This is a genomic window from Bacillus sp. FSL K6-0993 (assembly GCF_037977205.1).
In the GTDB taxonomy this organism is placed as follows: Bacteria; Bacillota; Bacilli; order Bacillales; family Bacillaceae; genus Bacillus; species Bacillus subtilis.
The window spans coordinates 3,332,545-3,563,230 of the sequence record NZ_CP150275.1; the positions used below are offsets into that span (position 1 = coordinate 3,332,545).

The window sequence follows — 230,686 nt, forward strand, 5'->3', positions numbered from 1 at the left end:
CAATAACGGCAACTATGCCGATCATGACAGCCACATAATGACCAATGCCGCTATGCCCGGCGGAAAGGCTCATCACTGTTGCAATCGTTCCGGGCCCAGCAATGATCGGAATGGATAAAGGTGTGACGGATATATCCGCTTTTTCCTTGCTTTCCTTATGTTCATCATGGTGAAGAGATTGCACGTGTGATTCTTTCGCATTCAATAGATTATAGGCAATGCCGAAAATGAATATGCCGCCCGCCACTCGGAGCGCGTGAATGTTGATATCAAACAGTTTAAAGATAAGATGGCCGAAAACCAAAAAAGCCGCGAGAATAAAAAAGGATAAAATAGCTGCCTTCCGGGCAATCGCTTTTCTTTCCGCTGCAGTATAGCCTTCTGTCAGCGTCAGAAATATCGGTACGTTTCCGATCGGATTTGATACTGCGAATAAAGAAATGAAGACGTGAACGATGAATGAGAACATCATATACCTCCTTGTTGATAGTCTCTACACAGGAAATAGAATTATTCTCCACCCTTTTACCCGGAGGCGATTTCCCGGTAAACCTTTATAGCCTGTCAGAAACGCGCCATGCTACAATGAAGTGACAAATTGAATAGGAAGGACGTATACAGATGTTCAAAAAAATTGCGGCAGATGCCTTGGGCTTATCTGATATCGGAAAAATTATCGAACCTCAGGACTATGACAAAACAGACGCAGATGATTATGTCATGCATGAAGATAATGAGAAAATTTATTTCTTGATTAAAACAAAAGCAGACGAGTATTGCTTTACGAACCTGGCCCTGATCCATGTAGACGGCGAACGCGCCACTTCCTCAAAACGAACGTTGAAACGCTATCCTTATTCGCAATATAAAATCTCTGACGTTTTTCTTGAAACTGCCGGAAAAGTGGATTTGGATGTTGAAATTAAGTTCAAGCTGGGTGGTGAACAATTCGACATTGATGTCCACAAAGACCAGATTGAAAAGTTAAAAGACCTTTATAAAGCACTGCTTCGCATCGCTGAAACAACCTATGAAAATGACATTTTAATCAATCAAGCGGAGCAAAGCTTAGATAAAGCAGTGACGATTCTTCACCATACCCGCCCTGAGCACGTCAATATTGAAACGCAATATAAAGAGCTGACCGAATTCGGATTCACTTGGCTGACATCCGTTCGTTCGCAGTATCATATTAAGGATTTTGGGGATGTATTTGAGAAATATATGAATAACTAGATAAAAAAGACACAGCTGCTATCAGGCACGTGTCTTTTTTTGTATGAATATTGATTACTTTACAACTTTTTTCTTTTATAATAAAACTATTAGTCTATTTTCCCTATATTACATGTAAAGGAGTTATTTTATGTATTGTCCTCAATGCGGCCATCAAACAGATGGCGGAAATTTTTGTGAGAAATGCGGATCACCGCTCCCCGGTCAATCAGGCCACCAGCATCCAGCTCAAACCGGAGCCGCTGCAAAGCAAGCAGCAAAACAGTTCGGTTCATTTGTCTTATCCGTCCTGAAACGCCCTTATCAGGAATGTAAAACAACAGGCGGAGAGCAGCTGATCAGCGCAATCATTACGATGGTTCTTTTTAGTTTGCTGACCCCTTTGATGTTTTATATTCTTTTTTCAGACGGTCCCGGAAGCGTAAGCTTTACAGCAATCTTCTTAGAGCCAACCATTTATTTTATTTTATTTCTATTTGGCCTGCATGCATTCATCTTTTTCGCCCTGAAAATCGCGGGAAACCAAGTATCTTTCAAGGATTCATTCTCAAGATTCGGAGCGTTTCTCATACCGTTTACGGCTATTTTGATTCTTGCCCTTTTCTTCTTTTTATTACATACAGACATTTGCTTTACCATATTAGCCGTTGGTTTAATCGGTGCATTCTTCGCCATTCCTCCTGCGATGCTGAGCAGTTACCAGCATTCATATAAAGGGAAAATTGATGTCATTTACTCAACGATTGTGATTTATCTGATCATCTGCGTTACATTTCAGCTTATTATCGAACACTATGTCAAAGAAATTTTCCGTTATATGCTCTTTTAAAAACAACCCCATCACCTGCTGGTGATGGGGTTGTTTTATTGAATAGACGTTAAGTAAATTCTTCCGTTCTTCACTACGCCGGTATAAGTCCAGTTATATGTTCTGAGCTTTGGACTGCCGCCTGATTTTGTGATATAGAATTCTTCATACGTCTTAATCGTGATAGCCGACCCATTTTGGCTCCAGCTTTTCACTTCACAGTTATTAAAGTCTTCTGTTGTCCCCTCTTTATTTAATTTCGACACGAGATGCTGCTGGTCGGAATAAAGGGAACTGCCTTTTTCAAGGCTGTCTTCCATCAGTGAGAAATTATTTTGATTCACGGCATCTGCCTGACTTTGCAGATAACTGCCCATAAATAATGTCACTTGTTCATCTGTAACATTGCCGCTTGCAGAGCTTTCACTGCCCTTGTTTTTCGAGCCAGCCCAGGCGGAAATGTATGTCTCTGGTTTATCATTTTTGATTTTCTTTATATTTGTGCCTGCAGATTCGAATGTTGATTCTGCATCTTCGAAAATCCACTTTTTCTGTTTTTTATTATATGAAAGAAGATATTCATAACTCGGACTGTCGTCAGTCATTTCAGATTTTGTATAGTCGTTATACGAAGAAGACTGGTGAAGTTCTTTTCCTGTTACCGATACCTGCCACGTTCCGTCGTTTTTCTGAGAGAGGGCAAATGTGTCCAGGTCAAAATCAGTTTCCAAGTATCTATCTTTTAAGTATGAATCCGCACTTTTCATAGAATCGACGGTGTCCTTCGTCTCCGCCTTCCAATTAGCACTTGCCTCTGTCATCTGGGCTGTATTCCCATCAGATAGAGCTTTGGAGTATTGTTTTGTTGTTTTGACAATTGTGTTCATAATCTGTTCCTGTGTATCTTGATCAGGAATTAACGTTAACTCCATTTCTTTATCATCGATCGGAACGCCGGCAGTTTTTGTTTTTCCCCACGGAAATTCTGCCTCGACTGAAGCTGTCATTGATCCATCTGTCAGCAGCGGACCGTATGTTACGGATTTGAATGGGTCTTTATGAATCGACTTGCCGTTAATCAGCAAATCTCCCTTCCCGCTCTTGATGTCATCCGCTAAGCTGAATGTCACATCGTCTGCTTCCAATGAGAGATCAACACGAAAGCTGCTATCGCCAACCGCCTGAATGTCTTCCTTTTTCACAAGGTCAACGACATCGTTTTTCAGTTTGGCTGAGACTGTATATTCGCCGGGAATGTACGGACCAAGGGTTTGTGCTTGATCTGCTTTCTTTACAGATCCGGCTTCCTCTTTATTGACATATAGATCGGTATTTTTATAATTGCTGCTCACTTCAAAATAAACAGGTGCTACCTTTAAGTCATAATGGTCAAAGACCAGCAGGCTTTTCCCGTCTTTTTCCGCATATACGATATCCTTCTGGGCTGTTTCATCACGCAGCGATGCAAAAAGTTCATCTTTTTTGTCTGGATGATCCTTCAAATATGTAAGAAACGGTTTTACATTATTTTTAGTGAGTTTAAGATTGTCATTTACCGGTGTAAGGAGAGTCGCGATTTGGTCCTGATCCTCATCATTTACGGCCTGTTCAAACTTGTCGACTAACCTATCCTTTGAAGTAAAATACGCTCCTGTTTTATAAGCGGCGAATAATATAACGCACGCTGCGGCAATGCTGCTCCATAAAATGATGGTTTTCTTTGGGATCGGTTTTCGCGGAACCTGCCTTGTTTCTGCAGTGCTAGCTGTTTCTTGATTTGCCTGTTTGCTGCCCCCTCCGATCGGGGTGCCGCATTGTTTACAAAACTTGGCTCCTTCATTATTCTGGGCGCCGCAATTCTTACAAAAAAACATGACTTTCCTCCTATTCTACTAATTTGATAACATTTACTGCTTTTCATATTTTATAATAAAACAGAATGAAATTGGGAACGAATGAAAAAATTAAATGTCTATCAGACTAAAAAGGTGGTACGAATATGCAAAAGCTCAGGATTGAATTAGGAAAAGAAACAAATGACGAATTATATGATCTATTGCTGCTCGCCGATCCATCGAAAGACATTGTAGATGAATATCTTGAGAGGGGAGAATGTTACACAGCTTGGGCCGGTGATGAGCTTGCAGGTGTTTATGTATTGCTAAAAACAAGGCCGCAAACAGTTGAAATTGTAAATATTGCGGTAAAAGAATCTCTTCAGAAGAAGGGCTTTGGCAAACAGCTTGTACTTGACGCCATCGAAAAAGCGAAGGAGCTGGGGGCGGACACGATTGAAATCGGCACGGGGAATTCCAGCATTCATCAGCTTTCTCTCTATCAAAAATGCGGATTCCGCCTTCAGGCGATCGACCACGATTTCTTTGTCAGACATTATGATGAGGACATTTTTGAAAACGGGATTCAATGCCGCGATATGGTAAGGCTTTATTTGGATCTTTAATAAAAGAGCTGCCGCATGATCATCGGCAGCTCTTTTATATAGAAATTAAAAAAACTGATTCGCTTTTTTTCCGGTATCCCGCTGCATTCCTTGCCTCACTGACAATATAAAAAAAGTCAGGACGAGAGTCAGACCGACAGCCAGAAAAATATAATCAGCGTCCATAAACACAAGAAGCACTGTGTAAACAGCTGCTGAAAGAGGTTCTCCCATCTTTACAATAGAAAAAATAAGCGCGAATATTCTTCCGAAGTATTCAGTCGGAACCGTCTTTTGAAAATACAGAACCGTTTGCACATCAATATAGGAGATGATGACGCCCAGCACCAAAAAAATGGCACATTCCAGCCCGCTAAGCGGAAAAAACAAAAACATAATGAGCAGCCCTACCGCTGTTAAAGTTCTGGGATAAAGCCGTTCTAGCCGCTTCGTATTCCACTTGAAAAATACAGCAAGATTCCCTAAGAGCATACCGCCCTGAAACATTGAATACATGATAGCGAACCATACGGAATAGTTCTCATGAAAACGTTCCACTGCAAGAATCGGCCCCATTACAGAAATAAACCCGGCAATGACAAGATTTACGATAAAAAAATAACCGACAGCAGTCATCCAAGATGAGTTGCCCTTCAGCATTCTGTAGCCTGTCTTAAGGGCTTCTGCCCCTTTGCTTTTTAGGCCGGCAGATTCTGAAATGTGAATAAGGGCAATCAATGCAGCGGATACGAAAAATGCCGTCCCATTTATGAGAAACAGAAGCCCAAACGGAATCGCCGCAATCAAAACGCCGCTAATCAGCTTTCCGACGATCAGACCAATAAGTTCGCTAGTGTTAATTAATGAAGTCGCCTGATCGAGATGTTTCTGAGGGACAAGCAGCGGAATAAGCGCCACTTTCGCCGGGGAAAAGAGCATCGATTGCAGCGATAAACAAAATGCGGATACACCAATGATCCATACAGTTAACAAACCGTTCGCACTAAGGACTGCCAAGAGAATCATAATGACTGCTCTTCCGGTATTACACACATACAATATGGATTTTTTTCGTATTGAATCAATTAAAGGTCCGGTAAACATTCCGAATGTCAATGGAACGAGCTCGATAAAAGAAATCACCCCGACTAATATTTTGCTTCCGGTCAAATCGAGCACTAGAAGCGGAAGCGCGATGAGCCAGACGCCATCCGCCGCGGAAGAAAATACTTGTGCAGACCAAAGCTTTGCATAATTTGGTGTTCGATATGCCGAATTACGTCCGCTTTTTTTCTTCATCAGAAGCACCGCCGAACCATTCTAATGTTCTCCATGATTCTTTTCTTTGTGTATAGTCCTCTTCCATCACTTCAAATACGATACCCGTGCCATCCCCGCGGTGTATCTCCTTTAACATCTCCGCCGCTTGTCTGAGCAATGGTTCATTAATCGTTCCTTCAGCGGGATGACGCCCTTCAAAACAGCGGACATCACCATGCGGGAAGGCTAGCTGGCGAAACGAACTGAAATGATAATGTTTAATGCTGTCCTTTAAGGAAAGAAACTGAAAAAAATCAGGGTATCTCAGCTTTTCATCCCTGAACATAAGTGATGATGACAGATGTGTCTGATAGGTAATGGCCCAATGACACAGATCCCATGTAATGCCGACATGTTTTAAACCGAGCTGAACCAGCTCCTCAAAATCCTCAGGATAAATAAAAATCGGGTCAAAGTCTTCGCCCAGATTCCCGATAATCGGCAGATTTTCGACTCCAATCCATATATCCGTCCCTTTCAGCTCATCATCAAACGCCGCAAAAAATTCAATGACTTTTCTGCGATTTCCTTCTAAGTCATAGCTTTGAAATTCTTCAACCGACATAAATTGATTGGCATGAACAGTTATGCCTTTAGCGCCGTACATATCTGCAAGCTCTGCAAAATGCAGCAGACGGTCCTTTATATGCGCTTCGTGAACATAATCCGCATTGTCGGTGGGAAAATGAAGTGTCAATAATGACGGCTCAAGCTGTTTTGTGTAATCAAGTGTCCGCTTGAAGGTTTTCACATAATCGGTTTCTTCAAACGACTTTCCGTCGAAGATGTTGGCTTCAAGACCGTATCCTGCTTCGACCCACTTTTTATCAATTTGCTTCGGGTCTAACCCGAAAAACGGTATTTGCGCAATCATCCGTCACCACGTTCCTCTCACAAGCATAAATGCTTCTGCTGCAGAAAAACCCGATTTAGCTCCCCATACGTATGCGTTATTTTCTATCGCTTGCAAGGAGCGCGGATGCGGGAAATCCCTCAGCTCCGAATCATAGCACGCCATGGCCTTCAGCTTCAATTCAAGCTCTTCTTCTATATTAATGAAGAAATTCGCATGGAATTGATCCTTCTTCAAGTAGTTCCACTCTGTCGAGGATAAGGTCTCGTATGCCAGAACCTGTTTTACGGAATGACCTGGAAGCGGGCGGGTTGCCGTCATCACCGCTCTGAATACAACAGCATGGTCAATATTAATGTCACCGCCGTATTGTGTATATACGATATCGGGCTGAAACCGTTCAATTTGTTTTTCTGCCTCTTTTACGACATCCAGCAAATCCATTGAATCCAGCCTGTTATCAGGAAGGTTTAACCTGACAAAATCGCTTATGCCGAGCGTGCTAAGCGCTTGTTCCGTTTCACTATAGGAATGCTGCATGATCGAATCACAAGGTTTTTCATAGTCTTCTTTTCTAGACGATTTTCCTTCAGCCATAATAACAGCCGACACACTGTCTCCTTGACGGACATGTTTCGCCAATGCTCCGCCGACGCCGATAATTTCATCGTCCGGGTGCGCCGCAAATACCATTACTTTCATTATATTGTCCCCCTTTGATTAACGTCTCGCAAATATCCGCGCCGCAGTTCATAAGCATATCAAGCATAGAGAGATGAGGAATGTGCTCTCCGAACAACTGCGGATAATGGATGGCCCTGATTTGCTGGTATTCGATTGTAATTCCGCTTCTATCAAAATCACTTTCTATTAAATAGTCTGATCCTTGGCTGCCTGAATAATAGTGATCAGCCCCAAGTTCCTTACAAAGCGCGAGCACAAAATCACTCTTTTTTTCATTCCGGCATTCGAGCTCCGACACATAGCAAATTGGGGTCGATATGCGAAGTTCCCGCAGAAAAAAATCAATGATGAACATATTTAAATCATGAAGGTACTCCCATTCCCGCTGATAGACATCTTTAAAAAACATTTGATATTCCTCGAAATAGGGAGCCTTCGCATAATTCATTTTAATCGCCATCCAGTGTTTCTTCCGCCAGTCCTGCTCTTGGTCGATTTTCATATCACGAAGCTCGATATCCTTATAATTTTTCATCTGCAAAGGAACAGTCAGCCACATGGGGCCTTGGGAAGTCTTGATTCTGTTCCGATTGAGAAATCCCTTTTTCTCAAACTGGGCTGTATCGTGAATGGCAAATACATCTGATTTATGGATTTTTTCAAAAAAACCATACCAGGGGAGATAACTGGACTGATGGCCGCTTACCACTTTTACTCCGTTTCTGTGAAATGTCGACATCGTTTCTCTTCAGCTCCCCAATATCGTTTCGGTCTGGCAATTTCTTTACTGTGGGAATATCCAAAATCAACCCATTGCAGTTTCTTGCCGATGGCGAATGATAAAGCGTTCCGCATCAGCAAATAAGAGGCCTGCGTTTCTTTTCCGGCAGGGCTGTTTACATTCTGCCAATAATAGAAATGGGAATGGTCATATAGAAAAATACTGCTGCTGATCATGTCAGTCTCAAGAAATGCCCCCACCCAAAAGACTTGCCTTCCAAGGCTTTCTAGCAGCTTTTGAAAAAAATCCTGACTCAGCATATAGGCTGCGCCGATAGCTGCTGTATGCGCCTTATACAATTCGTAAAATTCATGAATCGATTCCTGTCCAATTAGGCGGACGGACACATTTTTCTTTTCCGCATATCTGACGGCAGTCCGGGCTTTTCCTGAACAGTTTGTCCATAGCTCTTCAAATGTATCGGGAAGCGGCAATATGTGTGTGGCTTTTTCTGCCCAATGTTCTCCCGTTTCTTCGATAAAAGAAGTTTGGCCATGCGGAAGCAGGAGCCGCGATAATTTCTGTCCAAATAAAGCCTTGATTTCGCTTTGCAGCCATTCAAATGAAATCGGACGGTCTGAAATGACGCCGCCGTATCCTATCATATTCCCGCTGAGCAAGCCATTCTGCTCAAACACCGGAACATATATCACTTGTCCGCCGTCCGATGTCAGCTTAACAGGGTGAAACGAGGTATTGGGGAGCTCCTCCATGAGCTTCCCCCAATCATAGCTTTGAAACAATCCAGCCTGAAAAATGCCAGCGGCTCGATCCCATGCTTGACGAGTTACCAAATTTGCTGTTTTTTGCACGATATATCACCAACATTCATTTCTTATTCTTTTGCTCTGCATACGCTAAAACGGTTTCAGCAATATACTTCACCTGCTCTGTACCAAGAGGCGGTTTGAACGGCAGTGAAAGAACCCTTTTCCACAGAGAATGTTCATCCTCTTGCCGTGAATAAGGCTGATACAGCGGAATAAGGTGCAGCGGAAGGTAGTTCCAGCAGGTTTGAATCCCTTTTGCCGCTAAATAAGCAGAGCAGTCGTACCTTTCCCCTTCATGAGGGAAGACGATTGTCAAATAGTTCAGGCTTTCTCCCTCCAGCGGCTGAATCATCTTGATCCCGTATAACTCTTCTGCCCGTGCAAAAATGTATTTTGCCGTCTCCAAATTTCTAGATGAGTCTCTCACCAGCCGCTCCATCTTTGACAGCTGGTATTCGATAATGGCTTGCCTCACCGGATGCATTCGCAATAAAGGGACAGTAGCAGGTTTTTTCGGAAGAACTTCAAGCTTGCTCGTTTTCATAGAGGTCTGAACACCCGTTTTTCTGAATAAGAAGGATAGAGTCCTAGATCTCATCAAACCCTGTATTCGCTGCTGTCTCATATAAGCATCATAATCAGCATTGACTTGCTTTCGCTGTTCCATTGGCAGCCTGCCGTTTTTGTCCAGAACTTCTTTTCGGGCGATTAACGCTCCTCCTCCTATACTGCCGAGGGGCTTTGACGGTCCAAAGCTCAAGATGCCGAAATCCCCCAAACCGCCTGCAAAGGTTCCGTCTTGTTTTGTAAACATGGCCTGAGCGGCATCGTCAATGACACGAATACGCTTTTCTTTCGCCCACTCGATAAGTTTCATGTTTTCCTGCCGGCCGTAAACGTGTGTCAAAATGACAGCGCATGTCCTCTCGGTCACTTTGTTTTTCACATCTTCAAAGGATAGGGACAAATCATTATCCAGATTGGCAAACACTGGGGAAGCTCCGGTTTGAAGCACAGCGTCAATTACGTTTGGACAGCTGAATGATGAAAAAATCACTTCTTTTCCAGGCCCCGCTCCGGAAAATGTCAATGCAAGCACCAACGCTGCGCTTCCACTCGAAGTCAATTCGATGCTCTTTCCATAGCGTTTTTCCAATTTTTCTGCCAACGTTGTTCTTTTAGCTGAGATTAAGTAGGTGAAAAAACTTCTGCCTGAAAGCTGCCCCGGATAAATCGGAAACTTGATCTGTTTGGGGTTTTCAGGATAATGGAAGTTTTTGTTTTTGTCTTTCAATTTTAATCAGCCTCAGGCCTTCATCTAGGTTAATTTTAGGAGCATATCCAAGCAGACGCTTTGCCTTCTCAATCGAAGGAGCACGTTTGAAAATTTCAATGTCTTTCCCCCGGACACCATCCTCGCCCAGCTTTTTAAATGTATAATGCTCTTTCTCCCTGCCAGTCATCACGTTGATTTTCTCTGCCAGTCCTTTTATAGTGATTGGCAGATCGTTTCCTATGTTGAAATCTTCATAGGCACTCCCTTTGTACAGCAGCGCAAGGTATGTTCCGTTCACGATATCACTAATGTAGCTGAAGCATCTGATTTGGCCGCCGTCTCCGTAAAGAGGAAGCTCCGCGCCAGCTTCGGCCAAACTGAAGAACTTGTTTATGACAAAGTCCTGACGCTGCTTCGGGCCGTACACATTAAAGTATCGGACAACTCTGACATGCAGTGAGGCTGATGCCTGCCCCTTCAAATATTCCTCTGACTTTAATTTTGCTTTTCCATAAGCGGATTTAGGGAGCTTCTGGCTTGATTCCGTATATGGATAATCTGGCGAATCTCCGAACACTTCTGAGCTGGAGGAAAAAAGAAGGGTCTTGATCCCCAGCTCCTTGCATACCTCCGTTACGTTTTTCGTTCCTTCAAAATTCACCTTGATTACGTCCTCTTCATTGCTGCGGCAGCTGTCTACTCCGACCATTGCCGCTAAATGAACGACAGCATCTGCTCCTTTTAATGATTCCCGAAGCGATTGACGGTCTAAAATATTGGTTTGGCGGAATTCTGCCTGAAAATCCGGCTTTTTTTGATCAGCGATGATCGTATGATAGCCTTTCTTCTGTAATAACCCCGCTAATTCACTTCCTATAAAACCTGCTCCGCCTAAGATAGCAATGTGTTTCATTGTCCGACCTCCTGGCTTAAAGATAAAACATCTTTAATTGATTGAACGATGTATTGACAATCTTCCTTCGATAATTGGCTATAAAGAGGCAGTGATACAATTTCAGGAAAGATGCGTTCAGTTACCGGCAGCTTTGCAGGAAAATACTCTCTATAGTAGGGATGCATATGCACAGGGATAAAGTGGACACTCACCCCAATATGTTTCGCTTTCATCTCTTCAATAAACTGGTCTCGGTCCATTTCTTCGTGTTTTTTCACCCGCAGAATGAACAAATGCCAGGAATGTGTGATATGGCTAGGGATGTCTGTTAAAGGAAGTTCTGCTCTTTCTGGATGATTGATAAGCTCAGACGCATAATAGTTTGCGATTCTGGTCCGTTTTTCTTGGATTTCAGCAGCCCGTTTCAATTGAATGAGCCCAAGAGCAGCCTGGATATCTGTCATGTTGTACTTAAAGCCGGGAAGTAACACATCATATCGCCAGCTGCCCTTTTCACCGTATCGATTCCAGGCATTTTTTGTAATGCCATGCCATCCATACAGTCTTGCTCTTTCGGCAGCCTCTTCATCCTTAAGAATAAGAGCTCCTCCTTCTCCCGTCGTTATATTTTTAGTGGCATAAAAACTGAAGCATACGGCATCTCCATGTGTGCCGATCATCTTCTCGTTATACCTCGTCCCAAGCGCGTGTGCGGCATCTTCAATCAAGTACAGTCCATTTTCCTTGCATATCCTGCTAAGCTCATCCAAATTTGCCGGATAACCTGCAAAATGGACCGCAATGACCGCTTTTGTCCGCGGTGAAAGCTTTTGTCTCACATCTTCCGGATCTATACATAAATCATCCTCGCAAATGTCGGCAAACACCGGGGTTGCTCCTACATGCAAAATGACGTTTACACTTGAACAAAACGTGAAGCTTGGAACAATGACTTCATCTCCTTCTCCTACACCGAGTGCAAGCAAAGCCATGTGTAAGGCAGCAGTTCCTGAATTACAGCTGATTACGTGCTCCGCTCCCAGACATTCGCCAAGCTTTTTCTCAAATTCAATCACCTTCGGACCTTTTGAAATCCACCCCGACTTGATCGTTTCAACTACAGTTTCCAATTCTTCGTTTGTCATATCAGGTCTGTGAAAAGAGATAAATTGTTTACTAATGACAGTTCCCTCCTATAGTGTGATAAGTTTTGCATTGTCAGCCATTTTTTCTCTGCAAATGTTTCTCGTATCGAAAATAATAGGAGCTGTATCCTGCAATATACTGTAATTGATATCATCATGATCGGTATGAATAATGACGACATCATATTGGTTGATCTGCTCCTTGGTGAAAGGGACGGAGTGCTTGATGCTGCCGTCTTCCAGGCAGATTTCACTGATAAAAGGATCATAGTAATCTATCGTGCATCCCTTTTTCATCAAATCATCGATAATTGCAAATGCAGAAGACTCACGAGAATCATTGGTATTTTTTTTATAAGCAGCACCTATTAATAAAATATTGCAGTGTTCTTTATCAACCAGCTTCATGGCATAGTCGGACACTGAAAATGGCATTTCAGAATTGATTTCATCCGCTAAATCAATCAGCTTTGTCTGCAATCCCTTTTGGTTAGCTATCCATTTAAAATAAAAAGGATCAATCGGTATGCAATGGCCGCCTACACCAGGGCCCGGGCTGAATTTTTGAAACCCGAACGGCTTCGTGTCTGCCGCATTGATCACTTCCCATATATCAATATCAAGTTCTCGGCAATTGAGTGCCATTTCATTGATGAGAGCTATATTTACATAACGGTAGGTATTCTCTAGGAGTTTAGCTGTTTCTGCTACTTCAGGTGAGGTTACTGGATGAATGCTTGTAACGATGGTGTTGTAAAACGCTGAGGCAAGTTTTGTGCAAGTCCGGGTCATTCCGCCGACCACTTTAGGGATATCGGCGACTTCGTAATGGCTGTTCCCAGGATCAATTCGTTCAGGTGAATAAGCTATAAAGAAATCGGAGCCTATGTTGACCTGCCGCCCTGCTGCCATTCTGTCAGCAATTTTTTGTTTTGTTGTGCCCGGGTAGGTTGTACTTTCTAAAATTAAAAGCTGATTTGGCCTTCCGTAAGCCAGCATGGTGTCAACTGCACTGTCTATGTAGCTAAGGTCGGGTATCTTATCTTTTTTGTTCAAAGGTGTCGGAACACATATCACAATAATGTCGCAGTGTTCTATGAGAGACATATTCTCACTCACTTGAAAACGCTCTGTGTGAAGTGCCTCTTTTAATTGGCTATCGTCTACATCTCGAATATGGCTGTGCCCGTCTTTCAGCAAAGAAACTTTTTCGCTGTTCCTATCAAAGCCGATGACGTTGTATCCTTTATTGACACATTCTAATGCAAGAGGAAAACCCACATATCCCATCCCCAATACACCTACAACAGCCTGTTTTGTTTCAATCAATTCTAAAAGCCGCTTATGACTGAGGTTTCGAGCTTCTTTTGTGACAGGATTCATTTTTGGACCCCCTATAAGATAGAAAAGGATATATTTTTACAAAATTAAACAATTATCGATCGATACTGCAATTATAACAAAAGTAAAAAAACGGTAAATGGGCTTTGTCTCCTTTTATTTGGTAGGGCATTATGATGCGATTTACGATTAAGTGGAATTTTTTATGCCTAAGAAAAGGTATTTATCAGGGGGATAATGAGAATATTTCCTCTATTTGAAAGAATATATAGAAAATTTTAAAAACAGGCCGAGGCCTGTTTTTTAATCTATATTTGCCTCTTGTACAGCAGATAACAAGAGCTGTCCCGCTTCGTTCAATCTTTCTTTGCTGATATGTGCGATGTTGTCTTTTTCGGTGTGATACCATGGCCCAGGCTCTTGCGTATCCGGACTGAGCCAAATCCAATTAGCCGAAGGTATGCCTGCTTCATAAAATGATACGTGGTCCGAGTATCCCAGCTGTGTGAGACGAGGTGCTTCAAGCTGTGCTCTCTGGGCAGCATTCACCGCATAATTGACACTTGCATTTTTCTTGCCATCCGGGGTCGTTATATACATTTGGCTTGCGTCTTTCCAGTCAGTCGCAATCATATCAGCATTAAAGTTTGCACGGCTGTGTTTGATTTCATCCGAGGTAAGCGTACTGACATAATATGAGGAACCCGCTGACCACAGCTCTTCAGCTCCGAAAAAGATAAAACGGATTTCTTTGTTTTTGGGAAGGTGCTTGCTTTGCTCAATCATCTCTAGTACGGCGGATGTGCCTGATGCATTATCATCAGCCCCAGGTGCATCTTTAACTGTGTCATAATGCGCAGTTACATAAAGAATATCCGGGTGTTTTGTGTGCTGCGCTTTGCGTGTCCCTATTATGTTTTGTGAAGTGCGGTTTCGATAGTCCTTAAATTGAATGACAGCCTGCTTTTCTTTCAGTAAGGCTTCCCCGTCTTCTTTTTTCATTCCGGCAGCCGGTATCGTGATATGTTTTGGTTTTACCGGACGGATCGCGAGAGGTTTTGTCTTGCTGTTATAAATAATGACAGCCTTTGCGCCGGCATCTTGGGCGTTTTTTAATTTCTGAGATACTGATATTTTTCCCTCTCTCATAACGGCGATTTTCCCCTTGGCTTCTTTTTCATCAAGATTGAGCCCATAGCCTCCGTCTAAGACCGCACCCTCCACTCTCTCTTCATTTTCCACAGCGCTCTTATCCGCTGATCGTATTGGATATTCATGATCGCCTGCCATTACTGAACCAGAATAATATGTTTTCACATGAAATGGCTGAATGCGAACAGCTAATCCCTCATCTTGAATCCGTTTCGATATGTATGACGCTGCTTCTTTTTCTTTCTCTGTCCCTGTTTCTCTCGGACCTATGACCTCACTCAGTTCATGAATGGTTTCATATGCATGCTCCTCATCAAACAACGGAGCCATCTCAGAAATAGAATGAGACTGTATCCCGTTCACCTGTACAGCTGAAGATCCCCATATGACGCTTCCAGCCAGTGCCGCTGACATCAAAATCATTTTCATTTTTACATTCCTCCTCTTATTCACCCCTTTCTTTTCGGTTTTGCTGTCTTGATTCCTTTAAAATGCAACAAAATGAACATTAGTTACCAAATCAAGGTAATGAGATAGGCGGAGAATAAAAGCTGAGGCTAGGAAAGTTTGCATAAAAAAGCCGCCGAGAAAATCCCGGCGGTCTTTTTATTACTTGTTTAAGTTGTAGAAAGAGTTGATACCGTGGTATTGAGCAGTTTCAGCCAACTGATCTTCGATGCGAAGAAGCTGGTTGTATTTCGCAACACGGTCCGTACGAGACGGAGCACCTGTTTTGATTTGTCCTGCGTTTGTTGCCACAGCGATGTCAGCGATTGTGCTGTCTTCAGTTTCACCAGAACGGTGAGAGATAACAGCTGTATAGCCTGCGCGTTTCGCCATTTCGATCGCATCGAATGTTTCAGTCAATGTACCGATTTGGTTTACTTTGATCAGGATAGAGTTGCCTACGCCGTTTTTAATACCTTCAGACAGTTTTTTCGTGTTTGTAACGAAGAGGTCGTCACCAACAAGCTGAACTTTTTTGCCAAGACGCTCAGTAAGAAGCTTGTGGCCTTCCCAGTCGTTTTCGTCAAGTCCGTCTTCGATAGAGATGATTGGGTATTTAGAAACAAGCTCTTCATACCAGTCAACCATTTCAGCAGATGTTTTCACAACGCCTTCGCCAGACAGATGGTATTTGCCGTCTTCTTTGTTGTAGAACTCAGAAGATGCAGCATCCATAGCAAGTTTAACTTCTTCGCCAGGTTTGAAGCCGGCTTTTTCGATTGCTTCAACGATTGTTTGAAGCGCTTCTTCGTTAGAACCAAGGTTTGGAGCGAATCCGCCTTCGTCACCTACAGCAGTGTTTAAGCCTTTTGCGCTTAATACTGATTTCAGGCTGTGGAAGATTTGAGCGCCCATGCGAAGTGCTTCACGGAAGTTAGGAGCACCTACAGGCATGATCATGAATTCTTGAATATCCACGTTGTTATCAGCATGCTCTCCGCCGTTTACGATGTTCATCATCGGTACAGGAAGCGTTTTTGAGTTGAATCCTCCAAGGTATTGGTAAAGAGGAATCTGTAAGAAATCAGCAGCAGCACGCGCACAAGCCATAGATACGCCAAGGATTGCGTTCGCACCAAGTTTGCCTTTGTTTTCAGTACCGTCAAGCTCGATTAAAAGCTGGTCGATTGCGTTTTGTTCAGTTACATCAAAGCCAAGAAGCTCTGGAGCAATGATTTCGTTTACGTTGTTAACAGCTGTTAACACGCCTTTTCCAAGGTAACGGTCTTTATCGCCGTCACGAAGCTCAACCGCTTCGTATTCACCTGTAGAAGCTCCGCTTGGCACTAATGCGCGGCCGAAAGCTCCTGTTTCTGTATATACTTCAACTTCAACTGTTGGGTTGCCGCGGGAGTCTAATACTTCGCGTGCATAAACATCAACAATGTATGGCATGAGTTTTGTCTCTCCTTTTGATTTTCAAATTATTTTTGAATTAAAGATGTTCCTGTCATTTCTTTCGGCTTTTCAACACCAAGAAGGTCTAATAACGTTGGTGCAAGGTCGCCTAGGATTCCGCCTTCACGCAGCGTAATGCCTTCTTTCGTTACAATCACAGGGACTGGGTTTGTTGTATGCGCAGTGTGCGGTTCGCCTGATTCTGTAATCAGAATGTCAGCATTACCGTGATCAGCGGTAATGATGGCATGTCCGCCTTTAGCAAGAATCGCGTCAACGACTTCGCCCAAGCATTCGTCCACTGCTTCAATTGCTTTAATTGTTGGTTCAACCATTCCGGAGTGGCCGACCATATCAGGGTTTGCGAAGTTAAGAATGATGGCGTCATGCTTGTCAGCTTCAATTTCTTTGACAAGCGCGTCCTTCACTTCATACGCACTCATCTCAGGCTTCAAGTCATACGTTGCAACTTTAGGCGAGTTGATGAGAATACGCTCTTCACCCGGGAATTCAGCTTCACGGCCGCCGCTCATAAAGAACGTGACGTGCGGATACTTTTCAGTTTCTGCAATTCGAAGCTGTTTTAATCCGTGCTGAGATAATACTTCTCCGACTGTGTTATCAAGATTTATCGGTTTAAACGCTACATAGCCGTCAACTGTTTCACTGAAGTGAGTCAGGCAGACGAAATACAGGTTCTTTGGATAATTCTCGCCGCGGTCGAAGTCACGGAAGTCTTTGTTTGTGAACGTATTGGAAATCTGGATGGCGCGGTCCGGTCTGAAATTATAGAAAATCACAGAATCGCCGTCTTGGATTTTCGCAACAGGCTCACCGTTTTCTTTTGTGATGACAGATGGAATCACGAATTCATCGTAGATACCATTTGCATATGAATCATCAACAACATCCAGGGCGCTGCGGTAAGATGGGCCTTCGCCGTACGCCATTGCGCGGTACGCTTTTTCTACACGGTCCCAGCGTTTGTCGCGGTCCATAGAGTAGTAACGTCCGGAAATGCTGGCGATTTCACCCACACCGATTTCCTTGATTTGATCGTTCAACTGGTTGATGTACGTTTTCGCTGTCTGCGGACCTACATCACGGCCGTCAAGGAAGCCATGGATATAAACCTTTGTCAGCCCTTCTTTTTTCGCAAGCTTTAACAGTGCGAATAAATGGTTGATATGGCTGTGCACGCCTCCGTCAGATAAAAGACCGAACAGGTGCAAGGCTTTGTTGTTTTCTTTCGCGTTGCTGATCGCGTCAAGGAATGTTTGATTGCGTTCGAACTCTCCTTCACGAATGGCAACATTTACGCGTGTTAAGCTTTGGTACACAATACGTCCCGCACCGATATTTAAGTGACCTACCTCGGAGTTCCCCATTTGCCCTTCAGGAAGACCTACAGCCTCGCCTGAAGCAGTCAATGTTTGATGAGGATACTGGTTCCAATAGCGGTCAAAATTCGGTTTTTTCGCTAAAGCGACTGCGTTCCCTACTGTTTCGTTACGTAATCCGAACCCATCAAGAATGATGAGTGCAGCTGGTTTTTTACTCATATTGACCTTCCTCCAATAATTGAACGAATGACTGTGGCTCAAGGCTCGCGCCGCCGACCAAAGCACCGTCAATATCGGACTCTGCCATATATTCTTTAATGTTTGCAGGCTTTACGCTTCCGCCATATTGGATGCGAAGCTTGTCTGCAGCTTCTTGGCTGAAGCTTTCAGCGACGGTTTTACGGATATGCGCACACACGTCATTCGCATCTTTCGCTGTAGAAGATTTGCCTGTTCCGATTGCCCAGATTGGCTCATACGCAATAACAGAAGCAGCAACTTGTTCTTCAGAAAGACCAGCAAGGCCTTTTTTCACTTGGTCAGCAACAAGATCATTTGTTTTGCCGGCTTCACGCTCTTCAAGCGTTTCACCTACACAGATGATCGGCACAATGCCGTGTTTGAAAGCTGCGTGTGCTTTTTTGTTAACTGTTTCATCAGTTTCAGCGAACATTTCACGGCGCTCAGAGTGGCCGATGACGCAGTAGTCAACGCCAAGGTCTTTCAGAGCAACCGGGCTGATTTCGCCTGTGAACGCGCCGCTTTCCTCGAAGTGCATGTTTTGAGCGCCGACTTTTAGGTCAGTGCCTTTAACAGCAGAAGCAAGCTTTTCTAAGAAAAGTGCTGGCGCGCAAACAACAGCTTCAGCTTTGTCTGCTGCTGGAATGGAAGATTTCACTTCTTCAACGAAGCTGACAGCTTCGCCGAGTGTTTTGTTCATTTTCCAGTTACCGGCGATAATTGGTTTTCTCATCTGTTCCACTTCCTTATAGCAGTTTTGAGATTATTTATCGTTCAGTGCAGCTACCCCTGGAAGCTCTTTGCCTTCCATAAACTCAAGGGATGCGCCGCCGCCTGTTGAGATGTGGCTCATTTTGTCGGCAAGGCCGAATTTTTCAACCGCTGCCGCAGAGTCTCCTCCGCCGATGACAGAGTATGTATCTTTCGCCTCTGCCAATGCTTCCGCAACCGCTTTTGTTCCTTGAGCGAACAAGTCGATTTCGAATACGCCCATTGGTCCGTTCCACACGACAAGTTTGCTGTTTTTGATGACGTCAGCATACGTTTCGCGTGTTTTCGTACCAATGTCGATTGCTTCTAAATCACTAGGGATTTCAGAGATCGGCACAATTTTCACGTTTGCATCGTTAGAGAAATCATCTGCAACGAGTACATCTTCAGGCATGTAGAAGTTAACGCCTTTTTCTTTAGCGCGGTCCATAAATGATTTCGCAAGCTCGATTTTATCCTCTTCAAGAAGAGATTTACCGACTTCATAGCCAAGCGCTTTTACGAAAGTATAAGCAAGACCTCCGCCGATGATCAGGTTGTCTACTTTATCAAGAAGACTTTCGATTACGCCGATTTTGTCTTTTACTTTCGCTCCGCCGATGATCGCTGTAAACGGGCGGTCAGGATTGGAAACCGCTTTTCCAAGTACATCAAGCTCTTTTTCCATTAAGAAACCTGCAACTGCTGGCAGATGCTCGGCAATTCCAGCTGTAGATGCGTGAGCACGGTGGGCAGCACCGAATGCGTCATTTACATATACATCTGCAAGCTCAGCAAATGCTTTTGCAAGCTCAGGATCATTTTTCTCTTCACCAGGATAGAAACGTACGTTTTCCAATACAAGAACGTCTCCGTCCTTCATCTCGGAAATTTGTGCTTTTACAGCATCGCCGTATGCTTCATCCGCTTTTTTCACTTCTTTGCCAAGCAGTTCGCCGAGACGTGCAGCGACAGGAGTTAAACGAAGCTCCTCAACCACTTCGCCTTTCGGGCGGCCTAAGTGGCTCGCAAGAAGGACTTTCGCGCCTTGGTCTGCAAGGTGTTTGATTGTTGGAAGCGCAGCACGGATACGTGTATCGTCTGTTACTTCCCCGTCTTTCATTGGAACGTTAAAGTCGACGCGGCAGAATACAACTTTGCCTTTTACGTCGATGTCTTTGAGAGTTTTCTTATTCATGCCTAGGAGATCCTCCTTCAAAATGGTTTGCATACAGCACGAAAAACGTGAAACCGTCTGTTCAAGCGATAACTCCGCTAGGGCAGATCGCAGTCTTTTTCGGCACAGGGCAGTTCGTCTAAAAGCCAGGGCAGCGGCCTTAGGCGAAAGCGCCGGCAAAGCTGCTTAAAACGCGGTCGTTTCTCTATCACAGAGCGTTTTCTGAAAGCCGGTCTTCATGGAAAAAGGGAAAGGGAGTCCGTCCCCTTCCCTTGTCCGCTTTCATTATAGCGCTTCTATTCGAAAGAACCAAGTCAGGTCCTTTTTCAGCTATAAATTAAAGACCTTTTTTTGCGATGTAAGCTGCAAGGTCAACAACGCGGTTAGAGTAGCCGCTTTCGTTATCGTACCAAGAGATTACTTTTACCATGCTGCCTTCCATAACCATTGTAGAAAGAGCATCGATTGTAGAAGAGTTTTTGTTTCCGTTGTAGTCGCCAGAAACTAATGGCTCTTCGCTGTAGCCAAGGATTCCTTTAAGGTCGCCTTCAGCCGCTTCTTTAAGAGCTGCGTTTACTTCTTCAGCTGTTACTTCTTGGTTCAGTTCAGCAACCAAGTCAACTAGAGAAACGTTTGGAGTTGGAACACGCATTGCTCCACCGTTCAGTTTGCCTTTTAGTTCAGGAAGAACTAGAGAAACTGCTTTAGCAGCACCAGTTGATGTTGGGATGATGTTTTCAGCTGCTGCACGCGCACGACGGTAGTCTTTGTGCGGAAGATCAAGGATTTGCTGATCGTTTGTGTAAGAGTGAACAGTTGTCATCATACCGCGTTTGATGCCGAATTTATCGTTAAGTACTTTTGCAAACGGCGCAAGGCAGTTTGTTGTGCAAGATGCGTTAGAGATAACATCGTGGTTAGCCGCATCGTATTTATCTTCGTTAACACCCATAACGATTGTGATATCTTCTTCGTTAGCAGGAGCAGAGATGATTACTTTTTTCGCGCCAGCTTCTAAGTGTTTCGCAGCGTCTGCGCGTTTTGTGAAGAAACCAGTAGATTCAACTACGATTTCAACGCCTTGTTTGCCCCAGCTAAGTTTAGCAGGATCGCGTTCTGCAGAAACTTCAATTGTTTTGCCGTTAACAACAAGGTTGTTACCGTCAACTGAAACTTCAGCGTCTAATTTTCCGTGTACAGAATCATATTGTAAAAGGTGAGCCAGCATGTTAGCATCTGTTAAATCGTTAACCGCTACTACCTCAACTTCAGGATTGTTTAATGCTGCGCGGAATACGTTACGTCCAATACGACCAAAACCGTTAATACCGACTTTTACTGCCATGATTGTTTCCTCCTTTAAATAAGTGAGAGATATTTATATTGAGGGATTATTCATCCCTTAATAACTTCTTTGCGGCTCCTTCGTCTGTGACGAGAACCGTGTTGCGTGGCTTTTTAAAGTAAGCCTCGATCGCTTCGGCTTTTGATGATCCGCCCGCTACCGCAATAATATCGGGGATGGCGTCTATGTCATCCAGCTGCATTCCGACAGAATGCACTTTGTGAACCACTTCGCCGTCCGCGTTAAAATAGTAGCCGAACGCTTCTGTCACCGCGTCGTTATCATCTATTTTCTTTAAGTCTTCTAAAGGCGTGTTTCTGCGCTGAGCCATAGTTTTAGCTTCGCCGATTCCATGAACCAGCATACTCGCTGATTTAATAGTGTTCAGCACCTCTTTGACAGAAGGCTCTTCAATAATAGATGAATAGGCGCCTTGTGACAGCTGTCCCGGAACAAACAAAAGCCGGTAAGTGCCTGAAGCCTTCTCCGCCATATGCGCGCATATGGTGTTCGCCTGGTTTTTCACGTCTTCGCCTAAACCGCCTCTTGCAGGCACAAACAAAAGCTCGCGGTTTTTAGAATCCGGCGTCATCATTTCGGCGACAGCTTCAATTGTCGTACCGCCAGTTACAGCGACGATATTTTTGCCTGAAAATCTTTTTTTCATACATGCGACAGCCGCTCTTCCCATTTCTTTTTTGACCCATGGGGATTGGTCGCTGTCTCCGGATACGATAATGGCATCCTTTAGATTTAAACGTTCTTTTAATGTCTTTTCCAAAAGAGTCAAACCTAAAACATCTTTCATCGTATCTTCCAAAACAGAAAGCAGTTCATAGCCCTCTTCTGTCAATGTCATGCCGTTTGTCTTAATATCGACCAGGTTCTGTTCCTTTAAAAACTGAACCTCGCCCCTCAGCACACGCTCGCTGATTCCGAGACTGGCAGAGAGGCTTCTTCGCCCGATGGGTTCTGTCAGCCTGATATACTGCAAGATTTCAAACCTCTTTTGCATAACGAGCAGAAGATCAGGCAATAATTTTTTTTGAGCTTGTATTAACTGGTTCATGACTCAAACGTTCCTTCCTTTTTTGCTGGACATTATATGTCCCGCTATGACAAAAAACGTCCCGTCATAGCCAAAAAAAATCATTTCTGCTTTCTTTAATTATTTTAACAGGGTGGAATTGTTTATTCAACTGTTAAGAGCCAATTCATCGACAATATTCGCAGAGTTTTCATGCCGCGTCGTTTTATCCAGCAATATTTTATCCTATATATCTTTATCTTATACAGAAAGCGCCAAATGGTGCATCCCAATATAAACAGCCCTTCCCGTAGAAAGGGCTGTTTCATTAAAGCGTTTTCATTTTATCCAAAGCTTTTCAATTTCCTCGAGCGATTTGTTCTTCGTTTCCGGACAGATCGTAACGACAAACAGGAAACAAAGGATGTTAATCACCGCAAAGATCCAAAATGTATAGGCGAGCCCGAAAGAATCGATCATCATTGGCACAAACTGTCCGATCGCCCAGTTTGCTCCCCATAAAAAGATGGTCGCAATGCCCGCGGCCCGCGCACGCAGATGGTTCGGGAAGATTTCAGAAATCATAATCCATGTGATCGGTCCGACCGAGACACAGAAAGCAGCGACAAAACCTAATATAAGGACGATCATCATGATCCCGCTTGTTAACTCAAAATAAAACGACGTCCCGATTAAAATCATAAAAATAGCCATAAAAGCAGAACCGATGGACATCAGTTTTTTTCGTCCGACTTTATCGATCAGCAACACCGCAATAACGGTAAAAATGACTTCTACAACCCCGACGATACAAGTCGTCACAAATCCGGCGTTTTGCCCGAATCCCATCATTTTAAAGATTTCCGGCCCATAGTAAGTAATCGCGTTCATGCCGATGACTTGGTTAAACAGCGCCAGCAGGATTCCAATGACAAGCGCCTTCCTGAGACCCGGCTTAAACAGCTGGGAGAGCGACCCCATTTGTTCTATTTTTAAAGAGTTCTCAATGTTCTTTAATTCTTCTTTTGCAACAGTTTCTCCATTAATACGTGTCAGTATCTTTAAAGCTTCATTTGTTTTGCCCGCTTTCGCCAGCCATCTCGGACTTTCCGGGACGACGAGCAGGACAAGGAAAAAGATGACGGACGGCACCATTCCATAAGCAAGCATCCATCTCCAGCCGGTGTGCACGCCCCATTCGTATGTTCCAGACCGCTGCACAGCTAGATTAATAAAGTATGTTGCGGAAATACCCAGTATCGTAAAGAGCTGATATAAGGAAGACAAACTTCCGCGTATGGCGGGCGGTGCCGCTTCTGTAATATACGTAACAGAGAGCGATGAGCCCATCCCGATTCCAAGCCCCCCGATAATCCTTGCAATGATTAAGGTGGACACGTCTTGAGAAAGCGCTGAAACGATTGCTGATATCGCAAATAACAAAGCGGCTGTCATTAAAATTTTTCTCCGGCCGAATCTGTCACTTAAAAATCCGGATATCCCGACGCCAACAACTCCTCCAATCATAATGCTTGAAATGACAAGTCCCTCCATAAACGGACTCAGGCTGTATAAATCTTTCAGAAAACCGATGGCGCCAGAAATCACTGCCGTGTCATAGCCATACAATAAGCCGCCAAGCCCCGCCGCACATGAGATCAAAATGACAAATCCCATTGAATGGCTTCTTGTTACAGGAACATTTGGTTCTAATTGAGTTGGAGTATTCTTCATTTCCCTGCCCTCCCGAATGTTGAGTAAAGCGTTTACATTATACTTTTCAATTGTACGTACTTATATTAAAATTTAACGAAAATTACATTTAATTAGTACGTACAAATATAGAATAATCTTGTTTGCATTTTCTGTCAATGTTTTCTTACAAAGAACGCTGTGATATACTGAAATTTGTCCGTATACATTTTGGAGGAATGGATATGTTACCAAAATACGCGCAAGTAAAAGAAGAAATCAGTTCATGGATTAATCAAGGCAAAATACTGCCCGATCAAAAAATCCCTACCGAAAACGAATTAATGCAGCAATTCGGCGTCAGCCGGCATACCATCCGCAAAGCGATCGGAGACCTCGTATCACAAGGTCTGCTGTACAGCGTGCAAGGCGGAGGCACCTTTGTCGCTTCACGCTCTGCTAAGTCAGCGCTGCATTCAAATAAAACGATCGGTGTTTTGACAACCTACATATCAGACTATATTTTCCCGAGCATCATCAGAGGAATCGAGTCCTATTTAAGCGAGCAGGGGTATTCTATGCTTTTGACAAGCACAAACAACAACCCGGACAACGAAAGAAGAGGCTTAGAAAACCTGCTATCCCAGCATATTGACGGACTCATCGTAGAACCGACAAAAAGCGCCCTTCAAACCCCAAACATCGGCTATTATCTGAACTTGGAGAAAAACGGCATTCCTTTTGCGATGATTAACGCGTCATATGCCGAGCTTGCCGCGCCAAGTTTTACCTTGGATGATGTGAAAGGCGGGATGATGGCGGCGGAGCATTTGCTTTCTCTCGGCCACACGCATATGATGGGTATTTTTAAAGCTGATGACACACAAGGCGTGAAACGGATGAACGGATTTATACAGGCGCACCGGGAGCGTGAGTTGTTTCCTTCTCCGGATATGATCGTGACATTTACAACGGAAGAAAAAGAATCAAAACTTCTGGAGAAAGTAAAAGCCACACTGGAGAAAAACAGCAAGCACATGCCGACAGCCATTCTTTGTTATAACGATGAAATTGCGCTGAAAGTGATTGATATGCTGAGGGAGATGGATCTTAAAGTGCCGGAGGATATGTCTATCGTCGGGTATGATGATTCACATTTCGCCCAAATCTCAGAAGTGAAACTAACCTCTGTCAAACATCCGAAATCAGTGCTTGGAAAAGCAGCCGCCAAATATGTCATTGACTGCTTAGAGCATAAAAAGCCGAAGCAAGAGGATGTTATATTTGAGCCTGAGTTGATCATTCGCCAGTCCGCACGAAAACTGAATGAATAAAAAAGCAATGTATGGGTCTCCCCGCTACATTGCTTTTTTTATAGCTGTTATCTGTTTTTCCAAACGTCAGCGATGATTTCAAACGAACGCATTCTGTCTGCGTGTTCAAAGGTTTCTGAGTTAACCATAATTTCGTCAGCCTGTGTCGTTTTGACGAAATCTTCAAGCTTCGCCTTCACTTCTTCCGGACCCCCGACAATCGTGGAGCTCAGCTGCTCATTGACCATCGCTTTTTCATACGGGCTCCAGATTTGATCCATATCCTCAACAGGCGGTTTAAGCTGGTTCGGCGTACCCCGGACAAGATCAAGAAACCTTTGATAATGCGAAGTCGCAAGGTGCTGCGCTTTCTCGTTTGTATCTGCCGCGATAATGGTGACACCGACCATCGCATACGGTTCGTCGAGCACGTCTGACGGCGTGAAGGAATCGCGGTACAGCTCCAATGCAGGAACCGTATTCGCCGGTGAGAAATGAGCGGCAAAGGCAAACGGAAGACCTAGTTCCCCTGCCAGACGGGCGCTGAAGCCGCTTGAGCCCAGTAGCCAAATCGGCACATCTATGCCCTCTCCGGGAATGGCGCGAACTTGATTGCGCACATTTCCTGACGGTTTAAAATAATTGCGCAGTTCCTCTAATTGTTCTGGAAAATCCTCACCGCTGTTGATGTTTCTGCGGAGCGCTCTGGCTGTCAATTGGTCTGTTCCCGGCGCTCGTCCAAGCCCCAGATCAATCCGCCCGGGATACAGTGTTTCCAGTGTGCCGAATTGTTCAGCAATGACTAATGAAGAGTGGTTCGGGAGCATAATGCCGCCGGAACCGACGCGGATTTTCTTCGTGCCTCCGGCAATATGGCCAATCAAAACTGCAGTGGCGGAGCTTGCAACACCTTCTATATTATGATGTTCAGCAAGCCAGTAACGGTGATAGCCCCATTCCTCTGCCCGGCGCGCCAAGTCCATGCTGTTTCGGAATGATTCTGCAATCGTTCCTCCCTGAACAACCGGAGATAAATTCAAGACAGAAAGCAAGGTATCTTTGCGTTGGTTGTTAGACATATTGTTCTCCTTTGCAAATGTGTTATCAGTAAACAGCCCAAAGCTGTCAGGTCATGATTGAAAGAACTTCTATCACACCATAACACAACTGCATTCAGGAATAAAAGAATTTGATTCGATGAAATTCGAACAATATAAAACGAACGCTTTGGACCGCTATTCTGCTCCAAACAGCTCCTTAGCCATCTCAATAAAGAGCTTAGCCGCCAGAGAAGCCTCCTTTAGCGACGGAACAGCAAGCTGCACATCACGGTATACCTGCGGGTCCAAGTCCCGGGTCACCACATGCTCCGGAAGCGGCATCCCTGACATGGACATTTCTGATAAAATGGCCAGGCCCAAGCCTTCTCTGATCATACTGATCGAGGTGTTGATGTTATAGACCGTGAAAGCTGGGTGCAGCGTAGCGCCCGCCTGCCTGAACATATCGACAAATGGTGATTCATAGCCTCCGTCACAGACGATCATCGGTTCATGGTCAAGATCTTTCAGCGTAATGGCCGAATGACTGGCAAGCGGGTGATCGTCCCTGAGCACGACAGCCATTTTGTCTTTTTTCAAATGAATGTACTCCATCTCCTCTGTTGGATACAGAAGAATCCCAACATCTATCATCCGCGTATGAAGCCATTCCTTGACTTCATTTACAGTTCCCTCGTGCAGCACGAGCTCAAGTTTCGGATATTTTTGTTTAAATGCACTGATCAGCTTCGGCATAAAATAAGCCGAAGCTGTTGAGAATGTGCCGATATGGATCGTTCCCAGTTCAAGCCCTTTTTCCGCTGCTGCTACCTGCTCAACTTTTTCAATGCCTTTTAAGACTTCTCTGATGTGTACTAAGATCTGTTTTCCCGTATCTGTCAGCATCAGGCCATTGCGGCGGTCACGTATGATCAGCTTTACATCAAGCTCAGCTTCGATCGCAGAAATCGCATGGCTGACAGCCGGCTGTGTCATGTTCAGCGCCTGACCCGCTTTTGTAAAGCTTCCCGTTTCAGCTATTTTCACAAAAACCTTTAATTGTGTAATGGTCATAACAATATACTTATGCTCCTTATAAAAAAGATTCATTTTATTTATCTTATGTTCTACCGTATCATATGATGGAAAAGTTCTACAAGGAGTGAATAACAATGAAGCAGCTCTCAAAAACGCGGACAGCTCTCCTGCTCGCATTTCTCGTCATCATGTGGGGCGTCAATTGGCCGCTGTCCAAAGCCGCGCTCGCCTATTCTCCGCCGTTATTGTTCGCGGGCATCCGAACGCTGATCGGCGGGCTTTTATTAGTCATTGTCGCACTGCCGCGTATTCATAAATTACGCTTAAAAGAAACGTGGCCGATTTATCTTGTTTCTGCTCTTTTAAATATTACGTTATTCTACGGCCTGCAAACGATCGGGCTGAATTATCTTCCGGCCGGCCTGTTTTCTGCAATCGTCTTCTTCCAGCCTGTTCTGATGGGTGTATTTTCTTGGCTGTGGCTCGGCGAATCCATGTTTGTAATGAAAGTGATCGGCCTCATCCTCGGTTTTGCGGGAGTAGCCGTCATTAGTGCTGCGGGCTTTGGCGGGCATATTTCTGTCATTGGGGTTCTGCTGGCTCTCGGCTCCGCAATCAGCTGGGCGCTCGGGACGGTATATATGAAAAAAACAGGCAGCCGCGTCGATTCCATCTGGATGGTCGCTCTGCAGCTGACGATCGGAAGCGTGTTTCTGCTTATATCCGGCTTTTGGACAGAAAGCTTTTCGGCGATCCAATGGACAGCTCCGTTTATTACGAGCCTGCTGTTCATCTCCGTATTCGTTATCGCGCTCGGCTGGCTTGTCTTTTTTACGCTTGTCGGTTCAGGAGAAGCAAGCAAGGTCGCATCTTATACTTTTTTGATTCCGCTCATATCAATCGTGGCCAGCTCCATTTTCCTGCATGAACCGCTCACCCTTAGCCTCTTGGCAGGGCTGCTGCTGATTGTCACGAGCATCTGTCTCGTGAATACAAAATCAAAAGCGCAGAAAGCAGCGGCCATTGGTATAAACGAGAAAGCTGCACAATAATAAGAAACCCTCTTGCCGGATGCGGCAAGAGGGTTTCTTATTTACTGATGCTTGCGTCCTTTAACCAAATATGCAACTGTAATCAAAAGGTAGATCGCCGCAGTAATGCCGGTAATGACAATTGATGTTGTCATGATGACCCCGATCAGAATGGCGAGTAATGCCACAATCGCAAACCATGTCGTGTACGGGAACCATTTTACATAATAGGCGGGTGTTTCCGTTTGCTGTTTTCTCGATTTCAAATGGGCGAATCCGATGATCAGCCAAATGAATAAAACGGTATATCCCAATGATCCCATTAAATAATTAAATGTTTGGCTTCCTGCGAACAGAGAAATCAATACGCCAATATAGAGAGAAGAAGTGCACATCAGAATCGCAAACATCGGTACGTTTTTCGATGAAAGCTTAGAGAAGACCTTTGGAAGCCTTCCGTCACTTGCCTGTGTATACAAAATGCGTGATGATCCGTATAAACCTGAATTCATAGAAGAAATGATCGCCAACAGGATGACTGCATTCATGATATGATCCGCGCCCGGAATGCCTACCATTTTAAAGACCATCACGAAAGGACTTTCCGGAACGGAATTGACTTGGTTCCATGGAATCAGGCTGACGATGATGAAAAACGGCAGCAGGTAAAACGCGACAATCCGTGTCAGTGTGCTGCGGACAGCTTTCGGGACAACCTTTTCCGGATTCTTTGTCTCTGCAAGCGTTACACCGATAATTTCTGTACCGCCGTAAGAGTAGATGACGACAAGCATCGCCGTGATCAGCCCTGTGCCGCCGTGCGGGAAAAATCCGCCGTGGTCTGTCAGGTTGGAAAATCCGGATGCTGTATGATCACCGAATGATACAAATAAGAGCAGCAATCCCAGAATAATAAAGATAATAATAACGGTAATCTTGATCATTGCCAGCCAATATTCAGTTTCGGCGAAGATTTTAACAGAAAGCAAGTTTACAATCGTGACGATAAGAGAAATTCCTAATGCCAACACCCAGATCGGGCAGCCCGGCAGCCAATATTGAATGAAAATCGCAGCTACAACAGCTTCAGCCGCAATGTTAAGCACCCACATTTTCCAGTAGATCCAGTCCAAAAAGTAAGCGGCGTAATTTCCCAATACCTGCTGGACAAGATCACGGAAGGTTCTGGCGTTACGGTTTCGAACAGCCATTTCCGCCAGCCCCTGCATAATAAACAGCAAAATAATCCCGCCGAGCAGGTATGCGATAATGACAGATGGCCCTGCCACATCGATCGCTGAGCTGCTCCCCTTAAATAAACCTGCGCCGATTGCTCCGCCCAGCGCCATCATCATAATATGGCGGGACGTCATCGTGCGTTTTAACGTTTGATTGTCGTTTTTCATCCTCTTCTACCTCTCCTTCTCGTTTTCAAAAACAAAAAAGCCCGCCGTCTCCTACCTAATCTAATAGATAAAGAGACGACGAGCCTTCGGCTGACCGCGGTACCACTCTTGTTGATTCTTCATGAAGAATCCTGCTTTTGACCTGTAACGAAGGTTAGCCGTTAAAACATAGGGAACATTCAATCTATTCCGTTCCGTCTTACCACTCCCGGGCGAGTTCAAAGAAGAATCAGGCTGCGTCGCACCACCCCGCAACTCTCTGTTCTGATCACTTTCTTTTACTGCTCCCAATCTATGTGTTTTAGTTTTCTGAAAAACTCAAATTTTATGATCTGAATATATTAACATAATATACGTGCTTCTCTTTTAACTGTCAATAACTTCAGAGAAAAAAGAAACTGTTATTTTGTCCCTTTTCGAATGGCTTTCCAAAAGGATTCTGACTCGTTTCCTAATGCGTAAACTGAAACACCTGCTATTTTATATTGCTTTGCCAGATGGCTTTTCGTTTGAACGGTTTTTTCGTTTTCATACCACACAACATGTTTATGCTTCTTTTTGTCAACATAAGAAAACGTCATCGAGCCTGATTTTTTGTTGAATGCCGGCTTTGCTTTTTGTTTTTTGATGAGGGATTTAAGCTCATTCCATTCCCTTATTGTGCTGGTACTTCCGTCTTTTACATCCCAGTCATAGCCGTACGCAGGGATTCCCATGATGACTTTATTGGCTTTGATCTTTTTGACTGAAAACTGCAGAGAGCTTTTGATCCAGTTTGTGCTTGCCACTGACCCCGGCTCACCCCAAATGCCATGTTCGTCGTAGGTCATGACTTGTACGAAGTCGGCATATTTGCCGATTTTCGCATAATCATACGGCCAGCTCCAGTCATCATTTTTATCATCGGCGCTTTTGGCCGGAACGGATACCATTGTTTTAATATGTTTCTTATTCAAAGCCTGTGAGACATATTGAATGAAGTTCGAGTACGCAGCGCGGTCTTCTGGATTTACTGCTTCAAAATCGATATTGATTCCGTAATATGAGTGCTTTTTGGCCAGTGTAATTAACTGATCTGTGAATCGTTTTTTCGCTGTTTTATTGCTCATGACCCGACTCGCTAAATCTCCGTCAAAATCATAAATGGCATCATTATAGTTTGAAATGACAGCCCATGTCTTGATTTTTTTCTTTTTCGCATATGTCAGCTGCTTAGTTGGGGCATCGCCAATCACATGTCCGTTTTTTTCAAACGCAAACGTATCGGTTGCGATGGCATTCATGTATGTATGATATTTCGTAAGAGAATTGTATGAAGCCGTATCCCCAGTCGTGTAGCCTAGTGTCATTCCGGCTGCCTTCGCTTCTGTTTTTGTATACATAAACAGAACAATCGCAATCGCCAGTGAAACCGCTATGATCAGCCATTTTTTCATCGCATTTCCTCCTATTTCAAGTCATACTCTTCTCATCGGCCAAAAAATTGGAAGTTGAAGTTTTTCTCAAGCAAAAAGCCCGGCATATGCCTGCCGGGCTTCCTGAGTTCAGCGGTCAGAGACGAGAATATATGCTGCCTTTACAGGTCCGTGCACTCCTACAACTAAATCCATTTCAATGTCTGCTGAGTTGCTCGGTCCGGTAATGTAGTTGATACATGAAGGAACAGTGACACCGTCCGCAATGTTTTGGCGGATGATATCACTGGCTTGTGTCATTCTCGGTACAATGCTTGATTTCGGCACGATCGCAATATAAGTCGTCGGCAGAAGGCTGACAGATCGGCCGATGTCTTTTGAGGAGAAGAGGACAACCGTCCCCGACTCAGCCAATGTCATTTCGCTGAATGTAATCCCTACATTGGCTTGCTCCGCTTTTTTGATATTGTCCTCGCCTTTGTCAGCATCCCACTCCCAGACCGGCGTTCCTTCACTCGGCCAGTCCTTGTTGAGCAGGCTTTTCAGTCCGTATTCTTCAAAGCGGGGGTCCTTCGGAATGATGACAGGGCCTCCGGAAAAGCGGCTGACTTGCTCACGCAGGGCATCGTAAAGGCCGGTTGAATCCGTTTCAATCAGCTCTGTATGGATTTTGACACAATGGTTTTTGAGCACTGTGACTAAGTCATCCGCTGAATATCCTTCAAGTGTTTTATATTGCGGCTGATGCGCCCATTCAGGGACTGACACGCCTCCTGTTCTTCTTTCACGGCCCAGGCTGGATGCGATTCGGTTTAAAAAGCTCTCTTGATTCTGAATGGTTCCCTTCGTCATCACTGCTCCTCCTTCGTGCGTTCACTTGTTTCTCTGTCCGCAAACCAGTCTCTGAATCTCGATTTATGCGGTGCCGGGAAGTCGCGGATCTGGGTCCAATTTTTAAGCGGGCCGGGCCCTTTCGAAATTTTTTCGTCCTCTGTAAAAGGCGTCATGGCGGCCGGCGCCCATTTTGAGCCCATTTTGTAAAGCGATAAAGAGGATGCGCCAAGTCCGAATGCTTTCATTGCAAGCTTTTCACTGATCGGCGCTCTTCCTTCTTTTTCGACGATATTCTGACGATGCTTGAGTAGCAGCTCATGAAGCGGGATTTTGACCGGGCAGGCTTCTGAACAAGCAGCGCACAGTGAAGACGCGTACGGCAGCTCCTTATAATCGTCATAACCGCCGAGCAACGGCGATAAAACCGCTCCGATCGGCCCCGAGTAGATTGAGCCGTATGAATGTCCGCCGACATGGCGGTACACAGGACAGACATTGATACAGGCGGCACAGCGGATACATTGCAGCACAGACTGGAATTCCGTTCCAAGGATATTGGATCGTCCATTGTCAACGATGACAAGATGGAATTCTTCCGGACCGTCCACTTCACCTTCCAGCTTCGGACCCGTCAAAGCTGTAATATAACTTGTCAGCCGCTGTCCGACAGCACTTCTTGTCAGCATGCTGACTAGCACTTCAAATTCAGAAAATGACGGGACAATCCGCTCCATTCCCATGACGGTAATTTGTGTTTTCGGCAAGGTGCTCACAAGCCGTCCATTTCCTTCATTGGTCACAAGGCTGACGGAACCCGTGTCAGCGATGGCGAAGTTACAGCCAGTAATGCCGATATCCGCTTCCAGAAACTTTTTCCGGAGAATGGCGCGCGCATGCATCACCAGCTCTTCCGGTTTTTCTGTATGTTGATAGTCCAGTCTTTCTTTAAACACATCGCGTATCTGCTCTTTATTTTTATGAAGGGCGGGCGCTACGATATGTGACGGCGGATCGTGATCATCAATCTGCAAAATGTACTCGCCGAGATCGGTTTCTACGACTTCACAGCCTTCCTTCTCCAGCACCTCATTCAGATTGATTTCCTCTGTGACCATTGATTTAGATTTCACAATCTTTTTCCCGTTCTTCTTTTGAATGACATCACGAATATAAGAAGACGCCTCTTCCGCTGTTTCCGCGAAATAGACATGTCCGCCTCTTTTCGCCACATTTTCGGCAAGCTGTCCAAGATAGAAATCAAGGTTTTCAAGGACATGCTGCCTGATTTCCTCTGATAATGAGCGCCACTCCTCCCAGTTTCCCAGTTCTTCTGCTGCCTCTAGGCGCCGCGTCCGCAGACGCTCCTGTGCACCCGAAACAGCGCCTCTCATAAATTCATTATCAATCCCCTGTGATACCCGCTCTTTAAAAGCGTCAGTACCGATTTTCATCGCCATGATCCTTTCCCCCTCTGAATCCAGTTTTATCTGCTGTTGAGCACTTCGGCGATGTGCATCACTTTGACATTCTTATCTTTTCGGTCAAGCCGTCCCCCGATATTCATCAAACAGCCGCAGTCAGCACCGATCAGCACCTCTGCTCCCGTTTCCTCCACACATTCGACTTTTTCATCAACCATCTGCTCGGAAATCTGCGCCATCTTGACGGAGAACGTTCCTCCAAATCCGCAGCAGTTATGTTTGCCCGGAAGCTCTGTAAACTGCAGGCCCTTCACATGGCTCAACAGCTTCATCGGTTCCTCCCGAACACCCAGCAGCCTAGTCATATGGCACGACGTATGTAAGGTCGCTTTTGTATGAAGGGTCGCGCCGACATCCTCTACCCCAAGGACGTTCACGATAAAATCTGTCAGTTCATACGTTTTATCCGCCAGCTTTTGCGCTTTATCGGCCCATTTCGGGTCATCCGCAAATAAGTGCGGGTATTCCTGGAACATCGTTGTGCAGGAACCGGAAGGACTGACAACATATTCGGAATCCTGAAACGTTTCGATCATCCGTTTCATTGCTTTTTTGGCGTCATGTACATAGCCGCTGTTGTAAGCCGGCTGTCCGCAGCAAATCTGCCCTTCCGGAAAATCAACCTCACACCCAAGCCGCTCCAGCAGCTCAACCGTTGCTTTTCCGACATTTGTTTGAAACATATCAACAAGACAAGTGACAAAAAGTGAGACTTTCATGATGAACCCCTCTCTCATCCCCAATATATGATCAGGTCATCTGATGACCTGAGTTAAAATAACTATATGAATATCGTACACTATTCTGACAATGGAAGGAAAGAGTTTTCTAGGGATATTTTCATTTGTAGCATATCAAAAACACTCCCGATCTCCCAGGAGTGCAGTATATGGTTAAATCCAGCCCTTTTCCTCAGCAATGCTGGCGGCTTCTGTCCGATTTTTCGCATTAAGCTTTTGGATGATTTCTGAGATATAGTTTCGAACTGTGCCTTGAGATAAATAGAGCTCCAGCGTAATGTCTTTTGTTGTCTTGCCTAAAGCCGCAAGCCTCAGAATTTCTTGCTCTCTAACGGTTAGCGGATTTTCGTCTCGCATCATATTAAACGTCAGCTCAGGGCTGAAGACACGTTTTCCCTTTACACATTTTCGAATGGCATCGGCCAGATCGTCAATTTCGCCGTCTTTCAGCAGATAGCCATGTGCACCGGCCTTTACGGCGCGTTCAAAATATCCGGGGCGGGCAAAGGTGGTTAAAATAATGACCTTGCTGACGCAGCCTTTTTTCATTAATTCCTCTGCCACATCCAGCCCGCTTCGAACCGGCATTTCAATGTCCATAATGCATACATCCGGCTCCAGCTTCAAAATAGCATGTAGCGCCTCTTCCCCGTTTAATGCTTGTCCGATGACTGTCATATCCTCTTCTAAATCAAGCAAAGATCCCAAAGCGCCTAAAAGCATTCGCTGGTCCTCAGCAATAAACAGACGAATCATTCTTTTCGTCCTCCAATCATTCTGCTTTTTTAATAAGCGGAATCGTAAGTGCCACAACCGTTCCGTTATGATCTGAAACCGTTAATCCCCCTTCAATGAGCATGAGCCGTTCCTCCATTCCCCGCAGGCCATTCCCAAACATTTTCTCCTTCGGCGCTCCCTTTCCGTCATCCCGTATCACGATCCTCATTTTGTCAGCAAACTGAGAAATGGTGATGGCACAGTGGGTTGCTTTGCTGTGCTTGATAATGTTAGTCACGGCTTCCCGCATACACATACTGATAATATTTTGAGTGACGGGAGATATCACTGAAAAGTCGTCGGCTCCTTCGTATTGAAAGGTAATGTTCCCCGCTCTTAATATGTGCTGAATGTTTACGAGCTCCTCTGTTATCGTGACTGTTCTCATATCAGAAACCAGCTCTCGAACTTGCTTGAGTGCGGAGCGTGAACTGGTTTCCATTTCTTTTGCCTCAAGCTTGGTCCGTTCTGGATCAGATGCAGCCAGCCGCTGAATGAGCTGGCTTTTTAATGTAAGCAGCGACAGGGTGTGACCAAGAGTATCGTGAAGATCACGGGCGATTCGAACACGCTCCTCTCTTTTAGAGAGTTCTTTTATCTGTTCGTTGGCTTGTGCAAGCTTATTTTCAAGCTCAATTCTCCGAAACATAGAACGAATGCCGAATGGAGAAATGAGCATAATGACGAGAAACGGGAGAACAGAAAAAAGCTCCCGGAGCGAGACCGAATTCGCGATAAATTGGTATAGGCATGGAAAAAGCAGTATAAAGATTAAAGCGCAGAACGCACGGTTAAAATTCGTTTTCTCTTTATAATAACCAACAAAGTTTGCCGGGAAAAAACCTAAGTATATATAGGTGATATTGTAAAACACACTATATATCAAAATAACCGCCATTTGCACGATAAGCCAATATGTAAACGAAGCTTTGCCCACGCTGCAGAATAACTGGCGATATGCCGCTACAAAAAGGAGCAGCATGCCATATCCGATCCCCTGTTTGACACCTGATTCTTTTAATAAAGAGAGGAACGGCATAATCGTATACACCAGAAAGATATAAGGGAAAAACCCGAATTCCTTCGGGAAAATAAATATTGCCTTTTTCATGTATTACACCGCTTCTTGTTTTCTTCTTATATATTTAGATAGTAGCATGAAGAGCATCATATAAGCGATTAATATCAGAATATTTTTCCAAGTCGGACTCCCACCCCGGACAAGTTCCCACGCTCCGCTCCCGAAATGATAAGACGGAAGCCACTGGCCAATGTTCTGCATCATGTCAGGCATGACCTCAAATGGCATCCACATCCCTCCGCCTAAAGCCAGCAGCATATAAAGCACATTACTGATTCCGGCCGCTGTTTCTACTTTTCTCATGAGGCCGATTAGTGTGCCTAATGCTAAAAAAGGCAATGCGCCAAACAAAATCCACAGTCCGCTCATCATCCATTCAAACGGTGACAAGGCAATATCATTGATGATTGCGCCGAACAGAAATATGACGGTAATCGATAAAACGTGAATGACACTTTGGCCGATCATCTGAGCTGATAAATAGATATGATCCTGAAGAGGCGTAAGGCGGATAAAGGCGGCCCAGCCTTGTGACCGTTCTTGTACCATTCGGATGCCAAGCGTCATGATAGAGGAACCCATCACGCTGAAGACTGTCATCGACATCAGGTAATGGGCTTCCCATGCACGTTGATCAGGGACGTTAGTATTCACTACATTTGTAAAGAAATAATAAAAGGCAATCGGCATGATCAGAGACCAAAGCACAAAGTACTTGTTCCTAAGCACCCTTTTCATTTCAGCGATGCTTTGCTTTTGCAGCATGTTCACTCACATCGCCTCCCTGTTGCCGTCAGCCAGCTGGCGAAATGCCTCATCGAGCGTCGCTTGCTCAATTCGAATATCTCGTGCTGGGATGTTTTCTTGAAAGATCAGCGCCAACACTTTGTCTGTATTTGATGTCTGGATGATGGTTCTCTCATGCTCGTGGATCACTCTCTCGACTTCCGGGTGACAAGACAGCCTTTCCAATGATTCACTTGGATGAAGCGTAAAGGAAACAGACTGTTTTTGAATTCTTGAGCGGATTTGCATTGGTGAGTCGTCTGCAACAAGCTGTCCTTCAGTAAAAAATAGGATTCGCTGTGCGGCATCGTCTGCTTCTTGTAAATAATGAGTTGAAAAAATAATCGTTTTTCCTTGTTCCGACAGTCCGTGAATGGTCTGCCAGAATCGGTGTCTTGATGAAGTGTCCATGCCGACTGTCGGTTCATCAAGTATAAGCAGCTCCGGGTTCCCGGCAAGAGCCAAAGCAAAGCTCAAACGGCGTTTTTGTCCGCCGGATAATTTTTCTGCTCTTGTTTTCAAATCTTCTTTGGTGAGTGCTGTTAACGAAACGAGTTCTTTTATGGACAATGGATTCGGATAATAGCTCCGGAAGAGTTCAAGGATTTCATCCACCTTAAGGCCCGGCATGACACTCACTTCCTGAAGCATTACACCTATTTTTTCACGAACCTGTTGATCATCAGGAACCCCGTTAAATAGTTTGATTTCTCCCTCACTCGGTTTCAGCAATCCTAATATCATAGAGATGACGGTCGTCTTCCCTGCCCCATTTGGCCCGAGAATGGCTGCAATTTCTCCTTTTTCAATACTGAAGCTGATGTTGTTTACAGCGGTTTTTCGCTGGAAATGTTTTGTCACGTTGCTTACTGTTACTGCTTCTTTCATCACATGAGCACCTCCTGATCGTTTACATTGATTGTAAAATGACGGAGAAGACGATGTTAGTATGGGGTGTCATGATGATGGAGTGACAAATGTCATTTTCTTTCTCACCGCCGGTGTCTAGGCAATCCTCCTCCTGCATCTTCCAATTCATCCATCTTTTCTATCTCCCATGTCCTCTTTCTTTTAAACTGCTGTGACATTCATAGAAAGATACACTCTTCAAACCATCCGAGTGTTATGATAGACATATTGAACTTTATATTACTTTCCGGCTGAAAGGAGCCAATCATGAACGAAGCGATTTTGTCTAGAAATCATGTGAAGGTGAAAGGCAGCGGCAAAGCATCTATCATGTTCGCACCTGGTTTTGGATGCGATCAAAGCGTGTGGAATGCCGTGGCACCTGCCTTTGAAGAAGATCATCGGGTGATTTTATTTGATTACGTCGGTTCGGGACATTCAGATTTGCGCGCATATGACCTGAATCGTTACCAGACACTTGACGGCTATGCCCAGGATGTTCTTGATGTTTGTGAAGCTTTAGATCTGAAGGAAACCGTGTTTGTGGGGCACTCCGTCGGGGCCTTGATTGGGATGCTTGCATCCATCCGCCGCCCGGAGCTTTTTTCCCATCTGGTGATGGTGGGGCCTTCTCCTTGCTATTTGAATGATCCGCCTGAGTATTACGGAGGATTTGAAGAGGAGCAGCTCCTTGGCTTGCTGGAGATGATGGAGAAAAATTATATCGGCTGGGCAACTGTATTTGCGGCAACCGTTCTGAATCAGCCAGATCGGCCTGAAATTAAGGAAGAGCTTGAAAGCCGTTTTTGTTCTACTGATCCTGTCATTGCCCGCCAATTCGCGAAGGCGGCGTTTTTTTCTGATCACCGAGAGGATCTTTCGAAGGTAACGGTTCCCTCTCTTATTCTCCAATGTGCAGATGATATCATCGCACCTGCAACAGTAGGTAAGTATATGCATCAGCATCTGCCTTATAGCAGTCTGAAACAAATGGAGGCTCGCGGACATTGCCCTCATATGAGCCATCCAGATGAGACGATACAGCTGATCGGCGATTATTTAAAAGCACACGTGTGAGATAGGAACGAAAGGGATAGAGGTGACCCTCTTAAATGGACAAACAATTGAATGATGCACCATGCGGTTTCCTCGCTTTGTCAGAAGAGGGGTCGATCATAGCTGCCAACCGTACCCTTATCAAGATTCTGGATTATGAGCCGGAGCAGGTTATCGGCCAGCATATGAATATGATGTTGACCATTCCCGCACAGCTTTTCTGCCAGCTTTATTTTTTTCCGCTTTTGAAATTAGAGCATCACATCGAAGAAATATACATTTCCCTGAAAGCTAGAGATGGAGAAGAAATTCCCGTCCTTATCAATGCTATTGCGAGGCACGGTAGCGAGGCTTCTGTCTTTGATTGTGTTCTGATTCCAATGCGAAAGCGAAATGAATATGAAAATGAGCTGCTGATAGCCAGAAATGAGGCTCAGGAAGCTTTGCTTGCCAAACAGAAAGCCAATGCGGAGTTAGAAATTGCCTTGGAAACGCTGAAAGCAAAACAAGAAGAACTTCTTGAGATCAATAAACAAAATCAACAATTTAAATTAAACACCAAAAGAGAGCTTGAACTCGCCAGAAAGATCCAGAAAAACTCGTTGACTGAACCGATTGTAAACGATCAGGTTCAGATTGACTCTTATTACAATGCATCGAGTGAATTGTCAGGTGATCTTTACGGATATTATCAAATCGATGAACACCGTTACGGCATTATTATCCTTGATGTGATGGGGCACGGAATTTCATCTGCATTGATTACGATGTCTCTTCATCCTTTGTTCCAGCGTCAGATCACGCAAGGTCTCAGCCCCGTTAAAGTTATGAAGGAATTGGACCGGCACCTTCACAGCTTGTTTCAAAATGATGAGGAAGCAAGACATTATTGCACTGCTATTTATCTCGAGATTGATATAGCACGGCAAAGAATTGATTATGTCAACGCAGGGCATCCGCCGGCACTTTGGCAGGGCGCCGGCGGAACACAACAGCTGCTGCACGCGACTTCGCCTCCGATCGGGATGTTTGAAGACTTAGAGTTTCAGTCTAGCAGCCTTTCATACACGGAGGGCGGAAGATTGCTTCTGTATACGGATGGCGTGATGGATCCTACGGCTTCATGTTATTTATATGATTTACTAAAGGATCATCCTGATTCGCCGATCGCTGACCAGAAGGAGAAAATCCTTACATCACTGCAGCATCAAAAGGAAGCTCATCATAAGAGTGATGACGAATGTTTTATATTAGTTGATGTAAAATAAAATGATCCATGAGACATAACAATGATTTGTTACATCTCATGGATTTTTTTGTTTCAGCGTTTCTTTGGAATATGTCCTGACTCCGCATATTGAAACACCTGCAAGGAAGGCAGCGGATGTCCATTAAAATCAAATAAAGCTTGATTATCTACAGCACTTCCCCCATACCACTTCCCGGCGTCTTCAGGATCGTATTCAGCAGCATAGCTGGAGGCCCACCCTGACCCGTATGTTTCCCATAACACTTTGTTTTTCTCTATCTGTGTCTTCGGCCCGACTGGAATCCACGCCGGCTCCCAGTAGAAAACACCAAGTCCTGCTTTGCCCGTATTCGCCACTGCCTCCATTACATCTCTTACTGCAGTTGCCTGGCCTTGAACAGAAATTGGATATGGCAGCGTCTGCCCGCTTTTTGGTGCTGTATTTCCATGCCCATCGCCATCCTCAGCGGTATAGGTGTACGATGTCTCCGCCACCATGACTTTTTTGCCGTACGTATTGGCAACAGCCTTCAGCACGGAGGTCAAATTTTGTAATGTCCCATGCCAGAAAGGATAATAGGAGCTCGCAAACACATCATAATCCACTTTGTTTTTGCTGAGTGTTTCTGCAATAAATGAATACCTTCCAGCCGTTTCAGGATTTGTAAAATGCAGGGCGACCAAAATATTTGAATTTGTCTCCCTGACCGCTCGGCTTCCTTCATTAAATAATTGGCACATCTTCGTCCAATCAGTCTCACCGGCAAATCCTCCTGTTGTTTCATTTCCAACCTGAACCATGCCGATGTCAACGCCTTCCTTGATCATCTTTTGCAGGCTTTGTTTCGTATACTCATAGAGCTTTGCTTTTTTTGCTTCAAAGCTGAGATTCGCCCAGGCTTTGGGCACCTTTTGTTTCGCTGGATCGGCCCAGAAATCAGAGTAGTGAAAGTCGGCCAGCACCTTCATTCCGTTCGCTGTCGCTCTTTTTCCGATTTCGATGGCTTTTTGAACATCATTGTTCCCCCCGCCATACCCATTGCCATTTGAATCATACGGGTGATTCCAGATGCGGACGCGAACATAGTTGACCCCAGCCTGTTTTAAGGTTGTAAAGATGTCCTGGCGTTTTCCGCTTGTATTGTAAAAGGTGACACCGCTGTTTTCCAAAGCAATAACGCTGGATACATCTGCCCCTTTGATAAAATCCTTGTTCATCCCCTCTACTTTTTTAACAAAAAGATCATCTGCCCGAAGCTCTGACACGTGCTTCTCCTTCTCAATGGCAGCGGCATATCCTGTTGAACTACATGCACTCCACACCATGGCAGCCGCAAAGAACATTTTCACTTTGCTTTTCATGATTTCATCCCCCTAATACTTAGTAAGCGTTTTCATTCTATAGAAAAAAGAATCCGCCCATATCGAGCGGAGCATCAGCCTAATGTGTGTTTACGACAATTCTCACTTCATACTTTTCCATCGTCAGGTCGCCTGACAACATGTCTCCTGTCATTATGTCCTTCACACTCTGATCAAACGTGACCAGCTGTTTTTCTTCCGTAAAATTCATGACAAAAATATAATCATTGTCCTGATCCTGCCTCGCTTGTACGGAGACGCCTTTTCCGTGCCGAACCGGAAAAACTGGAGAAAGACACAGGTCTGTGATCAGACCCTCATAGAAATCACGCTGAAATTGATCCTCCAAACGCGCGCCGATAAAATACGCCTTGCCCTGCTGATACTCATGGCTTGTGACCGCTGGCGTGCGCGCATAAAAATCTTCTTGATACACCGCTTCCACTGAAGCTGTCTTTACATCAATCACGGTTGCATAATCCTTCATTTCATATATTTGGCTGCGGTAGCTGACAGCGTTTCGATCCTTCGGATACAGGGTGTCCGTTTCAAGAGGCTCAACTCCAAATATAGCTTGAAGATCCGGATGCCATCCGCCTGTGTATGTTAAGTCATGCTCATTCACAATCCCGCTGATATACGTCATGACTAAGGTGCCGCCGTCAGCCGTAAACGCTTTTAAACGGGAAATGGTGTCCTCGCTGATTAAATACAGCATCGGGACGATCAGCAGTTTATATGGTGAAAAGTCTTGATCTTTCGTGATGACGTCGACAGGGATATCGTGTTCCCAGAATGTGCGGTAATGCTGCTGAAGCGTTTGCGGATAACGTTTTGTCGCCTTCGCAAACCCCTGAGCATCCTCGAGCGCCCAATGATTTTCCCAGTCATATAAAATCGCGGTTTGAGCCGGCCTCTTCGTTCCGACAACTTCGGACAGCCGTTCCAATGTCTCGCCTACCTTGGCCACTTCTTGAAAGACGCGGTTCTTCGGGCTATTGTCATGATCCACAACCGCTCCGTGTAATTTTTCTGATGACCCCCGTGATTTGCGGTATTGGAAATAGAGAACGCTGTCCGAGCCGTGGGCAATCATTTGCATGGATGACAGCAGATTCATGCCCGGGCGCTTTGCCTTGTTGACGTTATGCCAATTAACCGCGCTTGGCGTACACTCCATTAATAAGAAAGGCTGCTGCTTCAAGCTTCGGTACAGGTCGTTGATAAAACCGACCTTCATCGCCAAATCAGCTGTGCTTTCCCAGTCATTGTGCCAGACAGGATAAGCGTCCCAGCTGATGACATCGACATGCTTTGCAAATTTGCTGTAGTCGAGGCCCTGATACGGAATCAAATCCGCTGTATCAGCCATAAAGTTCGTTGTGATAGGGATATCAGGCGTCAATTCTTTTAGCGGAATGATTTCATTTTTATAAAACGAAATCGTTTGATCAGTGACGAACCGGCGCCAATCTAAATTCAGGCCATGCAAGCCATTTTCACCGATCGGCGAAGGGCTTTCAATTTGTGACCAGTCATTGAACGTATGGCTCCAAAAAGGGGTCCACCACGCATGATTCAATGTCTTGAGGCTGTTGTCATATTTCGATTTCAGCCACTCCCGGAAAGTATGCTGGCATAGATCACAGTGGCAATCTCCCCCGTACTCGTTTGAAATGTGCCACATTAACAGCGCCGGGTGATGTCCGTATCGTTCTGCTAATAAGCGGTTGATGTGCCGTGTTTTTTCTCGGTAGACTTTAGATGTGAGGCAGTGGTTGTGCCTTCCGCCGTGCAGCTGTTTGACGCGGGAGGCATTGACGCGCAAAACTTCCGGATAGGTTTGCGACAGCCAGGCCGGACGGGCCCCGCTCGGCGTTGCTAATATGACCCGGCCGCCTATACTGTGAATCCGCTCAAAAATATCATCCAGCCATTCAAATTGATATACGCCCTCCTCCGGCTCAAGTGCGCTCCATGCAAAAATGCCGACAGAAAACGTATTCGTATGAGAAAGCTTCATCAGCTTGATATCATCGGCTAAAATATCGGGCCGATCCAGCCACTGATCGGGGTTGTAGTCTCCCCCATGGAGCATAAATTTTGCTTTTGTTACGTGCGTTTTTTCAAGCTTTGACATCACATTCTCCTCCTTGTTCTTTTAGCCCTTCGTTCCGCCTGCGGTTAATCCGGACACAAAATTCTTTTGCAGCATGATAAAGATGACGGCAACCGGTATGCTGATAAGCAGGGCTCCGGCCGCAAATGTCGTATAGCTGGCCCCCATGACATCATTCACTAAATTGAATAGACCGACGGGCAATGTATACGATTCAGGCGTTCTCAATATGGTTGAGGACAACACAAAATCTCCGAGCGGACCGGTAAAGCCGTTCATGGCCACGACTGCCGCCATCGGTTTTGATAATGGCAGAATGATCTGGAAGAAGATTCTGGTGCTGCTGGCTCCGTCAATCTTGGCGCTTTCGTCTAAATCCATCGGAATGGAATCCATGTACCCCTTCATCAAATATGTATTCATAGGGATTAGGCCGCCGATATAAAGCAAGATTAGCAGCCAGTGGCTATTGATCATTCCCAAGATTTGCGCCAACACAAACAAGGCAATTAAAGCTGAAAACTGAGGAATCATCTGCAGCAATAAAAAGAGCGTTAAAGCGTATTTCCTGCCTTCGAAGCGAAAGCGCGAAAACGCATAGGCTGTAAACGTCACACAGAGCAAAGACCCTGCCATTGTAAACAGGCTGATCTTCATTGAGTTGAGATACCACTGCACATATTGAAGGCTTTCTTTGCCCGCAAATAATGCTTTGTAATGGTCGAATGTTGGATGCTTCGGAATGATGGATGTACTGATTAAGCTGTTGCCAGGGTTAAAGCTTGCGCCTGCCGTCCAAAGGAGAGGATAAACAATGATGACCGCCATAAAGGCTAACAACAAGTAAGAGAAAAGGAGACGGATATATTTCCTGACCTTCATATCTGCCAGCATGCCTTATGCCTCCTCTTTAAAAGATTTTGTCTTTCTGAACTGCCACAATGCGATGGAGATAACAAATACAGATAATAAAATGGTTAAAGCCGCAGCAAGTGAATATTGGCTTGACTGCATTGTCAATTTATAAATCCATGAAACGAGGATATCTGTCCCGCCGGCTGTTGATCCGGTTACAGCCGGACCTCCGCCATTGAATAGATAGATAATATTAAAGTTATTAAAATTAAACGTAAACTGGGTAATGATAATCGGAGCCATTGCAATGAACACCATCGGAAGCGTGATGTATCTCAGCTTTGAAAAGACAGAAGCGCCATCTATTGTAGCTGCTTCATACAGATCGTCCGGGATGGATTGCAATACGCCTGTTGAGACGAGAAAGATGTACGGAAACCCAAGCCAGCCCTGCATGAGAATCAACGCAAGCCTCGACCAATTGGCATCTGTCATCCACGGAAGCGGATCTATCCCGAAGAAAGCCAAGATGTCGTGATTCATCGCACCGAAGCTATCATTAAACAGTCCCGCAAAAATTAAAATCGTCACAAAACCGGGAACGGCCCATGGCAAAATCAGAATCGTCCGGAAAAAACGTTTAAACCGAAGGTCTTTCTGGTTAACAATGATCGCGAGAAAAATCCCCAAGCTGACTTGCAGTGTGGATGCAGCAAGTGTCCAAACCACCGTCCAAGCCAGTACATCAAAAAAAGTCGACCTCCAAATATCAACTGTGAAAATATTTGCGAACGTTTGAAAACCGACCCAATCAATTAATTTTGCAGGAGGAGAATGATACAAATCATAGTTTGTAAACGCTAATGCAAAGCTGAATAAGATAGGAAAGATCACGGCGAAAATTAAAATAATCAAAGATGGGCCGCTGACGACATATGGATAGCCCTCAGAAATGATATGCTGGTATTGTTCCTTTAAGGAACTTAATGGCTTGTTTTCATCACGCTGTTTTCCGCTTTGGAACGCATCGCGAAGATTCACGTAATACACCGCAAGGCCAAAGCAGGTCACGATGACAGCAATAATCCCTTCCGCCAGCAGAAAAACGGAATTATCCCGCGGCACTTCTGTTCCCAGTGTAAAGATTCCCCAAAACCCCATATTGAGCAGATCTCCAAAGACCGCAAAAAACGATGCGCCTAAGAAAAGAAAGACAATACCTTTTATCCATTGCTTGTTATAAAATTGCCCGAGTCCCGGAATGATAGAAAGCAACAAAGCGACTTGACGATGCTGCACCGTTTTCACCTCTCTTACAATACAAATCTAGCTTTCTCTTTATTTTCCGCTGTGCTTTGCCTTAATTTGTCCTTTGGCCGTTTCAGCTGCTTGGTCCAATGCTTGTTTCGGATCTGCCTTCCCTGTTGCAACCGTCTGTAATGCTGAATCAGCCGGCGTCCATATTTCATTCATTTCCGGAATATTTGGTGTTGGCTCTGAGAAACGGGATTGTTCAGTAACAGCCCGTGCCGCCTCGCTTTTCATAATAGCCGGGTCATTTGCTAGGGATTTCACAGCAGGAACTTCTTTCGTTTCTTCATATCGTGTTTTAGAATTTTTTTCATTTGCCAGGAAAACGGCTAATTCTTGCGCCAGCTCTTCATTCTTTGTAAATGCACTGACGTTGTAGCTTTTGACGCCGATAAAGGAGCTCATGTTTTTCCCATTTTCCAGCTTCGGCAGTTTCGTAATGCCATAATTGATTCCTGCTTTCGAAAAAGCTTCTACATTCCATGGACCAGAAATAATTGCGGCGGCTTTTCCTTCTGTGAACAGCGATTCCAATACGTTAATCCCTTGTTCTCCAATAATGCCAGCCGGGAACAGGCCATCTTTGTAAAACTTCTGAATCAGCGCCGCACCTTTGACAGCTCCTTCATTATTGATTCCAATGTCTGACGGGTTATAGCTCCCATCTTTGGCCTTTCCAAAAATGTATCCGCCATATCCGCTCATCACACTTTCTGCATAATAAATTTGATCGAATAGGGCTAAAAAGCCAAATTTGCTGGCATCAGCAGTCTTTTTGGAATAGCCGTACCACTCTTCCAGCGTTTTGGGCAATTCCTTTTCTGTGATGAGATCTTTGTTGTAAAAAAGCACAGTCGTTTCGACCGCTTTTGGCAGTCCATAAAGCTTTTGATCTACCATTTGAGACTGAATGGAAGCGTCAGAATAAAGTGATTGAACGTCTTTTTTGACATGTAATTCCTTGAGTAATCCTTCCGTGACAGCGGTTCCGATTTGGTCCCCTGGCATTGTTAACACGTCAGGGCCTGTGCCGGCCGGTCCGTCCATTCGCAAATCTTCAATCTGCTTGGCATACGGTTTTTCAACGACTTTTACCTTCACATCATGCTCTTTTTCAAACGCAGCAACGGCGTCTTTAATGCCGATGCTCTTTTCTTTATCCTCCCATACAACAAGCTCTGACCCTTTTGAACTCGATTTGGCGCTGCTGCTTTCCTTTGGGCCGCAAGCCGCCAAGGATAAACTGACAGCTGCGCAGAGCATGAATACGGAACACTTTTTTGCCATTTTCATTGATTGTCACCCTTTCGGTAGGAATGAAAGCGCTTTAAAGATAATATAGCACGCCCGAGAAAATGTGTAAACAAACTATTTACCTCTTTGAGTAAATTTTTTTACCTAAATAAAAAATGACTTAGTTGTCCTAAGTCATCCTTCATTCATACTCTTCCTGACGATTAATTCCGCGCCCACATATAATGTTTTTACCGTTCTTCTCTTGTCCTGCACTTGTTCAAGCAGTAATTGAACAGCATTTTTACATAATTCATGTATATCAATATGAAACGTCGTCAGAGGAGGCGAGACATACTTCGCGAAGCTGATGTTGTTGATACTCACAATGCTTACCCTGTTTGGTATGGCAATCCCTTTTTCGTTCAGGGCTTGCAGACAGCCCACTGCAATCGGGTCCGCTGCAATCATAAAAGCAGTCGGAAGCTGATCACCTAATGTGTCGATCGCTGCTGACATCAGGCGGTAGCCGTTTTCTACAGAGAATCCGCGATGACAGAAAATATAGCGCTCGTCCAGCATGGCTTTTTCCCTCATATAGGATCTGAAGGTTTGTTCACGGATGTCCATTTCATCCTGATTGGTATTCGGATTTTTGTATGTGCCGCCGATAAAACCGATGCTCTTATGCCCCTTCTCAGTCAGGATGTTTACCGTCTTCCTTGTCATTTGTGCCAAATCGGGCCTTACCGAGTCAAAATGATCGGGGTCAGGAGCTGAATCGATGAACACGCCATTTTCAGTGAGATTTCTGAGGAAAGCCAGCTCTTCATCTGAAAATGTGCCAACGGCAATAAACCCTTCCGTATGTTCAGGAATGCGCTCGATTCCATCCGCTATTTTATAAGTGGTCATATCGACATTGAATGCTTTCGCCAGTTTCTCTACTTCTAATCTCATCGTTTTAAAATAGACATCTTCTAATTCTTCTTTATCTGTCAGCCAATATAAAAACGCAATATGTTTCACCAGCGGCCTTACTGTTTTTTTGCGGTAATTGAGCTTTTCCGCCGCTTCATAGATTTTCTCCCGTGTCTCATCAGGAACAGAGAGGCTTTCATCGTTATTTAAAACGCGGGAAACGGTTGAGATTGAAAATCCCGCTTCCTGCGCGATATCTTTAATTGTCGCCATTGCATCTGCCTCCATTATTCAGCTCGCATTGATTTAGTAAAATATTTTACTTTCTTTTTCACAAATGTCAAGTGCACAAAGCTCTCTGGCTGCCTCATGTAAAAAGACTGAACCATTTGCGGCTCAGTCTCAGTTGTTCGTATCATTCGGAACCGGCGGAATTGCCCGGGAAATGAGTTGATTATTGCACATTTTCCTCGAAATATCCCGAAAGCACATCTTCCACATTCGTCAAATGCGCCAGCATGGCGGCTTCCGCCTGTGCACCGTTCCCTGCAGCCACAGCATTGTAAATCCGTTCGTGCTCCTCATACAGCCGCTGAACGGAGGTCTTCTTGGAAAACAGCCAGATTTTCCTCGTTTCCCTCATTGTTTCCAGCAGCAATGATGACACGTGATTCATCAAGTGTTTAAGAAGTTCATTTTGAGAAGCGTCCGCAAGCGCAAGATGAAATGCAAAGTCTGCTTTCTCTCCCAGCTCCCCGTCCGCTTCAATGCTGCCCATTGCCTTTAGTGCATCCTGAATTCTTTCGAGATCTGCTTCTGTCCTTTTTTCAGCCGCTAGTGAAGCCACGCCGATTTCAAGCAGTTTTCTGACCTCGAGCAGCTGCTTGACGTCCTCTTTTTTCATCAGAAGGGCGGCTGAGAGCGGCTGAGAAATTTGATTGAGCTCAAATTCCTTCAGATACGTGCCTTCTCCCTGTTTCATTTCGACAAGCCCCATCGCCTTTAGCGCAGAAAGTGCTTCGCGAACCGCTGAACGGCTGACTTGAAAGCTCTCAGCAAGCGCCTGAACAGAGTCCAGTTTATCCCCCGGCTTCAATTCGCCGTTTTTGATCATATCTAATAGTGCATCCGCTACTTCTTCATATATTTTTTTTGTTTTAATCTGTTTGTATTTCAATGCAATTCACCCCGTAACTTGTAGGTCTGGCTGTTTACGATCTATTATACTCTGTTTTGTGGGCCGCCAAAAGATTTTGACTATTTTGTCAAAAAGTCTTGTACTTTGATTTTTTTCAAAATATAATGCTAGGTAACTGGTCTTATTACCCAGTCATCAGATGATCATATCATCTATAGAAACCGCTTACATATGGCGCCAGTTTATGTTTCAAGGAGGGGTTTGGGATGCAATGGACACAGGCATATACGCCTATAGGGGGAAATTTGCTATTATCAGCGCTTGCCGCACTTGTACCGATTATTTTCTTTTTTTGGGCACTCGCGATTAAACGGATGAAGGGGTATACAGCAGGCTTGGCCACATTGGGGATCGCCCTTATCATTGCTGTATTGGTTTATCGGATGCCGGCGGAAAAAGCGCTGATGTCCGCGACACAAGGAGCCGTATACGGATTGTTGCCGATCGGCTGGATCATTGTGACGTCTGTTTTTTTGTATAAAATCACTGTGAAAACGGGACAGTTTGATATCATTCGCAGCTCTGTTCTCTCGATTACTGATGACCGACGGCTTCAAGCTCTCTTGATCGCTTTTTCATTCGGGGCTTTTTTAGAAGGGGCAGCAGGCTTTGGAGCGCCGGTCGCCATTTCTGCCGCGCTGCTGGTCGGTCTCGGCTTTAATCCTCTTTATGCTGCGGGGATCTGTTTGATCGCCAATACGGCGCCGGTTGCCTTTGGGGCGATTGGGATTCCAATTACAGCCGTAGAAGGGCCGACAGGGATTCCGGCGATGGAGATTTCGCAAATGGTCGGGCGGCAGCTGCCGTTTTTATCCGTATTTATTCCTCTTTATTTAATCATCATCATGAGCGGGTTCAGGAAAGCCTTGGAGATCTGGCCGGCGATTCTCGTATCCGGTGTTTCCTTTGCTGTTGTTCAATATCTCAGTTCCAATTTTTTAGGGCCTGAGCTGCCCGATGTTTTGTCAGCTCTTGTTTCAATGGCTGCGCTTGCTGTGTTTTTGAAATGGTGGAAGCCGAAAACAACATTCCGGTTTGCCGGTGAACAAGAGTCGGCCGCCTCAATTGAAACGGCGCGCACAAATCCGGCAGCGCCTGCATACAGCGGCGGACAGATTTTTAAGGCTTGGTCGCCATTTCTGCTGCTGACGGCGATGATTTCCGTATGGGGCATTCCATCTGTCAAATCTGCACTGACCGGGCATTATGAAGGCTCTGCGGTGTTCTTGAAATGGCTGAATGCTGTTGGAGAAAAACTGACTTTTGCCCCCGGTGTGCCTTTTTTGAACAATCAGATTGTCAATGCTGACGGTACGCCGATTGAGGCGGTTTACAAGCTTGAGGTGCTTGGTTCGGCCGGCACCGCGATATTGATTGCCGCAGTGCTGTCAAAGTTCATCACGGCGATTTCGTGGAAAGACTGGGGAGCCGTTTTTAAAGAAACAGTCCAGGAATTGAAGCTTCCGATTTTGACCATCGCTTCTGTCGTTGGTTTTGCCTATGTCACCAACTCCTCGGGAATGAGCACGACACTCGGGATGACACTCGCGCTGACAGGTTCGATGTTTACCTTCTTTTCGCCCGTTCTCGGCTGGCTCGGCGTCTTCATTACCGGCTCGGATACTTCCGCCAACCTGCTGTTCGGCAACCTGCAGAAAGTCACCGCATTATCAGTCGGCATGGACCCCGTTCTGTCTGTGGCCGCCAATTCTTCAGGCGGTGTCACAGGAAAAATGATTTCACCGCAGTCGATAGCGGTGGCGTGCGCCGCCGTAGGACTCGCCGGAAAGGAGTCAGATCTTTTCCGCTTTACCATTAAACACAGTCTGTTTTTGCTGCTGCTCGTTTGTATCATCACCTTTTTGCAGCATCACGTATTCAGCTGGATGATTCCTTAAAAAAATCCTCCCGTCTAGGGAGGATTTTATTTATATCGCTTTCTCGCTGCCGATGACGGAATATTCATTTGATCGCGATATTTTGCCACGGTGCGTCTCGAGATTTGGATGCCGTGTTGTTCATACAGCAAATCGACAAGCTTTTGATCTGAAAGCGGTTTTGTTTTGTCCTCTTGATTGATCAGGTCTTCAAGATGCATTTTGACTGCATAATTCGACGCATCTCCATCACCTGAAGCCTCGGCTTTTGCTGAGAAAAAGAGTTTCATCTCAAACAGCCCGTAAGGCGTTTGTATTGTTTTCCCTTTAATGGCCCGGCTCACAGTTGATTCATGAAGGCTTAGACAGTCCGCCACCTCTCTGAGAGTCAGCGGCTTCATTCCGCTTCGCCCTTTCATAAAGAAATCCTTTTGGCGTGTGATCAGTTCATTGATAATTCTCGTGATTGTCTGTTTTCGCTGCCGCAGCGCGCGGCTCAGCCAGCGCCACTCCTGATATTTCGCAGATAAATAGGAGACAGTATCCTGACAAGAGCCGGATGATAAAAGCGTTCTGTACTGCGGATGCAAATCGATCTCGGGAAACGAGCGGGTATTCAGTTCCGCTGCGATGTGCCCGTTTTTTACGGTGATAAAAATGTCAGGCTCAATATACACATCTTGCTCTGGCCGGGCAAACAGAAGGCCAGGTCTAGGATGAAGAGCCGCGATATCATCTGAGATATCTTGAATGGTATGAAGCGGAATTCCTGTCTCTGCTGAAAGCGCTTTCCATTTTTTTTGCGCAAAAGCATCAAAATGAGCTGAAACCAGCATTTCCGCTTGTTCATTTCTGTTCGGCAGCCGCTGTAATTGAAGAAGGATGCATTCCTGCAAAGATCTCGCGCCGATTCCAGCCGGTTCTAATGACTGGAGTTTTGCCAAAACAGCCTCCGCTTCCTTGGCCGATACAGATAGGCGCCGTGCTGCCTCCTCCACATCTTCTTCCAAGTATCCGTTTGAATCAAGCGAATGAATCAGATAATTAAAAATCTTTTTTTCAGTGTTTGTCAGATTCATATCGAGTGACTGCTGTTTTAACGCATCCTGCAATGTTTTTTGCGGATCACTTAATTGAAGGCCCGCTTCCTGTGCATTCATCCTGTTTTTATTTGTTTTATGGTAAGATAGTGGCGGTGTGTCTGTTTCCTTTCGTTCAATAAGAGGGTTTTCCAGTGAGAGCTCATCAATGTACTCGGCGAGTTCTGCCGAATGATAGCCAAGCAGCGTGATGGCCTGCCTGAGCTCCTGTGTCAGTTGAGGCTTTAATACTTGTACTTGCTGAAGTTTCATATCCATCTTGCTCACTCCCCTTTCTTCATTGTACATGATTGAGATCACACCGTATACATTTATGAAAAAGGAGCTGCCAAAGAAATGTCTGAACTTTTTTCCGTCCCTTATTTTATTGAGAATTTAAAACAGCATATTGAAATGAATCAGTCTGAGGATAAAATCCACGCGATGAACAGCTACTACCGTTCCGTCGTCTCAACGCTCGTGCAAGACCAGCTGACGAAAAACGCGGTCGTCTTAAAGCGAATTCAGCATTTAGATGAAGCATACAACAAAGTCAAACGTGGAGAATCAAAATAAACCTTCCGCTCACATGTGAGCAGGAAGGTTTTCCTTCTTTGAGGCGTTCTGGATGAGCCGGGTGCTTGGCACTCCTTCCATCCAGGTATGAAAATAATTGGCGTTTTTCCCATAGGAATTATCAATGACCGTATTTTCTTTTTGAAGAAGAGAGGACAAGATGTGTCCGTGCAGCCTTGACGTTTCCACCGATTCGTAACGGCTGAAGAACCGAATCGCTTTTTGGACGATATAATCCGAGTATTTTTCCCATATAAACGCGATCGGCAGAGGGTTGCCCGCTTTTTTGTTCAGGACGTTCAGCGTTTGGAGAAAAGCGATCGTCCGGCGGTCTGAAGCTGACAGGACCGTGCGCCAGTCGTAGCTTTCCGCTTCTGCGTGTTCCTGGAGCGCCTGGTTTGCTTCATGATCTGTTCGGATAAATCTCAGCTTTTGATTGGACGGCTGCTGCGTGGGAACGACGGGAAACAGCTGATGAGCCATATCAGGCAGAAGCTGAATGTGATTTCTTGTAAAATAAGCCTGCGCCGTAGCATAGGAGGCTTTTTCCCTTGTCATGATGTGAAGGTTCGCATGCTTAGAAAATATCTCTGCCGTCCGTTTGAGGTTGTCTTTGTTTTGAAAATAAATCGATTGCGGCAGGATCACAATTTTGTGGTTCGGATAGGTTTGGACGATTTTCTCTCTAAAGCCTTGATAATACGGATACAGATCCCCGAAGTTTCCGCCTCCCTGGCAGACGATGATGAGATTAGGATCCAGCTTTCGCCCGACTGGAAAATTGTCAGGATTCCAGCGTTTTCTGACCCGAATCCCGTATTCTTTAAAGAAGGCTTCTGTTCCTTTCATAATAAATAAATCCCCTACATTCCCATATAGAGGATAGTCAGCATATATAATCTCTGATTGTTTCGGAATGACGTCGAGCAGCCCGGACAGTTTCTGTTTCAGGCCGATCATCGAATGCTTGCTGTCCATTTCTTCACCTCGGCAGTTTGGAATAAGTGCAGTAGCACATCAATGACCCGGTCTTGCTCATCTTCTGTCATATTTGACCCTGAAGGGAGACAGATTCCCCGCTTGAACAAATCTTCGCATACGCTTCCTGTATCTTCATGAGAATAAAATAAAGCCGGATCGAACAGCGGCTGGGTATGGAGCGGCTTCCACAGCGGGCGGGCTTCAATGTTTTCTTCAGCAAGACGATGAACTACGTCATATGGGCTGAGCCCGTTATCAAGTGTGAGCGTGGTGAGCCAGCGATTGGATACGCCGGCTGCGTACTCCGGCATAAAGCGGACGCCGTCTATGAGACCAAGCGCATTTTTGTATCTCGTGAAAATGGTCCTTCTTTTCTCCACACGCTCATCCAGCACCTCAAGCTGGGCAATGCCGACGCCGGCTAAGATATTGCTTAGCCTGTAATTATGTCCCATTTCACTGTGCTGATAATGAACAGCCGGCTCTCGTGCCTGCGAAGCGAGAAATCTTGCTTTTTCAATTGCTGCTTCATCATTTGAAACGAGCATCCCTCCCCCTGATGTGGTAATGATTTTGTTCCCGTTAAATGAAAAAATGCCGAAGCGCCCGAAAGTTCCGCTTTGCTTCCCTTTATAGACTGTACCCAGAGATTCGGCTGCATCCTCAATGACAGGAACTCCGTATGCATCACACAGGCTTACGATTTCATCCATTTTCGCACTCTGCCCATATAGATTGACGGCAATAACCGCTTTTGGCAGTGTTCCGTTTCTTTTCGCTTCCTCCAATGCTCTTTCAAGGGCTGTCGGCGACATATTCCACGTATCAGGCTCAGAATCAATAAAGACGGGCACCGCTTTTTCATATAAAATCGGATTGGCGGTTGCTACAAATGTGAAGGACTGGCAAAACACGCTGTCACCTTCTTTTACCTCAAGTAAACGCAGCGCGAGATGAATCGCCGCCGTTCCTGAGCTGACCGCAGCTGCTGCTTTTACACTGACTCGTTCTGCCAGCTGTTCTTCAAATGAATTCACGAGCGGCCCAAGCGGCGCAATCCAGTTTGAGCGAAAGGCTTCTGAAATATAGTGCTGCTCCCTGCCGCTCATATGAGGGGGGGATAAGTAGATTTTTTTATGCATAGAATCATCCTTTGTTTGATGTTTGAATGGAAGAAATGATGCGTGCCGGTGCACCGGCCGCCGTTACCCTGTCCGGTATGGAACGGATCACCGCGGAGCCGGCGCCGACAATGCTCCAAGCCCCGATTGTAAGCTGCGGTATGACGGATGCACCGGTTCCGACGTGAGCGCCTTCCTGAACGGAAACCGCTCCTGACAGCGTGACACGCGGGGACAGATGAACGTAATCGCTGATTTGATTGTCGTGCTCTGCCACTGCACCCGTATTGATGATGCAATGAGCGCCGATGTGCGCATCCGCCTGAATGATCGCGCCCGCCATAATCACTGTCCCTTCCCCAATGACAGCCGACCTGCTGACGATGGCTGACGGGTGAATCAATGTAATAAAATCATCCTTTTTCAGTCCCAGTCGCTCCGCCAGCTGTTTTCTGACACTGTTATTCCCAACAGCAATCAGAAACAGCACATCAGGAATGAGCCTGCGCAGTTCAGTAACGGCTTCCGGCGGTCCTGTGTACCATTCTTTTCCGCCTTCGAACGTTTTGAATTTATCATCCAGCACCGCGGCTAAGCGCGTATCTGAGCGGACGTCTATCAGCTCTCTAATCACCTTTCCGTGTCCGCCGTCACCCACAATGGCCACGTTTTTCATGAGGACACATCTCCGCTTCCGGTAAACCGTTCCGCGGTCACATGATTGGTTTGCTGAATCCCTTCTGAAACAAGGACCTTTCGCACCGTCAAACATAAAATTTTCAAATCGAGAAAAAATGACCGGTTGTCAACGTACCAAACATCTAATTCAAATTTCTTTTCCCAGGAAATCGCGTTTCTGCCATTGATTTGCGCCCAGCCTGTGATACCCGGCTTCACCTCATGGCGCCGTGCCTGTTTTTCTGTATAAAGAGGCAGATAGTCCATCAAAAGCGGCCGCGGCCCGACAAGGCTAAGATCGCCCTTCAGGACATTCAGGAGCTGCGGAAGCTCATCAATGCTCAGCTTTCTGATCAGCCTGCCCGTTTTCGTCAGCCGGACTTCATCGGGCAGCAGATTTCCCTCACTGTCCCGTTCATCCGTCATTGTCCGGAACTTGTATAGGGTGAACGGTTTGCCGTTCAGGCCTGGCCTTACTTGCTTAAAGAAGACAGGTGATCCTATTTTCAGCCTGACAACGGCGATGGTGAACAGAATGATCACACTCGTACAGCACAACAAAAAAATGGCGGCCGTCAGATCAAAAAGTCGTTTCAGGATCAAAGATTCACAGCTCCTTTCGTTTTTCGAAACCGTTTTAATACCAGCTGTCTTTCCTCTTTTGTACAAACGAGCATAAAAGCGAAAACAGCGTAACAAAAGCTGACTGTCACTCCCGTCGCTATCAGTGACGGCCAGCCGTCAATCTTCACAACGAACTGAATTGCCTTACAGACCGTCCAGGCAAATACAGCGGCTGAAAGAGGCCCGATTATGCCTTTAAAGAACACGTGCTTTTTGTAGCCTGTAATGCGGGATACGTAAAGCGGCGTAAAGATGGCATTTTTTAAAATAAGAGAAATGGCCCCTGCCAATGTTATGCCGTACAGACCGAGATGAGCCGGCCCGCTCAGCGTGACCGCCAGCACCACATTCACCGCACCTAACAGCAGGGTAACAATTGCCGGTGTTTTTTGTTGATTAAAAGCGGTCCATATATAAAACAGCGGCATAAAGGCGAGGCTGACAACCAAGTATCCGGCATGAATAAATAAAAGCGGTGCTATCGACGAAAAGGACGGTCCGAGCCAGATTGTCAGAAAAGGACCCGCCAATCCGCCCAATAAGGCAGCAGGAAGTGCAAGCAAAAGACCATTAAGCCTTACTGCCTTATTTGCGTAATTCATCAATCCTTCCATATCGCCTTTTGAATAATATGAAGTCATGATAGGCGCAAACAGGGATGCGACCGTTCCGGCCAAGCTGCGCAAAAGCAGCGGAAACTGGATAATCGCCGCGTATTTCCCGGAGGCGGACGCCCCCAGCATCAAATTGGCGGTTAACAGATCAATCTGCAAAAAAAGCAGGACGCCGATTTGATTGACGGAGCTCCATGCGCCCGCTTGAAACAGCTCCTTGCTAGTGCGGAATGAAAGATCCTTCATACGAAACGAAAACCACGGAATCAGCTTTTTGAAGAAATAGAAAGACAGCACAGACGCAATAACAGCACCAGCTAAAGCTGCAAGCTGAATCTGCCAGATTTTCGGCGCAAAGCATGCAAACAGGAGCAGCACAGACAGCACCCGTATAAGCATTTGCACCGCCTGAATGGAACTGGTGATATAAAGGCGGTTGGCATAAAATGGTGCAGCGCCGAAGCCGGCCATCAGAAATGTTAAAATAAACAGCACACTGCCGATCAAAATCGACAAACGCACATCTGCCAAAAGCGCTTGCGGCACATTCATGACGCGGTCAATAAAAAAAGCCGAACCCGCAAGCGGCAGCAAGAGCAGCAATGAAATCAAAACAGAGGCCGCTAAATAATTGCTGATATACGCATTTGCTTTCTCCCGCTCTCCCCTGTGGGCAGCAACAGAAAAGAACCGAACGACAACCGAGCTGAGCGCCACGGTGATAACCGAAAAGTAATTAATCACATTTTGTGTCAAGTGAACAAAGCCAAACGCTTCCACACCGAGCGTTTTGACAATAAAAGGCGTCATCCAAACCGACAGGAAAACGGACAAGAGAAAAGCCGTGAGATTAGCGCTGAAATTTATCGTGAATTTCATGCCTGCTTCGCACTGCCTTTCATTGTCCCCCGCTGCTCGAAAAACAGCTTGATGAGAAAAGTGAGCCGCCATTTACACAGTGCTAATACCAAACGCTCTCCTCTTAATAATTTCTCATGCTGAAACGGTGTATGTCTGACAGCCTGCCGCACCATGTCATAGGATAAAATCTGTCTGATCTTCTTTTTGATGTCTCTCGACGAATTCGGAGAAGCACAGGCATTTGCCAAAAGCATTGGAAGCTGGTGCCTGCAAATGTACACATTCAAATCTTCTTTGCATGCGCCTGCTAAGCCGTAGTGATTGTAGAATGCGATTTTAGCCTGATATTGTTTTTGAAGATGTTCATCCATCGCCGGCTTATAAGGAATTTCTGTCAGGCTGTTCGGGTTTTCACGATAAATGTAAAATCCTTCATCAAGCATTTTTACCCGCTCCGCTTCGCAAAAAGCGGACAAATTGAAGGGAGAGTCTTCAGCAAAACGGATGTCTTCATCAAACATCAGATTCGCCCTATCAAAAAGCTCACGGCGGTAAAGATAACGCCATACATACCAGATAAATCTCGTTTCGTGAGCATGTTTAAGCTGTTCAGTCATTTCTCGTTTTGTCAGCACGCGGTTTGCCTCAAGCTGCGGCGGCACATATGTCCGCCTGTCCGATGACTGCTTGTAAAAACCGCATCCGACGATGTCGAGCCGATTTTGCTCCGCTTCTTCAGCCAGCCTCTGGAACATGGCGGAAGATACATAATCGTCTCCGTCTACAAAGCCGATGTAAGTGCCCCGCGCGGCCTTTATTCCCGTATTTCGCGCTGAACTAAGCCCGCCGTTTGCCTGATGAATGACCCGGATTCTCGCATCCCGTTTTGCATAGTCCTCTGCAATTTCGCCTGAACGATCCGGTGTTCCGTCATTCACGAGGATGATTTCAATATCAGAAAGCGTTTGACGAAGCAAAGAATCAATGCACTCTTCTATAAATGGTTCAACATTATACATCGGGACAATAATGCTGACGAGCGGGGTCATTGCGCTTCACCGCTGATTTTGTCACGCAGACCTTTAAAATACACATCTCTCGGAAAGCCTGCACGGGGTGTTTCTTTTGTTAAAAGCTCATTGACTGCGGCTGTTACGCGCTCTGGCTCCGGATGTTCTATCAGCTTCATGAACGGGATGTCTTTAAGCCATTGATAGCCCTCCATTACCTTATGGTCAAAGGAGCGAATGACAACACACGGCGTTCCTGTCAGCGCGCAAAAAATCATGCCATGAAGCCTGTCAGTGACGACGGCTTCTGCGCTTTGTAGCTTAGACCACAGCGCTTCAAGTTCTTGTTCGCGTGTATCGCGGCTGACCCGGCGCCCGATCGTTGTCGTAAAGGATTTGATCTCGCCGAATTCCTCACATAGCGCAGCCTTGACCCGGTTCCTCTGGTCCTCCTGAAGCACGCTTTCCTGATCCTCGCGCAAACACATATAAACCCCTTCGCGTTCTGCGGGGGCCTTGCTTCTGTCTAAATACAGCACCATGTCCGGCTGCTTCAAAACTGTTTTTTCTTGAAAATGCTGTTTCATAAATTGATACGTTGTTTCATCCCGCGCCATCAGCAACAAGCCGGGGTGCGCATTATAAATTTTCTGTGCCCGTTTCAGCTCTTTGCGCCCTTTTTTCGTGTCAGAAAAATGGGCCGTTGCCGGAAGCTGGACAACCCGATAGTCACGGAATGTGTTAATGATGAAGCGGCGCGTCCACTCCTCATAACGGTATAAATCCCCCATGTTTCCGCCGCCGATGATAAAGACCATATCCTCCGGATGGCGCGAGCGGATCAGGCTTTTTGCTGATTTGTAAATGTCCTTCATATCGACCTCGACGATGTCAAAGTCCGGGTATTCCTGCTCAAGAAATGCCTTGCTGGCATAAGCAATTGCATGATCTCCCAAATTGTCATGGGACGGCAGCAGGGTCAGTATGATTTTTTTCTGATGTGCTGCGGCCTTTACCGGCTGATCTGCCGCTCCCAGCCAATATTGGGACGGGTATTTGACCTTTAGCAGCAGCCATTCTGCAAAATTGATTTTCAACGATTGTAACGACATGTCCTCACCCTCTGTTTCTCATTTTGTACTCGATCACCCGCTGATACACAGCCGATGCCATAGCGACGAACGGAATCATTCTGTATTTCGCCATCAGAAGCAGGCATGACCGTTTTGCGTCAAAAGGAGCAGTACCCGTTTTTGAAAGACTTTCTTGAAACACCGGGTCCGCGCATATCACGCCAACATTTCTAAGCTTTTCAAACAGCCGGCGGCTGCCGCTCGTTTTCCATTCATTCAGCATACAGATGCTGCTGTGAAGAACGATAAAGGTATCAAGCTCCTTGCGATACTCCTCCAGTTTGTTGTTCTCCTGTAAAAACGCCGCATTCGCCTCATACAGCGCAAGTCCTGATTCAAACAATTTTTTCTGATAGCGCTGCACAATGGAGGAAAGGTGAATTCGGTAATGATAGAGCGGCGTTTTTACGTAGGATACTGAGCGGGCGAAAAAATGAGCCCTGAAGCTGAAAAACTGATCCTCGACATGCTCCAGCTCGCCTCGGAGCGGAAACGATAGCCGATGGGCTTCAATCATGCTTCTTCTGTACAGTTTGTTCCATGAAAACCCTCTGACCTTCCCTTCGAATAACGCCTTGATATAGTGCTCCTTCGGCTGATCCTGATAGGTTTGGGCAATGTCTGAGTCCATGGTTTTGCCAGTGTCCTCAAACTCTGCGGCGTAATTGCAAATGACCAGATCAGTTTCATCGCCTGCTGCTCGGAGCATCTGCTCGCAATAATCAGGTTCGATCCAATCGTCTGAATCGATAAACGCGATAAATTCGCCGCGTGCTGCCTCAATGCCTTTATTCCGAACCGCACCGAGACCCTGGTTCTCTTGATGAATCACCTTGAACCTGTTGTCCATATTGGCGTATTCTTCTGCGATATCCGGGCTGGCGTCTGCTGAACCGTCATTAACAATGATGATTTCTATATTGTCCACTGTCTGGTTCCGCAGTGATTCGAGACACGTTCTGATATATGTTTCTGTGTTATAAACAGCGACTAACAGACTAACCGCAGGTGTTTCCATAATGACCGGCTCCTCTTGCATAAATTACCGGGAAAAAATCGTTCTGTAAGGCAGAACGGATGAATCAACCGGCATAAGCAAATAACTGTAAAGAAAATAACAAACAATGATAGCAATATAGATAAGGGCATTCGATTTTTCATCAAATATCCTGACGAAATAAGGGACTAAGATCATTTGATACAGACCGAAATAAATATTGAATCTGGCAAAAATCACGTCCTTTGTGGCCAAAAGGCCGAATAAAAAACCAAGCAGGCACAAATTTACGACAATATCGATTTGCGGCCATAGACGCCGCAGTCGTTCTTTATAGCAAAATGCAAGAAACAGCGGCAGAACCAAAACAGCGATTTTGATCACATTCATTCCATTTGTGTTCGTCATGAGCCATTTTTCATAATGGCTGTATGAGCTGTTTTCAAGTACAACGACAAACACAGAAATAAATTTTTGATATAAAAATGTCATGCCGAGAAATAAAGCGGATAGGCCAAATATCGCCGGTGACCAGGCTTTTCTTCTGACAATAAAGTACACTGGAATCATAATTAGCGCCGACGAATGAAAGAGCGAGCTGACCAGCACAATCAGGAAATATCGCTTCCAGTTCCCGCTGATGATATAACGGATCGCCCAAAACAAAGCAGCTGCCACCATGTATTGCCTGATGCCGTTAAAAGACGCGTAGTAATGAAAGGTTCCCAAAAATAAAAAGACACTCAGCTCAAACGGCCTGCCATAGTCGACGAGTGTCTTCATAATAAAACTGTAGGTCACGACCGCCACCGTAAAATACATGATTTGAGGATCTTCCGTGATGAAATTCATCAGCCAAAGGAGTGCGGTAAACCCCGGATCTGTCGCTGTTTTTGCTGTGCCGAAACCGAATATCTGCCACACATTTTGATAATCGCCCGCCAATTCGTACAGCAGCGTGTACGTCTGAAAATCCGTGCCGACTCGATAGCGGAGACCTGACACGAGCACAAGTGAAGCGAGCGGAATCCAGATCAAAAGCTTATTCGGCCGATACCCCGTGGCAAGCGAATCGTCACGGCCGCCGCACATTTTAGCGAACCAAGACCAAACAAATACAATCCCCATATTGACGGCATATACAATCATCGGTTATGGTCCTTTTTCGTTCTGATGTTGTATACATTCAGCAGCGCTCCTACATTTTGCTGTGCATCGTAGCCAAGTTGAGCGAGAGTTTCTTTGATGAACTCACGCTTCGGCCTGCCTGCGGCGGCCGCCCTTGCAATGGTTTCAGCCCAGACGCTGATCGGCTCAGAAAGGCTTAATCTTGTGACAAGCCCGAGACCGGCGTCGACTTTTTCTGTAATGCTGTCTGAAATGATGCATGGAAGCCCCGACGCCTGCGCTTCCACAAGCACAACCGGCAAGCCTTCGTACAGAGACGGCATGACAAATACATCGAATGTTCGCATCAGTTCATGGATCCGTTCTTCCGTGCCTAAAAAGAGGACGTCTGAAAGCAAATTCTGATGCCGCGCCTCCTCCTCTATCTCCCCGCGCAACGGCCCGTCTCCCGCCAGAACGAGCTGAAAGCGAACGCCTCTTTCTTTGAGATGTGCGGCAAGTTTCAGCAGGAACGCGTGGTTTTTCACTTCATGAAACCGGGCCACATGGCCGATGATGAGCCGGTCAGCTGCAATGCCGCGTGCTGCTTTTTCTTCATCAGCCGCCTGCCCATTTGGGGCGAACAACTCAAGGTCAATCCCATTCGGAAGAAGGTGAACACGCTCCCGCTCCATATTGGACTGTCCAAATAAAAACCTGCCCGCATCCTCTCCGCAGGCACACAGCGCTGTCGCATTTGCCAAAATGAGCCGCCTGAACACCATCAGCTGCAAGCGATCCTTCCAATTGAAGCCGGTCTTCCAAGACGTATTGTGGGAATGGCATACCCTGACCGGCACTCCGGCGAGCCTTGCCGCAAGGGCGATAAAACCCGTTTGGAAATCCGTGTGCGCATGAACGGCGCTGAACGGCCCGTTTTCTTTTATCGCGTTTCTCACATTCCTCACAAATGTAAGGGGATTGCTTTTCCCAATGCTCGGGACATAAAAAAGCCGCCCGCCTAAAGATAAAATCTCTTCATCGTAAGCGCACGGATCATTTCGATACGTTAAAAAGTCAAATTGCACTTTGCTTTTGTCCATTTTCCGATATAAATTCATCACCATGGTTTCCGCGCCGCCCCTGTTCATGCCGCTGAGAACATGGAGCACGCGTTTTTGGCTGCTATTCATGCTTGACAAGCCCTTCCTTTTGGTTCATTACTCTTTTTTTGTGGTAGCGATTCATCACGGCTGCAGGCATAAACGCGCGGATTAACGGTTTTGCGATATATATGTAATCAGATAAAGGAAGCTTCAAGCGTCTGCACGCCTGATAGACAAGAATGGCATTGTCGATTGAATACGTAAATGACCGCCGTTTGAATGCATCGCTGTCTTCCCTCACTTTATACAAGGCTTCCTGAAGATTATAGCCCCTGAAGCCCTCGTCAAAAAAGCGAAGCCACAAATCAATATCTTCCATTCGTCTCGTCCGCCGCACCGACCGGTAGCCTTTCAGCGTGCGGTAGGCACTCGCTCTCATCATAATCGTGCCGTGGCAAAATGGGGTCCCTTTTGCCATGATGCCCGGCTCCGGAACAGAAGGCAGAATGCGGGTGCCTCTTACGCCAAATTCATCAAACACAAGCATGCCGGTGCCAACCACCTGATAGTGTCGGTGCTTTTCTAAAAACGCGACCTGCTTTTCCAGACGGCGCGGAAACGAAAGGTCATCTCCGTCCTGACGTGCGATATAATCGCCTGTCGCATGCGAAAGACAATGATTTAATGATGCGGCAAGCCGCTTATTTGTTTTGTTTTGAATCAGTTTGATGCGGTCGCTGTAATGAGCGGCATACTGCTTCGCGATACGGAGCGTGCCGTCTGTTGACGCATCATCGCACAAAATCAGCTCCCAATTTTTATAGGATTGGCTGAGAATGGATTCTATGCTTTCTGCCAAAGTGCGTTCGCAATTATAAATGCCCATAATGACAGAAACTTTCGGTCCTGAGTTCATACGCTTTTCTCCTTTGTATCCATATCCATGTACGCGGAATAAATATCTGCCATTTCTTCCACCGTTCGCGCCTCCGAGAAGCGCAAGGCTGTTTTTCGGCCTTCCTGTCCCAGCTTTCGGCAGAGCTCCGGCTTATGGTAAAGCTGTTCAATCCGGCGGGCAAAAGCAGCACTGTCACCGATTTTGATCAGAAACCCGTTTTTTCCGTCGCGGATGATTTCCCGATGCCCGCGATTATCTGTGGCGATCGCCGGTTTTTCTGCCGCCATTCCCTCAAGCACATTCATGCCGAGGCCCTCTCTAATGCTGGATGCGACAGATACATCCGCAAGCTGAATCAGCTCATGTATGTCGCTGCAAAAGCCGTAAAAACAGACATTGGCGGAGGCACCAAGCTTTTCAGCTAACATTTGATACGTTTGTTCCATTGCCCCTTCCCCGGCAAACACAAGGCGGAGCGAGGGAATTTTTTCTTTTAGCAAGGCTGCGGCTTCAATTAACTGCTTCTGGTTTTTGTTCAGATTGAGCTCAGCCGGATAAACCAATATAAAATCATCTTCACGGAACCCGTGCTTTTCTCTGAGTCTTTGCTGCTCTATCGGACTGACAGGCCGGAAACGCTCGGTATTGACGCCAATGCCGTGAATTTTCTGCGTCCTTCCGCCCGGCCTTTGAAGTCCTTTCGCCCGTGTGTAATCCTCTTCATTAATCGTAATCAGGCAGTCCGTATATGCTGAAAGCCATTTCTCGACCGGATAGTAAAGAAGCCAATTTTTCATTGGTGCTCCTTTGCAGAAGTGAAATCCGTGCGCTGTGTACAGCACCTTTGTTCCGTGCCGCCGTGCCTGCCTCGCCGCCAGTCTGGCGAGAACACCGCCGACCGGTGTATGGCAATGGACAATGTCGTATTCATAGGTGTCGATCACTTTCTTCAGCTGCCTATAAACGGCCAGGTTCTGAGGGTCAAAAGGTGACCTGCGAATCGGAATGGAGAATTTCTCATCTACATACGGCAGCTTGGTTTGTCCGTTCGCGGCGACATGAACCTCCCAGCCCATTTGTTTGAACCATTTAAAATAAGGGAGGTGAAAGGCCTTAAAATGATAATCAACAGTCGCGCAAAACAATATCTTTTTCGTCATTTTCACTCCCCCTAATGAACGCTGGCAGCCGTCATTTCTTCTGATGTATTGATTGCCGCAAACAGCCTCGCTCTCAGGTCGGCTTCCGGCAGCTCATGAAAATCCTCGATAAAGCGCATCAGCACCGGCCAATCGCCGTCCACCGCTTTACCGATGTGAATTTTTGGAAAGATTTGTTCAGCATGGACTTCATTTTTGTTCAGTAATTCTTCATACATTTTTTCGCCCGGACGAATGCCTGTGAATTCGATTGGAACCTGCTCAGTCGTGTAGCCGGACAAATGAATGAGGTTTTTGGCAAGATCCACTATCTTTACGGGCTCTCCCATATCGAGAACGAAAATTTGACGCCCTTTCGCCAGTGCCCCAGCCTGAATCACAAGCCTTGATGCCTCGGGAATCGTCATGAAATAGCGGGTCATTGCCGGATGTGTTACTGTCACCGGGCCGCCTTTTTCAATCTGTTTTTTGAAAATCGGAATGACGCTGCCGCGGCTCCCGAGTACATTGCCGAAGCGAACAGCGACAAATTTGGTTCTGCTGACTTTCCCAAGATTCATAATAATCATCTCTGCGAATCGTTTTGTCGCCCCCATTACATTGGCTGGGTTCACCGCTTTGTCCGATGAAATCAGCACGAATGTCTCTGTTCCCGACATATCGGCTGCTTCCGCGACATTTTTTGTTCCGATAATATTGTTTTTGACCGCCTCTTCAGGATTGTGTTCCATTAAAGGCACATGCTTATGGGCAGCTGCATGATAGACAACATGCGGCTCGTACTTTTTCATCAAGGTAAACATTTTATCGCGGTCCTGCACATCAGCGATTTCCGTATGGAACACAATGTGTTTGCCGAATCGTCCGTTCAGCTCTGTATAAATCGAATGAATGCTGTTTTCCCCATGGCCGAGCAGAATGATTTCCTTAGGCTGAAACGCGCTGATCTGACGGCAGATTTCCGAGCCGATTGATCCCCCCGCTCCCGTGACGAGAACTGTTTTTCCTTTGATGCGGTTCGAAATTTCGCTAGTGTCGAGGGTTACCGGCTTTCTGCCGAGCAAGTCCTCAGCTTTTACATCTCTGATTTGTCCGGCAGTTCGTGTGCCAAGCAGCATTTCATCAAAATGAGGCATAATTTTAATGCTTACTCCGGTTCGCACACATTCTTTATATAACACCTGAAGCTCATGGGTGCGGAGTGAAGGAATGGCAATAATAATATAATTAATTTTGAGCTTTTGCACCGCAGGCATGATACTTTCTTTTCCGCCGATTACGGGCAGCCCCATAATTTCTAATTTATGCTTCGTTTGGTCGTCATCAATAAAAGCGACAGGTATGATATCAGGTTCATCTTTCGAAAGCAGCTGCCTGACCATCAGAGTCCCACCTGAACCCGCCCCGATAATCAGCGCGCGGGACGAGGCGCAGCGTTTTTTTCTGATGCTTTCGTTTAATACTCTGGATAAAATACGGGTCCCTCCAATAGACAAAAGCTGAAGCACCCAGCACGCGGTTAACAGACGGAAGAACATCGTGTGATACACAGCATACTGAATGATGCCGGTCACAGCGGCGGAAAGCGTAATGCCCTTAAGCAGGACAATCAGCTCGCCGAGTCCGGTGTATGTCCACACCTGTTTATACTGATTGAACAGGAAAGCACACACATGATAGCTGAGGAGCAAGCTGACAGCGGTAAGCAGTAATGCTCCGGAGTCATAAAATTGATAGGAATCTTTTAAAAATTGATATCCTGCAATAACTGAATTTAAAACGAGGTAAGTATCCAGCGCAATAATCATTGACAGTCTTCTCCGGTAACTCAACCTTTTCCCCCCTAATTCTTTTATCGGTTTAGCTGCGGCGGTTTTCGTCTCTCCAAAAAATCGGCAGCAGCTAAACCGACAATACGTCCTATGTATATATCAGATAAGTGGGCATTTAACCCATCCTCACGCCCCGCCAGCGACGACCAGCATCTAAGGCAGCAACTTCAGCTGCCCACAGCAGAGCCGAGTGCCTCCATTGATACAGGTCAGGAGACATCACCTTTACAAAAACTAGTAGGAATAGTGTTCCGATTTTTTCATTTTCTTTTTGTTTAAAAGAGCGCCTAACAGCTTCGCATTGGATTGTTCCAGTGCATCCTTTGCTTTTAGAACGGTATCGGTTTTTGTTTTTCCGCTTAAAACGACGAGCACGCTGCCGTCTGTCTGATTTGCTAGAATCTGAGCATCTGCAACAGCCAAAAGCGGAGGGGAATCAAAGATGACGAGGCTGAATTGTTCATAGATCTCAGATATTAAGTCTCCCATTGCTTTTGAAGACAGCAGTTCTGCCGGGTTTGGCGGGGTCGGCCCGCTTGTCAGTACATATAAGTTATCGATCGGCGTCTTTTGCACCGTCTCACTGAGTGAAGCATTGCCGACCAGCACATTTGTCAGCCCGGTTACATTATCAACCTGAAACGTCTGATTGATGGTCGGCTTTCTTAAATCGGCATCCACCAGCAGTACTTTCTTTTCCTGCTGCTGCGCAAAGACAGCCGCAAGATTCGCTGCACTGAACGATTTACCTTCACCAGGCACAGAGGAGGTGACGAGGATAGATCGCAAGTTGGTCTGGACAGATGAGAACTCAATGTTTGTCCGAATGGTGCGATATTGTTCCGCAACAACTGATTTATTGTGTAAAACAGATATTTGAGCCAAACCTCGTCTTGCTTTCTTTTTTCTAAAGATCACTCGCTTCACTCCCCGAAATGTTTTATCCCGCGATTCCGCCCTTTGTGGACATCAGGAACGGAGCCTAAGCATGGCAATCCGGTTCTCTCGCTGAGCTGCCGTGCGCTTTTGCACGTATCATCGAGAAAATGCAGAAAAAATGCCAGTGTAATGCCGCCCATGACAGCAGCGCCAAAAGCCATGACCATATTTCGCAGCCTGGCCGGCTTGATCATCGGGCTTTCAGAAGCCTTCGCCTCTGATAATATATGTACGCCTTGTACATTCATTCTTTCATCTACTTCTTTTTCAAACTTGTTCACTAATGTGTTCGCAATCTCAGCTGCTTTCGCCGGATCGTGATCCTGAACGGCAACGTTGATTATTTCTGATTCATTTTCACTGCTGGTAACCACTTTTCCTTTCAGCGAGGAAGCCGATTCAGATAGGTGCAATTCCGCCTTAACTTCTTCCATCAAGGCAGTGCTTTTCATAATCGATTGGAACGTGCTGCTATACTGAAGATTTCGCTGGATGTCACTGAGATTCGAGTTTTCTTCACCGTCTGATTCATGAACCAGCACCTGTGTCGACGCCTGGTAGGTCGGTGAAATGACCTTAAATTGCACAAAACCCATAATAAGGGTGACGCCGATTGTGATGAGCAGAATCAGCACGAATCTGTGTCTGACAATCGCATATAATTCTTTGAAACTCATATTCTCATTCATGTATTCATAGCCTTCAGCCTTCCCGCGGCTGGCTTCCCGCGCCCCTTTCTGTTAATGATTGGATTATAAAAGAAAACGTTATTATTTAAAAATTGCAAAATAAGCCAATAAGTTCTCTTTAGAGAACAAAATCATGATTTTCCTCTAATTTACTGCACTTCCCTTATTATTTTAAATTTTATAAAGAACGAAAAATTCCTTATAATGAACGAAATAATGACAGGAATAGAGGAGAATTTCATATTATGATTGGAAGAATTATCCGTTTGTACCGTAAAAGAAAAGGCTATTCTATTAATCAGCTGGCTGTTGAGTCAGGCGTATCCAAATCCTATTTAAGCAAGATTGAAAGAGGCGTTCACACGAATCCGTCCGTTCAATTTTTAAAAAAGGTTTCTGACACACTGGAAGTTGAATTAACAGAATTATTTGACGCAGAAACAATGATGTATGAAAAAATCAGCGGCGGTGAAGAAGAATGGCGCGTACATTTAGTGCAAGCCGTACAAGCCGGGATGGAAAAAGAAGAATTGTTCACTTTTACGAACAGGCTGAAGAAAGAACAGCCTGAAACTGCCTCTTACCGCAACCGCAAACTGACGGAATCCAATATAGAAGAATGGAAAGCGCTGATGGCGGAAGCAAGAGAAATCGGCTTGACTGTCCATGAAGTCAAATCCTTTTTAAAAACAATGGGAAGATGATGATCAGTTAAGGGCTAACGTTCGCATCTATAGGGTAAATCTGTTTATAATGGGGGAAAAAGGGAGAGAGCACAATGACTCATCAAATAGTAACGACTCAATACGGCAAAATAAAAGGCACAACGGAAAACGGCGTACATAAGTGGAAAGGCATCCCTTATGCCAAGCCGCCTGTCGGACAATGGCGTTTTAAAGCACCTGAGCCGCCTGAAGTGTGGGAAGATGTCCTTGATGCCACAGCGTACGGCCCTGTTTGCCCGCAGCCGTCTGATTTGCTCTCACTGTCGTATGCCGAGCTGCCCCGCCAGTCCGAGGATTGCTTGTATGTCAATGTATTTGCGCCTGACACTCCAAGTCAAAACCTGCCTGTCATGGTGTGGATTCACGGAGGCGCTTTTTATCTTGGAGCGGGCAGTGAGCCATTATATGACGGATCAAAACTTGCGGCGCAGGGAGAGGTCATTGTCGTCACACTGAACTATCGGCTGGGGCCGTTTGGCTTTTTGCACATGTCTTCATTTGATGAGGCGTATTCCGATAACCTTGGGCTTTTAGACCAAGCCGCCGCACTGAAATGGGTGCGAGAGAATATCTCAGCGTTTGGCGGTGACCCCAATAACGTAACAGTATTTGGAGAATCCGCCGGCGGCATGAGCATTGCCGCGCTTCTCGCTATGCCTGCGGCAAAAGGCCTGTTCCAGAAAGCGATCATGGAAAGCGGCGCTTCTCGAACAATGACAAAAGAACAAGCGGCAAGCACTGCGGCTGCCTTTTTACAGGTCCTTGGGATTAATGAGAGCCAGATGGACAGATTGCATACTGTAGCAGCGGAAGATTTGCTTAAAGCGGCCGATCAGCTTCGGATCGCAGAAAAAGAAAATATCTTTCAGCTGTTCTTCCAGCCCGCCCTTGATCCGAAAACGCTCCCTGCTGAACCAGAAAAAGCGATCGCAGAAGGGGCTGCTTCCGGCATTCCGCTATTAATCGGAACAACCCGTGATGAAGGATATTTATTTTTCACCCCGGATTCAGACGTTCATTCTCAGGAAACGCTTGATGCAGCGCTCGAGTATTTACTAGGGAAGCCGCTGGCAGAGAAAGCTGCCGATTTGTATCCGCGTTCTTTGGAAAGCCAAATTCATATGATGACTGATTTATTATTTTGGCGCCCTGCTGTCGCCTATGCATCCGCACAGTCTCATTACGCCCCTGTCTGGATGTACCGGTTCGATTGGCACCCGGAGAAGCCGCCGTACAATAAAGCGTTTCACGCATTAGAGCTTCCTTTTGTCTTTGGAAATCTGGACGGATTAGAACGAATGGCAAAAGCGGAGGTTACGGATGAGGTGAAACAGCTTTCTCACTCGATACAAACAGCATGGATCACATTCGCCAAAACAGGAAACCCAAGCACCGAAGCTGTGAATTGGCCAGCGTATCAGGAAGAAACAAGAGAGACGCTGATTTTAGATTCAAAGATTACGATCGAAAACGATCCCGAATCTGAAAAAAGGCAGAAACTATTCCAAAAGGAGAATAAACATGGGGAAAACAGGATACATTGGTGCTGCCATTGTTGTGGCCGCTTGTATCATTATTTTATCGGCCGTGGTATGTTTACGGGACACAGTCTATTACCAGCCTATGCGCTGGACTGGCATCATACTGTTTTTCACGGGAATTGTGATGGTTCCCGCATACTCAGCAAAAAGAAAACCCGGAAAAGAGAAGTAATTCTCTTTTCCGGGTTTTTATGTTTATTATAATTTTCCCGCGCGAATATCGTCTGTCATCCCCTCATAAGGAGCCTTCGAAATCACTTCTTCGTTGTCGACTCCTTCATTTTTCAGAAATGTAATTTCCGCAAATTCAGGTACAACGTATTTTGGATACGTTTCATATTTTTCGCGGGATTCTTCCATCAAATCAATGTGGTCATTTTGGTAGCAAACCGTAATTTCAGGATGTTCATGCACCCATTTCGGGAAGAAAATAATGCCGTGCATGCGTTTTTCATTTGGCATAAAGTTTAATGAAACATCCGTGCCAGTCGGCTCTGTCCAAGACACTTTATATACGCCTTCTGTCAGTTTGACAATATTCACTTCCTGATCCCGAACCCAGCGTCCGGCAACCATTCCGCTATGAATTCTATAATCAATTGTATGGTCATTTTTAATATAAATCTCGTATTCCCAGCCGTTTTCATACGTATAAATCATGTGGCTTCCGATAAAGTTTTCCATTTTTCACACTCTCCTTAGTCTTTTACTGCACTTCATAAATGTCTAGTCGAACGTAATCAGGGGTTCTTTCTGCGGAACCGATAAACAAGCGGTCATGGAGCCATTGATAGGCTTCACTGCCTGTTTCAAACGTCGGTACCGTACGGAAATAAACATGCTCAGGATCAATAATTTCCCCGGCTGCCGCTTGTTTTCGAAACAGCTCGCTGACTTGCCGTATTCCATTGTTTTCAATGTAAATCAGTTCATGATCTGCTGTTTCGATCACATACCTGGCAGATAAATCGGTTCTGCCGTCAGCGCGTATCATTTGCGAATCGGCACCGCCCGGCAAAATACGTCCCTTTACTTCCCCGGTTATTGTTCCCGAACGAATCGGAATGAATCGTCTCAGTCCCAGGCTTGTCTCACCAATCGTGATAGGCGGATCAACCTTGATTTCTAAAGAGGCGAATGGTTTTAAAACCGGCTTCTTCAAGAGCACCACCTCACCTTCAGAAAAAATCATGTAACTATTTACATGTTTACTTTAACACCATTGCAGTTAACTGTCAAACAATAGGAACATAAAAAAACAAGGACTGTTTGAAGACAGTCCTTGTCTGAAGCTAGCTTTGATAAGCAAGATATGTGCTGACAGTGCTTTTGGCAAGACAGGCAGAGGAATCTATAATCGGAATCTCACTTTGAATATGATCTAACACCGCATTTAAATCCGTGCAAGCTGAAATGATGATGTCTGCATGCTGACTGATTTCTTCATATAGCGTCTGCCACAATACTTGTGTATGCTCCATATGATTAGGCTGTTTGATTGCGGTGATAAGCTGGTTCACAGCCTGCTGCCAATGGTCCTTGTGAACAACTTCTTGTCCATTTGCCTTCAGAACATTTTGGTAGATGGCGGATTGGATGGTTGGCTCTGTTCCTAAAACCACCGCTTTTTTTGCAGGATGCGGAATCTCTTTTATCGTTTCCTCAACGATATGCAACATAGGAACCGACAATGCCTGCTGAATCTCTTCATAGTAGACATGCGCCGTATTACAAGGCAGCGCAATGAAATCAACGCCTGTTTTCTCGAGCTTTGCCGCTCCATCGATAATCGCTTTTTTCATCTCAGCATGGTCAATTGGACGATCTGCATAGAAGGGGGTCGGGCATGAATAGATCATCATGTGCGGGTAGTCAATATCGTTTGAAGCCCCATACAGCTTCTGACAGTAATCAATCACCTTATCAATAAACGGCGAGGTCGATTTCGGCCCCATTCCGGCTAATATTCCGATCATCAAATTCATTCCTTTCTACTTCGTACGGACCGCATCTTCTTCTGAGCCATCTTCATAGAGAATAAAGCTTTTCGCAGCATCCTCACCTAACATGAATTCAATTTCAACAGACAATGATCGCAGAAAGAAACGGGTTTCCGAGGAAGGAAATAACTCCAGTCTCAGCTGTCCGGTGATCTCCAAATAAAGCCGTTCATTCTCGGCTGTCACCTGTGCAGCCGTCCCATCTTGAAACAAGTAGCTGCCAACGTAGCGGCTGTATATCGCCGTATCAATTGCTTTTTTCTTTTTATCAGCAGGACGTTCCGGGACCTCATATGGCTGGCCAAATAGAATATGTTCCGCCGCCTTCAGAATCGCTTGTTCATATTCAGCATCCTCTTCCTTATTACTCAAATAGATCAGTGTTTTACGATGATCGATATATCGGATCATCAACGTCGAATAGCCGGGCCATCCTCCGCTGTGGCTGACAATCCGCCCTTTTTCAGGACTGTTTTGCAGTACCCAGCCAAAGCCATAATCAATTGTTTCTCCATTGTTGAGGCGCACTGGAGAAAACGCAGATTCCTTAGAAGCCTTGCTGATTAAATCGTCCTGATATAAAGCCTGATCAAATCGAAACAAATCGCTTGTGACAGAGTTCACCGTCCCATCTCCCTGTATGCCATCGAGATACACAACATAGTTCGTTTCCTCCAGCTCATCAGGGAGGACGTATGTTTCGGAATGTACATCATACACATATCCATATGCATAATGATCAATTCGCTCAGGCGAAAGCCTCCTGTTATACACTCTTGTTTCATTCATGCCGGCCGGTAAAAAAATACTTGTTTTCATAAAATCCGCATAGCTCATGCCAGATGCTTTTTCAATGATAACCGCCAGCAGCACATACCCCGTATTGCTGTACATCCAGCCTTCATTCGGCTCAAAATGACCAGATAGCCCCTCATTCATCAGCATATCGACAATATCCTGATTCACCGCAATCTTGTGTGAATCCCAATTGGCAAAAAACCATCCCATATAATCAGGAAGCCCTGACGTATGGTTCAATAAATGCCGAATCGTTACGCCCTGATACGGAAAACCGGGCAGCCAGCGATCCACTTTATCCTCATAGCCAAGAATCCCCTTCTCCTCCAGCAAGATGATTCCCAATGCTGTAAAAGGCTTTGACAAAGACGCTAACTCAAACAAAAAGTTGGTTTTCAACGGGCGTTTTTCCGTCATTTCCGCATAACCAAAAGAGTGATGATATAAAATATCGCCACCCTCCGCAGCCAGAACCGTCCCGTTAAACTGATGTTTTTCGCCTAATGTCTCAAATAACGTTTGAAGATGCTTTCTTTTATTCTGCTTCATTCCTCCACCTCCCATATCTCTGTACGTTACTAACCTACTAACGTTTCAAATATTTTGAAAATAACAAAAAAGTTGATCAATCCTCAAACAGGAAAAATCAACTTTAATATAGCGGTATTAGATCTGCATGAATCAAAAAATCCCCTTTTATGAAGTCGGAGAAGGAACTCTAGCGGCTGCAAAATGGGTTCTCGTAGTCGCTTGAATGACTCCGGCCGCAGTACTTCTCATGGCAACTGTCACCGTATCTCCGGCGTTTAACTGAAGAATTTCCGTAATGGCTACGACAGCGGGGAGATTCCCTGCTTGAAATTGGTTATTTCCGCCGCCTACCACATCTTGATTCACGAGAAATACGACTTCTAAGTTGAAGCCAACATTCGCATTCGCTTGAAATTCAACTGATGCATTAAGAGAATACACGCCTGCTGTTCTCGGTGAAAATGTAGATGTGCCGGGATTATATTCATTCGCCAAATCAAATTGCACATTTTGAAAAAGGACTCCGCTAGCTGCATTTGCAGCCACTGACAGATTCGCATTGCTGGTAGCTCGGAAAGCAGAAATAGGCTGGTTACTATTTGCCGTAATTGGTGCGAAGAGCTGGTTTTGTTGAGCTGGCGGGGTATTTCCATTTCTGCCTTGCATGACACTTGGTGATAAAAGAGGTTCCGGTCGATCGTTCCTCATAATCCATTTAGTTGGCCGTGGCGGCATAACTTTTTCCTCCTTATAAGCCTTAAGCTTCTATCTTTTTTTGCTAGTTAATACATTATTATATTGATCGTTACAGACATTGAAACGGTATCTGCCCGGACTGTACTCAAAAATAGAAATAACAGCAGCATGTTCCCAAAACGAATTACTGCTTTTTAATCCAAGAGGCATGCTTCACCAAGGCATCAGCTAATCTTATATGAAAAACCTCAGTTAGAGATCCTTTTTAATCGATCAATAGAAAAATGAGATATTGTCATATTTTCTGAATTATGATGAAAAAGGCAACTTTATGCCCATGCAACAGAAGCTATAAAAAATACAGAGAATGAAAAGAAACAGATAGATTTTTTAGTTCTTTAGGCCCGTAGTCCGCAAATCCTTTTATGATTTACTATCAAACAAAAGAGGAAAATAGACCAGTTGCAATCCAAACGAGAGTCTAATAGAATGAGGTCGAAAAGTAAATCGCGCGGGTTTGTTACTGATAAAGCAGGCAAGACCTAAAATGTGTAAAGGGCAAAGTGTATACTTTGGCGCCACCCCTTACATATTTTAGGTCTTTTTTTATTGTGCGTAACTAACTTGCCATCTTCAAACAGGAGGGCTGGAAGAAGCAGACCGCTAACACAGTACATAAAAAAGGAGACATGAACGATGAACATCAAAAAGTTTGCAAAACAAGCAACAGTATTAACCTTTACTACCGCACTGCTGGCAGGAGGCGCTACTCAAGCGTTTGCGAAAGAAACGAACCAAAAACCATATAAGGAAACATACGGCATTTCCCATATTACACGCCATGATATGCTGCAAATCCCTGAACAGCAAAAAAATGAAAAATATCAAGTACCTGAATTCGATCCGTCCACAATTAAAAATATCTCTTCTGCAAAAGGCCTGGACGTTTGGGACAGCTGGCCATTACAAAACGCTGACGGCACTGTCGCAAACTATCACGGCTACCACATCGTCTTTGCATTAGCCGGAGATCCTAAAAACGCGGATGACACATCGATTTACATGTTCTATCAAAAAGTCGGCGAAACTTCTATTGACAGCTGGAAAAACGCTGGCCGCGTCTTCAAAGACAGCGACAAATTCGATGCAAATGATTCAATCCTGAAAGACCAAACACAAGAATGGTCTGGCTCAGCGACATTCACATCTGACGGTCACATCCGTTTATTCTACACTGATTTCTCCGGTAAACATTACGGCAAACAAACACTGACAACTGCACAGGTTAACGTATCAGCATCAGACAGCTCTTTGAACATCAACGGTGTAGAGGATTATAAATCAATCTTTGACGGTGACGGCAAAACGTATCAAAATGTACAGCAGTTCATCGATGAAGGCAACTACAGCTCAGGCGACAACCATACGCTGAGAGATCCTCACTACGTAGAAGATAAAGGCCACAAATACTTAGTATTTGAAGCAAACACTGGAACTGAAGATGGCTACCAAGGCGAAGAATCTTTATTTAACAAAGCATACTATGGCAAAAGCACATCGTTCTTCCGTCAAGAAAGTCAAAAGCTTCTGCAAAGTGATAAAAAGCGCACTGCTGAATTAGCTAACGGCGCCCTCGGCATGATCGAGCTAAACGATGACTACACACTGAAAAAAGTGATGAAACCGCTGATTGCATCTAACACAGTAACAGATGAAATTGAACGCGCGAACGTCTTTAAAATGAACGGCAAATGGTATCTGTTCACTGACTCCCGCGGGTCAAAAATGACGATTGACGGCATCACGTCTAACGATATTTACATGCTTGGCTATGTTTCTAATTCTTTAACTGGCCCATACAAGCCGCTGAACAAAACTGGCCTTGTATTAAAAATGGATCTTGATCCTAACGATGTAACCTTTACTTACTCACACTTCGCTGTACCTCAAGCGAAAGGAAACAATGTCGTGATTACAAGCTATATGACAAACAGAGGATTCTACGCAGACAAACAATCAACGTTTGCGCCAAGCTTCCTGCTGAACATCAAAGGCAAGAAAACATCTGTTGTCAAAGACAGCATCCTTGAACAAGGACAATTAACAGTTAACAAATAAAAACGCAAAAGAAAAATGCCGATATCCTATTGGCATTTTCTTTTATTTCTTATCAACATAAAGGTGAATCCCATATGAACTATATAAAAGCAGGCAAATGGCTAACCGTATTCCTAACCTTTTTAGGAATATTGCTGTTTATCGACTTATTTCCAAAAGAAGGACATGACCAAAAAACAAAATCAAAACAGAAGCCGGACTACCGGGCGGCATATCATTTTACGACGCCGGATAAATGGAAAAATGACCCTCAAAAACCGATCTATTTTGATGGCAAGTATCATTATTTCTATCTATATAACCGGGATTACCCAAAAGGCAACGGCACAGAATGGCGCCATGCCGTCTCAGAGGATTTGGTGCACTGGACCGATGAAGGCGTGGCGATTCCGAAATATACGAACCCGGACGGTGACATTTGGACCGGTTCCGTCGTGGTGGATAAAGAGAACACAGCCGGCTTCGGGAAAAATGCGCTTGTCGCGATTGTGACACAGCCCTCAGCCAAAGACAAAAAACAGGAACAATATTTGTGGTACAGCACAGACAAAGGAAAATCATTCAAATTCTACAGTGGCAACCCCGTTATGCCTAATCCGGGCACAGACGATTTCAGAGACCCGAAAGTGATATGGGATGACCAAGATAACAAATGGGTCATGGTTATGGCTGAAGGATCAAAAATCGGCTTTTATGAATCCGATAATCTTAAGGACTGGCATTACACAAGCGGATTCTTCCCAGAACAGGCGGGAATGGTGGAATGTCCCGACCTCTACATGATACGGGCAAGCGACGGAACGAATAAGTGGGTTCTCGGCGCCAGCGCGAATGGCAAACCGTGGGGCAAACCAAATACGTACGCCTACTGGACCGGAAGCTTCGACGGAAAAGAATTCAAAGCGGATCAGACTGAAGCCCAATGGCTTGACTATGGCTTCGACTGGTATGGCGGTGTGACGTTCGAAGACAGCAAAAGCACAGATCCATTAGAAAAACGGTATGCGCTTGCCTGGATGAACAATTGGGATTATGCCAACAACACCCCGACAATGAAGAACGGCTTTAACGGCACAGATTCTGTCATACGCGAACTCCGGCTGAAGGAGCAGGATGGAACATACAGCCTCGTCTCACAGCCGATTGAAGCTTTGGAGCAGCTGACTGTTTCAACTGACGAAATAGAGGATCAGGATGTGAACGGATCAAAAACATTGTCGATGACAGGTGATACGTACCAGCTTGATATGGATCTTTCTTGGTCAGAGCTAAAAAATGCAGGCGTCAGGCTCAGAGAATCAGAAGACCAAAAACGCCATATTGATGTCGGCATTTTCGCCGAAGGCGGCTATGCATATGTCAATAGAGCAGCCACAAATCAGCCTGACAAAAGCAATACCTTTGTCGAAAGCAAAGCACCTTACGATGTAAGCAAACATGAAGCACATGTAAAAATTCTCGTCGATAAGACAACGATAGAAGTATTTGTAGGCGACGGGAAAACCGTTTTTTCAAATGAAGTCTTCCCAAAGCCTGAAGATAAAGGAATTACCCTTTTTTCTGACGGCGGCACAGCCTCCTTCAAAAATATAACAGTGAAACACTTTGATTCGATTCATGAATAAAAACAGGGGCAGCGCAGGCTGCCCTGTTTTTTTATTAGGAGCGGTATTCTCTGTTACATATTGGGCATTGTAAGAAATATAAGGCTGGTTTCAAAGGAGGAAGCGAATGTCTAAACAAGGAAATTTTCAAAAATCAATGTCGCTGTTTGATCTGATTTTGATTGGGATGGGAGCCATCTTTGGATCAGCGTGGCTGTTCGCTGTCAGTAATGTCGCTTCAAAAGCAGGGCCCTCCGGCGCTTTTTCCTGGATCCTCGGAGGAGCCATTATTTTGTTAATCGGGCTCGTATATGCAGAGCTCGGAGCCGCTCTGCCCCGTACCGGAGGCATCATTCGATACCCCGTTTATTCACATGGCCACCTTGTCGGCTACTTAATTTCGTTTGTCACGATTGTCGCTTATACAAGCTTGATTTCAATTGAAGTGACAGCTGTGCGCCAGTATGTGGCCTATTGGTTTCCCGGCCTGACCATTAAAGGGTCTGATTCACCGACCATTTCCGGCTGGATCTTGCAGTTTGCCCTATTATGCTTGTTTTTCCTGCTGAATTATTGGAGCGTCAAAACCTTCGCTAAGGCGAATTTCATCATATCGATTTTTAAATATATTGTGCCGATTACCATCATTATTGTGCTGATCTTTCATTTTCAGCCGGAGAATTTATCCGTTCAAGGATTTGCACCGTTTGGATTTACAGGTATTCAGGCTGCCATCTCGACAGGCGGCGTCATGTTTGCGTATCTCGGCCTGCATCCGATTGTATCTGTAGCAGGTGAAGTCCAAAATCCAAAACGCAATATCCCGATCGCTTTAATCATTTGCATCATCGTTTCAACCATCATTTATACTGTTTTGCAGGTCACCTTTATTGGTGCAATCCCGACAGAAACACTGAAACATGGCTGGCCGGCAATTGGCCGGGAGTTCTCATTGCCGTTTAAGGATATTGCGGTCATGCTCGGGTTAGGCTGGCTTGCAACGCTTGTCATTTTAGACGCCATTCTGTCTCCCGGAGGAAACGGGAATATCTTTATGAATACGACATCCCGCCTTGTTTACGCCTGGGCGCGTAACGGCACATTATTTGGCATATTCTCAAAGGTCAATAAAGATACGGGGACACCCCGCGCTTCGCTTTGGCTTTCGTTTGCCCTGTCCATTTTCTGGACACTTCCCTTTCCTTCGTGGAACGCGCTCGTCAATGTCTGTTCAGTCGCGCTCATTCTTTCATATGCGATTGCACCCATTTCTTCAGCTGCGCTGAGGGTCAACGCGAAGGACTTAAACAGGCCGTTTTATTTAAAGGGAATGAGCATTATCGGGCCGCTTTCCTTTATATTTACAGCGTTTATCGTGTACTGGTCAGGATGGAAAACAGTCTCCTGGCTGCTCGGCTCACAGCTCGTGATGTTTTTGATCTATCTCTGTTTCAGCAAATATACGCCTAAAGAAGATGTCAGCCTCGCTCAGCAGCTGAAATCAGCCTGGTGGCTTATCGGGTTTTATATTATGATGCTGATCTTTTCCTACATCGGTTCTTTCGGACATGGTTTAGGGATTATCAGCAATCCCGTCGACCTCATTTTAGTCGCGATCGGCTCACTTGCGATTTATTACTGGGCAAAGTATACCGGGCTCCCAAAAGCCGCCATTGATTACGATAAATAAAGAAGCAAGAGGTTTCTTGCTTCTTTATTCTTTACAAACATACATACACGCGATAAAATGAATGAGAGTCAGTCATTATTGGAGGTGTTCCTCATGCCAAAACAAACATCGGGCAAATATGAAAAAATTCTGCAGGCTGCCATAGAAGTCATTTCTGAAAAAGGCCTCGACAAGGCTTCTATTTCTGATATTGTCAAAAAGGCCGGCACTGCCCAAGGAACATTCTATTTGTATTTCTCATCTAAAAATGCCCTCATACCGGCCATTGCAGAAAATCTTCTCACCCATACACTTAATCAAATCAAAAGTAGGCTGCATGGGGACGAGGATTTTTGGACCGTTTTAGATATATTAATTGATGAGACTTTTCTCATTACAGAACGCCATAAGGATATTATTGTCCTCTGTTATTCCGGGCTTGCGATCGACCACTCCATGGAAAAATGGGAGACGATCTATCAACCTTATTATTCCTGGCTTGAAACAATTATCAACAAGGCCATTGCAAACCATGAGGTAACGGAAGGAATCAATTCAAAATGGACGGCCAGAACAATTATCAACTTGGTCGAGAACACTGCGGAACGATTCTATATCGGATTTGAACAAGATGAAAATGTTGAAGTGTATAAAAAGGAAATTTTTACTTTCTTAAAACGGAGCTTAGGCATTGCTTAAAAAATGACTGGGTAACACCGCTCATTTTTTAATGTTCTAAAAATGACTGACATTCATTCATAAAATAGAGAGGTGTTTCATTTGAATTGGGTTCTTGTTTTTATTGCAGGGCTTTTAGAAGTTGTTTGGGCCTCTTCCCTCAAACATGCTGATTCGCTTTTGGATTGGATCATCATATTTATCTTAATTGCGGTCAGCTTTATCCTGTTGATCCGCTCTTATCAAAAAATCCCGATGGCCGCGGCGTACACTGTGTTTGTGGGAATCGGAACCGTCGGAACATATCTGACTGGAATTGTTCTGGGCGAATCCTTCTCAGCAGCCCAAATGTTCTTTTTAGCTTTATTGCTGGCTGGCATTTTAGGAATGAAATTATTTACGAATGAAAGCAAATCTCAGCCGGGAGGTGAACAATAATGGCATGGTTTTTATTAGTGATTGCCGGCATAGAAGAAATTATAGCTGCCATTGCCATGAAATATATAGACGGAACAAGAAAAAAATGGCCAATCATTGTGATGACTGTTGGATTCGGCTTATCCTTTTACTGCCTTTCCCAAGCGATGATGGTCCTGCCTGCCGGAGTCGCTTATGCCGTCTGGACTGGCATTGGAAGCATTGGCGTTTCGGCGGTCGGGCTCATCTGGTTTAAGGAGCGGTTTCAGCTTTCACAGGTGATTTCACTTTGCCTTATACTAGCCGGCGTCATCGGCCTGCGTCTTACGTCATCTTCATAAAATAAAGGCATATACAGCTGTATATGCCTTTGCCATTAAGCTTCGTGATGTTTTTGAAGATGAAGCGGCGGCGGGATGAGCCAGCCTTTGTTTTTTAGCAGCCTTAAGTATTTTGCGCCGGTTGCCGCTTTCGACATATGAAATTGCCCAAACATCATCGCAATATCCTCACGAATCGATTGCCCCATCATTTTGCTGCATGTCACAAGACCTGCAGCATTGGCTGCTGCCGCGGAGGCCGCCACATCCGGATCGAGAAACCGTGCGCCAGGCGGAATATCGTTAAGATCTGCTGTCGGCGGTTCAGGAGAAGCCGGCGGCAGCGCCACCCCGTTTTCTTTCAGGATCGTGCTGACCTGTTTGATTTCATCTTGGCATTTTTCAATAGACTCACGAAGCAGCTTCTTCAGGTCGTCATCACCGACATGATTCAATAGCATTTGGTAATTGCCGACCATTTTATTGCCCGCCATCACATAACTCCACAAGCCGAATACCTCACCATAATGCATCGGTTCATCCTGCGGATTTCCGCTTAAAATACCCATGTTCATCCTCCTCGCAAATTCAATATCGCATACATTCCATAACGTGCCCGGTAGGAGGAAAATTTATGTTTCAGCAAGAAAGATTTATGAAACAAAACAAAAAAGACAAGAGCGGCAAATCGCCAAACCCTTGTCTTTCCTGTTGTTCTATTGGACGCGCTCGGAGGGATTCGAACCCCCGACAGACGTGGTACCGGAAACCACCGCTCTATCCAACTGAGCTACGAGCGCATATAGACTGCGTTATGAGAACGTCAGCACAACTAATTATACGATAATTCCATTCAAATAACAACCCTCTATTTCGAGAGGCCGTTTTTTAAATAGTCAAAGCATCTTAATTGGCAATCTGACATACGATGGTTTGAACCCCTGTATTTTTGGGGAAAATGGGAAAAAGAGACGACTTTGCATATCAGGCTAGCTTTTTGTTTGACCTTTATTGACCAAAAATGTATCATGTAACTACATACTTACCTAAAAGGTGAAGGAGGAGCATTATGAATTTAATACCTACAGTCATTGAACAAACGAACCGCGGGGAAAGAGCGTATGACATTTATTCTCGTCTATTAAAGGATCGTATCATCATGCTTGGATCTGCGATTGATGACAACGTTGCGAACTCCATCGTGTCACAGCTTTTATTCTTAGCAGCAGAAGACCCTGAAAAAGAAATTTCTCTTTACATCAACAGCCCGGGCGGCTCTATTACAGCTGGTATGGCGATCTATGATACCATGCAGTTTATTAAGCCGAAGGTATCTACAATTTGTATCGGTATGGCTGCGTCAATGGGCGCGTTCCTGCTTGCAGCCGGCGAAAAAGGCAAACGCTATGCGCTTCCAAACAGTGAAGTCATGATTCACCAGCCACTTGGCGGTGCGCAAGGTCAGGCGACAGAAATTGAAATTGCCGCGAAACGCATTCTCTTGCTTCGCGACAAATTAAACAAAGTCCTTGCTGAACGTACTGGCCAGCCGCTTGAAGTGATCGAACGCGACACAGACCGTGATAACTTCAAGTCTGCTGAAGAAGCGCTTGAATACGGCCTGATTGACAAAATTTTGACTCACACAGAAGACAAAAAGTAATAACACAACCTGCAAGAGCTGCGTCTCTTGCAGGTTTTTTTCATTTCAAGGAATTGACTCCCTTAAACACTTTTTATTCTATACTGCTCCCATTCCTCATGTAACAGCTCAAGCGTCAAATCATTCGTCTGCCTCACAACCAAATCAGCACCAAGCATCGGCTGTCCTTGACCGACACCAACCGCAAACATCCCCGCAGATTTGATTGCAGAAATGCCTGCTTCTGCGTCTTCTATTGCCGCGCAATCAGCAGGGGAAACATCGAGCATCGCTGCAGCTGTTAAAAAGATGTCAGGATCAGGCTTCCCCTTCGCAAGAGTCGTCGGATCAACAATGGCATCAAAATCATCGATAATTGCCAATCGTCTTAAAATCTCGGGGGCATTGCGACTTGAAGATGCTAACCCGATTTTTATATTTTCGTTTTTCAATTGACATAGGAGCCTGCCAATCCCCGGTAAAAGATCTTCCGGCGTCAATTTGCTGATCAACGTTTGATAATCGTGATTTTTCTGATGCATAAGTTCTTGTTTCTCCGCATTTGTATACTTTGTTTCCGCACCGCCAGAGATCAATATGCTTTCAAGTGACTCTTCTCTGCTGATTCCTTTTAGCCTTTCATTCATGTCTCTGTCAAAGGGGATATTGATTTGTTCTGCGATGTGCTTCCAAGCGAGAAAATGATATTCAGCCGTATCTGTTATCACTCCGTCTAAATCAAAAATGAACGCTTTCATATACTAATGACCATCACAGTTTCATAAGGTTTGAGGCTAATACTCTTTAAGTCAGCCCGCTCCTGCGGATAGTTTGAAATCAGCACTTTCCAACGCTCATGAATCAGTTCTGGAGGCGCTATGAACAGAGCCTTTTCTTCCGATAAATTCACAACGACAAGAAGCTTTTCCCCTTGATATTCTCGAAGGTAAGAAAAGACCTGCGGATCATTCTCCTGCAACAGCTGATAATCGCCATATATCATAATCTTATATTGCTTTCGTAATTGAATGAGCTTCTGATAGTAATAGAAAATCGAATCTTGATCTTCCAAGGACTCTTTCACATTGATATCTTGGTAGCGGGAATTTACCGGTATCCACGGGTCTCCGGCTGTGAATCCCGCATGTTTTCCGGCATCCCACTGCATCGGTGTTCTCGCATGATCCCTTCCTTTTATCATCACGGCTTTGACAAACTCTTTTTCTGACATCGTTTTGTTTTCGACGACTAGTTCACGATATGCATTCTTTATTTCAAGATCATCATACATCTCCAGCGGCATATCGCTGTTGACCATGCCGATTTCTTCTCCCTGGTAAATAAACGGCGTTCCTTTCATGCCGTGCAGAACCGTTGCAAATGCCTTCGCACATTCCTTACGCAGCTTCCCGTCATTGCCCCAGCGGGAAATAACCCTCGGCTGATCATGGTTCTCAAAATAAAGGGTATTCCAGCCGACATTCATTAACCCGGTCTGCCACCTTGTCATCGTCTTTTTTAAAGCAATCAAATCAAATGGCTTGATCTGCCATTTCCCATTTGGCGAGTTTTGTTCTGTATCAATATCCATATGTTCAAATGTAAAGATCATATTCAGCTCTTGCCTGCTTGCATCTGTGTACTTTTTAGCCTCTTCAATATCAGAGCCGTTTGCCTCTCCGACTGTCATGCAGTCGTAATGAGAAAGCACTTCCCTGTTCATCTCTTGAATAAACTCATGAAGACGTGGGCCGTTAGAGTGATAACGGCCGACAATATAGCTGCGGCTGTGATCCGTTTCGTAGTCCGGAAAATCGGTGTATTTAGAAATAGAGCCGATCACATCCATCCGCCAGCCGTCAACGCCTCTATCCATCCAGAATCTCATTACATCATAAACTTCCCGGCGAACGGCTTCGTTTTCCCAATTTAAATCAGGCTGTTTTTTCGAAAAGTAGTGCAAATAATACTGCCCTGTTCCTTCATCGTATGTCCACGCTGAGCCTGAAAAGATCGATCCCCAATTATTCGGCTCTGAGCCGTCCGGTTTAGGATCTTTCCAAAAATAATAATCCCGGTAAGGATTGTCCTTCGACTTGCGGCTTTCAGCAAACCAGGCATGCTCATCCGACGTGTGGTTCACGACCAAATCCATGACGATTTTCATTCCGCGTTTATGGACTTCATCAATCAGCTGAAACATATCTTCATTTGTCCCAAACTTTTCATACATGTTTTTGTAATCGCTGATATCATATCCGTTGTCATCCTGCGGGGAATCAAATACCGGGGAGAGCCAGATGACATCCGCCCCGAGATTTTTGATGTAATCCAGCTTTTGAATCACACCTTGCAAATCCCCGAATCCATCTCCATTGGCATCATAAAAACTGCGCGGGTAAATTTGATAAACGACAGCTTCTTTCCACCATTCACTCATTAGGCGTTCTCCTTTCACATCGTCCCTGTAGGACAACTCGTTCCTCATAAACGTTCATGTGCAGCGGCTCACCTTTTACAAGCTCAAAAATAACGCGCTTTTCGTCAACCGTCACATTGATTAATCGGTTTCGATAATTGATGTTGAATGAATATTCGTCCCATTCTTTCGGCAAAAACGGAGCAAATGACAGCGTCTCATTCGCGGTGCGCATGCCTGCAAAGCCATGAACGATTGTCAGCCAGCTACCCGTCATTGAAGTAATATGCAAGCCTTCTTCCGTATCATGATTGTAATTATCAAGATCAAGCCTTGCTGTGCGCTTATATAATTCGAGCGCTTTCTTTTCCAGCTTGAGTTCGGCTGCGAGAATCGCATGGACAGAGGGCGATAGGCTTGATTCATGAACAGTCATCGGCTCATAAAATTCAAAATTTCGCCGTTTTTCTTCTATTGTAAAACGGTCATTAAAAAGATAAATGCCTTGGAGAACATCTGCCTGCTTAATAAAATTGGAGCGGAGAATCTTGTCCCATGACCAATTCTGATAAAGAGGCCGCTCCGCTGGATCTAATTCGTCAACTGCTTGCAGGTCTTTGTCCAAGAACGTGTCATGCTGAACGAAAATTTGCAGTTCTTCACTAAATGGATAGTACATGTGCTGGATGATTTCTCTCCAGACTTTCAATTCTACTTCCTGCACATCCAGAAGGCGGCGTTTCTCCGCTGAGATACTTTCGAGACTTTGTAGAGTATACTCCAACGTCCAAGCCGCAATGACATTCGTATACCAATTGTTGTTAACGTTGTTTTCGTATTCATTCGGCCCTGTGACGCCATGGATCATATACTTATTTTTTCGTTTCGAGAAGTGAACACGGTCGGCCCAAAATCTGCTGACTGCCACAAGAACGTCTATCCCGTATTCTTCCATATAGTTACGGTCGCGTGTATAATTGATATAATTGTAGATCGCATAACAGATCGCGCCATTGCGGTGAATTTCTTCAAAGGTGATTTCCCATTCGTTGTGGCATTCATCACCGGTGAACGTCACCATCGGATAAAGTGCCCCCTTCATCCCCAATTTTGCCGCGTTGCGTTTAGCAGCCTCCAACTGATGATAGCGATACAAAAGCAGGTTTTTCGTCACCTCCGGCTCGGCTGTCGCCAAATACATCGGAACGGCGTACGCCTCAGTATCCCAATATGCTGCACCTCCATATTTCTCGCCAGTAAATCCTTTCGGCCCGATATTCAAACGAGCATCGCCCCCATAATACGTCGAGAATAACTGAAAGATATTGTAGCGGATTCCTTGTTGTAGCTCCTCATCTCCTTTAATCTCAATGTCCGCTTTTGCCCATCTTTCCTTCCATCGATCAGTGTGCCTCCGTTTTGCATCTTCATAGCCGTTCTCTACCACTTCCGCCAAAAGCTCCTTGGCTTTCGAAAAAAGCTCTTCCTCCCGAAAATCACGGGAAGTCGTGACAATCACAAACTTTTTCAATGATGCCTTCGTTTGGTAGCTGTAACGATTCTCGACATACATTTCAGTCGTTTTAAAGCTTTCATGGACAAAACCCTCTGTCACGTTTGCCATTGCGGCTAAAACCTTGAAGCGCGGTGTTCCAAATGGATTTTCGATCGTTTTTGTTGCTAAATGGCCGCTGTGAGAATCAGCACCTTTCGCTTCCTCCTGCCAAAACTGTTCTTGGTAGTTAGAATCTTCATTTGCCACATTTCCATCCAGGTAAGGAACAAGCGTAATGACAGCATCTCCCGTCAGGCACTCCGCTTCATAATGAATCGCACAGAGTTCTTTTACAGCAAGGCTAAGAAACCGCTCTGACCTGATTCTGACGGATTTATCTTGAATGCGGACAACAGCGCTTCGCCGCAGAATCCCCTCTTTCATATTGAGTTCTACCTCAAATGATTCGATTGAGTTTTGATGGAGATCGATTTTTTCACCGTCAACATATAAGCCTATGCCCATAAAGTTCATCGCATTGATCACTTTTCCGAAATATTCTGGATACCCGTTTTTCCACCAGCCTACTCGCGTTTTGTCGGGGAACCACACGCCTGCAATATATGTGCCTTGGTGACTGTCGCCTGAATAGCCTTCTTCAAAATTCCCTCTGACCCCCATATAGCCATTGGCAAGAGACGTCAGGCTTTCCAGCAGCCGTGTATGCTCCTTATTAAATGTATTTGTTTTGATTTTCCATTCATCAATCTCAAATAACCGCTGATTTATCATCATTTCCTCCCGAATGTAAGTTTCCATTATCACGGCGGATTTTGGTCAAATATCTAAATGCAAAAGAGATCATCAAAGTAACGCCACACGAATGGATCATCAATACAGTAATCAAATCAAAATGAACCATGCCGATAGCAGCTGCCGCAAATGCCGGCAGTGCTGATGCGCAAATCGCTATAGAGGCCGCTTCCTTGAATGATGCAATAGAGACCATGTTTGATATTTTTGTGATCCAGAGGCCTCCGGCAAGAACAAACGTTAACAAAAGCTGGATCATAGAAACCACCGTATATGCCAGCATCATGATCATCGGCTTATACTGTGCCAACCATAATGTATCGATCAAAACCTCTACATCATGGACGTTTGGTTTCTCGAGCTTAACGTCCATTTTCGCATAGCCAACAGAAAACCCCGTTTCGTTTTGATCGGTGATCACCAGTTGATCAGGTTGAAATATGATGGCGTTTTCAAATCCAGTTACTTTCAATCGCCCATTCTCACCGCTTGTCTCATATTCATGCTTCATATCGACTGCCATCACATTCTGCCCATCTTCAATCCTCTCAGAGCTCTTCCCGCCTGTTAGTTTTCCGTTCCTGATTTGAAACCCCTGTAATTGATCAGCAAATTGATCATTAACTCCTTGAACCGCTGACGGCATGAAAGATGAAACGCTGAAGCGATCCATTTTCACAAACGAAACCGTTAACGGCGCCATTAAGCAGGCCGTTAAAAACATAAAGAGAAAAGAGAGCTGCAGCCAGCTGAAGGTATTCCCGTAGCGGCAAACACCTGATGGAGATGCAGCCGCTTTCAGGCAGCGGATGATAAAGCTTTTATTCTCCAGATTCTTCATTGAATTACCCCTTTGTTCCGCCGGCTGTCAAACCGGACACAAAGTTCTTTTGGAGAAAAAAGAATAGAACGCATATCGGCAGTGCGGCAAGGATGGCACCAGCCGCAAATAGAGCTACTTTTTGCTGCTGCGGATTAGAAATAAAGGATTGTAATCCTACAGCAATGGTCAGCCTTTCCGGTGAGCGAAGCAAAAACTTCGCCAGCAAATAGTCGCCAAACGGTGCCATAAACGCCCAAAGCGCTTGTACCGCGAGCATTGGCTTAACAAGCGGCAGAACAATTGAAGCGAAAATCCTCAGATGTCCCGCTCCGTCAATTCGCGCGGCTTCATCAATTTCTCTCGGCACAGTATCAAAATAACCTTTCATCAGCCACGTGTTCATCGGAATTCCGCCGCCGATATAGATCGCTGTTAAAAACCAGTATTGATCGAGTGCGCCTATTAGCATCGCCAAGACATAAAAAGCAGTCAGCGCCGCCATTGTCGGCACCATTTGAATGATTAAAAAGAATACCAGGCTCTTTTTTCTGCCTGCAAACCGATAGCGGCTGTACGAGTATCCGGCAAGTGTCACGATTGTAACCTGCAAAACCATGACCGATAGCGCGATGACAAGTGTATTGCTGTACCAATTGAGATAAAGCGTCTCGTCAAATAGCCGCTTAAAATGATCCAATGTCCAAGAACCCGAAAAATCGAGCTGAAAAGCCGCCGAATTCCCCACCCGGAATGCTGATGATGCCGTAATCAGCAACGGATATATAATGACAATACTTAAAAGCGTCAAAAAGAAATACGTACAGATTTTATTAAGCATTCTGGCAGTGCTCGCGTTCACCTACATAACCTCCTCATTGCCAAAAGCATTCGATTTTTTGAAAGCAATCAGTGAAATTCCAATGACAATGAAAGAAATTAACAGTGTCACAGCCGCCGCAACGGAATATTGGGGTGATGTGCCTGTTGTCAGTTTATAAATCCACGAAATTAAGATATCGGTCGACCCGGCCCCGGCTCCCGCACTGCCTGGACCTCCCTCATTAAATAAGTAGATGATCGAGAAATTATTGAAATTAAACGTATACTGAGTAATCATCACGGGTGCTGTGGCAAATAAAATCATCGGGAATGTAATATGCCGAAAACGCTGAATAAAAGTGGCCCCGTCAATCTTTGCCGCTTCATACAATTCACCTGGAATCGCCTGAAGCACTCCCGTTACCATGACATAAATATATGGAAAGCCGAGCCACGTCTGAATCATAATGAGGGCTGTCTTTGTCCAGAAAGGATCGGTCTTCCACGCGATCGCAGGCAGCTCAACAAACGGCAGGTGATTGAATAGTGGAATCACCTGTGCATTCACCGCTCCTATGCTGTCGTTAAACATGTTGGAAAAACTCATGATTGTAATAAAAGCCGGAACAGCCCATGGAAATAAGAAAATCATTCGAAATATCCGCTTGCCTTTTATAAAATCCTGATTGACGAAAAGTGCCGTCACAATACCTAAAATGATTTGCAGCGTTGTTGCACAGATTGTCCAGATAACCGTCCAGCCCAGTACATTCACAAATGTTTCACGATAGGAGCCAAGGAAAAAAATATTTAAGAAATTTTTAAACCCGACCCAGTCAATCAGACGATTAGGCGGAATATGATAAAAATCATAGTTTGTACATGCAACAAACAGAGTCACCAAAACCGGAAAGATAATCACAAACACCATCATGATATATGCCGGAAGTGTAAATAGATATGGAAACCCTTTATCGCCCGCATGACAGATCATATCCTTGGCTGTTGTATTGACTTCCAAACCCGCCGCTTTCATAGCGGCGGTCTTACGCGAATCATGGATATTAAAGATATAGAACATGAGGAAAATCACCGTCACGATCAATTGCAGCGTGCCTTCAATCAGCATAAACAGCGAGTGGTCTTCACCGGGAACACTTCCCAGTGTCATCAATCCGGTTAGCGCCTGTATACCGAAAACGCATAATTCAAAAGCAAACAAGCCAGTGATGGCAAGAAATAAGAGCCCCTTTGACAATTGCTGATTTGCAATCTGCCCAAGTCCTGGAATGATCGATAAAAGCCCTGCCTTTCGTTTTTGCTTTGCAAGTGTGTGATGTTTATTCATTTTTTCCGCCCTCTATTCTTCCGGACGCTATCCCGCCGTTTTATTTCACATACTTTTCTTTAATATTTTCCTTTATGACGTTTACAGCATCATTCGCTGATGTTTGTGTCGATTTTTTTCCTGAAACTGCATCAAAAATCAAACTTTCCGCTCCTGTCCATACTTCAGCCATTTCCGGAATATTTGGAGCCGGCGTTGCTGTTTCATATTGTTTAATCACAGCTGACGTCAGTTCATTCTTTTGCTCATCGGCTTTCTTCCTTGCAGCAGTGTTGGCCGGAACTTCGTTTGTATCCTCATAAAAAGCGTAAGCATTGGCATCATTTGCAGCATACTCAAGCCATTTTTCAGCCAGCTCGGGCTCTTTTGTATATTTTGAAGCTACCCAGCCTTTACCGCCCGCAAAAGGGGCATATTCTTCTCCATTGGGCAATGTCGGGATGGGAGCCGCTCCGTAGTTCAATTTAGCCTCTTTATAGTTGGCAGCTGACCAAGGACCGCCAATGATCGCAGCCGCTTTGCCTTCTAAAAACATCTGCTGAATAAAGTCGTCTGCGCTTGAATTGTCTTGCATTCCTTTCGGCCAATAGGTTTCAAACCATTTCTCCGCATATTTCACCGCTTCTACAGCCCCTTTATTGTTCAGGCCGATGTCCCCGGAATCTGTGCCGTTTTTCCCAAACACATATCCGCCGTATCCAGCCAATAAGCCGTACGACATATAAAAGTCAGTCCATTTTGCTAAAAATCCGGTTGATTTTCCTTTTTCCGAAGCAAACGTGAATCGAGGATCTTCCGTTAACTTTTCAAGGTCTTTAAATGTTTTAGGCGCTGTTTTTAAAAGATCTTTATTGTAATACAAAATAAGTGTCTCAATGACTAGCGGCATTCCGTACACTTTGCCGTCAACTGTCACCTGCTGCATTTCTTTATCACCAAAGCTTTTTGTATGAGATGGCTTAATGTCAAGTAAATGTCCTTGCTGTCCCAAACCGCCGATCCGGTCATATGCAGCAAGCATAACATCAGGCGCATTACCCGCCGGGCCATCAAGAGGAAGCGCTTCTAACTGTTCGAACATTTGCTTTTCAACAATTTTTACTGTGACATCATTCTCTTTTTCGAACTTTGTTTTTATGCTTTCAATGTATTCTTTATACGTTTCTTCGACAGACACAGTCAGCACCTTTTTGCCATCAGCGCTTGCTGGATTTTTTGAACTTGAGCAGGCGGCAAGGCCGATTGCCAGGAATGATGCCGCCAATATGGCGAACCCCTTTTTAAAAAGAACCATCTCTTTTCCCCCTTCTATTTACGAAACTATAACAATTGTATTGTCCTATAGAAAGCGGTTACAACAACTTTTGATTTGTTACCGATAACAGAATGTTATACAGGGGCGGTAGCACTCAAAATCAAAAATTCTCCCGGCTGAACGGCAATGACATCGTGATGCTGAAGCGGCTGCTCTGTCCATGCATCACAGATTTTCTTATTCCTTTCAATATTCAAATCTCGTAAGCTGACATATTGAACCGCATTCCCTTGATTAAAGAAATAAATCAGTATTTTTTCATCAAGAGTCCGTGAAAAGCTAATAAAATCGTTTTGGTCATCCAGCAGATTCCACTCAAGATGTCCTTCAGTCAATAAAGTGTTTTCCTGCTTGCGTAAAGCAATTAACCGTTTCATAAATTGCAGCATATCTTGGTTTTGCTTCTCCTTTTCCCAAACCATACATTTCCGGCATAATGGATCATTTTCGCCGTCCAGCCCGATTTCCGTTCCGTAATAAATGCATGGTGAGCCTGTCTGGGCAAACATAAAGGCCAGCAACGCACGTGCTTTCTTCTCATCATTGCGGCATCTGGTCAAAAGGCGCTTTGTATCATGGCTATCCAGTAAATTAAACATCACCTCATTGGCCTGCTTCATCCCATTCATCAAATGTGCATTGACACGGTGAGCCATACGTGAAGCTGAGATCGTCTGGTCAGCAAAGTATTCAATCATAGGCTCTGTAAAAGGGTAGTTCATCGCCGCATGAAATTCATCCCCTCTAAGCCAGGGTTCGGCAGAATGCCAGATCTCACCTAAAATATAAACATCAGGCTTTTCTGCTGATACAGCCTGCCTGAATGTCTTCCAAAACACGTGATCCACTTCATTTGCGACATCCAAACGCCAGCCGTCAATGTCAAATTCGCGAATCCAGTACAAAGCAATATCAAGCAAATATTTCTGCACCTCGGGATTAGCCGTGTTTAGCTTCGGCATATCAGCTGTAAAAGCAAATCTGTCATAATTGTCGTCTGTGACGGGAAAAGAGTGAATATGGAACCAGTCCTTATAGCGGGATTGATCTCCGTTTTTGACGACATCCTGCCATTGCGGAGACGCGCATCCTATATGGTTAAAAACCGCATCAAGCATAATTCTTATCCCCCGCTGATGCAGCTGGCTGACCAATGTACGAAAAAGCTCAGGGTCCCCGAAATGCGGATCAATAGAAAAGTAATCCAGCGTGTCGTATTTATGATTAGAAGGTGCGGAAAAGATCGGTGTCAGATAAATTCCGTTCACCCCTAAATCCTCTAAATAATCAAGCTTGTCAACAATCCCTTGTAAATCCCCTCCAAAAAAATCATTGACGTCCGGGTCCTTGCTCCCCCACGGCAATGCATTCTTCGGTGACAAGTCATCTCTTCCATTTGCAAAACGCTCCGGAAAAATTTGATACCAAACCGTTGACTTGACCCATTCAGGCGCTTGAAATGTATCAGCCTCGTGAACAAACGGAAATTTAAAGTAATAATGAATCGTTTCCAGTGTTTTTTCGTTATAAGAGCATACACCCGAACTTCCGAAAAAGATGTCTTCATGATCGTCTGTTACAACAAACGCATATTGTAAACGCCTAAATGGCGGCACCACTTCAGCAATCCAATAGTCATGCATTTGTGTAGCAGCAATTTTCCTCATCGGCTGCTCGTTTGCCGACCACTTGCCGTCGTTGTACTCATAGGGATCACCCCAAATGAATCGAATGTGACCTGCATCACCTTTTTTCGTCCGAATCTTGATATGCACAGACCGCCCATCATAAGAATAAGCATCGGTGCTGAATGGCTGGTGGTGAATCGCTGCATATTCCATCATGTTTCCCCCTTTGATTTCCGTTTTATTGAAGCCGGCTCATAGTTTGAAAGTATCATGATGAAATTGTGGGAACAATCCTTTTCACCCTGTTACCGATAACAGAATAAGACTCTTACAGCGTTGATTCTCGTACAATTAACTCTGGTTCAAAAAATAGGCTTCCTTGTGCAGCACCGTCTTCATTCATTTTTTTCAGCAACATTTTCGCACAGGCTTCCCCCATTTCAACAACAGGCTGTCTGACCGTAGTCAAGCGCGGCGAGGAGATGCGATCAAGAAACACACCGTCATTCCCGGTAACCGCAACGTCTTCTGGAATTCGCTTTCCAAGGGATTGCGCCGCACGAATGACGCCGAGCGCGATTCGATCAGATGCGCAGACAAATGCGGCCTGATCGTCCATGGATTTCAGCAGTTCTCTTGCAAGGCATTCACTTTTCTTAGAACTGTTGTCGATCCGAAACATATTCGATTTTTTAAAGCTTTTATTCATCGCCCGTATATACCCCTGTTCTCTTGCACGTTCGAAAGGCTCATCTAAATCAATGCCAAAAAAGACAACTTCCCGCTCCCCCAGCCCCATAACATGGCGGGTTGCCATAAAAGTGCCTTTCTCGTTATTCACATCGATAAAGTCATAGCCCATTTCATTTTGCCCAAATACGACGAGCGGCTTCTCAAAAGCTTTTATTACACCTTCAAAATCGTTCTTTCTCAAGCCGGTGGCAATAATGCCGTCACATTGGCCAATATTAAGAGAATTTCTTGTCACAAGCTGGAGAGCATAGTGATTGCGATCCAGCTCCCTGCTGATTCCTGTCAGCAGGTTCATGTAATATGGTTCTGTCGTATCCATTTCCTCAAGTATCAATAGTTTCACAACCTGTGTTCTGTTTTGCACGAGCGCTCTCGCCGCATAATTAGGGATGTAATTCAGCTCTTTCATCGCAGAATGAACAAGCTTTTTCAATTCATCTGTCACCGTCTCAGGGTGATTGATCACTCGTGATACCGTCATTTTCGAAACATTTGCTTTTTTCGCCACATCTGACAATGTTGCCATTTTCATCCCCTCCTTATCTGTGCTTATTATCCAAACTAGTGATAAAGTCCTCTATTACTGCTAAATATACGATGCAGGCAAAAGAGAAATAAAAAAGAGATTTCCCTTAAGGAAACCTCACTTTGTTAAAAACACTCGATTTTTCATGGATTCATACGCTAGGTGGCAGACTCATTCTCTCCACTTCCACGAGAAAGTCTCTTTTTTAAATTTCTGTCCACTTTTTTTCTAAAATCGGATAAGAGTAACTTTGCATTTGCTCAATTAACTCATCCGGCCGTGACGAGCTGTGAATCAGTTTTAGGTGCGATTCGTTAGAAAACCCTTCTTGAATGCTGTATTTCACCATTTTCATCATTGGTTCAAAATATCCGTTTACATTGTACAGTCCGATTGGCTTTTGGTGGATGCCGATCTGTGCCCAGCACAGCACTTCAAATAATTCTTCATATGTACCGAAGCCGCCCGGCATCGAGATAAAGCCGTCCGCCAGCTCGCTCATTTTAGCCTTTCGTTCATGCATCCCGTTTACTTCAATCAGCTCAGTCAGATTTTGATGGACAACCTCCCCGCTGAACAAACCGCTCGGCATGACCCCGATTGCAGTTCCGCCGTTTTCCATAATCGCGTCAGCAATCGTGCCCATCAAGCCTACGCGGGAGCCCCCATAGACAAGGCCGATTCCCTGCTCAGCCATATACACGCCAAGCTCTGCCGCTTTTCTTTTATACGCTTCATTTCCCCCAGGGTTTGATCCCGCAAATACACAAATGGTTTTCATCTTGTCATCTCCGCATCTATATATCGTGTTAAATATTCAAAAACACACTATATATTGTCCCATCTTCATGTGATAATATCAATATGAAATACATAAAGAATGCAGGAGTGATGAGGTTGCAGCTGGCTGATGCAGAAAAATGGATGAAAGAGTTTTACGAGAAAAGAGGCTGGACAGAATACGGACCTTTTATTCGCGTCGGCTTTTTAATGGAGGAAGCCGGAGAACTGGCCCGGGCTGTCAGGGCGTATGAAATCGGCAGAGACCGGCCGGATGAGAAAGAATCGTCACGCGCTGAGCTAAAACAAGAATTGATTGAAGAAATGGGAGATGTCATCGGAAATATCGCCATTCTTGCTGATATGTATGGTGTCTCTTTAGAAGACGTCATGAAGGCCCACCAAGAAAAACTGACAAAACGATTTGAGCATGCATAAAAAAGCGGCCGCGATGGCCGCTTTTTTTAACCTGTGATTTCATCATGGTGATCAAAGAAATGCTGCTTTCCTATTTTGTGAAAAAGGCCTGTTTTATGCAGCAGCTCCTTCGGCTGCGATTGCAATCCTACAATCATCAGCTTTCCATTGTGGCGCTTAATTCGATTCATAATATTCCCAAGCACCGCTTCAGCTGACGTATCCATATAGTGCACCTTATTCATGAGCAGAATGAGGGTTTTCGGTTTTTTCTGTACATGCTCCAGCAATGACGATTCAAGGGAATCAATTGATCCGAAAAACAGCGGCCCTTCTATGGCATACATGCTGACAGATGGATCTTCTCTCTTCGCCAGAACAGGATGCGATTCCTGATTGTGGATGCGGGTCGCTTCGCTCATTCTTCTGATAAAGAACACAAATGCAAGTAGCAATCCGGTTGCCACACCGATGATTAAGTCAAACAGAACCGTAAGGGCGAAGGTCGCCGCTAAAATAAAGGAATCAGCATTTTTCAGTCTCAGCATGTTTGCGACTTCCTTGCGCTCACTCATATTCCATGCGACCACCATGAGAATCGGTGCCATACTGGCGAGCGGCACATGGGACGCATAAGGCGCAAATACAAGCAGGACAAGGAGAACGACTACGCCGTGAACGACGCCGGAAACTGGGGAAACCGCTCCGTTTTTTATATTGGTCGCCGTTCTCGCAATCGCTCCTGTAGCCGGGATTCCGCCAAACAGGGGCGCTGCCATATTCGCAATCCCCTGGCCGACAAGCTCCTTGTTGCTGTCATGCTTTGAGCCCTTCATGTTATCAGCGACCATTGCGGACAAAATCGACTCAAGTCCTCCAAGAAGCGCGATGACAAGCGCAGCTGGAAACAGCATAACCATTTTATCCAAAGTAAGCTCAGGAAACTGAAATTCAGGCAAATGGCGGGGGATTTCTCCATAAGTTGACCCAATCGTTGCCATGCGGTCAGGGAAAAAGACAACCGCGACCACTGTGGAAATAAGAAGCGCCAACAAAGCGCCCGGCACTTTAGGCATCACCTTGGCGGATACAAGCAAAATGACGAGCCCGATCACAGCTGTCAAAATGGCATACACGTTAAAGGTGCCGAGCTGCTGCACAATTTCAAACATGTTGTGATGAAAGTTCTCATGTTTTTCAACATTTCTCAATCCGAGAAAATTAGCGATTTGTTCCGTAAAGATCAGCACGGCAATTCCGGCTGTAAAACCGACGATAACGGGTTTGGGCACGAATTTCATTATTTTTCCGAGCTTAAACAGCCCAAACAGTACCAGCATCACTCCTGCCATAAACCCCGCAATCAGCAGATTTTCCAAGCCGTACTGCATGATAAGGCCGAATAAAATCGGGACAAAGGCGCCCGTCGGACCGCCAATCTGATATTTTGATCCTCCAAACAAAGAAATACAAATCCCTGCTATAACAACAGTGTATAGCCCATATTCAGGCTCGACTCCCGAGGCAATGGCAAACGCCATTCCTAAAGGAATTGCCACGACACCTACTACGATACCTGCAATCAAGTCTTTCTGAAATTTCTGCAAATTGTACCCCTTGAATCTCCCTGAGAATCGCATATTTTGTTATAACCTCCCTTATGAGTGATTGTTTATAAGCTCAGTTTCATAACCGTTAATGACCACATCAAGTTTTCCTGTTTCAGGATGAATGACAAGTCCGTGAACCGGCACTTTTTTCGGAAGCAGCGGATGATTCTTAATCATGTTCACACTGTGGGAAACGCTTTCTTCCACGCTGTGAAAACCAGTCAGCCACGTTTTCAAATCGAGTCCGGCACTTGTCAGCAAATTCAGGCAGCTATCCTCCACCCCGCGTTCCTTTGCTTTCTCAAGAATCGAGGACGCATTCAGCCCTGACATTCCGCATTCATGATGGCCGACAATGCATACCTCTTCAGCCTGCAATTCATAAATCGCGACCAGTATGCTTCGCATCACGCTTCCAAATGGGTGAGAAACGATGGCTCCCGCGTTTTTTACAATTTTAGCATCACCGTTTTTAAGCCCCATTGCTTGCGGAAGAAGTTCTGTAAGCCTTGTATCCATACAGGTGACAATGACGAGCTTTTTCGAAGGAAACTTTGTCGTTTTGTACGGTTCATACTTCTTCTCACTGACAAACCGCTGATTGTGTTCCAAAATTGATGTTAAAGAAACCATTTGATTCATCTCCCATCCATATGATTTTGCAAGCCTTCTTACCCAGCTTACAGTAAGGAATTATAGCATAGGAATAAGCCAAGAAAAGGCTTTCAAAAAAAGACACTATAATTGGACTGTAGAATCAAAACATAAACATTTATATCTTTCAAAGATAATAAAATTTATATTTAATGAATCCTATAATCCGTCTGCAGCTCGCATATTGATGATTTGTCTGACAAAAAATATGGGTGAATTCTGATAATTAAAAAACTTTTTTAAGCAGATTTAGCTGTTCGATCTTCATTTTAAGTTCAAAAGAACCAGAAACTAAAAAACGCAGCTATATTTTTAACATCTATTTATTTCCGATATAATGAAATAGACAACAGCCATAAAGGGGGAGCCTTGTTGAAACCATTTGTATTTATCACAAAACCGATTCCTGAAGAGATTGAAGCATTCATCGGTGAACATTGCCGTTATGAAGTATGGCAGGAGGATACGCTTCCGAGTGACGTGCTACTTGAAAAATTAAAAGAAGCGGAGGGTCTTTTAACATCAGGGACGTCCGGACCGTCAATCAATCGTGAGTTGCTGGAACACGCGCCTAAGCTCAAAGTAGTCAGCAACCAATCAGTAGGCTACGATAACTTCGATATAGAAGCAATGAAAGAAAGAGGAGTCGTCGGGACTCATACACCTTATACACTGGATGACACGGTTGCAGATCTGGCCTTTTCTCTGATTCTATCTTCCGCCAGACGTGTTGCCGAACTGGACCGTTTTGTCAGAGCAGGAAAATGGGGAACCGTGGAAGAGGAAGCACTTTTCGGAATTGATGTTCATCATCAAACGTTAGGCATTATCGGCATGGGCAGAATTGGAGAACAAGCAGCGAGACGCGCCAAATTTGGTTTTGATATGGAAGTGCTTTATCATAACCGACATCGCAAACAAGAAACAGAAGACAGCATCGGCGTTAAGTATGCAGAGCTTGATACATTGCTGGAGCAATCTGATTTTATTCTTCTCATTACGCCGCTGACTGATGAAACCTATCACATGATAGGAGAACGCGAATTTAAGTTGATGAAGGATTCAGCAATTTTCGTCAATATTTCCCGGGGAAAGACAGTTGATGAAAAAGCACTGATTCGCGCTCTTCAGGAAGGCTGGATCAGGGGAGCCGGTTTAGATGTATACGAAAAAGAGCCTGTCACCCAAGATAATCCGCTTCTGCAGCTGGATAATGTCACGCTGCTTCCTCATATCGGTTCAGCAACAGCTAAAGTGCGCTTCAACATGTGCAAACAGGCCGCCGAAAATATGATTGCAGCCATTCAAGGACAAACACCGAAAAATCTCACAAGAGAATTTAAATAAATCAAAAATCCGGTCTGATAACAGACCGGATTTCATATTACATACGCTGAAGAACAGCACGCTTATAAATATGACGGGTGACGATATAATAAAGAGCCTGGAATACAAAATAAATGAAGATAACAATTACGGCTTCAAGAAATAAATTGGAATTCAGCATATTACTTAACGCTGCATACGCAAAGCCTGCGTGAATCGTACCTGCGATAAATGGGATGAAGAATAAAAATCCTATTTGCTTTCCAAGGATCGAGTGAATCTCTTTGTCCGTAACCCCTATCCTTTTTAAGGCTAACACCTGCACTCTCGTATCTTCTATTTCCGTAAACATCCGCAAATACAGCATGCTTCCTTGCACGATAAAAAACAGCACGCTGACAAACAGACCAATAAACAGCATTAATGCAACTCCCTGCTTCACAATTTGATAACTAGGAGCACGCGTTTGAAAATCAGAAGTATGTTCTTTCGGCACCATGTTTTCAAGCTTTTCAGAGACATCCACCGTCTCCTGCCAATGCTCAAGCTCATAACCTACCATTCTCATCTGTTCCTTCAGCGACACATCCTGTGACAGACTGTCAAAGCTCTTTTCGCTGACAACCAATAAACGGCTGACTCCATCGACAGACATCAATATCCCTTTGTTTTGCTGCTTTTTCATGACGTAGGAAAGGGTTTTTCCTGACTTCATATGAAATGCTGCTGTTTCCCCTTCTCCAAATGTGTCTTTCACCATCATTTGAAAAGAAACATTAATAAATGCTTCATTTTCTTGTAAATGAATAACTGGGAACCCTTTTTCCTTTGCGACTTGATTATAGACTTTTTCTGAAATCAGCAAAGCTTCCGCTTCCATCTTCTTATTTCCATACGGCAAGTCTGATTGAAAAGTGACAGGAATCCCTGTGGCATCCACCTTATACTTGATAACAGCATGAGCTTTTTTCAATGTATTCTCAGCTGTCTCAGGCTTCATGACCTGAAAGCGGGAAGCATCCTTTTCCACCCAGGAAACAGACTGAGGAATGCTTTGCTCCTCCTGCCTTTGTAAATCGGAATAAAACATATAGATGACACCTGTAGCTGTTAATATGACCGCTGTAATGACAGAGGTTAAAAACAGCATGCGTGCATGATCCTTCAGCCTGAATATCATGTTGGAACGCACAATGATATTCGTGCCTTTGTAGAAGCTGTGTTTCTTTCGGTACAGCATGCGGAAAAACGCCACACTGCTTTGGGTAAAAAAGAAATACGTGCCAATTAACACTAAAATCAAAATTGGAAAAACCCGAAACATCATGTCAATTGCATTGGCTGTTGCAGATAGGTAATAACCGCTGCCAAGGCATAGCAAAGACAATACAGTGAGCCATTTCGAATAAACCGGCAAACTTTTCGGCTTTTTGGCCGATTTAATCAGTTCAATGATTTCCAGCTTCCGAATCCGTCCCAGTGATAAAATGAGCAGCGTCTGAAACAGGATGAGAAAGCCGGCAATTGTCATCACAAACGCTTTCGGCACAATGGCAAACGAAATCGGCACCTTCACGCTGAGCATCCATGTCATGATCATAAAAAACAGTTTTGAAAATAACAGGCCTGCTCCAATGCCGGCCGCAATCGCCGCAAGAGAAATAAGTGACTGCTCATAATAAATCATCTTGCGAAGCTGCTGCTTTGATGTGCCAAACAGTGTCAGCAGCCCAAACTCTTTCTTTCTTGCCTGCAAAAACGCTGAATTGGAATATGTGATGAAAAATATACAAAACACAATGATGACGACAAGAGCTGCGCTCAAGCATGTTTTGACAAGGCTTCCGCCATATATATTGTCTTCATTGACATCAGGATGAAAAATAAATGATGTGAAGACAAAAAACACCGAAACGGCAAACACACAGCTTAAAAAGTAGGCCACATACCGTTGCAGATTCCCAAGAATGTTTTTACGGGCGATAGTTCTCAAATTCATGAAAATCGCCTCCCAACACACTCAAGGTATCCAATATACTTTGATAAAACACCTGCCTGTTTGTTCCTCTGTGAATCTCTGAAAAGAAACGTCCGTCTTTAATAAAAACAATTCGTTTACAGAAACTTGCTGCTGTGGCATCATGCGTAACCAACAGAATCGTCGCTTCCTTTTCCTCATTCAGCTGAGCCAGTGTGTTCATCACTTGCTTTGCCGATTTTGAGTCGAGGTTTCCTGTCGGTTCATCGGCAAGAATGAGCGCCGGATTGTGAATAATCGCTCTGGCACAGGCTGCCCGCTGCTGCTGTCCGCCCGACACCTCATATGTGCGGTGATCGAGAATATGCTTGATTTGCAGCGTATCCGCCAGTTCATCCAATCGGGCTTCCATTTCTCTCAGCTTTACCTTATCCAATGCGAGCGGCAAGAGAATATTTTCACGAATCGTCAGCGTATCAAGCAGATTAAAGTCCTGAAAGACGAAGCCGAGTTCTCTTCTGCGAAACAAAGCCAGCTCTTGGTCCTTTAACGTTTTCGGCTGAATGCCGTTGATCATCATCTCGCCCTGGGTCGGCTTATCAATGGTAGCCAGCAAATTCAAAAGCGTGGTTTTTCCGCTTCCCGACGGCCCCATAATCCCGACAAATTCTCCTTTTGACACACTGAGATCAAAGGCGCTGAGCGCTTGGTATGATATTGTTCCTTTATTTGAATAGTACGTTTTCGATAGGTTCGTTGTTTGCAACACGTTCATGTTCTGCTCCTCCTTTTTCTTTATTATAAAAAGGAAGTCAGCATCCTCCCATCGAACTTTCTTGCAATTCCGCTCCCCAACCTTACAATGCTGTCACATTCACGAGGGTGTCACTTGAAAACACGATGGTCATCACAGTGCCAGCCCCTTCTTTTGATTCCGCATACAGCTTATGGCCGAGACGGCTGCACACCTGTTTTGCTAAATAAAGGCCCATTCCAGTTGCCTCTTTCATGGTTCGTCCGTTTTCTCCGGTAAAAAACGCGTCAAAAATCCGCGGCAGATCCTGCGGCGGTATGCCGATTCCTTCGTCGGCAACCGACAATCGCGTCTCATGTCCCTGTGTTTCAATTCGGATTGTAATAGAGTCTCCGACACCTTGCTTTGAATATTTTAAGGCGTTGAAAAGGATTTGCTCGACAACAAAGGAAAGCCACTTTTGATCACTGGAAATCTGAATGGCATTTGGCGGCACATGTAATGTTGGAAAAAGGCGCCGTTTAATAAACTGACGTTTTTCCTGATTGATCAGTGAACGAACCATTTCTGCCAAATCAAAGGTTTGCGGCTTTACATCAAATGCAAATTCCTCCAGCCTGGCCGTTTGCAGCATCATATCAAGACCGTGGCGAAATCTCTCATTCTCATCCTCCAGCTCCTCTAAAAACGTCGGAAAAGAGGATGAGGTTCCGTTTTTTCCTTCCTGAATCATTAAGGAAATGACAGATACCGGTGTTTTCATATGGTGAACCCATTGGTTGGTGAAGGTATAATGCTGTTTTTGCTGATTGATATATTGCGAGAGCCTGCTTTCGTATTGCTGTCCGAGTGCGTTGATCATTTTCGTCCAAAGCGCTTGCTCTCCTGTTCTTGGCTTTCGGGCTTTCAAAGACTGTCCGATGTCATTCGAAGAAGAGGCTTGTTCTGCAAGCTTTTTAACATATTTGAGAAAGGAAAATTGCCGAACATAATCAGCAGCAAAACCTGCGGCTAAAAGAGTACCGGGCAAAATCCATATGTACATCATATTTTCTTTGGAAGGTTCTGCGCCGCTCTCTACAACGCTTAAATACGCAATCAGCATGGCGGACCCTATCCCTAATAATGAAAATAGAATAATGGCTAAGCGGTCGATGAGATAAGTCTTTAACACTCCGCTTCATCCTTCCGATTGACTTGAAATTGATAGCCTTGTCCTCTGATTGTGGAAATGCAATCTGTCAGTCCTGCATTCTCCAGTTTTCTCCGCAGCCGGTTGACATTGACCGTTAACGTATTGTCATCGACAAAATCAACGTCATCCCATAACGCCTCCAATAGTTCATCACGAGAGACAATTTTTTTATGCTCCCTCACAAAAATAGAGAGAAGCTGAAATTCTTTTTGTGAAAACAAAATACGGACGCTGTTCCATTCGGCCTCATTCTGATCAGGATAAATCGTCAGCCCGCCAAGCTCCACTATTCTGGATTCCTGCGGCAAAGAGGGCGAGTATTCACCATATGTGCGGCGCAGGACGCTTTTGATTTTGGCCACCACTACCTCTAGATGGAACGGCTTTGTGATATAATCATCGCCGCCATTTTCAATCGCCATTACCTGATTCAGCTCATCGGTCCGTGCCGATATAAAGATAATCGGCGCATTGGAAATGGTACGGATTTGCCTGCACCAATAAAACCCGTCAAAAAAAGGCAAGTTGATATCAAGCAGCACAAGATCAGGCTTCATTTCTGCAAATTCCAATTTTATATCATTCAGCTGTTCAGCAATTTTCACTTCATATCCGTATTTTTGAAGATGACCGCCCAGCAAAGAAGCAATCCGCTCATCATCTTCCACAAGCAAAATCCGATACACGTTGATCCCCCTTATATGTACATCACGATGATTTTTCTAGAAGATTCCAAAATTATTATAGCATGTGCGGAATAGTAAATCGGTCTTTTTCTTTTTGTTATGATAGAATGATAAAGGTAAAATTTTCATAATAGGCAGGTGTCGTGATGAAGAAAATCATGCTGTTTCTGGCAATGACGTCAATTCTTTCAGCATGTCAGCCCAACTATACCGGGAAATACATAGAAATTGGGGATACACTAACTGACTATACCAAAGAGTGCTTTAAAGAGAATGAAATTCCTTATAAATACGAAAAGGGAAAACTGTATATCCCTGAAGACGCATTTGATACAGCAATCTACACTTGTTCATAAGAAAAAGCTTGCAGATAACCTGCAAGCTTTTCACGTTACAAAAAATGAGTATTTAATTTCTCTTCAAATCCTGAAGGGCCGATGTCGCTTTTTTGAATGTTACCGCCGTTTTCATAAATCGTAAAATGGCGCTCTGACATGACCATCCTTCCGCTCGGCGTCAGCTTTGAGGCAAGCAGGGACTTGTTAAAAGGAGATTTTTCATGAGAGTGAATGATGTCCTTCATGTTATCTAAGTCCCCGAGATCACTCTCTTCAAGAGTAAAGGCGTACCCAATTTGCCAGCCTTCTCCTTTGTCCATCAGCAGAACATGGCTGCCCTTTTCTGTCTCTTCTTTTTTGATTCGGAATGACCCGACTGGTGACTGTACCGTTTCTCCGGAAAGCGGTATCGGCTGGAGCGCCAGGTTGATGCCGAAGCCGATATCAACGAGGTAATCGCCGTTTTCCGCAGACAGCCATACAGCAGCATGCGTCCCTTCTAGTGCCCATCCCTCTTGATTGCCTGCATAAACCGTTCCTCGAATGAGCTTCACATGAAACCCGGCCTCACGCAAGACAAAATAAAGGAAACCATTTAGATCGTAGCATAGGCCGCCGTGCTGATCTTTGAGCAGACGTCGCCATAGCTCTTCTTTTGTGATCTTATAATTCTCTTTTGCAAGTACGGCACGGTTTTCGAATGGAAAACGGTATGCCATTGCTTTGAGAAAAAGGGGAAGATCGCCGAAGCTGACATGATCTTTTTCCCAGCCAATTTTCTGAAAGCAGTCTTTTAGAAAGTCACTCATTTTTATCACCTAAACTTCTTCTTGAACGTAAGCAGCCAGCTTCTCCAGCGCCTCTTGTTCATCTTCTCCCTGGGCAATCAAGGTAACCTCAGTGCCTGTGCTTACCGCAAGGCTCATCAGCCCCATGATGCTTTTGGCGTTTACTTTTTTCCCATCCTTCTCTAGAAACACATCTGACGTAAACCGGTTTGCTTCTTGTACAAACAAAGCAGCAGGACGTGCTTGCAGTCCTGTCTTTAATCGAACTTCCACTTTCTGTTGAACCATAAGATCTCCCCTTTTCTTTACGGTTATTTTAAAGTGACGGATTGCCCTGTCCGCAGCTGTTCTGCGATTTCGTCAAGTTTTCTCAGCCTGTGATTGATCCCTGATTTGCTGATTTTCCCGCTTGCTACCATTTCCCCCAGCTCTTTCAGCGTCACTTCCTGATAATCAATCCGAAGCTGCGCAATTTCCCGAAGTTTTTCAGGCAGCGCCTCCAGGCCGATTCTTTCATCGATGTATTTAATATTTTCCACCTGTCTCAGCGATGCGCCGATCGTTTTGTTTAAGTTGGCTGTTTCACAATTGACGAGGCGGTTGACCGAATTTCTCATGTCTCGGACGATTCTGACATCCTCAAATCGCAGAAGCGAATTGTGAGCGCCAATTACGTTCAGAAACTCTGTAATCTTTTCAGCCTCTTTTAAATAGGTAATGTAGCCTTTTTTCCGTTCAAGCGTTTTGCTGTTTAACTGAAACTCATTTAACAGGTCACATAATGAATCGTTATGCTCCTTATAAAGAGAGAAGATTTCTAAATGATACGAGGAGGTTTCCGGGTTATTGACCGAACCTCCTGCCAAAAATGCTCCTCTCATATAAGAACGCTTGCAGCATCTCTTTTTGACCAGCTCTTTCGAAATACTTCGTTCAAACACAAAATTCTCCCCGAGTATTTTTAAATCCTCTAAGATCGCTTTTGCTTTTTCTGAAAAACGCACAATATAGACGTTATTCTTTTTCAGCCGCATTTTCTTTCTGACCAGCAGCTCGACCGACACATCATATTGTTTTTTCAGCAATGTATAGATGCGGCGGGCAATGGCCGCGTTTTCGGTTTGAACATCGAGTACGAGATGGCGGTTTGTAAATGATAAAGCTCCATTCATCCGAATGAGTGCAGACAGCTCGGCATTAATGCAGCAGTCCTTCACTTCCAGATTCGTTAATTCTTTTTTTGTTTCTGATGCAAATGACATATAGCCACCTCATTTCAAGGCTTCATTCTTTCAGTAAATCAACAAGAAGAGAGGCCACTTTATGTGTATCGTGACGTATTACGTCATTTTTATACGTTACAATTTGATCTCTGATGACTTCAAGCCCCATCGCTTTCAGCTCTTCAATATCAAAATCAACAGGACGCGCAGATTCCATTTCGTACTTACGTTTTATTTCGTCGGGAATGTCTTCACTGTTCACTAATATCGTATCAATAAAACCGCAGCCCATATGCTGATTGAGCGCTTTCACATGATCAGCAGCGGTGTAATGGAGCGTTTCGCCGGGCTGAGTCATCACGTTGCAAATGTATACTTTTTTCGCCGGCGCCTTTATCACTTCTTCCCCGATTTTTGGGACGAGTAAATTGGGAAGAATGCTTGTATAGAGGCTTCCCGGGCCGATAATAATCAAATCCGCTTCCCTGATCACGTCTATTGTTTCCGGCAGCGGATCAATCTGTTCAGGCGTGAGAAAAACACGCTTAATACGCTGTCCGTATTCCGGGATCGTTGACTCGCCTGAGACCACGCGGCCGTCTTCCATCTCAGCATGCAAAACGACACTGGCATTGGCAGCCGGCAAAACCTTTCCTCTTACATTCAGCACCTTGCTCATTTCTGTGACAGCGTGAAAAAAATCACCGGTTATATTTGTCATCGCTGCCAAAATCAAATTCCCGAGAGAATGGCCTGTTAAGTCATTCCCTTTATTGAAGCGGTGCTGAAAAAGATCTTCAACAAGCGGCTCCACATCGGATAAAGCGGCAAGCACATTTCTGATGTCTCCGGGAGGCGGAATTTTCAGTTCATTCCGCAGACGGCCAGAGCTTCCGCCATCATCGGCAACTGTTACAATGGCCGTGATGTCAACAGGTTTATGCTTTAGGCCCCGAAGCAATACAGAAAGACCTGTACCGCCGCCAAAGATTGCGATTTTCGGCTTTTGTCCCATCTTATTTCCGGCTTCTCTTTTCAATGTCCCGGTGAGTAACATGAGTATAGTAATCCTTTTTGAAATAATCAGCTAAATTCTCGGCTAATGTCACAGAGCGGTGCTGGCCCCCTGTGCAGCCGATCGCAATGACAACCTGGCTTTTTCCTTCTCTTTTATAAGATGGAAGCATAAAGCTCAGCAGATCAATTAATTTCTCATTGAACTTTTGCGTTTCATTCCACTTCATGACGTAAGAGGAAACCTCTTTATCCTTACCAGTCAGCGGCCGCATGCTTTCGATATAGTACGGATTCGGCAAAAATCTGACATCAAAGACGAGATCTGCATCAATTGGAATACCGTATTTAAAACCAAATGACATGACATTCACGGTAAATGTCTCTCCTTGGTTTGTCGCAAAGTGCTTCACGATTTTTTCACGCAAATCACGCGGCTTCATGTCAGACGTATCGTAAATGATTTGAGAGCGGCCTTTTAATTCCTCAAGCAGCTCTCGTTCCAGTGCGATGCCTTCAAGCGGCAGGCCAGTCGCTGCCAGCGGATGCGAGCGTCTCGTTTCTTTATATCTTGTGACGAGAATGGAATCCTTCGCGTCCAGGAATAAAATTCGCGGTGTGATCCACGGATTTTCGGCCATTTCATCCAGCGCTTCAATCAGCCGGTCAAAAAATTCGCGGCCGCGCAGATCCATCACGAGCGCGACTTTGCTCATTTTCGAATTTGATTCCTTCATCAGCTCTAAAAACTTCGGAAGCAATGAAGGCGGAAGATTATCGACGCAGAAATAGCCGAGATCTTCAAAGCTTTGAATGGCGACAGTTTTCCCCGCTCCCGACATTCCGGTTATAATGACAAGCTGAATATCATGTGATTCACTAACACTCATCTTTCTCCCCCCTGACTTGTCTTTCTATTTGATGTGCTGCGGGTCTAAACGATAACTGAGCAGCTCAAATTCCGGTGTATACGTAAATGTGCCGTGCAGCAGCCCTTGTCCCTTCATCATAAAATCAAGGATATGGCCGTCTCCAGGGGCCATAGGCAGGTTCTGAATGTCGTTGACATCGTGCCACTGCAGTTTGCCTTCCTCTGATTCTGATACATTTTGTCCAGTATAAGAATCCGCGACAAACGTAAACATCATCCACTCGGAGACAATGTGGTCACCGTCTTTAATAATAAAGGTAAAAACGCCTTTTAATTGAGGATTTATGATATAGATACCAGTCTCTTCTCTGTACTCTCTGATGACGGAGTCTCTGACTGATTCTCCGCTCTCCATCTTGCCTCCCGGCGCGACCCACCATCCGCGTCTCGGCTTTTGAAGCAGAAGAACTTTGTCATCCGTCTGAAGCACACAATTTGTCACTCTTTGCAAGTACGTCACCTAACCTTCGTCCTGTCATCGTCTCTTTATTATACCGCTTCAAGATGCCTCCCACAATGAAGAGACATTGACAATCTTTTCTTCTATTTTACAGCATATTCATTCCTTAATTCAGATGATTTTGCTGTAACTGGTATTCATCTTTTATTTATGGACAAAAAAAGGACACGGATAACTGGAGAATCCGTGCCAAAAAAGTGTATTCATTATAAAAAGGGGGTCAATTACTTTATTAATCATAACCGAAAAGCATTACACATGTGTTACAGCGGAATTAAAACCCAGTAACGTAATGTGAAACTCGTATGACAGCCCTTTTTATTTTAAGGTTTTCAGCGTTTCTTGAAGCTCTTCGACATAATGCTGTACGCTTTGTGCCGCAATACTTCCGTCTCCTGTAGCCGTTACGATTTGGCGCAGTGATTTTTCGCGAATGTCTCCGGCAGCGAAAATTCCTTCAACCTTTGTCTCCATGCGGTCGTTTGTTTCGATGTAGCCTTCTTCATTCGTAATGCCCAGGTTTTCAAACGGTTTAGACAGAGGAAGCATGCCGATGTAAATGAATACGCCGTCTGTTTTAAATTCACTTTCTTCACCGGTTACCGTATCGACAAGCGTTACGTTACCGACTTTGCCGTTTTCCTCATGAATTTCCTTCACGGTTTTGTTCCATAGGAAATCAACTTTTTCATTATCAAATGCTCTCGCTTGAAGAATACTTTGAGCACGGAGTTTATCACGTCTGTGAACAATCGTTACTTTTGAAGCGAAACGAGTCAGATATACGCCTTCTTCAACCGCGGAATCTCCGCCGCCAACAACGACAAGTTCTTTGCCTTTAAAGAAAGCGCCGTCACATACTGCACAATAAGATACACCGCGTCCGCCCAATTCTTTTTCGCCAGGCACGCCGATTTTTTTATATTCCGCACCTGCAGCAATGATGACAGCACGTGCTTTATATTCCTTTGAACCAGCTTTGACTACTTTGTACTCTTTGCCGTCAATGACCTCTTTAATATCGCCATAAGCGTATTCTGCGCCGAATTTTTTCGCGTGTTCAAACATTTTGTTAGAAAGCTCAGGCCCAAGGATACTTTCGAATCCAGGATAGTTTTCTACATCTTCCGTATTGGCCATTTGTCCGCCAGGAATTCCTCTTTCAATCATTAATGTCGATAAATTCGCTCTTGATGTGTATACAGCGGCCGTCATCCCAGCAGGGCCCGCGCCGATTATAATCACGTCATAAATTTTTTCTTCTGACACACTATTCACTCCTTAAACCATCTTTTCAAGTTTGGGCTCTTTCTTATATGATAAGAATCCCCATCAAACGTATTCCTTACCCATATCCTATAAAATCTCATGGTGATACGCTATTTTTTTGCTCAACACGATTAAATGTATTCGAAAAGGGTATATGTTAATAAAGAAAGAGCCTTCTGTTTATAGAAGGCCCTTGTCATATTTATTATTGAACAACACGTCTTACAACGCCTTTAAATGCTTTTTTCCAGTAAACGTTGCTCATTGAGTCAACAGATACACCGTGAGAAGTATTGTCGTTTAGGAATGTACCGTTACCTAAGTAGATTCCTACGTGTCCATTCGTTTTGTAAGTGTCAAAGAACACAAGGTCTCCGCGTTTCATATCCGATGCGCTGACAGCTTGTCCTCTGCCAACTAACGTATCAGTTGTTGTTCCGCCGACAGGTCCAAGGTTAACACCTGCAGAAGCGTATGCCCAGCGTACGAATGATGAGCAGTCAAAAATACGGTTGTTGATATCAGATTGAGTGCGTCCGCCGCCAAACTTGTACGGAGATTGTCCTACAATGCTTGAACCAACGCTGATCGCGCCTTCAATTCCGCCAGAGTTGCTGATAACAGTGCCGCCTGAATTGCTGTTTGAGCCGCTGCTCTTCTTAGAAGATGAGCCGTTAGACGAGCTGTTTGATGAACCGTTAGAAGAATTGTCTGAAGAATCATCAGATGAGCTTGCTTTTGCTGATTCAGTTGTAGCCGTTTGGCTGTCATCTGTTTGTGTTTCATCAGATGCTTTTTGTGCTTCTTCCTGCTTTTTGATCAAAGCAGCCGCTGCTTCTTGTTCTTTTTTGATGCGTGCTTGTTCAGCTTCAGTATTTGCTTTTTGATTTGCAAGTTCAGACGCCTCTGATTTTAATTCAGAAATCGCTTTAGCCGTTTTCTTTTGGCTTGCTTTTGCTTCGTCGAAAAGCTTGTCTTTTTCATTAAGCTGTTTATCAAGGTCTTTTTGCATTGTTTCTAATTTAGCCAATGCAGCTTGAACTTCTTTCAGCTTGTCATTCAAATCCGCTTCAGAATCTTCGAGCTTCGCTTTATCCTGCTCTTGCTGTTTGATTAAATCTTTGTCTGCATCCACAATAGATGAAACCGCAGTCGCACGAGAGATAAAGTCACCAAAGCTTGTTGATCCTAGAAGAACATCTATGTATCCTTGAGATCCGCCGCTTTCCTGTAAAGAACGAACGCGTTTTTTCAGGATTTCATTGCGTTTTTCGATACGTGCTTCTGTTTCTTTAATCTCTTTTTTCAGTTTTTTGATTTCTTCTTTTGTTTTATCATTTTCTTCTTTTTTATCTTCGATCTTGTTGCTTGTATCAAGCGCCTTAGCGTTAATGTCTTTCAGTTCTTTTTCAATCTTTGATTGATTTTCCTGAAGCTCAGTTAATTCTTTTTCCTTCGCTTCAATGCTGGAAGCAACCTCAGATTGCTTGCTTTCGATTTTTTGTTTCTTTTCATCTAATGTTTCCGCCGATGCAGTTTTACTTGTAAATGGGATCAAAAAACTGCTTGTCCCGATGACGGAAGCCAAACCAAGTGTAATTAAACTCTTTCTCACTTTTTATATCCTCCCTTTTACTGTGAACCTGTCCTCATTTGGAATCGTATTTTGAACATCAAGTTTCGTTCCTCATACTCTACGAGGAATGATGGTTGTTTATGGTTAATTATTCTGTGCATCTCTTATTCTGGTTGTATAGCGTTTATTTCACATCATATGTAAAAAACACTAATTCCTTATGTACGAGAATCATTATACCATCAAGTTTCGACAAATTAGCGATAAATTTTATTACATTTATGTTTCAAACAGATGTCAAGTCACACATCATTTGTCATTTTTCTTAAGCGTGTAAAAAAACTGTCGATATTATTTTCTTAATATAATCTATCAAACAAAAAAAGAGTCGATTAAATAAATCGACTCTTTAAAATTTACTATTCTAGAATATCATCAATATATTTCATATATTTCGTCAACGTTGCCGGAGAGATGCCGAATCGGGCCGCTGTGTCTTTTTTCGTGTCTTGCTTGCCATGGGCTTCTTTCCAAATATAACAGATGGCTGCTGCCCAGCCTTTCTCATTCTTCAACGGAGCGGCTGCACGAATTTGCTGAATGACATGGAAAACCCAGCAGCTCATGACTTCTGTTTTCATCTCTTCTTTTTCAGCTTGCTCTAATAGTTTGACCGTTTGATAAGCGAAAAGTGCATCCTCTGAAACGTCAGCAGCCGCAGAATCTCCATTCAGAAGCAGCTTTACAAAGTGATTTTCAAAAGGAGCGGTAATTCTCTTTGAGCGTATTACCGCTTCAAGATGCTCCGTTTCTCCCTTTGTGCTGCTGATATAATAGGCTGCGAGACGCTGCTCTACAGATGAAGGAAGTGCTTCCCTCCGCTCAATCCAAGGGGCCGGGCGGTCTTCGCCGGGATATTGCGACTCGACTTTTCTCCAGATCATCTCGGCAAAGTCGGTATGTCCCGTAAAATAAGCAGAGCAGGAAAGCCAGTAAAAGAAGGTGTCGTCACCTTCAAAGCCGGTTTTATATAATGATTTGAGCCATTTATATCCGATCTCGTAGCGGCCGACAAGCGCCAAAGTAGCACCCAATTTATAACGCTGCTCCAATAGCATCGGATAGACATTGGAGAGCTGGTCACTCAATTCCGCCACTTTTTCGTCTTCTCTTTCATAATAGTAGAAAACGAGAAGATTGCATAAGGCGTGAAGATTTCCTTCATTATGAGAAAGCACTTCATAAGCGGTTTGCTTCGCTTTTACAACGTTTCCTGAATAGAAGTAGGCAAGCGCGAGATTGTTGTATGCTGACCAAAGCTCCGGATATTCAGCTGTGATTTCCTCAAGCGCCGCAACCGCTTCAGCAAGCTGGCCGCTTTCCAGCAATGACTTTGCCCGATCCTGTTTCACCAGCAGTTCATCCTGATCATACAACGAATCCTCAATGCCGTCGTCTCCTAAATCGAGCAAATCAAGCAGACTATCGTTTTCTTCGGCGAATTCACCATCCGGGTCCGCATCAGAATAAGCGGCCGCTTCTTTATAAGCTTCCTGGAAGAGCCCCAGATGGGCAAAGTTATTCGCTTTAAAGTAATGGCACTCCGGCATTTCGGCCTCCAGATTTGCCATGATATAGTCAAGAAGATCGTTCGACTCTTGATACTGGCCCATTTCCGAATAAATGACCGCAAGCTGTGAAAGCATCTCTGAATCCTCCGGCTCCAAATGAACCGCGCGCTGAATCAGTTTGCTTGCCCGTTTTAGATTGCGCTCTTTATACGCTTTCAAGCCTTTATGAAAAAAATATTGTCCATCTTGAAGCAGCTGGACAATTTGTGCGTGATTTTTATGTTCAGAAGTGTGTTTTCCCACAACTACCCTCCGTTTTATACAATATTACCGTCAGTAGTATACCATAAATCGTAAGCCCCTCAATAGTTCAAAAGGAAGGATTGGGAAAATCCCTCCTCTTTTTTATTGGCTGATTCGACCAGAATTTACCCGGCTTTGTTTTCTAAGTCCGCATTCATTTTCAGCTGCTGTTCAGCAAAATCCCGATAAAGTCCATGGGAAGCCATTAACTCATGGTGTGTTCCACGACCGGTAATTTCCCCTTTTTCAACAAACAAAAGCTGGTCCGCATCTACAACGGTAGATAATCGGTGAGCGATAACAATCGTTGTGCGGCCCTCCATCAGCACCTCCAGCGCCTGCTGAACTGATTTTTCAGATTGGCTGTCGAGACTTGAGGTAGCTTCATCGAGCATAAGAATGCTTGGGTTACGGAGAAGCGCTCTCGCAATCGCGATTCTTTGCCTTTGTCCGCCTGACAGCATAATGCCGCGTTCACCCACTTCTGTATCAAACTGATTCGGCAGCTCCTTTATAAAATTGAGCGCATATGCCATCTCCGCGGCTTTTTCGATCTCAGCATCCGTCACATCTCGTTCTAACCCGTAGCAAATATTTTCTCTGATTGTCCCGGACATTAACGGGCTTTCCTGCGATACATACCCGATGTGCTCCCGCCACGATTCAAGCGAATAAGTATCAATCGGCTCGTCCCCCAGCCGAATGGACCCTGCAGTCGGAGAATAAAAACGTTCAAGCAGCTTAAACAGCGTCGTTTTCCCCCCGCCGCTCGGACCGACAATCGCTGTGACTTTACCTGCTTCAATGACAGCGCTGACCTCTTTTAAAATCAGCTGATCAGGCTTATATCCAAAAGACACGCGATCAAGCTGGATAGGCAGATGCGCATTTTCAATTTGTTTTCCTGTCACTGTATCTTCCTCTTCCTCTGCCAAAATCTCAATCATTCGTTCTGTTGCACCGATTGATTTTTGCAGCTGTGTGAAAAACGTTGTAATCTGGCCCATCGGCATAATAATTTGAAACAAATATAAAATAAAAGCCACGAGCGCTCCGGCTGTGAGCTCGCCTGATGAGACCTGCATGCCGCCATATCCGATCACTGCGACTAGCGCTGCCATTAACACGAGTGAAATAAGCGGGCCGACAAGCGATTGAACCTTGGCTTCACGAACTCCAAGCTTAAATAATGAGGAAATCCCCATCTTCCCGCGTCCATATTCGACATCCTCCGCATTTGAAGCCTTAACGAGTCTGATTTCCGGGAGAATTTGATTCAGCAGGCCTGTAAAACGAGCCGTTTCATCTTGTGTTTCCCGTGAGATAGAAAACATCTTCCGGCCAATCGGCATCAAGATGAGAGCGGCCAGTGGAACGACCACTAACACAAGCAGTGTCAGCTTCCAGTTCATAATAAACAAGATTGTCAATGATCCAATGACAGAAATGATGCCTGTAATAAACCCGCTGATATGGGTTGTAATCAGTTCTTTGACCACCATCGTATCATTCGTTACACGGCTGACTGTTTCCCCGGAAGCATTTGTGTCGAAATAAGAGACAGGAAGCTTAATTAATTTCTTCCATAATAAATCCCGCAGCCCGGAGATGATTTTTTGTCCATTATAGTTAAGCGCATAGGTGGCATAAGCGCTTAAACCGGCCTGAACGAAAAACACAAGCGCGATCAAACCGATTTGCGTGCCTGACAGATTTGACATAGAAAAGCCATCGACAAGCTGCTTTGTTAATAATGGAATGAGCAGGCTGACCAGTGTGGTCACAATACTGAGGACCAGCGCAAAGGCAAGCTTTCCATAAGAAGGATTGGTCTGTCTTACTAATGCAAAAAAAGGTTTCAATTTACTTTTAGATTTTTGTTTCTGGGTTGGCATATATTTTTCCTCCTGTTTCAGCGTTCAGAAAGGTGAAATGTATAGCAAAAGGATGATTTTTACTCTTTCTCAATCATATCAATGGAGAAAGACTTTTTCAGTATATTTTTGCCGTGATCAAAATAAAAATCTCCCACTCATTGTTTGAATAGGAGATTTTTATGTTAGACATCTTTAACTGGCTTCTTTTTTCTGTAAGTCAATGTTACATCCTGCTGTCGCAGGTCTTCTATTATCATTTTGTACCGATCAACTTTTGCGGTATGTTCTTCTTTTATCATCTCAAGGGCAGCTTTTCGTTTTTCGCTTTTAGACTCAAGCTCTTTTTTTATTTTTTTTACAATCAACCCTTTTTGCCCTTTGATTTCCTCTTTTAATGAAGACTCAAATTTCTTTGTCAGGCTGAGAAAGTCGTTGATCGGTTGATTGAGGCTGCCCGCTTTTCCCTTCATTTCGTCTTGGGTAAGAAACATATAGGTCGTTGATACAATTTCTGTTTCACTTTCTGAAAATAAGGAAGTCACTCTTCATATTCCTCCTAAGGCTGAAAATCAAATAACTGAGAAATCATTTCTTCTTTTTCAAACAGCTTTTCAATACTCTCGCGGATATTTTTGATAAAATCTCTTTTTTCTGTTGTCTGTTTTTTTAATTCAGCAACAATCCCATCATTAGCAGGAAGCGCACCTGTGTGGAATGATTCATGAACTGAGATTTTCTCCAATTTATCGAATGTGTGGCTGAAACCAGCTGCAAGCCGGAATTGAAGATCGAAGGCATAATGCGAAGGGTTTTCTTCCATATGATGAATAGCCGTGATGATCGCCTGCTTTTTGTCTATGAAGTCTTCAGCGATTTCCTGACTGTAAACCTTCTGGTACTTAGAAATCGCATCTTCCATATCTTCAACGATTTTCATACCGTTTTGATAGATTCTGACAGCGGATGAGAGATTGACTTGAATCGTTTCTCCCGAGCCGCTCTTCCCTGTAAAATAAATATCGGAGCCTTTATAGCTGAAGCCTTTTTCCTTTGACAAGGCGTTGAGCATTTGAACGATACTGTGGCCGTCGACGATAAGTTTTAGTGCGTCTTTTGTTTCTGTGTCGAGTGTTTCAAATGCATCTTTTAATTCATTAACACTGCCTATTAACTCACAGACATAATAAACAATTGCAACTACATTATTAGTAGAAAGTGCGTATTTTAACTGTTGATATTGAATTTCTATATCGCCTATCTTACTATTAACAATTTTTAACTGTTTTTTGATACTCTTCCTTTGCGCCTCATCAATATACCCATTCTCTTCAAGCTGATCCACAACTGTTCCGCTATTATTCAAGATTGTATGAAAGAATTTGATAAAGGCCGGCATTTTTTCCCCGATATTTTTAACCATTACCTGTATATCACCAAACCGGTCTTTCACTATTTTCCCTTTCGCCACATTTCCATCAGCACTAAATATACTGCCGACAAGCTCTGCATCTATCCCGGTCGAAGCCATGATAAATCCGTTTAGCCCGCCTTTTTTATATTCATCCGAATACTTTCGTAAAAAAGTTTGGATAGAACGGACTTCCTCATCAGGAATCTTATCTATAATACTTCTGATTCCTTTGACATCTGTATTTGTATCTTTCATCTTTACATTGCCAAATGTAATAAAATCGGCCTTTCCGCTGACGCCATAAAGCGGGTCATCTTTAGAAATGCGCTGGGTGATGTTTGCTGTGACGCCTTTGTCATTGTAGTATTGGGTGATTGCTTTTTTTAGCTGTTCTCGTGGAAGCTCTTTAAGCTCTTGACGACTAAGATCATATTTATTTAATAAAAAATCTACCAAATTTCTATCAGCTAATAAAAGTTGGTCGATACTTATTTGTGCCCCATTCACTCCATATACTTCATCAAATTCTCCATCAATTAATTGAGCTAATACTTGGTTATTATTAGCAAGAGAATGTCCTAGCGCAAATGTTCTTAATTCCTCGGAATTACCTGCTTTTTTCTTTGAATTCTTTACAAATTCTCTCGTAGCTCTGTATTGGTTATCATCAATACCTAAAAACAAACCAAAGAAATTATAAGACCAATCTGCGTTATCAGCACTCCCCTCAGAAATAATATGAAGCTGCTCTATATCATTTTTCTTTTCCTTTATATAAATCGCTGTACCATCATAACCAGAATCTCTAATCCGTTTATCTATGTTCTTATTTTCTTGAATAAGTTCGTGTGAAGTATATATCTCTATTTCTTTAGGAAGCTCCGAGTTCGTTTCTTCTTTATAGATCCTCCGTATTTCAGTTTCAAACTCTTCCTTGGCTTTTTTTACTTTTTCCGGATTGTTCGATGCAAACTTTTCTTTATAGGCATACTCTAAGTTAATTAAACGGAGCTTTACATTTTCATTTCCGAAAACATTATTATTTTCCATCTCTAACCTCCTTGTTATTTCTTAAAAAGGTTATAGAATTAATTAGTTTATCAGTTTTTTCTTTTGCTCGAGCTTCATCCAAAGTACAAGGTTTATCATCTTTTTTACAGCGGACTATAAAAGAATATACTATCCCCAGATACTCTTCTTCATTGGATTTTATATATCCAAAATAACGATAGGAAAAATTGTATTTACGATCACTGTTTTTAAAATTGCTTTTTTTTGTTGCTGCGTAAACTACTTTTCCGTCAGTTTGTTGCTTCTTAAAATTTCCTTTGTAACCATTCTCATTACTAATTTGGTCCAGCATTGTCTCTGGATCATTAATAAATGAAGATTTGTTATAGTAGCTTATTTGCACATCTAAGAGAATATTTGATTTTTCATTATAGCTTTGAAACCCAATTGATTCACTATTTTCTCCATTTGACGCAGAATAATCAGGGAGATACTCCCCATCCCCCGGAAACAGCATCCTAAACCCTTTCAGCTTAGATTCCAGCAAATAATATCCTGGTTCCTCTTCTTTTGTTGACACCATGTACTCTCTCGTTTTCTCGTCCTGAAACGCAGGTACTTGAGGCAGGTCTTTGGGATCCATGTCTTTTGGTTTTACCGCTTCTGTTTTATTGTCATTTGTGCTGTTTTTATCATTGTCATTCATACTGCATCCTCCTGTCAGGGCAAGTAATAAGCTGAAGCAAATAAAGATGATCTTTTTCATTACGAACCTCCACGGGTTTTGTGAGAATAGTATTCTATTTTTATATCAAAAATAATTCTATTGACCTGGTTAAGAGATGATTATTTCATCCTTTTTCATGTTACATCATGGCGGAATTTGGATAAATAGGAAATCAGACTCGGTTTTGATCTCCTTTTATTAACTAATCATATATAACACCTAATATAAATCTAAATACCTATTACTTTTTTCACAAAACAAAAAGAGCCGTATCATACGGCTCTTTACTCTTCTTTCTCAGAATGGCGTTTTTTCAATACGTCAAGCACATCATCCAGCGGCAGGGCTTGTTCTCTGAGCAGGACAAGCAGGTGATACAGCAGGTCTGCCGCTTCCCATTTGAGTTCCTCGCGGTCCCGATTTTTCGCGGCGATGATGACTTCGGATGCTTCTTCTCCGACTTTTTTCAAAATCTTATCGACGCCTTCACGGAAAAGGTAAGTGGTGTAAGCTCCTTCAGGCATCTCCGCTTGGCGTTCCGCGATCACGCGCTCCAGTTCGTTCATGATGTCGAATCGGCCTGCGGCCTGTTCTTCTGTTTGTTCCTTCGTAAAACAGCTGTAGCTGCCAGTGTGGCATGCCGGGCCGGACGGCTCTACAAGTACGATCAATGCGTCCTGGTCGCAGTCATACCGGATACCTTTGACGGCTTGCGTGTTCCCTGAGGTTTCTCCTTTATGCCATAACGCTTGGCGTGAGCGGCTGTAAAACCATGTTTCCTTCGTTTCCAGCGTTTTTTCGTACGATTCCTTGTTCATATACGCAAGTGTCAGCACTTCTTTGCTTGCCGCATCCTGCACGATGGCAGGAATTAATCCCTCCTCGTTAAAACGCAGTTCATCTGCCTGTTTCATCTCACATTCACCCCGTACTCTTTCAAGTATGATTTCACTTCTTTAATCGATGTTTCTTTATAATGAAAAATTGAGGCGGCCAGCGCGGCATCGGCTTCTCCTTTTGTAAAAGCCTCAAGCATATGCTGTGCGTTTCCCGCGCCTCCCGAAGCGATAACAGGGACGGGGACAGCTTCGGAAACAAGCTTTGTCAGCATGTGGTCGAAGCCTTTTTTCTCACCATCAGAGTCCATGCTTGTCAGCAATATTTCTCCTGCACCGCGTTTGACGCCTTCTTTTGCCCACGCGGTGACCTCCCAATCTGTTTTCTTTCTGCCGCCGTGCGTATAGACCTTATATGTGTCAGATTCTTTGTCATACTTGGCATCAATGGCAAGGACGATGCATTGAGAACCGAAAAACTCGGCTCCTTCTGCAATCAGCTCAGGGCGAAGAACAGCTGCCGTGTTCACCGACACTTTGTCAGCTCCGGCACGCAGTATCGTTTTCATATCGCTGAGCTGATTGATGCCGCCGCCGACTGTAAACGGAATCGCAAGCTTCGCGGCAACCTGCTCCACAACGTCAACCATCGTCTTTCGTCCTTCATGCGAGGCGGAGATATCAAGAAAAACAAGTTCATCCGCACCTTCTCGGTCGTACACTTCGGCGAGTTCAACTGGGTCACCGGCATCCTTCAATTCGAGAAATTGAATTCCTTTGACAACGCGTCCTTCTTTGACATCAAGGCATGGAATAATCCGTTTTGTGATCATTTGCGCTTCACCCTTTCAAGCGCCTCACACAGCGTAAACTGATTGGTATACAGCGCTTTTCCGATGATCGCTCCAGAGACGCCGTCCGCCTCATAGCGGGCGAGGGCTTCGAGATCCGTGACGGAGCTGACTCCGCCGGAAGCGATCACCGATTTCCCCGTTTCCTTCGCAAGCTCGACCGTGCTTTTAACATTGGGGCCTGACAGCATTCCGTCTGTCGCGATGTCAGTAAAAATAAAGACTTCCGCTCCTTCATTGGCTAGCTCTTTGCCCAGTTCAGTTGCCTTAAGGGTTGATGTTTCCAGCCATCCCTCTGTTGAAACAAAGCCGTTTCTCGCATCCAGTCCGATTGCAATTTTCTCGCCATATTGTTTCAGCATTTTTTTGACAAACGGAGGGTTAGAAACTGCTGAGCTTCCCAGGATCACCCGATCGACTCCTGCTGATAAATATTCATAGACGTCTTTTTCGGAACGGATCCCGCCGCCGATTTCGACTTTCAGGTTCAGCTTTTGCGCAATCTCAATCACATGGCGGTCATTCACTCTTTTCCCTTCTTTGGCTCCGTCGAGATCAACGAGATGGATCCATTCGGCACCCTCTTTCGCAAATAACGCAGCCATGTCGTACGGTGAATCGCCATATATCGTTTCCTTATTATAATCCCCTTGAACAAGGCGGACACATTTGCCGTTTCTCATATCAATTGCCGGATATAATGTAAAAGCACTCATTTTTTCACCTTCTGTTCTGCTGCCATTTTCGTAAATTGGGTTAAAATAGACATTCCGACCGTGCTGCTTTTTTCCGGATGAAATTGGGCGCCGAAGACGTTTCTTTTTCCGACTACAGCAGGCACTCGCACACCATAATCGGCGCTTGCCAGAAGCGCATTCTCCTCCATCCCATCAATGTAATAAGAATGAACGAAGTAAGCGTAGCCTTGTTCTGTTTCAGACAGCAGCGGAGATTCATTATGAAAAGAAAGACGATTCCAGCCCATATGCGGAACCTTCAGCTTGTTTCCTTTTTCATCTTCTGCTTTTAGCCTGACTGCTTTACCTTTTAGCAGCCCGAGCCCTGAAGCAGTGCCGTTTTCTTCGCTTTCTTCAAATAAAAGCTGCATGCCGAGGCAGATCCCGAGAAGCAGCCTTCCCTCTGAGACCATATCATGAATCAATTGATCAAGCTTCGTGTAGCGCAAATTGTCCATCGCGTCTCCAAATGAACCGACTCCCGGCAAAATGAAGGCATCAGCTTCTTTCAGCTCCTCCGGCTTTTCAGAAACAAAATACGGCACGCTGACACGTTCAAGCGCCTTTGAGACACTGTATAAATTCCCCATTCCGTAATCTATCACGCCGATCATTTACAGCATCCCTTTCGTTGACGGTATTCCTTTAACACGCGGATCGATCGTTGTCGCTTCATCAAGCGCACGTCCCAGTGCTTTAAAAACGGCTTCAATCATGTGGTGGGTGTTTGTGCCATAATGAACGATGACGTGCAGGTTCATTCGAGCTTCGAGCGCCAGCTTCCACAAAAATTCATGTACAAGCTCCGTATCGAAAGTTCCGACTTTAGCAGCCGGGAAATCAGCGCGCATTTCTAAGTGCGGCCGGTTGCTTAAATCAATCACAACTTGAGCAAGTGCCTCATCCATCGGCACAAACGCCGATCCGTAGCGTTTGATTCCTTTTTTATCGCCCAACGCTTCGAGCAGCGCCTGCCCTAAGCAGATGCCGATATCTTCAGTCGTGTGGTGATCATCTATATCAACATCGCCTTTTGCGTTAATGGAAAGATCGAATTGGCCGTGTTTCGTGAATAAATCCAACATATGTGTCATAAACGGCACATCTGTTTTGATATCCGCTTGTCCCCCGCCGTCTATTGTAAATGCCAGCTCAATATCTGTTTCGTTTGTTTTCCTGACGCGTTCCGCTTTTCTCATTTAGAAATCCTCCGTTCTCTCGCTTCAATTGAACTGGCATGGGCTTCTAACCCTTCAAGTCTGGCAAAAGCCGCGATGCTTTCGGCATGTTCTTCAAAGGCTGATTGACTGTAAGAAATAATGCTCGATTTCTTTTGAAAATCAGTTACGTTTAATGGACTTGAAAATCTGGCTGTTCCGTTTGTCGGAAGCACATGGTTCGGTCCGGCAAAATAATCACCGACAGGCTCAGGGCTGTATCTGCCTAAGAAAATGGCACCCGCATGTTTGATACTGCCAAGCAAAGCTTCGGGAGACTGTGTGATGATTTCTAAATGCTCTGGCGCGAGTGTATTGACAGTATCAATTGCTTCCACCATTGTTTCCGCCACATATATACAACCGTAATCTCTCACTGAAGCTTCCGCTATTTCTCTACGCGGCAAGGTTTTTAGCTGCTTACTTACCTCGGCTGAAACCGCCTCGGCCAGCGCCATGGAATCTGTGACAAACACACATGAGCTGAGCTTATCGTGTTCCGCCTGTGACAGCAGATCGGCTGCAATTTCGCTCGGAATCGCTGTTTCATCAGCCAGCACGACGATTTCACTAGGTCCGGCAATCATATCGATATCGACATCGCCGAACACTTCCCGTTTGGCAAGCGCGACATAAATGTTGCCCGGACCCGTGATTTTATCCACCGGCTCAATGGTTTCTGTTCCGTATGCTAACGCTGCAATCGCCTGAGCGCCGCCCATTTTGTAAATATCTTTTATGCCGAGCTCAGCAGCAGCGACTAAAACCCCTGGAGACAGCTGTCCGTCTCTTCCCGGAGGCGTCACAAGAACGATTCTATCCACACCCGCTGTCAGCGCCGGAATGACATTCATCAAAACAGATGAAGGATATGCAGCCGTTCCCCCTGGCACATATACGCCGGCGGAATCAAGCGCTGTCACTTTCTGCCCCAGCATTGTGCCGTCCTTTCTGTGATAAAACCATGAGGATTGCAGCTGTCTTTCATGATATTCTCTAATATTTTCGATGGCCTGCCTAATCACCTGAAGCAGCTGTGAATCCAGTAAGGTGTATGCTTCCTCAATTTCTTCTTTTGTGACGAGCGGGCTGTCTATTTCGATGCCGTCAAATCTCGCCGTATAGGTGCGAACCGCCTGATCACCGTTTGCTTTGACATCTTCAATAATGGATCGGACTGTTTTTCTTTGCTCTTCCGTGCCAGCATCTATAGACCTCTTCAGAGAAAGCCGTTCAGCGCCGCTGATGGTTTTGATCTTCATTTTGCCGTTTCTCCTTCCACAACGAGAGATAAGCGGGATGCCATTTCGTCAATCACATCGTCTTTCATGCGATAGCTTACCGGGTTGACGATAAATCGGGAAGTAATGTCGCAAATGTGCTCTGTTTCAACAAGCCCGTTTTCTTTCAGCGTCTGTCCAGTGGAAACAATGTCCACTATCCGATCTGCAAGCCCAATGAGCGGAGCCAGTTCAATTGAACCGTTGAGCTTAATAATCTCGACTTGTTCTCCCTGCTCTCTGAAATAACTGGAAGCCACATTCGGATACTTTGTCGCGATTCTTGGCGCTACGCCGCTCCAGTCTGTATTCGGGAGTCCGGCGACAGCTAAGTGGCATTTGCTGATTTTTAAATCCAGTACCTCATACACATCGCGTTCCTCCTCCAGCATGACATCCTTGCCCGCAATTCCGACGTCTGCCACGCCATGCTCCACATACGTGGTTACGTCCATCGGCTTCGCTAATATGAAACGAAGATTTTCCTCCGGCACATCGATGATCAGTTTTCTCGAATCTTCAAACTCCTCAGGGAGCCTGTAGCCTGCCTGCCTCAGCAGCCCTGCCGCTTCTTCAAATATCCGGCCCTTTGGCATCGCCATTGTGAGTAACTTACCCATTTTGCTCTTCCTTTCTGGCACCAATAAAATAAGTGACGTTTGCAAAAGATTTTGTCATCTGGTCGATATTTTCTATTCCCGATAAATCTTGAAGAACCACTTTGTTCCCTTCCATGCGTTCTTCATTCGCATAAGCGATGGCTTGCGCCCGCTGCTCTTTGCTGAAAATAACAGCGTCTATATCACATGGTTCTTCTTTCATATGAAGGGCTTCAATTAGCCGGTCGATCCGAAGCCCGAAGCCTGTTGCCGGTGCAGGTGAATCAAAATGGCCCAGCAGCTTGTTGTAACGGCCGCCGCTTCCAATGACAAAACCGACATTCTCGGCGTACACTTCAAATAAAATCCCTGTGTAATAGCTCATGTGGCTGACCATATTCAGATCCAGGCGGACATTTTCCGTACATCCGTAATCCTCAAGAATGTCCCACAGCGCCTTCAGCTCATCAACCACGCTTTTTCCTTGCGCAGAATCGACGATTTCCTCGGCACGTCCGCATACTTCTATACCGCCTCGCAGTTCAAGGAGCTCAAGCAGCCTGCTTTTATCAATGGAGGAAAGCGGGAGAGACTTGACATGCTCTCTGTAACCGACGTAGTTCTTTTCATATAAGAACCTCCGCAGCACATCAGCTCGTTCAACGTTCCCGAGCACCTCAACAAACAAAGCATCCGCAATGCCGGCATGGCCGATGGCAATTTTAAAGGATGCCAGCCCAGCGTTTTTCAATGCCCCGACGACTAAAGCAATGACCTCCGCATCCGCGCTCGTCGTGCCGTCACCGATTAACTCCACTCCGACCTGCTCGAACTCAGCCGGACGTCCGCCTTCACGCTCCTGAGCCCTGAATACATTTGCCGCATAGCCGACTCTTAGCGGATGACCGTGTTTCAGAAGCTTTGATGCCGCCACCCTTGCAATCGGCCCCGTCATATCCGGGCGAAGCACCAATGTCTTGCCGTCCTGATCAAGTAGCTTAAACAGCTGCTGCTCTTCAATTGCTGACTGGACGCCAACGGTATCGTAAAACTCCAGTGTCGGCGTTTCCATAAATTGATATCCCCATTTATCAATCAAATCGGTTAACGATCGTCTCACCTTTTTTTTCGTTTCGTATAAACCGGGCAGTGTATCTCTCATGCCGTGCGGTTTTTCAAACATAAACATCAACCCGAGCACCTCCGCTGTTATCTTATGAAGGAAAATTCCGAATCCTTTAGTTCGCTAATATGATAATATGTTAGCAGATGAAAGAATGAAAATCAACGCTTAACTTCAGTTAGGATTTTTTTAGTTCAAATATCCTTCCCCTCATTATGAAAAATTCATGAATAATGTATTAAAGGTACGTAATATCTCAAATTCTTTATGTTTGGCATGCTATAATACAAATCAAATAGAGAACAAGGAGATAAAGATGAAAACACTGCGAACTCTATGTGTCCTGTTGATTCTTTCAGGCGTTATTTTTTTCGGACTTAAAATAGATGCAAAAGATATAGATATTCCTTTTTTGAACAGCCTTAAAAAAGTGGTTTCTGATAGCGATACAGACTCAGCTGCGAACAGCAAAAAGGAGCTGAAGGGAAGCGCAAAACCGCTGGATGTCATCCTTTACAATCAAATGGACGCACCCCGGCTCTATAACGGTTGTGAAGTAACAAGCCTTGCGATGGTGCTGAATTACGCGGGATACGACGTGACAAAAAACACCCTGGCAAATCAGGTTGCCACAGTGCCTTTGACATATAGCAGCGGATTAAAGGGTGATCCGAATGACGGATTTGTCGGGGATATGGCGAATGGCCCTGGTCTCGGTGTCTACCATCGACCGATCTATCAGCTGGCGAAAACCTATGCGGGAGACAAAGTGACTGACCTGACTGGAAAAAGCATTTCTGCTGTTTATGAACAGCTTGAAAAAGGCAATCCAGTTTGGGTTATTACGACAGCCAACTTTACGCCAGTTGACAACATGCAGACATGGAAAACGCCAAACGGAACGATAGAAATTACGTACAGCGAACACAGCGTCGCCGTTACGGGATATGATGATAAATATGTGTATCTCAATGATCCGTATGGCTATAAAAACAGAAAAACCGATAGAACAAGCTTTGAAAAAGCGTGGAAACAAATGGGCAGCCAGGCCGTGGTTATTCAAAAGTAAACACCTGAAAGCCTCACTATGCTCTATCCTGAGCAAATACGACAATATTCATGCTTTTGGTTTCAATCGGTAAGATCCTTCATTTTCCATTTATCATCCAAAATTGTCTTTACTTTCAGGCTGTCTGTTTTTATGATTAAAGCAGATTCAGCCTTGCCCCGATCTATGTGAGAGAAGCCGGTGCAAGTCGCTGACGCTTCTCTTGCAAAAAAGATATCCGGGGAGGATTTATCATTGAAAAAATTCGTGTCTATCCTATTTATGTTCGGTTTGGTTATGGGGTTCAGCCAGTTTCAGCCATCAACCGTTTTTGCAGCAGACAAAGTGGTGCACGAAACAATTATCGTACCAAAAAATACAACATATGACGGGAAAGGACAGCGGTTTGTGGCAGGGAAAGAATTAGGCGACGGAAGCCAGTCAGAAAACCAAGACCCTGTTTTTCGTGTGGAGGATGGAGCAACCCTGAAAAATGTGGTGCTTGGTGCACCTGCCGCTGATGGTGTACACACTTATGGAAACGTTAACATTCAGAATGTGAAATGGGAAGATGTTGGTGAGGATGCGTTAACGGTGAAGAAGGAAGGAAAAGTGACGATCGACGGCGGTTCTGCTCAAAAAGCGTCAGATAAGATATTCCAAATCAATAAAGCCAGTACATTCACAGTGAAAAACTTCACGGCGGACAATGGCGGGAAGTTCATTAGACAGCTTGGCGGTTCAACCTTCCACGTTGATGTGATCATCGACAAGTGCACCATCACAAACATGAAGGAAGCGATATTCCGGACGGACAGCAAAACAAGCACGGTCAGAATGACAAATACACGCTACTCTAATGTCGGTCAAAAATGGATTGGTGTTCAGCATATTTACGAAAACAACAACACTCAATTTTAACCAAAAAAGTCCGCTGATGTTTATTCAGCGGACTTTTTCAATCTTTCTTGCATTTCTTCCTTCGTATAGATGATCCTCATCGGATTTCCGCCGACAAATGCCCCGTCAGGCACATCCTTATGGACAAGCGTTCCGGCGGACACAACTGCGCCATCTCCTATTTTCACCCCGGGCAGAATGGTCGTGTTGGCACCAATCATCACTTCGTCTCCGATCAGAACTTTGCCGATCCGGTATTCGTGAATCAAATACTCATGGGCCAGAATGGTCGTATTGTACCCGATGATTGTATTTGTTCCGACTGAGATCTTTTCCGGAAACATGATATCTGGCATCACCATGAGGGCAAAGGATGTATGTTTTCCAACCTTCATCCGCAGAAATGTACGGTACAGCCAGTTTTTCATCCCTATAAACGGCGTATATCTCGCAATTTGAATGACAATGAAATTTTTGACGACCTTTAAAAAAGGTACCGTTTGATAGACATGCCACAGTGAGTTGGCCCCCGAGACCGGATGACGATCTGTTTTTCTCACAGATTACTTCACTCCAACGATTTGTAATAGATCACTCATTTTCTCAAGCATAAAATCCGGCTCATGCTTCGCCAGCATTTCCGGCCCTTTAATCGTCCATGCGACTCCTGCCGTTTTTGTACCGGCGTTTTTGCCTGCCAGCACATCGTGGTAATTATCTCCGACCATAATGGCTTCCTCGGGCTTGCTTCCTAACTGTTTCAGCGCTAACAGCACAGGCTCGGGATCAGGCTTTGCATTCGTCACATCATCAAGGGTGACAACTGTTTCAAAGAATTCGCCGATTCCCGTGAGCTTGAGGCCCATATTGACAGTATCTCTTAATTTTGTTGTCACAATTCCTAATGTAAAGCCGGCTTTTTTTAATGCATCCAGGGTCTCATATACCGTTTCATATTCAGTCACGAGTGAATCATGCATGTCATGATTGTACGCTCTGTACATGGCGATCATATCATCGCATTTTTCAGGATCCATCGAGGAGAAAGTTTCAAAAAGAGACGGCCCGATAAATGCAAGGACATCTTCTCGTTTATACTTGCTCGGATAATAATGCTCCAGTGTATGCAAAAAGGACGCGATAATTAATTCATTCGTATTAATAAGCGTTCCGTCTAAATCAAACAGAATCGTCGTTACTTGTTTATCACTCATATTGCTTCCTTTCCAACCGCTGAGGGTTTCCATTTTTTCCACGTGTGCGCAATAGCCATTGTCAGCAGAACTGCTGTGGTGACACGAATCAAAAGAAGCGGCCAGACCGGTATGCCGAGCGGAATAAAGACAAGTGTATCTTCTACGACCGCGTGGCAGGCAACGAGAAATATAAATGCCAATGTCATATCCCGCCTGCTCACGCCGTCATCCTCAACAGCTTTGATCATAACACCCGCTCCGTAGGCCAGACCAATCGTCAGTCCCGCCACCATCGTCATAGACGTATTTTTATTCATGCCAAGCAGCTGCGTAAACGGAGACAGCCACCTGGAGAACCGAAGCAGCCAGCCTAAATCTCTTAAAAACTGGATGATGATCATCAGCGGTATGACAATTGCCGCCAGCTGCAAAACACCAAGTCCGGCTTTCGTTAAGGCTTCTGCCAGCATTGCCAGCCAGCTGTCTGGCGCCGCGCTCTTCGCAGCGATAAAACCGTACTGCGCCGTTTCCTGTCCACCATGCCAAATGAGGTTGATGACGATGGCTGACACAGCGGCCAAACCGATGCGCACCGCCAATATAACGCCAATTCTGATACCAACCTTTGCGGCAACTGTCGATTCGATAATCAAGTTATGACAGAATGAAAGCATAACAGCTAAAATAAAGACTTCTTTTACAGACAAATCCAATGTCAAAATCGCGGCAATTCCCGCATACAGATTCAGCATATTTCCCAGTACAAGCGGAATGGCCGCTTCACCAGAAAGCCCGAAGAGACCCATTACCGGTGTGATCAGCCGTACAAGCCAATCCATGACAGGGGTATGCTGAAGCAAAGTGACCAATAGCGTTACCGGGAAAATCACTTTACCGAGCGTCCATGTTGTTTGAAGACCTGCTGCAAGACCGGCCAGAAAGATCTTCTTCATCCCTCATCCCCCTTTGTTGACGTCTACTCCGCGTACCGCTCCTTCGAGTATCCCTTGACGCGTCTGAAGATGATGGCTGCCACAGCCAAAACAATCAATACGATTGAAATCACCTGAGCGATGCGAAGTGAATCAGTCAGCATTAAGCTGTCAGTCCGCATTCCTTCAATAAAGTATCTTCCGATTGAATACCAAATGATATAGATCAAGAACATCTCGCCTCTACGCAAATTCGCTCTGCGCAGCAGCAGTAAAACAATGACGCCGACAAAACTCCATAGTGATTCATATAAAAAAGTAGGATGATAATATTGCCCATTGATGTACATTTGATTGATGATAAATTCAGGCAGGTGCAGGTTTTCTAAAAAGGCTCTGCTGACAGCCTCGCCGTGCGCTTCCTGATTCATGAAGTTCCCCCAGCGGCCGATCGCCTGGCCGAGCAAAATGCTGGGCGCGGCAATATCCGCAAGCTTCCAGAACGAAAGGTTTTTCACTCTCGAAAACACATAACCCGTTAAAATGGCGCCGATTAATCCGCCATGAATGGCAATGCCGCCCTTCCAAATCTTAATGATTTCTCCCGGATGTGCCGCATAATAATCCCATTCAAAGGCAACGTAATAAATTCGTGCGCAAATAATCGCAATTGGAATGGCAAACAGGACAAGATCAATAAACGTATCTTTCTGCAGCCCCCGCTTTTCACTTTCCCTCATCGCAATCCACAGCCCGAGCAAAGCGCCGAGACCGATAATGATTCCGTACCAATGGACGGCTAACGGCCCCAGCTGAAATGCTATCGGATTGAGTGGTTCTATCGCTTCATTCATTTAACGCCAACTCCTATTCTTCTTGTTCACCGTCTTCAATGACGTCCGCCAGCTTGTTGGTAAATTGTTCAGTGGCATTCAGCCCCATCCGCTTCAATCTGAAGTTCATTGCTGCCACTTCGATGATGACTGCAAGATTTCGGCCTGGACGGACGGGAATCGTCAGTTTTGTAATTTCTGTATCAATGATTTTCATGGTCTCTTCCTCAAGTCCGAGCCGGTCGTATTGCTTGCCCTGCTCCCAGAGTTCAAGATTCATGACAATCGTGATTCGTTTATTGCTTCTGACCGCGCCAGCGCCAAATAGCGTCATCACATTGATAATGCCAAGGCCCCTGATCTCAAGAAGGTGCTCAATTAATTCCGGAGCGTTTCCCACAAGAGTATCCTGATCCTCCTGCCGTATTTCAACGCAATCATCGGCAACAAGGCGATGCCCTCTTTTCACAAGCTCCAGCGCTGTTTCGCTTTTTCCGACGCCGCTTTTTCCTGTGATCAGCACGCCGACACCATATATATCGACAAGAACGCCATGAATTGCTGTGGTAGGCGCCAGCCTGCTCTCAAGGAAGTTGGTTAAACGGCTTGACAGTCTTGTCGTTTTTAGCGGCGATCTGAGGACAGGCACCCCATTTTTCTCGGAGGCGTCAATCAGCTCCTGCGGGATGGGCATATCTCTAGAAAGAATAATAGCTGGTGTTACATCAGTGCACAGAGAATCCATTCGCTGTTTTTTCTCCTCTTCAGGAAGCTGTTCAAAGAAAGAAAGCTCTGTTTTTCCGAGAAGCTGCACGCGCTCTCTCGGGTAATATGTAAAATATCCGGCAATTTCAATGCCTGGTCTTGATAGGTCACTCATTGTAATCGGGCGGTTAATTCCTTCTTCTCCGCTGATTAATTCCAAATTGAACTGTTCCATTACGTCTTTTGTGCGAACCTTTGCCACGATATGTTCCTCCTGTTCCGGGCTGCCCCGAGCTTGCTCACAATACTTTCATTTTATCACTTTCGGGCTTGAACCTAAAACAGATTTTATAAAAGGGAGGAAAACACCTCAACTGGTCTAGATCACTAGTCTGAAAAAGAGTAAAATAAAGGTATTCAAATTCCAGAAAGGCGGATCATCTATGGCAGAGAGTCTTCTTATCAAAGACATTGCGATCGTGACAGAAAATGAAGTAATTAAAAACGGCTATGTCGGAATCAATGACGGAAAAATCAGCACAGTTTCAGCAGAACGGCCCAAGGAGCCATATTCAAAAGAGATTCAAGCACCTGCGGATTCCGTTTTGCTTCCCGGCATGATTGACATTCATATCCACGGCGGCTATGGCGCAGATACGATGGATGCAAGCTTTTCCACGCTCGACATCATGTCGTCAAGACTTCCCGAAGAAGGCACGACGAGCTTTTTAGCCACAACGATTACCCAGGAACATGGGAACATTTCTCAAGCTTTGGTGAACGCAAGAGAGTGGAAAGCGGCTGAAGAGTCCTCTTTATTAGGTGCAGAACTGCTCGGCATTCATTTAGAGGGCCCCTTTGTTTCGCCTAAAAGAGCCGGAGCACAGCCAAAGGAGTGGATTAGGCCTTCGGATGTTGCGCTTTTCAAAAAGTGGCAGCAGGAGGCGGGCGGACTGATCAAAATTGTTACACTTGCGCCGGAGGAGGATCAGCATTTTGAACTGATCCGCCATTTGAAAGACGAATCGATTATCGCGTCCATGGGGCACACGGATGCCGATTCCGCATTGCTGTCGGATGCCGCAAAAGCAGGGGCGAGCCATATGACTCATCTGTACAACGCGATGAGCCCGTTTCATCACCGAGAGCCCGGAGTGATCGGAACGGCGCTGGCCCATGATGGGTTTGTGACAGAGCTTATCGCCGATGGCATTCACTCCCATCCTTTAGCTGCAAAGCTTGCTTTTTTGGCGAAAGGCAGCAGCAAGCTCATTTTAATTACCGATTCCATGAGGGCAAAAGGCCTGAAAGACGGCGTATATGAGTTCGGCGGCCAAAGTGTGACGGTAAGAGGACGAACAGCTCTTCTTTCAGACGGAACCCTTGCCGGTTCGATCCTCAAAATGAACGAAGGCGCACGGCATATGCGTGAGTTTACAAATTGCTCTTGGACGGATATAGCTAATATAACTTCTGCAAACGCGGCCAAACAGCTGGGCATCTTTGACCGAAAAGGCAGTGTGACTGTGGGAAAAGATGCAGATTTGGTGATTGTCAGCAGTGATTGCGAGGTGATTCTCACCATTTGCCGCGGAAACATTGCATTTATATCCAAGGAGGCTGACCAGATATGAAAGTAATGGAATGTCAAACATATGAAGAGCTAAGCCAAAAAGCAGCCAGAATAACGGCAGATACAATCAAAGAAAAACCTGATGCCGTTCTCGGGTTAGCGACGGGCGGCACACCGGAAGGCACGTATCGCGAGCTGATCCGCCTGCACCAAACTGAGAATCTCTCATTTCAAAACGTCACTACAGTTAATTTGGATGAGTACGCCGGACTTTCAAGCGATGACCCGAACAGCTATCACTTCTATATGAATGACCGTTTATTTCAGCATATCGATAGCAAGCCTAGCCGGCATTTTATTCCGAATGGAAATGCAGACGATTTGGAAGCCGAATGCAGATGGTATGAACAGCTAGTCGAGTCCCTCGGCGGCACTGACATTCAGGTTCTCGGCATCGGCCGAAACGGACACATCGGCTTTAACGAACCGGGAACGTCTTTCAAGTCGCGAACTCATGTTGTGACATTAAATGAGCAAACCCGCCAAGCGAATGCCAGATATTTTCCTTCTAAAGACAGCGTGCCGAAAAAAGCGCTCACAATGGGAATTCAAACGATACTCTCAAGCAAGCGCATTCTGCTGCTTATTTCTGGAAAAAGCAAAGCGGAAGCTGTTCGTAAGCTGTTAGAAGGAAACATAAGCGAAGATTTTCCCGCATCTGCTTTGCACCTGCATTCCGATGTTACGGTTTTGATTGATCGTGAAGCCGCGTCATTAAGACCTTGAAAGGAACATGCTGACTTATGAATATCAATAAACAATCGCCTATTCCAATTTATTATCAGATTATGGAGCAATTAAAAAAACAAATTAAGAGCGGAGAGCTGCAGCCGGATATGCCTCTTCCTTCGGAGCGCGAATATGCCGAACAATTCGGGATCAGCCGGATGACAGTTCGCCAGGCGCTTTCTAATTTAGTTAATGAAGGCTTGCTCTATCGCCTGAAAGGGCGGGGCACCTTTGTCAGCAAGCCAAAAATGGAACAAGCACTTCAAGGGCTGACAAGCTTTACCGAGGATATGAAAAGCCGCGGGATGACACCGGGCAGCAGGCTCATTGATTATCAGCTTATTGATTCAACTGAGGAGCTCGCGGCTATATTAGGCTGCGGGCACCCCTCCTCTATCCATAAAATCACTCGGGTGCGGCTGGCAAATGATATTCCAATGGCGATTGAGTCCTCACATATTCCGCTTGAGCTTGCGGGTGAATTGAACGAATCGCATTTTCAGTCGTCGATCTATGATCATATTGAAAGGTACAACAGCATACCGATTTCCCGTGCAAAACAGGAGCTTGAGCCAAGCGCTGCCACCACGGAAGAAGCGAACATTCTTGGTATTCAAAAGGGAGCGCCGGTCCTATTAATCAAACGAACAACATATCTGCAGAACGGAACTGCTTTTGAGCATGCAAAATCCGTATACAGAGGCGACCGTTATACATTTGTCCACTATATGGATCGTCTTTCATAAAAAAAGCCTCCAACCCTTTTTAAGGATTGGAGAGATGGCGAAAATCAAACTGGTCTGGTGCCGGACGATATGTTTCTTTTTTCGTCTTGAACTTCCAGATCGGTGATTTCGTTTTGCCGTTAAAACTGTCTTCCACTATAATGTACCAATAATAAACAGACTGCGGTTCAAGATGATCCCAGCGGAATTCAGCTGTATCCCCGCTCTTCACTTGCTCCCGTTTTCCAAGCTCTTCATTGGTATATACGTTACATTCAAAATAATCGGTTTCCACCTTTTTGATTCTTGGCTTCAAATCAAGCGAAAGGGAAAATTCATCCTTGTTGCCATAGGTATCCGTATCATAGTAATTCTTATCCTTTACATACGGAGAATACGTCGATACGTGCACCATGTCATTGGCCTGGTCAAATTGAAGCAAACGCAAATACCCTTGACCGCCTTCTGGCCCGCCCTGATAATCGGCCAGCATTTGATGCACAAGACGATCCGGTTTCCCATCACCATCATCATCCAGCTCATCTGTTTTTCTCATCGCACTATGATAATGCCCGCTCAACACCATCACGACATTCGGGTTCGGCTTTACGATTTCTTTGAATATTTTCTCTCCGATTGGGCTTCTGTTTCCGCTGACCAGCAAATACTCATGAAAAGCTAAAATTGCCATCCGGTCAGGGTGTTTCTTCAACACCTGATTCATCCACGCGATGTCTTCATCCGTAATGCCCCATCCCATGTACAGCATGATATAATCATTGCCGTTGCTAGAAATCAGGTCATAATGTCCGCGGTTATTTTTATAGGAACCGCCATAATGCAATTTTTTATCAAAACGATCGCTGCCAAAATATTTGCCAAACGCCCTGTAGGAGCCGTCCTTATGCCCGACATCGTGGTTGCCGGCCAGCACGCCGTAAGGAATTCCGCTCTTATCCAGAACGGACATTGACCGATCAGCGTTTTTCCACTGTCTGATATCAGCGGAATTATCTACAATATCACCCGTGTGGAACACATATTTGATATTGAGCTGCTTTTGATTATCTTTTATCCATTCGGTCTGTTTATCAAAAATATGCGGATAGCTTTCGGCGTAATACTGTGTATCAGACATCCAGACAAATGTGTACATATCCTTCGCAGGGGGAATTTCATCCTGTACAATCACATTCATTTTCGACTCCCGTACAAAATCGGCGGCAATCACAGACGCTTTCAGCGTAAACGGTTTGTCATCCTTAGCGACGAAGCTGTCAACAGGCTGCCATTCGTTTGTCCGATAATTCCAAGCATACATCGTCACCTTTCTCCCCGGCAAAGAACTGCCCTTCCAGACTGCTTCTGCCAGATCATTCTCATCAATTGATGGATCAACCGTCACTTCAAAGCGATGATAAGGGAAAAGCTCTTTGTTTTCTGTCGATACTGTTTTTCCATCAACAGCTGATACCCGCTCCAATTCTTTATTCGTAAATGGGGTCTCCCTTTCCGGCACAAAGCTTTTCGGCGGTTCAGTCAGTGACGCGTGCTTAAATATTTTCACATGATTGCGCGCTGTATATTGAAATCCCCTATAAAAACCAACATCCATGGCATCATTCGTCGGATCTTTCACCCGTACAGAAAGCTTGGCCTTATGCGTGTCGGCTTCGCTGTCTATAACCTCCGGCTGGTCCGGATGCTCTCGTTCGGTTTTAAATATCCTCTCAATCACTGTTTTATTGCCCGCGAGATCCGTTGCTGTCACTTTTAGAGAATGTTTTCCCGGCAAAAGGTCAGAAGATGACGTATGATATGGGAGTGTAATACTTTCTCCATCTAAAGACGCTTCCGCTTCCTCAATTTTGCTCCATTTATCATACATATCCGCCTGCAGGATAAGGTTTCCTTTATACGTTTGCCCCTCGGTGATATTCGGCTCAATGTGAGGTCCTGAATTATCTACCCGTACAACCAGGCTGACATTTTCCTTGCCGTCGCTTGCTTGTATATGGTGAGCGCCTTCAGAAAGCTTTGATGTATCCCACTCCAGCAGCTGTGATGTAAACAGTCCGTCAGGCAGATTGAACTGGAATTGCCAGCTTTTATTCGAGCGCTGATTATCGCCAATAAAAAGTTCCTTCTCAGGGGACACCCTCTGATCCCTGATCACCGTTCCATCCGATAACACCAATCGGGCGTTTTTGACTAAGAAGTCATCACGGTTTTCAGCCGTATCAAACGGAGACACCTTCGAACCCGATCGTATTGTAATACGCTGCAGCTGCTTCCCTTTCCGAAGCAGTGTCTCTGGCAATGGAACAGAATAGGTGCAGTATTTATTTGTTGTATCATCGAACACCTTCAGCACTTTGCCTTCCATCGTTACCGCGTTTTTAAAATAAAGGTTCGTTTTCCTCGTATCGAATGCAAAATATACTTCTTTTTCCATCGCGGGCTCTGTCACTTGTTTTTTCCCGTCAACCCATAGCTTAATGCGGTCAGCTCGCCCTTCTGTCGTGGCTTTGAGAAACTGAGTTCCCGACAGCGTGTCTCTGTTTTCAATATTCATCCGCAGGCCGTGCGACTTGCTTGTTTGTTTAATATCAATCATTTTGACCGGCGTTCTCGCTTCATTGATCCCGTCCCCGGCCGCCACATAATACTCTAGCTGATCCTTCCCGATCAATTCAGGCGAATACACAATATAATGGTAGAGATTATCGTTGCGGTCTTTTTCAGCAAGAATTCGCTTAAACGGTTTGTTCTCATCCGTCCGGTAGTAAAAGGCCGCTGTTTTCACTAGACTTCGGTCCCGTATGTCAGCCCGCAGCTCAATGCTTTCAGCAGGGCGGACAGGCTTGCGGTCAGTCAAATCCTCAATGACCGGCTTTTCTTTATCGAGCTTGATTTTCCGTTTCTGCTCGGGCACCTGTGCCTGTAATACGGTTCCAGGAGACGGATTCTTTTCCCCGATTGAAATGTTCAGAAGTTCTGCGGTTCCGTTCAGCGGATACTTATAAAGCACTGATGACAGCCGGCGCAGCGCATGTTTCCGATAATGCGCAACCGAAATGTCCTTTCCTGTATTCGTTGATATCACAACGGCCCGCGGCCTCGTATTGGCCATACCCTCTGTCTCGTCTATCACCGCGAGATTTTTTCCTTTTTTTAGTTGTGTCTGATAATAACGATTGAAATCCTCTGACGTCAATTCTGGATGCCCGGCAGGCTTCAGCCAGACGACAAACGTTTCGCCGGATGGTATCAAGATCCTTTCATCAGGCCTCCAAATCAGATCGGAGTCAGGCCCTTCTTTTGGGTAGCGGTAACGGATATGGTAGTCTTTAAAATCAATCGTTCTGTCAGTCGTATTAAAAATCTCAATAAATTCATAACCGTCTGCGCGTCCTATGTTCTTCGTATCAACCGCCAGCTCTGTGATCAGAAGCTCCGGAATATGGGCAAGGTCAGCCTGGTATCCTTCAAGCTTCAGTTTCTTCGTCTCCGACTTCACCCGCTGCTTCCCATTCGACATCACAATGTAATACTCAAGCTCGCTGTTCCAAATCAAACGTTTCGGAATTTGTGCCAAAAACTTGCGGACCGCTCCGGGGGTCGGGTCCATCGGCACCATTTTGTAGCCCAGCTCATTACTTTGTTTATAAAAAAGAAAGGCGGAAAATGCTTGATACGAATTATCGCGAACTTGAGCCTCAATCATTAGATTGTTTCTCATTTCAGCTTTCACATCAATTTGAGGAGGATTTTCAAGCAAGGGTATGTAATGAGGCGTTTGAAATAGTTCCTGCTGTACAACAGGAAAAGCTTTCGATTCATGATGGCCGCCAGACAAAACGGAAAGAAAAGACAGTAATATAGAAGCAATAACCGTGTATTTCCTCATCAAAGCACCTCCCTTTTCATGTATTTTGCGTCTGAACAGGGAAGCTTATGAGTTCATTTTTAAACAATATCCAATCTGACAAAGCATACGACATATACGCGGGACTGCTGACAAAAAGCGAACACTTCACTTCACAATTTTTTAAGGAGGCTGCAGAACATGTAAAAAAGCTGCCTTTGCGGGCAGCTTTTTTTATTTTTTTCTAAGAGGCTCTAAAATGCCTTTTTGAATCAGCAAATGGAAGACCGACAGGATAACGGATGCCCATATCGCTGTGCCGAAGCCGTCGATTTGAAAACTGTCACCCATAATGGACGCGGTCATCATAAGCGTGATGGCGTTAATCACAAACAAGAAGAGTCCAAGCGTCACCATGGTGACCGGCAGTGTAAAGATAATTAAAAGCGGTTTAATCAGCACGTTTAAGATCGATAAAATGAGGCTGGCGATAATCGCTGCCCCAATGCTGCTGATATGGATGGAGTCAATATATCCATCAATGACGATTAATAACAATGCATTGACTAAAATGCTGACTGCCCATTTTACCATGTCATTTCATATCCCTTTCTGACGGGACGATAAAAATCCAAATGATATAAATGAGCAAAACCGGGAAGACACTTGTCATAATGGCTAAGATGACAGTTATGACTCTGAGGAGTGATGCGTCCCAATTGAAATATTCCGCGAGACCTCCGATAACACCGGCGATTTTCTTATTTTTTTCTGAGCGATAAAGCTTATTCATTCGATCACCTCTGTGAGTACTTTAGTTTGATGGCGCCTGTTAGTGATTCTGAGAAGACGGTGATGTTTTGATCATGTGCCTGATTTGAAGTGAACATCATTTCTTTTTGAATGGTATCATTTTTTTCCTTCAGCATCTCAACATCCATTAATTCATGGGACAGCGAACCAAGATTGCTTTTCAGCTCTGCCTTCACTGCGAGATCGTCCGGAATCGCAAGCTCCACACTTCCAGTCGTTGTTTTTGCATAAATGGAGCGGCAGTCCGATTCTGTAACGTTAATCGCAATATTTCCGTTAAAGCTTTGAACGTCAATGGATTCGCTTTTCCCTCGGAGATCGATCAATCCGTTAATGGTTTCCGCTTCTATCGTTCCGCAGCTGTGGCTGGCGAGCTTAATTTGCCCGTTGGCCGTTTCAGCTATGGCTTTTTCGGCTGTTAAGTGCGAGAACGACAACACGCCGTTTGTCGTTTTCGCTGAGAACTCTTTTACATGTAAATGTTCCCCTCTGACCGGACCGTTAAACAGCTTCACTCGAATCTTATCATACTCCTTCTGAGGAATATACAAAGTGACATTCGTTTTCATCGTCTTTTTCTCAGTACGGATAAAAAATTTATTACCTTTGATTTCACATTCAATATGCTGAAGAAATGCGTGTCTCGCCGCATCCTGGCTGTCAGCGCGATATACCTTCGCCTGGCATTCCGCTCTGATATCGTCATCTTCCCAAGGGACGATATTCACGCTGCCATTGGCAATTTGCAGCTCAACACTGGAAAAGTCAGTATCTTTAAATTGAAAAATGTGCTGAACATCATACGCATGGCCAAAGTTTAAATCAAGGTCAACTTCCTTGACCTTTTTCACAGCAGAATCAATCCAGTCAAACAGCTTGGCTCCTAAAGACGGCTTGCCGCTTTCTTTTTTTGCCGTTGTAAATGGCTCTTCCTCGTCATGAACGTGAACTGAGAGCGCTGTGATTTTCTCTTCTTTTTCCTTGTAGTCACTGTCAAGCTTTTCAATCAGTGTCAAAGCTTCTTGTGCTGTAAGCTTTCCTTCCTCAACAAGCTTAAGGATTCGTTCCTTTTCTTGCTTCATTACGATCTCCTCCCCATTGTCTACTTATGCTGCACGCAGGACCTTAATGCCCTGAATCACATTCCAAATGATAATGCCAATGACAACTAAGAAATAAATAACCGCTCCCCCAATGATTACAAATACAGGAAGCAAGCTGTCTCCATCAATCGCAACGGCTCCGCCAAGTAAAGCAATAAAAAGGAACAGCCAGCCGACAAACGGAACAATGTGAGAAATAAGAGAGCGTATCGCATGGCGTTTTGTTTCTTTCTCATTTACAACAAAATAAGCGACAATCGGCACAATGATTGGCGCAATGAACACACTGAAATAACAAAGTGATGCAATAATAGCTTGATTACGGTTCAATTCATTCCACACTCCTATTGTAGATTGTCCATGACAAAAGATCAGGGACGTTTTACTTATTTATACGTTTAAAATCTCTTCAGGTTTCAAATTCATTCTTTAGACATGCTCCGATTTACGGAAATTGGATTTTAAAAAGTTTTAGAAGTAGAATCTTCCGGCTATACCGATTACAATATGTAAAAAGCTTACGGCAACCAAGGAGGCTGGACAAGCAATGGAGAAAGATCCCAGTGACTATACAGTAACACAAGAATCAGTGTTAAAGCTGATTCATGAACAAAAAAGAATGAATCGTGAAATGATCGCCGAGCTTGAGCAGATTCACGGACCCTTCCCGATCTCTCACGATATCCAATATATAAAAGTGCTGCTCGACAGCAGCAACACGCATATTGTTCAAGATTTAATGAGTGTAAGTAAGCAGCTGTATAAGAAGACTTTGTAATTGCGGAAAACATATCATTCATTATAACTGAAACAAAGTTAAAGGTTAGATGACAATATCTTGCCTTTTTTGTTTTGAAAAAACAAGTGATTCCCTGGCTGTCACAAAATGATTGTAACAAAAAAAGCCTGCCGGCACATCCAGTTAATGGACTCTGTCGGCAAGCTGTAACTATCAGAAAGAGATAGCCGTTCAAAATTAACGTAACAATTGAAGCACGTTTTGCGGCTGTTGGTTTGCTTGAGCAAGCATCGCTTGAGAAGCTTGAGAAAGAATGTTGTTCTTTGTGAAATCGCTCATTTCTTTCGCCATGTCAACGTCACGGATGCGAGACTCAGCAGCTGTTAAGTTTTCAGAAGAAGCACCAAGGTTGTTGATTGTGTGCTCTAGACGGTTTTGTACCGCACCAAGTTTAGCACGTTGTTTTGACACATTGTTGATTGCAGTATCAATACTTTCAAGTTGAGTATCAAAAGGAGTATTAGCAAAATCTGTTACATTAAGTGCGTTTACTCCTAAAGCAGTTGATGACATGCTGTCAATGTTAACTGTAAGCTGCTGGCCAGCATTTGCTCCAATTTGGAAAGTGAAACCATCAGTTTCAGTACCATCTAATAACTTTTTGCCGTTGAATTCAGTACGATTTGAAATGCCATCAACTTCCTCAATAAGCGCATCCATTTCATCTTTAATTGCACCAAGATCTTCTGCTTGCTGTGTACCTGTGTTTCCTGCTTGAACAGTAAGTTCACGCATACGTTGAAGGATTGCATGGGTTTCAGTCAATGCACCCTCAGCTGTTTGGATAAGAGAAATACCGTCTTGAGAGTTTTTAGAAGCCATTTCAAGACCTCTGATTTGTCCTCTCATTTTTTCAGAAATCGCAAGACCCGCTGCGTCATCTCCCGCACGGTTGATGCGAAGACCAGAAGAAAGTTTCTCCATGTTTTTTGAGCTTGCACTGTTGTTTGAAGACAAACGGTTTAGTGTGTTAAGCGCTGCAATATTGTGGTTGATTCTCATGTGAAAAATACCTCCATGTGTATATGTTTTTGAAATCAAAGACTTCCTTTTCTTTGATTTCTGGCGTATCAGACTCCAATAAAGCTTCTAACCTATGTAGATTCAGTTATTGCTTAAGGATGCCTTTAAGCCCCTTAATAGGGTTTGTCTGCTTAATTTGGAAATCATTATCCGCCTTTCAATTCATATATCGACAGCAATTTGTAAATGTTTAGGCGTTTCCCCAAAGAAATTTTACCCAAAGACGATTCTAAACCTATTATGCCGTAAAGAAAAAGCTTGCCTGCTAAGCCCAAGGATGGACTTGCTGACAAGCTGTCCCCTCTTAACAGAGGGTTTTAAGATGTAGCTGTTTCTTTCGCTTTCAAGAGCGATTTCATGCGTGTTTTGTCACGTTCGATAACAGGCTTCAAATAACGGCCTGTATATGATTCTTCCACTTCAGTGATTTCCTCAGGCGTTCCTGACGCGACAATGGTTCCGCCTCCGGCCCCGCCTTCCGGGCCCAAATCCACAATGTAATCGGCCGTCTTAATGATATCAAGGTTGTGCTCAATAACCAGTACAGTGTCTCCGTTGTCTACCAACCGTTGCAGCACGACAAGAAGCCTGGCGATATCGTCGACATGCAAACCTGTCGTCGGCTCGTCTAAAATGTAGAGCGTGCGTCCGGTCGAGCGTTTGTGCAGCTCTGACGCGAGCTTCACGCGCTGCGCTTCTCCGCCTGACAAGGTCGTCGCCGGCTGGCCGAGCGTAATATAACCTAAACCAACATCATAAAGGGTTTGGAGCTTGCGTTTGATTTTCGGGATATTTTCAAAGAAAGAAAGAGCATCTTCAACCGTCATATCAAGCACATCAGAGATGCTTTTTCCTTTGTACGCCACTTCAAGTGTTTCACGGTTATAGCGTTTGCCGTGACACACCTCGCATGGAACGTATACGTCAGGAAGGAAGTGCATTTCAATTTTAATAATCCCGTCTCCGCGGCAGGCTTCACATCGTCCGCCCTTCACGTTGAAGCTGAAACGGCCTTTTTTATAGCCGCGGACCTTCGCTTCATTTGTCTGCGCGAATACATCACGAATGTCATCAAATACACCGGTGTATGTCGCAGGGTTGGATCTCGGCGTTCTTCCGATTGGCGCCTGGTCAATGTCAATGACTTTGTCTAAATGATCCAAACCTTTAATCTCTTTATGGCTGCCGGGCTTCGCTTTCGCTTTATGAAGCTTTTGCGCCAGCGCCTTATGCAAAATTTCATTAACGAGTGTACTCTTTCCTGAACCGGAAACACCTGTAACTGCTGTAAACGTCCCAAGCGGGAACTTGGCATTCACTTTTTTCAGGTTGTTTTCTGAAGCACCTTTAATTTCAATGTAACGTCCGTCCGGCTTTCTTCTTTCAGGAGGTAATGGGATAAACTTTTTCCCTGATAAATAGCTGCCCGTTAATGAGTTTGGATCTTCCATCACTTCTTCCGGTGTACCCGCAGATATCACCTGTCCGCCGTGAATGCCGGCTCCCGGTCCAATATCTATTAAATAATCTGCTGCCATCATCGTGTCCTCATCATGTTCGACAACAATCAGCGTGTTCCCGAGGTCTCTCATATTTTTCAGAGCGCTGATCAAGCGGTCGTTATCACGCTGATGCAGACCGATAGACGGCTCATCTAAAATATAAAGCACACCGGATAAACGCGAGCCAATTTGAGTCGCCAGCCTGATGCGCTGCGCCTCTCCCCCGGACAATGTACCCGCTGCCCTGCTCAATGTCAGGTAATCGAGGCCGACTTTGTCCAGAAAGCTTAAGCGCTCCACAATTTCGCGCAAAATCAAATTGGCGATCTGCATATCCTTCTCAGAAAGGGTGAGATCTTTAAAGAAGGCAAGTGCGTCGGCGACAGACAGCTCGGTAATTTTTCCAATGTGGCGGCCGTCAATCAGTACGGCAAGCGCCTCTTTCTTTAACCGATAGCCTTTGCACGTCGGACAAGATTTCTGAGACATATACTGCTCCATTTGCTCACGGATGAAATCGGAGCCTGTCTCCTTATATCGTCTTTCAATGTTGCGCAATACGCCTTCAAATTGAATTTCACCTTCACGGATTTGTCCAAAATCATTTTCATATCGGAAATAAATCAGGTCATCTCCGCTGCCGTACAGCACTTTATCCAGTTGATGCTTCGGCAAATCTTTGACCGGCACATCCATATCAATCCCGTAGTGGGTGCAGACTGCCTCAAGCAGCTGAGGATAATATTGTGAGCTGATCGGTGTCCAAGGGGCGACCGCATTCTCCTTCAATGACAAATCTTGATTGGGGATGACAAGATCGGCATCCACTTCAAGCTTCATTCCGAGACCGTCACACGTCGGACACGCCCCGAACGGACTGTTAAACGAAAACAGACGCGGCTCAAGTTCACCAATTGAAAATCCGCAGTGCGGACAGGCATGATGCTCGCTGAACATCAGCTCTTCCTCACCGATGACATCGATCATAACCCGTCCTTCACCTAAACGGAGCGCCGTTTCCAATGAATCTGACAGCCGTGCTGCCACGCCTTCTTTCACGACAATCCGGTCAATGACTACCTCAATGGAATGCTTCTTGTTCTTTTCTAATTCGATATCGTCGGAAAGCTCAGCCATCTCGCCGTCAATTCTGACTCTGACATAGCCTTGTTTTCTAATCTGTTCAAGCACTTTGACATGAGCGCCTTTTCGGCCCGAGACAATCGGCGCCAGCACCTGAAGCTTCGTCCGTTCCGGGTATTCCAGAATTCTGTCCACCATTTGCTCGATGGTCTGGGATGTAATCTCAATTCCGTGCTCCGGACAATGAGGCTTCCCTACTCTCGCATATAAAAGACGCAGATAGTCATAAATCTCAGTTACCGTACCGACAGTAGACCTCGGATTGCGGCTCGTTGTTTTCTGATCGATGCTGATGGCGGGAGAGAGCCCCTCAATTGCATCCACATCAGGCTTATCCATTTGCCCTAAAAACTGGCGGGCATAAGCAGACAGCGACTCGACATACCGTCTCTGTCCTTCAGCATATATCGTGTCAAAGGCAAGGGAGGATTTACCTGATCCGGACAAACCCGTGACAACGACAAGCTGATCTCTCGGAATCGTTACATCTATATTTTTCAGGTTATGCGCCCTGGCTCCCTTCACCTCTATCCGATCCATAGCCATTTGTTCATCATCCTTCCGCTTTTAGCTCTAAAAGTAAATCGCGAAGCTCCGCGGCTCTTTCAAAGTCAAGCGCCTTGGCGGCTTCCTTCATTTCATGCTCCATCTGTTCAACGACTTTCTGGCGTTCTTTCTTCGTCATTTTCGACAGCTTCGGCGCGGCTTTTGTTTTGTATTCCGCTTTATCCTCAGCTGCTACTGTGGCACGAATGACATCGCGAATTTCTTTATTTATCGTTTTCGGCGTAATGCCGTGCTCTTCGTTAAACCGCTCCTGCTGCTCGCGGCGGCGTTTTGTTTCATTAATCGCAATTTCCATAGACTTCGTTATTTTATCGGCGTACATAATGACGCGGCCTTCCGCATTTCTCGCTGCCCGTCCGATGGTCTGGATCAGCGACCGCTCCGAACGAAGGAAACCTTCCTTATCCGCATCCAAAATCGCAACAAGGGATACTTCGGGAATGTCCAAACCTTCCCTCAGCAGGTTGATGCCGACAAGCACATCGTACTTGCCAAGGCGCAGGTCGCGGATAATTTCAATCCGTTCAAGCGTCTTGATCTCAGAATGCAGATAGTTTACTTTAATGCCGATTTCCTTTAAATAATCGGTCAGATCCTCTGACATCTTCTTCGTCAAAGTTGTCACAAGCACCCGTTCATTCCGCTCGATTCTTGCTTGAATTTCGCCGATCAAGTCGTCAATCTGACCTTCGATTGGACGGACGTCAATAAGCGGGTCAAGAAGCCCCGTCGGACGAATGATCTGTTCGACCATTTCATCTGTATGTTCAATCTCGTACGGCCCTGGTGTTGCTGATACATACACGATATTGTGCATATGCTTTTCAAATTCCTCAAAACGAAGCGGACGGTTATCAAGCGCTGATGGAAGCCGGAAGCCGTGATCCACGAGCACCTGTTTCCGCGCCTGGTCTCCGTTAAACATGCCTCGCACCTGAGGAATTGTCACATGCGACTCATCCACCACGATCATAAAATCGTCTGGGAAATAATCAAGAAGCGTGTACGGCGTTGAACCTGGAGGCCGCAGAGTCAAATGTCTTGAATAGTTCTCGATGCCGGAGCAGAAACCCATTTCACGCATCATTTCAAGATCATATCTTGTCCGCTGCTCTAAACGCTGCGCTTCAAGGAGTTTTCCGTTTTCGTGCATGACCTTCAGCTGCTCCTCAAGCTCCTTCTCGATATTTTGAATCGCCTTCTCCATTTTCTCGGCCCGCGTTACGAAGTGGGAAGCCGGGAAAATCGCAACATGATCTCGGTCGCCGAGAATTTCTCCTGTCAGCGCATCCACTTCCCGAATCCGTTCGATTTCGTCACCGAAAAATTCAACTCTGATACAATGCTCATCACGAGATGCCGGAAAGATTTCCACTACATCCCCGCGCACACGAAATGTACCGCGCTGAAAGTCGATATCGTTGCGGGCATATTGGATGTCTACAAGTTTTCTGAGCAGCTCGTTGCGCTCAATTTCCATTTCAGTCCGCAGTGACACAACCATTTCCCGGTATTCCTCAGGCGAACCGAGGCCGTATATACAAGACACACTCGCAATAATAATGACATCTCTGCGCTCAAACAAAGCTGATGTGGCGGAGTGTCTCAGTTTATCAATTTCATCATTAATACTAGCGTCTTTCTCTATAAATGTATCCGTTTGAGGCACATACGCCTCCGGCTGATAATAATCATAGTAGCTGACAAAATACTCGACAGCATTGTTCGGAAAAAATTCCTTGAACTCACTGTAAAGCTGTCCAGCAAGGGTTTTGTTATGGGCAATCACGAGAGTCGGCTTATTGACTTCTTTAATCAAATTAGACACCGTAAATGTTTTCCCAGTTCCTGTCGCACCCAGCAGAGTCTGATGCTTCTTGCCCTCCTGAATTCCTTTCACAAGCTTTTCAATGGCTTTCGGCTGATCTCCCTGGGGCTGATATTTCGAGACTAACTCAAAGCGATCTTTCACAAAAATAAGCCTCCGTTTCTTTAACGAAATCTTCCTATAGATATAGTAACACAATGGAAAGCAAAATCACCAAAAATACGAACTAAAGTTCGGTGGTTTTTTATTTCCAGCTGTTTTTGTGTATAAAAAACCTGCTTTTAAAACGTAAAAGCAGGTATTCAGTCTTTATATTCATTATGTCCGATTTATTCTTCTTTTTTCTCAGCAGCTTTTTTGGCCATATACAGTCCGCCAGCCACAAGAGACACAACATCCAATCCTACAATAAAATACGTTTCTGTATAGCCTTTTAAATAAGAGGCAAACAGCAATGCAGCTGTTAAAGCGATCGCCACATAATGATTAAAGGTGACTCTAGTAAATAGAACAACAAGCATAAAAGGGAAAAACAATGCAAAAACGGCTTTTGTAATCAACAAAAACCCTCCTCAGGGATTCTTCATCTGATCTGATTATAGTAAAAAATGAAGAATCGGACAATCGTGCATTCGCTCCCTCTGCTACACCATACCCCTTTTCAGCTAAAATCAATCACCATATTTGCATTTTGGTGCCGGTCAAAACTTATTCCATGGTGCCGCTGTTCTAATCAGCGGCACCTTTTTTATTACATCATCAAGTCCGCCGCCAGATTCCGAGAATAAAAGAAAATAGGCATACAGTACCAGTACGGCCGCATTTTTCATGATAATCTAACTAACTTAACTATTCATTTTATTTAGGACTTTCTGCGTTTGACAGCATTTTCCTGAAAACCTACAATTGAACGATAGTGTTCACTATCATTTTTGAACACTGGCTCCGTCATAAAAACTAGAGAGAAAAACAAAATGAAGGAAAGAGGGGTTTCAAATATGTATTCTGTTTTATTTCGCCAGGCAGAAGAGTCCAGCCAGCTGGCTGGAGCAAAAGGAATGAATTTGATTAAATTGACCAAACACGGTCTTCCTGTTCCGGACGGGTTTATTATTCAAACGAATGCGCTCGCACGTTTTATGGAGGACAACCAGCTTCAAGAGACTAGTGAAAACGTCGAAAGCGGGATCATTTCCGGAACATTTTCGGATGAGCTGAAAAATGAGCTGACTAGTTCCTTTTATAAGCTTAGAGAATCATATCGATCCGTAGCCGTGCGTTCTTCGTCTGCCTCGGAAGATTTAGAAGGCGCCTCATTCGCGGGTCAATATGAAACCTACTTAAATATCAAAACAGAGGAAGAGTTTCTGGCTAAAGTGAAAGAATGCTGGGCCTCATTTTTTTCTGGGCGGGTCAGCAGCTATAAGAAAAAAATGAACAATCAAATCGCAGAGCCGTTAATGGGAATAGTCGTTCAGGGGCTGATCGATTCAGAAATGTCAGGTGTTATCTTCAGCCGCAATCCTGTTACCCATGATGATAGAGAGCTTTTAATCAGCGCCAGCTACGGGTTGGGTGAAGCTGTTGTTTCAGGAAGTGTTACCCCAGACACGTTCATTGTTAATAAATCTTCGTTTGAGATTCAGAAAGAAATGGGTGCAAAGGAAATCTACATGGAGTCTGCGGCAGAAGGAATTGCTGAAAAAGAAACGAGTGAAGACATGCGCAGCCGTTTTTGCCTTACAGATGAACAAGTGATTGAATTGGCTGAAATCACAAAAAAAACCGAAGACCTGTACGGATATCCTGTTGATATAGAATTTGGAATTGCTGATCATCAAATATACCTTCTGCAAGCTCGCCCGATTACAACCATTGATCAGGACAAAAAAGCGGCAGAAGAAAAACGCAGCTTCATGATTACCGACACTGATATGAATGATTTCTGGCTTAACATGGAGTCTAATATTGAAGGTCCGGTGAGTCCGTTATTTTCATCCTTCATCGTGCCGGCATTGGAATATGGCTTGAAGAAGAGCATGCAAAAGTTTCCGATTGGTGTAGTTGTTGATGAAGTAAAACTTTATCGCGGACATATTTATTCCAAAAACCAAGGCGGACAGCAGCCTCCTTCTGAAGACTGCGGCAAAGAGCTTTTCCCGATTTTATCGGAGCATATGTATGACATCATCAATCACACATACCTCCCTTTTTACCGGACACTGGACCAGCTCGCACAAACTGAGCATACCGCAGAAAGCGCACTGGATGCTTTTCAAAAACTAAAGGCCTTTTATCTCACGGCTTATGAAGAGCACTTCAATATCGTTTTCCCGCAAATCCTTTTAACAAACAAACTGCAAGCGATGTATCAGGACATTCAAGGAGAGTCCGAAAACGCTCATTTTTACGAAATGCTGACAGGAAAAATGAACAAATCACTGGAAACGGACCGTTGCTTATGGTTATTTTCTGTGGAAGTTCAGGAGAACCCGAACCTTCTGGCCATTTTTGAAAACAACAAGCCTGAACAGCTCCAGGAGAAATTGGAACAAACAGATGAGGGGAGACACTTCCTGAAGAACGTCCATGAATTCTTGCAAGAATACGGATGGAGATCTGTTAAAAGTCATGATCTGATCGAACAAATCTGGGTGGAAAATCCGTATTTCGCTCTGGCCAATATTCAAAATTATGTCCGTAATGGCTATCATTTTGACAATGAATTTCAGAAAACGAAAGAAAAACGAGAGAAATTATACAATGAATTCTTGGAAAACATAGAAGATCCCGGTTTCCGCACCGAATTTGACCGCTATTATCAATGGACACTGAACTCTGCAAATATAAAAGATGATCACCACTTTTATATTGACGCCATGCTGGATGCCAAGGCGAGAATCTTTCTGCTGAAGATAGGTGAATTGCTGGCGGAAAACGGTGTCATTCAAGATCGTGAGGACCTTTGGTTCTTATATGATGACGAAGTGGAACAAGCGCTTCTTCACCCTGTATCCCTGCAAGAAAAGGCTGAAAAACGCAGACAGATTTTTCATGAGTATGAGCTGGCCCAAGCCCCTGCCTATCTCGGCACCCCGACAAAAGAACAGCTCAAAGCTGCTGAAGAAATTGTCGGCGCTGTGATAGAGGATGAAAAAAACACAGAGAATCATATTTTTGGCATTGCGGCATCAAGCGGCATTGCGACAGGTCCGGTGAAAATCATTCGGGACGCCAATGAATTTTCTCAATTCGCGCCTGGGGACGTACTCGTTTGCAAGATGACCACACCGCTATGGACCAGCCTGTTTCAAGACGCCAAAGCGATTATTACAGACACAGGCGGCATTTTGTCTCACGCTGCGATTATTGCTCGTGAATACGGCATTCCAGCCGTTCTCGGCACACGCACGGCAACCGAAAGACTGCGAGACAGTGACATCATCACTGTTGACGGAAGCAGCGGCAAAATCACAGTTGTCAGCCGGTCCTGATGCGTCCCCCTCTTTCTTATACAAGCGGGGCGGGTGTATACTTGTCCTGCCAGTATACTCGTGAGGTGAAACGTATTGAGACCGACAAACAAGAGAATCCTTGACGCTGCCATGCAGCTGCTCGTCAAAAAAGGATATCGCGCAACAACTACAAAAGAAATTGCAGAAAAAGCAAATGTAAGTGAAGCGACGATTTTCAGGAACTTTAAAAACAAACAAGGACTAGTTGAGGCTTTGCTTTCTCAGCATTCTTCAAACAGAGGCAGCATTTTGGAACAAACAGAAGGGGATTTGTACAAAGATCTGCTTCATATCGGAACCTGTCTCTTGGAGGAGCTCGAACATAGAAAAGATATCATTAAAATCAGCTTTCGTGAACCTGCCATGTTTCAGGATGTCATTAACCACGTCACTGAATATCCCCAATCTATGAAACAGCTATTGGTTGATTATCTCAAAACGATGGGTGAGAAAGGGGTTATTCAGACAGGAAATGAAGCGGAGAATTCCGACGTGTTCATGTCGATTATCTTCGGTTATTTCATTCACCGTCTCCACTTAGGAGACCGGGTCATATCAATGCCCCAGGAAAAAATGCTGGAGCACAGCACAGCTCTATTTGTCAAAGGAATTTCTGCTGATTAACTCCTTGGCATAATAAAAAGGAGGATCCCAATGAGCTCAAGAAAAGAATGGGCGCTGATCGTCTCGCTATTATTGGGGGCCATTCTGGTTCCCATTAACTCAACGATGATCGCGGTCGCGCTCTCATCTATTTCCCATACGTATAACGAGTCCATCGCAAGCATCACTTGGGTGGTTACCGTTTATTTAATCGTGATGGCAGTCACACAGCCGATTGCAGGGAAGCTCGGTGACATGTACGGCAATAAAACAATGTACTTATGGGGAGTCGGCCTTTTTCTAATCGCATCTCTAGGCTGCGCCCTTTCACCGAGTCTGCTCCTGTTAATTGTCTTTCGGGCATTGCAGGCTGTCGGCGGGGCATTGCTTACGCCAAACAGCATTGCCATTATCCGGCATGTTGTTTCTGAAAAACGCCTACCGAAAGTGTTTGGATTTTTCGGACTAGGCGCAGGACTTGGTGCAGCACTCGGGCCTTTTATCGGCTCTATACTGATTGACAGCTTCAGCTGGCATTCGATTTTTTGGGTCAACATCCCGTTCCTCGCCATTGCTTTATTTACGGCATTAACGATGTTTCCTCAATATAAAGAAAATAAATCTGACGCGCCGCTGGATATCATCGGCTCTCTCTTGCTTGCAGGCAGCATCGTTTCCATTATCCTGCTGACGAAAAATGAGGCTCCATGGGGATATGCGGTATACAGTGTATTGATACTTCTTTTTGTTCCGCTTTTTTTCAGAAGAGAAAAACGTACCCAGCACCCCATCATTGACTTTGCACTGTTTAAAAGCTCAACCTTTACAAATGCGAATCTATCAGTCTTGTTAAGCAATTTGATGATGTATGCCGTCTTATTGATTATGCCGTTATTTATGACGAACCAATTTGGGCTTAATACGTCTAACAGCGGGATGGCGCTTTCTGTATTTTCGATCTTCATGTCAGCCAGCAACTGGGTGGGCGCGCAGCTCCATCACAAATGGGGAGCCAAAAAAATCATTTTTCTTTCATTTGCCATGATGGCTGGTGCGAATCTATTATTTCTGCTTTTAAGCAGCTCGCATTCTGTCTTGTTCCTCATGCTCTCTCTTATCCTTGGCGGGCTCGCTTCCGGAGTCGGTCTGACCAGCATGCAGGTTTCATCCCTTGCCACAGTAGACCCCGGTATGTCAGGAGTGGCATCCGGGATTTTCTCGACCTTCCGTTATTTCGGAAGCATCATTTCATCAGCCTTAATTGGCCTGATTTCGGGATATCACATCCTATTTATGATTCTCTTTGCTGTATCCATCATCGGCGTTTTTGTTTCATTGGGCATCAAATCTGATGAAACGGCACGGATAGAAAAAAACTCAGCGTAACACAAAACAGCCCGGCATCGCATCTTCCTGCGGTGCCGGGCTGCCTTTTATGATCCAGAAGCGGCTGCTTCGTCTTCACGGTCATCCTTTACGAAGAGGATGCCCAATTCATGATGTTCTCCTTCATAAGAAGCTCGCTGGTCAAAACGAATTTCTCCATTCAAACCGATAATTTCAAGCTTTACATATGCACGGTTATGCTGAAGCGCTTCATAGAAATCAGAAACGTTCTTAACCGGTATGCCATTGACTTTCGTTATGATTTCCCCGATTTTCAATTCCAGATCCTCAGCCGGCGTATTGGGGATAATCCCAAGCACCATTAAGCCCTGATCCCTTTTCGAGAAATAAAACGGAGCCGCGTTATCATTCACTCTTTGCTTCATGGACAGAAAAATACGCCCTAACAAAGCAGTACAGACCGCTGCACCCGTAAGCGGCGTCCACAGTAGGCTCGCTGCACCGAGAACTGCGACGGCAAGACCGAGAATACAAACGCGTTTCGCTGTGATCCTTATACTCGTTTCAGGCAGCGATCCCTGTACCCTTTGTCCAAATCCGACAAAGTAAGGAATCCATAGAAAATGGAATGAGCCGCCGGGAACAGTAAACACGGGCCACCAGCTAAGGTGCGATTCTAAACCATTACCGGGCACGAGAAGGAACAGCGGCAAAAGCCAAACCCGGTTTGCCAGCTGCTGTCCGATCGGCAAACCGCGGCTGCTTACGACAAGTGCCGGTGATGTTCTCACATGCGCAGAACGATAAGCAACCGCTCCTTCAGTGATAATCAGCAAACCTAGAAACACAGCCACAGCCGGCCAAACAACTGCAAATCCTTGCGGAAATCTCTCTAGAAAGGGCTCCGCCTGATATATTTGCAGTCCAAAACCTATCAGCATACTCACACTGACGATATATGCAGCAGACATCCAGTTTGCGCGAAGAGTGAACGCTGCCGCTGCAGTGATAACGGCAATAATCGCAAGTAAACCGAGAGGAATCGATATTCCGAGTCCACCTAAAATAACTGACAAAAGAAGACCTGGAATCAGTCCCTTTGTATATGTAAATTTCAGATCATCATAAATATCTGCTATTCTTGTATGAAAGGTTTTTCGTTCCCGTTTGATTCTTACATAGCCGAAAGCCAGGGTTATGATGATAAAAAACCAGAAAAGCGGGTGTAAGAAGAACAAGCCCGCGCTTTTTAACAGTTCAATTCCCCATTGAACAGACACTATCTCTCACCGCCTCAAGCCAAACATGTTACTCATATTCTATCAAATATTAAATGGCTTGGATATCCTCAGGAGAGTTTATCTCTCTTGCGTCATCCACAGCGTGACATTCGATAGTGAAAAATCCTTTAAATAGTGGTTTACATCCACATCCAATAACCCGCTGATTAGATGCATCGACCTTTTTATATCTGTCAGATTAATTCCTAATCGCTTATGGTTTTTCATTAAGTAGTTAAAATAATGTTTGGCGCATTCCTCATTAATGTCATTTACTGATTCGACATTGGTGTAATTGACCAAATATCTGCTGAACAGCATAAGAAGACTTAGTGCTTTTGTAGCTGAAAATGTTACGTCTTGTGTTCTGTCTTTTAATTGTTCCACTAATTCATAATATTTTTTTTCACGCACAATACTTGCCCTCTTCAATTGTGAACCCCCATTTTCTTTATACAGATAAGCACGGGCCAGTATAAGCAGCAGTACTGGAGTGCTAACAAGCATTCTCGCTAACGTTACTCTTTAAATACCTGTCGTTCAGCTGCCATTAACCTGATTACTGTTCTTTTTAGAACCTTCTTATATTGTATGAAGTAAACAAAGACTAGGCAACTTGCAAAAGTTTCATTTTAAATGCATATTAACTCGTTAGAAAGTCTCTCTCATATATTGATATCGGGTAATAACAGTCCTTTATAAATGTTTATTTGTGAAAATTTTTTTAATTTCTTGTCAAAAACTCATTTTTTATGTGACTTATGATCCATAATCTCTTTAAGCACAAAGAAACAGGAGATGGAATACCATCTCCTTTAATTGACAAATAATGATTTCAATGCTGTTTGAAGCTGCAAATCATTTTTTTCATCTGATTTTTTCTTTTCTATCTGCTGATTTAATGTCTCTGCAGTGCGAGTGTCGATCACACCGGTTTTATTCAGCTTGTTTTGATCCTGAAAGGCCATAACCGCTTTTTTCATGTCTTTGCTGAAATAGCCATCCTCACGTCCCGGATCAAAGCTGAGACCTTTTAACAATACCTGCGCATGCTTGACGTCTTCATTGTTCATGTCCACTTTAAGCGGCTCTTTCAGCTGTAAGGGCCCGGCAGAAAAATAATCGGGCTGCTTAATCGCAATGGTCGGTTCAATTCCTTTCTTATGAATCCAATTTCCATTTGGCGTCAGCCACTTGTAAAGCGTTAATTTGATGTTGCTGCCGTCCCCCATTGGCACAGCCTGTTGAACCGTTCCCTTTCCAAAAGACGTATCGCCTACAACATCATAATGGCCAGCTTCCTTTAATGCGCCGGCAAGAATTTCTGATGCAGAGGCACTTCCTTTATCCGTAATCACATTGACAGGGTACGCTTTTTTATGGGTCAATGTTGAAAAATAACGTTTTTTATCTCCATTGCGTTCAGCAATCTGAATATACGGCTGGTCCTTTGTAACGAAATGCTTAAGAATTTCTTCCACACTTTGAAGATATCCGCCCGGGTTGCCGCGTACATCAATGACAAGTCCTTCTATTTCTTTTTTCTCAAGCTCCCTCAGCGCTTTTGCAAAATCCTCTGCGGTGTGCTCAGAAAAAGTAGAGATGGCAATATATCCGACAGAATGCCCCTGTACTTTTTTCTCTGATGCAAAAACCGTTTCGAGCGGAATCTCAGCTCTCTTGATCCGGAATGACAGCTGCTTCTTCGTTCCAGGCCGCTGAATCTTCATTGAAACGCTGGACCCTTTTTTTCCTCTTATTTTTAACACAGCGTGGTTTAAATCCTTGCCGGCCATCGATTCTCCATTGATGCTGATAATTTCATCATTAGGCTTCAACCCGGCTTTTTCCGCTGGCGATTTCTTGAATGGGGAAACAATAATAATTTTGCCGTCTTCCATGCCAACCTCAGCCCCGATGCCTTCAAATGAGGAATCAAGAGAATCAGAAAATTGCTTAGCTGTCTGCTTGTCCATGTAAACAGAATAAGGATCATTTAGCGTAGACAGCATTCCCTGGATGGCTCCCTCGAGCAGCTTTTCTCTATCTACTTTTTCTACGTACTCATTCGAAATTAACTCATACGCTTTTTCGATTTTGTCCATAGCTTTATCCCGTTCAGAGTCAGCTTGTGCCGTCGCGGGAACTGCTGCAGTCTGGGGCTTATCCATCTCAAGCAGGTTGATTCCCGCATATACACCGGCGCCTCCGAACAGCATGCTCCCTGCTGCTATCACAGCCATTATTTTTTGATTCATCCTTTACTCCTCCTGTATGCCAGACTGTCTTTACCAAAACCTAGAGATAGTATATGTAAAGGATGGAGATTTCATGTAATCATAGAAGAAAAAGAAGGCAAATGAAAAGCCGTCCCGAAAGCGGAACGGCTTTTTCACTTTATACTCGCAGAAACTTGCGGATGGAAGTCAGACTTCCCCATACTCCAATTACTGCGCCGATTGCAATCAGCACTAGCGAAACTTGGAATACAAATGGATTATAAGGAAGAAGAGAGACAAATGATCCTTGAACCTTTGGAACGACCCATCCGATGACGTATTGGTAAGTGCTCAGCACCAGTGCAATCGGAATCACAGAACCAAATACGCCTAGCAGCAATCCTTCAAGGAAAAACGGCCAGCGGATAAACCAGTTTGTCGCACCGACAAGCTTCATGATTTCAATTTCTTTTCTTCTTGCGAAAATTGTAATTTTAATGGTGTTGGAAATTAAGAACATCGCCGTAAATACCAGGCCGATAATTAACGCGATTCCAATGTTGCGGGAAACGCCGACCACTTTAAACAAACGGCTGACCTCTTCTTTTCCATAAGTGACTTTATAAACATGATCCATTTTTTCAATCTTTTTCGCCACGTTCGGTGTATCATGCGGATCTGTCGTTTTGACGACAAACGCATCATTAAGCGGGTTTTCCTGATCCTTCATTGTCAGGGATTTTCCGCTGTCACCAAAACTGTCAACCAGCTGGTCAAGCTCTTTTTCTTTAGATGAAAAAGTGACACTCTGTATGCCCTTCAGTTCCTTAATATCGTTCTGAAGCTTGTCCTGTGCCTTCTGATCTGCAGTCAGATCAACCAGCACTTTGATTTCAACTTGTTTTTCAGCATTCGTGGCCATGTTATTCAAATTCAGCATAATCACTAAAAACACGCCGACTAAAATCAGCGTAACGGTTACAGCACTAATGGATGCAAATGTCATCCATGTGTTTCTCCCGAGAGATTTAAAACTCTCACGCAAGTGGCGCCCGAGAATTTTAATCATATGAACCATACTCCCCTCTTGACTCATCACGCACAATGATACCATCTTCGATTGCAATGACACGTTTCTTCATGGTGTTTACGATTTCTTTATTATGTGTCGCCATCACCACTGTTGTCCCGCGGTTGTTAATTTCCTCCAGCGTCTTCATGACTTCCCAAGACGTATCCGGATCAAGGTTTCCTGTCGGTTCATCAGCAATGACAACATCAGGGTTGTTCACAATTGATCTGGCAATAGATACACGCTGCTGCTCCCCGCCTGAAAGCTGGTCAGGAAATTGTCGCGCTTTATGCTTCAGCTGCACGAGATCAAGCACTTCAAGCACCCGTTTCTTAATGACAGACGGCTGTTCTCCAATCACTTCAAGGGCAAATGCCACATTTTCAAAAACAGTAAGTTTCGGAAGAAGCTTGAAATCCTGAAAGACAACGCCTATTTTGCGGCGCACGAAAGGAATCTCTTTTTCTTTAATTGTCGCGAGATCTTTATGATTGATTAAAATTTGTCCTTTTGTCGGTTTTTCTTCTCTGTAAATCATTTTAATAAAAGTAGATTTACCCGCTCCGCTCGGACCAACAACATACACAAACTCGCCGGGATGAATGGTAACAGAAATCCCATTGAGCGCTTTTACGCCGTTCGGATAGGCTTTATATACTTCCTTCATCTCTATCATGAAATCACCTAATCTTTTATATCATTTTATCTATCACACGGTCATACTCTTCGAATGCATTCGACAATTTATGACCCATTCATTTGTAAAAAGATGAAAAATCTGAAAGTTCCCTTTTTCAATACACTTCATTATACGTCAAATTTAGACATAATACTATTACAGTTTCTTTTCATTCATATTGTCAAAGCATAAAAACATCCTTGCCGGCACTCAGCAAGGATGTTTTTATCTTACTTTTTTTCTGACAGCCATTTGGCAATAACAGCGGCTTCGTTATCATCTACAAGCCCCTTTGGCATATTGCCGCGGCCGTTTTTAATAATGCCTTCAATTTTGTGTTCATCGTATTTGCCTCCGACCTCTTGGAGATTAGGCCCTGACACACCTTCTAAATCCTTGCCGTGGCAGCCTACGCAGCTTTGCTGATATAATTCTTCCCCTTCAGATGCAGTGGCTTCCGTCTTGCTGCCGGTGTCTGTCTTCTCTTCTTTTGCATCGTTTGATCCGCAGGCAGCCAACAGAACAGAAAGCGCAAATCCAAGCATTAGTATCGATAACTTTGATTTCATGTTGAGAAGCACAACTCCTTTACGATCTCTTCCATATTATAACCTCGTTTAAGCGCGTTTGAAACCCTCGCCCAGCACCTCGCTCGCGTCTGCTACAATTACAAAAGCTGACTCATCAATCTGTTTGACGATTTGTTTCAATTTGGTGAATTCAGTTTGCCCAACCACGCACATTAAAATCGGACGGTCATCGTCAGTATATCCGCCGACTGCAGAAATTTTTGTCACGCCTCTGTCAATCTTCTGTAAGACAGCCTCCTTGACAGCCTGCTCCTGCTTTGTAATGATGAGTGCCATTTTTGAGCGATTAAAGCCGACTTGCACAACATCAATGGTTTTGCTGGACACATAGACGCCAAGCATGGCATATAAGCCTTGCTCAATATTAAATACGATCATAGCCGTAACAACAATCATTCCGTCAATGATGGCGAGGCACTTCCCCAATGACAGACCGGAGTACTTATGAATGATCTGTGCAGCCAAGGCTGTACCTCCCGTCGAACCTTTCCCTAAGTACACAATACCAATTCCGATACCTATCCCGACACCGCCAAAAATCGCCGCCAAGAGTTCATGATGAGTGGCGGGCTGAATATCCCTTGTCAAAAACACTACTAGCGGCAAAAACACAGAACCTGCAAGTGTCTTTAGTCCAAATTTCCCGCCGAGCAAAATGACGCCAGCAATAAATAAAGGGATATTAATAATCCACTGTACATACGCTGCTTCAAAACCATATGATTGTAAAATCGTACTGATCCCGCTGACACCGCCGGCGGCAATCTTGTTCGGAAGCAAAAATACATTAAAGGACACGGCCGTAATCGCTGCTCCTAACAATATGTATACATAATCCCGCAAAATCCACAATGTTTTATTCCGTACGTCCATCATATATCCTCCGTTTCTTCCAATGCTCTCCGATAGCATTTTAATCCTTCCCTGATTAGATGTAAATAACACCCAAATACAGTGGTAATATGCTAAAGCAGCAGTGAAATCAAGGATATAAGGAATAAAAAAACACACCCGTATGCATCAGGTGTGTTTTTCAGCTTATGAAAGCTTAGAACGGAGGTAGGCATCAATGAACGTATCAATGTCACCATCCATTACAGCTTGAACGTTCCCCATTTCTGTATTGGTCCGATGGTCTTTTACCATGGAATACGGATGGAATACATAAGAACGGATTTGGCTGCCCCAGCCGATTTCTTTTTGTTCACCGCGAATTTCATCCAGCTCTGCCTGCTGCTCTTCAATTCTGCGCTGATACAGCTTGGCCTTCAGCATTTTCATGGCTCTTTCACGGTTTTTAATTTGTGAGCGCTCCGTTTGGCATGTCACAACTACGTTCGTCGGCAAGTGAGTAATCCGAACGGCTGAATCCGTCGTATTGACGTGCTGTCCGCCCGCGCCGCTTGCACGGTACGTGTCAACTTTAATATCCTCCGTACGAATATCAATATCAATTTCATCATTAAATTCAGGCATGACTTCACATGAAACGAAAGATGTGTGGCGGCGGCCTGATGAATCAAATGGTGAGATCCGCACAAGACGATGGACACCTTTTTCTGCTTTGAGATACCCGTAAGCGTTGTGTCCTTTGATGAGCAATGTCACTGACTTGATTCCAGCCTCGTCACCTGGAAGGTAATCGAGTGTTTCTACTTTAAAGCCGCGGCGCTCTCCCCATCTTGTATACATTCTAAGAAGCATAGAGCCCCAGTCCTGTGACTCTGTACCGCCAGCACCAGGGTGCAGTTCTAAAATCGCGTTATTTTTATCATACGGCTCGCTGAGAAGAAGCTGAAGCTCAAACTCATTGAACTCTTTTGTTAATGATTTTAGTTCTTTTTCAAGCTCAAGCTGGAGATCAGTGTCCGGCTCTTCTTTCAAAAGATCATGAGTCATTTGTAATTCTTCGTGAGATTCATTCAATTTTTTATACGAATTGACATAATCCTTTAAACCGTTTGCTTCATTTATAACCGTTTGAGCTTTTTGCTGATCATTCCAGAATTCCGGATCAGCCATTTGTTCATCTAGCTCAGCAATGCGGGCCTCCTTTGATTCGAGGTCAAAGAGACCCCCTAAAGTCCGCTAAACGAGAAGCCATATTTTCGAGCTCTGCTCTGATTTCTGATAATTCCATTTCATTCACCTCATTAAAATATACGCAGGCGCCTGCAGGCGCCGCGGTCAGTAAACTTGCCGGAGCGAACTATTCAGTACGGCCGCAGCAATTTTTATATTTTTTCCCGCTTCCGCAGTGGCATGGGGCATTTCGTCCGATATCAACCACTTTGCGAACCGGTGCTTTCTTTGCTTTTTTGTTATCGTCGCCTTCTTGCGGCTGATGAGCTGTTGTTTGGCCTTGTACAACCTCTTCACGCTCCAGATTGTTTTCAATCTCAGCTTTCATCACAAATTTTGCGACTTCGTCCTCAATTGATTCAATCATATGCTCAAACATCGCAAAGCCTTCCATTTGATACTCACGAAGCGGGTTCGTCTGTGCGTAAGCACGAAGGTGAATCCCTTGGCGGAGCTGATCCATCGCATCAATATGATCCATCCATTTAGAATCAACGGCACGAAGAACGATAACTTTTTCGAATTCGCGCATTTGCTCTTTGCCGAATTGCTCTTCCTTCTCATTATATTTTGTGATGATACGATCCATAATGAGCTCAAGCATTTCATCCGGTTCTTTACCGAAGATATCGCTCTTCTCAAGCGCACCTTCATCAAGATAAGTTGTGTTGATAAGATCAACGAGACCGTCAAGCTTCCACTCCTCAGGAAGCTCTTCTCTTGGCGTATAGGCTGCAATTGCGCGTTCGAGAGAAGACTTGATCATATTTTCAACGATTTCACGCAGGTTTTCAGAGTCAATGACTTCAAAGCGCTGCTTATAAATGACCTCACGCTGCTGGCGGAGAACATCATCATATTGCAGAAGCTGTTTACGCGAATCGAAGTTATTGCCTTCGACGCGTTTTTGAGACGATTCAACCGCGCGAGATACCATTTTGCTTTGGATTGGAGTAGAGTCGTCCATGCCGAAGCGGTCGAGCATCGCCATTGTCCGCTCAGCTCCGAATCTGCGCATCAATTCATCTTCCATAGAAAGATAAAATTGAGTGATCCCCGGGTCTCCCTGACGTCCGGAACGACCTCGAAGCTGATTGTCAATCCGGCGTGATTCATGTCGTTCTGTTCCGACAACAGCGAGTCCGCCAAGCTCTTTTACACCTTCGCCAAGCTTAATGTCCGTTCCGCGCCCCGCCATGTTAGTCGCAATCGTCACTGCGCCTTTTTGGCCGGCCTCTTCAATGATCTGCGCTTCACGTTCATGGTTTTTGGCATTTAACACTTGATGCGGAATTCCTTTGTTTTTAAGCAGCTTAGAAATCAATTCAGATGTTTCAACGGCAACCGTACCGACTAGAACAGGCTGTCCCGTCATGTAACGCTGTGCGACATCCTCCGCAACTGCCTTAAACTTTCCTTCCATCGTGCGGTAAATTAAATCCGGGCGGTCATCACGGACAACTGGCCTGTTGGTAGGGATCGTGACAACCTGCATGTTGTAGATGTTGCGGAATTCTTCTTCCTCTGTCTTAGCCGTACCCGTCATACCGGCAAGTTTTTCGTACATCCGGAAGTAGTTTTGGAACGTAATCGTCGCCAAGGTCATGCTTTCGTTTTGAATCTCAAGCCCTTCCTTCGCTTCAATCGCCTGGTGAAGCCCCTCACTGTAGCGGCGGCCTTTCATCAGACGTCCCGTGAAGGAATCAACAATAACAACCTGTCCGTCTTCCACTACATAGTCAACGTCCTTTTGCATCGCAACGTGAGCTTTTAAGGCTTGGTTGATATGGTGGTTGAGCGCGACATGCTTCACATCAAAGAGGTTATCGATGCCGAACGCTTTTTCCGCCTTCGTCATTCCTTCTTCAGTAAGCTGTACAGCTTTTGTTTTGATATCGTACGTGTAATCCTTCTCCGCTTTTAACGTACGGACAAAAGCATTTGCCTGTACGTACAGCTTAGTGGATTTTGCAGCTTGTCCAGAAATGATAAGCGGTGTTCTCGCTTCATCAATTAAAATAGAGTCAACTTCATCTATTACCGCAAAATGAAGCGGGCGCTGAACCATCTGCTCTTTATAAAGAACCATATTGTCACGCAAATAGTCGAAGCCAAGCTCATTGTTTGTAGAGTAAGTAATGTCAGCGGCATAAGCTTCCCGTTTTTCGTCTTTTGACATTGAGTTTAAATTCAAACCGACAGTCAGACCGAGAAACTCGAAAATTTTCCCCATCTGCTCAGCGTCACGGCTTGCCAAGTATTCGTTGACAGTCACGACGTGTACGCCTTTACCTGTTAACGCATTTAAATAAACAGGCAGGGTAGACGTTAATGTTTTCCCTTCCCCTGTTTTCATTTCCGCTATATTTCCGTCATGAAGCGCCACGCCCCCCATGAGCTGGACTTTAAACGGAAACATGCCTGTTACGCGGCGTGAAGCTTCTCGAACAACAGCGAAAGCTTCAACAAGAAGATCATCCGTTGTCGCCCCTTTTTCAAGACGCTCTTTAAATTCAATTGTTTTATGTTTCAACGCTTCGTCAGAGAGATTTTCATAGTCTCCGCGAATCGCATCAATATCGTTAGCAATTTTTTCGTATCTATTCAGCGTACGTTTTGTTGGATCAAACATTTTATTTAAAATTCCAAGCATTTATAACGCTCCTCTATCATCACATGCCTATTTTAGAGGCATGTATAAATAATTTACTAGTCCATGTATACCTCTCATTATCATATCATACCTTTTGTTATTTCCAAAGAATTTGCAAATAAGAAAAACAAAAACCTTCCGCGGACATCACGGAAGGCTTCTCTTCATTATTCAGTCGGTTCAATTAAGCCATATTTCCCGTCATTTCTGCGGTACACGACATTTGTAAGGTTTGTTTCCGCATTTGTGAAAACAAAGAAATTATGGCCGAGCATATTCATTTGCAAGATCGCTTCTTCACTATCCATCGGCTTTAAATTAAAGCGTTTCTGACGGACGATGTCCAAGCTCTCCTCCTCTTCTATGTCATCCTGAACCGCAATATCTGTATCAGAGCCAAGACCGTTTGCCAATAAATATTTTGGAGAGCCCTGCTCACGGAATTTACGGTTTACTTTCGTTTTATGCTTACGGATTTGACGTTCCAGTTTGTTTGTTGCGAGATCAATTGCGTTGTACATATCCTCGTTATGCACCTCGGACCGAAGCGCCAGATCTGTCATCGGAATCGTAACCTCAACCTTAGACTCCTTGTCATTGTAAAACTTCAAGTTGACGTTCACATCAGCATCCACGCTATGGTCAAAATAGCGCTCAAGCTTGCCGATCTTCCTCTCGACATGATCCTTTAACGCGGGTGTCACTTCAATATTTTCTCCTCTGATGTTATAGTTCATCAAAGAACGCCTCCCTTTTATTAAGGATATGTATCTATTTCTCTTTTACCCTTTACAATTCCTGCTGAAACATAAATCTTTTGTGAAAATTCAGTGAACTTTGTCGAATTTTGTTTGTATTTGCTCTGTTATTGGCGGTTCGGAGGTATATGTATATGCTGATTGAACGAAACAAATACCTCACACACGCCTAATTGATTAAAAAGGGTTCCATACATTGATGAATAGACAGCATCCATTTTCTATAATGAATCAGAAAATGTCCCTTTAAATACTCACTGAACTCATGAGAGGGAAAAGAGAAAGAGACCAATTGATCAAACTCCGCAAAAATTTGGTCAAATGCTTTCACACAAATTTCAGCACACCGTGAATCCATAATGAAGAGAAGTGTTGAATGTGTTGAATCCAAATAAAAAAAGGCTTGGATCAGATCTTGGTAGATCCGATCCCCTTCTGTTTTTGATAAATTCTCTTCAGCCTCTATCAAATAACACAACCCCTCTTCAATGGTAAAAAGAAGATGATAATAAGCTGATAAAAGCGTATAATCTTCAATGCTCTTCAAGGCACTCACCTATTTACGCTTGTCATAATATGTGCCGTCAATCGTAATGTTGTTATAAGGGTTTAAATACGTCGTATGCATCACACGTTTTCTTTTCATCTGCTGAAGTTCTGCTGCAATTGACTGCTTCAGTCGTTCCATTTCCTTCACAATAAGCTGATCCCATGTCAGCACTAGCTTCATCTGCTTTCGCTCTTCTTCTGAAAGCGGCAGAGATATCTCCTGAATCAGTTCAGACCGTTTAGCCACAAAGTCTTCAATTTGTTTTAAAAGCTCATCGCTTTCCGGCGTATTTTGTATGTGTGACAGCATACTCTTCGTCTCAGTGTATAGTTGATCTATGTTATTCATGCGATCCCGCCTGATCCGTGCCGGTCCTTCCGTTCACTTTGAATGGCTTGTTTCCAAGCATCGCGAAAATCTGTTACATAGCCTTCTACCTCAGCCAGCATGCCCGTATCATTTTTGATATTTGCCTGTACCAATCTTCGATACATATAATCGTACATCGCACCCATGGAAGCGGAAAGCTCTATGTTACGGTTAAGTGTAAAATTTAATTCCTGAATAATATTTTGCGCTTTAATCAGATTCTCATTTTTACGTTCCATATCATCATTCTCAATGGCCTGAGAGGCAAGTCTTATAAATTTTAAACAGCCATTATACAGCATAAGCGTCAGTTCACCGGGTGTAGCCGTATTCACTGAATTTTGCTGATAGGCTGTATAAGGATTTTGGATCGCCATGTGTCATCCTCCAAATTACATTTATTGTACAAGAAGCTGTGATAAATAGGACGCTTGTTCGTTCATTTTTTGAATCGCAGAATCCATTGCACTGAATTTTGAATAATAGCGGTTTTCTATTGTGGTCAACCGGTCCTGCATTTTGGTAATATCAGTGCTGATCGTATTTAAATTTTTACCGATTGAATAATCATTGGTTCCCATTGTCGAGTTGCCGGCTTTTGCTTCAATGCTCTTCACCGTACTTTTCAGGGTGTCACCGATGCGTTTCATAATCCCTTTATCACTATACGCGCTGCTGTTCGTTCCGCTTGTAAATAAGGCGGCAACGCTTTGTGGATCTTCTTGTATTTTGGCTTTCAGTTTGTCTTCATTAATCTCTAAATGACCCCGCATTTGGTAAGCACTTGAGGTTGTTATGCCGAATTCTGTCAATTGATAGGTTTTCCCATCCGCATTAACTTGAGTATAAAAGTCAGTCCGCATTTGGTTCGTGCCGGTGCTGATGCTGGAATCATTTCTAAGCAATCCGCTTTTCGCCTTCTCCTCCCAGAGCTCTACCTCTTTATCGGACATGGCTTCTTTTTGTTCACTTGTCAACGGAGTATAGTCTCGGTATTTTTCTTCTTTCAGCTTTTCATTCAGGCTGTCAACCATTTCATTGTATTTATCTACAAACTCTTTGATTTGGTTATAAATCCCGTCAACATCAGTAGAAACAGATGTGGTAACAGGGCCTGTGGCTGCAGTTGTATTTTTAATCGAGTAAGTAACACCATTCACCGTGAAATTGTTTGTCAGCTTCTCCATTTCAAAGCCGTTAATTGTGACTTTGGCATTTGTGCCTTCTTTGTAAGCAGTGAGCTTATTATCAGCATCCAAAGAAAAACCAAGCTGACCGGACATAAAGTCAGCTGTAGCAGAGTCTGCTGCCTGTATACTGCCCCCTGCACCTGTTGCTTTAGAAGAAAACGCAATTGTTTCTACGTACTCTGTACCATTCCAAATTTTATCTTTAAAAGCTGATACTCCTAGATCTGAGCTGTTAAGTTTAGAAATCACATTATCAATCGTATCGGCGCTCGTCACACTAATGTTCACTGTTTTTGCCGTTGTTTCGCCAGGCGCAACAACGTTAAATGCCAAATTGTAATCGCCTTGAGTGTATCCCGTATAATTGTTTGCCTTATACGTTGCTGCGGTTGCCAAGCTTGCCACTTCAACAGTAGAAGAAGAGTTTGGTGCACTTGCGCTTCCTGTAGCAGTTAACACAGACTCATTAGAGCTTGTCACAGTTTTGCTCTGATACGTGCTAGGATATGTCAACGTATTTTTAGACATATAATCTTGCAATTCTTTTATTTTTGTATTGACTTCACGATAGCTGTCACGCTGCCATTCAAGAGTCTGCTTTTTTTGCTTCAGCTTATCAAGCGGTGCTCTTTCTGTCTGCATCAGCTTTGATACAATATCATCTATATCCATTCCTGACGCCAGACCTGTTATTCTTGTGACCATCTCAAACCACTCCTATTCTACTTTTTTTCATCTACAAATAACCCAAGAAATTCAGTCATAGCCGCATAAAAATCAAGCCACCGTTTTGGTGGAATTTCGCGGATCACTTCATTTGTAGAGTCCTCTATTACCTTTACATAGTATTCATTTAACTTGTCATGAAGCTCGAACTTCAGATGAACTTGCGAAGGTTCCAAAAGCTTGTTCATTTCCCCCACCATTTCAGCAAGATTGGTATATGAAACTTGATGAACAGGAACCTCGTTATCATTATCTTTCTGATTATGTATTTGAGTATCATAACGATCCCAAACAGGTTGTAACGTAGTGAGCCTTTCAATGTTCAATTGATCATCCCCTATGCCCCAATCTATCGTTTATATCGACTAAATGGAGATAAGATTACACATATTTTTGGAAAAAAATCTTCTGTTTTAGATTTCTTGTTTGGAAATACATTTATAAAAGGTTAGTGGAGAATCCGGTTATTATATCATGAGTTAGTGACAGGATGAGGAATGATTCGGAGATAGAGATAGAGATAGAGATAGAGATAGAAATATAAATTAAAAGACCCTGGCAACGCCAAGGTCTTTTTTAAAATTAACGTAACAATTGAAGTACGTTTTGCGGCTGTTGGTTTGCTTGAGCAAGCATCGCTTGAGAAGCCTGAGAAAGAATGTTGTTCTTTGTGAACTCGCTCATTTCTTTCGCCATGTCAACGTCACGGATACGAGACTCAGCAGCTGTCAAGTTTTCACCAGAAGCGCTTAAGTTGTTAATTGTGTGCTCTAGACGGTTTTGTACCGCACCAAGTTTAGCACGTTGAGTTGATACTGCGTTAATAGCCTCATCAATACCTTTTAGTTGATTGTCAAAAGAAGTAGTAGCAAAATCTGTTACGTCAAGTTTATCAACTGTAACAGTAGTACCTAGAGCAGCTGCTCCCATGTCAGCGATTTTAACGTTAAGCTGTTGGCCTGCATTTGCACCAATTTGGAATGTAAATCCAGTAGTAGCGGAAGATCCGTCTAATAACTTTTTACCGTTAAATTCAGTGCGATCGGAAATGCCATCAACTTCCTCAATAAGCGCATCCATTTCATCTTTAATTGCACCAAGATCTTCTGCTTGTTGTGTACCTGTGTTTCCTGCTTGAACAGTAAGTTCACGCATACGTTGAAGAATCGCATGAGTTTCAGTCAATGCACCCTCAGCTGTTTGGATAAGAGAGATTCCGTCTTGAGAGTTTTTAGAAGCCATTTCAAGACCTCTGATTTGTCCTCTCATTTTTTCAGAGATCGCAAGACCAGCTGCGTCATCTCCCGCACGGTTGATACGAAGACCTGAAGAAAGTTTCTCCATGTTCTTTTGGCTCGCACTGTTGTTTGAAGACAAACGGTTCAGTGTGTTAAGTGCTGCGATATTGTGGTTAATTCTCATTGTTTTGTTCCTCCTTGAATATGTTGTTAAGGCACGTCCTTGTGCCCTTATTTTGTAACTGGCGGAGTCTTTTGCGCCTCCTCCCGGCTACATCATTAATATCGGATTGTCTCTGATTTTGTTAATACAAAAATAAAAAAATCCTCACTTTTTTTGTGAGGATAATGCGGAGATCACATCGCTGGATAACGCTGCCGCACGGTTATTTTCTTCCTGAATGGTCAAGTAGATTTCTTTCCTGTGAATATCAATATGCTTTGGGGCGTCAATTCCAAGCTTCACTTGATCCCCCTCAACCGCAATCACTTTCACTTCAATATCAGCACCTATTTGAATCGCTTCGTTTATTTTCCGCGATAAAACTAGCATGATTCTCCTCCAATCGGATGCTTTGTCGTATATGAGGAATCGTGTAAAACGACTTGCTTAGCCATCATGTTCTTGCGATTCACAATAATGGGAGCCAATAAATTCGCAGTAGACTTTTCAAATGGCTCTGCCATAGTCAATATCGTCATGACATCTACGTCTTGAATATTATCGATATCCAAAAGTTCAGCAGTTGATTCATCAAGGTCAAATTCATAATTCTTAAAAAAGATAAACGGACTTACGACGATGAATGCAAGATTTTCTGAAGTGACGGACTGCAGTGCCACGAATGGAGAGTCTTCTGAAAGCGGAAGTATGACAAATTGTTTTTCTTCTAAAAAGCCTGGAATCCCGCTTTCAAAAAGAATGATTTGTTCTTCTTTTATGTTCATTTGGCCATGGTACTTCGTATGAATGATCATTGTTCACGATCCTTTTCTTTTTACTTTTCGGGTGATTCTTTCGGGTATTCTACATCTATATTTAAATCAGGGTATTGGAGCATGTCAACCTTAACATTTCCTGGCGTATATTCAACAATTGGCTTATGCGGCTCAGCCTGAATAACAGGCTTTCGCGGCGTAATCTGAACATCAAGCTGTGACGGGGTATATTGTATTTTCACCCTCGAAAGAGAAGGAGCATAATTTTCGCCTAATTGAATTTGGTGCATCTCAGAGTTCCTCCTTGCTTGCGAAGCGATTGGGTTCCCTTTATTTTCAATTCTCATAAGCTCGTCGCCTTCTTCTGCCGTGCGCGCTATTCCCTTCATTACATCCTCATGCCCTTGTTGGGCGGCTTCTTCAATTCTCTTGAAAACATGCTTTCTGTCTAATTCTTCCCATGCTTGTGTCTGGTCAATCGTGAGTTTTCCAGGTGTCACCGATATTTCCATTTCCGCACTCGGCTGTTCGATCTCTAGATCAGCTTGAGGTTGCTCCATTTTTACGCTGGCAGGCGTCGTTGTTAAACCAATTTTTCCTTGAACACTATGCATAATCAATCTGGGAATCTGCATCACTCTACCTCCTGAACTATAAAAAAAGCGAACTCCTAAGAGCCGCTTACTTTAAAAAGTCAATCAATGTAGGCTGAACAATTTGCGCATTAACAGCCAGAGTAGCCCTGTGAACGCTTTGCTGCGCAATAAATTCAGTTATTACTTCTTCCAGTTCTACATCTTCATTATCTGATAACACTTTTGTAGCTGTTTCTTCTTGAGCTGACAGTCTTGTATTAACCAGTTCAAGACGATTATATCTCGCTCCAAGATCAGATCGTTCAGCGCTCATGCCGTTAGAAAAATGATCAATATCATCTAAAACACTGTCCATGCCATCTAGCGAACCAGAATTTAGTGCTTTCTCAAAAGAATCAAGCATTTCAAATACATTCTGCCCGCTTTCAGAAGTGCCTCCAAAAGCTGAGATTGGATCTGAATTCACTTTCAATGACATATTATTTGATATATTGACTACGACATCAGCTGTATCAGAAATTGTATAAGTTCCGTCTCCGTTATCTGTAACCGGAGGCTTATCTGAATTTGTGCCATTAAAGATATATCTGCCGTTCACTTGTGTATTCGCAATATTTAAAAGCTGTTCCTTTAACTGCTTTACCTCTACGCCAATCGCTTGCCGCTCCGACTCGCCGTTTGTATCATTTTGAGCTTCAACCGCTAATTCTCTGACCTTTGACAAGATGTCAATTCCTTCTGTAATGTTTGTTTCTGTGTTTTCGAGCCAGGTAAAGGCTTGAGAAGCATTGCTTTTGTACTGCTGCACTTGAGACAGTTGCGTATTATACTTTAAGCTTTTCATTGCTACTACAGGATCGTCGGAAGCTTTTGAGATTTTTTTCCCTGAAGAAATCTGCGACTGGAGTTTATCCAGCTTCGAGTAGCTCGAACCGATATATCTCAGTGAGTTTTGCTGTATCATGCCTTGCGTTACTCTCATGTGACTCTACCTACCTTCCTCCAACACCCATGCCGTTGATCACTTTATCAAGTAATTCGTCTTGTAAAGTCACCATTCTTGCAGCTGCATTGTATGCGTGTTGGAATTGAATCATATTCGTCATTTCTTCGTCTAAAGAAACTGCACTCATTTGCTGACGGTTTATGTCAGCATCATTTAGCTGTGTTTCTGTATTAGACGCCAGTCGATTAGCCTCTTGAGCTTCGATCCCTAGCTCGCCAATCAGACCCGCATAATAATCTAAAACACTAGTTTCTTTACCGTTAATAGTAATTTTACCGGTTAAAACATTTGCTAATTTTGTAGCATTTGCGTTATCGTTGGCTGCACCAGTCAGTGAGAAAGCAATGTCTGCCCCTTTTGAATTTATTATGCTGTCAGCCACTTTGATCTTGCCCGCCGCGCCCTTGGCAGGTTCAGTCTCACCGCCAGTAAAATCAAAAAAGTCTCCGCCTTTTTCACCGCTCTTGGTCACACCATTTCTGTGCACTTCATTGAAAGCTTTCGCGAATTCAAGCGCCATATTGTCAAGATCAGAAAGCATTTCCGGGTATACGCCCTTTTCTTGGCCGTCTGCTGTTATATACCCGTAGGACTCTATAAATCCTAAAAGAGATCCCTTGCTGCTGAAGGACTCCGCCTGCACAGCTGTATCCCCGATTGAAATACTTGATACTAACCCAGTTTCATTATCATAGTTGGCTGTAAGTTCTGAAGCCTCGTAATTTTTACCGTCCAAAACAGTTCCTAGCGACTGTTTATTTTTATCAAGGATTTCAATTGATACAGTTCCTTCAGCAGATGCAAGTGCATTCCCGCCTGATTTGTTGTAGCTGACTTTGATATCAACCATTGAGGATAATTTATCGATCAGCAAATCTCGCTGGTCATATAAACCATTCGGAAGAAGCCCGACCGGCTCTACTTGTGCAATTTGCTTATTTAAACTGTTTAATTGAGAAAGCAGAGAATTGACATCCAACACAGTTGTATTTAGCTCTGCTTTTAAATTCGATTGGACATTTGTAAGTGATTCAGAAATATAATTAAACGTTTCAGCTACAGCTTGTCCTTTTCGAGCAACAACAGAACGTGCACTTTCTTCATTTGTATTATTCGATAATTCCTGCAGAGAATTCCAAAACGAATTGAGCACACTGTTCAAGCCGCTGTCATCCGTTTCATTTAAAACGCCTTCCATTTGGGACAGCGCTTTGGCCTTCGTGTCATAGTATCCGGCACTGTTGTTTTGAAGACGGTATTGGTAGTCAAGAAAGATATCTCTTATTCTCTCAACTGATTTTCCTTGAACGCCCGTACCCATTTGTCCCGCTGTTTTTTCTGCGTTTTTAGATACAGCAGGGAAATAGTCAGTTGCCTCCAATGAGACCCGCTGTCTTGTATAACCATCAGTATTGGCATTTGCCACGTTATTTGCAGTAGTGCTTAACGCTGCCTGCTGAGCGCTTAACGCCCGCCTTGCAGTTTCAAGCCCCATAAAGGTAGATGTCATTTTCTGAATTCCTTTCTGCTAAGCTTTTGAATCAAACAGTTTCATTTGGCTGCTTTTCGGCAGCTCAGCTTTAATTGATTTGCTGTAATTGAAGTTATTTTCCTTAGGAACCAGCATATCGTACGAAATAGAGATGAATTGCAGCGCGTCTCTTGTCAGCTGCCTATTCATCTCATTTACTTTTTTCAGACGTCCGAGAACTTGAGAAAGAGATTCGTATAGTTGTTCCAGCTCTTCCTTTTCACTGCCTGAGGTTTTGGCGATACATGCGGAAATAGTATTATTTTCGCTATATCCGAGAAAGGCCGAAGTTGTTTTGATCCGGTCATCTTCTGTCTGCGTGATTGCTTGAATATATTTTTGTTCTTTTGTCAAAATGTTAGAAAGCTCTTTTGTTTTGCCGGCTTTGAGCGCTTCCGTCTTTTCTTCAGACAGCGTGAGCAGGTGCTCATGCAGAACGCAAAGTCGCTTCAATTGTTCAATAATTGCCTTCGCTGACATGGGCTTTCTCCTTTTTTATTGCTTTTTATAAAAATTAATCATATTTTTCGCGATATGATTTGCGTCTACTTTGTATGACCCGTTTTCAATTTGCGCTTTAAGCTGCGCAATTTTTTCCTGTCGTGAACCAGTGACTGCGTCGGATGCATGTTGCATTTCTTTAGCCTGTGATGAAATTTCAATTTTATCTTGAGGCTGTGCAGCAGTTTTTTGCACCGCTTGCTTATCATAATTTTTTTGATATGGATTAACGGATTGTGTTCCAAATTGATTGATTTTCATAGGATTCCTCTCGCTTTCCGTTGCAGTCTTTAAACAATCTTAACCCTTTTATCGACTGCGTTTTCAGTTAGTTTAGGGAATCAGCTGTTTTTGGTATTATAGGCATAGTATGTGTCTTTTTTACTATTTTCTTTCTCGATTTTCAGAGCATCCTCGTGGTTCAAATGATCCATTTGATCCTTAATATCGGACTGGCAAGCCTTGCAGAACTTGCCTTCTCTAATCGATGTCCCGCACCTTTCACAAGGGTATGCCAAATTAGGAAGATGAGTGATCTGAATTCGCTTCTGCCTAATGAATTTCAATATCAGCTCTTCTTCCACACCTGTTTCCTCAGTTATCCGGCTCAAAGTTGATTGCCGGTTTTCCTGTTTTCTTAAAAATTTATAGACGGTCTCAAATGATTTTTCTTCTTCCTTAATACACGCCTGACATACGGTTTGCAGCTTTGTTTTTAAAAATAAAGCATTGCATTTCGGACAATTCGCCAGTTCTCCCATCTTTCTTTCTCCTTATTAGATAATATGCCTGTGTCAATTTCTAGTGATTATATCGGCATAAAAACAGAATCATTTAGCTTCTGATCAAGGTAAAAGATGACACTGAAGCGGCGTTTCCTTTTTCTAATAAGCAGCGGGCTGCGAAGTGCAAGGTGGCGCCTGTTGTATAAAGATCGTCTATTAAAATGATATTCATACCTTCTGTTGAATTATTTTTTGTGTCAAAAATGCGCTCTGACAGCAGGCGTTCTGTTTTCTTTTTCTTTGACTGTTTCTCATTATTCAGGCGAATGAGGGGATGGTGGGAAGGCCGGTCTAAACATTCTGCCAAGAGCTGTGCCTGGTTAAATCCGCGCTCTTCTTCCCGTTCCTTGCTCAGCGGAATAGGTACAAGAACAAAATGCTTATCGGGGTAAACCTTAGAAAAGGTTAAAGAAAAATCACTTTTAAATGCATTTATGATTTCTGCATCTCCTCTAAATTTAAAACGGGAGAGCGTTTCTTTCATCATATCATTATATGTGTAAACTGAACGGTTTTGACGCAATAGCAAACTGTCTCTGATCCTTGTTCTCCACACCTCGCAATCCCTGCACACGGCATGAACAGATTGAGGTCTGCCGCACAGGGGGCAGATATGTCCTGTGATTTTCTTTAATTTGCTTCTGCAAGAATAACAAACCTTTTCATCAGGCTTTAATAAAAAAAGGGCTCTCCATGTAACATCTTGAGAAAATTGCGAATCACATAATAAACAGATCAGTTTATGAATGCCTCCTCCTGCTTCGTTTGACATAAATCGCTTGGACTCTCTGAAACTACAGCAGCAGATTCAGCCAAAATGACAAGCATTGCTGTGTTTTTTTGTTTATCTACCAGCTCAGCTTTCGTATATGCGATCTTTTTAAGATCAGTAACGTAGGATGGACTCACTTTGTTTAAAGAAAGTGCCAATACATCGTTTTGGCATACTTGGCAAGTACAGGCCATATGAAGCTGGTCCATATATCGGTCGAGCAGTTCTTTCATTACGATTTCTTTTGAATTGACAAGCATTTTTACAGCTCCTCATCATCGGTTATATGAGTATACTGTACCACGTTTTCAAATAATGGCTAGTCTGTACATTCAACTTTTGCTGCCAATTCATTCATTTCTTTTATATGCTTTCTTGCATCGAGCATACTCTTTGTTTTGCCGAAGTGAAAGAAAATGACATTGCCGTCCGCATATTCTTTATGCCGGCCGGTTCTTCCTGCAATTTGAACAAGTGCGCTTTCCGTAAAGATAGGTGATTCAGCTCCTAGTACACCCGTTTGCACCTTGGGGACTGTGACGCCTCTTTCCAGTATTGTTGTTGTGATTAATAGATCGAGCTGACCATCTCTGAATTGCTGCACTTTCTCCTTTCTATGCTTGTCTTCCGCGTGCACAGATGCGGTTCGGCAATGAACACCTTTAAAGCACGCAGCAGCCTTTTCCAGAATAGAAACGGAAGGAACGAATAAAAAAACAGGCCTCCCTTCTTTTACATGAAACTCTATCCATCTTTTCACCGCTGGCGGAATTTTATTTCGGTTTAATTTCTTCTTCCAGTTTCCACACCATACAAAGCGCGGTTCGGGTAAAGGTTTCCGGTGGTGTCTTGCGGGGATGCGAACTGAATGTAACTGTCCGTTCAGTGCTTTTCTTTTTAATTCTTTAGGAGGTGTTGCACTTAAATAAACGAGGGTGCTGTTTTTCTTTCTTGCTTTTTGAACAGCGAATTGAAGGGTTTGATCAGCAGAATATGGAAAAGCGTCAACTTCATCAATGATCATAACATCGATTGCATCTTTATATCGCAAAAGCTGATGCGTAGTGGAAATCATAAGCGGAGATAGCCGCCCTTTGTCATCGCTTCCTCCGTAAAGCGCTGAAATGTCAGCACCCTGAAAGGCAGCCTTGAGTCTTGGAGCAAGCTCTAATACAACATCGGTGCGAGGTGTTGCAATACATACACGCAGTCCTTGATTTAACGCTGAATCAATACCAGGAAACAGCATTTCTGTTTTGCCAGCGCCGCAAACCGCCCAGATGAGGAGCTCTTCTTTTTTTGATATTGCTTCAATTAATACATTGGCGGCTTTTTGTTGTCCGCTTGAAAGCTTGCCATCCCATGTCAGTTTAATTGACTTCCAGTTTGGTTCATTTTCCTCTTCCCATGAATATAAAGGAACCTCCTCACTCACTCTGCCCATCATGACACAGGAACGGCAATACAGCTTATTCTTTCCAGATGAGTGATAAAAAGAAAAATACCGCTGATCAGTTTGGCCGCACCTATTACATCTATATCCCCGTTTATTTATGGATATAGAATTTTCAGCAGTGATATATCCATTCTTGATATGCCATTCAATCATCTCATCGGAAAATGAGAGTTCAGTCCTGAGCAAATGACGGCTCCGAAGCGTCTGCTGCAATTCTTTTGAAAAGGAACTGTTTTTTTCAACTGGCACATTCACATAGCACGCCTCCTTTCGAGACAGTATGCCTGAATGAATATTTTCTGTCCAACTATTAAAATAAGAATATAAAAAATCTCCGCTCTAAAAAACGGAGATTTTACATTATTTAAAACACCAGCAAATTCCTAACGCACCTTCACCCAAATGAGTGCCGATTACCGCGCCAAAATAGCTGTTATAAAATTCAACATGAGGATATTTTGCAGAAAGCTCTTCAATGATTTTCGCTGCTTCTTCCTCTCGATTAGCGTGGATAACAGCAGCTCGCATAGGCAACCCTTTACTCGCATCTTCGTCTAAAAGCTCATAAATACGCAAAATTGCTTTTTTACGTGTGCGAATCTTCTCAAAAGGTACAATTACCTTATTGTCAAAATGAAGGATAGGCTTTACCTTTAGAAGACTACCAATGAAGGCTTGGGCGCTGCTTAATCGCCCGCCGCGCTGAAGATGAGCTAAGTCATCTACCATAAAATAAGCTCGAACTGTTTTTTTCATTTCTTCCAGTTCTTTTATAATATCTTCCGGCGATGATGCTCCGTTTTTGATTAATTCAGCAGCTTTAAGGGCATAAAAGCCTTGAGCCAAGCAGCTGATCTCTGAGTCAAATGGATACACATCAATATTGTCGACCATCGAATCAGCCGCTGCTGCACTGCTGAATGTTCCGCTGATCCCGCTGGAAAGATGGATACTGATAACCGCATCATAAGACTTGCCAAGCTCTTCATACAACGCAACCAGCTCGCCGATTGGCGGCTGAGAAGTCGTCGGGAGCTCATTATGTTTTTTCACTTCTTCGTAAAAGCTTTTCCAGTCCAACTCAATTTCTTCACGGTAAGTCTCCTCCCCAAAAACAACCTGGAGAGGGATCATATGTATCTGATGTTGTTCACGCATTTCTTTCGGAATATATGCCGTGCTGTCTGTTACGACTGCAATATTCATAACTTCGATACCTGCCTTATTGCTTTATAACTCTATTGTAAGGGAAACGGCAGCCTAAAAAAAGACCTGCCTAGAAAAAGGCAAGTCTCCTATTATACTATCTCATTTCTACCCAGCCATTTTTAATGGCGACCACAACGGCTTGCGTCCGGTCGTTTACATTCATTTTTTGTAAAATATTGCTGACATGGTTTTTAACGGTTTTCTCACTGATAAACAATGATTCACCAATTCCGCGGTTGCTTTTTCCGTCTGCAAGCATCTGCAGCACTTCACATTCCCGCCTAGTTAAAATATGTAATGGTCTGCGGATTTCAGGGTAAACCTCATGTTGAGGGTGTGCAGAAACTCCGCTTGTTGCAAGGCGGCGGAATTCGTTAACGAGGTTGTGAGTAACCTTCGGATGGAGGTAAGATCCGCCCTCAGCCACTACTTTAACCGCTTCAATTAATGTATCAGCATCCATCTCTTTCAGCAGATAACCTCTTGCACCTGTTTTCAGGGCATGTGTTACATAATTTTCGTCATCGTGAATTGATAGAATAATTACTTTAGATTCAGGATACAGCTCTACAAGCTGTTTTGTAGCTTCCACACCATTTACGTTTGGCATATTGATATCCATGATCACAACATCAGGATGATAGTGCTCAACAATACGAGCCGCTTCGTCTCCGTCATCACCTTCGGCTACCACTTCAAAGGTAGGTTCAAAATCCAATATCCGTTTAACACCTTCACGAAATAACTGATGGTCGTCGATAATAACAATGTTTACTTTAGTCACAAGCCACGCCTCCTTGTATTATTGTTCTATATACTCTAGCATTCGGTCAATATGCCTTTTGGCTCTATTTTACAAATCATAGTCAAAGAGATAACGGAACCTTAATCATAATAAATGTCCCAAGACCTATTTTCGAATCTATTGTCATCGTTCCTTCCAATAAATCTACTCTTTCTTTCATGCCCAGCAAGCCGAATGATTTGTTTTTCTTCTCTTTCGCTTCCTTCAGGTCGAACCCTTTACCGTTATCTTTTATCATTAAAATCACAAAATCCTTTGTGATCTCAACTTTGACTGTAATTTCTTCAGATTCAGAATGCTTTAGCGCATTAGACACAGCTTCCTGTGCGAGCCTGAAGAGCGCAACCTCAAACTGAGGCGCTAGCCTCTGATCCTCTGTTTCTCCAATGCACTGAAAATGTATTTTGACCTTCCCGTTATATTCCTCGGTTGTATATAGATATTTTCTTAAAGTTGGAATCAGGCCTAGGTCATCAAGGGCCATCGGTCTTAAATCATATATAATCCTTCTCACTTCGTAAAGGGCATTCCGAACATTTTGGCGTAGATTTTTAATTTCTTGGAATCCGTCCTCTGCGCCCCGGTCACGGAAAATCCGCTCGATTAATTCCGATCTCATCATAACATTCGCCAGCATTTGAGCGGGTCCGTCATGGATTTCTCTTGAGACTCTTTTTCGCTCTTCTTCCTGCGCCTCAATAATTCTTAAGCCGAAATCCTGTTTTGCCTGAGCATCAGCAAGAAGCAGTCCAACTTCGCGCAAATCCTGATTCAAGTAGTTGAGCACAACTGTAATTTGGCTTACTAATGATTCTGACCGCTCAATGATTTCCTGAAGCCCTAGCAATCTGCGCTCCAAATCGTCCCGCCGTTCGCGCAATTGCTTCTCACGCTGCTGGATCATCGTCAATTCTACCTGCAGCTTATGGGCTTTTTCATAAGCATTGCGGATCTCCTCTTCACTGAATCTATGAAAATTACGGCTGACCTCGGATAAACGGTTTCTCGCATGGCGGGTTTGCACTTCAAGTTTATCGCCAAGCTCGATCACTTCATACACCTGCTGTTTAATTTGTTTCAGTTCTTCGACCAGCTGTTCATACTGCTGGCGTGACTGCTCCCCAATTTGAAAAACCTCGTCCTTGCTCCCGTCAACGGTTTTCAGCATCTTCATCAAAATAGAATCCAGCACTTTGGAATCCATCTTTGTTTTATTCATAATTTCCCTCCGTCACGGCGTTGTCATATATTTTTATTATAAATGTAATTGATCTGCAAATTATGTCGAATTATAATGAAAGAATGCGTATATTCTAGAAAAAAACATTTTTATATACTACCTACTCTTTATGATACCAAAATACGCACAAAAATTCTAAAGACTGTACGAATTTGTATAGGCAGTCTTTTATGCTTAGCAGGAGGGTCAGCTAGCATGCTGCACAGCTATTTTACTGTGAAAGAAGCAGGAGAACACGAGATTGTTATAGAAAAATCGCGTTTTATCTGTCATTTAAGCCGTGTTTCTACCGAACAAGAGGCACAGGAATTTATACAGAAAATAAAGAAACAGCACTGGAATGCGACTCATAATTGCTCGGCTTATGTTATTGGCGAGAATGATCATATCCAAAAAGCCAATGATGACGGGGAACCAAGCGGTACAGCGGGAGTGCCGATGCTTGAGGTTTTAAAAAAACGTAGGCTGAAAGATACTTGCGCCGTCGTTACACGCTACTTCGGAGGCATTAAGCTTGGTGCTGGCGGATTAATTCGCGCTTATGGGAAATCAGTGTCTGAAGGATTAAATCATATAGGTGTTGTAGAACGGAAGCTTATGCGAATCATGCATACTTCTGCAGATTACACATGGCTTGGCAAGATTGAAAATGAATTAAGGGAGTCACAATTTCTGTTAAAGGAAATCCATTATTCAGAAAATGTTGAATTCGAAACATACGTCGAAGAAAAAGAAACAAACGCTTTTTCTGAATGGATGACAGAACTGACAAATGGAAAGAGTGATATTAAAGAGGGAGAGTTGACGTATCTTGAAAAAGCCGTCAATCACATAAAGGAGACTGAATAATGGCTGAACGCGTTAGAGTGCGTGTGCGAAAAAAGAAAAAGAGCAAACGCAGGAAAATTTTAAAAAGAATTATGTTATTGTTCGCCCTTGCACTATTGGTAGTTGTAGGACTTGGCGGGTATAAACTTTATAAAACCATTAACGCTGCGGATGAATCGTACGATGCCCTATCCCGCGGGAATAAATCAAATCTTCGCAACGAAGTTGTAGACATGAAGAAAAAACCGTTTTCTATTTTATTTATGGGAATAGAGGATTACGCGACTAAAGGACAAAAAGGGAGATCAGACTCTCTTATTGTTGTTACCCTGGATCCCAAAAATAAAACCATGAAAATGCTGAGCATTCCGCGTGACACACGTGTGCAATTAGCTGGTGACACAACCGGAAGCAAGACGAAGATCAATGCCGCTTACAGCAAAGGCGGTAAAGATGAAACAGTTGAAACTGTTGAAAACTTCTTGCAAATCCCGATTGATAAATATGTCACAGTTGATTTTGACGGATTTAAAGATGTGATTAATGAAGTCGGCGGTATTGATGTAGACGTGCCTTTCGATTTCGATGAAAAAAGTGATGTAGACGAAAGCAAACGGATTTACTTCAAAAAAGGCGAGATGCATTTAAACGGCGAAGAAGCCTTGGCATATGCCCGGATGAGAAAACAGGATAAACGCGGAGACTTTGGCCGTAATGACAGACAAAAACAAATCTTAAACGCGCTGATTGACCGAATGTCAAGTGCAAGCAACATTGCTAAAATTGATAAAATCGCAGAAAAAGCCAGCGAAAACGTTGAAACCAATATTCGCATTACTGAAGGTTTAGCGCTTCAGCAGATTTACAGCGGCTTTACCAGCAAAAAAATCGACACATTGAGTATTACAGGTTCTGATTTGTATTTAGGGCCTAACAACACATATTACTTTGAACCTGATGCTACAAATCTCGAGAAAGTCAGAAAAACGCTTCAAGAGCATTTAGATTATACTCCTGATACAAGCACTGGCACTTCCGGTACCGGAAATGCAACAGACGGGACTGACAGCTCAAGCAGTTCTGACAGCACTGGCACAACAACTGATGGGACGACGAGCGGAAGCAGCTATTCGAATGACAGCAGCACAAGCTCAAACAACAGTACAACGAATTCAACAACTGATTCATCCTATTAAAAAATGCCCGGTCCTTTTAGAGGATCGGGCATTTTTGCGCAGAAAAAAACTCCGGCACATAAGCCGGAATTTTTAATTCCTTTTCACCAGCCGTTTATAAAACTTTGTAAACGGCTTAAATTTTTCATTCACGAGTCCTGTCACTTCTGCTATGATTTGCATAAAAATAATTAAAATGAAGATAATAAACAAAGAAAGCCAAATTGTGGCACTTTTAAGTACAATCGCACTGATACTGAAAATAAATCCAATCAAATAAATAACTAAGACCGACATCCGATGTGAAAGGCCAAAGGCCATCAGTCTATGGTGAATATGCGACTTATCAGGCGCTGAAATCGGCTGTTTGTTTAATATTCTCCTGATGATAGCAAATGTTGTATCAAAAATCGGTACGCCTAATATAATAATCGGGATAACGATACTGAACAATGTGACACTTTTATACAGGCCTAATAATGAAAGAATCGAAATACTATACCCTAAAAAAAGTGATCCCGTATCTCCCATAAAGATTTTTGCCGGGTGGAAGTTGTAAAACAAAAAACCCAGCGTGCTGGCAATAACGACTAATGAGAGTGACAGAATGAGCACTTTTCCGCCGGATAGCGCCATGACAGCGATCGTGGACAGGCCGATAACAGAAAGACCGGCAGCAAGGCCATCCAATCCATCAATCAGGTTAATTGCGTTCGTGATGCCGACAATCCATAATACCGTCAGCGGATAAGCCATCCATCCTAACTCAAACCGTTCTGTTAAAAAAGGTACTGAGAAAAAATCCATTTTTAAGCCAGTGCTTACAATCATAATGGCTACACCTAATTGAATCAAAAACTTAACTTTTGCACTTAATTGATATTTATCGTCAAGAATACCTAACACAATGATGATGAATGCTCCGACTGTAATTGCCGTCATCCTTGTTTCTGTGTAAATACCGGATGCAAGCACGCCTGCAACCACCCCGATAAATATGGCCAGCCCGCCCATGCGGGGCATGATTTTGTCATGTACTTTTCGATTGCTGGGCTGGTCAACTGCACCTATTTTAATCGCAATCCTTTTTACGATTGGGGTTATGATTAAAACTGTCAGCAGCGAGACAATAAACGCAACAACAATGCGAATCATGCGTTCGTCAAGCATAAAGAAGTCTCCTTTGGAATTAAATGAAGTCTTTATTTATATAGAGAACCGTTCCTTCCATTATACCTTCTCCTTAGTTATTATAACAAGCTTCATCAAAAAGAAACACGTATAATCAAAAAACGCGCATCCCAATTTATAGGACTACGCATGTTTTTGAATCCCTGTATATTTCATAATTTGTCTAAATAAGCAATTCCAATCTTGAGTGCGAGCGATGTTTCGGCGCATTTCTTTATAGGTTTCGTCTCCGTTTTGTTCGAGAACTTTTTCACAAGCTGCTATAAAATCAATTGGATGATCACCTTCTACATATTCGTATACATACGGCTTTTGCATTTTTAAGGTTGACGGAAGATTAGAGCCGACGACAGGTTTTCCTGCCGCTAAAAATTCAAATAGTTTCAGCGGAAACACAGCTTGATTATACGATGATTTTTTATAAGGCATGATGCCAATGTCGATAAGCTCCATAAAATGCGGAACTTCTTTCGGATCTGCCGGGCCGGTCCATATGACATTTGGAAGCCTCAGCAGCTCTTGAAACGAAACGTCACCATTGGTGGCATCCGGGCCAACCCATAAAAATGTCCAATCAGGCTTTTGCAGGGCGGCTTCTTCAATCATTTTAAAATCGAGCTTCGGTTTAATTCCGCCGATAAAACCTAACACTGTTCCTTCTCTCCCCTGCAGTATACTGCGATCGGGAGCTTGTTTATTTGCAGAAAACAGCTCATACTCCACACCGTTTTCCACAGTATGAACCTTCTCTCGTCCTGCAGTCAGTTTTTTGTCTACTTCCTTGTGAAGATAATCTGATGAGCAGGTTATTGAATCTGCTCGTTGTATAATTCTCAGCTCTGCCGATTTAATGACTTTTCGCCGAAATTCAGACAGCAGATTTGACCGGCCGCTGATCGGCGCCGCCCATAAGTCACTGCAGTCATAAATGACCTGATCCCAAGGATACAGCGAAGACAGCAGCGGGAATCCGGGAAACGTGTACCATAAACAGCAGCGTTCACCGTTTGCAGAAGCTAATGTAAGCTCATCGAGTAATGGGGAGAGCTTATGTCTGTAAAAGACATCTGTATATCGTCCGAAACGAAACATTTTTTTCTGCAGCAGGTCTTTGACAGCGAATTGCCTGATGCCAGAATGGACTTCCTGAAACTCTTTCCCTTGGGCACGCGGAGCCGGACATACCCAAATAACTTCCTTCGTTTCCTCCTGAGCAGCTAAAAATTCTGCCAGCCGGTGCCTTCTGTATCTCAATTGGTCTTTTCCCCATTCAGCAGTGGCAACGATGACATGAATGATTGCTTCTTTTGTTTCCACCTTCATCACCTTTTCTCTCTGTTTGCGGCTATAATCTTTTTTTTACCGCGTTTTTTGCATATTGAACAAAACACCATGTTGCTTTCATAAAATGAAGCCGTTCGATCTCCCTGTAGACAAACCACGTTTTTTTCGCAGCCTTCCATTTGTTGCTGGAAATTGAGTTATTGACAAGCCGATATTCAGCCAGGCATTCATTCATTCCATAGGCAGTAAATCCTTTTTTTAAAAGAGACAGCCATGTGGCTAAGTCCTGTCTCGTTCTGATATTCGGCATTTGGATCTGTCCCGTTTGCTCCCTGTCAATCATCACCGTCAAGCAGCCGATAATTGTATTTTTCAGGGCGTCATCGTACGTCAGGCTTTCCGGCGCATGAATAAATTTATCGAGCGGGGTCCCGTCCTGCGCCATTAAGCTGTAGCCCGTGAAAGAAAACGCACAGGAGCGCTCCATCATAAACTCAAGCTGCTTTTTCAGTTTGTCTTTTTTCCATTTGTCATCACTGTCCAAAAATGCTACGTAGCGCCCTTGAGCGCGTTCCAACGCTTTGTTGCGAGCAACCGCAGCTCCGGAGTTCTCTTCCAAATACACCACATGAATTCTTTCGTCTATTTTTTCATACTGCTGTAAAATGTCGCGGGTCCCATCCGTTGAGCAATCATCCACGATAATCATTTCCCAATGAGGATGGCTCTGATCTAATACCGAATGAACCGTGTCTTCAATATAGTCACACGCATTATAGGAAGGTGTAATGACAGATACGAGAGGTTTCCAATTGGTCATGATCACATCTCCATCGTATGATTTTAAAAGGATTCCCTGAAAAATTCAGGAATGACAACGAACATAAAGGCAATCGTAAGGCCAATCATAACGCCGAGAACTGCTTTCTTTTTCGGAGACATTCCGCCGCCTGCTGTCTCACTTACGGTTTCGGAATCAGTAACACTTGCCGCTTTCAGGTTAAGCTGTGTGTTTTTGAGCTCATACAAAAATCTCTCTTTATCCACTTTGGAATCCTCGCTCACCGACTCGCCTTCAAGCGCGTCTATGCTGCTGCGGATGACGGCTTCTCTTTCTGCATACAGCTTTTGATCGTTTTTGAGAAAGGTGGAGGAAATGGCGTTTAAGATAGATTCCGTTCTATCCTTATCCTCGTCGCTATAGCTTAAAGTCAGTAACGATTTGGATTCCGTTTTGATGGTAAGCTTCTCTTTGATTTCTGCTACATCTTCATCCTTTTCATCAGGAAGCGCCTCCTTCAAAAAAGAGTCGCTCTTTAGCAGAAGCGGAATCTCTTCTGTGCTGTTATAAACCGGATGATCATAGCTCCCCACAGCCAAAGTATCTTCAGCTGTATAGCTCTTTTGATCAGCGATCTGTGACGGCAGGATATACCCCGCCGCACCTAATATAATTGGCACCGCTATGATCCAAATGATATTTTTTTTTATGCGACGGGCTATTCTTATCAATATATCGTTCATATAAGTCTCCCTGCTTTTTGTAGTCTGTTTATCTGTACATCGGCTCAGGCATTTGTCTGGACCGCCTTAACACATTCACGGCGGCGATGACGAGCGCCATAAACACCCAATGGAAAAATAAATTTGAAACAGAGCTTGGGCTGATACTTGATACCAGGAAACTGACCATAGCGGTAATAAGTCCTTCTGTGATCAGTTTTGACTGATTTTCTAATTTTCTTTCATAAAACTTGTAAAGCACCCATATGAGGTAGGCATAAACGGACAGATATCCCAGCATGATGAACAAGCCAAAATTAGCAAGAATTTCAACAAGCCAGTTATGCACCTCTGCCACATTGTCAGTATCATATACAGCATAATGCTCAAGATAATAGGATACATTTCCTGCTCCGACTCCGAATCCGTATGAATCAAGAAAAAAATGCCAAGCGTTTTTCAGCAGATTTGCCCGAGCCACATTTGATGGAAGCCTGTCATGAAATGAATGCAGCGTCTGCGGGGCCAGAAACAGCTCCCAAAACTTTGAATAGATTTTGCTGGCGAAAAGAACTGCGAAAAGAGCAATTCCTGCCGCCGACAGCCATATAGCCATTTTCTTTAAAACAGGCGGCAATACAATGAAAATGTAGACAGCAATACCTGCAAAAATCCCCAGAAGGCTGGCTCTTGAACCAGTGGCAAAAATTAAATACAACGCACAGAGCGAGAGCACAAGGCCAATTGCCTTGATGTATCCATTCTTAATGTTTTTCATCATCGTGATGTAAAAAAAGAAGCTGATGGATAAAAAGGTCGCAAAGTCATTTTGATTAAAAAAGACCGATGTCGGATAATGCTGCTTATACTCCGGTCCGCTGTACAATGTGGAACTCGCAAGATGATGGTGGGTGATATGATTGTAAAAACCAATGATCATCAGAAATACCGTCATCACCAGCCAAATGGCATAAACAATCATCAGCCGCTCCATTTTTTGCACGTACATGACAATAAGATAAATGAAGAAAATTCCCATTGCCAATAAGGCTAAATACTTGAGGCCAACTGTTACCGACTTGGCCCACAGCAGAGAAACAAGGCCATATATAAGCCAAAAGGCGAAAAAGAGCAATATCCCTTTTACTTGCAGCCCATGCCATCTTTCAATATGGGTTCGATTCCGAACCATGCCGAAAATATGAAGGCAACCCGCTGCAATGAGCAGAAGCCGGTAAAGGAACAAACTGAAAAATCCAAGATGAATAGCGAAAAATGCATTATTTAAAAAAGTGCAGCCGATCAAAATATAGATTACAGCCATAAAGAGCCGTTCTCTTGTTGTAAATGCGGTTGCAAGCGTCAGTAAAAACAGGCCAATTGCCAACACCGCAAGCACAGCAGCCATCTGCATGAAACCTATATCTTTATGGATGGCTCCCAGCAATAGGACGACTCCAAATATAGCAGCGGCCAGTAACGCTAGCGTATGGACCGCTGATCGTTTGATACTCACATGTTTAACCCCTTTCCTGATGTTTCAGGAGCCGGCGGCCGAGCCTAGCAGCCGGCAGCTTCAACCAAGTAACACTTTTTCTTTTTATAAATTGACGCTTCCCAAGTCTTTAGCCAATTCTTCAAGCGGCAAGCCCGGAAAATACTTGTCAGAGGGTTCCGTTCCCCGAACAGCGGGACGGCCGATAGAGTGATAAATGTATCCGGCTGCCTGCATCTCTTCAAGTGAAAATAAATTTCTGCCGTCGATGATGACTGGCTGTTTTAAGAGGGTTTTCACTTTTACAAGTTCCATTTCTTTCACTTCCGGCCAATCCGTTAAAATCAGGCATGCATCAGTGTCCTCAATCGCAGCATACACATCTGTGTAATACTCGACCTGTTCGCCAAGGATCGCTGAAGCTTCAGGAATAGCAATCGGATCGTATGCTTTTACATGGGCGCCCAGCTGCTGCAGCATTGGGATAATATCAAGCGCTGGAGCTGATCTCACATCGTTCGTATTCGGTTTGAAGGCTAATCCCAGGACTGAAATAGTTCTCCCTTTGACGCTTCCCATAACAGTCAAAAGTTTATCTACAATATGAACACGCTGCTTTTCGTTCGTTTCAATGACAGCTTCGATGAGCTTGAATGGATAGCCTGCCGATTTTGCGATTTGAAGCAACGCGGTTGTATCCTTTGGAAAACATGAACCGCCGAATCCTATACCCGCTTTAAGGAACTTTCTGCCGATACGGCTGTCAAGACCAACACCATCAGCAACTTTTGAAACGTCTGCGCCGACTCGCTCACAAATGTTTGCGATATCGTTGATAAAGGAAATCTTTGTCGCCAGAAATGCATTCGCGGCGTATTTAATCATTTCTGCACTTTCTAGGTTTGTTTTAATGACAGGAGCATGGAATGGCTGATGAAGTTCCTCAATGATGGCAGCGGCTTTATGACTTGTTGAACCAATCACAGCACGCTCCATATTCATCGTGTCATGAATCGCTGACCCTTCCCGAAGGAATTCAGGGTTAGATACAACATCAAATGAGTATCTCCCCTTTGAGGCTTTTTGAACGATAGATTGCACCAGTTTCCCTGTTCCAACCGGGACTGTGCTTTTATTTACGATCACTTTGTAGCCGTTAAGATGCTCACCGATTGTTTTCGCCGCCGCTTTGACGTACGTTAAATCAGCTTCACCTGTTTTGGACATAGGCGTTCCGACTGCAATATAAATAATATCTGAGGCCTGAATGGCGGACGGGATATCGTTCGTAAAGGTCAGGCGCTGATCCAGCACATTTTTTTCAACTAAGTCTGCAAGCCCTGGTTCATAGATTGGGATTACCCCATTTTTCAGACTTCTGATTTTTGATTCATCGATATCACAGCAAACAACTTTATTGCCGATCTCCGCAAAGCAAGTGCCTGATACGAGTCCTACATAACCTGTTCCAATGACAGCTATTTTTTTCACAGCGCTCATCCCTCTCCTGTAAAATGATCTTCCTATTTATATTGGTCGCAGTGTCTTACGATTAAACGGACGTTTTCGTGACCGTCTGATACTGATGATGCAAAGCCTTGGCGTTTTTTCCTGCGTCAAATTGAGCCTGCACGGTTTCATACAAGTCATCTGCTACTTCCGGCTTCCATATTTGCTCATGTTCGTACCGAGTGATCGCTTCCGCCAAGGCTTGAGCGGATTTCGGTTTAATCAGCAGATGTTGGTGCTTTCCGAATAAAGACGACACTCCGCCAACATCCGTACAGATAACAGGAACCCTTAGCGCCAGCGCCTCAATCACAACAGTCGGCATCCCCTCACTGTAAGAAGGAAGCACGAATAGATCTGCCGCAAGTAAATAGTCTCTTACATGATGATTCGGCACTTGGCCTGTGACGATATGCCCCTTCTGCGTCAGCGTCGATTTTGCGGGACCATCCCCGACAAAGACTGCCTGAGGTGGGTCCTGCAGCGATTCGATCGCTTCAGACAGTTCAAAAATGCCTTTCTCTCTGACCAGCCGGCCGACATAGACAGCCAGACGCTGATCAAGCGGGAGTCCGAGTCTTTCTCTGATTTCCTCTTTCGTCTCCTCATTCTCCTGAAAACGGCTGAGCTGTATGCCAATTGGCAAAACCGAGCTGTCAAAGCCCGAAAGCTTTTTGGCTTCTTCCTGAAGCTTGTGGCTGACTGCTAAAACAACTGACGCAGAACCTACGGCACGCTTGAAGGCTTTAAACGCTCCTTTGCTATAATGCGGATAGACATTCACATCACTTCCATGCAAGGTCAGGATATAAGGAATTTGCGCTGACTCTGACACGACTGCCGCAGCCCCGCCCGATGGCATGGCAAAATGAGCATGGATCAGATCCGGATATAGGTCGCGCTGTTTCATTGTTTTTAAAACGGCTGATGCGATTCTCCGATGAGGCTGCGCCCACTTCAGCTGGCCGGGAACTGCCCGATAGAAAGGCCGGTAAACCGGTATCCCTTTTCTAATCTCATACTCCGGTCTGGCATCCTTTTTTCGATATGTCTTTTTCAGCATGCGGACAGGTGCTGAATGAAAAGGCCGTGGGCATATCACAGTGATATCAAGCCCGAGTTTTTGCAGCTCTTGCACCTGTGTCTCATGAAACACACCCTCTCCGGGTTTCATACTGCTCGGATATACGCTTGTGATCCACAAAATCTTCATGACAAACGCCCTTTTCTTAGTAGTTTGTTTTTCGTTTGAGGGTACGCTTTTACCAAAAGAAAGAGATAGCACAGCGCCCCGGCCGCAACTGAAATGGCCAGCCGCATTTCTGCCTGCATACTGAAGTGTTCGGTACTGAGGCTTACACCAAACGCGATGATGCCCATCGCCGCAGTAATCAGAAATGGCTTCATAATCGACTGGAAATAAGCTGAAAGGTTAAGCTTGATGACATATGCCAGGAGCCAGCGCCCGATCAGGAAATTAACAACGCTGATAATGGCATACACCCATGCGACTGTCAGCAGACTTCCCGTCTGTACAGCTGCAAACAGTGATAATCCGTACAGCAGCAGTACGCCGGAATCCCAATAAAACGCTAAGTCAGCTCTTCCTTTTGCCAGCAGTACAGATCCATTTGGATTCATGAGCACTCTTAGTATCCCGACAATGGCCAGAACATTCAGGATCGGAACAGCAGCAAGCCACTTTTCTCCGAAAACCGCTGTGATAAAGGCGTCTGACACAGACACGAGCCCGATTAACAGCGGAAACGAAACAAGCGCCAGCATTTTTGTCATATTCAGAAAGCCTTCTCTGATCACGCTGTTTTCATATTTGTTTTTTGCGAAAACAGGGAATGCCACCCGTGTGACAATCGGATTGATCTTCAAAACCGGAATGGTGACAATCTGATAAGCGAGGTTATAAATCCCCAATGCTTCAGCACCAATAAACCGGCCGATCAAAATCATGTCGATATTTGCTCCCAGTCTGTTCACAAGACGGGATGAAAGCTGAAAGGCTCCAAAAGAAAAGAAATCCTTCATGCCTCTCAAATCAAAAACAAAAGCAGGATGCCACTTTTTTCGGTATACAGCCCAATATAAAATCCCTTTACTGGACTGCAGCAGGACTTGAGAAATCACGTACGCCAAAATCGCATCCATCATAAAAACCGCTATCGCTAAATATCCGAATGACAATACATTTGAAAAAATCTCTATTTTGCTTAACGTATTAAAGTGCAGCTGCTTTTGCAGCATATACTGATATTGCTGTCCAATTGGCGCGATCAAAAACATAATCGCCAGAATCCGAACCAGAAACACCAGCTCTTCTCTTTGATAAAATCCCGCAATGACAGGACTGCTCACATATAAAAGAACAAACAGCAAAACGCCCGTCATAATGTTAAGCCAATACAATGTTGACAGCTGGCACTCCGTCGCGTCGTCTCTCTGAATTAATGCTGCACCAAAACCCATATCGAGCACAATCTGGGCGAAAACTGTAACCGTTGTGATCATGCCGACAAGCCCAAATTCTGTTAAGGTCATCATATTTCCAAGCAGGGCAAACTGAACAATTTGGATGATTGTAATACACATAGTTGAAATACTTGTCCACTTTGCACCGCTCATGATTTGTTTTGTAATACTTGGCATCATATTCCCTACTTCTTTTTAAGCTCAGATTGATGGTGAATAATGGCATTCTGTTTTATCTTGCACCATCACCCGTCCAAACTACTTTACAAGTTTTTAACATAATTTTTAATTCTAAAGTGAAAGTCAGATTGCGAATGTAATATAAATCAAATATCAGCTTTTCCTTCGGCGTCATATCGTAACCGCCGTTCACTTGAGCCCAGCCGCTCAATCCCGGTTTAACAACCAGACGCTGTGTAAAGCCTGGAATCTCATTCTGGAATTTTTCCGTAAATACAGGCCGTTCCGGACGAGGGCCAATCATACTCATATCGCCTTTCAGCACATTAAACAGCTGAGGAAGCTCGTCAATTCTCGTTCTTCTGATAAAAGCTCCGATCCTTGTCACCCGCGGATCTTGCTTCTGTGCCCAAACCGCCCCAGACTTCTCGGCATCTATTTTCATGGAACGAAGCTTATAAAGCTTAAATGGTTTCCCGCCTTTCCCTACGCGTTCCTGCGTATAAATGGCAGGCCCCGGCGTCTCCAAACAAATCAATATTGAAAATACCGCAATCATTGGCAGCGCAATCGCCAACCCAATGAGCGCAAACCAAATATCCATTACGCGCTTTATTGCCAAATAACGAGCCGTCTTTTCAGATAATGTAAAAGAATGTATTTGCTGAACTGAGAATTCACGACTCACATTCATGCTTTTCTCTGCACTCACTGACACACACCTCACGATTTGTTTGGGATGTTATGATGACCTATGCCAGTCAGTTTAGCAGACGGATGTTAATTGGATGTAAATGGTATGTTAAGAAGTGTGAATTTGTTATTTTTTCTGACATTTACCCGTAAACTTTTTATTGTTTTAGACACTTTTTTTAAAAATTAAGCATATTGTTTAAAAAAAGAGACAAATCATTTTACTGATTTGTCTCTTTTCGTTGAGAAGCATTTAATATTGAAAATAAAACTTTGATTTAGAGGTTAACAGCTTGTATTGAACCTCAACCATTTTACTAAAGAATAACATGGATTTTCGTTCCACGTTCCGTGTGTCCAGGACAATTGTTTGGTTATCCACTTTTGCACTGATTTTATTTTGGGAAGTATTTATCGCAAATTCAATTAATCGCTCTTTCTTTACATGAACTAGCTGTTCAAGCAAACTCTGCACGTTTACCGTCAATTTTGTGCAATTAGGCTCTAACTCTATACGTTTTACCGGTAATGAGATTTCAGACTGTCCGGTATTCACAATGATTTTTGAATGATTTGGCAAACAGATTTGCTTATCTTTAAAAATAAATGATAAATCTTTTGATTCTGTTTCATATGAAAGTTCTGCTTCTGTATAGGCATGTTTCTTTATATCAATCGAAAGATTATCGTAGTTCATTGTGAAATATGGTCTTGCACTGAAGACAAACAAAGCATTATGCCCTAAATACATCGTTTTTGTAGAATACTTATACGCAGCACGCTTGTTTCCGATTCTCGCCCTTAATTTGTAGCCGTCTATCGACGATTCAATAAAGAAATCCCAAACGCCTAAATCTTCTTCTGCAGATGCCAGTTCATCAAACTTGCACTCAAATGTAAATGTTGAATTTTCATACTTAGCCGGCGCAATGTATTTTTCCGCCTTTGTATCGCGATGAACAAATACTCCTGTCAGAGATTGATTTTGATTCATTTCATCATCAACCAATTTGTGTTTAATGGTTCCTTGAATGCTGAGGCTGCGATCGTTAAATTCAATATTTTGCAGATAATGCTCAAGCTTATTTTTATAATTCACTTTTAATAGTTCTTCAGAAATTGGATATCGCTCTAAGCTCGGATAACGTGCAATTAAATCCCCGTTATATACAACACAGAACTTTTTAATGTCTTGTTCCTCACGCTCATACTGGGTTAACCCCTGCAAATCATTATTCCGAATAAACAGCAGACGCAATTTGATATGCGGAAGCACAAATTGATCAGCCTCTTCAGGTACTGCATGAATAAATGAAGACAAATATTTAAACCATTCAGCTCTTTCTTCATCGGTCTTCATTTTTATTGTGACATTTTTTGTCCGCGAAAAATCGAAATGCCTGTTTAAAAATACTGCCATCAGTTTAATTTTTCTTCCTTCTTCCAGGTCACTAGCCTTGATAGCAGAAATAATATCTTCCATTGCTCCATAAAAGTTCTCTGGGGGAACATAAGCAACACTCATATGTTCACCGTCTCTTTTGACCAGATAGTAATAATCATAGTCAGCTGAAACAGAAATCTTCTTTGCCTTTAAATAAGCGTTCATTGTGAAGACTTGATCTTCCGCTGCTTTTATGTGAGTAGGGAAGATGATTTGATTTTCTTTTAAAAGTGAGGCTTTAAACAGTTTTTGGGGTCCCAATGTGAAAACAATTTTGGAATCAACCAAATCAACATCTGGGTTTGTTTCCTTAAACATTGATTTGGGAACACCTCGGCCGTTTATCCCTTTTAACTTACCTAAAGTAATATCTGAATCATTCTCTTTTGAGAAATTGTACCATCTTAACAATGCTTCATTGCCTAGATAGTCATCGGAATCAACAAACAGGATGTATTCACCTTTGGCAATTTTTATTGCATCATTCCGCGGCGCACCTGGACCGCCTGAATTTACGGTTCTTTCAACAACAACAATATTGTCATATTTCTTTTTATATCGATTCAAAATGTCTAAAGATGAATCCGTAGATTTATCATCGACACATATAATCTCATAATCCTCTTTTGGCATCGTTTGGTTAACTAAGCTATCAAGACATTCGGAAATAAGATCTTCTGAATTATATACAGGGATAACAATGCTTATTTTCATCGATTACCTCACTACCCTAATGGATCGGTTATATTTTTGCCTGATAATTATATCAAAAACATCTGTCAATAAGAATAGGCCTAACCTTAAATTTTGTTAAACTTTTACATAGCATATGTGGTTTAAAATTTTTCTCATTTTATCGTATAAAAAAGCTTGCCGGCAATTCCTGATGGGTTCTGCCGGCAAGCCGCTATTGATGTCTACTAATTTAATCCCCTAATAATATCCAATGATTCCTTCATATATTGCTTGAGCTGCTTTTTCTTGATACAAAGCACTCTTTAACTTACTTGCGTCGTTCGCATTTGAAATGAACGCCAGCTCCACTAAACTGCTCGGCATCGTTGATTCTCTGATGACATGGAAATTCCCGATTTTCACGCCGCGGTTTTGAGTATTGAGTGCTTTATAGAGTCTGTTTTGTATTTCTGTCGCAAGCCGTTTGCTGTTTTCTGACTCATATTTTGTATAATAGTAGGTTTCAGTACCGGTTGCTGCTGGGCTCGCTGAATTGGCGTGAATACTCACAAACAGGTTTGCATTATTGCTTTTTGCTTTTGCAACCCGCTCTGAAAGCTCTAAGAAAACATCTGTAGATCTGGCCATAATCGGAATGGCTCCACCATTGGAAAGTTTGCTGTTTACAAGCTTAGCAACGGCAAGGTTAACATCTTTCTCCTTTAAACCATTACCGACCGCTCCGCTGTCATAACCACCATGTCCTGCATCCACAAATACCTTTTTGCCAACAATCACATTTTTCAGCTGATTCACAACATTTGTGGTAACTGAAATGGTTCCCCCAAGAACTGTGAAAGTGTTCTTGCTATTTGATCCGATGACTGTTCTTGTCGCAGTCGGCAATGAACCGGCGTCAGTAAATAGCATTGGGCGATTTTGCTTCGCCGCCAGCACAGAACCCGCTAAAGCATCTGCATATTGATAGCCATTGCTGACAAATGCAGCTTTTGATGAAGAATAATACTTTTTCGCTATGTTGGCAGCCACTTCAAAACGGCTGTTCCCGCCGATCCTTGTTGGTGATGGCAACTGGCTGTAAACGCTTTTTGAGACACTGATTTCTCCCCCGACCACAATAGTCGATGTTGTTCCTTTGCTGTTCATCGCATTTTTCGTTGGTTCGGGAATAGAGCTTGCAGTCGTCAGAAGAATTGGAATACCGTTACGGGCAGCATAAGAACCGATTGCCAGACTGTCAGCATATGCCGTTCCATTTGCGATTACTGCTTTTGAATTTGAAGACAATTTTTTAGAAATATTTTGAGCAACTTCATAGCGGCTTCTTCCGCCGATCCGTTCCACATTGGAAATACCCAATTTTTTAATGTCGCTTACAACGTTGTTAGAAACACTGATCGTTCCGCCAATGACGATGACCTTGCTCGGTTTAAGCTGGCTGATTCTGTCTTTAGTCGGTGCAGTCAGTTTAGATGATTCCGTCAATAGAATCGGGGCATTGTATTTGTAAGCCAAAGGTGCAGCAGTTAATACATCGGCATATGCTGTTCCGTTTGCTATAACAACCGTGCCCGCACTGCTCCAGCCTTGTTTTGATACATTTACTGCAACCTCATATCTGCTTGCTCCATCCAGCCTTGTAACAGAGTTGGCCGCAAACGCATTTGGTACAAATAACACGACTCCTAGTATCAGCATAGGTATGCTTTTAAGAAAGATCCGCAAAGATAGTCCCTCCAAAGATTCATAATGATTCATAAATCAAATAACGAACAAAGGAGGCATCTCGCCTCCTTTGACTCTAACAATCTTTTAATAGCTTGATAGAGTTGTTCCCGGATAGTAAAAACTTAAAATTGTTGTATAAGATTGTCCGGCAGCTGCTCTGGCATTGGCTCCGTACTGACTCATGCCTATGCCGTGTCCGTATCCTTTACCGCTAATGAGAAAGGCGTTTGTATTGCTTGAGACAGAAGCATATGTACTCTTCATATTGGAAGCGCCAAGCATCGTTCTCAGCTCTGTTGCAGGTACAGTAATTGTTGCTGTTTTTTCACTGAGGCTTCCATTTGACAGAATATAGCCATTTGATTTTTCTTTCACGAAATATGAGAATGTGACGCTTGCTGTTTCCGGCCGCTGACCGGCAGTTTTCTCCGTGCTGAATTTCACACTGGATATTTTCGTGATTTTGATAGACTCGGCATTGCTGTATTTATTTTTAATAAACCAGCTTTTCAAACCGCTCAAATATGATGAGTTTGTTTCATTTTTAGAGCTCCACCAAGAACCCGGGCTTTTCAGATTCAGACTGCTCTTATCAAGCTGGGTTTTATTTAAAGACAGAGACCAGCTGATTTGCGGGTCGTACGTATCTTTTTTGGCGATTAAATAAGGAAGCTGGCTGCTCCACACCTCACCGCTCGCTTCTGTGTAGCCGCCGTTGCTTGAGGAATACGTAGCTGAAATCAAATTCCCATTGTATTTCAAAACTTTTCCTTTTGTAGCTTCGACCACTTCTGAAGTTTTTGAATTCCAGTCATATCCGCCATATACCTGAAAAGCGGTGGTGTCTTGTACTTCTTTTCCGGCCGAACTGATGGAATAAGTTCTCGCTGCGACAGCTTGGGCTTTAAGCGCTTCTTTCTGCCAGCTGGCCGGCATTTCATGAGGAACAACACCCTTTAAATAATCTTCAAAGGGGATATTCACATTGATTGGCCGAACATATTTGCCTGACTCTATTGTAAATTTCATGTTTCCGAGATATGGCGTTCCGTTCAGACTGATAGAATTTGTAGTTGCATATTTTTTAGGCTGTGCTGTAAAAGACGTTCCAAGCGTCTTGATTGCAGTACTGTTTTTATAAAGCACTAGGTTTCCGCCGGTTAACTTGACTGTATATCCAGTTCCTGCAAAAGTATCTGCCAGTTTGTTCTTTAGCGTATCACTGATGGAAATGCTTCCTCCAAGCAGCGCAAATGACTGAGTTCCTTTTGACGCTACTACATCAGCGACTGGTGACGGAAGGCTGCCTGATTCAACCAGCAGTAAAGGGCTTCCCTGCTTTGCTGCAAGCACAGATCCCGTTAATGCATCCGCGAATGTTTGGCCGTTTGACATAAATACCTTTGTTGCTTTCATATTTAATTCTTTAACGATATTGGCAGATACCTCATATCGGGAAACGCCGCCAATCCGTTTCACAGTTGCCTTCTTTTTTAATGCAGCTTCCACACCAGTGCTGACACTCAACGGACCGCCGACAATTGTAACCTTGCTTGGAATTTTGTAATCACTGCGGATGTTATTGTCTCCCGCAAGTAAAATCGGATAACCGTTCATTGCAGCATATGGCGCGATTGACAGGGCATCCGTAAAGACCATGCCTGTGGCCACTACTGCCTGGCTGTAATTCCCCATCCGATCGGCTATGTTTTTAGAAACCTCGTAACGGGTTGCTCCGCCAATCCGATCGATAGAACCATATTTTTTTAATGTATTTTCTACATTTTTAGAAACACTGATTGTCCCGCCAATGATGAGAATATTGTCAGGATTTAATTTTGCAATTTCGCTTTCTGTTTTTGGTGTTAGCGAATCTGCATCTGTTAATAAAATCGGTGCATCGTACTTTTTGGCAAGTGGGGTTGCTGAGAGCGCATCGGCAAAAGCGTCCCGATTCACAATGACCACAGTCGTTGGATTTGTCCATCCGGCAGAGGCGACATTATTGGCAACATCAAAACGGGTTGCTCCTCCATATCGCTCCGTATCCGCAATTCTTGAGCCGGGAATTTCATATCCGCCTGTGATATCGACATCCAAACTTGATTTGCTGCCTACATAATTACTCAGCTTAACCGAAATGGTTTTATCAGCGGCTTTCGCAGTCTGCATAAACGCCGGACATGCTACAGCCGCCGCAGTGACTGACGATAGAAGCAAGAGCTTCATTTTTTTCAAAACATGGAACCCCCTAAGAGTTTTTTATTACTTTGTCTCAAGATCCTTAAGCATTAAAGCGCCATTTGAATCTTTTGTATATTTGACAACAACTTTTTGCCCTTCTGAAATGTTGTTCATTTTGTCCTGAAGGTCTGAACCAACCTGAATCGACGTCTCTTTATCATCAATAGTGACTGCAATTGTATGGCTGTCCGCCAAACCGGCAAAAGTGCCTTCCTTCGTTACTGTCTCTTCTGCAGCCGCATCCTGGCTGTCTGAATTTGTTTCTGCTCCTGATGAGTTCTGAGCTGTGCCGCACGCAGACAAAAGAAGCAGCATTGAGAACATTAAAATAGCAATTTTTTTCATTCCTATATCACCTCTCCACTTTTTATCGACAATTTTAAGCTTATTTTAAGATTTCTTTCAAAACAACGAAAAATTTTTGCGGATTTTCTTAAAATACCGAAACATTTGTTACAAGGAGCCGTCTATTGTAAAGAATCAGACAAATTTTAGTTGTTTTCAAATATTAAGAAACTTATAATCGTACTAGATTACAAAAAAGCGAGGACTTTATTATGAGAGCTGAAAAAAGAAAGAAAAAAAGAAAGGCGTTACTTGTCATTTTAGCCATTGTGGCCGTATTTGTACTCGGAACAGGCGGCTATGCATACTACTTATGGCATAAAGCAGCATCAACCGTGGCAAGTATTCATGAAAGCATTGATAAATCGAAAAAGAGGGATAAAGAGGTCAGTATTAATAAAAAAGATCCTTTTTCCGTCTTAATCATGGGTGTGGATGAACGCGACGGCGATAAGGGCCGTGCCGATACGCTCATTTATATGACCGTTAACCCAAAAACGAATACAACCGACATGGTCAGCATTCCGCGTGACACGTATACAAAAATTATCGGAAAAGGCACAATGGATAAAATCAACCATTCATACGCTTTCGGCGGCACGCAGATGACGGTAGACACTGTTGAGAACTTCCTCGATGTTCCGGTTGATTATTTTGTAAAAGTGAACATGGAAAGCTTTAGAGACGTTGTTGATACACTTGGCGGCATTACAGTTAACAGCACATTCGCGTTCAGTTATGACGGTTATTCGTTCGGCAAAGGAGAAATCACGCTGAACGGAAAAGAAGCGCTCGCTTATACCCGGATGAGAAAAGAAGATCCGAGAGGCGACTTCGGACGCCAGGACCGCCAACGCCAAGTCATCCAAGGTATTATTAATAAAGGCGCTAATATTTCTTCCATCACGAAATTCGGAGATATGTTTAAAGTTGTTGAAGATAATGTGAAAACGAACTTGACCTTCGATAACATGTGGGATATCCAGTCCGATTACAAAGGTGCGCGGAAACATATTAAACAGCACGAACTAAAAGGTACAGGCACGAAAATCAATGGAATTTACTACTACCAAGCTGATGAAAGCGCCCTTTCCGATATTACAAAAGAGCTGAAGGAAAGCCTCGAAAAGTAAAACAAAAAAGAAGCTTCGCACAATGTGCAAAGCTTCTTTTTTATTTGCCTGTAAATGAATCCGGTTGTTCTTTCCGATACCCGTAATGAAACAGCAATTCTTCCACAATCCGGCGAGAAGCCTCTCCATCTCCATACGGATTAGAAGCCTGGGACATTTTCTTATACTCATCATGATCAGTTAACAGCTGTTTTGCCAGGTGATAAATGTTTTCCTCATCCGTACCTGCAAGTTTCAGCGTTCCCGCTTCCACTCCTTCAGGCCGTTCCGTCGTATCACGCAGAACAAGCACTGGTTTCCCGAGAGATGGGGCTTCCTCCTGCACGCCGCCCGAATCTGTCAATATAAAATGCGATTTCGCTGCAAAGTTATGGAAATCAATCACCTCTAAAGGTTCAATCAGATGCACTCTGTCAGAACCACCAAAATGCTTCTGAGCCGCTTCCCGGACAACAGGATTCAGGTGCACAGGGTAAACGACTTGTACATCTTCAAATTCCCCTACAATTCTGCGGATGGCCTTGAACATATTTTCCATTGGCTCACCCAAATTTTCCCGGCGGTGAGCGGTCAAGAGAATCATTTTATCCTTACCCACCTGATCGAGAACAGGATGTGAGTAACCATCCCTAACCGTTGTGTTGAGTGCGTCAATCGCTGTATTGCCCGTTACAAAAATAGAGGCGGCCTTTTTGTTTTCTTTTAATAAATTGTCTTTCGCCTGGCCTGTCGGAGCAAAATGCAAATCAGCAATCGCCCCTGTCATCTGTCGATTGAGCTCTTCCGGAAACGGGGAATACTTATTCCCTGTACGGAGCCCCGCCTCCACATGACCGACAGCAATTTGATGGTAAAAAGCGGCTAGGCTTCCGGCAAACGTCGTCGTCGTATCACCATGGACAAGCACAATATCAGGTTTGATATCTTTAAACAGCTCATCCAATTTCACAAGTGCGTTGGACGTAATCTCTGCCAGTGTCTGGCGCTCCTTCATAATGTTCAAATCGAAGTCAGGCTTGATGTGAAACGCGTCTAACACCTGATCGAGCATCTGTCTGTGCTGTGCAGTGACCGTTACATAGGAATCTATTTCAGGATATTTTTTCAATTCAAGCACAAGCGGTGCCATCTTGATCGCTTCAGGCCTGGTCCCGAAAACGGTCATAACTTTTAGTTTTTTCATATTTGTCACCTGGTTTCTTTGTTTAACGGGCTGTTAGATAGAATTTCGATTGGTCCGATTGTATAAATAGATCTACTTTCTTCTTTATTTTAAAGCACCATAGCTTTTTTTCAATATTTTTACTGCAAAAGTACACACTGACATCCTTTTTCGGAACCAATGTGGTTTTATAAGAATTAATGGATAAAACAATATTGGTGTTTTGTAAATAAGCCGGAGCAAACTTTTGCTGAACGAGATTCCGATCAACCTGTATCACTGTCCCATCAGCTGAACTGATTTGATTTTTTATTGGTATTAAAAACTCTTGGTTATTGCATTCGAGCAATAATAAAGATTGCTTCGGAAAAAACAATTGGCTTCCAGGAAATACGAACGTTAAATGCTGGTCCGAATCATTATCTCTGAATTCGACTTTCAGAACTTCCTGCTTTCTGATATCCACCGACAAATTATCATAGGTTTTAGTAAAGTACGGCCGTGCGCTGAAAGCATATTCCCCGTTATTCCCAATATATTTAGCATGTTTTGAATAAGGATACGGTTCTCTGCTGCTGCCAATTCGGACGCGTTTTTTATAGCCGTCTATCCCCGATTCAATAAAGAAATCCCAAACACCAATATCTTCTTCATGAATAGCCAAATCAGTAAACTTCGTGAGAAATTCAAATTCTCCGTCCTTAGAATACACTGGGGAAATGATTTTTTCAGTTTTTCTATCACGGTGCACCCAAATGCCGTATAAAGTTTGCATAGCTTGATGCTCTGGTTGTAAAGCCGTGTGGGTAACCGACCCTCTTAATGTGAAAGTGTTGTCCTTCATTTGAAATTCGCTCACGTAATGACTGATTTTGTTTCTGTCATCAACAATCCGTTCATTCTCTGCCAAATGATATGAGATAAGGCTGGGATAGTTTGCTATGATATGACCATTTTTAACTGACGTATATTGTGCCATATTTTCTTTATCAGCTTCAAACTGCTTTAAGCCCTTTAGGTCATTATGGCGTACAAAGTGTAATTTTAACCGCGTATGAGAATGAACAAGTTTATCAATTTCCCGTGGTATATTTTGTTCAACAAAATGATGCAGCTCTGTCATCCATTTTTGCTGCTCCCGTTCGTCCTCGATTGTTACGGTAAAGTCCGTTGTTCTGGAAAAATCAAAATGACGATTCAAAAACTTCGCCATAAACTTCATTTTGCGATTATGTAAAAGACGGCTATTACGAATCATATCTATGATTACCTTCATTGCGCCATAGTAGCTTTGAGGCGCAACGTATGCAAACGTCATATGCTCGCCGTCATGCTGTACAGCATAGTAATAATCATAATCGGCCAGGACAGAAATTTTGTCCGCTTCTAAATAAGCCTGCATGACAAATACCTGATCCTCTGTAGCCTGTATATTAGAGGGGAAATATATGTCATGCATTCTAAGCAGTGAAACTTTAAAAAGTTTTGTCGGTCCTATTGAGTAAACAAGCGGAGATTTTACAAGATCCGCCTCAGGTTTCGTTTCCTTAAAAATAGCTTGCGGGACCGATCTGCCGTTTACACCGACCATTTTCCCAAGCACAATATCTGAATCATGCTGTTTTGCAAATTGATACATTCTCTCGAACGCTTCGATTCCTACATAATCATCGGAATCAATAAAAAAAATGTATTCACCGTTCGCAGCACGTATCGCTTGGTTTCGCGGCTCCCCCGGCCCTCCCGAATTTTTTTCTCGTTCTATAACCGTTATATTAGAATACTGTTCACTGTACTTTTTTAATATTGAAACCGTGCCATCCTGTGAACAATCATCTACACAAATAATTTCGTACTCATTATTCGGCATGGTTTGTTGAACCAGACTATCCAGGCAGCGGGAGATAAAATGTTCTGAGTTGTATGTGGGTACTGCTGCAGTGATTTTCACCATGACACCTCTATCCTTATCCGCTTCTATTTCTTCACATAAAGCTCATATAATGAACAAAAATGGTGCAAAAACGTACTATTTCGTTATTTCAAATACTTCTTCCCATCTTTCAAATAATCGGGCTTCACTATATTCAGTATCCATTAAGTTCTTTGCATTTTTTCCGTATTGAATGGCTCTCTCAGGGTTGTCGTACAAATAAATGATACTTTCAGCAAGCAGGTCAATATGATCAGGTTCTACAAGCATTCCCGTTTCGTGTTCTTTTATGAGCTCCCTCGGGCTGTATTTCACATCAAAACTGATAACAGGGGTTGCGCACGAAAACGATTCACAAATCGCGAGACTAAACCCCTCAAATTTTGATGTTAATAATGTGGCAAGCGCCTGCTGATAAAATGGAGCGGGATTTGCGACATACCCTTTTAAATGTACATTATCTAACTTAAGATCATCGATCAATTGCTGGTATTCCTCATAGCCGGGACCGCTGCCATATATATTCAGGACAATATCCGGCCGGGATTTTTTTACGATTCCCATTGCTTTTATGACCTTATCGATCCCTTTTTCCTCATGATATCTGGCCACCATGACAAACTCGTTTTTCTTTTTTTCATACGTTTGTAATTTTTCAAGCCTTCTTGGTGCATGAGGAATAACAAAAATATTATTGTTCGACTCAAAATCCTTCATGATATCTTCTTTTTGTTCATTCGTTAATACGATCAGCCCGTCATAATCCTTAATATGCTCCATCGCATATTGATGATTGTTTCGAACTTTGCTGCCTAACGTATAAGGATAATCTAAATGATTTGAGTGAACACAGTAAAATCGTTTTGCCAATCCTGCACGCATTTCATTTACTTTTGAAGCACTTCCGACTCCATCACAGATGATAATAGGGTCCTTTTCTTTCTCACATAACGTTTCAAGCCAATGTGTATGAAACTGGTGCTTGTTTTTGAAAAATACAGCTTCCTTTTCACCACGGCCAAACAGCATAACTCCTTGACTGGCTCCTGTTTTAAAATGGTACCATTCTGTTAAATAACAGAAACCGTCGGGTGCTGTGTAGTGAATTTGATTGATTTTTCCGCTTCTTGTATCGAAAATCACAGTTTTATTTACATAACCGCCATGAAAGAATTCTCGCTTTGTCATTTGCATATTTTCATTGAAATGATCTACATATAAAAGATTATCCGACTCATCCCATTTTTTCTTTTTTATATATAAGCCATTCTTGAAGTATTCCGTTTCTAATTTTTCCTTATTATGATACGCAGCGTATGGTTCTTCAAAGCGATTACGATTTTGATCATAGTAACTTTGTTGCACTTCCCCAACTTTCATATGCTTATGCTGATTTTTATAGTCATCATAAATATTGAGGATATTCACATCAGCATGCAGCCTTCCAGCGCTCTTCAGCACTTGCTCAATCTGATCATAATTGTCTTTATAATCAAGTGTAACCAAATCGATTTTATGGCCGCGCTCCGCAAATGTAAAAGATCTTGACATCATAGAGCTTGTAATGCCGCCTTTTTCAATGTCTATTTCATATATTAGTGAAAAGATCCTTCTCATCTTCAAGCTCCTTCTTCTGGTAAAACCTTGTCTGCTATTTTTTCACAAACAGCCGTTTCATTAATTTTCTCCGAAATCCCTCGGCAGTCTGAACACTCAAATAATTATTTTCTTTTTCTAAAGTAACTTGCCAGCCTGAAATACTTTGTTCTGATAATGGAATTTCCTTTGAATCGGTTATTCGCACACCTGATGCAAAGAAGCTATTATCCCACTCGGAACAGAGATACAATTCAATGGTGGACAACTGATCTAATACAGAGTGAATACGAAGTGTACCGCTTACGGTAAATATTAGTTCTTCCTCGCTGTTTACTTTTGCGTTAAACGTGCTTTCAGTGCCGCTCTTTTTATTTTTTAACTTCCAATACATTTTATGGCGGCCAACAGAATGGGGAGGAATGCAGCCTTTAAATTCAACCTTGGATGACAAATATAAATCGGATTTTGATTGCCATTCTGCCATTAACAGCTCAACATTCATATCCTTCAATTGATTATTAAATGGCACCTGATCTATTAGTTTGTCCACAAAACGCTTGCGGGTAAACGGCTCTTCAGAAACGTAATAAATATTTGTGCGAGGCCCCGTATTTTTAATTATGTCATGATATCTCTTCAAGGAAGGAACCACGAAAGCATCAAGGTGGCCTATTTCCTTTTCAGGGTTTTCCAACATCTCATTCGTCTCTATAAAACCTAGATACATGGAGGAATATTCAACTGAAAGAGTTTTTAATGTAGTATATAACTCAATTTCAGAAGTCATAAATAAATAATCCGCTTCCTTTATCAAGCGGCTCAGAAAATAACGGGAAAGTTCATTTTCTGAATACAATACACTGACTATATTCTCTTTTTCGTCAAAAATGACAATTTTTTCAGTTGTTCCATCATTCTTATACCATTTTGTCATATAACAAGTGCCATCTGCCCTTAAATAAAGATGCTGCTTCGGTTTGTTAGTGTCCAGATCCATGTACATTAAGCTGTGTACATATCCAGACAAATCATATTCTTCCCTTTTAAATCTTTGCCTGCTTTCATTAAAGTAATCAATGACAGCAAGTTCTCCTGATGCTGTAAACCTTTGATATTTGATATAACGTCCATTATTGTAATAACGATAAATTGGCTTATTTGGTTCTTGAATATATGTTAAACCTTCTTGTTCAATCGGATGCTTGATTTTATCCTTCTGAGGTTCAGAACCTTTAAAGTAGCTGTACATATTAATAACAGCAGTATCTTTAAAAGAAGAAGGCCCATTGGGCTCATGATGTAAAGTGACAATTTCCATTGGATAATTCCAATCGATCGTATTGATACTAAACTTTTTTGCAGCATTCAGCTCTTGACAAACAAATGCTAATTTTGGAGTAGAAACCTTAATCGTCATCATCTATTTATTACCTTTCGAATAAATTCGTACAGTCACATTTTCAGAACTACATTATATCACTTTTGCTGAGCAGGCTCTAGAGATGAAGAAGCTGTTATATTTCTTGAAATACCGGATCAGGTGAAACTGTTTTATCTATCAATTAATGATATTTTTGTGTATTTCCTCGACCCCAAAGTCACTGAATTGACTCTTGTTTAATATTGGTTTTTCTTATATGATTAAATGTGTTTAACAGAATGAAAATAGGGTATTGATGAGAAAAGAAACTCAAACATTTTAAATACTCAGCATTCAAAAGAGTGACCCTAAATCTGTTCTTAAGGAAGGTGCTTTGAAATTGAAAAAAGTACGTAAAGCCATAATCCCTGCCGCAGGTCTCGGAACGAGATTCTTGCCGGCTACGAAAGCAATGCCGAAAGAAATGCTTCCTATCGTTGATAAACCTACCATTCAATACATAATTGAAGAAGCTGTTGAAGCCGGTATTGAAGATATTATTATCGTAACAGGAAAAAGCAAGCGTGCGATTGAGGATCATTTTGATTACTCTCCGGAGCTTGAAAGAAACCTAGAAGAAAAAGGAAAAACTGAGCTGCTTGAAAAAGTGAAAAAGGCTTCTAACCTGGCTGACATTCACTATATCCGCCAAAAAGAACCTAAAGGTCTCGGACATGCTGTCTGGTGCGCGCGCAACTTTATCGGCGATGAGCCGTTTGCGGTACTGCTTGGAGACGATATTGTTCAGGCTGAAACACCAGGGTTGCGCCAATTAATGGATGAATATGAAAAAACACTTTCTTCTATTATCGGTGTTCAGCAGGTGCCTGAAGAAGAAACACACCGCTACGGCATTATTGACCCACTGACAAGTGAAGGCCGCCGTTATCAGGTGAAAAACTTCGTTGAAAAACCGCCTAAAGGCACAGCACCTTCTAATCTTGCCATCTTAGGCCGTTACGTATTCACGCCTGAGATCTTCATGTATTTAGAAGAGCAGCAGGTTGGCGCCGGCGGAGAAATTCAGCTGACAGACGCCATTCAAAAACTGAATGAAATTCAAAGAGTGTTTGCTTACGATTTTGAAGGCAAGCGTTATGATGTTGGTGAAAAGCTCGGGTTTATCACAACAACTCTAGAATTTGCGATGCAGGATAAAGAGCTTCGCGATCAGCTCGTTCCATTTATGGAAGGTTTACTAAACAAAGAAGAAATCTAAACAAAAAGGCTATTGGACATTCATCCAATAGCCTTTTTTATTTCAACATCAAAGTCAGTGTATGCTCTTCATTATCAACGGCGAAGACCTGATCAGCTGTATTCACAAGAAAACGCTTCTTGCTGCTGTCATACAATACATCGCTATCACTTAAGGATAGTGACGCCGGGTTGATAGGAGAAATGTTATGAAAAACAAGCTCTGTTGCTTTATCATTCTCCAGCACATAGCTGATTTTTTCATAATCAAAATCTAACGTTTTTCTGCCGTCAGCTGTATCCCCTTCAGTATATCCATTCAACTTGGATTGAATGCTGGTTCTGCTGTCTCCCAGGAATTTCAGAAAGTATTCATAGGAAGATGCTGCGTTTTGCGAGACATAAGACGTAAATGCAGCGGCATGCAATTCAGCATGTTTCATGTTAGTTGCAACAGCGCTCTTTTTCACAAAATAAGACTGTCCGTTAAAATTAATTTTCGCTGTTTGTTTGCCTTTTGCAGCTACCGTCACTTTTGTACCGAATGGCAGTGTAACGTCAGCCTTCTGTTTCAAACCCTGATCCTTATAAGCAGCCACTTTTTCATTTGCTATAAACCCTTGCTTATTGACTGCGGTTAAGCGTTCCTCTGACTTGCCCTTTGCATTACCATGATGATTCTTCACTTCATTTTGCGGAATAGCCCCAAACGAAGCAATTGTACGAAGCGGGGCATTAAAGAACATCGTTCCCGCCATGAAGACAGTCAGAATAGATAAAATAGCAATTTGAACCGCATTAGCCAATGATTTCGGCTTTTTCTTCTTTTGGCGGAAACGGGCAAACGCTTCAGGATCTTCTTTCTTCCTCTCTTCCGTCTGCTCTTTTTTATATGTCTCTTTTTCTTTTTTCGACAGCTTATTAAACCAGTCAATAAATGCTTTATACTCTTTGACAACCGTTTTTGTTTCATCAAACATACGAAGCTCGCCATAGTGCATCCAAGCAACACGGTCACACATTTTTTCAATCTGACCGATTGAGTGGCTGACAAAGAAAATCGTTTTTCCTTGCTTTTTAAACTCATTTATTCTATCTACACACTTCTGATAAAACGTTTGGTCCCCTACAGAAAGCGCTTCGTCAATAATTAAAATGTCAGGGTCAATATGCACGGAAATCGCAAAACCGAGACGCGATTTCATCCCGCTGGAATAGTTTTTAACCGGCTGATTAATAAAATCGCCAATCTCAGCAAATTCAACGATGCTGTCATACATCGCGTCAATTTCTTTATTGGTTAACCCCATCATCAAACACTTGAGCCGGACATTGTCCCGGCCCGTTAATTGGTTATTTAAACCGGCAGCAATCGCAATCAGCGACGGCTGACCGTTCATTTCAATTTCACCGCTGGTCGGCGGAATAATTTTAGCCAGCAGGTTAGACATGGTCGATTTTCCTGACCCGTTTATTCCTACAAAGCCGATTGTCTCTCCCTCATACACGTCAAAGGAGACATTCCGCACAGCAAAAAAACCATTATCCTTAGCCGGAAAAAACAATCCTTTAATCTTGTCCGATTGTTTTTTATACAAATGATACTGCTTTGAAACATTTCGAAACGAAACTTTTAGTTTCATCGTACAATCTCCTTACGTATTAAAGAAAGTCAACAAACTTGTCTCTGAATTTCATATGCAGAATAGAACCCACTAACAATAAAAGGAATGTGAACAGCCAGAAATACAGCGTGTACTTCATATCTTGGAAAAACCATTTTCCGTCTAAGAAGCTGTTCCTAAATCCTTCTATCAGATAAAAAATCGGATTCAGCTTAAGCACAGGCAGAAGATTCGGGTGATTTTTCCCGAGCTGCTCTGAGATATTCCAAAAAATCGGAAGTAAAAAAAACAATAATCTGGTTACGGCCTGCAGCAGAAATTGATAATCTCTGACAAGCACACTGATTGTAGAGTTAAACAAGCTAAATGAAAACATAAACACAATCATGCAGATTAAATAGTAAATATATTGTATCCAATGCAAACTAGGATAAATACCGCTTGCTAAAAGGACAATGACATAAACACCCATCATTACAAAATAACTAAATAAATTTGAAGCAATCACGACAGAAGGCAGTGAACTGATCGGAAAATTCATTTTCGCCACCATATTGATCCGTTTAAATACACTGTTTGATCCATCCAGAATCGTCGGGCTAATAAAAAACCACGGGATCAAACCAGCCAGCATCCAAACAATAAAAGGCACTTCTCCAATACCTGTTATGACTGGCTTGCTGTTACGAATCCCCATACCAAATACAAACCAATACGCCAGCATTTGAATGAGAGGATTGAGAAACTGCCATAATACACCAAGATAATTCATCTGATACTGAGACTTTGTCTCATATGAAGCTAAGCGCAAAATTAAAGGAAACGATGTCACTTGCTCTTTTACGATTCTTACTAATGCATTCATTGTTTATCTTCCTTAGACTTAAATGATTTTTTGGATCTTTCGGTTAAAGAAATTTGAAAGCACCGGTGAATATTGTAACAGATATTGAGGTTTTTTTCACTTAAAGAAAATCATTGTTTTTTAGCTAAAAAACAGTGCAAACTTCATAAGAAGTTTGCACATACAAAAAAGGTTCTATATTTCGAGTATATTTTCATAAATTCTTTTTGAATTGTTGGCATCATTATATTTGTAAAACTTTTCAATACGTTTTTTATAAGTCTCTTCAATTTTACAATCATTCTTAATATACTCAATTGTGGTATTTATGATTTCCGTCTCACTTTTAACAATTTTCCCAAAGCCCATATTATTATAATCAAAGTAACCGGCCTTATAATGGTATTCGCCTTGATCAAACTGATAGTATATAACCGGCTTTTTCATATAAGCAAAATCAAAAAATACACTTGAATAATCTGTTATTAATAGATTTGATTGATTAAAGTATGTTTGATAGCTTGTTTTATAATCTGTAAACGTAACATAATCATTTTTATCAAAATCTTTAAGCTGCGTTTGCATATCTGGATGTGGAACAAACAAAATTTTATAGCCTGCTTTTTTTGCAGCGTCAATAAGATTCTTATCATTAATTAGATTATTATATCTTTTGAAGTATTCACTCTGTTTAAATGCCTTATTATACGGTCTCTCTCCTTTTACCTGATCTTTTGGTGGAACTAAATTTTTTCTCCAAGTAGGCATAATTAAAATTTGTTTGCTATGATTATTTTCATTTTTTTTCAAGTTATCATATCTTGCGAGTCCTGTTAAAGCGATGTTTTCATCATTAAAGTTGTAATCACCCTCAACAAATTCACTATATTCTAAAGGGGATGAAGCCACTATCCTTCTAATATCATTATTATATCTATTAAGCCAATTAGAAAGGTTTTCTTTTACAATACCATGCTGTAAAAAAACAAAATCAAAAGTGTATAAATTACTATATACCTTTTTCCTGTTAAAAAACGGATTTATAACCCAATTATCACAATGTGATGAAATCAATTTATCACTTAAAAGAAACAATATCTTATGTTTCCATGATCTGTAAGGTACTACTTTTCCTATTTTTTTTAATCTCTTATAATCCGGAGAATCTTTTTTTATTATAAAATAAGATTTAATTTTTTTATTGTTTTGAGTCTGAACATACTTAAACAAATGTTCTGCATTATCATCAGCTTTATCTTGCCTATCCATAAAGATCCAAATACTTTTTGTTTTAAGAAGATATAAAAACAGCCATAGAGTTCTGAATCCAAATGTTTTGATGTCCTTCATTTTCTTTAATTTTATTTTTTTTAAATACTGCAACTCCAGTTTTAAAACTTTTTTCTTTTTAGTTTGTCTTAATCGTATCTTTCCGTTTTCATAAGAAACAATAAGTTTGTTTAAAGCAGTATAATTCATTCCCTTTTTTACGTTAAGTTTCGAAAACTTTTCAAACTTCAACTCGACCGGTACTACATGACTGTCAACAGATAAAAATAGTTCCACTATTGAATTTTCATTAATTTTAGAAAAAGGAATTCTAATTTCAAATCCCTTATATGATTTAACAAGGTGATTGACTGTATAGATATCATGAGTCTTTCGATCTATTTCGTTGACTGCTAAATCTTTTCCGTTTAATTTTGCAACGATATCAAATTGAGATTTGTCAAAATAAGAACCTAAATTTCCGGCTATTATTAATTCATTCTTATCCTCATAAAGTAATTCAATAACTGGTTTTTGATCTTTAAGTGAACATACAGTACTTCCCCAGTGGTTTTTCAGTACTACATCATCTTTAGTAAAATGCAAACTATATTCTTCTGAATGAGTTTTATCGTATTTTAAATTATATAAAAAGTTTCTCCGGTGTATGTTTAATTTTTTTTGAGAATATAGCATAGTGAAACTTATATATTTTAAAACTGACTTTAATTTAATAAAAAATAATTCTCTTTCTTTCTCGTTAAGTACTTCACTGGCATCTCCAACGTTAAGTCTCCATTGAATGTCATACATCACTAAATACTGGACATAATCCGGTACTTTGTTAAGCTTTTTAAAAGTATATTCTAAGGTTTCTAGTGAAAACTTATCTAAGTAATCAAGGTACCAATCTTTATCTTTTGGCCCCCTTTGGGTTGCAGAACTTTCATCATCTCTTTTTCTATAATGATAAAGAGCCTCTTTTACTATTCCATACTTTTGTTTATCTAGGATAATTTGCGTCAACAATTTAGCATCTTCAGCATATTTTAAGGTTTCGTCAAATTTTCTACCCTTTATAGCCTCAACCTTAATAAATGCACTTGATGAAGACAGTTGTATTGCATTATACTCTTTATTTATATCGACTACACGTGTTTTATAAAATTTATACTGAAGCGGATGATCCCAAGTTACTTTTCCAAATAACTTTAAAGGTATTGCTACTAAATCAATATTTTCTTTATTTTGTTCAAAAAACTCTGTTATATACTTTAATGCGTCTTTATCAAGTAAATCATCGCCGTCTAAAAAATTTACATACTTACCTTCTACATTAGTTAAACCTAAATTTCTAGCCTTACTAACTCCACCATTTTTTTGTTTTTTATAGACGATATTTTCGGGATATTTTTTTGCGTACTTCAAACATACTTCGCCTGAATTATCAGTACTTCCATCATTAACTAGAATAAGCTGTATATTGTCCTTAAAACCTATTGATTGTTCTAATACACTATTTATTGTTTCTTCTAGATAGTTTCCAACATTGTAAACAGCTATGACTATAGAATACAAAAATTTGTGATTATCGGCCATCATTAAACTCCTTTAAACTTTTAAAACACCTCGTAAGATTTATCAACTGCTTCAATAAATTTCTTGTGGATGCTCTGAGCATTAAAACTGTCTTTTTTATTAAATGAACAGTATTAAGTTTTACTGTAAACTGATTTGTTTGTAGTACAAAAGAAAATTTAAAAATCCATATAGGCAGTTTGACTTGAAAACCTGAATATTTATAATCCCTAACTTTTTTTCCCCATATAACGATATGATCGTCTAATTTTCTTTGTTTTGAAGTATATTTTTTATTTCCAGAAATCAATAATATTTTGTCGTTTGATTTCATATCGTAATACTCATTTATGAAATGTCCCTTAATAATAAAGTAAAAGCTCTTTAATCTCATACTAGTAATTGTTACATTTTTCGTTTCCAAAATACTAAGGTTTATTTTGTTAAGATCATTCAGCTGACTGCCCTTAAGTTGTATAAGGAAGTCCTTATAATAGCTAGACATGTCTTGTTCTAAGATAAATCTATCTTCGATTTTCAATAAAATATCTTTAAACATATTTTTAAATATGACGAACTCTTCTTCAGTAAGTACTGCGCTCACTACGTCTCTATTTTTAGGGAATAGAAATAACTTCATATGATATATAATCAAAAACTGAATATAGGGCAACACTTTTCCGTGTTTTTCAAGAGAATACTCTATTAATGGTAAGTAGGACTGTTGTAGAAAAGGAATATATCTTTCTTTCGATAACCATACAAGATCCACTATTGAGTTTTTTTCCACTCTTTTTCTATAAAAATACTTTCCTTTACCAATCACTCCATATTTTTTTTCTATGATTAATAACCTATTAATTAGCAAGGCGTCTTCCCAGTATTTAATATCTTCGTCAAAAATTAAACTCCCTTCATCCAATAGCTCTTTTCTAAAAAAACTTCCTCCTATAAAGAAGTGAGGTGAATTGTATTCAGTCTCAATATGTATAACTCTTTCACCTTTTAAGAAACGATAATTCAATTTATGTTGACCAGTTTTTATGCCAAAATAATAAATAGGTAATACTGAAATTTTCACATCAAAACGCATAAAAAAAAGGTGAGTTTCCAATAGTGCATCTAGTGAGAGTTGATCATCAGAATCTAAAAAACCGACATATTTGGACTTTCCGGAAACATATTTCAAGCCTTCATTACGAGCTTTAGAGGGACCTGAGTTTCTAATTCTTATATATTTAATATTATTAGGATATTTACTTCTTAATCCTTTACACAAGGAAGGGGATGAATCAGTACTACCATCATCAACCATAATAACCTCAATATTTTCTAAAAAACCAATTGATTGATTTATGATACTATTTATAGTTTCACCTAAATACATTTCTGAGTTATAAATCGGAATTATTATCGAAAACATTCTAGTCACCTTTATATCATCAACCGAAGATCCTTTTGATTACCCTTTTAGAAGCTTCTCCGTCCTCTAGTTTGCAAAATAAATTATAATATGTATCATAATTTGAATCTAAAGTTGGTTTTTGCAATATATCCTTAAGTTTAAAAATAAGCTCCTCTTTTGTTTCCACTAAATACCCCGGCGCTTCTTCTTGAAAATTCAAATAGAAACCCCTGATAGCATCACGATATAGAGGTAAGTCATAAACAAAAAAAACGATAGGTCTTTTAAGATTTATGTAATCAAAAAACACAGAAGAATAATCAGTTACTAAAAGATCACTAATTAAATAAAGATCTCTAATATCTCTATATGATGATACATCAAGTGCAAATCCCTTATACTCTTCTAAGTTGAAGTTTTCGGAAACGAGGTAATGCATTCTTAAAAGAATTACTACAGAATCTCCAAATTCTTTTCTCATTTCCTCTAAATCAAATTGAAGTTTAAATTTATACTGGCCAACTTTCTTAAACTCATTGTCTCTCCAAGTTGGTGCATATAAAATTATTTTTTTATCTTCGCTAATTTCTAACTCTTGTTTTACCCTATTTATTAAAGATTCTTTATTTGGTGAATATAGAATGTCATTTCGCGGATAACCTGTTTCTAAAATTTGTTTTTTAAATTGAAACGCTCGTTTAAAAATTTCAGTCGAGTAAGCATTAGGAGAAATTAAATAATCCCATTTGCTAGCTTCCTGCAGAAAATTCTGTTTATATTTTTCGGTTGTGGTTCCGGGCATATGCACTTCATCCATATCATTAGCAAGTTTTTTTAGCGGAGTGCCGTGCCACGTCTGTACATACAATGTGTTTTTTGGTTTTGGAATCCATAAAGGGAGCCGGCTGTTTGTAATCCAATATTTCGCTGTAGCCATGTACCAAATCCACTTAAAAGAAAACCTTTTTATATATGCTGCATCTACGCCGTCTAATGCCGACAAATATCGTTTATCAATGCTCCATATCATTTTATAATCATATTGATCTTTATTTTCCTGTAAATATTCATAGATTGCTCGGGGATTGCAGCTAAACTGTTTTCCTGAGTAGCTTTCAAATAAAATTAATTTATTGTTTCTTGGCAGAAGAGCAAAAATCTTAAAAAGAACTGAATAGGCCCTGACTAATAAACTTCTGCATTTTTGTAAAATAAAAGATTTCATAATGAACTCCTTAAAGAGTAAAAAATTTATATTTGCGCAAACAAGAAAAAAAGAAGCAACTGAATTACTTCAAGCCTCTTTAAGTTAGTGCTTCTATAAACTAGCCATGTCTTCTTTGATTTGGGTAGTTGAAATGCCTTCTGTTCTCGGAAGGTAAATGACCTCACAATATTCCTTTAAGAAGTCAAATTTCCCTTTCCAATCATCGCCGATCACAAATGTATCTATATTGTACTTTTGAATATCTGAAATTTTTTGTTCCCAGTTTTTTTCGGGAATCACTTCATCCACAAAATCAATTGTTTCTAAAATGAATTTTCGATGTTCATAGGAATGATGCGATTTTTTTTGTTTTTGAAGATTAAATTCATCTGTAGATAATCCTACTATTAAGTAATCACCCAGATTTTTTGCTCTTTGCAGCAGCTTCATGTGTCCATAATGAAATAAATCAAATGTTCCGTACGTTATCACTTTCTTCATCAGATAACATCACCTTCCAACCGTTTTCAACTGAGAGTACCAGAAAAAAACCAAAAACCTTAACAGATTGTTTATAATTTCGACACATTTTTTACGTACCATTAATATTGAACAATAATAGCATAAGTTCCTATAAAAGTTAAGGCTCTTTAAAAATGTCAATCACCAGCATTTTTTGGTATCATCGCTGTATTGATGTATATTTTTTACAGGTCTAATGTCTCATCCATACCCATTATAACAAGTTTTCTTTTTCGAAAAAATCGAATCTTTTGTCGCGTTTTTAAGTGAAACGATTTTCTTTCTGCTGCGTCATTTATTTTGTACGCCCTCCTCATATTAATTCATCGTCAAAACGTGAAGGAATTGTAATGTGAATGTTAAAAGTTCCTAAAGATTTTTGTGGTAAGATAGAGTAAAATGTTTTCAGACAAAGAGTCTTTAATCAAACTATACGAATGACACGTGTTTTTTATAGACATATAGATGAAAAGGAGGGTTGATACGATGCAAACGAAACCCATTAATCAATTAGATTTTGTAGACGGTGAACTGACTTCATTTGTATCACATTTAGAAACGTCATTTTTGGACCAGAATAAAGGTGCGTTCATCGTAACAGCGAATCCTGAAATCGGATTTGAAGCGATGCAAAATCCGCGTTATGAAGCGGTTCTTTCATCTGCTGATTTTATTTTGCCGGATGGCATTGGTGTAGTGTTGGTTTCCAAGCTAATTGGTAAGCCGCTTCAATCCAGAATCGCCGGTTATGATTTGTTTACGTCTTTGCTTGAGAAGGCTGATCAAAAGAAAAAACGGGTTTTCTTTTACGGTGCAGCTAAACATGTGATTGCTCAGACAATCGAGCGAGTCAAACGTGATTATCCTGGGATTGAAATTGCCGGATATTCTGACGGTTATGTGAAGAATCAACGTGAGGTGGCAGACAAGATTGCAGCCTCAAATCCTGACATGGTATTTGTTGCTTTAGGTTATCCTAATCAGGAGTTCTTTATCCATAAATACCGACATCTATTCCCTCAGGCTGTTTCTGTAGGGCTGGGCGGAAGCTTCGATGTGTTCAGCGGCAATGTCAAAAGAGCGCCCTCATTTTTTATCCGTTTTCACCTTGAATGGATGTACAGGCTGATCACAAACCCTGCGCGCTGGAGAAGAATGCTTAGCATTCCTAAGTATGTTACAGCCGTGCTGAAACATGAACGAACTTCAGCAAAGCCGCAATATACAGGACAGGTCAAAGATCAATCACGCCATCTGTAATGGGCCTTAAAGGAGCTATGGTATGTAATGAAATGCATGAACCTTTCGCTGTGCCTGCCGACAATCCGCGGCAGCCGTTTTGAGCTGATGACAGATTGAAATCCTGGTTTGCGTTTTTTTACTATTTGTTCATCAAAGTCATCGGCGCATTGCTGTTTTGGGTCAAACCGGGAAGTCAAGTGACCCTTCTTGTTTCCTTTCCTGATAATGCCCGGGCAATATTAAAGGAATATCAGATGGGACACTACTCATTTCCCATTCATGTACTTCTGACCCAGCATGCCAAATCGCTGGAAACAGAATTTCCTGAGCTTACTGTTTCAGTTATTAACGAAAAACACCCGCTTCATATATATAAAGCGGTCTTTTCTATGCTGAGCAGTAAAGCTGTGATTGTTGATAACTATTTTGTTTTGACAACCGTTTTGACCTGCAGACCTGATATCGAGTGTATCCAAGTTTGGCATGCGAATGGAGCGTTTAAACGATTTGGGTTAAAGGATATCAACACACAGAATCGTTCGCGGGCTGACGTGAGACGCTTTCGCAAAGTGTATGCTTCATTTGACCGGATTGTCGTCGGTTCTGAACATATGGCTGACATATTCAAGGAATTCTTCGATATAAAAGGTGATAAATTTCTTCGGTTTGGCGTGCCTTTAACCGATGCTTACTATGAGGTGAAGGAAAACAGCAATGACCTTAAAAGCAAATATCACCTGCCGGCAGAGAAAAAAATCATCCTGTATGCGCCAACCTTTAGGGATCATCAGTTTGAAAGCTTTTCGCTGCCGTTTTCAGAAAAACAGCTGCAGCATGATTTAAAAGGAGAATATTTACTTGCAGTAAAACTTCATCCTGTTATGAAGCAATCTGCTGAATTACCTGGGGATAGTGCGTGGATAAAAGACGTATCAGATCTCCCGCTTGCAGACCTTTTAAAAATGAGTGATCTGTTAATATCAGATTATTCTTCTGTCCCTTTTGAATTTGCTTTGCTGGACAAACCCATTTTGTTTTATACGTATGATATGGAGGCTTACAACAGAACCCGCGGTTTAATCCGCCATTATACAGAGGTAATCCCCGGGGTTCCTTGCCGTGATTCAGGAATGCTCTTGGACCAGCTGAAAGATATGAACAGGCTTCAAACTGAAGTGGAGCGCTTTTCACGTGAATGGAATCTGTACTCGAGAGGGAATGCCAGCAAGCTGCTTTTAAGCTATGTAAATGAGAAATCAAACTGATCTTTATATATAATAGAGATCGGTATTGCAAATAATATGAAAACCTTTTATAAAACATTATTAGTTGTAGTAAGGAAGGAGTCATTTTATGATTTATGCTGAGATTCTAGCCGGTGGAAAAGGTTCCCGCATGGGGAACGTCAATATGCCAAAACAGTTTTTGCCGTTAAATAAACGCCCAATTATCATTCATACGGTTGAAAAGTTTTTATTAAATGACCGTTTCGATAAGATTTTAATCGTCTCCCCTAAAGAGTGGATTAACCATACAAAAGACATTTTAAAGAAATTTATCGGGCAGGATGATCGCCTGATTGTCGTTGAAGGCGGCAGCGACCGTAATGAATCTATTATGAGCGGCATCCGCTATATTGAAAAAGAATTCGGTATTCAGGATGATGACGTGATCATCACTCACGATTCTGTGCGTCCGTTTCTCACTCATCGCATTATCGATGAAAACATTGATGCTGTTCTTCAATACGGCGCGGTTGATACTGTTATCTCAGCCATTGATACAATTATTGCTTCAGAAGACCAGGAATTTATTTCTGATATCCCTGTCCGCGATAACATGTATCAGGGGCAAACACCGCAAAGCTTCCGGATCAGCAAATTGGTCGAGCTTTATAATCAACTGTCCGATGAGCAAAAAGCTGTCCTTACTGACGCTTGCAAGATCTGCTCGTTAGCAGGTGAAAAAGTGAAGCTGGTCCGCGGTGAAGTCTTTAACATTAAAGTAACGACACCATATGACTTAAAAGTGGCTAATGCCATTTTACAGGAGCGAATTTCACAATGATTAATCAAACATATCGTTTAGTTTCTGCCCGACAATTTGAAGTGACATATAAAGATAAAGTTGTCCATTCAGATAAGGTCGTCGTCCGTCCTACCCATTTATCCATCTGTGCTGCAGACCAGCGTTATTATACTGGCTCACGCGGCAAAGAAGCGATGGACAAAAAACTGCCGATGGCTCTGATCCATGAAGGGATCGGAAAAGTCATGTTTGATCCGACAGGCACATTTAAAGTCGGAACCCGGGTTGTTATGGTGCCAAATACACCGGTTGAAGAACATGAAGTCATCGCGGAGAATTACCTGCGGTCCAGCAGATTCCGTTCAAGCGGTTATGATGGATTTATGCAGGATTATATGTTCATGGCGCCTGATCGGCTTGTTGAGCTTCCAGACAGCATTAATCCGCATGTCGCAGCCTTCACTGAGCTTATTACAATTGCAGTTCACGCGCTTTCCCGCTTTGAGCGCATGGCGCATAAGAAGCGTGACACATTCGGTGTCTGGGGGGACGGAAATCTCGGATTTATCATGACGCTTCTACTGAAGAAAAAATATCCAGACAGCAAGGTGTTTATTTTCGGAAAAACACCTTACAAGCTTGATCATTTTTCTTTTGTTGATGCAGCTTATCAAATTAACGACATTCCTGAAGATGTCAGAATTGATCATGCCTTTGAATGCGTGGGCGGACGCGGCAGTGAAAGCGCAATTGAGCAAATCATTGCCCATGTCCATCCTGAAGCGTGTGTAGCGCTCTTAGGCGTGTCTGAATACCCTGTTGAAATTGAAACAAGAATGGTGCTTGAAAAAGGGATTACGCTGATCGGCAGCAGCCGCAGCGGACGCGAGGATTTTGCCCGTACTGTAGACTTTTTAGCTCAATACCCTGAAGTCGTTGATTATTTAGAAACATTAGTTGGCGGACGCTTCCCGGTACGCAGTATTGAGGAAATTACAAACGCGTTTGAAGCAGATTTGACTTCATCTTGGGGAAAAACTGTTATTGAATGGGAAATTTAAACAGTGAAAACATTCCTTACACGAATTGTAAAAGGAGTATTCGGCACTGCTTATAAACTATTGAGCGCTTTATTACCAGTACAGCACAACAAAATTGTCATAGCTTCCTATCGTGAGGATCATTTAAGTGATAATTTTAAAGGTGTCTATGAAAAGCTGAAGCAAGATCCGTCTCTTCGCATCACCCTGCTGTTCCGCAAGATGGATAAGGGGCTGATCGGACGAGCTGCATATTTGCTTCATCTTTTCAGCTCGTTATATCACCTTGCAACATGCCGCGTGCTTTTGTTGGATGATTATTATTTTCCTTTGTATGTTGTGCCAAAACGAAAGGAAACTGTTGCCATCCAGCTTTGGCATGCTTGCGGCGCGTTTAAAAAATTTGGCTACAGCATTGTGAACAAGCCGTTCGGCCCTTCTTCTGATTATTTGAAGATTGTTCCCGTGCATTCAAACTATGATTATGCCATTGTCAGTGCACCCGCTGCCGTTCCGCATTTCGCCGAAGCCTTTCAAATGGAGCAAAAGCAGATTTTGCCGCTCGGCATTCCAAGAACGGATTATTTTTATCATAAGGAACATATTCGCACTGTACTGGATGAGTTTCATCGGGTTTATCCTGAACTGAAGCATAAAAAAAAGCTTTTGTATGCTCCTACTTTTCGAGGCAGCGGACATCATCAAGAGGGTGACGCTATACCGCTTGATCTGCTACAATTAAAATCGGCGCTAAACCATAAAGATTATGTCGTGATCCTCCATCTTCATCCGTATATGCGCAAACATGCGCACACGGAAGAGGATGATTTTGTGCTGGATTTAACTGATTCGTACTCTTTGTACGATTTGATGGCAATCTCTGATGGGCTGATAACCGATTATTCTTCAGTTATTTTCGAGTACAGCCTGCTGAAACGTCCGATGTATTTTTACTGCCCGGATTTAGAAGACTACTTGGAAGAACGTGATTTCTACTACCCGTTTGAATCGTTTGTACCCGGGCCGATTTCTAAAGACGTTGCATCGCTTGTATACGATATCGAGAGTGATCACGAGGCTGATACGAAACGTATTGAAGATTTTTCACAGGCATTTATCACCCATCAGGACGGCAAATCTTCAGAGCGGGTGGCCGATTTTATTTCATCATTTTTAACATCTGGTGCCGATTAGGAGAAAGTGAGGTACAAAGTGAAGCTGGCAAGAAAGATCAAGAACAGACTTTTCAGATCAAAAAAGAAAACGCAAAAAGAAAATGCAGCTGTCATTGTCCATCCAGCTGATAACAGGGTTTTTTCTCTTTTTGATAAAACGAAGCGAATTGAAGAAAACCAGCAAGTCCCTGTCAGAAAGATTTCTGAGTTTTCTTGGAATGGGTCAATTTTAAAAATTGCGGGTTATATGTATATCAAGGGCCTGCCGCTTCAAAAAGAGGATCAGGTTCGAAAACGTTTATTATTGGTGAACAACGGTGTTTTATTTACAGCTGTTTCACTGCGGGATGTTCCGGTAGATAAGCTGTCGATTGATACTTCAAATGTGCCTGGAGCCTATAAGTGGGCAGGATTTTCACAGCAGATTAACTTTTCTAAGCTGATGAATGACAAGCCTCTTCCGCAGGGCGAGTATAAGCTGTTTCTCGAGATTGAAGCTGTAGATGACCAAAATGTAAAACATCAGGAAGTGCATACAGTCGGAAATGTCAGTAATTTCCTCTCTAATGATGTGTATGCCACAAAAATGGAATTTCATTCTGCTAAAAAGCTGATGAAGTTCAATTTGATCGTTAATTATGATGAGGGCGAAAAGACGATTAATTTGTCTTGCAACAAACTGCAGGAAATTGATCCGAGCCTTTTGGAGCTGGATACTGGAAAAGAGGCAAACCGCTTTTTGCGCAAGCTGAATACAAGCTTATTCCATTTTGCTTATGATGTATTCCGCCTGCTTCCAATTAAGTCTAATAAAATTGTCTTTGCTTCTGACAGCCGGCTTGATATGACAGGAAACTTCGAATTTGTTTATGAAGAGCTGCTGAAACGTGAAGAAAATTTTGATTTCAAATTTTTCTTAAAGAGCAGCATTCGAGATAGAAAAAGCCTGTCTGAACTGATGTCTATGGCTTATCATTTTGCGACAAGCAAAATCATTTTTATAGATGATTTTTATCCGATTATTTATCCGTTAAAAATCCGTAAAAATGCGGACCTTGTCCAGCTGTGGCATGCTGTCGGCGCCTTTAAGACATTCGGCTACAGCCGAATCGGTCTGCCGGGAGGACCGTCACCGCATTCGAAAAACCATAGAAACTACACGAAGGTTATTGTCAGCTCTGAAAATATACGGAAGCACTACGCAGAGGGCTTTGGGGTAGACATTGAAAACGTCATTGCTACGGGCGTACCGCGGACAGACTTTTTCTTTGATGAAGCGAAGAAGGCATTTGTAAAAGAACGCCTTTATACGGAATATCCGTTTCTAAAGGACAAAAAGGTCATTCTTTTTGCTCCAACCTTCCGTGGAAACGGTCAGCAATCAGCTCATTATCCTTTTGAAGTGCTTGATTTTGACCGTCTGTATCGTGAGTTAAAGGATGAATATATCTTCTTATTCAAAATTCATCCATTCGTACGAAACGATGCCAATATTCCTTATCAGTACAGCGATTTCTTTTATGATTTCTCTTCGTTCAGGGAAATTAACGAGCTATTGCTCGTAACAGATATTCTGATAACGGATTACTCTTCTGTTTGCTTTGAGTATGCTTTATTAAATAAACCAATGATCTTCTTCAGCTATGATGTAGATGATTATATTCGCAAACGTGATTTCTATTACGATTACTTTGACTTTATTCCTGGCCCTCTTGCGAAAACGTCTGAGCAAATGATTTCGATCATTAAAGAAGAGAAGTATAACTTTGAGCAAATTGATTCATTTGTTCATTATTTCTTCGATGATCTTGATGGAAAAGCAAGTGAGCGTGTCGTCGATCAAATTGTTTTCCCTCAGGAAGAAGAGCCATCCGAGGATAAAGTTCTTAAAAGATAAATCAAAAACACCTTTTGCAGCCGCAAAAGGTGTTTTTTTTATTGATATTCCGGAACATCAAAGTAAAGTGTATAACCGTCCAGCAATGAATACAGGCTGTACATGCGGTTTACTTGTTTGTACGCCCAGCCGATGTCTGTTGCGTATTGATGTGTCGCTGTAGCTGACCATCTCATTTTGTACAGTGTGTCCTGATTGTAAGCTGTGTTGTGGATATACGATGAGCCTATGAATTTAGCTCCTCCGATAATGGCCGCTTCTGGTGTGAACCAGCCCTGCTCGTACGCATATTTGGCTCCGTAGTAATTCGGATTGCTGTCGTATGCTCCAATTCCATACATGTTGTATACGGTTTTTCCGTTATAGGTTAATCCATTGGCTAAGGCGGATGTCCCGTTTCCTGTTTCAAGAAGAGCGTGTGAGATTAAATACAGTTCGTTGATGCTATATTGATTGGCGGCATCGATAAATGCCTTTGCTCTCCCTGTCAGGATGCCTTTACCCGCAAGCACTTTCTGATTGACCTCAGTAACGCTGAGACCCGCTGTCTGTGACAGCTTGAGAAATTGGAAGTAGTATTTGCTGTCTCTGGAAAAGTTATTCGGATCCACGTATTGAACTACTTCATCACTGCTTGCGTTTCGCCAGCCCAAATTGATCTTAGCCCAGCCGTTTATCTGTCCGATGATTTTCACTTTATCGCCTTTTTTAAATTGGCCGATCACGTTTGTCGGGCTGACTTCCGGCGTTGACCGGATATTTAGTACATCAGCCGTAACGGTTGATGTTGCTGTATTAATGTACGTGAGCGATACGTAAGCCGCTCCGTCTGTTTGCGGACTTACTGTCATTTGTTTTTGGACCATATCACGAAGCGAGAGATTGTAATTTGTTTTCATGATTTGCGGGCCGTTTTTGATCTTCACGATAGATGATGTCCATCCGTATAATTGTTTTAACCTCGTTGATGCCGCAGCAGCTGTATCATTGCCTGTGAACTGCTCATTTACGTTGATTTTATAAAGCGTATTGCTTTTCGTTGTGTAGCTGGGGGTTACACTTTTCGATTTAAGATAGGTTAACCCATTGTTCAATGCTGTTTTGCTGCTGAGCTGTGTTGTCACGATTTTGTATTGTGTATATGCAGTCTGGCCTGTTTTTGATGTTGTGACTGCGATATGATTTTGTTTGAAAAATGTTAAAACGCGGTCAATCTCTTCTTGGCTGATGATAGCTTCAGTTGTGATTTGATAGCTGCTCGCAGCTGTCTGACCGGTTTTCTGGCTTGCTGCTGATATATGATTCGATTTGAAAAACGTGAGTGCCTGATTGACTTTCGTTTGATCAAGCAGAGATTCAGTTGTGATTTTAAACGTGTCAGCTATTTGTTTTTTGACGGATTTCGCAGAAGCACTCAGCTGATTTTTCTTTAATATGTTCAAACCCTTTGTGACTTTTGCTTGATCTGATGTTTCTTCTGAGATGAGCTGATATTGATTTTCTGCTGTTGATCCAGCTGCTGTTTTTGCAGCTTTTACTTTTTTCTGAGCAAAGAAGGCTGCTGCTTTGTTTGCTTGCTGCTCGCCTAAAATCTTTGCCGTCGTGATTTGATAAGCGGCAGACGTTGCCGTTTTTTTGACGCTGGATGACGTGTAATGCCATTTTTTCTTTTTAAAGAAAGTGTCTACTTTTTGGAGCTGCTGTTTTGTTATACCCTTCATATTCACGGTATATGATGTGCTTTTTCCAACCTGTTGATAACTGCCGGATACGCCGGTGTTTTTCTTGATTTGGCTGATAGCATCCTTTACTGTATTCAGCCCTTTGAAATAAGCTGATTGGACATTGTATGACTCAACGGTTGTTTTTTGATTGATGGACTTGTAGCTGCCTGTAATGCCAGTGCTCTGTTTCAGCTGCTGCAATAGAGTCTTGGCATTCGCTTCACCTGAAATGGCGGCAGTTGTGAACGTATAATAGGCTTGTCCTTTCACCGTTTCCTTTAATGATGCCTGCAGCCCCGATTCCTTTTGGAAGGCGTTTTTGATCTGCGCTGCTCTGCTGTCTCCCACAATTGTGCCAGACTGAATGGTTGTGACAGACACCGTATGTGTGATGGGCTGATACGAGCTTTTAATCCCCGTTTGCTTAGCCAGGCTCTGGATAAGCGCCTTGACCTTTGTCTCATCAGCAATGTCTGATGTCATGACGTTCATATAGGGCTGAGCTGCTCCGTAAGCTTTTACAGCACCAGCCACTCCCGTCTCCTGTTTCAGCTTTGCTAGCATAGTGTTGGCCTGTTTTTCTCCGGAGATGGCACCTGACGAGATGGTGACATATGGCTGTTTGCTTCCAACAGGACTTGACGTTCCTGTAATCGATGTCTGTTTGGCGAGTCCGCTCAGTATTGCTTTCGCTTCTGATTCGCTATGAAAGCCTGAGGCGGAAATTTGGTAGGTCGTTGTTGTGCCTGAAGCCTGGTAGGATGCATCCCAGCCAGTATCTTTTTCCAGTTTGGCGACAGCTTGTGAGGCTCGGCTTTCTGTACTGAACGTATTCGACGGCTCTACTTTATATAGTGAGTAGTCGGTATACGCGGCTGCCTGGGCAGAACCAGACATGGCAAAAAAGGCAAGGGACGCGGCGGATAGAAGCATAGGTGCGATTAGTCTCTTTTTCATTCCTTCTCCTCTTTCTTATTCTATGAGAATATAAAACTAGTTTATTTATCGGCACGCGCATGCTTCATTTATAGGTGAATCACTTCCATTTTCTAATAAAAAAAACTTAATCTCGAAGTGAGATTAAGTTTAAATATGAGACACGATAAGGGTACAAGTTCCTTTTATCGTAAAATCGGGCATTTGAGCCGGCAAAATAAAGTGATCGCCTTTTTTGAGCGGACATGTTTTGTCCTCATACATGAGCAAACCGCTTCCTTCTATCACGCTGCAAATCAGAAAGGATTCATCCTGAGCCATTTCAGCTTCGCCATTGATGTCCCATTTATACACCGAAAAATATTCCCCTTGGACAAATGTTTTAATGGTTATTCCTTTTCTTGATTCTGTCGATTCATCTATATACCCGTCCACATGGGGAACCGTGGCCGCATTGACCGCTTTGGCAAAATGAAGCTCTCTCGGACTTCCGTTGCTATCAAGACGGTCATAATCGTACACCCGGTATGTGGCATCTGAATTTTGCTGAGTCTCTAAAACAAGGGCCCCCTTACATAATGCGTGCAGCGTTCCGCTCGGCACATAATAGAAATCACCCGGTTTAATTTTGATTCTTCGCAGCAGGCCCTCCCAGTCACCGCTGTTGATCATTGTGACAAGTTCGGTTTTTGAGCGGGCCGTATGCCCGTAAATGATTTCTGCGTTGTCCTTACAGTCGATAATGTACCAGCATTCCGTCTTGCCGAGTTCTCCCTCTTCGTTTTCTCCGGCATAGTAATCATCAGGGTGAACTTTAATTGACGTATCTTCCTTCACATCCAGCAGCTTTGTCAGAAGCGGGAACCGATCCCCCTCTACACCGCCGAATACTTCACGGTGCTCTTCCCAAAGCTCGATCAATGTCTTTCCTTTATACGGGCCATTTGCAACAGTGCTCGGTCCTTTTGGATGAGCGGAAATGGCCCAGCATTCCCCCGTTGATTCTGAAGGAATACTGTATCCAAATCTATCTCGTAAAGCGGTTCCGCCCCAGATTTTTTCTTTAAACACAGGCGTTAGAAAAATCGGTGATTGCGTCATGATCCGTACCCCTCCCCTGTAAATAACTGATCATCATTTTCCCGGTGCGCCCCTCTTACAAACGCCCGTATAAGCTGTCTTTTTCCGATGACAACATATGTACAAAGCATCATCTTTTCATTACCCCTTCAAAGAAAACGCTTCCTATCTATTATATCACGTCGAAAAGAAGCTTTGTTTCAGCCTTTTCCTCGATAAGAATAATTCTCCTTTTTTGATACAAATTAATAAAACCGTCAATCTGTTTACGAAGGAGAGAAACTATGCAAATCGACTCTGATCTCCAGAACAATTTAGACACACTGAAAAAAACATTGGGACAAAACGACGATATGATGTTTTATACATTTGCTTTCGGAGATAGCAGACAAAAGGCGTGTTTACTGTATATTGACGGTCTGACAGAGAATAAAATGCTGGCGCAATACGTCATTTCTCCTTTACAAAAAGAGGCGTTAGCCCATAAGGAATGCTCGATTGAAGGCTTATCCGCCTTTTTTTTCGGCTTTCACCACAGCGTTGTTTCTACAATGAAAGAAATAGAGCAGCTCGTTTTTTCAGGGCAAGCCATTTTGCTCGCTGATGGCTATCGCGGAGGATTAGCTTTCGACACTAAGTCAGTCATAACACGCAGTCTTGATGAACCCTCCTCCGAAGTCGTGGAACGCGGTCCTAAAATAGGATTTATTGAAAAACTGCGGACAAACACGGCGCTTTTGCGTGAACGGACGAGTGATCCTAATCTCGTCATCAAAGAAATGACACTCGGAAAAAGGACGAAAAAGAAAATCGCTGTCGCTTATATTCAGGATATCGCCCCCGATTATGTCGTCAAAGAAGTGTTTAAAAGGCTGAAATCAGTCAATATAGATAATTTGCCGGAATCGGGGACGCTTGAACAGCTGATTGAAGACGAACCATTTTCAATTTTCCCCACAATATTAAGCACAGAACGACCAGATCGTGTAGAGGCTGCACTGTTAGAAGGACGAGTGTCCATATTAGTGGATGGTACGCCGTTTGCTTTGATTGTACCGGCTACGGTTGACGAATTTATTCATTCGCCCGATGATTACAGCCAGCGCTGGATCCCAATGTCACTTGTACGCCTTCTTCGTTATTCCAGCATCCTGATCACCATTTATTTGCCCGGTCTGTATATTTCTCTCGTTTCTTTTCACACCGGGCTATTGCCGACTAGAATGGCCATTTCCATTGCAGGCAGCAGGCTTAACGTACCGTTCCCGCCTTTTATAGAGGCCTTTATCATGATCTTTACGATCGAATTGATTCGAGAAGCCGGGTTAAGGCTGCCTAAGCCGATTGGACAGACAATTGGCCTTATCGGCGGGGTCGTCATCGGACAGGCAGCTGTTCAGGCACAAATTGTCAGTGCGCTTATGGTCATTGTCGTTTCTGTCACAGCACTGGCATCCTTTACCGTTCCTTCATACGCCTATAACTTTCCGCTGCGGATCATTCGGATCGGGGTTATGATAAGTGCAACAGCGCTTGGCATGTATGGCGTTATAATGGTTTATCTGTTTGTGATTGGCCATCTCATGCGCCTGAAAAGCTTTGGACAGGATTATATTATTCCAATGTTGGCAATCCCCGGACAGGATTTAAAAGACACGGTGATCCGCATTCCTACTATATTCTTAAAAAGAAGACCGACACGAAACGATCCTGAAGATAACATCAGACAAAGGTGATGGCTATGAGGAAATCAGAGCATAAACTGACATTTATGCAGACGCTCATTATGATCAGCAGCACACTGATCGGTGCCGGGGTCCTAACCCTTCCCCGCTCAGCTGCCGAAACCGGCAGTCCGAGCGGATGGCTTATGATACTGCTGCAGGGCGTTATTTTTATTATCATTGTTCTGCTTTTTTTGCCTTTCCTTCAAAAAAACAGCGGAAAAACTCTTTTTAAGCTCAACAGCATGGTAGCTGGAAAATTCATCGGCTTTCTATTGAATTTATATATCTGTCTATATTTCATTGGGATTGTTTGCTTTCAAGCTCGGATTTTGGGAGAGGTTGTCGGATTCTTTTTGTTGAAAAACACGCCAATGGCAGTTGTGGTGTTTATATTTCTTGCAGTTGCCATCTATCATGTAGGCGGAGGCGTTTATTCAATTGCAAAAGTATACGCTTATATTTTTCCTATAACCCTTATTATTTTTATGATGCTTCTGATGTTCAGCTTTCGCTTGTTCCAGTTCGATTTTATCCGGCCTGTTTTTGAGGGAGGCTATCAAAGTTTTTTCTCTTTATTCCCTAAAACACTATTATATTTCTCAGGATTTGAAATCATTTTTTATCTCGTCCCATTTATGAGAGATCCGAAGCAAGCGAAAAAGGCTGTTGCTTTTGGGATCGGGACTTCTACAGTGTTCTACAGCATTACTTTGTTCATTGTGATTGGCTGTATGACTGTGGCTGAGGCAAAAACTGTGACATGGCCGACCATTTCCCTCATCCACGCATTAGAGGTTCCGGGTATTTTTATTGAACGATTTGATCTGTTTTTACAGCTGACCTGGACAGCTCAGCAATTTACCTGTATGCTCGGATCCTTCAAAGGCGCCCATATCGGGTTAACGGAAATCTTTCATCTAAAAAATAAAAACAATGCTTGGCTGCTGACTGCAATGCTGGTTGCGACGTTTTTCATAACGATGTATCCCAAGGACTTGAATGACGTGTTTTATTACGGGACGCTTCTTGGATATGCTTTCTTAATTGTGATTGCAATTCCATTCTTCGTCTGGCTTTTAAGCTGGGTACAGAAAAAACTTGGGAGGGGTCAGCTGCAATGAAAACAGCAACAAAACTCGCAGTCATGTTTCTTATGCTGCAGGTTCTCTGCGGGTGCTGGGATGTCAAAAATATTGAGAAACTATCCTTCGCCAGAGGGCTGGCGATCGATGAGACAGATGATCACCAGTACAAACTGACGTATCAAAACCTTCTTCCCCAAACCGAAGACAGCCAAGCATCCGGAAAACCCGAATTTGTCAATGTGACGTCCTACGGGAAAACGATCCTGGAAGCAGTCAGTGATGTATCCATCAAGGACCCTCCTGTTTATAGCGATCATTTAAAAGTGATTCTTTTGGGAGAAAAACTGATGAAGAATCAAAATGTAGACCAAGTCTTCAACCACTTTATCCGGGATGATGAGCTACGGCGAAGCAGCTATTTGATGGCAGCCAGAGGGAATGCAGCTGATGTTTTCACAAAAGGAAACCCCAATCAGCAGCAGCCGATGCCCTCAGAAAAACTGATTGATTTGACAACTCACAGCGGATATAACGGTAAGATTATGATACCGCTGCGCATCGGCAGAGCATCTATATACTCTCAGAACGGGTACAGTTATCTTATTCAAGCCGTGAAAAACCAAAAGGGAAAAGCCAAGTATGACGGTGCAGGCGTTATCAAAAGAGGCAGCAATAAACTTGTTGGGTTTCTTTCAGCTGATGAAACCCAGACACTGACATGGGTCATGGGGACGATCCAAGGCGGTGTCATGCCAACGACAGATAAAGGACATCCGATTACGTTTGAACTCAAAAAGTCAAAAACGAAAATTAAGCCGATCATTGAAAACGGAAAGCCTGTCTTTCAGATTTCTGTTAAAACGAAGGGCATCCTGACAGAAGACCAAAACCCGAATGAAAACTCCTTTAGCAAAAGATATTTGCACAGGCTGGAGAACATTTTTGAGAAAAAGCTTGAACGAGATGTAAAGCAGGTGATGGATAAACTGCAGCACGAGTATAAAACCGATCCGGTCTTTTTATCAGACCACATAAGGATTCAACACCCTGACTACTGGAATAAAGTAAAAGGACATTGGGATGAAATATTTTCTGAGGCTGATTTTAAGTACGATATTTCTTTTAAAATCATTAACTTTGGAACGGTGGGAAAGTAAGCAATCAAAAGGGTGCGCATGATCGCGCACCCTTTTTTATGTCCCAACAGTCTGCTGTTTTCCGGCCGATCCTCCCTGTCCGTTTTTGTCCCGTAAATCCTGCTCAATTTCTTCAAGGCTTTTTCCCTTTGTCTCTGTCACTTTAAATCGGACAAATAAGAACGCCATGATACCGATCGCGGCATAAATCAGGAATAAATAACTGATTCCGATCGCTTCCATTAATATTGGATAGGTTAGTGAAACAATCAGTGTCCCAACGTGCAACATTAAGGTCGAAACACCGGTCCCGATTCCTCTGACGTGAAGCGGGAACAATTCAGGAAGCATCACCCACACAACCGGTCCCCAGCTGACCGCAAAGACAACGATAAACACGCCTAAACAAATGACGGTCGTCCATGAGGCAGCCGGAGTGTTATCGAAAAAGAGATTTACTAAAGCGAGAACGATCAAGCTGATCACCATGCCCGCATTCCCGAATAGCAGTAATGGCTTTCTTCCAATCTTGTCGATGATTTTAATCGCTACTAATGTCATGACAACATTGACTGTGCCGATTCCGACCGTGCCTAAAATCGAAGCGGAGTTTCCGAATCCGACGTTTGTAAAGGTCTTTGGCGCATAGTAGATGATCGTATTCGTTCCGATAAATTGCTGCAAAAATGCCAATCCCAAACCTGCAATAAGCGCTGGGCGCACCCATGGATCGAACAACTCCTTCAGGCCGCCTTCATCCTGCTTTTCCGCTTCTTTTATATCATGTATTTCCTGATCAATATCTTTTGTGCCACGCAATTTCTCAAGAATTTTCTTCGCTTTGCTTTCTTCGCCATTCGTGAACAGCCAGCGCGGGCTCTCTGGCATAAACAAAATGCCAATGAGCAAGAGCAATGACGGCACAGCTGCCAATCCAAGCATCCAGCGCCACGCTTCGGCATCGGCAAATATGTAATTGACAATGTAAGAAAGAAGGATGCCGACCGTGATCATCAGCTGATTCAGCG

The 230,686-nt window shown here is 43.4% G+C and carries 209 protein-coding genes, 1 tRNA gene, 1 pseudogene and 1 other annotated feature (2 of these 212 running past the window's edge); of the genes and pseudogenes, 44 read left to right on the forward strand and 167 right to left on the reverse strand.

Annotated elements, in window-relative coordinates; genetic code table 11:
• A protein-coding gene (locus tag MHH79_RS17380; protein ID WP_340034759.1) for an NAAT family transporter crosses the window boundary here: on the reverse strand, positions 1-472 show its 5' portion. The gene continues 164 nt to the left of window position 1, outside the view; only the first 472 of its 636 coding nucleotides appear in the window; its start codon is at positions 470-472; its stop codon lies beyond the left edge, outside the window.
• Between the two features lie 149 nt (positions 473-621).
• Between MHH79_RS17380 and MHH79_RS17385 the strand changes: the two genes are divergently transcribed.
• Positions 622-1,236, forward strand: coding sequence for a PH domain-containing protein (locus MHH79_RS17385; protein WP_003228342.1), 615 nt, complete (start codon positions 622-624; stop codon positions 1,234-1,236).
• Between the two features lie 130 nt (positions 1,237-1,366).
• On the forward strand, positions 1,367-2,065 hold the full coding sequence (locus MHH79_RS17390; RefSeq protein ID WP_047183198.1) for a zinc ribbon domain-containing protein: 699 nt from the start codon (positions 1,367-1,369) through the stop codon (positions 2,063-2,065).
• Between the two features lie 35 nt (positions 2,066-2,100).
• Here MHH79_RS17390 and MHH79_RS17395 read toward each other — a convergent pair whose 3' ends face one another.
• Positions 2,101-3,918, reverse strand: a complete 1,818-nt coding sequence (locus MHH79_RS17395) for a zinc ribbon domain-containing protein (protein ID WP_340034760.1) — start codon at positions 3,916-3,918, stop codon at positions 2,101-2,103.
• Positions 3,919-4,043: 125 nt separating this feature from the next.
• Here MHH79_RS17395 and MHH79_RS17400 point away from each other — a divergent pair, with 125 nt between their 5' ends.
• Positions 4,044-4,505 (forward strand): GNAT family N-acetyltransferase, encoded by a 462-nt coding sequence (locus MHH79_RS17400; protein WP_015384661.1) that lies wholly within the window; start codon positions 4,044-4,046, stop codon positions 4,503-4,505.
• 45 nt (positions 4,506-4,550) lie between these two features.
• Here the strand turns inward: MHH79_RS17400 and MHH79_RS17405 are convergent, their stop codons facing one another.
• The 17 genes from MHH79_RS17405 to araE all read right to left on the reverse strand — a co-directional run bounded on the left by MHH79_RS17405 (position 4,551) and on the right by araE (position 24,222).
• Entirely contained in the window at positions 4,551-5,783 is a 1,233-nt protein-coding gene (locus tag MHH79_RS17405) for an MFS transporter (RefSeq protein WP_100505827.1), read from the reverse strand.
• Positions 5,761-6,678 (reverse strand): TIM barrel protein, encoded by a 918-nt coding sequence (locus MHH79_RS17410; protein WP_015384662.1) that lies wholly within the window; start codon positions 6,676-6,678, stop codon positions 5,761-5,763. Before MHH79_RS17410 ends, MHH79_RS17405 begins: the two co-directional genes overlap by 23 nt.
• A 3-nt stretch (positions 6,679-6,681) precedes the next feature.
• The gene (locus MHH79_RS17415) at positions 6,682-7,359 is read right to left on the reverse strand and encodes a PIG-L deacetylase family protein (RefSeq protein WP_015483702.1); all 678 of its coding nucleotides are present in this window, start codon (positions 7,357-7,359) and stop codon (positions 6,682-6,684) included.
• Positions 7,322-8,080 carry a WbqC family protein gene (locus tag MHH79_RS17420; RefSeq protein WP_327844811.1) on the reverse strand — a complete coding sequence of 253 codons (759 nt, stop codon included), beginning with the start codon at positions 8,078-8,080 and terminating at the stop codon, positions 7,322-7,324. The genes MHH79_RS17415 and MHH79_RS17420 overlap by 38 nt, the downstream gene beginning before the upstream one ends.
• Complete coding sequence (locus MHH79_RS17425; protein WP_340034761.1) at positions 8,053-8,934, reverse strand: GNAT family N-acetyltransferase; 882 nt, start codon at positions 8,932-8,934, stop codon at positions 8,053-8,055. Before MHH79_RS17425 ends, MHH79_RS17420 begins: the two co-directional genes overlap by 28 nt.
• Positions 8,935-8,950: 16 nt before the next feature.
• Positions 8,951-10,186 (reverse strand): aminotransferase class V-fold PLP-dependent enzyme, encoded by a 1,236-nt coding sequence (locus tag MHH79_RS17430; protein ID WP_309530077.1) that lies wholly within the window; start codon positions 10,184-10,186, stop codon positions 8,951-8,953.
• Positions 10,152-11,081: an NAD-dependent epimerase/dehydratase family protein gene (locus tag MHH79_RS17435; protein WP_251217534.1), complete on the reverse strand. Its 930-nt coding sequence runs from the start codon at positions 11,079-11,081 to the stop codon at positions 10,152-10,154. Before MHH79_RS17435 ends, MHH79_RS17430 begins: the two co-directional genes overlap by 35 nt.
• The gene (locus MHH79_RS17440; RefSeq protein ID WP_340034762.1) at positions 11,078-12,208 is read right to left on the reverse strand and encodes a DegT/DnrJ/EryC1/StrS family aminotransferase; all 1,131 of its coding nucleotides are present in this window, start codon (positions 12,206-12,208) and stop codon (positions 11,078-11,080) included. The genes MHH79_RS17435 and MHH79_RS17440 overlap by 4 nt, the downstream gene beginning before the upstream one ends.
• Positions 12,209-12,256: 48 nt before the next feature.
• Complete coding sequence (locus MHH79_RS17445; RefSeq protein WP_015483706.1) at positions 12,257-13,591, reverse strand: nucleotide sugar dehydrogenase; 1,335 nt, start codon at positions 13,589-13,591, stop codon at positions 12,257-12,259.
• A 261-nt stretch (positions 13,592-13,852) separates the two neighbouring features.
• Complete coding sequence (locus MHH79_RS17450) at positions 13,853-15,130, reverse strand: M20/M25/M40 family metallo-hydrolase (RefSeq protein WP_063334678.1); 1,278 nt, start codon at positions 15,128-15,130, stop codon at positions 13,853-13,855.
• 180 nt (positions 15,131-15,310) lie between these two features.
• On the reverse strand, positions 15,311-16,603 hold the full coding sequence (gene eno / locus MHH79_RS17455; protein ID WP_003228333.1) for a phosphopyruvate hydratase: 1,293 nt from the start codon (positions 16,601-16,603) through the stop codon (positions 15,311-15,313).
• A 29-nt stretch (positions 16,604-16,632) separates the two neighbouring features.
• The gene (gpmI, locus tag MHH79_RS17460; RefSeq protein ID WP_003228330.1) at positions 16,633-18,168 is read right to left on the reverse strand and encodes a 2,3-bisphosphoglycerate-independent phosphoglycerate mutase; all 1,536 of its coding nucleotides are present in this window, start codon (positions 18,166-18,168) and stop codon (positions 16,633-16,635) included.
• Entirely contained in the window at positions 18,161-18,922 is a 762-nt protein-coding gene (tpiA, locus tag MHH79_RS17465) for a triose-phosphate isomerase (protein WP_003243394.1), read from the reverse strand. The genes gpmI and tpiA overlap by 8 nt, the downstream gene beginning before the upstream one ends.
• Positions 18,923-18,952: 30 nt before the next feature.
• Positions 18,953-20,137: a phosphoglycerate kinase gene (locus tag MHH79_RS17470; RefSeq protein ID WP_003243051.1), complete on the reverse strand. Its 1,185-nt coding sequence runs from the start codon at positions 20,135-20,137 to the stop codon at positions 18,953-18,955.
• Between the two features lie 316 nt (positions 20,138-20,453).
• Positions 20,454-21,461, reverse strand: a complete 1,008-nt coding sequence (gene gap / locus MHH79_RS17475; protein WP_003219957.1) for a type I glyceraldehyde-3-phosphate dehydrogenase — start codon at positions 21,459-21,461, stop codon at positions 20,454-20,456.
• A gap of 46 nt (positions 21,462-21,507) precedes the next feature.
• Complete coding sequence (gene cggR, locus MHH79_RS17480) at positions 21,508-22,530, reverse strand: gapA transcriptional regulator CggR (protein WP_009968188.1); 1,023 nt, start codon at positions 22,528-22,530, stop codon at positions 21,508-21,510.
• Positions 22,531-22,827: 297 nt separating this feature from the next.
• Positions 22,828-24,222: an arabinose-proton symporter AraE gene (araE, locus tag MHH79_RS17485; protein WP_003243899.1), complete on the reverse strand. Its 1,395-nt coding sequence runs from the start codon at positions 24,220-24,222 to the stop codon at positions 22,828-22,830.
• A gap of 203 nt (positions 24,223-24,425) precedes the next feature.
• On the opposite strand from araE, the gene araR reads away from it, so the two are divergent.
• Positions 24,426-25,514 carry an arabinose utilization transcriptional regulator AraR gene (gene araR, locus MHH79_RS17490; RefSeq protein ID WP_003243070.1) on the forward strand — a complete coding sequence of 363 codons (1,089 nt, stop codon included), beginning with the start codon at positions 24,426-24,428 and terminating at the stop codon, positions 25,512-25,514.
• Between the two features lie 47 nt (positions 25,515-25,561).
• On the opposite strand, the gene MHH79_RS17495 is transcribed toward araR, so the two are convergent.
• Positions 25,562-26,572: an LLM class flavin-dependent oxidoreductase gene (locus MHH79_RS17495; protein WP_015483710.1), complete on the reverse strand. Its 1,011-nt coding sequence runs from the start codon at positions 26,570-26,572 to the stop codon at positions 25,562-25,564.
• A 156-nt stretch (positions 26,573-26,728) separates the two neighbouring features.
• Positions 26,729-27,607, reverse strand: a complete 879-nt coding sequence (locus MHH79_RS17500) for a LysR family transcriptional regulator (protein ID WP_015384672.1) — start codon at positions 27,605-27,607, stop codon at positions 26,729-26,731.
• A gap of 98 nt (positions 27,608-27,705) precedes the next feature.
• Here MHH79_RS17500 and MHH79_RS17505 point away from each other — a divergent pair, with 98 nt between their 5' ends.
• Positions 27,706-28,623, forward strand: a complete 918-nt coding sequence (locus MHH79_RS17505) for a DMT family transporter (RefSeq protein WP_029946021.1) — start codon at positions 27,706-27,708, stop codon at positions 28,621-28,623.
• A 41-nt stretch (positions 28,624-28,664) separates the two neighbouring features.
• Here MHH79_RS17505 and MHH79_RS17510 read toward each other — a convergent pair whose 3' ends face one another.
• The 9 genes from MHH79_RS17510 to MHH79_RS17550 all read right to left on the reverse strand — a co-directional run bounded on the left by MHH79_RS17510 (position 28,665) and on the right by MHH79_RS17550 (position 38,013).
• The gene (locus MHH79_RS17510) at positions 28,665-30,008 is read right to left on the reverse strand and encodes an amino acid permease (RefSeq protein WP_003228313.1); all 1,344 of its coding nucleotides are present in this window, start codon (positions 30,006-30,008) and stop codon (positions 28,665-28,667) included.
• Between the two features lie 68 nt (positions 30,009-30,076).
• Positions 30,077-30,312 (reverse strand) — a binding site (T-box leader).
• Between the two features lie 97 nt (positions 30,313-30,409).
• Positions 30,410-31,444 (reverse strand): glycoside hydrolase family 18 protein, encoded by a 1,035-nt coding sequence (locus MHH79_RS17515; RefSeq protein ID WP_029318387.1) that lies wholly within the window; start codon positions 31,442-31,444, stop codon positions 30,410-30,412.
• Positions 31,445-31,552: 108 nt separating this feature from the next.
• The gene (gene lutC, locus MHH79_RS17520; protein WP_015384675.1) at positions 31,553-32,275 is read right to left on the reverse strand and encodes a lactate utilization protein LutC; all 723 of its coding nucleotides are present in this window, start codon (positions 32,273-32,275) and stop codon (positions 31,553-31,555) included.
• Positions 32,275-33,714 (reverse strand): lactate utilization iron-sulfur protein LutB, encoded by a 1,440-nt coding sequence (gene lutB, locus MHH79_RS17525; RefSeq protein WP_014480926.1) that lies wholly within the window; start codon positions 33,712-33,714, stop codon positions 32,275-32,277. The genes lutC and lutB overlap by 1 nt, the downstream gene beginning before the upstream one ends.
• Positions 33,715-33,740: 26 nt before the next feature.
• Positions 33,741-34,457, reverse strand: coding sequence for a lactate utilization iron-sulfur protein LutA (gene lutA, locus MHH79_RS17530; RefSeq protein WP_047183212.1), 717 nt, complete (start codon positions 34,455-34,457; stop codon positions 33,741-33,743).
• A 174-nt stretch (positions 34,458-34,631) separates the two neighbouring features.
• Complete coding sequence (gene yvfU / locus MHH79_RS17535; RefSeq protein WP_015251201.1) at positions 34,632-35,234, reverse strand: two-component system response regulator YvfU; 603 nt, start codon at positions 35,232-35,234, stop codon at positions 34,632-34,634.
• 16 nt (positions 35,235-35,250) lie between these two features.
• On the reverse strand, positions 35,251-36,366 hold the full coding sequence (gene yvfT, locus MHH79_RS17540) for a two-component system sensor histidine kinase YvfT (protein WP_157799619.1): 1,116 nt from the start codon (positions 36,364-36,366) through the stop codon (positions 35,251-35,253).
• 3 nt (positions 36,367-36,369) lie between these two features.
• Positions 36,370-37,107 (reverse strand): ABC transporter permease, encoded by a 738-nt coding sequence (locus tag MHH79_RS17545; protein WP_015384679.1) that lies wholly within the window; start codon positions 37,105-37,107, stop codon positions 36,370-36,372.
• Complete coding sequence (locus MHH79_RS17550) at positions 37,108-38,013, reverse strand: ABC transporter ATP-binding protein (protein WP_340034763.1); 906 nt, start codon at positions 38,011-38,013, stop codon at positions 37,108-37,110. It abuts the gene before it with no gap.
• A gap of 285 nt (positions 38,014-38,298) precedes the next feature.
• Between MHH79_RS17550 and rsbQ the strand changes: the two genes are divergently transcribed.
• Positions 38,299-39,108 carry a sigma factor SigB/phosphatase RsbP regulator RsbQ gene (rsbQ, locus tag MHH79_RS17555; protein ID WP_003228292.1) on the forward strand — a complete coding sequence of 270 codons (810 nt, stop codon included), beginning with the start codon at positions 38,299-38,301 and terminating at the stop codon, positions 39,106-39,108.
• 35 nt (positions 39,109-39,143) lie between these two features.
• Complete coding sequence (gene rsbP, locus MHH79_RS17560) at positions 39,144-40,355, forward strand: phosphoserine phosphatase RsbP (RefSeq protein WP_100505835.1); 1,212 nt, start codon at positions 39,144-39,146, stop codon at positions 40,353-40,355.
• 53 nt (positions 40,356-40,408) lie between these two features.
• On the opposite strand, the gene ganB is transcribed toward rsbP, so the two are convergent.
• The 7 genes from ganB to lutR form a co-directional block, all read right to left on the reverse strand.
• The gene (ganB, locus tag MHH79_RS17565; RefSeq protein WP_014478024.1) at positions 40,409-41,698 is read right to left on the reverse strand and encodes an arabinogalactan endo-beta-1,4-galactanase; all 1,290 of its coding nucleotides are present in this window, start codon (positions 41,696-41,698) and stop codon (positions 40,409-40,411) included.
• Positions 41,699-41,777: 79 nt separating this feature from the next.
• Positions 41,778-43,841: a beta-galactosidase GanA gene (gene ganA, locus MHH79_RS17570; protein WP_340034764.1), complete on the reverse strand. Its 2,064-nt coding sequence runs from the start codon at positions 43,839-43,841 to the stop codon at positions 41,778-41,780.
• An 18-nt stretch (positions 43,842-43,859) separates the two neighbouring features.
• Positions 43,860-44,711 carry an arabinogalactan oligomer ABC transporter permease GanQ gene (gene ganQ, locus MHH79_RS17575; protein WP_340034765.1) on the reverse strand — a complete coding sequence of 284 codons (852 nt, stop codon included), beginning with the start codon at positions 44,709-44,711 and terminating at the stop codon, positions 43,860-43,862.
• Positions 44,712-44,714: 3 nt separating this feature from the next.
• On the reverse strand, positions 44,715-45,971 hold the full coding sequence (ganP, locus tag MHH79_RS17580; protein WP_181220152.1) for an arabinogalactan oligomer ABC transporter permease GanP: 1,257 nt from the start codon (positions 45,969-45,971) through the stop codon (positions 44,715-44,717).
• Positions 45,972-46,010: 39 nt separating this feature from the next.
• Positions 46,011-47,276 (reverse strand): arabinogalactan oligomer ABC transporter substrate-binding protein GanS, encoded by a 1,266-nt coding sequence (ganS, locus tag MHH79_RS17585; RefSeq protein ID WP_340034766.1) that lies wholly within the window; start codon positions 47,274-47,276, stop codon positions 46,011-46,013.
• A gap of 135 nt (positions 47,277-47,411) precedes the next feature.
• On the reverse strand, positions 47,412-48,410 hold the full coding sequence (gene ganR / locus MHH79_RS17590) for a galactan degradation operon transcriptional regulator GanR (protein ID WP_340034767.1): 999 nt from the start codon (positions 48,408-48,410) through the stop codon (positions 47,412-47,414).
• 181 nt (positions 48,411-48,591) lie between these two features.
• A complete protein-coding gene (gene lutR / locus MHH79_RS17595) occupies positions 48,592-49,314 on the reverse strand; it encodes an L-lactate utilization/bacilysin biosynthesis transcriptional regulator LutR (RefSeq protein WP_285840515.1) in 723 nt (240 codons plus the stop codon).
• A gap of 227 nt (positions 49,315-49,541) precedes the next feature.
• Here lutR and lutP point away from each other — a divergent pair, with 227 nt between their 5' ends.
• A complete protein-coding gene (lutP, locus tag MHH79_RS17600; protein ID WP_015384690.1) occupies positions 49,542-51,233 on the forward strand; it encodes an L-lactate permease LutP in 1,692 nt (563 codons plus the stop codon).
• Positions 51,234-51,259: 26 nt separating this feature from the next.
• Here lutP and rpoN read toward each other — a convergent pair whose 3' ends face one another.
• Entirely contained in the window at positions 51,260-52,570 is a 1,311-nt protein-coding gene (gene rpoN / locus MHH79_RS17605; RefSeq protein ID WP_251217528.1) for an RNA polymerase factor sigma-54, read from the reverse strand.
• A gap of 78 nt (positions 52,571-52,648) precedes the next feature.
• Between rpoN and yvfG the strand changes: the two genes are divergently transcribed.
• Positions 52,649-52,867, forward strand: coding sequence for a protein YvfG (gene yvfG, locus MHH79_RS17610; protein ID WP_003219905.1), 219 nt, complete (start codon positions 52,649-52,651; stop codon positions 52,865-52,867).
• A gap of 9 nt (positions 52,868-52,876) precedes the next feature.
• Here yvfG and MHH79_RS17615 read toward each other — a convergent pair whose 3' ends face one another.
• The 15 genes from MHH79_RS17615 to MHH79_RS17685 form a co-directional block, all read right to left on the reverse strand.
• Positions 52,877-53,845, reverse strand: coding sequence for a polysaccharide pyruvyl transferase family protein (locus MHH79_RS17615; protein ID WP_100505841.1), 969 nt, complete (start codon positions 53,843-53,845; stop codon positions 52,877-52,879).
• Positions 53,824-54,990, reverse strand: a complete 1,167-nt coding sequence (locus tag MHH79_RS17620) for an aminotransferase class I/II-fold pyridoxal phosphate-dependent enzyme (protein WP_015483719.1) — start codon at positions 54,988-54,990, stop codon at positions 53,824-53,826. Before MHH79_RS17620 ends, MHH79_RS17615 begins: the two co-directional genes overlap by 22 nt.
• Positions 54,991-54,994: 4 nt before the next feature.
• The gene (locus MHH79_RS17625) at positions 54,995-55,645 is read right to left on the reverse strand and encodes an acetyltransferase (RefSeq protein WP_015384694.1); all 651 of its coding nucleotides are present in this window, start codon (positions 55,643-55,645) and stop codon (positions 54,995-54,997) included.
• The gene (locus MHH79_RS17630; protein WP_047183222.1) at positions 55,642-56,250 is read right to left on the reverse strand and encodes a sugar transferase; all 609 of its coding nucleotides are present in this window, start codon (positions 56,248-56,250) and stop codon (positions 55,642-55,644) included. The genes MHH79_RS17625 and MHH79_RS17630 overlap by 4 nt, the downstream gene beginning before the upstream one ends.
• A complete protein-coding gene (locus tag MHH79_RS17635) occupies positions 56,247-57,764 on the reverse strand; it encodes an MATE family efflux transporter (RefSeq protein ID WP_322839835.1) in 1,518 nt (505 codons plus the stop codon). The genes MHH79_RS17630 and MHH79_RS17635 overlap by 4 nt, the downstream gene beginning before the upstream one ends.
• Positions 57,761-58,795 carry a glycosyltransferase gene (locus MHH79_RS17640; RefSeq protein WP_251217526.1) on the reverse strand — a complete coding sequence of 345 codons (1,035 nt, stop codon included), beginning with the start codon at positions 58,793-58,795 and terminating at the stop codon, positions 57,761-57,763. The genes MHH79_RS17635 and MHH79_RS17640 overlap by 4 nt, the downstream gene beginning before the upstream one ends.
• On the reverse strand, positions 58,792-59,868 hold the full coding sequence (locus MHH79_RS17645; RefSeq protein WP_063334691.1) for a polysaccharide pyruvyl transferase family protein: 1,077 nt from the start codon (positions 59,866-59,868) through the stop codon (positions 58,792-58,794). The genes MHH79_RS17640 and MHH79_RS17645 overlap by 4 nt, the downstream gene beginning before the upstream one ends.
• A gap of 4 nt (positions 59,869-59,872) precedes the next feature.
• Positions 59,873-60,907: a glycosyltransferase family 2 protein gene (locus MHH79_RS17650; RefSeq protein ID WP_063334692.1), complete on the reverse strand. Its 1,035-nt coding sequence runs from the start codon at positions 60,905-60,907 to the stop codon at positions 59,873-59,875.
• 24 nt (positions 60,908-60,931) lie between these two features.
• A complete protein-coding gene (gene epsG, locus MHH79_RS17655) occupies positions 60,932-62,035 on the reverse strand; it encodes a biofilm exopolysaccharide biosynthesis protein EpsG (RefSeq protein ID WP_251217523.1) in 1,104 nt (367 codons plus the stop codon).
• Positions 62,032-63,186: a glycosyltransferase family 1 protein gene (locus MHH79_RS17660; RefSeq protein WP_251217522.1), complete on the reverse strand. Its 1,155-nt coding sequence runs from the start codon at positions 63,184-63,186 to the stop codon at positions 62,032-62,034. The genes epsG and MHH79_RS17660 overlap by 4 nt, the downstream gene beginning before the upstream one ends.
• Positions 63,179-64,015: a glycosyltransferase EpsE gene (gene epsE, locus MHH79_RS17665; protein WP_251217521.1), complete on the reverse strand. Its 837-nt coding sequence runs from the start codon at positions 64,013-64,015 to the stop codon at positions 63,179-63,181. The genes MHH79_RS17660 and epsE overlap by 8 nt, the downstream gene beginning before the upstream one ends.
• On the reverse strand, positions 64,012-65,157 hold the full coding sequence (locus MHH79_RS17670) for a glycosyltransferase family 4 protein (RefSeq protein ID WP_340034771.1): 1,146 nt from the start codon (positions 65,155-65,157) through the stop codon (positions 64,012-64,014). Before MHH79_RS17670 ends, epsE begins: the two co-directional genes overlap by 4 nt.
• 11 nt (positions 65,158-65,168) lie before the next feature.
• The gene (locus tag MHH79_RS17675) at positions 65,169-66,989 is read right to left on the reverse strand and encodes a nucleoside-diphosphate sugar epimerase/dehydratase (protein ID WP_171518537.1); all 1,821 of its coding nucleotides are present in this window, start codon (positions 66,987-66,989) and stop codon (positions 65,169-65,171) included.
• A 234-nt stretch (positions 66,990-67,223) separates the two neighbouring features.
• Positions 67,224-67,907 (reverse strand): protein tyrosine kinase EpsB, encoded by a 684-nt coding sequence (gene epsB, locus MHH79_RS17680; protein ID WP_003228249.1) that lies wholly within the window; start codon positions 67,905-67,907, stop codon positions 67,224-67,226.
• Positions 67,908-67,912: 5 nt separating this feature from the next.
• Positions 67,913-68,617: a YveK family protein gene (locus MHH79_RS17685; RefSeq protein WP_003228247.1), complete on the reverse strand. Its 705-nt coding sequence runs from the start codon at positions 68,615-68,617 to the stop codon at positions 67,913-67,915.
• Between the two features lie 245 nt (positions 68,618-68,862).
• Here MHH79_RS17685 and slrR point away from each other — a divergent pair, with 245 nt between their 5' ends.
• The 3 genes and pseudogenes from slrR (at position 68,863) to MHH79_RS17700 (ending at position 71,055) form a co-directional block, all read left to right on the forward strand.
• Complete coding sequence (gene slrR / locus MHH79_RS17690; protein ID WP_015384706.1) at positions 68,863-69,321, forward strand: transcriptional regulator SlrR; 459 nt, start codon at positions 68,863-68,865, stop codon at positions 69,319-69,321.
• Between the two features lie 74 nt (positions 69,322-69,395).
• Positions 69,396-70,862 (forward strand): annotated as a pseudogene (locus MHH79_RS17695) (carboxylesterase/lipase family protein); the annotation flags it as partial.
• Between the two features lies 1 nt (position 70,863).
• On the forward strand, positions 70,864-71,055 hold the full coding sequence (locus MHH79_RS17700) for a hypothetical protein (protein WP_014480958.1): 192 nt from the start codon (positions 70,864-70,866) through the stop codon (positions 71,053-71,055).
• 26 nt (positions 71,056-71,081) lie between these two features.
• On the opposite strand, the gene padC is transcribed toward MHH79_RS17700, so the two are convergent.
• The 5 genes from padC to MHH79_RS17725 all read right to left on the reverse strand — a co-directional run bounded on the left by padC (position 71,082) and on the right by MHH79_RS17725 (position 74,947).
• Positions 71,082-71,567: a phenolic acid decarboxylase gene (gene padC, locus MHH79_RS17705; RefSeq protein WP_015384708.1), complete on the reverse strand. Its 486-nt coding sequence runs from the start codon at positions 71,565-71,567 to the stop codon at positions 71,082-71,084.
• Positions 71,568-71,589: 22 nt separating this feature from the next.
• Complete coding sequence (locus MHH79_RS17710; protein WP_322839832.1) at positions 71,590-72,045, reverse strand: DUF3237 domain-containing protein; 456 nt, start codon at positions 72,043-72,045, stop codon at positions 71,590-71,592.
• A gap of 130 nt (positions 72,046-72,175) precedes the next feature.
• On the reverse strand, positions 72,176-72,859 hold the full coding sequence (gene racX, locus MHH79_RS17715) for a broad specificity amino-acid racemase RacX (protein ID WP_340034773.1): 684 nt from the start codon (positions 72,857-72,859) through the stop codon (positions 72,176-72,178).
• 15 nt (positions 72,860-72,874) lie between these two features.
• Positions 72,875-74,230, reverse strand: a complete 1,356-nt coding sequence (locus MHH79_RS17720; protein WP_340034774.1) for a serine hydrolase — start codon at positions 74,228-74,230, stop codon at positions 72,875-72,877.
• A gap of 147 nt (positions 74,231-74,377) precedes the next feature.
• The gene (locus MHH79_RS17725; RefSeq protein ID WP_063334700.1) at positions 74,378-74,947 is read right to left on the reverse strand and encodes a hypothetical protein; all 570 of its coding nucleotides are present in this window, start codon (positions 74,945-74,947) and stop codon (positions 74,378-74,380) included.
• 657 nt (positions 74,948-75,604) lie between these two features.
• Here MHH79_RS17725 and sacB point away from each other — a divergent pair.
• The 6 genes from sacB (at position 75,605) to MHH79_RS17755 (ending at position 81,735) form a co-directional block, all read left to right on the forward strand.
• Entirely contained in the window at positions 75,605-77,026 is a 1,422-nt protein-coding gene (gene sacB, locus MHH79_RS17730; RefSeq protein WP_046340268.1) for a levansucrase, read from the forward strand.
• A 74-nt stretch (positions 77,027-77,100) separates the two neighbouring features.
• Positions 77,101-78,651, forward strand: a complete 1,551-nt coding sequence (gene levB / locus MHH79_RS17735; protein WP_251217517.1) for a 2,6-beta-fructan 6-levanbiohydrolase — start codon at positions 77,101-77,103, stop codon at positions 78,649-78,651.
• Positions 78,652-78,757: 106 nt separating this feature from the next.
• Positions 78,758-80,320 (forward strand): aspartate/proton symporter AspP, encoded by a 1,563-nt coding sequence (aspP, locus tag MHH79_RS17740; protein WP_003228228.1) that lies wholly within the window; start codon positions 78,758-78,760, stop codon positions 80,318-80,320.
• Positions 80,321-80,413: 93 nt separating this feature from the next.
• Positions 80,414-80,998 (forward strand): TetR family transcriptional regulator, encoded by a 585-nt coding sequence (locus MHH79_RS17745; protein WP_309530060.1) that lies wholly within the window; start codon positions 80,414-80,416, stop codon positions 80,996-80,998.
• A gap of 81 nt (positions 80,999-81,079) precedes the next feature.
• On the forward strand, positions 81,080-81,415 hold the full coding sequence (locus MHH79_RS17750) for an SMR family transporter (protein ID WP_063334703.1): 336 nt from the start codon (positions 81,080-81,082) through the stop codon (positions 81,413-81,415).
• The gene (locus MHH79_RS17755) at positions 81,415-81,735 is read left to right on the forward strand and encodes a QacE family quaternary ammonium compound efflux SMR transporter (protein ID WP_021480661.1); all 321 of its coding nucleotides are present in this window, start codon (positions 81,415-81,417) and stop codon (positions 81,733-81,735) included. The genes MHH79_RS17750 and MHH79_RS17755 overlap by 1 nt, the downstream gene beginning before the upstream one ends.
• A 35-nt stretch (positions 81,736-81,770) precedes the next feature.
• Here the strand turns inward: MHH79_RS17755 and MHH79_RS17760 are convergent, their stop codons facing one another.
• Complete coding sequence (locus MHH79_RS17760) at positions 81,771-82,283, reverse strand: DUF3231 family protein (RefSeq protein WP_015384719.1); 513 nt, start codon at positions 82,281-82,283, stop codon at positions 81,771-81,773.
• A 155-nt stretch (positions 82,284-82,438) separates the two neighbouring features.
• Positions 82,439-82,514, reverse strand: a tRNA-Arg gene (locus MHH79_RS17765).
• A 269-nt stretch (positions 82,515-82,783) separates the two neighbouring features.
• Here MHH79_RS17765 and clpP point away from each other — a divergent pair.
• Entirely contained in the window at positions 82,784-83,377 is a 594-nt protein-coding gene (clpP, locus tag MHH79_RS17770) for an ATP-dependent Clp endopeptidase proteolytic subunit ClpP (protein ID WP_003228214.1), read from the forward strand.
• Positions 83,378-83,439: 62 nt separating this feature from the next.
• Here the strand turns inward: clpP and pgmB are convergent, their stop codons facing one another.
• From pgmB to MHH79_RS17820, 10 genes are all read right to left on the reverse strand, one after another.
• The gene (pgmB, locus tag MHH79_RS17775) at positions 83,440-84,114 is read right to left on the reverse strand and encodes a beta-phosphoglucomutase (protein ID WP_181220172.1); all 675 of its coding nucleotides are present in this window, start codon (positions 84,112-84,114) and stop codon (positions 83,440-83,442) included.
• Complete coding sequence (malL, locus tag MHH79_RS17780; protein ID WP_309530059.1) at positions 84,111-85,796, reverse strand: oligo-1,6-glucosidase; 1,686 nt, start codon at positions 85,794-85,796, stop codon at positions 84,111-84,113. The genes pgmB and malL overlap by 4 nt, the downstream gene beginning before the upstream one ends.
• A complete protein-coding gene (gene mdxK / locus MHH79_RS17785; protein ID WP_309530305.1) occupies positions 85,789-88,062 on the reverse strand; it encodes a maltose phosphorylase in 2,274 nt (757 codons plus the stop codon). The genes malL and mdxK overlap by 8 nt, the downstream gene beginning before the upstream one ends.
• Positions 88,040-88,924, reverse strand: coding sequence for a DUF1189 domain-containing protein (locus MHH79_RS17790; RefSeq protein WP_063334707.1), 885 nt, complete (start codon positions 88,922-88,924; stop codon positions 88,040-88,042). Before MHH79_RS17790 ends, mdxK begins: the two co-directional genes overlap by 23 nt.
• 4 nt (positions 88,925-88,928) lie before the next feature.
• On the reverse strand, positions 88,929-89,765 hold the full coding sequence (mdxG, locus tag MHH79_RS17795) for a maltodextrin ABC transporter permease MdxG (RefSeq protein ID WP_251217513.1): 837 nt from the start codon (positions 89,763-89,765) through the stop codon (positions 88,929-88,931).
• Positions 89,766-91,073: a maltodextrin ABC transporter permease MdxF gene (gene mdxF, locus MHH79_RS17800; protein WP_015483739.1), complete on the reverse strand. Its 1,308-nt coding sequence runs from the start codon at positions 91,071-91,073 to the stop codon at positions 89,766-89,768. It lies immediately after the preceding gene.
• A gap of 40 nt (positions 91,074-91,113) precedes the next feature.
• Complete coding sequence (mdxE, locus tag MHH79_RS17805) at positions 91,114-92,367, reverse strand: maltodextrin ABC transporter substrate-binding protein MdxE (RefSeq protein ID WP_309530058.1); 1,254 nt, start codon at positions 92,365-92,367, stop codon at positions 91,114-91,116.
• Positions 92,368-92,462: 95 nt separating this feature from the next.
• Positions 92,463-94,232 carry a maltogenic alpha-amylase gene (mdxD, locus tag MHH79_RS17810; protein ID WP_340034778.1) on the reverse strand — a complete coding sequence of 590 codons (1,770 nt, stop codon included), beginning with the start codon at positions 94,230-94,232 and terminating at the stop codon, positions 92,463-92,465.
• Between the two features lie 112 nt (positions 94,233-94,344).
• Positions 94,345-95,295: a LacI family DNA-binding transcriptional regulator gene (locus MHH79_RS17815; protein ID WP_063334710.1), complete on the reverse strand. Its 951-nt coding sequence runs from the start codon at positions 95,293-95,295 to the stop codon at positions 94,345-94,347.
• Between the two features lie 205 nt (positions 95,296-95,500).
• The gene (locus tag MHH79_RS17820) at positions 95,501-96,076 is read right to left on the reverse strand and encodes a TIGR00730 family Rossman fold protein (RefSeq protein ID WP_015384731.1); all 576 of its coding nucleotides are present in this window, start codon (positions 96,074-96,076) and stop codon (positions 95,501-95,503) included.
• Between the two features lie 116 nt (positions 96,077-96,192).
• On the opposite strand from MHH79_RS17820, the gene MHH79_RS17825 reads away from it, so the two are divergent.
• Positions 96,193-96,513, forward strand: coding sequence for a MazG-like family protein (locus tag MHH79_RS17825; RefSeq protein ID WP_015483742.1), 321 nt, complete (start codon positions 96,193-96,195; stop codon positions 96,511-96,513).
• 26 nt (positions 96,514-96,539) lie between these two features.
• Here the strand turns inward: MHH79_RS17825 and MHH79_RS17830 are convergent, their stop codons facing one another.
• Positions 96,540-98,132: a SulP family inorganic anion transporter gene (locus tag MHH79_RS17830; protein ID WP_063334711.1), complete on the reverse strand. Its 1,593-nt coding sequence runs from the start codon at positions 98,130-98,132 to the stop codon at positions 96,540-96,542.
• A gap of 18 nt (positions 98,133-98,150) precedes the next feature.
• Positions 98,151-98,744 (reverse strand): carbonic anhydrase, encoded by a 594-nt coding sequence (locus MHH79_RS17835; RefSeq protein ID WP_010886620.1) that lies wholly within the window; start codon positions 98,742-98,744, stop codon positions 98,151-98,153.
• Between the two features lie 381 nt (positions 98,745-99,125).
• Between MHH79_RS17835 and MHH79_RS17840 the strand changes: the two genes are divergently transcribed.
• Positions 99,126-100,103 (forward strand): D-glycerate dehydrogenase, encoded by a 978-nt coding sequence (locus MHH79_RS17840; RefSeq protein WP_251217508.1) that lies wholly within the window; start codon positions 99,126-99,128, stop codon positions 100,101-100,103.
• Between the two features lie 37 nt (positions 100,104-100,140).
• Here the strand turns inward: MHH79_RS17840 and psdB are convergent, their stop codons facing one another.
• From psdB to psdR, 4 genes are all read right to left on the reverse strand, one after another.
• The gene (gene psdB, locus MHH79_RS17845) at positions 100,141-102,081 is read right to left on the reverse strand and encodes a lantibiotic ABC transporter permease PsdB (protein ID WP_063334713.1); all 1,941 of its coding nucleotides are present in this window, start codon (positions 102,079-102,081) and stop codon (positions 100,141-100,143) included.
• Complete coding sequence (psdA, locus tag MHH79_RS17850; RefSeq protein ID WP_003228167.1) at positions 102,056-102,835, reverse strand: lantibiotic ABC transporter ATP-binding protein PsdA; 780 nt, start codon at positions 102,833-102,835, stop codon at positions 102,056-102,058. The genes psdB and psdA overlap by 26 nt, the downstream gene beginning before the upstream one ends.
• Positions 102,836-102,917: 82 nt before the next feature.
• Entirely contained in the window at positions 102,918-103,988 is a 1,071-nt protein-coding gene (gene psdS, locus MHH79_RS17855; protein WP_309530056.1) for a two-component sensor histidine kinase PsdS, read from the reverse strand.
• Positions 103,982-104,695 carry a two-component system response regulator PsdR gene (gene psdR / locus MHH79_RS17860; protein WP_047183246.1) on the reverse strand — a complete coding sequence of 238 codons (714 nt, stop codon included), beginning with the start codon at positions 104,693-104,695 and terminating at the stop codon, positions 103,982-103,984. The genes psdS and psdR overlap by 7 nt, the downstream gene beginning before the upstream one ends.
• A 146-nt stretch (positions 104,696-104,841) precedes the next feature.
• Between psdR and MHH79_RS17865 the strand changes: the two genes are divergently transcribed.
• Entirely contained in the window at positions 104,842-105,051 is a 210-nt protein-coding gene (locus MHH79_RS17865) for a lipoprotein (protein WP_003243327.1), read from the forward strand.
• A 35-nt stretch (positions 105,052-105,086) separates the two neighbouring features.
• Here the strand turns inward: MHH79_RS17865 and MHH79_RS17870 are convergent, their stop codons facing one another.
• The 21 genes from MHH79_RS17870 to MHH79_RS17970 form a co-directional block, all read right to left on the reverse strand.
• On the reverse strand, positions 105,087-105,851 hold the full coding sequence (locus MHH79_RS17870; protein WP_080344232.1) for an arylamine N-acetyltransferase: 765 nt from the start codon (positions 105,849-105,851) through the stop codon (positions 105,087-105,089).
• Positions 105,852-106,109 carry an HPr family phosphocarrier protein gene (locus MHH79_RS17875; RefSeq protein WP_003219835.1) on the reverse strand — a complete coding sequence of 86 codons (258 nt, stop codon included), beginning with the start codon at positions 106,107-106,109 and terminating at the stop codon, positions 105,852-105,854.
• A 23-nt stretch (positions 106,110-106,132) separates the two neighbouring features.
• On the reverse strand, positions 106,133-107,083 hold the full coding sequence (whiA, locus tag MHH79_RS17880) for a DNA-binding protein WhiA (protein ID WP_047183247.1): 951 nt from the start codon (positions 107,081-107,083) through the stop codon (positions 106,133-106,135).
• 22 nt (positions 107,084-107,105) lie between these two features.
• Positions 107,106-108,059, reverse strand: a complete 954-nt coding sequence (gene mgfK / locus MHH79_RS17885; protein ID WP_003244450.1) for a gluconeogenesis morphogenetic factor — start codon at positions 108,057-108,059, stop codon at positions 107,106-107,108.
• 1 nt (position 108,060) lies between these two features.
• The gene (rapZ, locus tag MHH79_RS17890) at positions 108,061-108,948 is read right to left on the reverse strand and encodes an RNase adapter RapZ (protein WP_003243903.1); all 888 of its coding nucleotides are present in this window, start codon (positions 108,946-108,948) and stop codon (positions 108,061-108,063) included.
• 24 nt (positions 108,949-108,972) lie between these two features.
• Positions 108,973-109,449: an 8-oxo-dGTP diphosphatase gene (locus MHH79_RS17895; RefSeq protein ID WP_010886622.1), complete on the reverse strand. Its 477-nt coding sequence runs from the start codon at positions 109,447-109,449 to the stop codon at positions 108,973-108,975.
• Positions 109,450-109,767: 318 nt separating this feature from the next.
• The gene (gene trxB / locus MHH79_RS17900) at positions 109,768-110,718 is read right to left on the reverse strand and encodes a thioredoxin-disulfide reductase (RefSeq protein ID WP_003243021.1); all 951 of its coding nucleotides are present in this window, start codon (positions 110,716-110,718) and stop codon (positions 109,768-109,770) included.
• A gap of 205 nt (positions 110,719-110,923) precedes the next feature.
• Positions 110,924-112,333: a peptidoglycan DL-endopeptidase CwlO gene (gene cwlO, locus MHH79_RS17905; protein WP_063334719.1), complete on the reverse strand. Its 1,410-nt coding sequence runs from the start codon at positions 112,331-112,333 to the stop codon at positions 110,924-110,926.
• A gap of 380 nt (positions 112,334-112,713) precedes the next feature.
• The gene (locus MHH79_RS17910) at positions 112,714-114,168 is read right to left on the reverse strand and encodes a tetratricopeptide repeat protein (RefSeq protein WP_063334720.1); all 1,455 of its coding nucleotides are present in this window, start codon (positions 114,166-114,168) and stop codon (positions 112,714-112,716) included.
• 125 nt (positions 114,169-114,293) lie between these two features.
• Positions 114,294-116,063 (reverse strand): multidrug resistance ABC transporter ATP-binding protein/permease BmrA, encoded by a 1,770-nt coding sequence (bmrA, locus tag MHH79_RS17915; RefSeq protein WP_063334721.1) that lies wholly within the window; start codon positions 116,061-116,063, stop codon positions 114,294-114,296.
• Positions 116,064-116,227: 164 nt separating this feature from the next.
• Positions 116,228-116,587: a hypothetical protein gene (locus MHH79_RS17920; RefSeq protein ID WP_063334722.1), complete on the reverse strand. Its 360-nt coding sequence runs from the start codon at positions 116,585-116,587 to the stop codon at positions 116,228-116,230.
• 14 nt (positions 116,588-116,601) lie between these two features.
• On the reverse strand, positions 116,602-118,506 hold the full coding sequence (locus MHH79_RS17925; RefSeq protein WP_309530054.1) for a DUF6792 domain-containing protein: 1,905 nt from the start codon (positions 118,504-118,506) through the stop codon (positions 116,602-116,604).
• A complete protein-coding gene (locus tag MHH79_RS17930) occupies positions 118,496-119,233 on the reverse strand; it encodes a lipoprotein YvcA (RefSeq protein ID WP_340034780.1) in 738 nt (245 codons plus the stop codon). The genes MHH79_RS17925 and MHH79_RS17930 overlap by 11 nt, the downstream gene beginning before the upstream one ends.
• A 245-nt stretch (positions 119,234-119,478) precedes the next feature.
• Positions 119,479-120,108, reverse strand: a complete 630-nt coding sequence (gene hisIE / locus MHH79_RS17935) for a bifunctional phosphoribosyl-AMP cyclohydrolase/phosphoribosyl-ATP diphosphatase HisIE (RefSeq protein WP_251217504.1) — start codon at positions 120,106-120,108, stop codon at positions 119,479-119,481.
• Complete coding sequence (hisF, locus tag MHH79_RS17940) at positions 120,105-120,863, reverse strand: imidazole glycerol phosphate synthase subunit HisF (protein ID WP_063334729.1); 759 nt, start codon at positions 120,861-120,863, stop codon at positions 120,105-120,107. The genes hisIE and hisF overlap by 4 nt, the downstream gene beginning before the upstream one ends.
• Positions 120,860-121,597: a 1-(5-phosphoribosyl)-5-[(5-phosphoribosylamino)methylideneamino]imidazole-4-carboxamide isomerase gene (gene hisA / locus MHH79_RS17945; RefSeq protein ID WP_063334730.1), complete on the reverse strand. Its 738-nt coding sequence runs from the start codon at positions 121,595-121,597 to the stop codon at positions 120,860-120,862. The genes hisF and hisA overlap by 4 nt, the downstream gene beginning before the upstream one ends.
• The gene (gene hisH, locus MHH79_RS17950) at positions 121,594-122,232 is read right to left on the reverse strand and encodes an imidazole glycerol phosphate synthase subunit HisH (RefSeq protein WP_063334731.1); all 639 of its coding nucleotides are present in this window, start codon (positions 122,230-122,232) and stop codon (positions 121,594-121,596) included. Before hisH ends, hisA begins: the two co-directional genes overlap by 4 nt.
• Complete coding sequence (gene hisB / locus MHH79_RS17955; RefSeq protein WP_003243389.1) at positions 122,233-122,817, reverse strand: imidazoleglycerol-phosphate dehydratase HisB; 585 nt, start codon at positions 122,815-122,817, stop codon at positions 122,233-122,235. It lies immediately after the preceding gene.
• Positions 122,814-124,097 (reverse strand): histidinol dehydrogenase, encoded by a 1,284-nt coding sequence (gene hisD, locus MHH79_RS17960; protein ID WP_340034781.1) that lies wholly within the window; start codon positions 124,095-124,097, stop codon positions 122,814-122,816. Before hisD ends, hisB begins: the two co-directional genes overlap by 4 nt.
• Positions 124,094-124,735, reverse strand: coding sequence for an ATP phosphoribosyltransferase (hisG, locus tag MHH79_RS17965; protein ID WP_015251138.1), 642 nt, complete (start codon positions 124,733-124,735; stop codon positions 124,094-124,096). The genes hisD and hisG overlap by 4 nt, the downstream gene beginning before the upstream one ends.
• Positions 124,728-125,903, reverse strand: a complete 1,176-nt coding sequence (locus MHH79_RS17970; protein ID WP_063334915.1) for an ATP phosphoribosyltransferase regulatory subunit — start codon at positions 125,901-125,903, stop codon at positions 124,728-124,730. Before MHH79_RS17970 ends, hisG begins: the two co-directional genes overlap by 8 nt.
• Before the next feature lie 250 nt (positions 125,904-126,153).
• On the opposite strand from MHH79_RS17970, the gene MHH79_RS17975 reads away from it, so the two are divergent.
• Together MHH79_RS17975 and pelC are read left to right on the forward strand one after the other, a co-directional pair.
• Positions 126,154-126,906 (forward strand): C39 family peptidase, encoded by a 753-nt coding sequence (locus MHH79_RS17975; protein WP_063334733.1) that lies wholly within the window; start codon positions 126,154-126,156, stop codon positions 126,904-126,906.
• A gap of 234 nt (positions 126,907-127,140) precedes the next feature.
• Complete coding sequence (pelC, locus tag MHH79_RS17980) at positions 127,141-127,806, forward strand: pectate/pectin lyase PelC (RefSeq protein ID WP_041518072.1); 666 nt, start codon at positions 127,141-127,143, stop codon at positions 127,804-127,806.
• Between the two features lie 20 nt (positions 127,807-127,826).
• On the opposite strand, the gene hprF is transcribed toward pelC, so the two are convergent.
• From hprF to hprK, 5 genes are read right to left on the reverse strand one after another with little or no spacing between them, the layout of a single operon-like run.
• Positions 127,827-128,345, reverse strand: a complete 519-nt coding sequence (gene hprF, locus MHH79_RS17985) for a heptaprenylglyceryl phosphate O-acetyltransferase (protein WP_015384756.1) — start codon at positions 128,343-128,345, stop codon at positions 127,827-127,829.
• A 3-nt stretch (positions 128,346-128,348) separates the two neighbouring features.
• Positions 128,349-128,999 carry a pyrophosphatase PpaX gene (gene ppaX, locus MHH79_RS17990; RefSeq protein WP_015483752.1) on the reverse strand — a complete coding sequence of 217 codons (651 nt, stop codon included), beginning with the start codon at positions 128,997-128,999 and terminating at the stop codon, positions 128,349-128,351.
• On the reverse strand, positions 128,996-129,934 hold the full coding sequence (locus MHH79_RS17995; protein WP_015483753.1) for a nucleoside recognition domain-containing protein: 939 nt from the start codon (positions 129,932-129,934) through the stop codon (positions 128,996-128,998). Before MHH79_RS17995 ends, ppaX begins: the two co-directional genes overlap by 4 nt.
• 23 nt (positions 129,935-129,957) lie before the next feature.
• Positions 129,958-130,767 (reverse strand): prolipoprotein diacylglyceryl transferase, encoded by an 810-nt coding sequence (lgt, locus tag MHH79_RS18000; protein ID WP_003242661.1) that lies wholly within the window; start codon positions 130,765-130,767, stop codon positions 129,958-129,960.
• 13 nt (positions 130,768-130,780) lie between these two features.
• Positions 130,781-131,713, reverse strand: coding sequence for an HPr(Ser) kinase/phosphatase (gene hprK / locus MHH79_RS18005; protein WP_340034782.1), 933 nt, complete (start codon positions 131,711-131,713; stop codon positions 130,781-130,783).
• A 181-nt stretch (positions 131,714-131,894) separates the two neighbouring features.
• Between hprK and nagA the strand changes: the two genes are divergently transcribed.
• Genes nagA through nagR form a run of 3 tightly spaced genes read left to right on the forward strand, consistent with a single transcriptional unit; the run spans position 131,895 to position 134,559 of the window.
• The gene (gene nagA / locus MHH79_RS18010; RefSeq protein ID WP_047183263.1) at positions 131,895-133,085 is read left to right on the forward strand and encodes an N-acetylglucosamine-6-phosphate deacetylase; all 1,191 of its coding nucleotides are present in this window, start codon (positions 131,895-131,897) and stop codon (positions 133,083-133,085) included.
• On the forward strand, positions 133,082-133,810 hold the full coding sequence (gene nagB, locus MHH79_RS18015; RefSeq protein ID WP_340034785.1) for a glucosamine-6-phosphate deaminase: 729 nt from the start codon (positions 133,082-133,084) through the stop codon (positions 133,808-133,810). The genes nagA and nagB overlap by 4 nt, the downstream gene beginning before the upstream one ends.
• 17 nt (positions 133,811-133,827) lie before the next feature.
• Positions 133,828-134,559, forward strand: coding sequence for an N-acetylglucosamine utilization transcriptional regulator NagR (nagR, locus tag MHH79_RS18020; RefSeq protein ID WP_322839818.1), 732 nt, complete (start codon positions 133,828-133,830; stop codon positions 134,557-134,559).
• A gap of 19 nt (positions 134,560-134,578) precedes the next feature.
• Here the strand turns inward: nagR and MHH79_RS18025 are convergent, their stop codons facing one another.
• From MHH79_RS18025 to yvlA, 5 genes are all read right to left on the reverse strand, one after another.
• The gene (locus MHH79_RS18025) at positions 134,579-138,448 is read right to left on the reverse strand and encodes a metallophosphoesterase (protein WP_340034786.1); all 3,870 of its coding nucleotides are present in this window, start codon (positions 138,446-138,448) and stop codon (positions 134,579-134,581) included.
• A gap of 192 nt (positions 138,449-138,640) precedes the next feature.
• Positions 138,641-139,000: a phage holin family protein gene (locus tag MHH79_RS18030; RefSeq protein ID WP_003228066.1), complete on the reverse strand. Its 360-nt coding sequence runs from the start codon at positions 138,998-139,000 to the stop codon at positions 138,641-138,643.
• A gap of 1 nt (position 139,001) precedes the next feature.
• On the reverse strand, positions 139,002-139,199 hold the full coding sequence (locus MHH79_RS18035; protein WP_015384763.1) for a PspC domain-containing protein: 198 nt from the start codon (positions 139,197-139,199) through the stop codon (positions 139,002-139,004).
• A gap of 4 nt (positions 139,200-139,203) precedes the next feature.
• Positions 139,204-140,301, reverse strand: coding sequence for a DUF4097 domain-containing protein (locus MHH79_RS18040; protein WP_014478112.1), 1,098 nt, complete (start codon positions 140,299-140,301; stop codon positions 139,204-139,206).
• A gap of 24 nt (positions 140,302-140,325) precedes the next feature.
• Positions 140,326-140,652: a protein YvlA gene (yvlA, locus tag MHH79_RS18045; protein WP_003244375.1), complete on the reverse strand. Its 327-nt coding sequence runs from the start codon at positions 140,650-140,652 to the stop codon at positions 140,326-140,328.
• A 217-nt stretch (positions 140,653-140,869) separates the two neighbouring features.
• Here yvlA and MHH79_RS18050 point away from each other — a divergent pair, with 217 nt between their 5' ends.
• The gene (locus tag MHH79_RS18050; protein WP_003235419.1) at positions 140,870-141,100 is read left to right on the forward strand and encodes a hypothetical protein; all 231 of its coding nucleotides are present in this window, start codon (positions 140,870-140,872) and stop codon (positions 141,098-141,100) included.
• A 198-nt stretch (positions 141,101-141,298) separates the two neighbouring features.
• Here the strand turns inward: MHH79_RS18050 and hag (MHH79_RS18055) are convergent, their stop codons facing one another.
• The 4 genes from hag (MHH79_RS18055) to MHH79_RS18070 form a co-directional block, all read right to left on the reverse strand.
• Positions 141,299-142,123, reverse strand: coding sequence for a flagellin Hag (hag, locus tag MHH79_RS18055; protein ID WP_063334737.1), 825 nt, complete (start codon positions 142,121-142,123; stop codon positions 141,299-141,301).
• 338 nt (positions 142,124-142,461) lie between these two features.
• Positions 142,462-145,335 carry an excinuclease ABC subunit UvrA gene (gene uvrA, locus MHH79_RS18060; RefSeq protein ID WP_116315800.1) on the reverse strand — a complete coding sequence of 958 codons (2,874 nt, stop codon included), beginning with the start codon at positions 145,333-145,335 and terminating at the stop codon, positions 142,462-142,464.
• A gap of 7 nt (positions 145,336-145,342) precedes the next feature.
• Positions 145,343-147,328: an excinuclease ABC subunit UvrB gene (gene uvrB, locus MHH79_RS18065; protein WP_003228054.1), complete on the reverse strand. Its 1,986-nt coding sequence runs from the start codon at positions 147,326-147,328 to the stop codon at positions 145,343-145,345.
• A 185-nt stretch (positions 147,329-147,513) separates the two neighbouring features.
• Positions 147,514-147,744, reverse strand: a complete 231-nt coding sequence (locus MHH79_RS18070) for a CsbA family protein (RefSeq protein ID WP_003228053.1) — start codon at positions 147,742-147,744, stop codon at positions 147,514-147,516.
• 438 nt (positions 147,745-148,182) lie between these two features.
• On the opposite strand from MHH79_RS18070, the gene MHH79_RS18075 reads away from it, so the two are divergent.
• From MHH79_RS18075 to MHH79_RS18085, 3 genes are all read left to right on the forward strand, one after another.
• Positions 148,183-150,678: a PEP/pyruvate-binding domain-containing protein gene (locus tag MHH79_RS18075; RefSeq protein WP_340034787.1), complete on the forward strand. Its 2,496-nt coding sequence runs from the start codon at positions 148,183-148,185 to the stop codon at positions 150,676-150,678.
• Positions 150,679-150,753: 75 nt separating this feature from the next.
• The gene (locus MHH79_RS18080; protein ID WP_017695297.1) at positions 150,754-151,323 is read left to right on the forward strand and encodes a TetR/AcrR family transcriptional regulator; all 570 of its coding nucleotides are present in this window, start codon (positions 150,754-150,756) and stop codon (positions 151,321-151,323) included.
• Positions 151,324-151,353: 30 nt separating this feature from the next.
• Complete coding sequence (locus MHH79_RS18085; protein WP_029725985.1) at positions 151,354-152,688, forward strand: MFS transporter; 1,335 nt, start codon at positions 151,354-151,356, stop codon at positions 152,686-152,688.
• A 47-nt stretch (positions 152,689-152,735) separates the two neighbouring features.
• Here the strand turns inward: MHH79_RS18085 and minJ are convergent, their stop codons facing one another.
• The 30 genes from minJ to degS all read right to left on the reverse strand — a co-directional run bounded on the left by minJ (position 152,736) and on the right by degS (position 178,874).
• Positions 152,736-153,929: a cell division topological determinant MinJ gene (gene minJ / locus MHH79_RS18090; RefSeq protein WP_123373731.1), complete on the reverse strand. Its 1,194-nt coding sequence runs from the start codon at positions 153,927-153,929 to the stop codon at positions 152,736-152,738.
• A gap of 78 nt (positions 153,930-154,007) precedes the next feature.
• Positions 154,008-154,361, reverse strand: a complete 354-nt coding sequence (gene swrA / locus MHH79_RS18095) for a swarming motility protein SwrAA (RefSeq protein ID WP_015251121.1) — start codon at positions 154,359-154,361, stop codon at positions 154,008-154,010.
• A gap of 383 nt (positions 154,362-154,744) precedes the next feature.
• Positions 154,745-156,187, reverse strand: coding sequence for a carboxy-terminal processing protease CtpB (gene ctpB, locus MHH79_RS18100; protein WP_003228041.1), 1,443 nt, complete (start codon positions 156,185-156,187; stop codon positions 154,745-154,747).
• Positions 156,188-156,326: 139 nt separating this feature from the next.
• Positions 156,327-157,217: a permease-like cell division protein FtsX gene (gene ftsX / locus MHH79_RS18105; protein WP_015251119.1), complete on the reverse strand. Its 891-nt coding sequence runs from the start codon at positions 157,215-157,217 to the stop codon at positions 156,327-156,329.
• Complete coding sequence (gene ftsE / locus MHH79_RS18110; protein WP_003228039.1) at positions 157,210-157,896, reverse strand: cell division ATP-binding protein FtsE; 687 nt, start codon at positions 157,894-157,896, stop codon at positions 157,210-157,212. Before ftsE ends, ftsX begins: the two co-directional genes overlap by 8 nt.
• Before the next feature lie 233 nt (positions 157,897-158,129).
• The gene (gene cccB, locus MHH79_RS18115) at positions 158,130-158,468 is read right to left on the reverse strand and encodes a cytochrome c551 (protein ID WP_015483761.1); all 339 of its coding nucleotides are present in this window, start codon (positions 158,466-158,468) and stop codon (positions 158,130-158,132) included.
• Positions 158,469-158,516: 48 nt separating this feature from the next.
• The gene (locus MHH79_RS18120) at positions 158,517-159,362 is read right to left on the reverse strand and encodes a YitT family protein (RefSeq protein WP_015483762.1); all 846 of its coding nucleotides are present in this window, start codon (positions 159,360-159,362) and stop codon (positions 158,517-158,519) included.
• 165 nt (positions 159,363-159,527) lie between these two features.
• A protein-coding gene (gene prfB / locus MHH79_RS18125) for a peptide chain release factor 2 (RefSeq protein WP_010886623.1) occupies positions 159,528-160,629 on the reverse strand; the annotation gives its coding sequence in 2 pieces (ribosomal slippage) (positions 159,528-160,556 and positions 160,558-160,629; 1,101 coding nt in all).
• 69 nt (positions 160,630-160,698) lie between these two features.
• A complete protein-coding gene (gene secA, locus MHH79_RS18130) occupies positions 160,699-163,224 on the reverse strand; it encodes a preprotein translocase subunit SecA (RefSeq protein ID WP_100505882.1) in 2,526 nt (841 codons plus the stop codon).
• A gap of 167 nt (positions 163,225-163,391) precedes the next feature.
• Entirely contained in the window at positions 163,392-163,961 is a 570-nt protein-coding gene (gene hpf, locus MHH79_RS18135; protein ID WP_003228031.1) for a ribosome hibernation promotion factor, read from the reverse strand.
• Between the two features lie 190 nt (positions 163,962-164,151).
• Positions 164,152-164,529 carry a hypothetical protein gene (locus MHH79_RS18140; RefSeq protein WP_047183269.1) on the reverse strand — a complete coding sequence of 126 codons (378 nt, stop codon included), beginning with the start codon at positions 164,527-164,529 and terminating at the stop codon, positions 164,152-164,154.
• A 9-nt stretch (positions 164,530-164,538) separates the two neighbouring features.
• A complete protein-coding gene (gene fliT / locus MHH79_RS18145) occupies positions 164,539-164,880 on the reverse strand; it encodes a flagella biosynthesis regulatory protein FliT (protein WP_014481040.1) in 342 nt (113 codons plus the stop codon).
• Positions 164,877-165,278, reverse strand: a complete 402-nt coding sequence (fliS, locus tag MHH79_RS18150; RefSeq protein ID WP_014481041.1) for a flagellar export chaperone FliS — start codon at positions 165,276-165,278, stop codon at positions 164,877-164,879. Before fliS ends, fliT begins: the two co-directional genes overlap by 4 nt.
• 21 nt (positions 165,279-165,299) lie before the next feature.
• Positions 165,300-166,796 carry a flagellar hook-associated protein 2 gene (locus MHH79_RS18155; protein ID WP_141949233.1) on the reverse strand — a complete coding sequence of 499 codons (1,497 nt, stop codon included), beginning with the start codon at positions 166,794-166,796 and terminating at the stop codon, positions 165,300-165,302.
• Between the two features lie 17 nt (positions 166,797-166,813).
• Positions 166,814-167,143 (reverse strand): flagellar protein FlaG, encoded by a 330-nt coding sequence (flaG, locus tag MHH79_RS18160; protein WP_009968250.1) that lies wholly within the window; start codon positions 167,141-167,143, stop codon positions 166,814-166,816.
• 256 nt (positions 167,144-167,399) lie between these two features.
• The gene (hag, locus tag MHH79_RS18165) at positions 167,400-168,239 is read right to left on the reverse strand and encodes a flagellin Hag (protein ID WP_063334744.1); all 840 of its coding nucleotides are present in this window, start codon (positions 168,237-168,239) and stop codon (positions 167,400-167,402) included.
• A 144-nt stretch (positions 168,240-168,383) separates the two neighbouring features.
• Complete coding sequence (gene csrA, locus MHH79_RS18170) at positions 168,384-168,608, reverse strand: carbon storage regulator CsrA (RefSeq protein ID WP_003219727.1); 225 nt, start codon at positions 168,606-168,608, stop codon at positions 168,384-168,386.
• Positions 168,602-169,033, reverse strand: a complete 432-nt coding sequence (gene fliW, locus MHH79_RS18175; protein WP_309530047.1) for a flagellar assembly protein FliW — start codon at positions 169,031-169,033, stop codon at positions 168,602-168,604. Before fliW ends, csrA begins: the two co-directional genes overlap by 7 nt.
• Positions 169,034-169,053: 20 nt before the next feature.
• On the reverse strand, positions 169,054-169,629 hold the full coding sequence (locus MHH79_RS18180; RefSeq protein ID WP_063334745.1) for a DUF6470 family protein: 576 nt from the start codon (positions 169,627-169,629) through the stop codon (positions 169,054-169,056).
• A gap of 46 nt (positions 169,630-169,675) precedes the next feature.
• Positions 169,676-170,572: a flagellar hook-associated protein FlgL gene (flgL, locus tag MHH79_RS18185; protein ID WP_327844865.1), complete on the reverse strand. Its 897-nt coding sequence runs from the start codon at positions 170,570-170,572 to the stop codon at positions 169,676-169,678.
• A 10-nt stretch (positions 170,573-170,582) separates the two neighbouring features.
• Positions 170,583-172,106, reverse strand: coding sequence for a flagellar hook-associated protein FlgK (gene flgK / locus MHH79_RS18190; protein ID WP_340034790.1), 1,524 nt, complete (start codon positions 172,104-172,106; stop codon positions 170,583-170,585).
• An 18-nt stretch (positions 172,107-172,124) separates the two neighbouring features.
• Positions 172,125-172,607, reverse strand: a complete 483-nt coding sequence (gene flgN, locus MHH79_RS18195) for a flagellar protein FlgN (protein WP_014481048.1) — start codon at positions 172,605-172,607, stop codon at positions 172,125-172,127.
• A gap of 15 nt (positions 172,608-172,622) precedes the next feature.
• Complete coding sequence (flgM, locus tag MHH79_RS18200) at positions 172,623-172,889, reverse strand: flagellar biosynthesis anti-sigma factor FlgM (protein WP_014478128.1); 267 nt, start codon at positions 172,887-172,889, stop codon at positions 172,623-172,625.
• A gap of 80 nt (positions 172,890-172,969) precedes the next feature.
• Complete coding sequence (locus MHH79_RS18205) at positions 172,970-173,389, reverse strand: TIGR03826 family flagellar region protein (protein ID WP_003227995.1); 420 nt, start codon at positions 173,387-173,389, stop codon at positions 172,970-172,972.
• A 73-nt stretch (positions 173,390-173,462) separates the two neighbouring features.
• Complete coding sequence (gene comFC, locus MHH79_RS18210) at positions 173,463-174,185, reverse strand: comF operon protein ComFC (protein WP_157799620.1); 723 nt, start codon at positions 174,183-174,185, stop codon at positions 173,463-173,465.
• Positions 174,149-174,445, reverse strand: coding sequence for a late competence protein ComFB (gene comFB / locus MHH79_RS18215; protein WP_015483764.1), 297 nt, complete (start codon positions 174,443-174,445; stop codon positions 174,149-174,151). Before comFB ends, comFC begins: the two co-directional genes overlap by 37 nt.
• A 59-nt stretch (positions 174,446-174,504) precedes the next feature.
• Positions 174,505-175,896, reverse strand: coding sequence for an ATP-dependent helicase ComFA (gene comFA, locus MHH79_RS18220; protein ID WP_340034791.1), 1,392 nt, complete (start codon positions 175,894-175,896; stop codon positions 174,505-174,507).
• A 105-nt stretch (positions 175,897-176,001) separates the two neighbouring features.
• Positions 176,002-176,847 carry a DegV family protein gene (locus tag MHH79_RS18225; protein ID WP_340034792.1) on the reverse strand — a complete coding sequence of 282 codons (846 nt, stop codon included), beginning with the start codon at positions 176,845-176,847 and terminating at the stop codon, positions 176,002-176,004.
• 97 nt (positions 176,848-176,944) lie between these two features.
• Positions 176,945-177,634, reverse strand: a complete 690-nt coding sequence (gene degU / locus MHH79_RS18230; RefSeq protein ID WP_003219701.1) for a two-component system response regulator DegU — start codon at positions 177,632-177,634, stop codon at positions 176,945-176,947.
• Between the two features lie 82 nt (positions 177,635-177,716).
• Positions 177,717-178,874 carry a two-component sensor histidine kinase DegS gene (degS, locus tag MHH79_RS18235; protein ID WP_003227983.1) on the reverse strand — a complete coding sequence of 386 codons (1,158 nt, stop codon included), beginning with the start codon at positions 178,872-178,874 and terminating at the stop codon, positions 177,717-177,719.
• Between the two features lie 216 nt (positions 178,875-179,090).
• Between degS and MHH79_RS18240 the strand changes: the two genes are divergently transcribed.
• Together MHH79_RS18240 and tagV are read left to right on the forward strand one after the other, a co-directional pair.
• Positions 179,091-179,744: a YigZ family protein gene (locus tag MHH79_RS18240; protein ID WP_003227979.1), complete on the forward strand. Its 654-nt coding sequence runs from the start codon at positions 179,091-179,093 to the stop codon at positions 179,742-179,744.
• Complete coding sequence (tagV, locus tag MHH79_RS18245; protein ID WP_047183275.1) at positions 179,744-180,919, forward strand: polyisoprenyl-teichoic acid--peptidoglycan teichoic acid transferase TagV; 1,176 nt, start codon at positions 179,744-179,746, stop codon at positions 180,917-180,919. The genes MHH79_RS18240 and tagV overlap by 1 nt, the downstream gene beginning before the upstream one ends.
• A 72-nt stretch (positions 180,920-180,991) precedes the next feature.
• Here the strand turns inward: tagV and MHH79_RS18250 are convergent, their stop codons facing one another.
• The 13 genes from MHH79_RS18250 to MHH79_RS18310 all read right to left on the reverse strand — a co-directional run bounded on the left by MHH79_RS18250 (position 180,992) and on the right by MHH79_RS18310 (position 197,694).
• Positions 180,992-182,068, reverse strand: coding sequence for an MraY family glycosyltransferase (locus MHH79_RS18250; RefSeq protein WP_003227975.1), 1,077 nt, complete (start codon positions 182,066-182,068; stop codon positions 180,992-180,994).
• Positions 182,069-182,212: 144 nt separating this feature from the next.
• Positions 182,213-183,406 (reverse strand): glycosyltransferase family 1 protein, encoded by a 1,194-nt coding sequence (locus MHH79_RS18255; RefSeq protein WP_309530304.1) that lies wholly within the window; start codon positions 183,404-183,406, stop codon positions 182,213-182,215.
• Positions 183,407-183,434: 28 nt separating this feature from the next.
• Entirely contained in the window at positions 183,435-184,193 is a 759-nt protein-coding gene (locus MHH79_RS18260; RefSeq protein ID WP_340034793.1) for a glycosyltransferase family 2 protein, read from the reverse strand.
• Positions 184,194-184,216: 23 nt separating this feature from the next.
• The gene (locus tag MHH79_RS18265) at positions 184,217-184,897 is read right to left on the reverse strand and encodes a Wzz/FepE/Etk N-terminal domain-containing protein (protein ID WP_063334751.1); all 681 of its coding nucleotides are present in this window, start codon (positions 184,895-184,897) and stop codon (positions 184,217-184,219) included.
• Between the two features lie 28 nt (positions 184,898-184,925).
• A complete protein-coding gene (gene tuaE / locus MHH79_RS18270) occupies positions 184,926-186,392 on the reverse strand; it encodes a teichuronic acid biosynthesis protein TuaE (protein ID WP_063334752.1) in 1,467 nt (488 codons plus the stop codon).
• 84 nt (positions 186,393-186,476) lie between these two features.
• Complete coding sequence (gene tuaD / locus MHH79_RS18275; protein ID WP_080467274.1) at positions 186,477-187,862, reverse strand: UDP-glucose 6-dehydrogenase TuaD; 1,386 nt, start codon at positions 187,860-187,862, stop codon at positions 186,477-186,479.
• Between the two features lie 61 nt (positions 187,863-187,923).
• Complete coding sequence (locus tag MHH79_RS18280) at positions 187,924-189,093, reverse strand: glycosyltransferase family 4 protein (RefSeq protein ID WP_015483770.1); 1,170 nt, start codon at positions 189,091-189,093, stop codon at positions 187,924-187,926.
• A complete protein-coding gene (locus MHH79_RS18285) occupies positions 189,090-190,541 on the reverse strand; it encodes an MOP flippase family protein (RefSeq protein WP_063334916.1) in 1,452 nt (483 codons plus the stop codon). The genes MHH79_RS18280 and MHH79_RS18285 overlap by 4 nt, the downstream gene beginning before the upstream one ends.
• A 55-nt stretch (positions 190,542-190,596) precedes the next feature.
• A complete protein-coding gene (locus MHH79_RS18290) occupies positions 190,597-191,256 on the reverse strand; it encodes a sugar transferase (protein ID WP_340034794.1) in 660 nt (219 codons plus the stop codon).
• Positions 191,257-191,490: 234 nt separating this feature from the next.
• The gene (gene tarQ, locus MHH79_RS18295; protein WP_063334754.1) at positions 191,491-193,395 is read right to left on the reverse strand and encodes a (poly)ribitol-phosphate teichoic acid beta-D-glucosyltransferase TarQ; all 1,905 of its coding nucleotides are present in this window, start codon (positions 193,393-193,395) and stop codon (positions 191,491-191,493) included.
• Between the two features lie 219 nt (positions 193,396-193,614).
• Positions 193,615-195,102 carry an N-acetylmuramoyl-L-alanine amidase gene (locus MHH79_RS18300; RefSeq protein WP_047183280.1) on the reverse strand — a complete coding sequence of 496 codons (1,488 nt, stop codon included), beginning with the start codon at positions 195,100-195,102 and terminating at the stop codon, positions 193,615-193,617.
• Positions 195,103-195,189: 87 nt separating this feature from the next.
• Entirely contained in the window at positions 195,190-197,343 is a 2,154-nt protein-coding gene (locus MHH79_RS18305; RefSeq protein ID WP_038427951.1) for a SpoIID/LytB domain-containing protein, read from the reverse strand.
• Positions 197,344-197,370: 27 nt separating this feature from the next.
• Entirely contained in the window at positions 197,371-197,694 is a 324-nt protein-coding gene (locus tag MHH79_RS18310; RefSeq protein ID WP_063334755.1) for a hypothetical protein, read from the reverse strand.
• 212 nt (positions 197,695-197,906) lie between these two features.
• On the opposite strand from MHH79_RS18310, the gene lytR reads away from it, so the two are divergent.
• Positions 197,907-198,827: a transcription antiterminator LytR gene (gene lytR, locus MHH79_RS18315; protein WP_015251104.1), complete on the forward strand. Its 921-nt coding sequence runs from the start codon at positions 197,907-197,909 to the stop codon at positions 198,825-198,827.
• 40 nt (positions 198,828-198,867) lie between these two features.
• Here the strand turns inward: lytR and wecB are convergent, their stop codons facing one another.
• From wecB to MHH79_RS18335, 4 genes are all read right to left on the reverse strand, one after another.
• Positions 198,868-200,010 carry a UDP-N-acetylglucosamine 2-epimerase (non-hydrolyzing) gene (gene wecB, locus MHH79_RS18320; protein WP_100505891.1) on the reverse strand — a complete coding sequence of 381 codons (1,143 nt, stop codon included), beginning with the start codon at positions 200,008-200,010 and terminating at the stop codon, positions 198,868-198,870.
• A gap of 22 nt (positions 200,011-200,032) precedes the next feature.
• Complete coding sequence (locus MHH79_RS18325; RefSeq protein WP_340034795.1) at positions 200,033-201,943, reverse strand: glycosyltransferase; 1,911 nt, start codon at positions 201,941-201,943, stop codon at positions 200,033-200,035.
• A 75-nt stretch (positions 201,944-202,018) separates the two neighbouring features.
• Positions 202,019-203,539, reverse strand: coding sequence for a glycosyltransferase (locus MHH79_RS18330; RefSeq protein WP_340034796.1), 1,521 nt, complete (start codon positions 203,537-203,539; stop codon positions 202,019-202,021).
• Between the two features lie 34 nt (positions 203,540-203,573).
• Positions 203,574-204,941, reverse strand: coding sequence for an alpha-glucosyltransferase N-terminal domain-containing protein (locus MHH79_RS18335; RefSeq protein ID WP_100505893.1), 1,368 nt, complete (start codon positions 204,939-204,941; stop codon positions 203,574-203,576).
• A gap of 340 nt (positions 204,942-205,281) precedes the next feature.
• Between MHH79_RS18335 and galU the strand changes: the two genes are divergently transcribed.
• Complete coding sequence (gene galU, locus MHH79_RS18340; RefSeq protein WP_003227944.1) at positions 205,282-206,160, forward strand: UTP--glucose-1-phosphate uridylyltransferase GalU; 879 nt, start codon at positions 205,282-205,284, stop codon at positions 206,158-206,160.
• A 37-nt stretch (positions 206,161-206,197) separates the two neighbouring features.
• On the opposite strand, the gene tagH is transcribed toward galU, so the two are convergent.
• The 6 genes from tagH to tagD form a co-directional block, all read right to left on the reverse strand.
• Positions 206,198-207,781, reverse strand: a complete 1,584-nt coding sequence (gene tagH, locus MHH79_RS18345; protein WP_063334760.1) for a teichoic acids export ABC transporter ATP-binding subunit TagH — start codon at positions 207,779-207,781, stop codon at positions 206,198-206,200.
• A gap of 19 nt (positions 207,782-207,800) precedes the next feature.
• Complete coding sequence (tagG, locus tag MHH79_RS18350) at positions 207,801-208,628, reverse strand: teichoic acids export ABC transporter permease subunit TagG (protein WP_003235506.1); 828 nt, start codon at positions 208,626-208,628, stop codon at positions 207,801-207,803.
• Between the two features lie 174 nt (positions 208,629-208,802).
• Positions 208,803-211,478 (reverse strand): CDP-glycerol glycerophosphotransferase family protein, encoded by a 2,676-nt coding sequence (locus MHH79_RS18355; protein ID WP_063334761.1) that lies wholly within the window; start codon positions 211,476-211,478, stop codon positions 208,803-208,805.
• A complete protein-coding gene (locus tag MHH79_RS18360) occupies positions 211,465-212,877 on the reverse strand; it encodes a glycosyltransferase family 2 protein (RefSeq protein WP_063334762.1) in 1,413 nt (470 codons plus the stop codon). Before MHH79_RS18360 ends, MHH79_RS18355 begins: the two co-directional genes overlap by 14 nt.
• 19 nt (positions 212,878-212,896) lie before the next feature.
• Positions 212,897-214,084 carry a CDP-glycerol glycerophosphotransferase family protein gene (locus MHH79_RS18365; RefSeq protein WP_251217482.1) on the reverse strand — a complete coding sequence of 396 codons (1,188 nt, stop codon included), beginning with the start codon at positions 214,082-214,084 and terminating at the stop codon, positions 212,897-212,899.
• Positions 214,085-214,177: 93 nt separating this feature from the next.
• Positions 214,178-214,567 carry a glycerol-3-phosphate cytidylyltransferase gene (gene tagD, locus MHH79_RS18370; RefSeq protein WP_047183288.1) on the reverse strand — a complete coding sequence of 130 codons (390 nt, stop codon included), beginning with the start codon at positions 214,565-214,567 and terminating at the stop codon, positions 214,178-214,180.
• A 507-nt stretch (positions 214,568-215,074) separates the two neighbouring features.
• On the opposite strand from tagD, the gene MHH79_RS18375 reads away from it, so the two are divergent.
• From MHH79_RS18375 to MHH79_RS18400, 6 genes are all read left to right on the forward strand, one after another.
• Entirely contained in the window at positions 215,075-215,848 is a 774-nt protein-coding gene (locus MHH79_RS18375; RefSeq protein ID WP_063334764.1) for a WecB/TagA/CpsF family glycosyltransferase, read from the forward strand.
• A gap of 95 nt (positions 215,849-215,943) precedes the next feature.
• Positions 215,944-217,095, forward strand: a complete 1,152-nt coding sequence (locus tag MHH79_RS18380; protein WP_047183289.1) for a CDP-glycerol--glycerophosphate glycerophosphotransferase — start codon at positions 215,944-215,946, stop codon at positions 217,093-217,095.
• 88 nt (positions 217,096-217,183) lie between these two features.
• Positions 217,184-217,897, forward strand: a complete 714-nt coding sequence (locus tag MHH79_RS18385; protein WP_015384812.1) for a 2-C-methyl-D-erythritol 4-phosphate cytidylyltransferase — start codon at positions 217,184-217,186, stop codon at positions 217,895-217,897.
• Positions 217,894-218,919: a ribitol-5-phosphate dehydrogenase gene (locus MHH79_RS18390; RefSeq protein WP_003235523.1), complete on the forward strand. Its 1,026-nt coding sequence runs from the start codon at positions 217,894-217,896 to the stop codon at positions 218,917-218,919. The genes MHH79_RS18385 and MHH79_RS18390 overlap by 4 nt, the downstream gene beginning before the upstream one ends.
• 3 nt (positions 218,920-218,922) lie before the next feature.
• Complete coding sequence (locus tag MHH79_RS18395) at positions 218,923-220,092, forward strand: CDP-glycerol glycerophosphotransferase family protein (RefSeq protein ID WP_015384813.1); 1,170 nt, start codon at positions 218,923-218,925, stop codon at positions 220,090-220,092.
• Between the two features lie 18 nt (positions 220,093-220,110).
• Positions 220,111-221,970 (forward strand): CDP-glycerol glycerophosphotransferase family protein, encoded by a 1,860-nt coding sequence (locus MHH79_RS18400; RefSeq protein ID WP_015384814.1) that lies wholly within the window; start codon positions 220,111-220,113, stop codon positions 221,968-221,970.
• Positions 221,971-222,008: 38 nt separating this feature from the next.
• Here the strand turns inward: MHH79_RS18400 and lytD are convergent, their stop codons facing one another.
• Positions 222,009-224,651 carry a beta-N-acetylglucosaminidase LytD gene (lytD, locus tag MHH79_RS18405; protein ID WP_100505899.1) on the reverse strand — a complete coding sequence of 881 codons (2,643 nt, stop codon included), beginning with the start codon at positions 224,649-224,651 and terminating at the stop codon, positions 222,009-222,011.
• Positions 224,652-224,780: 129 nt separating this feature from the next.
• On the reverse strand, positions 224,781-225,731 hold the full coding sequence (gene manA, locus MHH79_RS18410) for a mannose-6-phosphate isomerase, class I (protein ID WP_047183291.1): 951 nt from the start codon (positions 225,729-225,731) through the stop codon (positions 224,781-224,783).
• A gap of 263 nt (positions 225,732-225,994) precedes the next feature.
• Between manA and gerBA the strand changes: the two genes are divergently transcribed.
• The 3 genes from gerBA to gerBC are packed head-to-tail and all read left to right on the forward strand — an operon-like array spanning position 225,995 to position 229,679.
• A complete protein-coding gene (gene gerBA / locus MHH79_RS18415) occupies positions 225,995-227,446 on the forward strand; it encodes a spore germination protein GerBA (RefSeq protein ID WP_340034799.1) in 1,452 nt (483 codons plus the stop codon).
• A gap of 5 nt (positions 227,447-227,451) precedes the next feature.
• Positions 227,452-228,558: a spore germination protein GerBB gene (gerBB, locus tag MHH79_RS18420; protein ID WP_340034800.1), complete on the forward strand. Its 1,107-nt coding sequence runs from the start codon at positions 227,452-227,454 to the stop codon at positions 228,556-228,558.
• Positions 228,555-229,679 (forward strand): spore germination protein GerBC, encoded by a 1,125-nt coding sequence (gerBC, locus tag MHH79_RS18425; RefSeq protein ID WP_100505901.1) that lies wholly within the window; start codon positions 228,555-228,557, stop codon positions 229,677-229,679. Before gerBB ends, gerBC begins: the two co-directional genes overlap by 4 nt.
• Before the next feature lie 36 nt (positions 229,680-229,715).
• Here gerBC and MHH79_RS18430 read toward each other — a convergent pair whose 3' ends face one another.
• Positions 229,716-230,686, reverse strand: the 3' portion of a protein-coding gene (locus tag MHH79_RS18430; protein ID WP_100505902.1) for a sugar porter family MFS transporter. The gene runs 403 nt beyond the window's last position; the window shows 971 of its 1,374 coding nt (coding positions 404-1,374); the start codon falls outside the window, past its right edge — the gene reads right to left on this strand; the stop codon is at positions 229,716-229,718.

Coding starts and splice junctions, on each gene's coding strand:
- MHH79_RS17385 (WP_003228342.1), top strand. CDS start 622: ATGTTCAAAAAAATTGCGGCAGATGCCTTGGGCTTATCTGATATCGGA.
- MHH79_RS17390 (WP_047183198.1), top strand. CDS start 1,367: ATGTATTGTCCTCAATGCGGCCATCAAACAGATGGCGGAAATTTTTGT.
- MHH79_RS17395 (WP_340034760.1), bottom strand. CDS start 3,918: ATGTTTTTTTGTAAGAATTGCGGCGCCCAGAATAATGAAGGAGCCAAG.
- MHH79_RS17400 (WP_015384661.1), top strand. CDS start 4,044: ATGCAAAAGCTCAGGATTGAATTAGGAAAAGAAACAAATGACGAATTA.
- MHH79_RS17405 (WP_100505827.1), bottom strand. CDS start 5,783: ATGAAGAAAAAAAGCGGACGTAATTCGGCATATCGAACACCAAATTAT.
- MHH79_RS17410 (WP_015384662.1), bottom strand. CDS start 6,678: ATGATTGCGCAAATACCGTTTTTCGGGTTAGACCCGAAGCAAATTGAT.
- MHH79_RS17415 (WP_015483702.1), bottom strand. CDS start 7,359: ATGAAAGTAATGGTATTTGCGGCGCACCCGGACGATGAAATTATCGGC.
- MHH79_RS17420 (WP_327844811.1), bottom strand. CDS start 8,080: ATGTCGACATTTCACAGAAACGGAGTAAAAGTGGTAAGCGGCCATCAG.
- MHH79_RS17435 (WP_251217534.1), bottom strand. CDS start 11,081: ATGAAACACATTGCTATCTTAGGCGGAGCAGGTTTTATAGGAAGTGAA.
- MHH79_RS17440 (WP_340034762.1), bottom strand. CDS start 12,208: ATGACAAACGAAGAATTGGAAACTGTAGTTGAAACGATCAAGTCGGGG.
- MHH79_RS17445 (WP_015483706.1), bottom strand. CDS start 13,591: ATGAATCCTGTCACAAAAGAAGCTCGAAACCTCAGTCATAAGCGGCTT.
- MHH79_RS17450 (WP_063334678.1), bottom strand. CDS start 15,130: ATGAAAATGATTTTGATGTCAGCGGCACTGGCTGGAAGCGTCATATGG.
- eno (WP_003228333.1), bottom strand. CDS start 16,603: ATGCCATACATTGTTGATGTTTATGCACGCGAAGTATTAGACTCCCGC.
- gpmI (WP_003228330.1), bottom strand. CDS start 18,168: ATGAGTAAAAAACCAGCTGCACTCATCATTCTTGATGGGTTCGGATTA.
- tpiA (WP_003243394.1), bottom strand. CDS start 18,922: ATGAGAAAACCAATTATCGCCGGTAACTGGAAAATGAACAAAACACTC.
- MHH79_RS17470 (WP_003243051.1), bottom strand. CDS start 20,137: ATGAATAAGAAAACTCTCAAAGACATCGACGTAAAAGGCAAAGTTGTA.
- gap (WP_003219957.1), bottom strand. CDS start 21,461: ATGGCAGTAAAAGTCGGTATTAACGGTTTTGGTCGTATTGGACGTAAC.
- cggR (WP_009968188.1), bottom strand. CDS start 22,530: ATGAACCAGTTAATACAAGCTCAAAAAAAATTATTGCCTGATCTTCTG.
- araE (WP_003243899.1), bottom strand. CDS start 24,222: ATGAAGAATACTCCAACTCAATTAGAACCAAATGTTCCTGTAACAAGA.
- araR (WP_003243070.1), top strand. CDS start 24,426: ATGTTACCAAAATACGCGCAAGTAAAAGAAGAAATCAGTTCATGGATT.
- MHH79_RS17495 (WP_015483710.1), bottom strand. CDS start 26,572: ATGTCTAACAACCAACGCAAAGATACCTTGCTTTCTGTCTTGAATTTA.
- MHH79_RS17500 (WP_015384672.1), bottom strand. CDS start 27,607: ATGACCATTACACAATTAAAGGTTTTTGTGAAAATAGCTGAAACGGGA.
- MHH79_RS17505 (WP_029946021.1), top strand. CDS start 27,706: ATGAAGCAGCTCTCAAAAACGCGGACAGCTCTCCTGCTCGCATTTCTC.
- MHH79_RS17510 (WP_003228313.1), bottom strand. CDS start 30,008: ATGAAAAACGACAATCAAACGTTAAAACGCACGATGACGTCCCGCCAT.
- MHH79_RS17515 (WP_029318387.1), bottom strand. CDS start 31,444: ATGAAAAAATGGCTGATCATAGCGGTTTCACTGGCGATTGCGATTGTT.
- lutC (WP_015384675.1), bottom strand. CDS start 32,275: ATGACGAAGGGAACCATTCAGAATCAAGAGAGCTTTTTAAACCGAATC.
- lutB (WP_014480926.1), bottom strand. CDS start 33,714: ATGGCGATGAAAATCGGTACTGACGCTTTTAAAGAGCGGGTATCACAG.
- lutA (WP_047183212.1), bottom strand. CDS start 34,457: ATGAAAGTCTCACTTTTTGTCACTTGTCTTGTTGATATGTTTCAAACA.
- yvfU (WP_015251201.1), bottom strand. CDS start 35,234: ATGATTCGTCTGTTTATTGCTGAGGACCAGCGAATGCTTTTAGGCGCT.
- yvfT (WP_157799619.1), bottom strand. CDS start 36,366: ATGAAAAAGGCAATATTTATTTTCCCGAAGGAATTCGGGTTTTTCCCT.
- rsbQ (WP_003228292.1), top strand. CDS start 38,299: ATGAACGAAGCGATTTTGTCTAGAAATCATGTGAAGGTGAAAGGCAGC.
- rsbP (WP_100505835.1), top strand. CDS start 39,144: ATGGACAAACAATTGAATGATGCACCATGCGGTTTCCTCGCTTTGTCA.
- ganB (WP_014478024.1), bottom strand. CDS start 41,698: ATGAAAAGCAAAGTGAAAATGTTCTTTGCGGCTGCCATGGTGTGGAGT.
- ganQ (WP_340034765.1), bottom strand. CDS start 44,711: ATGCTGGCAGATATGAAGGTCAGGAAATATATCCGTCTCCTTTTCTCT.
- ganS (WP_340034766.1), bottom strand. CDS start 47,276: ATGAAAATGGCAAAAAAGTGTTCCGTATTCATGCTCTGCGCAGCTGTC.
- ganR (WP_340034767.1), bottom strand. CDS start 48,410: ATGGCGACAATTAAAGATATCGCGCAGGAAGCGGGATTTTCAATCTCA.
- lutP (WP_015384690.1), top strand. CDS start 49,542: ATGCAATGGACACAGGCATATACGCCTATAGGGGGAAATTTGCTATTA.
- rpoN (WP_251217528.1), bottom strand. CDS start 52,570: ATGGATATGAAACTTCAGCAAGTACAAGTATTAAAGCCTCAACTGACA.
- yvfG (WP_003219905.1), top strand. CDS start 52,649: ATGTCTGAACTTTTTTCCGTCCCTTATTTTATTGAGAATTTAAAACAG.
- MHH79_RS17615 (WP_100505841.1), bottom strand. CDS start 53,845: ATGGACAGCAAGCATTCGATGATCGGCCTGAAACAGAAACTGTCCGGG.
- MHH79_RS17620 (WP_015483719.1), bottom strand. CDS start 54,990: ATGCATAAAAAAATCTACTTATCCCCCCCTCATATGAGCGGCAGGGAG.
- MHH79_RS17625 (WP_015384694.1), bottom strand. CDS start 55,645: ATGAAAAACGTGGCCATTGTGGGTGACGGCGGACACGGAAAGGTGATT.
- MHH79_RS17635 (WP_322839835.1), bottom strand. CDS start 57,764: ATGAAATTCACGATAAATTTCAGCGCTAATCTCACGGCTTTTCTCTTG.
- MHH79_RS17640 (WP_251217526.1), bottom strand. CDS start 58,795: ATGACCCCGCTCGTCAGCATTATTGTCCCGATGTATAATGTTGAACCA.
- MHH79_RS17645 (WP_063334691.1), bottom strand. CDS start 59,868: ATGTCGTTACAATCGTTGAAAATCAATTTTGCAGAATGGCTGCTGCTA.
- MHH79_RS17650 (WP_063334692.1), bottom strand. CDS start 60,907: ATGGAAACACCTGCGGTTAGTCTGTTAGTCGCTGTTTATAACACAGAA.
- epsG (WP_251217523.1), bottom strand. CDS start 62,035: ATGATTGTATATGCCGTCAATATGGGGATTGTATTTGTTTGGTCTTGG.
- MHH79_RS17660 (WP_251217522.1), bottom strand. CDS start 63,186: ATGAATAGCAGCCAAAAACGCGTGCTCCATGTTCTCAGCGGCATGAAC.
- epsE (WP_251217521.1), bottom strand. CDS start 64,015: ATGAACTCAGGACCGAAAGTTTCTGTCATTATGGGCATTTATAATTGC.
- MHH79_RS17670 (WP_340034771.1), bottom strand. CDS start 65,157: ATGACGAAAAAGATATTGTTTTGCGCGACTGTTGATTATCATTTTAAG.
- MHH79_RS17685 (WP_003228247.1), bottom strand. CDS start 68,617: ATGAATGAGAATATGAGTTTCAAAGAATTATATGCGATTGTCAGACAC.
- slrR (WP_015384706.1), top strand. CDS start 68,863: ATGATTGGAAGAATTATCCGTTTGTACCGTAAAAGAAAAGGCTATTCT.
- MHH79_RS17700 (WP_014480958.1), top strand. CDS start 70,864: ATGGGGAAAACAGGATACATTGGTGCTGCCATTGTTGTGGCCGCTTGT.
- padC (WP_015384708.1), bottom strand. CDS start 71,567: ATGGAAAACTTTATCGGAAGCCACATGATTTATACGTATGAAAACGGC.
- racX (WP_340034773.1), bottom strand. CDS start 72,859: ATGATCGGAATATTAGCCGGAATGGGGCCGAAATCGACCTCGCCGTTT.
- MHH79_RS17720 (WP_340034774.1), bottom strand. CDS start 74,230: ATGAAGCAGAATAAAAGAAAGCATCTTCAAACGTTATTTGAGACATTA.
- MHH79_RS17725 (WP_063334700.1), bottom strand. CDS start 74,947: ATGCCGCCACGGCCAACTAAATGGATTATGAGGAACGATCGACCGGAA.
- sacB (WP_046340268.1), top strand. CDS start 75,605: ATGAACATCAAAAAGTTTGCAAAACAAGCAACAGTATTAACCTTTACT.
- levB (WP_251217517.1), top strand. CDS start 77,101: ATGAACTATATAAAAGCAGGCAAATGGCTAACCGTATTCCTAACCTTT.
- aspP (WP_003228228.1), top strand. CDS start 78,758: ATGTCTAAACAAGGAAATTTTCAAAAATCAATGTCGCTGTTTGATCTG.
- MHH79_RS17745 (WP_309530060.1), top strand. CDS start 80,414: ATGCCAAAACAAACATCGGGCAAATATGAAAAAATTCTGCAGGCTGCC.
- MHH79_RS17755 (WP_021480661.1), top strand. CDS start 81,415: ATGGCATGGTTTTTATTAGTGATTGCCGGCATAGAAGAAATTATAGCT.
- MHH79_RS17760 (WP_015384719.1), bottom strand. CDS start 82,283: ATGGGTATTTTAAGCGGAAATCCGCAGGATGAACCGATGCATTATGGT.
- clpP (WP_003228214.1), top strand. CDS start 82,784: ATGAATTTAATACCTACAGTCATTGAACAAACGAACCGCGGGGAAAGA.
- pgmB (WP_181220172.1), bottom strand. CDS start 84,114: ATGAAAGCGTTCATTTTTGATTTAGACGGAGTGATAACAGATACGGCT.
- malL (WP_309530059.1), bottom strand. CDS start 85,796: ATGAGTGAATGGTGGAAAGAAGCTGTCGTTTATCAAATTTACCCGCGC.
- mdxK (WP_309530305.1), bottom strand. CDS start 88,062: ATGATAAATCAGCGGTTATTTGAGATTGATGAATGGAAAATCAAAACA.
- MHH79_RS17790 (WP_063334707.1), bottom strand. CDS start 88,924: ATGAAGAATCTGGAGAATAAAAGCTTTATCATCCGCTGCCTGAAAGCG.
- mdxF (WP_015483739.1), bottom strand. CDS start 91,073: ATGAATAAACATCACACACTTGCAAAGCAAAAACGAAAGGCAGGGCTT.
- mdxE (WP_309530058.1), bottom strand. CDS start 92,367: ATGGTTCTTTTTAAAAAGGGGTTCGCCATATTGGCGGCATCATTCCTG.
- mdxD (WP_340034778.1), bottom strand. CDS start 94,232: ATGATGGAATATGCAGCGATTCACCACCAGCCATTCAGCACCGATGCT.
- MHH79_RS17815 (WP_063334710.1), bottom strand. CDS start 95,295: ATGGCAACATTGTCAGATGTGGCGAAAAAAGCAAATGTTTCGAAAATG.
- MHH79_RS17820 (WP_015384731.1), bottom strand. CDS start 96,076: ATGAAAACCATTTGTGTATTTGCGGGATCAAACCCTGGGGGAAATGAA.
- MHH79_RS17830 (WP_063334711.1), bottom strand. CDS start 98,132: ATGCGATTCTCAGGGAGATTCAAGGGGTACAATTTGCAGAAATTTCAG.
- MHH79_RS17835 (WP_010886620.1), bottom strand. CDS start 98,744: ATGAATCAAATGGTTTCTTTAACATCAATTTTGGAACACAATCAGCGG.
- psdB (WP_063334713.1), bottom strand. CDS start 102,081: ATGAATTTGAGAACTATCGCCCGTAAAAACATTCTTGGGAATCTGCAA.
- psdA (WP_003228167.1), bottom strand. CDS start 102,835: ATGAACGTGTTGCAAACAACGAACCTATCGAAAACGTACTATTCAAAT.
- MHH79_RS17865 (WP_003243327.1), top strand. CDS start 104,842: ATGAAGAAAATCATGCTGTTTCTGGCAATGACGTCAATTCTTTCAGCA.
- MHH79_RS17875 (WP_003219835.1), bottom strand. CDS start 106,109: ATGGTTCAACAGAAAGTGGAAGTTCGATTAAAGACAGGACTGCAAGCA.
- whiA (WP_047183247.1), bottom strand. CDS start 107,083: ATGTCATTTGCATCAGAAACAAAAAAAGAATTAACGAATCTGGAAGTG.
- mgfK (WP_003244450.1), bottom strand. CDS start 108,059: ATGGGACAAAAGCCGAAAATCGCAATCTTTGGCGGCGGTACAGGTCTT.
- rapZ (WP_003243903.1), bottom strand. CDS start 108,948: ATGAGTGTTAGTGAATCACATGATATTCAGCTTGTCATTATAACCGGA.
- bmrA (WP_063334721.1), bottom strand. CDS start 116,063: ATGCCAACCCAGAAACAAAAATCTAAAAGTAAATTGAAACCTTTTTTT.
- MHH79_RS17925 (WP_309530054.1), bottom strand. CDS start 118,506: ATGGAAAATAATAATGTTTTCGGAAATGAAAATGTAAAGCTCCGTTTA.
- MHH79_RS17930 (WP_340034780.1), bottom strand. CDS start 119,233: ATGAAAAAGATCATCTTTATTTGCTTCAGCTTATTACTTGCCCTGACA.
- hisIE (WP_251217504.1), bottom strand. CDS start 120,108: ATGAAACAGGCAGATGAACTGCGTTTTAACGAGGAGGGATTAATTCCT.
- hisF (WP_063334729.1), bottom strand. CDS start 120,863: ATGATCACAAAACGGATTATTCCATGCCTTGATGTCAAAGAAGGACGC.
- hisA (WP_063334730.1), bottom strand. CDS start 121,597: ATGAGTGCTTTTACATTATATCCGGCAATTGATATGAGAAACGGCAAA.
- hisH (WP_063334731.1), bottom strand. CDS start 122,232: ATGATCGGCGTGATAGATTACGGAATGGGGAATTTATACAGTGTCTCA.
- hisB (WP_003243389.1), bottom strand. CDS start 122,817: ATGAGAAAAGCGGAACGCGTCAGGAAAACAAACGAAACAGATATTGAG.
- hisD (WP_340034781.1), bottom strand. CDS start 124,097: ATGAAGATCAAAACCATCAGCGGCGCTGAACGGCTTTCTCTGAAGAGG.
- hisG (WP_015251138.1), bottom strand. CDS start 124,735: ATGGGTAAGTTACTCACAATGGCGATGCCAAAGGGCCGGATATTTGAA.
- MHH79_RS17970 (WP_063334915.1), bottom strand. CDS start 125,903: ATGTTTATGTTTGAAAAACCGCACGGCATGAGAGATACACTGCCCGGT.
- MHH79_RS17975 (WP_063334733.1), top strand. CDS start 126,154: ATGAAAACACTGCGAACTCTATGTGTCCTGTTGATTCTTTCAGGCGTT.
- ppaX (WP_015483752.1), bottom strand. CDS start 128,999: ATGAGTGATAAACAAGTAACGACGATTCTGTTTGATTTAGACGGAACG.
- MHH79_RS17995 (WP_015483753.1), bottom strand. CDS start 129,934: ATGAAGAAGATCTTTCTGGCCGGTCTTGCAGCAGGTCTTCAAACAACA.
- lgt (WP_003242661.1), bottom strand. CDS start 130,767: ATGAATGAAGCGATAGAACCACTCAATCCGATAGCATTTCAGCTGGGG.
- nagA (WP_047183263.1), top strand. CDS start 131,895: ATGGCAGAGAGTCTTCTTATCAAAGACATTGCGATCGTGACAGAAAAT.
- nagB (WP_340034785.1), top strand. CDS start 133,082: ATGAAAGTAATGGAATGTCAAACATATGAAGAGCTAAGCCAAAAAGCA.
- nagR (WP_322839818.1), top strand. CDS start 133,828: ATGAATATCAATAAACAATCGCCTATTCCAATTTATTATCAGATTATG.
- MHH79_RS18025 (WP_340034786.1), bottom strand. CDS start 138,448: ATGAGGAAATACACGGTTATTGCTTCTATATTACTGTCTTTTCTTTCC.
- MHH79_RS18030 (WP_003228066.1), bottom strand. CDS start 139,000: ATGGTAAAATGGGCAGTCAGCATTTTAGTCAATGCATTGTTATTAATC.
- MHH79_RS18035 (WP_015384763.1), bottom strand. CDS start 139,199: ATGAATAAGCTTTATCGCTCAGAAAAAAATAAGAAAATCGCCGGTGTT.
- MHH79_RS18040 (WP_014478112.1), bottom strand. CDS start 140,301: ATGAAGCAAGAAAAGGAACGAATCCTTAAGCTTGTTGAGGAAGGAAAG.
- MHH79_RS18050 (WP_003235419.1), top strand. CDS start 140,870: ATGGAGAAAGATCCCAGTGACTATACAGTAACACAAGAATCAGTGTTA.
- hag (WP_063334737.1), bottom strand. CDS start 142,123: ATGAGAATCAACCACAATATTGCAGCGCTTAACACACTAAACCGTTTG.
- uvrA (WP_116315800.1), bottom strand. CDS start 145,335: ATGGCTATGGATCGGATAGAGGTGAAGGGAGCCAGGGCGCATAACCTG.
- MHH79_RS18075 (WP_340034787.1), top strand. CDS start 148,183: ATGTATTCTGTTTTATTTCGCCAGGCAGAAGAGTCCAGCCAGCTGGCT.
- MHH79_RS18085 (WP_029725985.1), top strand. CDS start 151,354: ATGAGCTCAAGAAAAGAATGGGCGCTGATCGTCTCGCTATTATTGGGG.
- ctpB (WP_003228041.1), bottom strand. CDS start 156,187: ATGAATCAAAAAATAATGGCTGTGATAGCAGCAGGGAGCATGCTGTTC.
- ftsX (WP_015251119.1), bottom strand. CDS start 157,217: ATGATTAAAATTCTCGGGCGCCACTTGCGTGAGAGTTTTAAATCTCTC.
- ftsE (WP_003228039.1), bottom strand. CDS start 157,896: ATGATAGAGATGAAGGAAGTATATAAAGCCTATCCGAACGGCGTAAAA.
- cccB (WP_015483761.1), bottom strand. CDS start 158,468: ATGAAATCAAAGTTATCGATACTAATGCTTGGATTTGCGCTTTCTGTT.
- MHH79_RS18120 (WP_015483762.1), bottom strand. CDS start 159,362: ATGGACGTACGGAATAAAACATTGTGGATTTTGCGGGATTATGTATAC.
- secA (WP_100505882.1), bottom strand. CDS start 163,224: ATGCTTGGAATTTTAAATAAAATGTTTGATCCAACAAAACGTACGCTG.
- hpf (WP_003228031.1), bottom strand. CDS start 163,961: ATGAACTATAACATCAGAGGAGAAAATATTGAAGTGACACCCGCGTTA.
- fliT (WP_014481040.1), bottom strand. CDS start 164,880: ATGAATAACATAGATCAACTATACACTGAGACGAAGAGTATGCTGTCA.
- fliS (WP_014481041.1), bottom strand. CDS start 165,278: ATGGCGATCCAAAATCCTTATACAGCCTATCAGCAAAATTCAGTGAAT.
- MHH79_RS18155 (WP_141949233.1), bottom strand. CDS start 166,796: ATGGTCACAAGAATAACAGGTCTGGCGTCAGGAATGGATATAGATGAT.
- hag (WP_063334744.1), bottom strand. CDS start 168,239: ATGAGAATTAACCACAATATCGCAGCACTTAACACACTGAACCGTTTG.
- csrA (WP_003219727.1), bottom strand. CDS start 168,608: ATGCTAGTTTTATCGCGGAAAATAAACGAAGCGATTCAAATAGGTGCT.
- fliW (WP_309530047.1), bottom strand. CDS start 169,033: ATGATCATTCATACGAAGTACCATGGCCAAATGAACATAAAAGAAGAA.
- MHH79_RS18180 (WP_063334745.1), bottom strand. CDS start 169,629: ATGCAGATTCCCAGATTGATTATGCATAGTGTTCAAGGAAAAATTGGT.
- flgL (WP_327844865.1), bottom strand. CDS start 170,572: ATGAGAGTAACGCAAGGCATGATACAGCAAAACTCACTGAGATATATC.
- flgK (WP_340034790.1), bottom strand. CDS start 172,106: ATGACATCTACCTTTATGGGGCTTGAAACTGCAAGGCGGGCGTTAAGC.
- flgN (WP_014481048.1), bottom strand. CDS start 172,607: ATGTCAGCGAAGGCAATTATTGAACAATTGAAGCGACTTTGCGTTCTG.
- flgM (WP_014478128.1), bottom strand. CDS start 172,889: ATGAAAATCAATCAATTTGGAACACAATCCGTTAATCCATATCAAAAA.
- MHH79_RS18205 (WP_003227995.1), bottom strand. CDS start 173,389: ATGGGAGAACTGGCGAATTGTCCGAAATGCAATGCTTTATTTTTAAAA.
- comFC (WP_157799620.1), bottom strand. CDS start 174,185: ATGTCAAACGAAGCAGGAGGAGGCATTCATAAACTGATCTGTTTATTA.
- comFB (WP_015483764.1), bottom strand. CDS start 174,445: ATGCTTGTCAATTCAAAAGAAATCGTAATGAAAGAACTGCTCGACCGA.
- MHH79_RS18225 (WP_340034792.1), bottom strand. CDS start 176,847: ATGAATATTGCAGTCGTAACAGACAGCACGGCATATATTCCGAAAGAA.
- degS (WP_003227983.1), bottom strand. CDS start 178,874: ATGAATAAAACAAAGATGGATTCCAAAGTGCTGGATTCTATTTTGATG.
- MHH79_RS18240 (WP_003227979.1), top strand. CDS start 179,091: ATGCTGCACAGCTATTTTACTGTGAAAGAAGCAGGAGAACACGAGATT.
- tagV (WP_047183275.1), top strand. CDS start 179,744: ATGGCTGAACGCGTTAGAGTGCGTGTGCGAAAAAAGAAAAAGAGCAAA.
- MHH79_RS18250 (WP_003227975.1), bottom strand. CDS start 182,068: ATGCTTGACGAACGCATGATTCGCATTGTTGTTGCGTTTATTGTCTCG.
- MHH79_RS18260 (WP_340034793.1), bottom strand. CDS start 184,193: ATGACCAATTGGAAACCTCTCGTATCTGTCATTACACCTTCCTATAAT.
- MHH79_RS18265 (WP_063334751.1), bottom strand. CDS start 184,897: ATGAACGATATATTGATAAGAATAGCCCGTCGCATAAAAAAAAATATC.
- MHH79_RS18280 (WP_015483770.1), bottom strand. CDS start 189,093: ATGAAGATTTTGTGGATCACAAGCGTATATCCGAGCAGTATGAAACCC.
- MHH79_RS18285 (WP_063334916.1), bottom strand. CDS start 190,541: ATGCCAAGTATTACAAAACAAATCATGAGCGGTGCAAAGTGGACAAGT.
- tarQ (WP_063334754.1), bottom strand. CDS start 193,395: ATGAAAATAAGCATTGTTATCCCTGTATATAATTCAGAAGATCTTATT.
- MHH79_RS18310 (WP_063334755.1), bottom strand. CDS start 197,694: ATGAAAAAAATTGCTATTTTAATGTTCTCAATGCTGCTTCTTTTGTCT.
- lytR (WP_015251104.1), top strand. CDS start 197,907: ATGAGAGCTGAAAAAAGAAAGAAAAAAAGAAAGGCGTTACTTGTCATT.
- wecB (WP_100505891.1), bottom strand. CDS start 200,010: ATGAAAAAACTAAAAGTTATGACCGTTTTCGGGACCAGGCCTGAAGCG.
- MHH79_RS18325 (WP_340034795.1), bottom strand. CDS start 201,943: ATGGTGAAAATCACTGCAGCAGTACCCACATACAACTCAGAACATTTT.
- MHH79_RS18330 (WP_340034796.1), bottom strand. CDS start 203,539: ATGAGAAGGATCTTTTCACTAATATATGAAATAGACATTGAAAAAGGC.
- MHH79_RS18335 (WP_100505893.1), bottom strand. CDS start 204,941: ATGATGACGATTAAGGTTTCTACTCCAAAATTAGCATTTGTTTGTCAA.
- tagH (WP_063334760.1), bottom strand. CDS start 207,781: ATGAAACTAAAAGTTTCGTTTCGAAATGTTTCAAAGCAGTATCATTTG.
- tagG (WP_003235506.1), bottom strand. CDS start 208,628: ATGAATGCATTAGTAAGAATCGTAAAAGAGCAAGTGACATCGTTTCCT.
- MHH79_RS18355 (WP_063334761.1), bottom strand. CDS start 211,478: ATGATGGCCGATAATCACAAATTTTTGTATTCTATAGTCATAGCTGTT.
- MHH79_RS18360 (WP_063334762.1), bottom strand. CDS start 212,877: ATGTTTTCGATAATAATTCCGATTTATAACTCAGAAATGTATTTAGGT.
- MHH79_RS18365 (WP_251217482.1), bottom strand. CDS start 214,084: ATGAAATCTTTTATTTTACAAAAATGCAGAAGTTTATTAGTCAGGGCC.
- tagD (WP_047183288.1), bottom strand. CDS start 214,567: ATGAAGAAAGTGATAACGTACGGAACATTTGATTTATTTCATTATGGA.
- MHH79_RS18375 (WP_063334764.1), top strand. CDS start 215,075: ATGCAAACGAAACCCATTAATCAATTAGATTTTGTAGACGGTGAACTG.
- MHH79_RS18385 (WP_015384812.1), top strand. CDS start 217,184: ATGATTTATGCTGAGATTCTAGCCGGTGGAAAAGGTTCCCGCATGGGG.
- MHH79_RS18390 (WP_003235523.1), top strand. CDS start 217,894: ATGATTAATCAAACATATCGTTTAGTTTCTGCCCGACAATTTGAAGTG.
- lytD (WP_100505899.1), bottom strand. CDS start 224,651: ATGAAAAAGAGACTAATCGCACCTATGCTTCTATCCGCCGCGTCCCTT.
- manA (WP_047183291.1), bottom strand. CDS start 225,731: ATGACGCAATCACCGATTTTTCTAACGCCTGTGTTTAAAGAAAAAATC.
- gerBA (WP_340034799.1), top strand. CDS start 225,995: ATGCAAATCGACTCTGATCTCCAGAACAATTTAGACACACTGAAAAAA.
- gerBB (WP_340034800.1), top strand. CDS start 227,452: ATGAGGAAATCAGAGCATAAACTGACATTTATGCAGACGCTCATTATG.
- gerBC (WP_100505901.1), top strand. CDS start 228,555: ATGAAAACAGCAACAAAACTCGCAGTCATGTTTCTTATGCTGCAGGTT.